The organism is Flexivirga alba (assembly GCF_042661025.1).
In the GTDB taxonomy this organism is placed as follows: domain Bacteria; phylum Actinomycetota; class Actinomycetes; order Actinomycetales; family Dermatophilaceae; genus Flexivirga; species Flexivirga alba.
Genome location: NZ_JBHSWH010000001.1, coordinates 959,352 through 1,186,581, shown reverse-complemented (window position 1 = coordinate 1,186,581; position 227,230 = coordinate 959,352). Strand labels below are relative to the sequence as shown.

The following is a 227,230-nucleotide window of genomic DNA, read 5'->3' as shown; positions in this document are numbered from 1 at the left end:
GAGTCACTACGATGCGGGGCGCGGCTGCGGATCCGGCTTGGCTGTGACTCACCGGATCCCCAGCCGCTCCGTGGGTCATCGAAAGGGAGAGTCGTGACCCTACGGGTGACCGGGAGTTACCTCCCGGTCACCCGGTCATGGAATGTCGCCGCGTCAGAACGTCACTTGACCCACACCTGCGACAGAGTCGGCATGCTGATCAGCGGGTCCATCTGAACGTTCTGGACGTTCGTGCCGAAGGTCGCGGTGTTCATCGAGTAGTAGTCCGGAAGCGACGGCAGGTAGGTCGTCATGAGCTCCTTGTCGAGGGCCGCCCACTTCGGCGCCGCAGCGGCCGGAGACAGCTGCCCGATAGCATCCATCTGCTTGTTGACCGCGGCGTTCTTGAACTGCCCCACGGACAGGCCGCTGGAGATTCCGGCGCCGTTGAACAGCACTGGGTAGACCGAGTCACCGGTCGGCCAGTCGTAGCACCAGCCCGGTGTGCCCTGACCCATGTTGACCGGGGCCGTCGGGTCGGAGATCTTCTTCTCGATCTCGGCAGTGGACACCGGGATGTCCTTGACCTTGAAGCCGGCCGCCGTCAGGGCCGCCTTCAGGGCATTGTTCGAGGCGACCTTGGTCGGCTTGTCGCTCTGGAAGTAGTACGACAGCTGGAAGCCGACCTTCTTCGCCGCAGTCAGGATCGCCTTGGCCTTAGCCGGGTCACCGTTGCCCTGCCCCGTCGCATAAGGCAACGCCGGGTACTTCTTGAAGCCCTGCAGGCTGGGTGCTGCGAAGGTTGTCGCCGGCTGGTAGTTCAGCTGGGACAGGCCGGCCGCCTTGCGCATCTCGTTGTAGGGCCACGCGTAGCCGATCGCCTTGCGAATGTTCAGCGGGATCTTGCGTGAGTCCAACTCGTCGAAGTATTCGCACGAGGAGGAGCCGATCGCGAACTGGCTCTTCTGTGCTCCAGTGACCTTGCTGGCCAGCGAGGCGTCGATCGCGTCGATGTTGATGGTGTTGGTGCCAATGCCGCTGTTGGCCAGGATCCGCTGCTGTGACGGCAGGTCGACGATCGAGAAGTTGATCTGGATCTTGTTCGGGTACGCGTTGCGCACCGGGTCGGTCTTCGGGTCCCAGTTGGGGTTGCGCGTCAGCACCATCTTCTGGCCGATGGTGTAGCTGGACACCATGTAGGGGCCGGTGGTCACCGGATTCTTCTGGTAACCGGCCTTGGTGTCCTTGGCCTTGGGCACGGGACTGAACTCGGGGAAGGAGGCGAAGTAGTTGAACGACGGCATCTTCTTGGTCAGGTGGAACACCAGCGTGTCGGTGCCCTGGGTGGTCACCCCCGGGAACTTGACGTTGGGCTGCGCATAGGGGCCCTTGTAGGTGCTGCCACCCTTCAGGAACTGCATCTGGTAGTTGGTGCCATTGGCGCCGACACCCTTGGTATCGAAGGTGCGCTCCATGCCGTAGACGAAGTCCTGGATCTTCACCGGGGAGCCGTCGGAGTACTTCAGGCCAGGCTTGATCTTGAAGGTCCAGGTCAGGCCGTCCGCGGACGGCTGGCCGACACCCTCGGCAAGGTCGGGCACCAGCACCGGCTTGCCGTTGACGATCTTGTACTGCGTCAGCGTCCGGTAGAGGTACTGCGTCGCGTACGCGTTCGAGTCGATGTAGTAGATGCCGGCCGGGTCCATCGTCGGCGGGTTCGACCCGTCGTCGATGTAGAGCGTGCCGCCCTTTTTCGCACCGGGAGCAGCGGGTGCTGGGCCTTTGAGGTTCGGGTTCGTCGCGGCGACCGCCGCCTTGGTCTGAGCTGCCGCGGCCGTGTTACTGCCGCTCCCGCTTCCGCTGCTGTTGGCCGATGGTGAGCCGCTGCCGCAGGCTGCCAGGGACAGGGAAGTGGCGCCCGCGGCCGTCAGCACGACCAATTTCGTCCAGCGCATGGTGATTCTCCTTCATTGGTCACTTCCTGGGGTTGCCAGGAAGAGTCGGTTCATCACTCCTTTTCATGCTGATGCGCCCCCAGAACTGCTGTTCAGCATCACGTCGCGATCAGTGCTTGGACTGTTGTCAGGTTGCGTGATCAGGATGTGTGAACCCACTTCAGCGAAAAATATCTCCGTGTGATGTGGGCTTCCCGAGTGTTTCCTGGGTGCCCCGGGTTCGATGCCAAGTCGTGACGTCGCTGCCCTTGCGTCGACCGACGCAAAGGGTTTATTTAACGACCGTCCAGTTCTATTCGAACGCAACCGCGGCCCCGCAAGGACGGCTCAGCCGGTGACTGCGTCGGCTTCCTGATCGGTCTCCGCGAGCACCGATTCCCATGCGCGGACCCGGTTTTCGTATGCCGGGACCCGCGCGAGCCCGTCGTGCTCGATGGCTGCGGAGAGCCACCCGAGCAGAGACGGCGTGGCCCGCTGCACAAAGTCACGCAGTTCGTCCTGCGGCAACGAAAGAACTCTGCGACACAGTCGGGCATTGGGTACGAATCGGCGCTCGGCGGCGATGTCGAGCAGTTCCGCCGCACCGCCGGTGGCCGACTCATTGAGCACCGACTCGATCTGCGGGCAGTCGGCGAAAGCGGCCGCGTCCACGACATACAGGTGACGGATTTCGGCGACCCCGGCATCGGCGAGGCAGCGGTCCATCGCACGCTCGTGGTTGCCGGTCACCCGGATGTCGTCCAGCGCCAGCACCACAGCGCCGGTGACGTCGCGTTCCGGAGTCAGGTCGCTGGCACCGATCGAGGTGCGCCGGTCTTCGGACGTCATACGGGAGTAGTCGCCGTTGCTGACGCCGCGACGAGTGATCCGGAAGGTGTCGACCTGCAGGTCGGGACGCAACAGCCGCAGGTGTTGCACGAACGGGATCAGCAGGCTGTATGCCGCGGGCGGCACCTGCGCGAAAGCAGACGTGGTGACCAGCACCGGCCGCTCGTCGAGACGGCGGGCAGCGAGCGCGGCCAGCGCGACGGCGAAGCGACGCCCAGCAGCGGCGTCACCGTGCTTGAACCGCGAATAGCTCTTGGCGTCGACCAGCGCGGCCTCCGGCAGGCCGTGCTCGGAGCTCAGCTTGGTCAGGCAGATCCGCTTCCCCTTGCTCATTGCCCCACCCCTTCCCTTGTCGCTGAGGACCGGAGGTCGGACTCGGCGAACAACGCGGCGGTTCCCGCGGGATAGCCGGCCAGGAACCGCTCACCGGTGGCTTCGGCGTCAGCGCGGAAGCGTTGCACCAGCTCGGCCGGGCAGGCTGCGAGGAAGCCGGCCGCATCCGGGTCGGCGAGCAGCCGCTTGAGGAACCGGATCGTCGGCACGAAGTCGCCGCGCTGCACGCTGGGCAGCATGTCGTGGATCGATCGGACGACGGCGTGGTTCAGCGCCGACTCGACGCTCGGGTCGGCGGCCAGCTGCTCGTCGCAGGTGGCAACGTATGCCGTGACGATCTGCCCAATGCCGTTGTCCTGCAACAGATCCACCATCACCTGCTCCGCGAGACCGGTCACCCGCACGTCATCGATCACAATCGCGATCGCGTCGCGCACTGGATCGGTGAGCCGGAAACCGATGCTTGCCAGGTCATTTCGGCGGTCCTGCGCGGACGACGCGGCATAGTCGATGTGCGTCACCGAGTCCTTGTGCACGTGTATGACGCGTGCCGGTGCCCGCTCACCGCGCGCCTCGTTGAGCACGTCGCACACCGCAGACGCGAGATAGAAGCAGGCCGGTTTGGCGACGAGGTAGGCGACCGGCAGCACGATCGGGCTACCGGTTGTCGACAGCCACGGGCAGTCCTTGAGCAGCGCGTTCGCGAGCTCGTTGCCGAGATCCCGGATCGACGGCAGGTCGCCGTGTTTCATCAGCGAGTAGGTCGCGGTGTCGAAGGGCGTGCCGAGGTTGCCGTCGATCGGGTGCATCGCGGCGCCGGTCAGCGGGTGGGCCACCACCCGGGTGACGGGCGCTTTCACAGCAGGGCCTCCAGCACGGCCAGCGTCGAGACGCCGTCCGGCTGCACCAGCGCTGTCGTCATACCTGCGGCTCGTGCGCCGGCTACGTCGGCGTCCGGGTTGTCGCCGACGTGTAACACGTCCGCAGCGGGTATGCCGAGCAAGTCGCACGCCGCCCCGAACAGCCGCGGGTGCGGCTTGGCAACGCCGAGCTCGTTGGAGAAGACACCGGGGACTGCGCCGAAACCGGCCAGTGCCAACAGTTTTCGCATCAGCTCGCCGGGCAGCATGCCGGTGTTGCTGGTCAGCACCACCGGCATCGGAAGCACGGACACCGCCGCGGGGAGTTTCACGTGCAACGGCCGCGGCGGGTGCCCGAGTGCCAGGGCTTCCTGCGCGGCATACAGCTCGGGCAGTTGGGCGGAGACTCCGGCGACCGGCAGGTCAAGCGCGATCAGCGTGGCCTCGATCCGGCCACCGAAACCGATGTCGACGCCATCGCGGACGCAGACATCGTCGACGTCGCGGTCGGCCTGGCGCATCGCCGCGTCGAACGTGTCGCTCGGCACGTGCGGCGCCACGGCATCGCGCAGCATGGCGTTGCGCGCCGGCTTGAAGGCCGGGTCACTGCCGAGCAGGGTGCCCCAGATGTCGAGGCTGACCCCGCCCGGCCGTGTCTGCCGTTGCATACCGGATCGGGCGAGCGTGCGTCAGAGGACGCTGAGCGCCAGCGGCTCGAGGTCGCGCGCGGTGCGACCATTCCCGGGTGCGCCGATCGCGGTGAAGGTCCAGCCGGCGGGCGTGCGGGAGACACGGGCCATCACCAGGGCGGTGTGGGTGCCTGACCCGGTGAGCTGGAAACGGGCCAGCTCGGTGTCGCCGGCCATCGAGTCGACGACGCGCACGAAGGCGTTGTCGATCTCGGTGAAGTTCTCGCCGCTGTAGGAGTTGACCACGAAGACGATGTGCTCGACCGAGCCGTGCACCGCGCCCAGGTCGACCTTGATCGACTCGTCGTCGCCCTCGCCCTCACCGGTCAGGTTGTCACCGGTGTGCTGGATCGCGCCGTCGCTCGAGGTGAGCTTGCCGAAGTAGACGGTGTCGAGCACGCGGCCGCCGCTGATCACGATGGCTGAGGCGTCCAGGTCGATGTCGCGCTGGACCTGTTTGGTGCCTCCGAAGAGACCCTTCTTGGTGACGATCTTGGCGTCCCAGCCCAGGCCCATGCGGACCTGGCTGAGGTTGCCGCCGTCCTGCTTGCGCAGGTCGACGGTCTGGCCCTTGGAAAGACTGATGCTCATACGTTGGCTCCTTGTTCGGTTGAGTCAGCGGCCCCCTCGGCCGCTGCTTCTCGTTTGTTGGCCAGCACGGAGCTGGCCCAGGCGGCGAGGATGAAGGCGATGCCGACCCCGCCGATGACGAACTCGCCGAGGTCGACACGGATGCTGATGACCAGCATGACGGCGAGCGCGCCGATGGCCCAGTGGGCGCCGTTCTCCAGGAAGCGGTATTCGGCAAGGGTCCCGTTGCGGACCAGGAAGATGGTCATCGACCGGACATACATGGCGCCGACGCCGAGGCCCATCATGATGATGATCGGGTCGGGGGTGATCGCGAAGGCGCCGATGACGCCATCGAAGGAGAACGTCGCGTCGAGCACCTCGAGGAAGAGGAACATCGAGAACGCGGCCTTGCCCGCCAGCAGCACCTTCTGACCGGTCGAGGAGTGCGCATCGGCCTCCTCGAACTCGTGGTCCTTGGACTCCTCCCGCTCCTCCATCATCGTGGACAACCCACTCACCGCGAGGTAGCCGATGATGCCGAGCAGGCCGGAGAAGAGCACGATCGAGCGCATCTGCACCTCGGTGTGCACATGCGTCTGGTGCACCAGCGTCTCGCTGGCGACGAGCAGGAAGAGACCGGCGATGACGACCGACAGCACGTCGAGCTTGCCCAACTTCTGCAGCGGCTTCTCGATCCAGGTCAGCCAGCTGATCTCGCGGTCCTCGTCGAACATGAAGTCCAGGAAGAGCAAGAGTAGGAACATGCCACCGAAGGCCGCGATCGCCGGGTGTGCCTCGGTGAGGATGTAGCCGTAGGTGCCCGGCGTGTGCGGGTCACCCTTCTCCAGCGCCAACTGCAGGGCGCTCCAGGGTGTGATCGACCCGGACAGGCAGACGATGACGAACGGGAAGACCAGCCGCATGCCGAAGACCGCGACGATCACGCCGACGGTCAGGAACATGTTCTGCCAGAAGTGGTTGAGCCGGTCGAGGTACTTTGCGTTGACCGCCGCGTTGTCGAACGAGAAGACGATCTCCACCACGATCAGGATCGCGGTGAGGCCGACGCCGGCCCAGTTGTTGTAGAGGAACGCGACCACCAGCACGGCCGCCGTGATGACGAAGTCGATCCGGAAATGCTTCAGGGCTTGCAACAGGGGCTCTTCTCGGCGTGACGGGGGCGGGAACAGTTGCCAGTATGACGGCCGGCAGCGGTTATCGGTTTCGTGATGACTCCTCCGTGATGGCAACGGCGGGCCGTGACCGAGGGTTCCCGGTCACGGCCCGCCGGGCCTGGTGAAGTATGCGAACTTCGTCGGGTGACTCAGCCGACCTGCAGGCCGAACTGGGTGATGACGCTGGCCAGACCGCCGGCGAAACCCTGTGCGATGGCGCGGAACTTCCACTCGCCGCCGTTGCGGTAGAGCTCACCGAAGATCAGCGCTGTCTCGGTCGAGGCGTCCTCACCTAGGTCGAAACGCACGCCCTTGTCGGTGTTGTGCGGGTCGTCGGCGTCGTAGACCCGGATGTAGGCGTCGGCGACCTGGCCGAAGTTCTGGCCGCGCGCGTCTGCCTGGTCGATCGAGGCGACCACGACGATGCGCTGCACGTCGGCGGACACCTGGTTGAGCGCGACGACGATCTGCTCGTCGTCACCCTCGCCCTCGCCGGTGCGGTTGTCGCCCTGGTGCTGGACCGAGCCGTTGTCCCCGTTGAGGTTGTTGTAGAAGACGAAGTCGGCGTCGCTGCGGACCTTGCCCGTGTCTGCCAGCAGCAGCACCGAGGCGTCCAGGTCGAACGGCGCGCCGTCGGTGGTCCGCGGGTCCCAGCCGAGGCCGACCACGGCCTTCGTCATACCCGGTGCGGCCTTCGCCAACGAAATGTTGCCGCCCTTGCTGAGGCTCACTGCCATGGTGAGGTTCCTTTCTCGTCATAACTCTGGTCGTGCTTTTCGTGGTGGCTCGTCATACGAGCGGGGTGTAGGGGTCGCGCCAGGAGATCTCTCGATAACCGTATGCCGAACAGACCTGCTGCAACGTGCCGGAGTAGGGATCGTGCTCGGCCCGCAACACAAGGCGGCCCTCGACGACGTGACCGGTCATCAGCGCCTGGGCGCCGAGCGTCGGCCCGGCCACCAGCGGCAGCTCGAGCCGGGAGTCGCCATACGTCGTGACCGTGACGGTGCCGCCCGGCAGTTGCTTGGAGGGACGAGTCGGCACTGCGAAGAGCAGCAACCGGTGCACGCCGGTGATGCTTCGCAGGTTGACCGCCACACCACTCGAGGTGGCACGGAAGATCGGCCTGCGCGGGTCGGGGCCTTGCTGGGAAAGGCCTGGCAATACGAGGGATTCGCGAGAATCACTGGTCTCGAAGACCAACCCGAGCACGACCTCGGAAGGGTTCGGAACAGCGACCTTGGCCTCCAACGCGCCTGCGGCGGACTGCATCCGGGTCAGCTCGACGACGGGCTCGTGCTCGGTCATCAGCCGCCGCTCGCCGGCCCGGATGGTCGGCAGCCCGAGGTCGTGGGCGGCAGGGCGGGTATGACGACTCGTGCTGACCGGCGCCGGCGCCGCGCCCACTGGTGCGTCCAGCGACAACGACGTCCCGCCCCCAAGCCGGTCGAGTAGGACGAGCCGCTGGGCGAGGACGTATCGAGACCTGCCGGCGGCTCGCTGGCGCCCAGGTCGAGAGACGAGTCACCACCCAAGCTGGTCGAGTAGGACGAGCGCTGTCCTGAGTAGTCCGGAGCTTGCGACGGACGTATCGAAGGGCCGCTAGGCGAGGACGTATCGAGACCCGCAGTTTGGCGCAGACTCCGGGCGCGCAGGAACGGCAGGTCGGTCCGAGTCTCTTCGCTCATACGGGGTCCCCGCGAAGTATCCGGGGGAGCGGGTCGGGGTCCCCGCGAAGTATCGGGGGAGCGAAGCGGGGGAGAACTTCGTGGGGTGACGGAGCGGAGGAGGAACTTCGTGGGGTGTTCACAGCGGGACTCCGAACTCCTTGGCCACACCGGCCAGCCCGGACGAATAGCCCATCCCGAGGACGCGCAGCTTCCACTCGCCACCGTGCCGATAGAGCTCGGCAAGTTTCAGCGCACTCTCACTGGTGAGGTCCCCGGCAAGGTCGACCGAGGAGATGATCGACGCGCCACCGTCGAGGTTCAGCAACCGGACGACCAGCGTCTTCAGTTGACCCATGCTGCGACTGCTGCCGCTGCCTTCGGAGAGATAGAGAACGAAGACGACCTTGGCGACGTCGTCCGGCACCCCGGTGAGTTCGACCTCGACCTGGGCGTCGTCATTGCCGAGCGCTTGCTCGAGCTGCGCGGTCGACAGGTCCGCCGAGACGAGCTGATTGAAGTAGACGACGTGTTGCGGTGAGAGGGCCTGACCGTTCGCGCCGACCAGCAAGGTCAGCAGGGTGAGGTTGTCGTCGAGCACCCGCTCGCCGCCGGAGTCCCAGTCGACCCCGAAGACCACACCTGTCAGGTTGGGCAACTCACGCTGCAGCGCGATGTTGGCACCCTTGGCCATCGGGCTCACGATCTACACCTCTGCACTCTCGAATCCACCCTGGTGCGCGATTTTCTCGCCACCGTCGCCAGTCTCACAGAAGTTTATTCTGAACAAGCACAGTGAGCTTGGGCTGCGTTGGCATGGCGGCAGCTTGCTGACGCTCTTGCCAGCGCAGGACAAGCCTCACAGGTCCAGGTCGGACTCGCCGAACTTGTCCTCCAGGAAGCGGCCGTGGACCTGCAGCGCCTGCATGTCCCTGGACCGGCTGGCGTCGGCCAGCTGCTCGACGCTGCGACGCAGCGTGGTCAGCTGCTCCACCAGAGCATCCGTCGCGGTCTCGGCACCATGATCTCGATACGCTCCTCCGCTCCGCTCCCCCACTACTCGATCCGCGGTGACTGCGCGCACTGCTCCGACATACGCCCGAATCGAGCCGGGCAGGTAGTCGGTCAGCGTGCCATTGATCGCCACCCGCACCCCGATGTCGAGGCGGTCCGCTTCGCCGGAGGTGAGCACTTCGCGCACGGTGTCGGTGACCGCCCGCGCGAGCACCACACCGATCGTCGGCAACTCGCCGGCGCTGCTGTTGATCTCGAGGATCAGCGCTTGGTTCTTGCGCAACAGGGCCTGAACCGAGTCACCGGAGGAATCGGTCACCGCCTGCGACACAGACTGCAACCGATTCTCGGCCTGCGCGCGCAGGCGTCCGGACGATCCCTCCGGGTCAAACAGACGTGACAGCAATCCCACGGCTCGCGGTCCTACCGGTTGGTGTTACCGCCGGGCAGCTGCTGGTTGCCGCCGGTCGGCTGGAAGCTGGCCGCCGTCTTGGCATCAAGACCCTGCGAGCGCATCGACCGCTCGAGGTAGGGCTTGGCGCGCTGCACCTGACCCTCGAGAGCACCGATCGTCTGCGCCATCGACACCGTGGCCTCGGAGCGGAACTTGTCGATCTCGTCCATGGTGGCGAAGACGTTGTCGAATGCCGCCTGCAGCTTGTCGATCTCGATCGTGCTGCTTGCCGCCTGCTTGTTGATCTCGGTGCCCTGTGTGCGCAGCTGCTTCGAGGTCTCCTCGATCATGGTGGAGGTCGTGCTGTTGAGTGCGGTGATCTGGTCGAGCACGACCTTCTGCTGGGCGAGTGCCTGGCTGACGATGATCGCCGTGCGCAGCGCCGCCACCGTGGTGGTCTGTGCCCGGTCGACGCCGCGAATCAGCTCCTGGTTGTTCTTGCGGACCAGGTCGAGGGCGAGGTAGCCCTGCACCGACACCGCCATCTGCGTCATGATGTCCTGCCGCCGCTGACGAACCGCGAAGAGGACGTCGGACTTCATGATGTCGGAGTCCTCGGTCCGGCCGGCAGCCGACAGCTCAGCGATCTTCCCCTCGACCGCGCCGTCCAAAGCCGTTGCCAGCTGGTTGTATTCGCCCAGCTTCTGCATCGCCTGCCACATGTTGTTGCGCTCCACCTCGATGGAGGCGTTGTCCTTGCGCAGCTCGTCCTGACCGCCGGCCAGCGAACGGATGATCGAGTCCAGGTGGCTCTGCGCCGACTGGTACTTCATGAAGTAGTTCTCGATCTTGTTGCCGCCGGGCAGCCACTTCAGGATCTTCTTGGCGCCCTTGAGGTCGGCCCGGTTGGGGTCGAGGTCGGTGATCGTGCGCCGCAGGTCGACCAGCGTGCCGCCGACCTTGGACTGCGCGGAGTCCTTGCCGGCCTGAGCGGCCGGGCGCTGCAGCATCCGGTTGGACACGTCGGAGGTGCGACGGATCTCGCTGTCGCCCATGTTGACGATCGAGTTGACCTTGTCGGTGAACGCCGGAGCCTTCATGTCCATCGAGGTCAGCTCGGCGACGAACGCCTGGGCCTTCTTGTCCAGCTCCGTCTGTGCCTCCGGGGCGACCGGCACGGCCTGCACGGCCTGCTGGTCCTGGATCACCGGCACGGCGTCCGGCGCCTGCAGCACGAGACCGGTCGAGGTCGGGGCGGGCGCCGGCGGCAGGTTGGGAGCCGGAGCCGGCGCGGTCTGCTGCTGGGGAGCCGCTTGCTGCTGTTGTTGCGGCGCCGGCTGTTGTTGCGGTGCCGGTGCGGGCGGCTGTTGCTGCCCTGCGTTGTTCTGCTCGAACTGGTCACCGAGCCCACCGCTCAGATCGAGGTTGGACATATTGCGAGCCTCCTAGCTGCCGCGGGCGTTCCGCGGACCCCCGAGATGTTCCTCATACCTTATGTATTCGCTGCGCACCTACAACAGCCCGTGCACGTCATACGACCGCTTCGGATCGCCGGGCGTTCCACATCACGCCCAACGAACGAGAGCGCAACTCGATTCCAGGCCCGGTCGAGGCGCTCCTCAGGCGACTGGCGGGTGGTCCAACGTGCCGGTCCCGGTCAGGCAGACATGCCCGTGCAGGACCACGCGGGAGATGTCGTCGCGCGGTCCGTGCACCTCGACCCGCAGCGCGCTCGGCCGCCCGACGAAGCGTCCTTGGGACAGTGCCACCGTGGATTCCGGCGCGACGCGCCCATGGCGGACGAGGTATGCCGCCGCCGGCCCGGCTGCGCTGCCGGTCGCGATGTCCTCGACCGAGCCGTCGTTGACCCAGTTGCGCCCCTCGAGGGCACTCGGATCCAGGACGTATGCCAGTTCGGCGCCTGCTTCGCCGAGCAACTCCTCGAAGTCTGGGATGGTGATCCGTGCGCGGGCCAGCCCGGAGCCGCTGACCGGCACGATGAGGTACTTCAGGCCGGTGCTGGCCCATTCGACGGGCAGCGTCGGGTCGAGGTCGCCGGGCTGAAGGCGCAGCGCGTGGGCGATGCGCTCGCGATAGGCGGGCGGCATCGGTTCCCCGAAGCTGGGCCGACCTTGATCGGTGTCGATATCGAAGCCGCCCGCGTTGTCCGCCACGCTGCGCGCGATCACCTCACGGCTACCCAGCCGGAACGTCCACGTCGCGTGCTCGCCCGGCGGAACGGCCGCTGGTTCGGCGGCCAGGAGCTGCTCGTGCGCCACGGCAGCCGCGCCGAGGATGGGGTGTCCGGCGAACCGAAGTTCCTGATCCACGACGAAGATCCTCGTCACGAACGAACGGTCGTCGGCCGTGGGCCACAGGTAGATCGACTCGAACTGGCGGACCTCGACGGTCACCGCCTGGAGCTGCCCGGTGGTCAGGCGAGGCGGGTTCAGGAAGACGGCGACCCCGTTTCCTTGGTAGCTCGACTCGGCGAATACGTCGGCGAGTCGATAGGTGAACCCGGTCTGGTCGGACGCGTGGCGTGCGTCATCGGAAGTGTTCATTGGTCCCACTGTCCACCTTGTCCGGGCGTCGACTCGCCGAAACTCTAGAGTTCGCAAGTGACTTCTCTGCGGATCGCGATCATCATCGGCAGCACCCGGCCGGACCGGGTCGGTCCGACCATCGCCGACTGGGCGTTTGATCGCGCGAGCGGGCGCGGGGATGCGTCATACGACCTGATCGACCTGGCGCACGTGGGCCTGCCGCTGCTCGACGAGCCGGAGCCGGCGGCCGCACATCACTACCGGCACGATCACACGAAACGGTGGTCGCGGCTGATCGACTCGTATGACGGCTTCGTGTTCGTCGCGCCGGAGTACAACCGCGGTATGGCGGGCTCGCTGAAGAACGCCATCGACTTCCTGTATGCCGAGTGGAACGACAAGGCAGCCGGGATCATCTGCTACGGGTCCAGCGGCGGGCTGCGCGCCGGAGAGCACCTGAAGTCGACGCTCGGCGAGGTGCAGATCGCGACCGTCCGCGCGCAGGTGTCGCTGTCGATCTATGACGACATGACCGACTTCGTGCAACTCACGCCGCGCGACTACCAGGTCGCCAACCTGGACGCGATGCTCGATTCGCTGCTGCGCTGGGCCGGTGCCATGCGCGCGCTGCGCGCCGGGCTGATCAATCCGTGAGGATCTCGTTCGGGAAGCCGGGGCTGCGGTGACCGTCGCGGCCGATCATCGTGTCGGCCGCGACCAGCGCGTTGACGACCGCTTCCTCGGTGGCCTGCACGACAGCGGCATACAGGGGGTCGATGGCCGGCCACGGGAGGAACTCGAGCTGCCGCAATTCCGTTGTCGCAGCCTCGATTCCGCTGTCGAGCGCACCAGCGTTGGCAGTGGAGAAGGCCAGGAAGACGTCGCCGGAGAAGTGACTGCCGATGGTGCCGGTGCGTGCGATGCCGAGTGAGACCCGGCGGGCGAGCGCCTTGCACTGCTGGGGCAACAACGGCGCGTCGGTCGCCACGACCGTGATGCACGAACCCGACCCGGGCGGCGCGCTCCGGCCGGTGTCTTCCATCGGGTTGTCGTCCAGCAGCTGTATGCCGAGCCGGCTGCCGCGGATGACGAGCTCTTTGCGCGAGCCGAAGTTGGCCTGGGTGAGGACACCCACGACATACGACTGCTCGCCCACGGCGACCCGGCGTGAGGAGGTGCCGGTACCGCCCTTGAAGCCGTAGCAATTCATGCCCGTGCCGCCGCCGACGCTGCCCTCGGCGAGCGGGCCGCTCGCCGCGGCATCGAGTGCCGCGATGGCGGTCTCCTCCCGCACGTGACGCCCGTTGATGTCGTTGAGGTAGCCGTCGAAGGTCTCGCCGACCACGGGTAGGTGCCAGCCCTGCTGCAGTGCCGGATTCTGCGCCAGCGACCACTCGAGCACCCCGCGGTGCACCGGACCGACGGCGTGCGTGTTGGTGATCGCGATCGGCAGTGCGAGCGAGCCGCTCTCCTCGATCCAATGGCTGCCGGTGAGCTCGCCGTTGCCGTTGAAGGAGAACATCCCTGCCGCGAGCGCGGTCCCGACCCGCGCGCGGCCCAGCGGCAGGATCGCAGTGACTCCGGTGCGTACCGGGCCTGTGCCGGGGACGAGCGGCCCGTCGCCCTCGATGATCGTCAGGTAGCCGACCTCCACGCCGGGGACATCGGAGATGGCGTTCCAGGTGCCGGGCACACCGTCGAAGGCGACGTAGTCACGGGCGCGACGGTGGTCCGGACTCATGGTTCCTCCTCAGCGCAACGGGTGTGGGCCCACTCAACCAGAGGGCTGGGCCCGGTGTGCTCGTGCCAGCAGACCCACGACGACCAGGGTCGCGACTCCGGCGATCACGGCCCCGATCAGCAGGATGGTGTGGATGCCGTATGCCGTGCTGTCGACCGCCGCGTGTGTCAGCTGGGCGCGCACCTGTGTCGGAGCGTGACCGGAGACGAGGCGTCCCGCACCGGAGGCGACGGCGTCCTTCAGTTGCCCGAGTTGGTCGACCGGCAGGTGTGCTGGTGCGACGTCGCTCGCCATACGAGAGCCGGTGCGTGCTGCGAAAACCGCTCCGAACGCTGCAACACCGGCCGCGGTGCCGACCTGTCGGAGAGTGTTGACGACGCCGGTCGCCATACCGGCACGGTCAGGTTCGACGCTGGCCAGTGCGGCGCTGGACAGAACAGCGCTGGAGGCACCGAGGCCGATGCCGGCGAGCACGAACCCGGGCGCGAGTGCCGTCCAGTCCGAGGACGCGTCGATCCGCGACGCCCACACGAGACCGCCGGTCACGAGCAGCAGGCTGCCGCCGATCGTGAACACGGTCGGCACGCGATGCCCGAGCTGCGCCACGACCGGTGCGGCGATGAAGGCCGTGACGGTCAGTGGCAGGAACCGCAGTCCGGCTTCGAACGGCGTGTAGCCCAGTGTGTTGACGAAGTAGAGACCGACGTAATTGGTTGCGGCCACAAGGGTTCCGGCGATCACGAAGCCAGCGACGCCGATGCCGACGAAGCTCGGGCGGCGGAAGAGCTCGAGGTCGACCATCGGCTCGTCGGTGTGTGCGGCGCGGATCAGGAACACGACGAGTGCCAATGTTGCGAGGGCGAAGGAGCCGACGATGAGCCCCGAACCCCAGCCCTCGGACTGACCACGGATCAACCCGAACACCAATGCTGCCAACGAAATCGTGAGCAGTGCGGTGCCGGTGGCATCGATGCGACGGGCCTTCTCGGCCTTGGACTCCGGCAATCCCACGCGGGCTGCGACGAACGCCACGACTCCGATCGGCACGTTGATCGCGAAGATCCATTGCCAGCCGGCGTTGTCGACGATGAGACCGCCGAGCAACGGGCCGACTGCGGTCGCGCCGGCGAGTGTCCCGCCGAATGCACCGATCGCCTTGGCACGAGCCTTCAGGTCCGGGTAGGCGTGACCGAGGATCGGCATCGCGGTGCCGAAGAGCATCGCTGCCCCGATGCCCTGCACCGCGCGCATCGTGTTGAGCATCAACGGATTTGCGGCGAGCGCACACGCGAGTGACCCGATGGTGAAGATCGCCATACCGGCGCAGAAGAGACGTCGTCGGCCGAAGCGGTCGCCCAGGGTGGCGGCCGTCAGCAGCAACGCGGCGAGCGGCAGCGTGTAGGCGTCGACGACCCATTGCAGGTCGCTCAGGTTGGCGTGCAGGTCGGCCTGTATGTCGGGCAGCGCGACCGCGACGATCGTCATGTCCAGCATCAGCATGAACATCGCGACGCAGACCAGGGTCAGGGCGAGCCCCGGTCTCGACGGCGCGACGGAGGCGCCGCCGGAGGGCTTCGTGATGGTGCTCGTGGTCATCGATGTGCCTTGTCTCAGTGTCTGACGGATCGGGCTACAGGTGTTCTGTGACGTAAGTGAACACCCGTAGCGCTACACTCGTCAACTGTTATGTCTGAGAGGATCCGCGTATGACGCAGAAGCAGGCCGGGCGCCGCGCCGTCGCACCGCGCGGCGAGGGCACTCGGCTGCGCGAGGAGATCCTCGACGCGACCATCGCCCTGGTGGAGGAACTCGACGACCCGTGGCAGCTGTCGCTGCGAGCGGTTGCCCGGAAGGTGGGCATCACCGCAACGTCGATCTACCTGCACTTCGAGTCGCTGGAGGCTCTGCTGTTGGCCGCGAAACACCGGATGTGGCAACAGTTCGGCGAGGACATGGTGGCAGCGGCCGAGGCGTCGGACGGCACGCCATACGAAAAGGTGCTCGCATTCGGTCGCGCCTACGTCACCTACGCGAACGAGCACCCCGGCGCATTCCGGACGCTGTTCACCAAGGCGTGGAAGCTGCCCGTCGACGACGGTATGACGTTCGCCGGCGAGGCCCAGTTCGCGCTGCTCGCCCAAGTGCTCCACAGTGTGTCCGGCTCCGCGGAGGAGGCGCACCTGCGGGCCGTGCAGCTGTGGTGCGGCATACACGGCCTGGTGGTGCTGCGGCAACCGATGAGCCAGTTCCCGTGGCCGGACGTCGACGAGCAGCTCGTGTCACTCGCGCGGGCTTGGACAACGCCGTCGCCTCATCGGTAGCCGGCGGCTTGGAGGCCGTAGAGCTCCGCGTAGTGACCGCCGACGGCCATCAGCTCCTCGTGCGTGCCCTGCTCGGCGACCCTGCCGTCCGCCAGGACGATCACGCGATCGGCCGACGCGACAGTGGAGAAGCGGTGCGTGACGATCAACGTGACGCCACCGGCGCGCGAGGTCTCCTTCGCAGCTGCGGCGTAGCGGTCGAAGAGCTTGTGCTCGGTCGCCGGGTCCAGCGCGGACGTCGGCTCGTCGAGGACCAACAGCAGCGGTGACCGCCGGACCATCGCTCGCCCGATCGCCAGCCGTTGCCACTGGCCGCCGGACAGGTCCACCCCGCCGGGCCAGGACGGTCCGAGTTGGGTGTCGAGACCGTCCGGGAGTGCCGTGAGTACGTCGGAAGCCGCAGCGTCGTCCAGTGCCTCGAGCAGGCGTGTGTCGTCGGGGATCTCGAGGTCTCCGACACCGATCGCCTCACGGGCGGTGAGCTCCAGCTTGAGGTGGTCCTGGAACGCACCGGCGCAGTGCTGTCGCCAGTCGTCGAGCGAAAGGTCTTGCAGGTCAACGGAATCCACCAGGACCTTGCCACCGCTGACGTCATACATTCCGGTGAGCAGTCCGATCAGGGTGGACTTGCCGGCGCCGTTCTCCCCGACGACGGCGATCACCTCACCGGCCGGCAGGTGCAGGTCGATGTGGCTCAACGCGTCGCGGTCGGCGCCGGGGTAGCGGAAGGTCACGTCCTGCAGGGTCAGCCCGTCGTGCAGCGCGCTCGGTGCGGGCGTCGTCCCCGAGTGTGCGGCAGCCGCAGTCGCGCCATACTCCTGGAGCCAGCGGTAGCGCTTGACGGTCCGCAGGGTCTGGCCGAGGAAGTGGACCGTGCCCTGGAGGCTGCCGACGACGTCCCGCAGCTGCCCGACCACGAGGATCCCGGTGGCGAATGCGCCGGGTGAAACGCGTCCGTGCAGCGCGTCATGGGCCATCCAGGCGAGCACGCCCATTGCGGCGATGACGTAGAGCACGGTGACTCCACTCGAGAACGCTGCACCGCGAGCTTCCGCGCGGGCGAACGGCATTCGCCATGCAAAGGCCTCACGGCCGAGCAGTCGCAGAAGTGTGTCGCGCGCGCCGAAGACACGCAGCTCCGAGGCAGCGACCGGATCGGTCGTCAGGTCTGCGAAGTGCTTGCTGCGACGACCGGCCTTCGCCGACTCGTCCTCGGCTTCCTGCTCCCAACGCATCGTGGACTTGGCCCACCAGGACGCGGGAGCCCCGATCAGCAGCAGCAGGAGCAGGCGTATGTCGGCACCGAGCGCCACGATGATGGTCGTGACCGGTGCGACCAGGTTGTTGACGGAGTTGACGAACGAGTTGTACGCCATACCAAGGGCGCCCATGCGTTCACGCAAGGCGTGCATCTGATCGCGGTAGCGCGGATCCTGCAGGTGGTCTAGCGTCGGCGCGGTGCCGCTGATCCGGGCGACGTCCGCGTCGAAGTGCTGCCCGATCCGCTCGTTGAGGCCGATGCGCGCCTGCACGCCGCAGATGCCGAGGATGAAACCGAAGGCTTCGGTGGCGATCATTCCACCGATTCCGAGGACGAGGGAGTCAGCCGGTGCGCTGCCAGCCCAGTGACGACGAGTCCGATGAAGAGCGGACGGAGGTACTGCAGGACGCGGCCGCATGCCTCCAGGAAGGCGATGACGGTGGCGCTGGGACTGATCCGCCACGACGTCCGCACGATCAGCACGACGGATTGCCAGTGATAGCGAATCATGAGTTCTCCCCGGCCAGTTCGGCGATCGGCCCGGCTCCGGCCGCGGCGAAACGCGCAGCCTGCAGCCGGAACATCTCGGCATACGGGCCGCCGCTCGCGAGCAATTCGTCGTGACTGCCGTCCTGCACCACTCCGTCAGGCCCGAGAACGACAATGCGCTCGGCGTGCCGAACGCTGGACAACCGGTGACTGACCAGGATCGTCGTCACGCCGCGCGTCACCTCAAGGAAGCGGCTGAAGATCTCCGCTTCGGCACGCACGTCAAGGGCTGCGGTGGGCTCGTCGAGCACCAGCACGCCGGCGCCAGCGGCGACAGCGCTCAGCGCCCGAGCCAGCGCTACACGCTGCCACTGACCACCGGAAAGGTCTGTGCCGCCTGCGTATCCGGGTTCCAGGATCGTGTCCCAGTTGTTCTCCAGCCGGGTCAGGACGTCAGTGCCGGCGGCGTCCCGCAGCGCGCGGTCAGCTGTATGGCGCACCGACTCGGCGTCGTCCCCGAGCGCCAGGAGTGGGAGAGCGACATTCGTCTCGAGGCTGAGTTGGTAGCGCACGAAATCCTGGAAGATCGTGGCCACCCGCCGGCGGGCATCGTCGTCCACGGCCGGATCGCGGCCGTCGATGCGGACCGTTCCCGAGTCCGGTGGGTATAGGCCGCAGAGCAGTTTGATCAGCGTCGACTTGCCGACCCCGTTGACCCCGACGACAGCGACCGACTGCCCGGCCGGAATGTGCAGGTCGAGGTGCCGGAACACCGGCTCGGCGCGGGAGGGGTAGGTGAAGGTCGCGTCCGTGACGTCGACCGCCGCTGCCGCTGCTGCGGGTCGAGTAGCGACCGAGGCACGAGGTCGCGTATCGGGACCAGTTCCCTCGCTGCGGTTTCGATACGCCTCCTCCGCTTCGCTCCCCCGGCTACTCAACCCGCTTGGGAGGCCGAAACATGCTCGCAGTTGGCGGATTTCGTTCTCGTAGAAGCGTGCTCGGATCGCCTGCACGTTGATGTCGCCGAGCGCTCCCAGTGCGGCCATCTGCATCAGCCCCTGCAGCACCGTCACCGCAGCACCGATGGCCAGGCTGCCGGTCCAGGCAGCGTGCCCCGCCCAGGCATACGAGCCCGCGAGCATCGCTGCGGTGACGAACGCACCGACGAACGCGCCTCGCACGGCGCGATTCCGGCGCCGCCATACGCCGGTGAACGCAAGGGTCCAGACCTCGGCATACCGGCGCAGCAGCCAGGGCGTCATCCCGAAGAGGCGCAACTCCTTGCCGGCGCCCCGATCGAGTGGGAGGGACCGCAGGTAGTCCGCCTGCCGGCGCTCGACACTGCCCTCCTCGATGAGGTCACGCAGCGTCACGTCGAGGTAGCCCGTCCAACTCGTGTGCAGCAGGCGGAAGGCGAGCAGCGTCCACAGCGCCAGCGGCCAGGACCACTGGGCGACGGCGACGAAGCCGCCGAGACCGATTGCGGCATACCCGAGCACCATCCAGACCGCGAACATCGCGTTGACTCCGAACATGCCTCGTAGGTAGTCCTCGATCTCGGTGAATCGCGCTCTGGTCTCGGGATTTTCGAGGTGTGCTATCCCATGGGGTGCGTTGGCAGCCTCCGCCAGCAGCATCACCTGCTGGCGACTCATGCGGCGCTGCAGGGCCACCGAGGCCGCGGCCTGCCAGGCCTCAGCGAGCGGCTCGATGCCGACGCCGATCCCGGTCAGCACCAGCCAGAACCACACGCGGTCGGAGTGTTCGGTCAGCGCTTCGAGGGCCTGGCCACTGGCGTGAACCATCAGCCAGATGCCGAGGCCGCGCAGCGCGATGATGACGAAGAGAGTGAGCACCAGCGGCGGGCTGGAGCGCCACATCATCCGCCAGAAATGTCGCTCGACACCCACCCAGCGCCGCACCCATCCCCTGAAACGCGATATATCGAGAGTTTGCACAAAGAGGAATGTAAACACAGACCTACTTCGATTGCTACTAGCTATCCTGAATAGGTGCAGATCACCGATCCCGTCATGGTCCGATCGCTCGTGCGCGACGAAGCTGCGACCTACCTGGCGCCGTTCCTGCACGAGGACCACTCGGTCAGCGACGCCGCAGAGCTACTGCACCTGCCGCTGGCGAAGGTTCACTACTGGGTCCGCAGCCTGTATGACGTGGGGCTTCTCGAGATTGCCGCGGAGACCCGGCGAAAGGGACGTGCAATCAAGCGATACCAAGCAATCGCAAGCGAATTCGTCGTTCCGGCCGAGGTGTTGCCGAGTGGGCATTTCGAACGCGTGATGCGACGGTCCAACGCCGAAATGACCGACGCACTCATCGCGGCCGCACCGGAATGGGTACTCGCCGGCGACTTCCGGATCCGAGCTTCCTCGCCACAGCGCGGCAGCCAGGACCGGGTCGGGCGCGAGAACGCCGGTCAGGAGACCACGACTCACCAGAGTGGCTGCCGGTTGCGCATCACCGAGGACGAGGCCCGACAACTTGGTGCGGAGCTTCGCGACCTGCGCGACCGATGGATCGCGCGCAGCCAGGACGAGTCGGACCTCACGCCATACCAACTGAACATCGCCCTGGCGCCGATGCCGGGCTGAGCGGCGATTGGTCGATGCCCCCGGCGATCGAGAGGAGTACCGATGCATCGACAGGAGTACGGATTACGCCGATTTCCGTACTCCCCTCGCTCCGTTGCTACTCCTCTCGGTCAGGGGTATGGCGTATTCGGGTCAGTGCTGCCGTTGCTGGAGCGCTTCGTGCAGGACGATCGAGCCGGCGATCGCGGCGTTCAGCGAACTCGCCGAGCCGACCATCGGGATGCTGAGCAATCGGTCGCAGGCCTCGCGCCAGGCGTGGCTCATCCCGCGCGTCTCGTTGCCGATCACCAGCACCGTCGGACCGGTCAGGTCGACCGATCGCAGGTCGGTCTCGCCACTCTCGTCGGTGCCGAATACCGTGAAGTCCACGCCGGATTCGCGCTGGGCCGTGATCCAGTCGATGGCATCCGCCGCGGCAGGCACCCGCACGGTAGGCACCGCGAAGAGCGACCCGGTCGAGGCCCGGACCGACCGTGGGTCATACGGGTCCGCGGCGTGACCGGCGACGACCAGGCCGGTGCCACCGAATGCGTCGAGGGACCGGATCAGCGTGCCGATGTTGCCCGGGCCGGACGGCCGGTCGAAGACCGCGATCAGCGCATGCTTGCCGGGAGTCATCAGCCGGTCGAGGTCGTCGGGCGGCATACGCACCAGGGCCACCAGCTCCGGTCGCTCCTCGGTGTCCCGTTCGGCCAGCTCGGCGAGCAACTCGTCGGCGAGCTCGAAGCGTTGCCCGGGCGCGGTGCGCCATACGTCTTCGGCCCAGCGGCTCGGGCGAGCATCGACCGGCCGCAGCAGGGCCGCGAAGTCCCAATCGTGTTGCAGGGCAAGGGAGATGGGCCGCACACCCTGCACGATGAACTCGCCGGCCCGATGTCGCTTGGTGCGATTGCCCAGGAGGGCCTGCCACTGCTGGAAGGTCGCGTTGCGACTCGTCACGCGCTGGATCGAAAGGCTCACGAGGGCATTCTGGCAGGGTGGACGGATGAGCCAGACATCTTCAGCCGACGACCACGCACAGGACCTGGCGACCGAGTCGCTTGCTGCCGGGAGCCCGACGGCGTGGTTCGAGCCGTTGTATGTCGCCGCCGGTCGCGGCGACGCCGAGATCCCCTGGGACCGGGGCGCGCCGCACCCGATGCTGACCGAATGGTTCGCGCAGCATCCCGAGGAGGCAACCGGTGACGGGCGGACCGCGATCGTGCCGGGGATGGGTCCCGGGCACGACGCGGAGCTGCTGGCGTCATTGGGTTTTCGCACTTCGGCGTTCGACGTCGCACCGAGTGCGGTCGACCAGGTCCGGAGCGCCCAACCGAGCACGACGGTCGACTATCGGGTCGCCGACCTCTTCGAGTTGCCGGGCGAATGGCGGGGCGCCTTCGACCTCGTGGTGGAGTCGATGACCGTCCAGTCGATGCCGCGTGCCGTGCGCTCGAAGGCAACCGCCGCCATCCGGTCACTCGTTGCACCGGGTGGCGTGCTGCTCGTCATCGGCAGCGTCCTTCCTCGAATGTCGATCTGGCTGACGGGCCGCCGTGGCGACTCACCCGCCAAGAGATCGAGGCGTTCGGCGCGGACGGGCTGGCTCTGCAGCAGGTCGATCAGGATGCCGAGGGCAGCCGCTACCGAGCGGAGTTCCGGAAGCAGGTTGCGGGCTGAGGAACCGCAGTTTCGATACGGCCTCCTCCGCTTCGCTCCCCCGACCTACTCAACCCGCTTGGTCGGGCCAGACGCTGATCGCGTCGGGGTCGATGTGCACGCGGGCGGTCTCTCCGGCGCGCGGTCGCAGCCCATCCGAAATCAGCTGGTGCGCCTGCAGATCCAGGCCCTGACGCCATCTCAACTCGAGGAGCAGCTGACTGCCGAGGTCGACCACATCGGTGATCGTCACCTCGTGCTCGCCGGCATCGCCGACTGCCACCCGCTCAGGGCGCACGCACCAGGTGACCGGTGTGCCGGCCGGCAGCTTCGCGCCCGTCGCCACCCGCACCCCCTCGGCCTCCAGCACACCGTCGCTCGCCATGACGCCAGTGCGAACGTTGGTCAGCCCGACCAACCGGGCGACGGTCGGGCTCGCCGGCGCGTCGAAGACTTCCCGGACGGTGCCCGACTGGGCCACCTGCCCGTCCACGATGACCACGAGTTCATCGGCGAGCATCGCGGCCTCGGTCGGGTCGTGTGTGACCAAAACCGTTGCGAGAGAGTCCCGTTGCTGTAGCCGCCGCACCAGCGCTGTCAGCTCCTGGCGGACCGGATAGTCCAGCGCCGAGAACGGCTCGTCCAACAAGAGCAGGCGCGGACTGCCCGCGAGCGCCGCCGCCAGCACAACCCGCTGCCGCTGGCCACCGGACAGCTCCTGCGGGAGCCGGTCCTGCAGGCCGTCGAGCTGCAACCGCTGCAGCCACCAGGCAGCTACCCCTGGGTCCGCGTGCGTGCCGAAAGTCGTTTGCTGCCAAGCTGTTCGGTCAGGGAAGAGGCCGTGCTGCTGGGGCACGTATCCCAACCGGCGTTCCTCGACCGGAACACCGTCCAGGCGGTCGTCGCCGAGCCGGACCTCGCCGACACCGGAGCCGAGCAACCCCGCCAGCGACCGGAGCAGCAACGACTTACCGGCACCGGATGCGCCGAGCACCGCGATGCGTGGACTGCGTGCCGCGTGGGACACCTGCAGGTGGAAGTCACCGACGCGTGTGTCGATGTCAAAGCTGACCGGCCGTGCGTCGATCGTTGAGGGCGCAACCGGTTTCGTGCCGGGTGCCGGGCGCCGGAGCCGGGCGCGCATCGCTCGGGGCAGCCGGAATCCCGCCAGCAGCAGGACCACCGCCGCCACCGCGAGTGCGACCGCCGTCGGCGCCTGCGTCGTCGGTATGCCGGTCGAGGAGAACCGCACATAGGTGAAGACCGGCAGCGTGTAGGGGTGGTAAGCGAGCAGCACCGTGGCGCCATACTCACCGAGCGCGCGCAGCCAGGTCAGCAGCAGCCCGGCCCGTATGGCGGGAGCGGCGATCCGAAGGTCGACCCGGACGAAACGGGCCAGTCGTCGGTGGCCGAGGGTCGCAGCGACGTCGTCGAGTTGGGGATCGATCGCCTCGAACGCCGACCGCGCCGCGATGATCAAAAACGGTGCGGCTACGAAGGTTTGGGCGATCACGACGCCGGCCAGCGACTCGGTCAGCCGGCCGTCGAAGCGCTCGCCGAGCCACGTGTAAGGACCGACGACGTAGACCAGCACGATGCCGCTCATCACCGGCGGTAGGGCGAGCGGCAGCTGGACGAGGACACCAGCGATCCGGTGCAGTACCCCCGGGAGTGCGCCAGCCAGTGGGCGAGCGGAATGCCGAGCACCGCGACGATCAACGCGCTGATTGTCGCGCTGATGCCCGAGGTGCGTGCCGCGTCGAGCAGCCCGGACTCGCCGAAGCCACGGTCGTTCGAGCCGGCCAGCCGGATGAGGAAGGCGACGAGCGGGACGGCGAGATAGAGGGCGAGCAGCGCCCCCAGCATCGCGATAGGGCCGCTGCGCCGCCTTCCGAGCACTAGCTGGACAGGGCTTTGCTGACCGTGTCGGGCACTCCGCTGCCGGTCGTCTTGGGGGAGTGATCAGCTGGAAGTCGTCCTGCTGCAACGTCATTCGTGCATCAGGGCCGAGCAGGTAGGCAACGAACGCCTCCGCGCCGGCCTTGTTCGGAGCATCTTTGAGCACGGATGCAGTGTAGGTGGCTTTGAGCTTCTGCCCGGCGAGCTCGACGGTCGGTATGCCGGCGGCCTTCGCCTCGCTGGTGTAGAAGAAGCCGGCGTCCAGCTGCCCCGACTGCAGATCGGCGACCAGCGTCTCCTCGGGGAAGACGATCTTGTCGCTCTTGGCGAGGCCCAGCAGCTTCGGGTGTTGCTTACCCGCCGACAGCAGCGCCTCGTGGGCCAGCTTGCCCTTCGGGTCCGCCTGCGGGTCAGTGGTGCCGACCCGGAAACCCGACTCGGTGATGGCGTCATACCAAGGGCCGGCCTTGATCTTCTCCGCGAACTTGCTCCTCGTGTTGTAGCCGAGCACGAGCGGCGAGGCGGCGTAGCTGATGTACCACTGGAGCCAGTCGCCGTTGTCCTTGCCCATCAGCTCCGCGTCCGCCTTCGGGCTGGCGCTGATGAAGACGTCAGCCTTGCGCACCTTGCCCTTGATCTGTGCTGCGAGCGCCGTCGAGCCGGCACCGAAGCCGGCGAACTTGTAGCCGGTCGCCTTCTCGTATGCCGGGCCGATCTGCTTCTCCATCAACGCGACCAGCGAGCCGGCGTAGAGCACATTGACGGTCCCGGAGCCGGTGGGACTGCTGCCGGCGCCGGAGCTGGTGCCACCCCCGGCGTGGCACCTGCCCCGGACGTTGTGTTCGAGCCACCACCGGAGGAGCCGCACGCGGCGAGCGCCGAGGCACCACCGACGAGTCCGAGGGCCAGCAGGCCGCGACGCGAAAGATCACTCATGGTGCCCGAATTTAGCAGTCAACTAGTTGCAGTGTGACTAGTTCATGAGCATGGCGAGGAAGTCCAGTACCGCCTGCGTCGAACTGACTCGCCACAGAGCGAGCGTCTGATCGAAGCTGCCTGCCTCCGCGGCGGCTGCGTCGGCGCGCAACCGCTCGAGGCGCGCGGTGAAGACCTCCCGCTGCGCGGCGATCAAGGTGCTCGGATCGCGGGCGCTGCGGTCCAGTAGAGCGAGCTTCAGCAGTAGTGCGGAGCGAGCGTCCCGCGGGCGCGGGACGGGTTCGTCGAGCCAGGCGTGCAGTCCGCGCCGACCCGACGCGGTGACCTGGACGACGGTCCGGTCCGGGCCAGGGCCGTCGGTCTCGATACCGACCGGTCGCACCAGCCCTGCCGCCTCCAACCGGCCGAGCTCGCGGTAGACGACGGCGCGGGGGATTCGCCATACGCGACCCAGATCGCCATCGGTGGCGAAGAGCGCTGCCACCGCAAAGCCGTGCGTCCGCCCCTCGGCAACCGCTCCGAGGACACCGAGACCCGCGGTGCTGATGGCGTCGGATGCCTCACCACTTCGGACTCTGCTCGGCATACGCCCAGGGTACGTGCAACCCCTACACATGAACGCTCGTTCGCGTTACGGACTTGACCAATTTCATACCAAGTTTTGTGGATATCGATACCCGCACCAAGAGCGATCGCGGTCCGGCACGATGGGACAATTCATCGGTGACCCAACTCGCCCGCGCCGGATCCGCCTCCCGCCGAACCGATGCCGATGTACACGAAGGACGTCGGCACGACCTGGCTGTTGCCGCCCTGCACACGTGGAGCGAATACGGTTACTCCCAGGTGTCCGTGCGCAATGTCGCGCGCCGCACCCGGTTCTCGCACGGCATGGTGCACTACTACTTCCAGAGCAAGGACGCCTTGGTCGCCGAGTGCGTGCGGATCATTCGCGACTCGCAGATCTTCGGCGCCGGCACGGCGAACGCCGGCGACATCACGTCCTACTCGCAACTGGTCGCCGACACGATCTGCGAGAGCCTCCGCAAGAACCGCCGCCTGCACCGGATCCGCTTCGACCTGCGCAACCAGAGTCAGTTCGAGCCCTCACTGCGCATCTACGCCGACGAGATCGAAGGGGAGTATGCCGCCACGAAGGACGCGGTCCGCGCCCGCTATGAGTCGCTGGGCTGCACCTTCGACCCGCCCTTCGAGCTGCTGGCCACGCAGGTCGACGCACTGCGCGAGCGTGCCGTCCGCGACGAGTTGCTGGGTGAGGATCTCGAGGACGCCGTGAGCACGATGCGCGCCGATCTGCTGCGGGTGCTACCGAAGAACCGCTGACCCCGCTTAGCTCGTCGGGATCGCGCCGACCAACTTGTCGCGGTCGAGCTTGCCGTCACGTGACTGCGCGATGAGGTCCCGGGCCTTGCCCGAGGAGTCCCAGACGTTCCACAGCAGCACACCACGCAGCACGTCGTCGCGCAGGTAGTAGACGACCGCGGCCGAGTGGTCGTCCTTCCAGTCCTCGACGGTGTCCAGCCGCGAGTCCAGGTCGCCGACCGCCTCATAGCCGTTGTCGAACAGGTCGGACCAGAAGATCGGCGTGTAGTCGTAGACCTCGTCCGCACCGGCCAAGTTGCGCCCGGCCTTCTTGCCCATGGCCTCCGCGTTGTCGACGTGCTCCACGCGGCGCCGGCCGAGCAAGGCGTCGTCGTAGTTGGCGACGTCTCCTGCGGCATACACATCGGGCGCGGAGGTGCGCAGGTGATCGTCGACGACGATGCCGTTGTCGGTGCTCAGTCCGGCTGCCTCGGCCAGCTCGACCCGCGGCGCCACGCCGATGCCGACAACGACGACGCCGGCCGCGACGGAGGTGCCGTCACCGATCTGTATGGCGACCTCGTCGCCCGCAAGGGTGCCGCCGGCCACCTGCTCCTTGGTCAGCAGCCGGACCCCGCGGTCGGTGAAGTCCTTGGTGATCAGCTCAGCGATCGACTTCGGGAAGATGCGCTGCTGCACCAGCTCCTCGTCGAAGATCATCGTCACCTTCGCGTCGTTCTGGGTGAGCGCCGACGCGATCTCGGCGCCGATGTAACCAGCGCCGACGGCGGTGACCGGGGTGTCCTTGCCGGCGAGGTCGCGCAATCGCCGGTAGTCGGCGGCCGTGCGGTAGTAGATGACACGGTCGGAGTCGGGCAGGTCGAGCGTGCGCGGCGTCGAGCCGGTCGCGAGCAGCAGCTTGCCGTAGGTGACGGTGTCGCCACCTTGCAGCTGGACGGTGTGGGCTTCGGGGTCGATCGCCGTGACGGGGCTGCTGGTCTGCAGCTCGGCCTGCTTGCCGTCGAGCAGCTGGGTCTTGTCGAGCGTGGCGTCCTTGTCGAGCCACAGCTTCTTGGACAGGTCGGGCCGATAGACCGGGCCGTCGGGCTCCGCGCCGAGCACCAGGACGGAGCCACTGTCGTCGATCTCGCGGATGCCGCCCACTGCTGCGGCGGCTGCGACACCGCCGCCGACGATCACGTAGTCGTACTTCTTACCGTCGAGATCTGTCATGGTTCTCCTCGGATCGCTTCCCTGCGCTGGCCACTTCGATCGTATGCCGGGGGTGGCGCCATCCGACAGCGGAGTCTCAGGACGGCCAATATTCCCTGTTACGCGTGTGAATTTTCTTATCCGTCAAGGCTTTCCATCCGTTTGGTGGCACCCGACAGCAGGTCTATCGTCGTTTCCATGCCTACAACAACACCTGCACTTTCCGTCGCCGCGGCTGGTGAGCGCTTCGCGCCGATCAACCTCGAGCGCCGCGACCTGGGCGACAACGACATCCGCATCGACATCGCGTGGGCAGGCATCTGCCACAGCGACATACACACCATCCGTGAGGAGTGGGGCAGCGCGAACTTCCCGCTCGTGACGGGTCACGAGATCGCCGGTGTCGTGAGCGCAGTCGGCTCCGGCGTCACCCGGCACAAGGTCGGCGACCGCGTCGGCGTCGGCTGCTTGGTCGACTCCTGTGGCGAGTGCGAGCAGTGCAAGAACGGCTTCGAGCAGTTCTGCGAGCGCGGCTCGGTCGGCACCTACAACAGCAAGGGGTATGACGGCGAGATCACCCAGGGCGGCTACGCCCAGCAGGTCGTCGTGTCCGAGCGTTTCGTCGTCGGCATCCCGGACGGCATCGACCTGGACGTCGCCGCGCCGCTGCTGTGCGCGGGCATCACGACCTACTCGCCGCTGAAGCGTTGGGGCGCTCGTCCCGGCGCGCACGTCGCCGTCGTCGGCATGGGCGGCCTCGGCCACCTGGGCGTGAAGATCGCGGTCGCACTCGGCGCCGAGGTGACCGTGCTGTCGCGGACGACGGCGAAGTCCGCCGACGCTGCGGAGTTCGGCGCGGTCGAGCACCTGGCCACCTCCGACCCGAAGGTCTTCAAGGACAACGCCGGACGCTTCGACCTGATCCTCAACACGGTCAGTGCCGACCTGCCGATGGGCGACTACGTGCGGCTGCTGAAGCCGAATGGCGCCCTCGTGTCCGTCGGCCTGCCGCCCAAGCCCTACGAGATCGCGCCGGGCAGCCTGATCGGCGGCAACAAGGTCGTCGCCGGCTCGATGATCGGCGGCATCCCCGAGACCCAGGAGATGCTCGACTTCTGCGCCGAGCACGGCATCGGCGCCACGATCGAGCGCATCGACGCGTCGCAGGTCGACGAGGCCTACGACAAGGTCGTCGCCGGTGACGTGCGCTACCGCTACGTGATCGACACCTCGACCATCAAGCCGTAACCCTTTCGCCGAGAGGCTCACATCGCACACGACAGGCTCAGTTAAATCGGCGCTTCCGTCCGATTTTACTGAGCCTGTCGACGTGTTTCTGAGCCTGTCGACGAGGAGGGTGCAGTCGGGTCGATGATCGTCATGCCGGCGGGCGTCGCGGTGTCCATCACGGGCAGCAACTCGGCGGCTTCGGCCAGGCCGACGACGCGTTCGACGAGGCTCTGTGGACGTAGTGAGCCGGACTCGATGAGGGCGAGCATCCCGGGGTAGTCGGCGGCCGCCATACCGTGACTGCCGAGCAGGTCCAGCTCCCAGCCGATCACGCGGGCCATCGGCACGCGAGGATGACCATCGACCGGCGGCAGTAGGCCGACCTGTACATGCCGGCCTCGGCGGCGCAGGCTGAGAATCGAGTCGGCACAGGTCTTTTCGGTGCCAACTGCGTCGACCGCAACGTGCGTCCCTCCGGTCAGCTCGTGCACCCGCGCGGGTATGTCGCCTCCGTCCGCCACCAGCACGTTGTCGGCACCGAACTCGGTTGCCTTGGCAAGCGCACCCACGTGTCGGTCGACCGCAATCACCTGCGCGCCAAGGGCTTTCGCGATCATCGCCGCCGATAGTCCGACCCCACCGGCGCCGACAACGGTGACCCACTCGCCGGGCTGCAGGTGCGCCCGGCCGACGAGTGCGCGATATGCCGTGGCGAAGCGACAACCGAGACTCGCGGCCGCTTCGAACGACACGTCGTCGGGCACCGCGACGAGGTTAGTGTCGGCGGCGTGCAGGGCGACATACTCCGCGAACGAGCCCCAGTGGGTGAAGCCGGGTTGCTGCTGGTCGGGACAGACCTGGGCGTTGCCCGCCATACACCACTCGCAGCGGCCGCAGCCTTCGACGAACGGCACCGTGACGCGGTCGCCGACCCGCCAATCACGCACTCCCGCACCGACTTCGGAGATGACGCCGGCCAGCTCGTGGCCCGGCACGTGCGGCAGCGCGATGTCGTCGTGTCCCGCCCAGGCGTGCCAGTCACTGCGGCACAGCCCGGTCGCGCGCACCTGCACCACGACACCGCCGTCCAGCGCGGTCGGCTCGGGGACCTCGCGCACGGCGAGCGGCCCAGCGATTGCGTCCATCACCACGGCTCGCATCAGCCGGCTCCCATCAGTCCTCGTCGTCGTCCTCGAGCGCCTCGTCGGGGCGGCGGCGCCCGCGGGTCAGCACGATCAGCGCCGCACCTGCGACTCCGACGATCACAATGATGACAACCGCGACGACGGCGCCGGTCGGCACACCGCCGCTCGACGACGTCGGTTTGGTTGCAGAGTTCGAGGCACCGGCGTCGACGGCGCACGACTTCGGCGCGGCGATTCCCTTCGCGCCGGTGACACCGGCCGTCGGGCGATAGGTGAAGGAGATGCTGTCGGAGACCGGGTGACCGTCAGCCGAGACGATCCGCCAGGTCACGGTGTATTTGCCGGCGCCGCCGAGGGCGACCGGCACGACCACGGTGGTGTCACTGACCGTGGCGCAGCCGGTCTCGTAGTAGCGGCCGTCAGGCCCCTGCACGCTCAGCTCCGGGGGCGCGGGACGGGTCAGCACGATGTCGTTGAACTTCAGGGAGACCTGCTTCGGCGCTGCGGTGATGGTGCTGTTCAGCTTCGGGGTGCTCCCGACCAGGTAGTCGTGCGCCTGCGCCGCCGGTATGACGCCGAGAACCGCCACCAGAAGCGCGACCGCCCCGATTACGAAGCGGCGCAACGCCGTTCGAGTCTGTATGGCGCTCACCGGGATCGCCGGGTCACGGCATACAGGGCGACGAGCAGTGCGACGACCGCGACGGCGAGACCGCCGACTCCGAACCAGACCCCGGTGTTCGAGTCACTGCTCGAGTTGTTGCTGGACGACTGCGGTGCGGCAGCCACGGACGGGGCATCGCTCGGCGCTGCCGAGGTGCTAGCAGCGGTGCTCGCCGCGGCACCGATGGTCAGCACGGGCGCCGGGTGCTCCGGCTCCGCCGCACCGGCCTTGGTCGCCTCGTCCCACTTCACAACCGAGCCGTCGGAGTAGGTCTGGATGGCGTCGAAGCTGATCGAAGGGACGTCGGGCACCACACCGAGGGACACCGGAAACTGTTGGAATTGACCGGGTTTGATCTCAGCGCCCTTCGACGCGGTCCAGACGATCTTGGTCGGCGCCTGGGTGATGGTGCCGTCCGCGGTCTTCACCGGCTTGGCCAGTTTGGAGGTGGTGATCTTCGCGCTCCAGCCCGGGACAGGCTGGTAGGAGGCAGAGGTGAACGGGTGGTCGATCGGCAGGTCGACCTCGACCTTGGTGGTCGAGGCGTTGGCCTTCTCGGTGGGCACCCGGAAGTCGATCGTGGCGTAGGAGCCGGCCTGCGCGGTGTCCGGGCTGATCTTGACGTGCGCTTGCGCGGCCACCGGAATCGCCAGGAGCAGACCGGTGCTCGCGAAGATGGCGGCAGCACGGCGGGGCAGGGCAGGCAGCTTGGTGGTCACGCCGCCGACTCTACATGTTGTAGAGCTAGCGGCTCGCGGCGCTCCTCCCCCTGCCGGGATCTCACTTCCCGAACTGATCGACCCGGACGGTGATCCGGCCTGTTGTCGGATCCTGGGTGCAGTACGCGATCCGGTTCGCGGCAACGGACGTCCGACAAGGGATGGCCAGCCCGGTGGCGATCTGCCGGGACGCCGTCGAACCGTTCGGCACGATCCGCAAACCCGCGTTCTGAGTGATGTATGACGCGAAGGCGCTGCCGACGTGCAGGTCGTACTCGACACCGGACCGGACCGTGCGCCCCGGGCGGTCGTTGGTTGCCACGGTGAAGCTGCTCGGGTCCGAGGTGGTTGACCCGTCGGACCACGCGGTGATGGTGGAGGTCGGATCAGCCGTCACCCCTCGGGCCTGGCCGGTGTCGGTGATCCGCCGAGGTGTTGCGCCGGGGGAGGCCACGCGCCATACATCTGACTTCTTGCCGTCTGAGGTGAAAGCGTCGAAGTAGGCGGCGTTCCGACCGATGGCCAGCTGATCCGGCACCCAGCCGGCCGGGACGGTGGCGAGTTGTTGCGTCCTTCCGGCCCGAATCACGAACTCCCGCAACACATTCGACGTTGACCCTTTGCGCGCCTGCTGTGCCCAGACGACCTTGCCGCCACCTGCTACCGGGAGCGGCACCGGGGAGTCAAAGGTGTTCCTGGCAAGCGTGACCGTCTTCTTGGTCCGCAGGTTCAGACCGCGAATGGTCCACCGCAGGCCGCGTGGGCTGTCCGCCCCAGCGATGCTCTGGTCGGTCCAGAAGACCCAGTCGCCGTCGGTGACGACCCAGTCCGACTGGCCCTTCGGCCAGGCCGATCGGCCAACCACGCGCGACGTGCGGTCGGACAGATCGACAGCCACGACTTCGTTGGGAAAGTCCTGCGGCACACCGGAGCTCGCCTGCGTGTACGCGAGCCACTTGCCGCTGAGGGCCACGTGGGTGACCGTCGGATTGGACACGGGCAGTGACAATTGATGCGTCGAAGTGGTGACGTGCTTCCGAGGAGGCGGATCACTGCTGCACGACGCCAGCCCGGCGACAGCCGTTGTCATACCGAGCAGCACGGCGAACAGCCGGGCAGCGGACCCCTCACCACGTCAGCCGATGAACTTTCCGGACGGCGCGTAATGAATGGCGTTGTAGTCGGCGGTCGGCGAAACGTTGTGAAAGCCGTATGGCTGACCGTAATTGGAGGTCACGCCGATCTTCGCCGGATACCACTCCTCACCCACCGTGACCGCGGAGCTCGTGTAGCCGACGGCCGCGTTGAAATGGTTGGTGGCGTGGCCGTTCCAGAAGGGCAGGTAGCTGGTCCGGACGTTCTGGATGGTGCCGTGGTGGTAGGCGCCGACGGTGACCTTCACGTTGGCGTAGAGGTTGGCCGGCGACGTTGGTGTGTGCGTCGACCACGTGTCGATGTGCCCGAAGTGCAGCTCCAGCGCGCTGGCTATGTCGACCGACATCGTGCCGGTCGTCGGCGAGGTCTTCTCCCACTTCTCGAACGGCGCCTCGCCATAATCCTTGCCCATCAACGATTGCATGACGTTGCGCGACGCGGCCGGACCGCACGTGTAGCGCTTGTTGCCGTTGCCCTCGCCCTCCCAGTGCAGCACGTGCCGGGTCTGCAGCGACGTGGGCAGTGTGTAGGTCGCCGTGACGGACGTCGACAGTGTCTTCGAGGTCTTCAGCCCGGCATACCTGCGCTGCACACCCTGCAACAACGGCTGGCCCGCGGTGAGATTGGCGACCATCCGCTGTTTGGCATCAACCCGAGGTTGTTCGGCCGCAGGGACACGGTAGGTAGTCCGGTCGATCGCCGGAGCCCCCGTCGTACCCGCGCCCAGGTGTGGTCCGTTCGTGTCCTGCGCGTATGCCGTGGCGCTTGCCCCGGCGAGCGTGCCGACCGTGACGACCATTCCGATGACTGCACGTGTGCTGCGCCTCATCCGTCCCCATCCCGTCCCGATCGATGTGATCGCAGGTCCCGAAAAGCGTGCTGCTCCAACTCAACGGTCGCAGCAGGAGGACCGGACAGGGAAGAGTCTTGACCAACCCGAGAGAGACTCTTTACCTCAGCGGAACGCGGACTGCCCGGTGAGCGCCTGGCCGATGATCAGCTGGTGGACCTCGCTGGTGCCCTCATAGGTCAGCACCGACTCCAGGTTGTTGGCGTGCCGCATGATCGGGAACTCCAGGGTGATCCCGGCGGCGCCGAGGATGGTGCGGCATTCGCGGGCGATCGCTATCGACTCGCGCACGTTGTTGAGCTTGCCGAGCGAAATCTGTTCGGGGCGAAGGGTTCCCGCGTCCTTCAGCTTGCCGAGCTGCAGCGCCAGGAGCATGCCCTTGCCCAGCTCCAGTGACATGTCGGCGAGCTTCGCCTGGGTGAGTTGGTATGACGCAAGGGACTTGTCGTAGATCAGCCGGTCCCCGGCATACGCGATCGTCGCCTCGAGGCAGTCGCGCGCGGCGCCGAGTGCGCCGAAGACGATGCCGTAGCGGGCTTCGTTGAGGCAGGTGAGCGGTCCCTTCAGGCCGTGGACGTCCGGGAAGACCGCGGTGCTCGGCAGCCGCACGTCGTCCAGCACCAATTCGCTGGTGACCGATGCGCGCAGTGAGACCTTGTGCCGGATCTTCGGTGCGGAGAATCCCGGGGTGTCGGTCGGAACGACGAATCCCCTGATGCCACGGCCCTTTTCGCCCTCATCGGTCTGCGCCCACACGACCGCGACGTCGGCTATCGAACCGTTGGTGATCCACAGTTTGTTACCGGTCAGCACCCAGTCGTCACCATCCCGGCGGGCGCGGGTACGCATGCCGGCCGGGTTGGAGCCGAAGTCCGGCTAGGTCAGCCCGAAACAGCCGATCGCCTCGCCGATCGCCATACGGGGCAGCCACTGCTGCTTCTGCTCCTCGCTGCCCCAGTGATGGATCGCGAACATCGCCAGCGATCCCTGCACCGACACCAGCGACCGCACGCCGGAGTCGGCCGCCTCCAGCTCCATGCAGGCCAGTCCGTATGCCGTCGCCGACGTCCCGGCGCAGCCGTAACCCTCCAGGTGCATGCCCAGCACGCCGAGCTCGCCCAATTGACGGGCCAATTCGCGTGCGGGGAGGTCGCCTGCGTCATACCAGTCGGCGATGTGCGGCTTGATCTCGGCGTCGACGAAAGTGCGTACCGCGTCGCGCAATTCGCGGTCGTCGTCACCGATCAGCTGATCAGTGGAGAAGAGTTCTAGCGGAGTCTGCGTCATGTGACCTGATTATGCGCCCCTGTTGATCCGAGGTCCTGGGTGCCCAGCACCGCCAGCAGGTCGAGCTTCTCCCGGCAATCGCTGCCCGGGCGCGGGTGCAGCAGCACCAGCGTCGAGCCGTCGACACCGCTGGTGAGGTGCTCGCAGAGTAGGTCGAGCAGGCCGACCTCGGGGTGCGTCATCCGCTTCTCGTCCGACCGGCGGACGGCGACTTAGTGGGCAGCCCACAGCTGCGCGAATTCCGGGCTCGCCTCCAGCAGATCGGCCAGCAGCGAGGCGACCTCCGGGTCGTCGCCACGCCTGCCGACGGTCGCGCGGAGGTCAGCGACGTGGACCCGCGAGTGAGACTCCCAGTCCTCCTGCGGCACACGGCCTCGCGACGATTCGTCGGTGAACCAGCGCCATACATGGCTGCGCTCCCGGCCGGTCAACTGCTCCTGGTCGCCGGAGACCAGCTTCGACATCCGGTTCTGGACCACGATCCGGGCAAGGTCGTCGACCACGAACGCCGGTGTGTCGTCGAGGCGGTCGAGCAGGTAGAGCACGCCCGGGCTGACATGAGCGCCGGTACTGTGCCGCACGGGCGGCGTCTGATCGGCGAGATGGAAGAGATGGTCACGCTCGTCCTCCGTCATACGCAACGCACGGGCCAGGGCGCTGAGCACCCCGGGTGACGGGTGCGGGCCGCGTCGCTGCTCGAGCCGGGCGTAGTAGTCGGTAGAGATCGACGCGAGCGCGGCGACCTCGTCGCGGCGTAGGCCCGGCGTACGGCGCCGCCGACCGGCCGGCAGTCCGACCTCCGCGGGTGTCAGCCGCTCGCGACGGCTGCGCAACAGGTCAGCAAGGGCAACGCGATCCATGGTCTCCACGGTGCCTCAACCGCCTCCGTTTAGCCAGGGACCGGCAGTCCCACGGAGCGTCCGTGCCTAGTTGTGCCCGCCGCAGCGGCGCACAGTGGACGCATGACAGGAACAACCAAGACACTTGGCAAGACCGGACCCACCGTCAGCGCCGTCGGACTCGGCGCCATGGGCATGTCGGGCGCGTATGGCGAATCCGACGACGCCGAGAGCATCCGCACCGTTCACGCCGCCCTCGACGCCGGCGTCACCCTCATCGACACCGGCGACTTCTACGGCTTCGGGCACAACGAAATGCTGCTCGGGCAGGCCCTGCGTGACCGCGACCGCGACTCCTACGTGCTGAGCGTGAAGTTCGGCGGAATGCGGGTCCCCGGAGGCGGATTCAGCGGATTCGACGGACGACTGGCTGCGGTCGCCAACTCGCTCGGCTACTCGTTGACCCGGCTCGGCGTGGAGCATCTGGACATCTACCGCCCCGGCCGGCTGGACCCCGAGGTCCCGATCGAGGAAACCGTCGGCGCGATCGCCGAGCAGATCGAACGCGGTTACGTCCGGCACATCGGTCTGTCCGAGGTCGGGTCGGAGACGATCCGGCGAGCAGCAGCGGTGCACCCGATCAGCGACCTGCAGATCGAGTATTCCGTGCTCAGCCGTGGCATCGAGCAGGACATCCTCGACACCTGCCGCGAGCTGGGAATCGGGATCACCGCGTATGGCGTGCTCTCCCGCGGGCTGATCGGCACGCCGCGCGGCGAGCACACGGCCGATGACGTGCGTGCGGCGTGGCCGCGCTTCCAGGGTGAGAACCTCGAGCACAACCTCGATCTGATCGGCCGACTGCAGCCGATCGCCGACCGGCACGGCCTCACGGTCGCGCAGCTCGCGATCGCGTGGGTCGCCGCGCAGGGCGAGGCCGTCGTGCCGCTGGTCGGCATGAAGAAGGTGTCGCGCGTGCAGCCGGCCGTCGACGCCGTCGCCGTCTCGTTGAGTGCCCAGGACCTGGCGGACATCGATCGCGCCATACCCGCGGATGCCGTTGCGGGGACTCGGTATCCGGAGGCGCTGATGGGCAATCTGGACAGCGAGCGCTGACGCGCGTGCCTGGTCCCGGCACCGACAAACCCGTTGCCGACATCCGGCCCGGGACGGTTGACTGGCCGTATGACGAACTCCACCGGGTATGACGGATCGTGGCTCCCACTCGCGGAAGACCCTCGGACACAAGGCAATCCGCAGGGCGAGCTGGCGACATACAGGGAGTATCTGGACAACTACCGGACCACATTGCGGCTGAAGTGCGACGGGTTGACACCGGAGCAGCTGGCCACGCAGAGCGTGCCGCCGAGCAACATGAGCCTGCTCGGCCTGATCCGGCACATGGCGCGCGTGGAGAATTCGTGGTTCACCTGGTTCCTGCAGAGCAAGTGGGACGTGCCGCGGCTCTACAAGACACCTGAGGAGCCGGACCTCGACTTCACCGGGGTGGTCGGCACGCAGGATGGCGTCGACGAAGCATTCGCGAGCTGGGAGCGGGAGATTGCCGAGGCGGAGCGCTGGCTGGGCACGTTGACCGAGGACCGGCTCGGTGAGGAGTTGCCCTTTCCTGAGGACGACGACAAGGCCAGCATCCGCGACGTCCTCGTGCACATGGTCGAGGAGTACGCCCGGCATGCCGGACATGCCGACCTGTTGCGCGAGTGCATCGACGGCCGCACCGGGCAGTAGCCGGGCAGGACAGGTCGCGGGGATCGATCGATCAGCGGCGAACTCTGAACCGTAGGTGCAGGACTCGGTCGCCCTGGATGACTACATGCGGATCCTCGAGCAGCTGTTGCTCATGGATGCCATCGAAGAAGCGCTTGCCAGATCCGAAGATCACGGGTGCCACGTCCATCGCCACCTCGTCCACGAGCCCCGCCGCGAGGATCTGGCTGCCAACGTTGCCTGCGTTCACGGCGATCGTCCGGTCGCCTGCGAGGTCTTGAGCGATGGCGATGGCTGCTGGCGCGTTGTCGACGAAGTGGTAGGACGCCCCAGGGTGCCAACCTTCCGGTTTGGGCCGGTGCGACACCACCACGACGTGCTCGCCGGCGGGTGGCTGACCCTCCCAGCCGTTGACCAGATCGAACAGGCGCCGGCCCATCACGATCGTTCCGATCGATGCCCACATCGGACGGACGTAGTCCGCCGACGTGCGTGACACCTTGAAAGGTGTTCCTGTTGCGGAGTGGTCGTAGCCCTGCTCGTCGTCGTGCGGGGAGATCGGTGTGTCGCCGCTGAAGTACCACTCGTGCAGCGAGCCGACGTCGTCGTTCTGGTCGGCGATGTAGCCGTCCACCGACACCACGTTGTGCATGATCACCGTGCCCACGATTGCTCCTTGTCCATCCCCTTACTCTCTCCCTGTCCGTGACTCCGGTCTTGTAGAAAATCACTCGTCGGGCATCGGACCGTTGTCGGGCGGGAATGTCTCGTCGGCGGGGAACCGGCGCCGAAGTGTCAGGTAGTCCGTGGGGTTGTGCCCGGTGAACTCTTTGAATTCCTTGCTGAAGTGCGCTTGGTCGAAATAGCCCGCCGCCGTGGCCAATTGAGTCCAGTCGACTGGGTGCGTTGCGTCGACGGACAGGATCAGCCGTGCGAAGCGGTAGATCCGCGCCACTCGTTTCGGAGTGACGCCCACATGCGACTTGAACTGTGCGGCAAGGTAATTGCGGCTTATCCCGGCGCGGTCGGTCAGCGTCCCGACAGGCATCGCACCCCAGGAGGTCGCCAGCCGCCGCGCGGCGTGGCTGACCAGGTCGAAGCCGCGCGACGGTCCCTCCGCCAGTCGTGATCGCAACTCTGCTTCGACGATGGTGTGCATCGCGCTGGTCGAGCTGGCGCCGGCAATGCGATCGCACAAGGTGTTCGAGGATGGACCCCACAGAGCTTCGATGGGCACGCACCGGTCCCGTAACTCGGCCGAGGGGGCGTCGACGAATGCCGAGAGACCCCACGGCTTGAAATGCACCCCGACAACTCGAACCGGCCGCTGATGCTCGATCACGAAGCGTCTGGTCCAGACACCCATGAACCAGCCGCCGGTCAATACCGCTGGTGGAACCAAGGGATCGGAGTCGTACAGCCGAACGGGCGCAGCCAGATTGAGCATCAGGTGGGCGGACGGCATCGGTGGAACGTTCAGTCGCCGGTGCCTTGGGACGCCACTCAGAACGTAGATGTCATCGATGAACCGGTCGAGCGGCGCAGCCGGCGCGCGGCCAACATATTCCACGTACTCATCCTGGCCCACTCACGGCTCGCTGTATGGCGCGCTGGCCAGGCTGACTGGTCAGATCGCGGTCGACCGAAGCGGCGGGGACCCCGGCCGAGCTGCTCTCGCGGCGGCCGAGAGCATCCTCGACGACGGTGGCTGGCGCGAGGCGACCGATCACATCATGGGTTGCGTTGCATCCGCGAACTCAGCGCCCAGGAGTATGTCGACACCTACACCGGGCGGCCGGCCGAGCACGACGCGTCATGACCTGCTCGAGGGCTCAGGGGCCAACCTGCGGCACTCGACCCGAGAGCTGTTGCTGACCTGGCAAGCTGCGTGGATGACAGGGCCCGAACACACCGAACGCTCGGCGTCTCGCCGGAGTCGCTTCTCGACGCAGTGCTCGACCGATGAACCAGCGACCGCCAACCCAGCGAGGAGCAACCCGATGACGAGTACGTTTTCCGATGTCCCGAGGGATGAACGCCGCTACGAGGACTACCAGCCGGGCGTGGCAGGCACCTATGGTCCGATCGGAGTCAGCGGAGACGAAATCTTCGGCTTCGCAACGAAATTCGACCCGCAGCCGATCCATGTCGATGACGCGGCCGCCGCGGCGGGGCCGTTCGGCGGAATCATCGCCAGCGGCTGGCACACCGCGTCGTTGATGATGCGGCTGTATGTCGACAACTTCATCTCACACACCGCCAGTCTCGGCGGTCCGGGTGTCGACGAGCTGAGGTGGACGGCGCCCGTTCGCGCGGACGACCGGCTGACGCTGCACGTGACGGTGCTCGAGGCCCGGCCGAGCCGGAGCAAGCCGGACCGCGGACTGATCCGCACTCGGTGCGAGGTCACCAACCAGGACGACCTCGTGGTGTTGACCTGCACGGTGATGAACATCGTGAGACGCCGGGACGACACGGCCTGACACCTGGGGGCTTCGTCGTCGGCGCCGATTGAGCCCCTTTCGTCTGCAGAGGGATGCGGGTCTTCGGCAACGCGCGGAAAGCAACGTCCTCTTGCGCGTCCCGCCTGCTGGGTAGCCAGAGCGCAACGCCGATTCCGGAGGGACATCCTCGAGTACGCCGAACCGGGTATTCGCAAAAGAGATACCGACCAGATGGCGATCGGCTAGTTTTCACTCTCCGTCACCGATCCACGCCGCTACGCGCACGGATCACCATCTCTTCATCCCGGGGTCCGTCACTCATGTCCACTCTGTCCCGCATGCAGCAGGTCGCCCTGGCCGGATCGGTCGGCGCCGCCATCGCTGCCGCCGCCGTACTCGGCGCCGCCGGCTCGACCGCGACGCCTGTCGCCGCGTCTCATTCGCCCGGCTCCCATTGGTATGGCGCCGCTGGCGGCGCGTCGAACTGGCTGCCCCGTGCTGGTGCCGACACCTCGAGCAGCGGTTCGTCCACAGCCTCCACCCCGTCGAGCACGAGCGCGCCGACGTCCACGGCAGCGAGCACCTCGACTCCCCCGGCGAGCAGCTCGACCACGACGAGCACGAACCCGAATGACCCGGTGTCGAGTGGCCCCGGCGATGAGCCGGAGAACGTGGAGGTGACCGCCGCACCCGGGCCGTGCACGCAGGACGACATCGCCGCCAGCCGTTGGTCCACCAGATTGACGTTCACCAATCCGAAGGATGCCGGAACGCTGGACTACATAGCGCTGGCGATCAACTACAACGACAACAGCGAGAACATCGACGACTACCCGCACGCGGGACCGGTGAGCGTGGCGGCCGGCGAAACCGGCAGCATCGTGCTGACCGGCCCGAGCGACTATTTCCCCGACTCACTCCTCGTCGGCGGCGGCGTCAGCGCGGACGGGCAGACCGCGCAGACCGTCGGTGGGATCGACATCTACGACCAGGCCGACTTCCTGAAGGCCGCCAAGGTGTGCGGGAACACGACACCCACCCCGGATCCGATGCCTTCCGACCCGACCGACGCCAGCTCGGGTTACTCGGGTGCCGCCACCGAGACGAAGTCGGAGACCTCGACGGTCACGGTCACCGTCACCGTCACGCAGACGCCGCCGGCCGCAGGGCCGGGCCTGGGCGAGCCGCCGACCCCCTCTCCGGTCACGACACGGTTGGGTGTGACCGGCTGATCTGCATCTGCGCGAACGAGGCCGGACGAAGGGCCGAGTGCTGGGCAACTCCCGTGGACACGTCGACGTCGCAGTCGGCGACCAGTGGGATCTCGTCATCGACACCGATGAGCTCTCACCGGCCGAATCGGCCGCCCGCATCCTGACCGAACTCACCTGAACCCGACAGCACGCTCCGTCCCGCTCACCTTCCAGACTGACGGTCAACGCGGGCGGCGTGCACCAGGGCAGCGATCGGGGCGTGATCAGGACCCATCTCCGGGTGCCACTGGACGCCGACGCAGAAGCGGCGGGCGTTCGAATCACCCTCAGCCGCAACGCGTTCCATCGCCTCGATGCTGCCGTCCGCCGCTCGACCGGTGACGGCGAAGCCGGGATGCGTCGCTACCGACTGATGGTGATGGCACGGGCCACGGACCACGTCGCCCTGCACGGCCGCGAGCTGCGAGGTGCGGTCGAGACTGACCTCGGTGGTGCCGAAGACGTCGCCACCCGGCGAGTGGCCTGTGTGCCCGACGGTGTCCGGCGTGTGCTGCTCCAACGTCCCGCCCGCGTGCACGGCCATCAGTTGCATCCCGCGGCAGATGCCCAGGGTCGGCAGACCCTGAGTGTCGGCCGCGTCGAGCAACGCCAGCTCCCACGCATCCCGATCCGGACGGATGCCGCCCGTCTCCGGGTGCGGCGTCGCGCCATACCGCTCGGGATCGATGTCGGCTCCGCCCGCGATGATCAGCCCGTCCAGCCGGGCGACGACAGCCGCTGCGGCTGCTTCGAGGTCATCACCGTGCGCCGGCGCCGGCGTGAGCAGCACTGGAACTGCGGCGAATTCGACAACTGCGTCGGCATACTGCGCGAACTGTATGTCGGCGACCTGGCGCCATACACCCCACGACGCCTCGTCGCGATAGGTGCTGATGCCGATCAGAGGGGGCGTGCTCATACCTTCTGTCGCGCCTCTTCCCTCGGCTGCGGGCCTCACTCGTACCTCGCTCGTATCCTCGCCTCGGTCGGCGCTCATAGTGGTGTCACGTAGGCGCCCGACAGCCCCCATCGACCAGGAACGTATTGGCGGTGATGAAGCTTGAGTCGTCGGAGGCAAGGAACAGCACCGCACTGGCCATCTCCTCCGGCTCACCGAAGCGGCCCATCGGCACATGCACCAGACGCCGAGCGGCCCGCTCGGGATCCGATGCGAAGAGCTCCTTCAGCAGGGGAGTGTTGACCGGCCCGGGGCAGAGCGCGTTGACCCGCACACCGTCCCGAGCGAACTGCACACCCAACTCGCGGGACATCGTCAGCACTCCGCCCTTGGACGCGGAGTAGGAGATCTGCGAGGTCGCCGAACCCATCACAGCGACGAAAGATGCTGTGTTGATGATGGATCCGGACTTCTGCTCGAGCATGTAGGGCAATGCCGCCTTGCAGCACAGGTAGACCGAGGTGAGGTTGACCTCCTGCACCTTGCGCCATGCATCCAGGTCGGTGTCCAGGATCGAGTCGTCCTCGGGAGGACTGATCCCCGCGTTGTTGAAGGCGATGTCGACAGAGCCATAGGTGTCCTTGGCGGTCTTGAAGAGCGCGTCGACCTGCTCCTTGTCGGTCACGTCGACGTGCACATAGGTCGCGACGTCCGCACCGCCCAGCTCCGCGACGGTCCTCGCACCCGCGTCGTCGGCGATGTCACCGATGACGACCTTGGCGCCCTCGGCGACGAACCGCTGCACGGTCGCCAGGCCGATGCCCGAGCAGCCGCCGGTGACGACCGCGACCTTGCCGTCAATGCGTCCTGTCATGTCTGTAACTCCTTAATTCCGTTGTTGTCCAAAGGTGGTTGAGTAGCCCGTGAGGTACGAGCCCCGTCATTCAAAAGGTGGTTGAGTAGCCCGTGAGGTACGAGCGGGCGTATCGAAACCGACGAGGTCTCGATACGGCTCGGCTAGCGCCTCGCCTACTCGACCACCTTTAGTGGCTGAAGAAGACGTTCTTGACCTCGGTGAACCCGTCGGGGGCGTCGGGGCCAAGCTCGCGGCCGAAGCCGGACTGCTTGAAGCCACCGAACGGCGTCCAATAGCGCACTGCTGAATGCGAGTTGACCGACAGGTTCCCCGACTCGACGCCTCGGGCAACGCGCAGCGCGCGACCCAGATCGTTCGTGTAGATCGATCCGGACAGGCCGTAGTCGGTGCTGTTCGCCAGCGTGATTGCCTCCTCCTCGTCGTCGAAAGTCATGACCGACACCAGAGGGCCGAAAACCTCTTCGCACCAGGCGGGTTCGTCGATGGACGTCGATTCGGCAACCATTGCCGGCAACCAGAAACCACCCAGGTCCGGCACGTCACCCTGTATGACGACGTTCGCGCCGTCGACATACGACTGCACCTTGTCGCGGTGTGCCGCTGACACCAGCGGGCCCATTTCGGACTGCTCGTCGCTCGGGTCGAGGACCTTCACGCCACGGACAGCCGGCTCGAGGTGAGACATGAATTCGTCATACGCAGAACGCTGTACGAGGATCCGGGAGCGCGCGCAACAGTCCTGCCCGGCGTTGTCGAAGACGCCGTATGGCGCCGCAGCCGCAGCCGCGGGAACGTCCGCGTCGGCGAACACGATGTTGGAATTCTTGCCGCCCAGCTCGAGCGTCACCCGCTTGACCTGATCGGCGCAGCCGGCCATCACCTTCTTGCCGACCGCGGTCGACCCGGTGAAGCAGACCTTCCGAACCAGCGGGTGGGTCACGAACCGCTCGCCGACCACACTGCCCGCACCGGGCAGAACGGTGAGCACTCCCTCGGGTATGCCGGCCTCCAGCGCCAGCTCGCCAATTCGTATGGCGGTCAACGGTGTCAGCTCCGCCGGCTTGAGCACGACGGTATTGCCGGATGCGAGCGCCGGAGCGAGACCCCAGCCCGCGATGGGCATGGGGAAGTTCCACGGCACGATGATGCCGACGACGCCGAGCGGCTCGCGGAACGTGACGTCGATGCCACCCGCGGCCGGGATCTGCCGACCGAAGAGCCGCTCCGGCGTGGCGCTGTAGTAGTTGAGGACATCGCGCACGTTGCCGGCTTCCCATCGGGCGTTCCCGATGGTGTGGCCGGCGTTGGTGACCTCGAGCTGCGCGAGCTCTTCGAGGTGCTCATCCACGACGGCAGCGAAGGCGCGCAGCAACCTGGCTCGTTCGCCCGGCGCCACTGCCCGCCACGTGCGGAACGCCTCATGGGCCCGCTCGATGGCGGCATCGGTCGCAGCGACGTCAGCAAGTTCGACCTCCGCGAAGGCTTCACCGGTGACCGGACTGATCAAAGTATGCGTGGTCAAAACCCCTCACAACCTTTCGAATCCACGCCGGCGCTCCCAGTCGGTGACCGCGGCGCCGAACGCCCGAATCTCGACATCGGCCATGTTCGTGTAGTGATCTACGATCTCCTCGCCGAGAGCGGCTCGGGCCGCGGCCGAGGAGTGGAACGCCTCCCGCGCCGCAGCGAGGTTGTTCGGGACCCGCGGCTTGTCCGAGTCGTAGGCGTTCCCCTCGATCGGTGCCTCCAAGGTCAGTTGCTGCTCAACCCCGTGCAGGCCACCGGCGATCATCGCCGCGAGCGCGAGGTAAGGGTTCACGTCGGCGCCGGGGACGCGGTTCTCCATCCGGGCGCCGGCGCCATGGCCGACCAGCCGGACCGCGCAGGTGCGGTTGTCCTGGCCCCACCCGATCGTGGTCGGGGCGAACGTCCCATCGGCAAACCGCTTGTAGGAGTTGATGTTCGGGGCATAGAGCAGCGTGAAGTCGGCGGCCGTCGCGAGTACTCCCGCGATAAACTGCTCGTAGAGCTCGCTGCGCCCGCCGGGCCGGTCCGGATCGGTGAAGACCAGCGATCCGTCCTCTCCGCGGAGCGACAGGTGGATGTGGCAGGAGGAGCCTTCGCGCTCGTCATACTTCGCCATGAACGTCAGGGACTCACCCCGAGTCGCGGCGATCTCCTTGGCTGCGTTCTTGTAGAACGCATGATTGTCGGCGGTGACCAAGGCTTCGTCATACAGGAAACCGATCTCATGCTGGCCGAAGTTGCACTCGCCCTTGGCGGACTCGACGTTGAGGCCGGACTCGTAGAGGCTGTTGCGCAATTCGCGCAGCAACGGCTCGATGCGCGCGGTGCCCAGCAGTGAGTAGTCGACGTTGTAGCGGTTGGCCGGCGTCAGCCCGTGGTAGTCGCGCTCGATCGCGTCCTCGTAGGTGTTCTCGAAGACGATGAACTCCAATTCCGTTCCCGCATAAGCCTTCCAACCGCGCTCAGCGAGGCGATCGAGTTGATGACGGAGTATGCCGCGCGGTGACGCGTAGACCGGCCGGTGGTCGGGCCAGACCAGGTCGCACTGGATCATCGCGGTGCCGGGCTGGTGCGCGACGCGGCGGGTGGTGTCCCAGTCCAGGACGAACTCCATGTCGCCGTAGCCCTTGTCCCAGCCACTCGTGGCGTAGCCCTCGACAGTGTTCATGTCGACGTCGACGGCCAGGAGGTAGTCACAACCCTCCGTCCCGTCCTGAGCGACGTGGTCCAGGAAGTGGTGAGCGTGGAATCGCTTGCCCTGCAAGCGGCCCTGCATATCGGTGAAGGCGGTGACAACGGTGTCGATGTCACCGGATTCGATCAGATGACGCAGTTGCTCCTGCGTCAGATGGCGGTCGTTGCGTTGCGGCATCTCTTCCTCTCTTCGCAAGGGCGGTCTCGATACACGGCTCGTACCTCGCCGCACTCGACCCGCTTGGTGTTCATCCGAGCAGGCCGCGCAGGAGTGCCGCGGTGTCCGAACAGTGCTGGTGCATCACGCGATTGGCTTGTTTCTCGTTGCCGGAGAGGATCGCGGCGACGATCGACCGGTGCTGGCTCGTCGAGTGCCGGATGTTGCGCGGCAGAACCGGGATCGCCTGCAGCAGGGTGTGCAGGTCGTCCTGCGCATCGGTGACCGCTGTGATCAGCCGCGCGGAGCCGGACAGCCGGGCGATGGTCAGGTGCAGGATGCTGTCCGCCCGGCGATGTATCGCCTCGTCGGGTGCATTCTCGACCGCCTCCAGCGCGGCTTCGAGTGCCCGCCGATCGTCGGCTCGGACGTCATCGCGCCCGCACCGCAGCGCTGCGAGCGCCGCGGCGCCCGGTTCGACGATGGCCCGGAAGTCCAGCGAGTCCCGCAGGTCGTCCTGTCGGCCGGCGAGTGCCGTTGCGCCCGAATGCTTTTCATCGACCGGCACGGAATCGAGCACCAGGGTGCCACCACCACGCCCGCGCCGGGTCTGCACGACACCGGCCGACCGCAGCGCTGTCATCGCCTCGCGCAACGTCGTGCGGGACACCGCAAGCAGTTCGGCGAGATCACGTTCTGGCGGCAGCGTGCTTCCGGGTGGGTAGATGCCCAATCTGATGGCGAGGGCCAGCTGTTCGACACAGGCCTCGAACGCGTGGTGCGCCCGGACGGGTCGCAGGATCACCCGATCGAGGCCGGGCTTCGACATACGCCCGTCCCGCACCCCGCGGTCTCCGGCGGTCAACCTGCGACCGTCCCGTCGTCGACCGGGGTGACCTCGTCGACGGTCCGGATCGGCCCGCTGAACCAGTTCCTCGCTGAGGCCTGCCACCAGATGGTGATCACTGCCAAGGCACCGAGGGTGACAATCGGGGCGTAATTGACGTATTTCCAGGCAAATCCAGAGTTTCCGGGGATTGCGGCGGGTGACGTCGGCAGCATGAGGTAGAGCGAGACAACAATGATCTCGACGACCGCCAGCGGGTTCATCCACTTGTATTTCCTGCCGTTGTTCCACGAACCGAGGTCAAAGTTCTCACCGTGCCGCCACCGCAGCCAGATGGGTATGGCGAACGAGAGGTAGAGCCCGATCACGGCGATCGAGGTGACGGCGAAGAACGCCACCGGGATCGGGGCACCATTGATGTCCACCTTGATCAGTGCGGGCAAGGTGACGATCACGCTGACCGCGGTGACCAGACCGACGCCCTTGGCGGGGACCCTGGTCCGGGACAGCTGGCTCCAGTGCTTCGAACCCGGGACCGCGCGGTCCCGGCTGAAGGCGTAGAGCATGCGGGAGGCTGACGTCATACACGACGTCGCGCAGAAGACCTGCGCCGCCGCCGAGATGAACAGGACCAGTCCGCCCTTGGTGTTGCCGAGTGCACTGGTGAAGATGTAGGCGACACCGCCCGCGCCGACTCCGGCATTGTCGGGAGCCCCCTTCACGTTCGGAATCGCGAAGGTCACCGCGAGCAGCAGGATGTAGCCGCCGAGAGCCGAGTAGGCGATCGACTTCCAGATGCCCTTGGCCGCGCCGTGGGAGGCCGACTGCGTCTCCTCCGACAGGTGCACGGACGCGTCGAATCCGGTGATCGTGTACTGCGTGAGCAGGAAGCCGAGCGGAACGACCAGGAAGAAGAAGCCGAGACTCGATGAACTGCCGCCACTGAACCCGGAGTTGTTGTAGCGCTCGGTGAAGACATAGCTGAAGCTCTGGTGGTGGGAGGGGACCGCGACGAGCAGCACCACAATCACCACTGCCCCGACGACGTGCCACCACACGGAGATGTTGTTGAGGATCGCCAACAGATGTCCGCTGAAGATGTTCACCGCCGCGATGACTGCGAGCACGAGCAGGAAGGTGATGAAGACGCGAGTCAGCGAATAGCCGCCCGCATAGCTCTTGGACCAGGTGCTGATCGTCAGGTCGATGAACGTCGCACAGCCGTAGGCGACGGCCGCGGTCACCGCGATGAGGCCGATCAAGTTGAGCCAACCGGCGTAGAAGCCGGCTCGCGCACCGCCGAGTTTCGATGCCCACCAATAGATTCCGCCCGAGGTGGGGTATGACGAAACCAGCTCCGACATGGTGAAGCCGATGACCAGGATGCAGATCGACAGGATCGGCCACGACCAGGAGATCGAGATCGGCCCGCCGTTGTTGAAGCCTGCCTGGTAGTTGGTGAAACAGCCCGCCAGGATCGAGATGATCGAGAACGAGATGGCGAAGTTGGAGAAGCTCGACCAACTCCGCTTCAAATCCTGCTTGTATCCGAGCTCCGCGAGGCGCTTGGCATCTTCATCGAGTTCAGACTCGTCGGTCAGAGCCATCATCGGCCTCTTTCGCGAGTAGGGAAGGGTCGCAACAGAGTGTTGCGCAGGTCACACTCAATGGTCAATGGTTCGACTTCATACCTTTGATTCTGGTCGCTCCAACCCAACCGAATCGACGTCCGGTGCAGTAGACCTCATGACAGCAGGCGGCGGAGGGAGGTAAGCGTGACTTCGAAACAGGCGGGCGGGGAGCTCGCACACGCTCTGTCGGTATGTCGCCCGGCCATGCGCCGCTTTGCGTACGCGCTCGTCGGTCCGGATCACGCGGACGACCTCGTGCAGGACGCCGCCGAGCGCGCTTGGCGCAAGCAGAAGCTCTTCGACCCTGCTCGTGGCAGCGCACAGGCGTGGTTGCTCGCAATCGTCGCCGACCAGGCCCGGCAACGCTGGCGTAGGCCGCACCGGGCATGGCAGGAACTGCATCCCGACGCACTCGTCATACCCGAATCATCAGCTGCAGCAGTCGATCTCGCGCACGCGGTTCGGGCGCTGCCGGCCAGGCAGCGAGCGGCCGTGGTGCTTCATTACTTCGTCGATCTGCCCGTGGCGGACGTCGCCCAGGTGCTGGGTTGTGCTCCCGGCACGGTCAAGTCCCAATTGCACGACGCACGCGCCGCGCTCGAGCATGCCTTAGGAGACTCGTATGCCAACGATTGAGGAACGCCTTCGCGACACCGGACGTGTATGGCGCGAGCACGTGGATGCCGCTGCGCCACAAGAGACTTCGACTCCAGCGCGGTCACGCCGAAACGGGTCGAGGCGACGCGTCGTTCTCGTCGCCGCTGCAGCCGTGGTCGTCGCGGGTGTCGGCGTACCGGTGGCCGGGGTGCTGGCGCACCGAGCGGCTGATCACAACCAGGGACAGCAGGGTTTCGCCGCCTCCTGTGCCGGCCCACAGCTTCGACTGGTGGGGGAGCAGAAGCGCTCCCAGATCTCCGTCGCTCGAGCCGGGCAGGAGTTGACCGTCACGGGCCGCTTCTACCTTGATGGGTGCCAGGACAATGGGGGCGTTGGGACACCGCGTCCACTCACGGTGATCCTCTCGTTGCGGGGGCACAACCAGACTGTCCGCCTACGAGCTGTCCTCGCCCGCGGGGAGCTGGGAACATTCCGCGCCACCGTGCGCATTCCGGCCGACTACCCGCTGGGCACGGCGAAGCTCACCACGCACACGGTTGGTCCACAGGCGGAGCTTGCGGCGGGATCGCCGATCGAGCCGATCTTGCTGACCATCGTGAAGTAGCCAGTCAGCCCTCCGGCAGCTCCGCGAACGTCTGCTTCATCTCGCGATACCAGCCCATCGACTTCTTCGGATGCAACCAGCGCCCCTTCATCTCCTTGCGGGCCGCGAAATGCGTTGCGTCACCGGCGTTCTCGGCATCCTTGAGATGCTGGTCGTGTGCCTTGATAACGTCGTCGGCGGTCTCGCCGCGGTGCTCGAGGTCGCAGGGTCCACCGAATTGGCGGCAGGTCATCGTCTTCATCGCTCATCTTCCTTCGGTCGTCGTACTGACACCCGTATGACGACCCGGGCGCGACAAGTGTGACCGTCCGCGGATCGGGGAGAATGGGTTGTATGACGGACGCCTCGACCCGGCCGGTGACACTGCGAGCCGGAACACGCGCCGACATACCCGCGCTCACCGCCATCTACAACCACTACGTCGAGCACACGGTCGTCACCTTCGACACGACACCGTTCACGCCCGCCGAACGCGAAGCCGGCTGGTTCGTCCACTACGCACCGGCCGGGCGTCACCGCCTCCTGGTCGCGGAGACCTCCGGCGACGTCGTCGGTTACGCCACGAGCAGCCCGCACCGACCGAAGGCGGCATACGAAACCTCTGTCGAGACAACGATTTACCTGCACCCCGACGCGACAGGGCGCGGAATCGGTCGGATCCTGTATGCCGAACTGCTCGACTCACTACAGACCGAAGACGTCCACCGGGCGCTGGCCGGGGTGGCACTGCCCAACGACGCCTCGACGGCACTTCACGAACGGCTGGGATTTACCGCGCTCGGCACCTTCCGAGAGGTCGGCCGCAAATTCGGCCGGTATGTCGACGTGCGGTGGTTCGAGCGCCCGATCGGGTGACAGTCCACTCGCAGTCCGCGAGTGACGCATCTGACGGTGAGTGACGCATTTGCAAATGCGTCACTCACCGTCAAGTGCGTCAGTCGGTACGGGAGGGCGGTCAGTAGATTTCGCCGGCCTCCGCCTTGGCCACCAGGGACGCGGGCGGGTTGAACTGCGGGCCATAGCGATCCGCGAGTTCGCGGGCACGGGCGACGAAGCCGGCCAGGCCCCCGTCATACCCGTTCATGTACTGCACGACGCCGCCCGTCCAGCCCGGGAAGCCGATGCCGAGGATGGACCCGATGTTGGCGTCCTCGACCGAGCGCAGCACGCCCTCGTCGAAGCACTTGACCGTCTCCAACGCTTCGGCGAAGAGCATCCGCTCCTTCATGTCCTCGAACGGCAACTCCTTGTCGCCGCCGAAGTTCTCGACGAGACCCGGCCACAGGCCGGTGCGCTTTCCGTCGGCGTAGTCGTAGAAGCCCGCGCCGCCCAGCTTGCCCTTGCGACCGTCGGCGATGATCTTGTCGACGATGTCGTATGCCGGGTGGTGGAAGTAGGAGTCCGCCTTGCCGTCGGCCTCCAGCCCGGCGCGAGTCTCCTTCTGAATCTTGCTCATCAGCGTCAGGTTGAGCTCGTCGGCGAGCTGCAGCGGCGCGGCCGGGTAGCCCGCCTGCTGACCCGCTTGCTCGACCGATGCCGGGTGCACTCCCTCGCCGACCATCGCGATCGCCTCGTTCATGAAGCTCCCGATCACCCGGCTGGTGAAGAAACCGCGGCTGTCGTTGACGACGATCGGGGTCTTCTTGATCTGCTGGGCAATGTCGAAGGCCTTCGCCAGCGTCGCGTCGGAGGTGTTCTCACCGGCGATGATCTCCAGCAGCGGCATCTTGTCGACCGGTGAGAAGAAGTGCAGGCCGATGAAGTTCTCCCGCTTCTTGACGCCCTCGGCGAGCCCGGTGATCGGCAGCGTCGAGGTGTTGGAGCCGAGCACGGCGTTGGGGTCGACGACGTCCTCGATCTCTTGGAAGACCTTGTGCTTCAGGTCGACGCTCTCGAAGACGGCCTCGATGACCAGGTCGCAGCCCGCCAGATCGGCCGGGTCCGCCGTCGGCGTGATGCGAGCCAGCGTCTTGTCGGCCTGCTCCTGGGTGGACTTGCCCCGCGACACGGCCTTCTCGAAAAGCGCTGCGGAATAACCCTTTCCGCGCTCAGCCGCCTCGAGCGAGACGTCCTTGAGGACGACCTCCATGCCACCACGTGCGCAGACGTAGGCAATGCCCGCGCCCATCATGCCCGCGCCGAGTACGCCGACCTTCGTGGCAGTGAACTTCGGCTGATCGGCCGGTCGGCTGCCGCCGCCGTTGATGTGCTGCAGGTCGAAGAAGAACGCCTTGATCATGTTCTTGGAGACCTGCCCGGTGACGAGCTGCGTCATATAACGCGACTCGATGACCAGCGCGGTGTCGAAGTCGACCTGCGCACCCTCAACAGCGGCCGACAGGATCGCACGCGGCGCGGGGTAGTTGGCGCCCTTGAGCTGCTTGCGCAGGTTCGCCGGAAAGGCCGGGAGGTTCGCCGCGAAGGCCGGCGTCGACGGTGTGCCACCGGGGATCTTGTATCCCTTGACGTCCCAGGGCTGTTGGGCCTCAGGGTTCGCGGCGATCCAGGCCTTGGCAGCGGGAAGGAGAGCCTCGGCGCTGTCCACGACCTCGTCCACCAGGCCGACCTCAAGGGCCTTCGCCGCCGGATAGCGGTTGCCCTGGAGCAGCACCTTCATCAGCGCGTCAGCGATGCCGAGCTTGCGGACGGTGCGGACGACGCCGCCTCCGCCGGGCAGCAGGCCGAGGGTCACCTCGGGCAGGCCGACCTGAGCGCCCTTGACATCAGCGATGATTCGGTGGTGCGTCGCCAGCGCGATCTCCAGGCCGCCGCCCATCGCGGCGCCGTTGATCGCGGCGACAACCGGCTTGCCGAGCGTCTCGAGGGTGCGCAGCTGCGCTTTCACCTCGGTGACACCGTCGAAGAACTCCTGTGCCTGGTCCTTCGTTGTGGCCATCAGGTCGTGCAGGTCACCGCCGGCGAAGAAGGTCTTCTTCGCCGAGGTGATGATCACGCCGGCGATGTCGTCCTTCTCCGCAACGAGGCGGTCGACCGCCGTGCGCATCGAGGCGATATATGCCGCGTTCATCGTGTTGGCCGACTGCGACGGATCGTCGAGGGTCAGCACCACGACGCCGTCGGCGTCCTTCTCGTAGTTGATCGTGTTCTGGTCGCTCATATTGAAGTCAGTTCCTTGCTGGTCCGCGGCGCTTCAGACGCGCTCGATGAGGGTGGCGACGCCCATGCCGCCGCCGATGCAGAGGGTGATGACGGCGGTGCTCAGGTCGCGGCGCTCGAGCTCGTCGACCATGCTGCCGAGGATCATCGCGCCGGTCGCGCCGAGCGGGTGGCCCATGGCGATCGCGCCACCGTTGACGTTGAGCTTCTCGTCCGGGATGTCGAAGTCGCGCTGGTACTTCATGGCCACCGAGGCGAAGGCCTCGTTGATCTCCCAGAGGTCGACGTCGTCGGCGGTGATGCCGGCGGTCGCGAAGAGCTTCTTGGTGGCCGGCGTCGGGCCGGTCAGCATGATGGTCGAGTCGGCGCCGCTCGTGGCGGTCGCGACGATCCGAGCGCGCGGGGTCAGGCCGAGGTCCTTGCCGACCTGCTCCGAGCCGACGAGCACCAGCGCGGCGCCGTCGACGATGCCGGACGAGTTCGCAGCGGTGTGAACGTGATTGATGCGCTCCACGTTGTGGAACTTCTGCAGCGCCACGGCGTCGAAGCCGCCCACCTCGCCCATCCCGGCGAAGGATGGCTTGAGCGCGCCGAGCGACTCGACGGTCGACTCGGGCCGCATGTGCTCGTCGTGATCGAGGACGATGATGCCGTTCTGATCCACCACCGGGACGATCGACTTCGCGAAGTATCCGTTGGCCCATGCCTTGGCGGCCGCCTGCTGCGAGCGCACGGCGAAGCCGTCCACGTCCTCGCGGCTGAAGCCCTCGATGGTGGCGATCAGGTCGGCGCCGATGCCCTGCGGCACGAAGTAGGTGTCGTAGTTGGTCGCCGGGTCCATCGCCCAGGCGCCACCGTCGGAGCCGATCGGCACGCGCGACATCGACTCCACCCCACCGGCGATGATGAGGCTGTCCCAGCCCGAACGCACTTTCTGCGCAGCGGTGTTCACTGCTTCCAGGCCCGAGGCACAGAAGCGGTTGAGTTGCACGCCACCGACGGTGTCGGGCAGGCCTGCGGCGAGCGCCGCGGTGCGCGCGATGACCGCACCCTGGTCGCCGACCGGCGAGACGACTCCGAGGATGAGGTCGTCGATGCGGTCGACCTCCAGGGTCGGATTGCGTTTACGCAGCTCGTCGACCAGGCCGACGACCAGGTCGATGGGCTTGGTGGCGTGCAACGAGCCGCCACGGTTGCGTCCGCGCGGGGTGCGGATCGCGTCATACACGAATGCTTCGGTGCTCATCGTGAGCAGTCCTTTCGAATCATGAAGAGAGACACTGAGGCTTATTCTGCGTTTGCGTTGCGAGTCGCGAGCTCCCTGCAACGCCAACGCATCTCAAGCTTCCTGTGCCTGTTCAGAATTAACTTCAACGGAAATCAGAGGCTTCGGGCGATGAGTTCTTTCATCACTTCGTTCGCGCCGGCGAGGATGCGCAGCACCCGGACGTCGGCGTAGATGTGCGAGATCGGGTATTCCTCCATGTAGCCGTAGCCGCCGAAGAGCTGCAGGCAGCGGTCGGCCACTTCGGTGGCGCGGTCGGTGATCCAGTATTTCGCCATCGATGCCTCGGTGGCGTCGAGCTCGCCGGCGACGTGCTTCTCGATGCACTGGTCGAGGAAGGCCCGCCCGACGCGCGCGATCGTCTCGCATTCGGCGAGCTCGAACCGGGTGTTCTGCAGGGCGAAGAGCGGCTTGCCGAAGGCGTGCCGGTCCTTGGTGTAGGCCACCGTCATCGCGACCGCGGCCTCGATCGAGGCTTGTGCGATCACCGCGGTGATCAGTCGCTCCTGCGGCAGCTGCTCCATCAACTGGTAGAAGCCCTGACCTTCCTTGGGGCCGAGTAGGTTGGCCACCGGCACGTGCAGGTCGTCGAAGAACAGCTCCGCCGTGTCCTGGCCCTTCTGGCCGAGCTTGTGCAGGATCCGGCCGCGCTTGAATCCCGGTGTGTCATCGGTGACTTCGGCGACGATCAGCGAAATGCCGGCAGCGCCCTTCTCGTCACCAGTGCGGGCGACGATCACCAGCAACGAGCACACGTGCCCGTTGGAGATGAAGATCTTCGAGCCGTTGACGACGTAGTCATCGCCCTCGCGGACCGCGCGAGTCTTGATCGCCTGCAGGTCCGAGCCGGTGCCCGGCTCCGTCATACCGATCGCCGCGACCCACTCGCCGGAGGCGAGCTTGGGCAGCCAGCGAGCCTTCTGCTCGTCACTGCCGTATGCCGCGAGGTAGTGCGACACGATGCCAGCGTGCACGGCGAAGCCCATGCTGGTGTCACCGGCACGAACCTGCTCCTCGATCAGAACGGCCTCGTGCGCGAAAGTGCCTCCGCCACCACCGAATTCGCTCGGCAGCGACATCCCCAGCAGGCCGAGCTCGCCGGCCCGGGCATAGAGCGAAAGATTCGGATGCCCTTGCTCGACGTGCTCCGGCTGGTGTGGCAGCACGTCCTTGGTGAAGTAGGTCGCGGCAAGTTCGCGAACCGCCTCGGTTTCGTCGTCGCTCCAGCGCGGTCGTGCGGGCACGGAGACCTCCGGGCGGTCGGTGAGTGAAGTGTGCTCGAGTGATGTCTTCGAGCCGTACTCACGAGTATCGACACGCTGTTGACAGACTGTCAACAGCTTTGGAAGATGTGTCGACCGGCGAGACGAGGAAGACCATGACCGAGGACCAGATCACGGCGACCGATGATCCGACCGGCGCGCGGGCGCGTCGACTCGAGCCGGACGCACGCCGCGAGGAGATCCTGGCTTGCGCGATCCGGCTCTTCGGCGAGCGGCCGTATGTCGCCGTCTCGACGACCGAACTCGCCGAGGCGTCGGGTGTCACCCGCGGACTCATTCACCACTACTTCGGGACCAAGCGCGGGCTCTACCTCGACGTCGTGCGCGCGATGGTGCTCGTGCCCAACATCGACGACTCGATCGGGTCGACCGGCTCGATGACCGAGCGCGTCGAGCGCAGCGTCGACTGGTTCCTGGACACCGTCGCCAGCCACGGAGGCACGTATGTCGCTGTCACCGGGCCGGAGGGGATCGCCGCCGACCCGGAGGTCGAGCGCATCCTCGCCTCAGCCGACGACATCGCCGCCCGAAAGATCCTGCAGGCAGTGGGATTCGGCTCCGACAGCACCGCGCAGTCGCCCGAGCGTGCGGCCCTACGCGCCTACTGCCAGCTCGCGAAGGGCGCCGTCCGCGAGTGGCTGCGTTCCGAAGCACTCAGCCGTGAGCAGGCGCGTCGCCTGCTCACGGACTCGCTGCTCGCCATCGTCGACTCCGTGCTGCCGAGCCTCGCTGATTCCACGACGACGGCCGACAAACACCGAATCGTGGTTGCCACCCGCTCGCCATGGAATTAAAGTAGCTATGTACCTACTTTATGGGGGCTGCCGTGACAACGATGAGCGCACGCGACTTCAATCGCGATGTCAGCGCGGCCAAGAGAGCGGCCGATCACGGCCCGGTTGTCATCACAGACCGGGGGCGGGCAGCCTACGTCCTGCTGTCGGCGTCGAAATACGAGCAACTCACCGACAAGCGCAGCATCGTTGACTGGCTGCAGACCAACGACGACATCGAGTTCGAGCCGGCCCGGCTGACGTCTCTGCCGCGAGCCGCAGACCTGTGAGCTTCCTGCTCGACACCAACGTTGTCAGCGAATTGCGCAAGCGGCCCGGCGTGGTCGACCCGCGAGTAGTGGAGTGGGCGCAACGGCATCCCGCGCGGGACGTGTACATCAGCGTGGTCACCGTGCTGGAGATCGAGTTGGGCATAGCGCGACTCGAACGCCGCGATCACCAGCAGAGCGCGCCGCTGCGGGAGTGGATGGACTCAGGAGTGCTTGCCGGATTCGCCGGTCGCATCCTGCCGATCGATGTTGAAGTGGCACGGCGGGCAGCGCACTTACACGTGCCCGACCCTCGCCCCGAGCGCGATGCTTTCATTGCCGCCACTGCCCAGATCCACGGCCTGACGGTCGTCACCCGAAACCTCAAGGACTTTGAGCCGACCGGGGTGGCAACGTTGGATCCGTGGGCATCCGGGCAATGATCGGAACCGCAGGTCGTCTCCAATAGGCCGCTGCTCAGCCTCGTGCTCGCAGCCCGTCCCGGATCGCGGCCTGCGCGGCGACGTCGGACTCGTTGTAGTCCAGGCACCAGGTGCGTGCTGCTGCGGCGTCGGGACCGGTGCCGCGGGCATGCTCGATCTTGTCCATCGACGAGAAGCCGCCGGCGTCGTCGACGCCCCACTCGAATCCGAAGATCGGCGCAACGTCCTTGATGGAGAACGACTTTCGGGCGACGAACTCGGTGCTGGCCCAGGCGAGCAGGTCGACGGTCCTGCCCTCCAACAGGGCAGCCAGCCGGGGAAACTTCCGCGTGCGCGACACCTCTACCCCTGACCAGTGGAAGATCATCAGCCTGCGCCCGCGCAGCTCGGCGTCGGCGATGAGCGCCGCGAACCGGTCGGCCGCCTGCTCCGCGAGCGCGACCTCGCTGGCCACGTCCAACGGCTCGAAGGACACGACGGGTTCGTAGCGCGCGGTGGTCTCGTCGGTGCCGTGCCGGACCCGCAGTCCGTATTGGTAGATCCGGCCCGCGCGATCCCACTCGATGTCGAAGTCGATCTCGACGTCGGCGGTCGGGACCTCCGGCCAGGCTCCGGCGTCGCCGCTCGGCTCGATGTCGACACCTCGCAGCGTCAGGTCGGCCTTGGTGACGGCAGCGCGCAGCGCCTTCTCCGCCGCAGCGGCGCCCTGCCGACTGGCGGCATTGCGTGCGAAGCCGTCCAGCAGGTCGGCGTCGATCTCCAGGGCCGCCAGATCAGCCAGCGTGGTCACGCCACGCGATGCGAGGTATTGCCACTCACGGGTCCGCAGTCGCCCGTGGCGCAGCGCGAACCCGGCGTCGTCGGGGCCGACGACCTGCTCGCACTGCTGCGCCCACACGCAGTCGAAGCACTCGTCGGTGCCGATCGGACGCACCAGCTCCCGACCGTCACGGGCGGCCTGCGCGACCTCGACCCGGAAGCCGAACTCGTGGTCGTAGCGCTCCAGCGGCGAACGCATTCGGCGTCCCGACTCGGTCGTGGCCGAGAAGGTCCGCTCGCCGGCTTCGGTCAGGTCGTACCAGGTGATCCCGCAACCATGGAGCGTCAGACCGTCATACGAATCGGTGCCGAGGATGCCGCCGTGGAGCCACTCCTCGCCGGGGTGGAAGCCAAGGTCCTGCAGCATTCGCGTGTAGTGCGCCAGCTGCATGACGTCATCGCGCCAGTGGCCACCGCGATTGCACACGGCATCGGCCGACTCCCACCGCATCGGTGTGTCGATCGGGGAGTAGGTGAGCTGCTTGGTCTTCGAAGCGCTCAAGGTGTGATGGTGCTTGATGTCGACCGGCAGGTATGACGGCCGGTCCTCCGCCCCAGCGCGCACGAGCAGATCCGGCGCCCCACGGCGTGCCGCGATGTCCGGCAGCCGACCCCCGACGATCGCCGGATCGCCGCGGCCCATCGCCGTCAGAGTGGCGTCGATCGTCGCCGCCCAGGACGCGTCGGCATCGAGGAACGTGCCGCCGCCGCCCAGGACATCCCGCAGGACCTCGACGACCTCGTCCTGGAAGGCCCGGCCCTCGTCGAAGAGGATCTGCAGGTGAGCGGGCACGGGCAACTCCACCGCGACCGTGCCCGGGGCGTTCTCGTTGTGCACCACTCGCGGGCACTTCTTGGCGGGGTAGCCGCCCAGGAACACCTCGCTCATCCCGCCGCTCTCCCTGCTTCTGCCGTGGTCCTTCGATTGAACCCCCGATCACCGACAGGCGGTGGTTTCGGCCCGGCATACAAAAAGTCCCGACATCCATTACGCCGATACAGATGAAGTAAGGCCCCGACGATGAACCTGTCGGGGCCTTACTTCATCTGTGCGCGAGGGGGATTTGAACCCCCACGCCCTTTCGGACACTGGCACCTGAAGCCAGCGCGTCTGCCGTTCCGCCACTCGCGCGAGTGCCGGACCAGTTTGCCCTGTATGGCGCCAGAACGCCAAATCGGCGAGATCGCGGCGGGCCGGGCTCCCTTCCGTAGGTCGTCGCCGTCCGGGCCTCGGTCGATTCAGAAGGATCCCAGCGCGTATGCCGAAGCGTCATACGCCACACAGTTACCATGGCGTGCGCGGCACGGGCGCCGTGGAAAACCGATCCCGCACAACCCGGACCAAGGAGGCGAGACGTGGGCATCTTCGACAAACTGGAACGCAGCATCGAGCGCGGCGTCAACGGCGTCTTCGCCAAAGCCTTCCGGGCCGAGGTCCAGCCCGTCGAGATCGCCAGCGCCATGCGCCGCGCGATGGATGACAGGGCGGTCAGCGCCGGCAAGGGCAAGCGGTCCGTCGTGCCCAATCTCTTCGTGGTCGAGCTGTCGACCACCGACTACGAAGGCCTGGTCACCGAGCACGAGGACGACCTGGCCGACGACCTGATCGCGACCGCGTCCGAGCACGCCGAGAGCCAGCGTTATCAGCCCGGCGGCCCGGTCAGCGTGCAGTTCAGCGAGGACGAGAGCCTGGAGACCGGTGTCTTCCGGCTGCGTCCGTCGACCGCGCGCCAGGTGCAGCCGAACATGCGCCGTATGCCGGAACGTATGCCGCCAGCCCGTGATGTCGACGACCCGCGAGCGCCGCGGGGGTATGAGCCACCGCCGGCTGCGAGTCGACAGCGGCCTCGGGACCTCGAGACGCCTGGTCTCGATACACCTCCTCCGCTTCGCTCCCCCGGCACTCGACCCGGCGCCCCGCTTCGCTCCTCCGGCTCCTCGGCCACCTCAGCGGGCCGCGACGACTACCGGCCTTCTCCTGCTGCGCCGCGCAAGTTGCGGCAGCGACCGTGGCTGGACGTCGACGGCGACCGCTACCCGATGCTCGGCGCGATCACCGTCATCGGCCGTGACGACGACGCCGACATACTGCTCGACGACCCGGGAATCTCACGGCGGCACAGCGAGATTCGCGTCACCTACGACGGCCCGCACCAGGTGATCACCATCCGTGACCTCGGCTCGACCAACGGCACGTTCGTCAACGGCGACCCGATCGGGACGATGCACCTGAGCGAGGGCGACCGCATCACCATCGGACGCACGCACCTGATCGTGCACGAAGGCGGGACCCGGTGAGCGAACTCACTCTCACGGCAATCCGTCTCGGGTTGCTGGCGCTGCTCTGGGCGTTCATCTTCAGCATCGTCAGCGTGCTGCGCGGCGACCTCTACGGCACGCACGTCGCGACCCGGTCCACCGACCGCCGCAGCACCCCGGCTGCGCCGCAACGCCCCGCGAAGGCGGTCCGGCGTGGGCCGACCCGGCTGGCGATCATCGAGGGGCCGATGCGCGGCGGCAGCATCCCGCTGACCGAGAACGGCGTGCTCATCGGCCGCAATCCGGAGTGCACACTGGTGCTCTCCGACGACTTCGCCAGCGGCCGGCACGCCCGCATCTATGCCAGCGGCGACAGCTGGATGATCGACGACCTCGGCTCGACCAACGGCACCTACGTCGGCGAAGAACGCATCGGGCAAGGTATGGCGTTGTCCGAAGGCTCCCGCGTGCGGATCGGCCAGACCGTCCTCGAGGTCAGGAAGTAACGGCCCCCATGTCGATCTCCCTGCGGTATGCCGCTCGCACCGACATCGGTCTCGGCAGCAAGAGCCGCAACGAGGATTCCGGGTATGCCGGGCCCGATCTGCTCGTGCTGGCCGACGGCATGGGCGGGCACGCTGCCGGGGACATGGCCAGCTCGACCGTCGTCGCCGAGTTGATCGACCTTGACGGTGCCTCCTTCGCCAGCGACGAGGCCCTGCGTCGGCTGGCGACGGCGGTGCACAACGCAAACGCACGACTACGCGCGGAGATGGACGACGACGCCGAGCTCGAAGGCATGGGCACCACGCTCATCGCGTTCCTGCGCAGCGGAAACATGTTGGCACTGGCCAACATTGGCGACTCGCGTGCCTACCTGGTCCGGGACGGTGTCTTCAGCCAGATCACCAAGGACCACAGCTTCGTGCAGACCCTCCTGGACGAGGGCCGCATCACCGCCGAGGAGGCGGAGCATCACCCGCAACGCTCCCTGGTGACCCGGGTGCTGACCGGCCGCGAGGACGACGAGCCGGACCTGTCGCTGCGCGAGGCCAAGCCCGGCGACCGGTTGCTGCTGTGCTCCGACGGCCTGCCCGACTACGTCGCGGGGCCGACCATCGAGCAGATCGTCACCGGCGACGGAACCCCCGCGCAGATCGCCGAGGCGCTCATCGCGATCGCCCTCAAGGCCGCTACCCGCGACAACGTCACCGTCGTCGTCGCGGATGTTGTCGATGGCGATGACGACGTGCCGACCTCGACCACCCCGCAGATCGTCGGCGCCGCCGCGGCCCACGACGTCTCCTCCGACGTGGCGGACGCGCCGACCAGCCCCGCGGCGAAGGCAGCGGCGCTGCGTCGCGCCGCCAACACCCCCGCGCCTGCGGACGACGATGACGAAGAGCTGCCGGTGCTCGCCGAGGAGGGGCCGCGCCGCTTCGCCTGGTTGCGCCGGATCCTGTTCGCCATACTCGTCGTGGCAGTGCTCGCCGTCATCGGCATCTTCGGGTATGCCGCAACGCAGCGGCAGTACTACCTCACCGAGCACGACGGCAAAGTGACCATCTACCAGGGGATTTCGCAGAATCTCGGCCCAATCAAGCTGCACTCCGTCAACACCGTTAGCGATATCTGGGTTGCCGACCTGCCCAGCTACGACCGTGACAAGGTCGCCGCGGGCAGCATGACCGCGGGCAGCAAGGAAGCTGCGATCAGCATCGTCGAGAACCTCCGCTCGGACATGGTCACCTGCCAGGCGCAGGTCGCCGACGGAAGCACCTGCTAAGTGAAGACCAAGATCGCGGCACCCAAGACCCGCCGCAACACCGAGCTGGTGTTGCTGGTGGTTGCTGTTGCGATCGTGCTGGTCGCCTACGCCAATGTCGGTCTAGCAGTTAACAATTCGCTCCCGGTCGACTTCTACACCCTCGGCGGCGGCTTCGCCGTCGTCTCGTTCGTCTTCCATCTGGCGCTGCGCTGGAAGGCGGCATACGCCGACCCCGTGTTGCTGCCGATCGTCACCCTGCTCAACGGCCTCGGGCTGGTGATGATCCACCGCATCGACCTGGCGCCGGGCTCCCCACATGCCGCACCGAAACAACTGATGTGGACCGCCGTTGGTGCCGCGGCCGCGGTCGCGCTGATCTTCTTCGTGCCCGACCACCGTCGGCTGCGGCGCTACACCTTCATCTTCGGACTGGCCGGATTCATCCTGCTGCTCACGCCCCTGATGCCGGGAATCGGCCGCAACATCAACGGTTCTCGCGTATGGATCGTCGTGGGCGGCTTCTCCTTCCAGCCCAGTGAGATCGCCAAGATCCTGATCACGATCTTCTTCGCCAGCTACCTCGTGCAGACCCGTGACGCACTGTCCCTGGTCGGCCGCCGGGTGCTCGGCCTGCCGTTGCCCCGGGCCCGCGACATGGGTCCGATCCTGATCGCCTGGATCGCCTCGCTCGGTGTGCTGGTCTTCGAGTCCGACCTCGGCACCTCACTGCTGTTCTTCGGGCTCTTCGTCGGCATGCTCTACGTCGCGACCGAACGCCGTTCCTGGATCGTCATCGGGCTCGGCCTCTTCTTGGCCGGCACCTACGTCGCCTACCTGTTGTTCGCACACTTCCAGGAGCGGGTGTCGTTGTGGCTGGACCCTTTCCAGCCGGGACTGTCCGACCAGATCGCCAAGGGTTTGATGGGTATGGCGGCCGGCGGCATGTTCGGCACCGGCCTCGGGCAGGGCCATCCGGAGCTGACCTACTTCGCCAACAGCGACTTCATCATCCCGTCGTTCGGTGAGGAGCTCGGCCTGGTCGGGCTGTGCGCGATCCTGGTGCTCTACGGCCTGATCGTCGAGCGCGGCCTGCGCACCGGCGTCGCCTCCCGTGACGGCTTCGGCAAGCTGCTGGCCACCGGCCTGGCGTTCTCGATGGCGTTGCAGGTCTTCGTCGTCGTCGGCGGTGTCACCCGGGTGATCCCGCTGACCGGCCTGACCACCCCGTTCCTGTCCGCGGGCGGTTCCTCACTGCTGGCCAACTGGGTGATCATCGCGATCCTGCTGCGCATCAGTGATCACGCCCGTCGGCCCACCTCCGAGGACCGACCCGAGAACCTCGGCTCCGACGACACCCAAGTGGTGAAAACGAGATGACACAACTCTTGATCTCGATACGCTCCTTCGTCGCTACTCGATCCGCTTGGGTCGTGAAAACCCGATGAATGCGCCCATCCGCCGCCTCGGCCTGGTGGTCGCCGCAATGTTCTGTGCGTTGCTGGTCGCGACCACGCTGATCCAGTTCGTGCAGGCCCGCAGCCTGGACGACCGGGCCGGCAACCGGCGCACCCTGCTCGCGTCATACAGCAAGGAGCGCGGGTCGATCCTCGTCGGTGGCTCGGCGGTCGCTGTGTCCAAGAAGACCGACGACCAGTTCAAGTGGTTGCGCTCCTACCCGCAGGGTTCGCTGTATGCCGACGTGACCGGCTACTTCTCCTTCACCTACGGCAGCACCGGCATCGAGCGGTCCGAGGGCGACTTCCTCAACGGCAGCTCCGACAAGCTCTTCTACCGCCGGCTCATCGACATCGTCACCGGCCAGTCCGCGCAGGGCGCCAGCGTGCAGCTGACGATCAACGCCAAGGCGCAGCAAGCCGCCGCCAAGGCGCTGGGCAACCAGAGGGGTGCAGTCGTCGCGCTCGACCCGAAGACCGGCGCGATCCTGGCCATGGTCACCAGCCCGTCATACGACCCGAACAAGCTGGCCAGCCACGACCTGAACAAGGTGCAGTCGTCGTTCGCGCAGCTGTCCAAGGATCCCGACCAGCCGCTGCTCAACCGAGCCATCAACGGCAACCTCTACCCGCCGGGCTCGACCTTCAAGCTGGTGGACGCCGCAGCGGCGCTCGAATCCGGTAAGTACCAGTCCGATTCGACGCTGCCCGGTCCGGCGAAGCTGCGGCTGCCCGGCACCAACAGCTACCTGCCCAACGACTTCCCGGGCAACTGTGGCGCGAACGACAAGGTCACCCTGAAGCGCGCCCTGACGATCAGCTGCAACACGGCCTTCGCGTCGCTGGGCATGAGCCTCGGCCAGGACAGCGTGCGGAGTATGGCGACGAAGTTCGGCTTCGGTAAGTCGTTGTCGATCCCGATGTCGGTCACGCCGAGCGTCTTCCCCAGTCAGCTGAACCAGCCGCAACTGGCCCAGTCGGCCATCGGTCAGTACGACGTGCGCGCCACCCCGCTGCAGATGGCGATGGTCAGTGCGGCGATCGCCAACGGCGGCAAGGAGATGACGCCATACCTCGTGCAATCGGTGCGCGACAAGAACCTCGACGTCATCCAGACCACGGACTCCAAGGTGTTCTCCAACCCCGTCTCCGCAGGCACCGCCACGACGCTCACGGACATGATGGAGTCGGTCGTGAGCCAGGGCACGGGAACCAATGCGGCCATTCCAGGCATCAAGGTGGCAGGAAAGACGGGCACGGCCGAGCACGGCCAGGGCCGCAACGCCGATGTGTGGTTCACCGGGTTCGCGCCCGCGGACAACCCGAAGGTGGCCGTTGCGGTGCTCGTCGAGAACGGCGGAACGGTCGGACAGGAAGCGAGTGGCGGTCTGGTGGCAGCACCGATCGCCAAGCAGGTGATGGAAGCGGTGATCGGGAAATGAGCGAGCGCAGCGAGCGAACAATCAGGCTCAGGGCAAACACCGACACCCGAGGAACGAGGGGATCGGTATGAGCGACACAGGGGACCTGATGGGAGGTCGCTATCGGCTGACCAGTCGCATCGCGGCCGGCGGCATGGGCGAGGTGTGGCAGGCCCGTGACGAGATCCTGGGGCGCATCGTTGCGATCAAGCTGCTCAAGGAGGGGCTCACCGACGAGGAGGGCTTCACTGAGCGGTTCCGGAACGAGGCCCGGCTGTCCGCGGCGCTGGCGCACGGAAACATCGCGCAGGTCTACGACTACGGCGAGGACGGCAATCTCGCCTATCTGGTGATGGAGTTCGTGCCGGGCAAGCCGTTGTCCTCGATCCTGCACGAGCGGGGTCCGATCTCGGCGGCCGACACCGCGAACCTGATCGGCCAGGCGGCCGCGGCATTGCACGCCGCGCACCGGGCCGGGCTGATCCACCGCGACGTGAAGCCGGCCAACATGCTGGTCACCCCCGACGGCGTGGTGAAGCTGACCGACTTCGGCATCGCCCGCGCGGTCGGCTCGGTGGCCATGACAAAGACCGGTGAGGTGATGGGCACCGCCCAGTACCTCGCCCCCGAAGCGGCCATGGGTCGGGAGACGACGGCGCTGACCGACGTTTACTCCCTTGCAGTCGTCACCTACGAAATGCTCGGCGGCAGAAGGCCGTTCACCGCTGACAGTGCGGTCGCCCTCGCTTTGGCGCACGTCAACGAGCAGCCGCCACCGTTGCCGGCGGAGGTGCCGGCGCCGATGCGCGCCGTCGTGCACGTCGCACTCGAGAAGGACCCGGAGGCTCGGCCCAGCTCCGCGCAGGAGTATGGCCGGGCGCTGCGCCAGGCCGTCGCCGACAGTGAGCAGATGGGCCTGAACATCTGGACTCCCGCACCCCGTCTGGGCGGCCCGGTCCGGCCGAGCGGATCCTCCGGCCCACAGTCCGGGACTTCGTCCGGTCCGCAAACCGGCCTGAAATCGGGTGGGCAACCGAAGACGAGCAGCGCGAAACGCAAGCTCGGCAAGTCCGGGCCGCAAACCACGTCTTCGCGGTCGCAGCCGGTCGCGGGATCAAGTGGTTCATCCGGCAGCCAGGCGATCGCCCAACCCGACGGCTCCCGCAACAAACTGCTGCTGATCGGCGGTGGGATCCTCGCCGTGGTGATCATCGCGATCGTGGTGGGCGTCATACTGGCGACGCAGGGTGGCGGCCCGAAGGTGCCCGCCGCGCCCGACAGCGGCCCGTTCAACCAACCGATCGTGACCTACAGCCCGGAGGCTTCATCGTGACCGACGGACTGCCACGCATCTTGGGCGGTCGCTACGAGATCGGTGAACTCATCGGCCGCGGTGGTATGGCGGAGGTGCATCTCGGACACGACACCCGCCTCGGCCGGACCGTGGCGATCAAGATCCTGCGCGCCGACCTCGCGAGGGACAGCACGTTCCTGACCCGCTTCCGGCGCGAGGCGCACTCGGCCGCCGGGCTGTCACACCACTCGATCGTGGCGGTCTACGACTCGGGCGAGGACACCTTCACCGAGACCGGTGGCGCGACCATCGACGTCCCCTACATCGTCATGGAGTATGTCGACGGGCAGACGCTGCGCGAGATCCTCAACGAGGAGGACAAGCTGTCCTCCGACGAGGCGGCCCGGATCACGATGGGCATCCTGTCGGCACTGGAGTATTCGCACGACAAGGGCATCGTGCACCGCGACATCAAGCCGGCCAACGTGATGCTGACCAAGGGCGGCAGCGTCAAGGTGATGGACTTCGGCATCGCGCGTGCGCTGGCCGACACGGGTGCGACGATGACCTCCGCGCAGGCGGTCGTCGGCACCGCGCGCTATCTCTCACCGGAGCAGGCGCAGGGCGAGACCGTCGACGCGCGCTCCGACCTCTACTCCGCCGGCTGCGTGCTCTTCGAGCTGCTCACCGGTCGCACACCCTTCGTCGGGGAGCCGGTCGCGCTGGTCTACCAGCACATCACCGACCCGCCGAAACCGCCTTCGGCATACGAGCCGTCAGTGCCCAAGGCGATGAACGCCGTCACGCTGCACTCGCTGGCCAAGGCACGCGATGATCGCTATCAGACCGCTGCGGACTTCCGTGCCGACCTGCAGGCCGCCCGGACCGGTGCCCCGCTGAGTGACGGTGCGACGGCGGTCATCAGTGCTGCGGCGGCCGCCGCCCCGTCCGTCATGGACCGTGAACCGCAGGCGCCGACGCCTCCGCCGGCGCGCCGCGACCACACCCGCGAGATCCACGACAAGGAGCCGCAACGCCGGCTGACCGGTCTGTGGGTCGTCGCCGGTGTCATCGCGCTGCTGGCGATCCTCGGCATCGGCTATCTGGTGATGAACGGCAACAACAAGACCGCGACGGCCGCGGTGCCCAACGTGGTGCAACACACGGAGGCCGAGGCCAAGCGGATCATGACCGACCGTGGCTTCAAGAACGTCAAAGTCGCCCTGGTCAAGAGCGACGTCACCAAGGGATATGTCGCCAGCACCGACCCGACCGGCGGGACCAAGATCGACCCGGCCGACCAGATCCTGCTCAACGTCAGTGACGGGCCTGGACTCGCGTCCATCCCGGATGTGTCGGGCAAAAGCGTCGCCGAGGCGGAACAGGCGCTCAAGAACCAAGGCTTCGCCAACATCACCGTCGCCAGCAAGAAGGTCGACGACTCGGAATTCGCTGCAGGGCAGGTCGTTTCGACAATTCCGGGAGTCGGCTCGATGGCCGACCCGAGCCAGCAGGTGACGCTCAGCGTCAGCAGCGGCAAAGTGCACGTGCCGCAGGGGATGCTCGGCCAGGCGGCCGGTGATGCGCAGTTCGAGCTGCGGCAGGCCCACCTGAAGTGGGTCACCAAGCAGATTCCGGTCAGCAGCCCGGACCAGGGCGGCAAGGTGCAGAAGGTCTCGCCGAAGGAGGGCGACCTCGTGGACAGGAACTCCACCGTCACCCTGACCGTGGGTGCCTACTCCAGTCAGACGACCGTGACGATCACGCCGCCTGCGCCGCCGGCCAGCACGTCCACCACGCCCAGCTCCAGCTCGAGTCCCACGTCGAAGCCGACTTCGCCGAGCTCGACGCCGACCAGCACCCCGCCGGAGTCACCCACCCACACCGGCATCCCGCTGCCGCACTGACGCGGGCGACAACCCTGCCGGGGCCGACGAGTGCCGCGATCAGGCGCTGTGCGCGGTATGCACCAGTGGCGCGAGCCCGGCGGAGCGCTCGATGGCGTCCGGCATGCCACACAGCGTCAGCCAGTTGGCGAGCATGCGGTGTCCGCCCTCGGTCAGCACCGACTCGGGGTGGAACTGCACGCCGTGCAGCGGCAACGTGCGGTGCCGGATGGCCATGATGACGCCGGAGTCGGTGCGGCCGGTGACCTCGAGTTCGTCGGGCACGGTGCCGGATTCGATCGCGAGTGAGTGATAGCGGGTCGCGGTGAACGGCGTCGGCAACCCCTCGAGCACGCCGACCCCTTCGTGCACGATGCGGGAGGTCTTGCCGTGCAGCAACTCCGGGGCGCGGTCGACCGTGGCGCCATACACGACGCCGAGGGCCTGGTGCCCGAGGCAGACCCCGAACATCGGCTGCTCCCGCTGCGCGCACGCCTCGATCATCGCGGTGGAGACGCCGGCCTCCTCGGGAGTGCCGGGTCCGGGTGAGATGAGCACGCCGTCATACCCCTCGCCGCCAGCGGCGGTGATCGCGTCGTTGCGCACGACGGTCGTCTCGGCGCCGAGCTGCTGGAGGTAGCCGACGATGGTGAAGACGAAACTGTCGTAGTTGTCGATCACCAATATCTTTGTCATTGCGTCACTTTCCGACTTTTGCGTATTTCAGATCGAGTGCACCCTGGTATGCCGGGAAGGTCTCCTTGTCGGAGGTCTGCACGTCATACCCGAGACCGGCCAGCGGCACGTAGGCCTGGTAGTTCTGGACCGCCGGGCTGTCGTTCAGCGCCTTGCGCAGCGTGGCGGGGTCGCCCATCGCCTTGATGACGAACGGCGGCGAATAGACCCGCCCTTGCAGCAGCAGGGTGTTGCCGACGCAGCGCACCGCCGAGGTGGAGATGACCCGTTGGTCCATCAGCATCATCGCGCTCGCCCCGCCGGCCCAGAGTGCGTTGACCACCGCTTGGACGTCCTGCTGGTGCACCACCAGCCAGTCGAGGTTCGCGCCCTGCGGCAGCGTCGACGGGTCGCGGGTCGAGTCGTTCAGGCTGACGGTCACGACCTTGCCGGTGGCTTTGGTCAACCCTGCGTCGCCGGCGTAGGCGTCGGCGGTGCTCTGCGTCGACCGCAACTTTGACGAGCCAGGAGCATCACGTATGCCGAGCCGCTTCACGTCCGACTGCAGCCCCGCCACGTCGGCTGCCTGCCCGGCGACCCGCCGGTTGCCGTCCTGCACGACCTGCACCAGGTCGCGGGTCCCCGGCCGCAGGTCGCTGCCCTGGGACGTGGTCGCGCTGACCCCGAAGAGCAGCCCGGCGGCGACGCCGATCGCCGGCACGGCATACGTCCACCGACTGCGTGGTGCCTTCAGCACGGCTGATGGTCGCCACATGTCGCGCCTCCTCGGGGGTCTCCGCGCCCCGTTGCACGGGGTAGGTGAAATAGTGTTGACCAAATTCTGACATTTCGCTTTGGGAGTATGCCGTGAGCACGTCCGAGAACAACGCCGACGACAGGTCTGCAGTCCCCGCCGGCGACGAGGACGCCGCCGCCAAGAAGGCTGCCAACAGGGCCGCCGCCAAGGAGGAGAAGGCCGCGCGCCGCAAGGAGGAGGACCGCGAGCGCGAGGAGAAGCGCGTCGCGAAGATGGTCGACGCGCCGAGCCCCGGCTGGTGGGTGCCGACTCTGTGCACCCTCATGGTGGTCGGCTTGTTCTGGCTGGTCGTCTACTACCTGACCGGCGAGAAGTACCCGATCCCCGGCATCGGGCTGGGCAACATGGCCATCGGTTTCGTGTTGATCCTGGTCGGTTTCGGTATGACGACTCGTTGGCGGTAGCCGCCGACCTGGGTTTACCCACAGGGTTATCCACAGGTCGGTGGAAAACTACACCTTTGTAACTCAGCGCCCCGAGGGGCGCTGTTTTGCATTCCGGGGGTGCCTCGCTGCCGAACGGCGAGTGGTTTTGACCCCGCAGCTTTGCGTGCCACCCGGACGCCGCCGCCCGCGGCGTTCAAGCCACCCCCGCCGGGTAGGTCGAGGATCACGAGCTGGCTGCTCGCGGTGCCTACACAGGGCTCTGCGCGGCATACGGGCGCTGATTTCGGCGGGCTCGGGACCCGTGGGGCGCCTAAGGCCATCAGAGATTCGAATTTAGTTCAGTAGCAACCAGATTCGCCCGATCTGGGCGATCGGACGCGCCGTCTTGCTCAGATGAGCGCGATTCGCCGCGGATCGGCTGATCGGCGCAAAGCCGGGCGGAGGTTTTGCTGCGAAGGCAGAGCGTCGACGTGGATCAGTCACCCGGCTCGTCGGCACCGGACGTCATCCGAGTCGGGCACCGCGCATCGCTGCGGTTCGGTAGGCGTGAGGACCCGTGCAACACGATCGCCGACGCGTCGACACGCGGCGGTGCGCCGGACGCGGATTCGGGCGGTAGACGGCTGATCGCGCGATGGAAGTCGCGTTGTCCACAGAGTTATCCACAAGCGGTGGATAACTACATGTGTGTAACTTCGATCAGGTGATCGGCGGCGCCGATGCCGTAGACGATCGGCTACCGGACCTCTATCTGGGCGCGGTGTCCGGATGATCGGGCCAGTCGGCCGTCTCGTGTCACCAGGGGGCAATCCAGTGCTTCGGCCAGGGCGACGTACGCGGCGTCGTCTGCCGAGACGTTGTTTCTCAGGTGGAAAGCGCGCCTTCGCAAGGCATGCGCGAATGGCCAGCGCTGCACCGGCAGATCGTCGAAGTCGGTGAGGAGGTCCTCTGCGCGGGTGACGCTGAGGTGTCCTCCCAGGGTGAGTCCCCGGAGTGCGGAGACAACCTCGAAGTCGATCAGGCTGGGGGCATGCAGCTCGTCAGTTGCCAGTCGCGCGCGTAATGCGTCGCTGCCGGCGACCGCGGTCAACGCGTCAACGACGGCGGCGCTGTCCACGACAATCACTTCGTTGACGCCTGCTGCAGCTGTTCGTCACGCTCTGCACGAGCCTCGTCGAGCACGTCGACGGCGGAAACCGCGGCTCGTTCGCTGCGTCGAGCAGCGCGATCGAGCACCTCAGCGACCGTTGGCCGAGCGATCTCCCGGTCGAGCAAGTTCAACAGGTAGGCATTCAGAGACTCACCTCGAGCAGCCGCCCGCGCCTTGAGTGCGCGCCGCGCGTCGTCGGGCACGTTCCTGATCTGCAACAGAGAACCCATGCATCCATAGTACGTCCATCTCAATGCACTCTGTATATGTCCCGCATCGCCACAAGACGATCGCTCTGCGGTCGGGAACCTACAGCTGGCTCGGGTCAGCTGGGATCGGGAGCGGTCGAGAAGAAGCGCAGTGCCTCCAGCACGCTGTGCACGAGGGGGACTTCATGCGTGCGGTAGACGCCGGTGCCGCCCAAGTGCGCGAGGACGGCGAAGAAGCCCTCGCCGCTGCGGTACTGGTCCTCGAAGATGTCGAACGCGTGCGGCAGGGCGTGACAGACCGGCACACCGAGCCGGCGCAGCCGAAAGGTGTGCAGCAGGGCGGTGGCCTGGTGGCGGGCGCGGGCCCGCTGGTCGTCGAGGTGGAAGCCGAAGCCCAGGCCGGGGTCGATGGCCAGGCTCGGGACACCGAGCTGTCGGGCCCGGTCGATCCGCTGCCCGAAGACGTCCAGCATGCGGGGAATCGGGTCGGGGTCGATGACGTCATCGGTGAGCGCCCGGGCGTTGGGACCGAGCACGTGACACAGCACGACGGTCGCCTGATGCTCGGCCGCCAGCGCGAACATGCGGTCGTCGTCATCGGACCCGGTGAGGTTGAGCAGGCAGGCACCGGCCTTGAGCCCGACCCTGGCCACCGGCTCCTGGTAGGCCTCGACGGACACCGGGACGCCGACCTCGGTGAGTTGCTCGACCACCGGCGTCAGCAGCGCCTGCTGCTCGGCGAGATCGGCCCGCGCGGCCGTGGCGCGGGTGGACTCCGCACCCACGTCGACGATGTCCGCTCCGGCCGCCCGCTGCACCCGGGCCTTGCGCACGGCGGACGCGGTGCTCACGGCAATGCTGTCCCTGTATGACGAATCCCGCGAGAGATTGACCACGCCCATCAGGACCGGCCGCTCATCGGTGTCGATCGTCCGCGAGCCGAGTTGCAGGGGGCGACGGGAGTGGACAGTTCGGTTTCGTACCGGCGGGCGAGCTCGGCCAGCGCAGCGAGGCTGATCATCGGCCCTGCGCCAAGTAGCGCATCATCATCGTGTCGTCGCCATACAGCGCATGAGCCAGCCGGAACTCAGTCACCTGGGGCAGGGCAGAGGTGTCCGGTGACAGCGCGGTCCCGGCGAACACCGGACTGACAGTGATGTCGGCCTCGTCGACCAGGTCGGCAGCCACCAAGTCGCGCAACAAGTGCGGCCCACCCTCGCAGACGATGCGGGGAAGCTTCCGCTTGATCAGTGCGTCGATGATCGCCTTCGGAGTGGTCTGCTCCAGGACGATCAAATCCGCGTGCTCGCGTGCCATCGCCAGGCGTCCCGCGTCGGCGTCGGTGCGGGTGAATACCACTGGCTGGCAAGTGGATTCGTGCCACAACGGCAGCTCCCAGGGCAAGTCGAGCGACCCGCTCACCACGGCCACCACCGGAGCCGGCAACTGTCCGGCCGTCTCCCGTCGTGACGCGTCGGCAGGCTTGGCCCGCATCGGCGTGTAGTGCTCGGCACGCAACGTCCCGGCGCCGATCAGCACGGCATCGGCATCGCGGCGCACCGCATTGAAGATCAACTGGTCGGCCGGCGACGACACGGAGCCGCTCAGCCGGTCGGGGCCGACAGCCGCCCCGTCAAGAGTGGTCACCATCATCGCCCGGACCCATCGCCCGGGTCCCGGCCACGGGTAGGCCCGCAACAGATCGTCCTCGGTCAGTCGATCTGCACCGGTGAGTGGGAGTGGGCCATGAACACGGCCAGCCTCAGACATATCTCCGCAACCTACCTCCCGGTCGTGCGCGGGTCAGCGGTTGACACCCGCCAGCGCCATGAATTCGGCGCGCGAGCGCGGGTCGTTCCGCAGCTCGCCCAGCAGGCTGGAGGTGACCGTGCTCGAACCCGTTGCCTGCACACCGCGCAGCGTCATACAGGAGTGCTCGGCGGACATGACGACACCGACCGCCCGCGGCTCCAGCTCCTCCTGCAGCAGGTCGGCGACCTGCTTGGTGAGCCGCTCCTGGGTCTGCGGGCGGCAGGAGAAGTGCTCGACCACGCGGGCCAGCTTGGACAGACCGAGGATGCGATCGCCCGGCAGGTAGGCGACACATGCCCGCCCGGTGAACGGCAGCAGGTGGTGCTCGCACACCGACCGGAACGGTATGTCGCGCGCCAGCACCAGCTCGTCATACCCCTCTTCGTTGGGGAAGGTCGTCATCTCGAACGGTCGCGCCGTGAGCATCTCGGCCCAGGCGCGCGCCATCCGGCGAGGGGTGGCGCGCAAGTGCTCCGACTCGAGTCCGACGCCGAGCGCCTGCAAGAAGGCGGCCGCCGCGGTCTCCGCCGCGACCAGGTCCATGCCGTCCACCGGTGCCTCGGGCGGCACGCTGCGCACCTGGCCCCAGACTCGCGGGTGCTCCTGCAACGACTCCTGCGTCAACGGGACAGCCATGCCCGGTCTCCTCTATCAACAATGATGAAGATTTTAGAATGTCGGCCTGACCGATGTTTGTCAAGATCGATTGATGATAGATTATCGGTGATGACCGACAGCGAGGAGACACCGGATGCCATGGCGGGACTGTCCGCCTTGGCCGATCCCGTTCGTCGGCGGTTGTACGAATATGTCGCGGGCCAGGACTCACCCGTCCGCCGCGACAACGCCGCAGACGCCGCTGGTGTGAGCCGCACCCTGGCGGCATACCACCTCGATCGGCTGGCCGACGCCGGCCTGCTGGCCACCAGCTACGCCCGCCCGGAAGGGCAGACCGGGCCGGGTGCGGGGCGGCCCGCCAAGCTCTATCAGCGCACCGACGACGAACTCTCCGTCAGCGTCCCGCCGCGCAGCTATGCCGTCCTGGCCGGACTGCTCGCCGACGCGGTATCTGGGGACGAGTCCGGTGCCGTGCGGGACGCGCTGCTCGCGGCAGCCACCGAAGAGGGCAGCAAGGCGACCCGTGACGGCGAAGACCTACTCACCACGCTCCGCCGGCGCGGCTACGAGCCGGAGGTCGTCGACGGGGAGATCGATCTGCGCAACTGCCCCTTCCACCAACTCGCGCAGCGTCACGTCGAGTTGGTGTGCGGACTCAACCACGCGCTGCTGCGCGGCGTGCTGTCGGCACGCGGCGAGAACCCGGACTGCGCGCGACTGGCACCCCGGCCCGGCCACTGCTGCGTCGTCATACGCAACAAGGACGGCGCGCAGTCCGCCTGACGGGAGTCAGCCGCCGAAGCGCCGGGTGCCCCCGCTCAGCCCACCGCCGGCGAAGGCGGACCCGCCGGTCAGCGCACTCCCGCTGCTCGTGCTGCCGCTGCTGGGCAGCGACTCCTTCAGGTTCGCCAGTGCCACTGTCGAGCCCGCCTTCAGCCCGCTCACCTGGGCGACGCCGCCGCCGACGGCGCCGACCGTGACGACCTGACTGGTGGCCTTGCCGCCCGAGATCACTGTCACCGCAGCGCGATCGGTCGCGACGACCTGCAGCGCCGACACGGGCACAGTAACCACGTCCTTGACCGACTTGGTGGTCACGTAGGTCTGTGCCTGAGCCCCGCTCGCGAAGGCGCCCGGCGCCGAGTCCACCAGGATGGTGACCGGGTAGGTGCCTGTCGAGCCGGCCAGGATGCCGACGTTGGTGACATAGCCGTCGACGCTGCCGTTCGCGCCGGGCACCGAGACCTTCGCCGACTGGCCCTCGGCGAGTTGCGGAAGCTGGGCCAGCGTCGCATCGACCGTCACCGCAGCCGCCCCAGCACCGACGATCGTGACGGTGTCGGCGGAGGTGGCGGACCCGCCCTTGGTGAGCCCGACCGCGGCGACCGTGCCGCTGATGGGTGCGACCAGGGTGCCCTGCGCCTTGATCGCCGTCGCCTGGGTCAGGGCCAGCTGGTCCTGTGCCACCGTCGCTTCGAGCTGCGGGACGCTGGTGCCGCCCTTGCCACCCGCCGTGGAGCCGGACCCGCCCGAGGTGCCGGCGGACTTGGTCGTCGTCGCGACGCTGGTCGCAGTTGGGGTGGGCGACGTCTTCGTCAACGCGGCCGGAGTCGACGCGGACCGGCTGGGCGAACCGGTCGACGACGACCCTCCGGTCGTTGATCCACCGGCGCTGCCACCGGCAGGCTTGCCGCCCGTCGAACCCTTGGAGCCGCCGGACGACACCTTGCCGAGCTGTTGGTCGAGCGTGGTCACCGTCTTACCGACATCCGACATCACCGTGCTCAGCGTCCGTACGTCGGCAAGGCACGCGGCGAGGCCCTTGGGGTCCTGCGGGGCCTGCGGTGACGCGGTCACGGTCGCGGTGACCGTCTCGGTCACCGTCGGCGCGGAGCTCGAGCTGGCGCTCGAGCTGCTGGAGCTGCTGCTCGGCGAGGACGAATCGGTGCTGCTGCTGGTCGGACCTGGAGTCTGCGTCGAGGAGGGACTCGGCGTCGAAGTCGGCGACTCGGTCGAACTCGGCGCGGCCGTGGACCGCGGCCGACCGGTTCGGGTCGAGCTGGGGCCCGGTGATGCCGAGCCGGTTGGCGTCGAACCACCGGCGGTCACGAACGGCGCGCAACTGGTCCGCTCGGCTGCGGTTGCGGTGCGCAACGTCTTCAGCTGGTTGTCCAGCTTGCCTGCCGTGGAGCGCAGCGCGGTCAGCTCGCTGCTGGACGCGTCCGACGACGTGTCGGTCCCGGCGCCCGACGTTGTCGATCGCCCGGACGAAGTCGATGGCGAGACCGTCGAATTGTTGTGTGTGCCAGTGCTTCTGGTGAGCCCGCCGCTCGATGCGGCCGAGGTCGAGCCCGTGCCCGTGCTCGCGGAAGAGGTGCCGGTCGTGCCCTGCTGTGCGCTGACCAGCTGTGCCTGGTCCGAGGCGAGGGTCGCCTGCGCTGACACGACCGCTACGTCCAGCGCCGTCGGATCGAGGGTGGCCAGCTTCTGACCCGCGGTGACCCGCTGGCCGACCGCGACGCTCACCGAGGCGACCGTGCCGCTCACCGGGAACCCGACCGCGGCCTGCTTGACGCGTTGCACGGTGCCGGCGAGTGCGACTTGCTGGCTGACCGATCCGGTCGTGGCCGCGGCAGTCCGGTAGTTGCGGTCGATGGCGTTGCCGGCCGCTGCCGACTGTGCAAGATAGAAGCCACCAGCCGCGACGACGGCCACCACCAGGCCACCGCTGGTCCAGCCGATCACCTTGCGAGATCGCGTGGTGTCAGCCATTGGTCGCTCCCGTGCCGCCGGCACCGCGGCCGCCGAAGCCGGAGTCACACGTGCCGTTGACCGACTGTGAGACGACGATCTGCCGCGCCGCGAGCGCGCTGCCCGATTGCGTGCCGAGCGCCGTCATACATTCCCCGGCCGTCAGGCTGGCCGCGGAGCCCTTGACCTCCTTGATGTATGTCGTGGACGAATCCGTGGTCACCGCAACCGCTTTCGGCGACGATGCAGCTGGTTTCGACGGACTTGCGGAGGAGCCGCCAGCCCGATCTCGCACGGTGACCGTCAGGGTGAACCCGCCGGAGGAGCGCTTGGACACCTTCCCGCTGAAGCCCCCGAAACCACCTCCGGCAGCAGCGGATCCGGACGATCCGCATGCGGAGGCTGCCTGGACGGTGACGGCTGTCGCGGTGACCTTGCTCGGCAGCGTGAAGTTGCCAGACCGCCGCGCGCCCGACGGGCGGGCGCCGGTCGGCACCCCAGAGGCTCCGGCCGACAGCCGCCCGGCACCGCCTCGACCCCCGCCGAATCCGGTGCCCGCAGAGCGGATCGAGACGCACGACCCGTTGACGATCGCCGCAGCCGTCGCCGGCTGTTGCTCGACGATCGGTGTGCTCGAGGTCCAGGTGACGGTCGAGGACTGACCGCTGGTGGAGTTGACCGTGGCCGTGGAGCCGGTGTGCGACGCGATGACCCCGCTCACCCCCGGCTGGCGGAAGCCGCTGCGCCCGTTGCCGGGACCCGACGCGGACGCCGACCCGGTCCCGGTAGCTGCCGGTGATGAGACCGCGGTGGCCGCGCCGCCTCCGCACCCGGCCAGCAGCAGGACACCGGCAGCGCCCAGGACAGCACCAAAACTCTTGTTGATCAACATGTTTCACTCGCTTCGCAATGCTTCGATGGGCGCGAGCCGGGCGGCTCGGGATGCTGGGTAGACGCCGGCGACGACACCGACGACCACCGAGACCAACAGGGCCAGTAGGGCGGCCTGCACCGAGATGCTCACCGGCTGCCCGACGACATTGGGCAGCACCCGTGTCCCGATCAGCCCGATGATGATGCCGAGCCCGCCGCCGACAAGGCCGAGAATGCTTGCCTCCGCGAGGAATTGGGCCCGTATGACGCCAGGCGTCGCACCCAGGGCCTTGCGCAGGCCGATCTCGCGGATCCGCTCGGTGACCGACACCAGCATGATGTTCATGACGCCGATCCCGCCGACCAGCAACGAGATTGCCGCGATGCCGCCGAGCAGGACGGTCAGGGTGTGGGCGGTGCTGGTCGCGGTCTGGACCAGCGAAGCCTGACTGGTCACCGAGAAGTCGGCGGTCGACGCCGTCACGCCGTGCGCGGCCACCAGCGCATTGGTCGCCTCCTGATAGGCGGCCGACAACGCCGACGAGTTGCGTGCCTGTACATAGATGTCGGACAGGTTCGCCGAGCCGGAGCCGGCGAGGCGGGCGGCATACGTCGTCTCGGGGACGATCGCCGTGTCGTCCTGGTCGGTGGTCGAGGTCGACCCGGCGGACTTCAGCTCGCCGACCACGGTGAAACTCTGCGAACCGATCGTCACCGTCTGCCCGACGGGGTTACGGGCGCCGAAGAGCTGCTCGGCGCTCGTCGATCCGAGCACCGTGACCGTGGCGGCATCGGCCTGGTCGTCGGCGCTGAGGAACCGCCCGAGCGCAACCGACCGGTCGCGCACTTGCAGCCAGCTGGGTGTCGTGCCGACCACCGACGTCGACCAGTTGGTGTCACCGACCGCCAGCGATTGCGTGCCACTCATCGTCGGCGCGACCGCCTCGATGTCTGGAGCGACCGTCGAGTCGGCCAGGGTCTGCGCGTCGACGGTCGTCAGTGTCGTCGCCGAGCCGCGCCCCGCGCGCACCCCGGAGGTGGAGGTCGAGCTGCCCGGTGAGACGACCAGCAGGTTGGTGCCGAGGGCGTTGATCTGGCTGGCGACCTGTTGCTGGGCGCCCTGCCCGAGGCCGACGGTCAGCATCACCGCGGCGATCCCGATGGTGATGCCGAGGACGGTCAGGATCGAGCGCAGCCGCCGGTGGCCGATCGCGTCGTATGCCGTCCGCAGGGTCTCCCGTGGCCCCATCAGGCGACCTCGCCGGTGGAGATCCGGCCGTCGCGGATGAGGACGGTGCGGGACGCCTGCGCGGCGACGTCGGCCTCGTGGGTGATCAGCAACACCGTGTGCCCGGCCGAGTGCAGCTCCTGGAAGAGGCCGAGCACATCTCGGGTGGCCACCGAGTCCAGGTTGCCGGTCGGCTCGTCGGCCAGGATCAGGTCCGGCTCGGTGACCAGTGCCCGTGCAACGCTCACCCGCTGTTGCTGACCACCGCTCAGCTGGTTCGGGCGGTGGTCGAGCCGGTCGCCCAGGCCGACCCGGCCCAACGCCTCGGCCGCCCGGTCGCGCCGCTCCTGGCGAGGCACACCGCCATACACAAGGGGCAGCTCGACGTTGCGCAACGCGGTCATCGACGCCAGCAGGTTGAACTGCTGGAAGACGAAACCGATCCGCGCGTTGCGGACCTGGGCGAGGCTGCGCTCGGTCATCTGCGACACGTCCAAGCCGCCCAGCTCGTAGGTGCCGGCGCTGGGTATGTCGAGACAACCGAGGATGTGCATCAGGGTCGACTTGCCGGACCCGGACGGCCCCATGATCGCCACGAAGTCACCCTCGGCGACCTCCAGGTCCACCCCGCGCAGCGCATGCACCTCCAGGTCACCGGTCCGGTAGACCTTGGTCACGTCCCGCAGGACGAGGTTCTGGACGGTGTCGTCGACGGTCACTGGCCGCCTCCGGCCCCGGCACCGCGACCCGGGAAGTTGCCGCTGCCGCCGCCGCCGAAACCGCCACCGAAGCCACCGCCGCCCGTCGTACCCGACCCGCCACTGGACTTGGTGCCGAACGCATTGCGCGAGGCAACCACGACCAGTTGACCCGCGGACACGCCGCTGCGGATCTGGGTGCGGCTGCCGTAGACCCCGCCGACCGTGACCGTCACTTGCTTGGACGACTTGCCCTGCATCACCGTCACCGTCGGCTTTCCTGCGCTCGACGTGCTGATCGCGGCCGTGGGCACCGACAAGACGTTGCCCTGCTGACTGGTCGCGATGTCCGCGGTGGCGCTCGTGCCGTCATACAAACCGGTGTGGGTGCCGTCGAGGACGATGGTCACCGGGAACGTCGCCACCGAGCTGCTGCTCGTGCTCGCGATCAGCCCGATCGAGGTCACCTTGCCGGTGTATTGCGCCGCGGAGGTCGTGCCGGTCCCGCTGCCCGTCGTGCCGCTGGTGCCGGAGCCCGTCTGGGCGCTTGATCCGGTCTTGCCTCCTGCACCGGCGAACGCCTGCCGACCGGTGGTCCCCGACGTCGACGTGGCCACCGAAACCGACGCCTGCTGGCCCTTCTTGATCGCGGCGAGATCTGCGGCGCTGACTGACGCATTGACCGTCCAGGACGACGTGTCGACCACGACCACCTGGGCCGACGACGTGCTCGACGATCCCGTGGCGGTTTGGCTGTTGCCGGCCGACCCGGCGGAGGCATTGGCCGAGCCGCCTCCGGTGCCGCCGCTGGAGCCGCCCGATCCCGATCCCGATCCGGCGGACCCGTTGACCTGATCGCCGACCGCAATGTCGACCGACGCGACCGTGCCCGTGATGGTACTGCGCAACGTCGCGTCGGTGACCGCCTGCTGGGCCGAGGTCAGCTTGGCCTGCGCTGCGGTGACCTGCGCGCTCGCGCCGCTGATCTGGGTGCTGTCGGAGGCGGCCTGGGCCGTGGTCAGCTGGGACTGCGCGGCGGTCAGGCTCGCCTGGTCAGCGGTCACCTCCGCCTTCAGTGAGGTGGCGTCGACCGTGGCGAGCGCGTCGCCCGCGGTGACCTGCTGCCCGACTACCGCATCGACGGCACTGACCGTGCCGCTGCTGCCGAAGTTGAGGTTCGCGACGTGCGTGGGGTTGAAGGTTCCGGACACCGTCACGGTCCGGCTCACTGTGCCCAGGGTCACCGGCTGGGTGACGCTCGTCGTGCTTGCGGCCTGCTGGCCGGTGCCGCTCGATCGGCCGGCGAGCAGCCACCAGCTGCCGCCGGCGATCGCGACGGCGGCCACCACCACGACCGCGATCCACCAATGTTTTGTTGTGCGCACCCGGCGACTCCTCGCATGCAGTGCCGGCCGGGACGTTCCAGACGGCTAAGAGGCATATCCCATGCGAGCGCCCTACGAAACGCCTTGCGTTCTGCTGTGGCGAGAATGTGGTGCGGACTGCGTATGACGTCAGCCGGTCGGCAGATGCACCGACTCGAACCGAACGATGGCCAGGACCACGAGCAGGATGCTGATGCCCGCGAGCGCCACCCACTGCCACTGCGCACGCTGCCGGCCCAGGACTGCGATGGCGGCCGCGCACAGGCCGCCGGTGATAGCGCCGCCCAGGTGCGCCTGCCACGCGACGTCCGGCACGAGGAAGCCGATGACGCCGTTGATGACGATCAGTCCGATCATCGGACCGACGCCACGCCCGAGGTGCCGGTTGAGCACCACCACGACGACGAAGAGACCGAAGACCGCCCCCGATGCACCGACCGTCGGGGTCACCCAGCCGGTGTTGAAGTCGGTGGGGAGCTCGGGGTCGAGGCCAGCAGCTCATAACCGACCGACCCGCCGACCGCGGAGATCAGATAGATCGCCAGCAGCCGCACCCGACCGAGCAACGGCTCGAGGTACTGACCGACGATCCACAGGGCGTACATGTTGAACAGCAGGTGGAAGATCGACGACGGCGAGTGCACGAACGCCGCGGTCAGGAACCGCCACGGATCCTGCTTGGACAGCACCGGTGCGTAGAGCAGGTCGATGGTGACCTTGTCGTTGAGCTGCTGGCCGATCCAGACCACCACACAGATCGCGATCAAGGTGATGGTGACGACCGGGCGGCCCTCGGCCACCCGACCGCCGAACATCGACACCACCGAACGACTCTGCTTGCGCTGCGCGGCCACGCAATCGACGCACTGCACGCCGACCGGCGCCGGGCGCTGGCACTCGGCACACGTCGGTCGGCCGCATCGCTGGCAAGACACCATCGCCACCCGGTCAGGGTGGCGATGGCAGGTGGGGAGATTCCCCATGCTGTTGCTCACTGCTCAGTCACTTCTCGACGGTGACCTTCTCGATCACGACGGGCTCGGCCGGGCGGTCCTGCGCACCGGTCGGCACGGCGGCGATCTTGTCGACAACGTCGCGGCTCGCCTGGTCGGCAACCTCACCGAAGATGGTGTGCTTGCCCTGCAGCCAGCTCGTCGCGCCGACGGTCACGAAGAATTGCGAGCCGTTGGTGCCCTTGCCACCGCGCTTGCCTGCGTTGGCCATCGCCAGCATGTATGGCGCGTTGAAGTTCTTGTCCGGCGAGATCTCGTCGTCGAACTCGAAGCCCGGGCCGCCGATGCCGATGCCCTGGGGGCAGCCGCCCTGGATCATGAAACCCGGGATGATCCGGTGGAAGGTCAGGCCGTCGTAGTACGGAGTGGGGTTGGTGCGACCGGCGTCGTCGCGGTAGTCCTTGGTGCCCTCGGCGAGGCCGACGAAGTTCTCGACCGTCTTGGGAGCTTCGTTCGGGAACAAGTTGATCTTGATGTCGCCGTGGTTGGTCTGCAGTGTTGCGATCATGCACATAGTCTGGCATCCGCAGGCGCCGTACTCTCAGGTACACCCGGACCGGCGTTGCTGCTTGCCGGTGGGACTTGGCAGGATGAAGCGAGTAAGCCTTGAAGTTGATTTTCAATAAGTAGCAGTGACGCTTGCGCTGAGCTGACCCAGGCAGGGGCTCGTTGCCTGACTGGTCGGCGCAGCGGAAACCTCAAGCCTAGGAGGGCTCCAGTGCTCAGCAAGACCTCGCGCAAGGACGTGGCCAAGGACAAGGTAGCCGACCTGGCATCAGCAGTGGCTGACGCGGCGGAAGCCGGCCGCGAGAAGATTGCACCGGTCGTGGAGAACGTCACCGGTCAGCTCTCCGACGCCGCCGACAAGGCGTCCGACGCTGCAGCACCACACGTCGCTAAGGCGAAGGACGTCGTTGCCGAGGCCGCGGCGCCGCACGTCGCAAAGGCCAAGGAAGCCACCGCCGATGCGGTCGACACCGCAGCACCGCATGTCGAGAAGGCGAAGAAGGCTGCCAAGAAGGCCTCCGAGGACGTCACCGAGGCCGCCGCGCCGCACGTCAAGAAGGCGAAGAAGGCCACCCAGCAGGCGTCCGAGAACGCCGCGAAGATCAAGGCGTCGGCCGCGGACCGCGCCGAGGCAGCCGGCCTGACCAAGGAGCAGGCACACCGCCTGTTCGCCGACGAGTGGATGCCGCGCATCCAGGAGACGATCGCAGCCACCACTGCAGCCGGCACCCAGGCGTATGCCGCCCTGCCGCAACAAGCCCGTGATGTCGTGGAGACCGTCGCACCGCAGGTCGCGAAGAAGCGCCGCAAGAAGGGCAAGTTGCTCATCGCCCTCGGCCTGCTCGCCGGAGCCGGAGCGGTCGCCCTCTACCTCAGCGGCCAGAAGGGCGGCGCCAAGCGCGTCCCGGAGGTCACCGCGCCGGAGATCGAGAAGCTCGACGTCAACCCGGTCGAGGACACCACGGCGGTGCCGGCATCCGACGACGCTGTCGGCGACCTGGAGAAGAAGGTCGACGCTTCGGTCACCGGCTCACGACGTGGCCGGCACGCTGCCAAGGAGTGACGTCATACAGCCGAAAGCCCCCGAATCACTGTGTGGTTCGGGGGTTTCGTCGGTATGACGGCCGGTGCATCGTCATCGCTGATCGGGCAGCTGCGGGGTGCTGAAGCCCTCGGACCGGCCGAGCAGCACGGCCCGGGTGACGGCGGCGCTGCCGAACCGGTCACGCACCGCGTCGAGCGCGCCGTCCAGCCGGGACGGGGCCACGGCTTCGAAAGGCAACTCGAGTTGCTCGTCGGCTGCTTCGTCGAGTCCGCTGATGCTGATGCCGACCAGGGTCACGCCCCGGTCGGCGATCAGCGGCATGGCCTCTTCCAGCAGCGCTCGACCTGCGACCAGCCAGGCGTCGGTGCCCGCGGTGGCGCTGCGCAGCGTTCGCGATCTCGTCACCCGGGTCATGTCCTCGAACCGCAGTCGCAGCACGAAGGTTCGCCCGACCCGCTCGCCGGAGCGCAGCCGCCGGGTCACCTTGTCGACCAGGCTGACCAGCGTCGCGTCCAGTTCGGCCCCGGTATGACGCCCCCGCCCGATCGCCCGCTGCGCACCGACCGACCGGCGCCGACGACCGGTCTCGACCCGGCGCGGGTCGCGCCCGTGGGCGAGCGCGTGCAGATGGTGACCGCTGCCCGGGCCGACGATGGCGATCAGCGCATCCTCTTGAAGGGCGGCGAGCCCACCGACCGTGCCGATGCCGCGCGCGTGCAATTTGCCGGAGGTCACCTTGCCGACGCCCCACAACGCCTCGATCGGCAGCGGGTGCAGGAAGTCCAGCTCCCCGCCGACCGGCACGCTGAGCAGGCCGTCCGGCTTGCTCGCGGCGCTGGCGACCTTGGCCAGGAATTTGCTGCCTGCGATGCCGACCGAGATCGGCAGCCCGACCTCCTGTTTCACCCGGCGCCGCAACACCGCACCCACGGTCGACGGCGATCCGCTCACCCGGCGGAGCCGCCGACGTCGAGGAACGCCTCGTCGATCGACACGCCTTCGACCAGCGGTGTGATGTCGCGGAAGATCTCGAAGACGGCGCGAGATGCCTCGACATACGCGGTGAAGGTCGGCGGCACCTCGATCAACCCCGGGCACAATCGCCGCGCCACCCGTGAGGACATGGCGGTACGCACGCCCATCGCCTTCGCTTCGTAGCTGGCGGCGAGCACGATGCCGCCGCCCACGGCGACCGGACGACCACGCAAGGCGGGGTCGTCACGCTGCGCGACGCTGGCATAGAAGGAGTCGAGGTCGGCGTGCAGGAAGTTGCCCTCTGACACACCCCCATATTCACACCCGCCACTGACAACCCGAGCCGGCCGAGGAGCGCGTGAGGTACGAGCGCGCGTCTCGAGGCCCTACGCCGACGCCGGAAATGCCGCTAGCCTCACATTTCATGAACATCGTCTTCGTCGAGCCGAACTTCCCGCGTAACCAGCGCGAGTTCGCGCGTGCGCTGCACGGGGTGGGCGCCAGCGTCTTCGCGGTCGGCGAGACACCATGGGAGTGGCTGGACGAGCAGCTCCAATCGTGGGTCGATCACTACTACCAGGTGGGCTCGGTCACCGACGTCGATCAGCTGCGTATGGCGGTCGAGCACTTCCAGTCGTTCGCCTGGATCGACGGCATGGAGGCGACGATCGAGGCACACACGCTGCCGGCCGCGATCGTGCGAGAGGCTCTCGGCATACCGGGCACGTCCGTGCGCACGACCTGGTTGTGCCGCGACAAGCCGGCGATGAAGGAGGCCTTGCGCGCGGCCGGCGTGCCGACCGCCGCGTCGGCGGCAGCACACGACATCGACGACCTGCGTGACTTCGTCGACGAGCATGGCTACCCGGTGATCCTCAAGCCCCGCGACGGTGCCGGCGCCGCCGGCACGACTCGAGTCGATAATTTCCGCGAATTGGTCGACACCGCAGCGACATTCGGCGCCACCGAGTCGATCGCGATCGAGGAGTTCGTCGAGGGGCATGAGGGTTTCTACGACACCCTGAGTGTCGATGGCCACATTGCACTGGACTTCGCCTCGCACTACTACCCGGGGGTGCTCGAGGCGATGCGGACGCGCTGGGTCAGTCCGCAGTACATCTCGACCAACCGGGTCGACCAGGCTCCGTTCTACCGGGAGCTCCGCGACCTCGGCGAGCGGGTCAACGAGGTCCTCGGCATACACACCGCGCCAACCCACATGGAGTACTTCGTCAGCCCGAAAGGCTTGCGGTTCAGCGAGATCGGCGCCCGGCCCCCGGGTGTCGGCTGCTGGGACCTCTACTCCGCGGGCAACGACATCGACATCTACCGCGCCTGGGCGGACGCGATCGTGCACCACCAGGTGTGGCACGTCCCATCGCGTGCGTATGCCGCCGGCATCATCGCGCTGCGACCCGACCGCGACGGCACCATCACCTCCATCGACGGACTCGACGACATCAATTCGCGGTATGGCGAATGGATCCTGGACTCTCACCTGCCGGTCGGCGCCGCGACGCAGCCGATCGAGGCCGGCTACATGGCCAACGCGTGGATCCGGATGAAGCACCCTGACTACGACGCGTTGCGCGGGATGCTCGACGACGTCGGGCGCACCGTGCAAGTCCACGCAGGTTGAGCGCCGACCCGAGCGAGGACACGAGTGAGGCACGAACGAGGCCCGCAGCGAGGGGAAGAGGCGCGACCATGGCAGTGAGCGGCTCGCCGCGAAACCCGTTGGTACTGCTGGGTCCCCAGCGTCGACCGGGTCTGGACAAGATCATTGCGGGCCTTCAGCTGAGCGGCCCGTTCGCCACCATCACGGCCGGCTGGCAGGAGCGTGAGCTCGCCGACGACGAGTTGGACGAGCACCTCGGAGGTCGGGCAACCAACTTGGCCCTCTGGTCGCGACGTCAGGACGTGCTCGACCGGGACCCGGATTTCGCCGCCGCCCATCGGCGTCGCTCGGTCGAGCTCACCGACCTGCAGGAGCTCTACCTGATCGGGGTTCGGCATACCTCCCGGGCGTTGACCGAGCTGCGCTCGCAGACCGAACGCTCTGAGCGCGCAAAGCGATTCGCAGTCAGCGATGGCGAGGAAGTGCTGCGCTCCCTCGACCAGCGGCACCTGGAGCGCGTGCGGGAGATCAACGCGACCTTCTATGCCGCGACGCGCCCACACGAGCACCCGCTCATCGCGGCACACCGCGCGGAGGTGGCGCAGCTGCTCACCGCCGCCGAAGCCGTCGTGCTGGCCGGCGGGCACGTGGGTGAGTTGTTGGACGCACTGCACCTCTTCAACGTCGTGCCGGCGGGCCTGGACCGACTGCCGGTGATCGCCTGGTCGGCAGGGGCGATGGTGCTCACCGAGCGCGTTGTTCTCTTCAACGACAACGCATCTCGCGGGCCACGCGCGCCCGAGGTGTATGACGACGGGCTCGGCCTGTTGCCGGGGGTCGTGGTGTTGCCGTCCGCGCGGCAGCGACTGCGGATGCAGGAGACCGCGCGGATGGGGCTGCTCGCCCGTCGGTTCGCGCCGGCGGTGTGCGTGCCGTTGGACCCGGGTGCCCGGGTGCAGCTCGAGGCGGACGGCTCGCTGCCCGGGGATGCACCGGTGATTGACGAGTCGGGCGTCGCGAGCACGTTCGAAGCCGTCTCGTCCGCAGGAGCGGTCAATGGCTGAGCAGCTCGCGATCCATCGGCTACGAGCGCGAAAGCCGTTGGATGACAATGCCATCGACCGATTCCTGCAACAACACACGGTGCCGATCGTCGAGGGTGCGAAGTGCACCTTCCTGTTCCGCGGTGACGCGGACGAGGTGTGGGTGCGGCACCGGATCGTGGGTCGACCGCAGCGCGTGCCGATGCGCCGACTGCCCGGGACGTCGCTGTGGTTCGTCATACTCGAGCTGCCCGCCGGGTCGCGGGTCGAGTACCAGCTCGAGGTGCGCCACGGCGAGCACCACGAGGAGGGCAACGACCCGCTCAACCCGCACGTCGCCAACAGTCCGGTCGGCTCGTCGTCGGTCCTGCAGGCGACCGGGTATGTCGTGCCCGACTGGGTGCACCCCGACCCCGAGGCGCGCCCGGGGAGATCGTCGACCTGACGGTGCAGTCGCGGGCGTTGCGCCGCAACAGCGAGTGCCGGGTCTACCTGCCGGCCCGTTTCCGCACCACGCATTCCTATCCGTTGCTGATCGTCCACGACGGCGACGACTACCTGCACTACGCGGCGATGAAGACGGTGCTGGACAACCTCATTCACCGGCTGGACGTGGCCGAGACGGTGGTCGTCTTCAGTAACCCGGGGGACCGCAACAAGGAGTACGCCAACTCCGTGCAACACGCGCGCTTCATCGCCAAGGAGTTGTTGCCCGCACTTGAGGACGAATTCCCTTTGGTGGCAAAGCCTTCCGGTCGTTGTCTGATGGGGGCGTCATTCGGTGGCGTCGCGAGCCTGTCCACGGCATACCGCTATCCGGACCTCTTCGGCTCGCTGCTGGTGCAGTCCGGATCCTTCGTCTTCACCGACATCGGTGACGCCCACGACGGCGGCGAGGTCTTCGACCCGGTCGTCCGTTTCATGAACCGCTACCGCGCGAAACCGCGCAAGGTCGCCGACCGGATGTTCGTTTCATGTGGAACGTACGAGCCGCTGATCGTCCCCAACCGGTCGATGGTGCCCGTCTTCGAGCGAGCCGGCATGCGAGTCCGGTATGTCGAAGCACGTGACGGCCACTCCTGGGAGGACTGGCGCGACCGCCTGCGCGACGGCCTGTCCTGGATCTACCCAGGCCCGCAGAAGTACGTCTACGAGTAGTAGTAACAAGGTCCAGCGGATCACCTGATCAACGCAGTCGGGGTCCCCGCGAAGTATCGGAGGAGCGGAGCGGGGGAGAACTTCGTGGGGTGACGCTGCGAGGTGCTCGCAGCGCGGTCGCAGTGGCATCGCAGCGCTGGTCGGCACGCTGACTCCTGTTCGCATTCGGACCCAGGAGGAGACCATCATGCGCAGGACAAGTTTCAAGCTCACCGCCGCGTTGGTCGCGGCACCCACCCTGCTCGTCGGCATCGGTGCCCTGGCCGCACCGACGGCTCACGCGGCGACCGCACGAAATGGCGTGTGTGAGTCCGGCGAGTTCTGCCTCTACTACAACTCGGGTGAGGCCGGGTCGCTCTCCGATTTCACCACCTCGATCAGCGACTACGGCGCGACCCAACCCAGTTGCTACGACTTCAAGGGCGCCGGTGCCGGCAAGGGTCTGTGCGTCAAGAACCACGCCGCGTCAGTGTGGAATCGCACGAGCAAGACGGTCACCGTCTACTACAACTCCGGCTACGCCGGTCACGCCCAGAATTTCGCCGCCGGCGCCAAGGGCAACCTGGACGCAACGTTGAAGAACAACAACGCGGGGCACCGCATCGGCGCAGCACCGGCGACCGTGCGCGGCATCGACGTCAGCAACAACAACACGACGATCAACTGGGCGAGCCAGCACTCCGCCGGAGTGAAGTTCGCCTACGCCAAGGCCTCGGAGGAAGCACCTGGACCGACCCGACCTTCTCCCGGAACTACAACGGCGCCCGGTCCGCCGGCATCATCCGCGGCGCCTACCACTTCGCCAACCCGGCGGGCGCGTCCGGCAAGACCCAGGCCGACTTCTTCATCAGCCACGGTGGCGCCTGGCGAGCAGACGGCTACACGCTGCCGGGCGCGCTCGATGTGGAGGGTAGTTGCTACAGCAAGACCCCCGCTGCGATGGTTACCTGGATCAAGGCCTTCGTCGCCGAATACAAGCTGAAGGAGGGCCGCACGCCGGTCATCTACACCAACCGCGCATGGTGGCAGGACTGCACGGGCAACAGCACGGCCTTCCACAGCAGCGCGCTGTGGTTCGCCCACCCGACCACCGTCGGCACCCTGCCGGGCGGCTGGACGAAGCAAACGATCTGGCAGTACGGCGCCTCGGGCGGCATCGACCAGAACAAGTTCAACGGATCCGCGACCGCATTGAAGGCGTTCGCCAACAACAGCTGACCGCACCCGTCGACGCCCCCACCAGAGCACAGCCGGTGGGGGCGTCGGTATGACGGGACAGTGCGTCAGCTTCCGACATACACCTCGGGCGCCAGCGAGTTGCCCTGGGCGATCGACCCGCAGCTGCTCGGTGCGGCCTTGCCGGCGAAGCGGTCGTTGACCCAGCCGATCGTCGCGGCCGCCCACGGCAGGGCGGTGCCGACGTGCGAGAGGAAGTTCTGCTGCTGGTATTTCACCGTGGTCCCATCGGCGCAGTACTGCCGCGCCAGGGTCCGCACGTCGCCGGCGATCATCACGCCGTCACCGGCGCCGATCCCGGGCTTGCTGCCGGACGTGCCCTCGAAGAACCCACCGGCGCCCTGCTCGATGAACATGGGCGTCGTCGGCGACGGACGCTGGCCGAGGTTGAGCTTGTTGACCGCGTCGACGAACGGCTTGACCGAGTTGGGGTTCGCATACGCCGGCTTGACCATCTGTCCCCAGGTGATGAACGGGTTCGCCAGCAGCCCCTCGGCGATCGAGTCGTTCTGCACGCCGTCCATCACGGCCTGCCCCTTGGTGGCCAGGTATGACGAGAAGTCGATCCCGAAGGATCGCGCGACGCCCGCGACGGCCATCGGCGCGACACCGGCCCACACCGGTGCGCCGGACACGTATTTCAGGTTGTGCGCCGGGTCGACCAGCAGCCCGCCCTCGGAGGCACCGACCAATCGCTTGTTGACGTCCGGTGCGTATGACGGGGCCAACGCCGCCGCCCAGTTCGTGCCGATCGCGCCACCGGAGTAGCCCATCATCGCCAGCTTGGTGCTGGTGTTGATGCCGGTCCCTGTTGCGGCACTCGCGGCGCGGATCGAGTCCAGGGTGGTCATGCCGTACTCCGGACCGGCGGCGAAATCGGCGGTCGGCCCTTCCGTATCGGGCACGACGACGGGGTAGCCCTGCAGCAACATCGGTGCGATCAAGGCGGTCTCGACATTGGGAATGACGCCGCCGGGGAACCGCTGGTTGCCGGCGATCACACGCGACGGGCTGTCGGCGACGCTCAGCGAGTCGTAGAACGACTGGTAGGACACCGCCTGGCCGGTCTTCGCCATTCCCGGTGGCTTGATCACCGAGGTCACATTGGCGATCGGCGCACCGGCGGCATTGGTCGAGCGGTAGAGGATCTGCTCGACCTTCAGCGGAAGCGCGATCCCGAGCAGGTGGTAGTCGATCGTGCGCGTATCGAGCACCGCCCCCGGTGCGTATGACGCCAGCGGCTCGCTGCCGTGGTAGCTGAAGAAGTCGTCGGTCGTCGCGTGGGCCGGGGCGGCCGCGAGACCGCCGATCAGACCTACCGCCAGCGTGACGGCGGTGAGTGCTTCGAGAGTTCGCGTGCGTTGCATCGTCAGGGATTTCCTTGTCGCGAGGGAGTGAGCGGGATCACAGTGCCCGGGAGACAAGTTACTGGTGCGTAAGTTAGTTGTGCAAGGGATCATGTTCGCTGGCGAGCCGTGTCTGGACGTTATGGTGAGAACTCCCGCAGTAGTGGCGCCGGGGCGCGCGACGGTGCGGATGACAGGTGCGAGGACTGCAAGTAGGGGGCTGGGCATGACCGGCACGACGTGGGAAAACGACGCACTCCGGCGGCTCAGCGCGCTAATGTCTCGCGCCGCAGCGCAGCCGAGCCTCACCGAACTGCTCGACCTCGTGACGTCCGGTGTCGCGGACATTGTCGGCTTCCAGGTGGCCGCCGTGAGCCTCCTGCAGCCGGGGAACGAATTCGAGGTCGTCGCGGTTGCCGGCGATGATGAGGCCAAGGCCCAGCTGATGGGCGCTCGCACCCCCTCGCCCAGATCGAGCACGAGTTCGCCGACGCAGAGCGATGGGGCAACCTCCGGTTCCTTCCGCACGACCGGCTGCCGGCCGACCATGTCACCGGCTGGGTGTCGTCGGCGCGGTCCACCGCGCACACCGGCTCACTCGACTCTGATGCCTGGCATCCCGAGGACACCTTGATCGCACCGTTCCTCTCGGCGTCCGGGTCGATGCTCGGTTTCGTGTCGGTCGACCTGCCCTACGACGGACGACAACCGGGCGACCTCCGGCGGGGAGTGCTGGAGGTCTTCGCCGCGCAGGCAGGTATCGCGATCAGCCACATGCGCGAGCGGGCCGCCCTGGCCGAGCGCGACCGGCTGGTAGCCGCGGTGAGCTCGGTGGTCCGGGCGTCGCAGCAGTCGCTGGAGATCGATCGCATTCTCACCGACACGATCGGCGCGGTGGCCGAGGGATTGCGCAGCCAGCGCATGTGGGTGCGGGTCTTCAGCGATGCCGACGATGCAGGCGGCCACGGTCACCGGCGACAGTATCCCGACGACCTGTCGGCCGACGTCTCACCATCACTGGCCGCGCTCGCCGGTCGTATGGCGCAACACTGCTGGCTGACCCAGCGAGCAGCGATCGTCGCGCACCGACACATGGAGCCGCGCGAGGCCCTCACGGAGGACGAGGCGAGCATGGTGCTCGACTTCATCGCCAGTATCGGATCGCACTCCTTGCTGCTGGTGCCGCTGGGTGCCGCGACCGAGTGCGTCGGCTACCTGGTGATGACCCGGGAGGCCGCGTCCCCGACCTGGAGTCCTCAGGAGGTGGACGGCGCCATGGAAGTGGGTCGCGACCTGGGCCGCTCGGTGCTCAACGCCCGCCTGCTCGAACGGGAGCGACACCTGGTCGACGTTCTCCGGGAGACCGACCGGGCCAAAAGCATCCTGCTGTCGACGGTGTCCCACGAGCTGAAGAACCCGTTGACGTCGATCTTGGGGCACGTCGAGGTTCTCGCCGACGACGTCGCCGGTCAGCCCGACCGGATGGTCAACAGATCCCTCGACGTGATCGAGCGCAACTCACGCCGGTTGCTGTCGCTGGTCGAGGAGTTGCTGTCCTTCTCCCGCCTCAGTGACCCAGACCGGCCGCTCGAGCGTGCGACCGTTGACCTCAGACAGGTGATGGCCGACACCGTCGACGTGCTGTCGCCGCTGGCATCCGCCGGCGGCGTCCGGATTGAGGTCCAGCTGCCGGCCGGCGGACTGGCCGTCGAGGCGGACGAGGACCAGTTGACCGCGTTGGTATTGAACCTCGCCAGCAACGCCGTGAAGTTCAGCCCACAGGGTTCCACGGTCCGGCTCAGCGCCCACCCGGTGCCCGATGCGGTGGAGATCCGATGTACGGACGAGGGCATCGGCATCTCCGAACAGGACCAGCGTCTGCTGTTCGGGGAGTTCTACCGCTCCAGCAACCCCGCGGCTCATGAGATCGCCGGCACCGGCCTCGGGCTGAGCATCGTCAAACGCATCGTCGAGCGACACAGGGGGCACATCGAGGTCTCTTCCCGGCTCGGCGAGGGCAGCACCTTCACCGTCACGATCCCGTCCGCCTACCTCGTGCACGACGACGTGTCGGCGACCGACTCCACGTCGCGGCCCTCGTGAGCAATGCCGCCCGCTGACACCGCGGCGGCGCGCGCCATGTGGGTCTGGTCCGGGCCGGATCCGGAGGTGCTCGTCGACTTCGCCCGATGCAAGGGCGTTGCCACGTTGTTCGTGGCGGTCTGTCCGGACGTCGCCACTTCGCCGGACCTGCCGCGCCTGCGGCGGCTGACTGCGCTCGCCGACGCCGTCGGCATACGCCTGGACGCCCTGGGTGGTGAGCCGCACTGGGCCACGGACCACGCGGCTGCCTCGGCGTGGGCACGTGCCGCGGCCGGCACAGGCCTTTTCACCGGCATTCACGTCGACGTCGAGCCTTATGCCCTGGCGGCCTGGTCCGGCTCGGCATCTCGCGCCCGATTGGTGAGGTCATACCTCGGCCTGCTCGATGCGCTGCAGCAGGAAACACATGAGACCGGGCACACTCTCGAGGTGGACGTTCCATTCTGGTGGCAGACGGTCCCCGTAGGCGACCACACCTTGGCGGACGCCGTGCTCACCCGGGTCGACGCTGTCACGGTCATGAGTTATCGCGACCGGGCCACCGGCCCCGATTCGATCACCGCGGTCGGCGCCGACCTGCTCGAGCGCGCAGCAGCGGCGCAGCGACCGGTTCGGCTGGCTGCGGAGACCAACCCGGTCCCCGACTGTCCGTCGTGCACCTTTGCCGGCCGCACCGCCAGTGAGTTGCGGGACGCCTTGGCCGAGGTCGACCGGGCAGAAGCCTCCACACCGGCCTTCGCCGGCATCGCCGTGGAGGACTACGACGGATGGCGTGCGTTGCGCGAGTGACGCAGTGCCGAGCGAACCGATCATGTGTCGTCTAGCCAAAGTGCCCCTGTCGGGGCGCCCGTTCCGGGCTGAGAATGGTGTGGTGGCCGCCCGGTCGACGCCGTTTTCCCTATGGTCCTGTGAGGCCGTCGTCTAGCCGGGTGGGGAACCGTGTTGTGGGCCCTTCAATGCTGCCGATCCAGGACTCCACCGGAGTCGTGGTGTGAGCGCGAGGACTAGATTCGCTTGATGCCCTGGCAGTTCCCCCGGGCGGTCACACGTGCCAGTGACCGAACCGACAGAAGGGAGCAGGTGATGGTCTTCGCAGAATCAGAGGACGACGAACAAATCATCGAACGGGTCGCCGCGTTAGACATCGGCAAGGCAGAGGTCGTGTGCTGTGTCCGGTTGCCCGCACCGACGGGCAAGAAACGTCGGATCCAGGAAGTCACCACGCATTCGACGATGGTCGGTGCGTTGAGCGATCTGGCGCAGCGGCTGGTCGACCTGAGGATCCAGCGGGTGGTGATGGAGGCCACCAGCGATTACTGGCGGCCACCGTTCTACCTGTTCGAGGCCCACGGACTGGATCCGTGGCTGGTCAACGCCAAGGACGTCAAGCATCTGCCCGGGCGCCCGAAGACCGACGTGTTGGACTCGGTGTGGTTGTGCAAGGTCGCCGAGCGTCAGATGCTGCGCCCCAGTTTCGTGCCGCCGCCACCGATCCGCCGGTTGCGGGACCTGACCCGCTACCGGGTCGATCTGGTCGGGGTGCGCGGCGCGGAGAAGAACCGGGTGGAGAAACTGCTGGAAGACGCCTGCATCAAGCTGTCCGTGGTCGCCTCGGACATCTTCGGGGTCTCCGGGCGGGCGATGATGGCCGCGATGATCGCCGGGGAACGCGACCCCAGGAAGCTGGCTGACATGGCACGCTCCCGGATGCGACCCAAAATCGGCTTGCTCGAGGAAGCCTTTGCCGGCCTGCGAGTGGGCACCTTCGATGCGCACCACCGGTTCTTGCTGACTCGGATGCTGGCTCGGATCGATGCCGTTGATGCCGACATCGCGGCAGTGGAGGCCCAGATCGAGCAGCACTTGGCCCCTTTCGGTGATGCGGTGGCACGACTGGCTGAAATCCCCGGGATCAAAGCCACCGCAGCCGCGATTATCCTCGCCGAGATCGGGACCGACATGACCCGGTTCCCCACCGCCGGGCATCTTGCGTCGTGGGCCAAGTTCGCCCCAGGAATCAAGTCCAGCGCGGGCAAGAACAAGGGCAACGGTTCCACCGGTCACGGCAACCGTTACCTCGCCCGGGTCCTGGGCGAGGCCGCTGTCGGCGTCGGCCGGACCGACACCTTCCTCGGTGCCCGCTACCGCCGCATCGCCCGCCGTCGAGGCAAGAAGAAAGCCATCGTCGCCGTCGGCAGATCGCTCCTGGTGATCATCTGGCATCTGCTCGCTGACCCCGACAGCCACTTCAAAGACCTCGGCGCCGACCACTACGACAGCCACGTCTCGACCGCAGCCAAACGCCGAAACCACGTTCGCGGCCTGGAAGCCCTCGGCTACCACGTCACCATCGAACCAGCAGCCTGACAGTCCAACTTGGCAAACCCCGGACTCTCTGCCGAGTAACTGCCGCCTGCCTGGTCACCTTCATTCTCGGACTAGGGTCGGGCACCATGCGGATCCTGCTTACCGGTGGCGCCGGCTACATCGGATCGCACACCACCCTCACGCTGCTCGAGCACGGCCACGAGATCGTGATCGTCGACGATTTGGTCAACAGCAAGCCGTCGGTGCTGGATCGCCTGGAGGCATTGGCAGCCACACGGATCCCGTTGCACGTCTTCGACCTGCGCGACGAGGACCGGCTCGATGCGCTGTTCGCGCAGGAGCGGCTCGACGCGGTCATGCACTGCGCCGGGCTGAAAGCGGTCGGCGACAGCGTCACCCGACCCTTGGACTACTACCGCAACCACCTGGACAGCACCTTCTCGTTGCTCACTGCGATGGCCCGGCACGGGGTGTCGCGGCTGGTCTTCTCCTCCTCGGCGACGGTGTATGGCGAGAACGCGCCGCTGCCGTGCCAGGAGGACCACCGGCCGTTGTCGGCGACCTCGCCCTACGGGCAGACCAAGGTCATGATCGAGCAGCTGCTGACCGACGTGGCCGCTGCGACCGACGGCCTCAAGGTGGCGCTGCTGCGCTACTTCAACCCCGTCGGTGCGCACCCGACAGGACAACTCGGCGAGGACCCGCAGGGCACGCCGAACAACCTGATGCCGTTCATCGCTCAGGTCGCGGTCGGACGACTGGACCGGCTGCGAATCTTCGGTGCCGACTACCCGACGAAAGACGGCACCGGTGAGCGCGACTACATCCACGTGATGGACGTGGCCACCGGACACCTGCGTGCCCTGGAGCATCTGGACGCTATGCCGGAGCCGGCCCGGGCGTTCAACCTCGGCACCGGCACCGCGACTTCGGTGCTGCAGCTGCTGGGTGCCTTCGAGCGTGCCTGCGGGCGTCGGCTGTCGCATGAGGTCGTGCCGCGGCGCCCGGGTGACGTCCCGGCCAACTTGGCCGATCCGCGCCGCGCGCACGACGAGCTGGGCTGGCGTGCGGTCCACGGAATCGACCGCATGTGCGCGGACACCTGGCGATGGCAGTCGCAGAACCCCACCGGCTATCCAGACCGATGAGCGGAGATTGGGTGCTCTGCTGTGGCGGTGCGCGCGGTCCGTGACGGATAGGGTGAACCCGTGGTGGAGGGAGCGAGTGAAGAGGCGGGCCGGATTGATGTCGTCGTCGCCGACGATGATGACGACATCCGCGACCTGGTCGAATTCAAGCTGACGCAGGCCGGGTATGCCGTGCGAGCATGCGGCGACGGTGTCGAGGCGCTGGAGCAGATCCGGGAGAACCCACCACGACTGGCGGTGCTCGACGTGATGATGCCGGGGTTGTCCGGCCTCGACGTGCTGCGGACCATCCGCGCCGACGAGCAGCTGGACGGCGTGCGAGTGGTGCTCCTGACGGCCCGGTCACGCGACAGCGACGTCGATGCCGGTTTCTCCGTCGGCGCCGATGATTACGTCAGCAAGCCGTTCAGTCCGCGCGAGCTCGTGCACCGGGTCGCCGGGTTGCTGGGGCGGGGTGCGTGACAGCACCGTCCCACGTCAGCAGCGAGCAGCTGTACTTCGTGGCGGTCGTCGTACTCGGCCTGTGCCTGCTGCTGGCGGTCGTCGTGGTGCTGAGCAAGCTGATCACCACGCATCGACGGACCGCGACTCAGGCACGGCTGGCGCCGTTGCGGCCCCATCTCCTGGCGGTGGCATCGGGGGAGGACACCGACGGAGCCGCCCGTGCCCGGCTCATCGCGCACCGTGACAGCCGTGGTGAGTTGGACCGAGCACTGGTCGGCGTGCTGACCAAGGTGCGAGGGGCGCCTGCCGATGCACTGGTGGACGTGCTCCGCGAGCGTGACGCGGTGACCAGCACATTGCACGCGAGCCGCGCGTCGTCGAGTGTGCGTCGCGCACGCGCCTTCCGCACCCTGGGCCTGCTGCGCGACGCGGACCTGACCACCGACCTGCTGCGCGGTTTGCACGACCGCTCACCGGAGGTTCGGCTGGTGTCCGCCCGGGCGATCGGAGCGGTCGGACCGCCGGCCGGCCCCCGTGCCGCGAGTGCGGTGCTGCGAGCCGTGCGCACCCAGCGGACGCACCCAGGTGTGGCGGCCGGCACCGCCACCGATGCGCTGGTCCGCCTGGGTATCACCTCCGAACCAGCAGTCCGTGACGGCCTGACGGACGACGACCCGGGCGTCCGTCTCGTCGCGGCCACCGTGGCCGGTCGTGGCCTGTTCATCTCATGTGCGCCGCAGCTGACCGGGCTCGCCCGCACGGACCCGGACCAACTGGTCCGGGTGGCCGCCACCGACGCCCTCGGCGAGGCGGGTCGGGCGGATGATTGTCCTGTGCTGGTCACGCTGACCTCTTCCGACGAGCCCGCCCCGGTGCGTCGTGCGGCCGCGCGGGCACTGGGCCGCCTCGGCACACCCGACGCGGTCGCCGCACTGGAGGTGCTGCTCGGTGACGCCGACCGCGGCCTGGCGGCAGCGGCTGCCACCGCTCTGGGCGACTCCGGCCCCGGACGTGACACGTTGACTCGCGCCGCCGCAGATCCCGACCGCACCGCTCCGGCGGTCCGAGCGGCCAGGGTCACCCTCGAATTGCTACGGCTGCGCCGCGGAACGGATCGGGCGTGAACTGGGGGCGCTGGTGGACGGGCTGCGCGACGGAGTGGTCACGACCCTGTCCGTCGTGCAATGGCCGGTCCTGATCTACTTCCTGGTGATCAACACCTCGTACCTGATCCTGATCGGCCTGGCCGCGTGGGATTTTGTGCACCACCTGAGGCGTGTCGAACAATCCGGCCGACCCGAACGCATCGCGGGTGACTACGCACCGTCCGTGACGGTCGTCGTGCCGATGTACAACGAGGCCGCCGGCATCGTCTCCTCGTTGCAGTCCCTCCTGGCACTGCACTACCCGCACCACGAAGTCGTGGCGGTCGACGACGGCAGCACCGACGACACCTTCGCCGTGCTCGAGCGGGCCTTCGACCTGGTCCCGGTGGGGCGCGAGATACCCACCGAGGTGCCCGTCATCGCGCAGCTGCTCTCGGTGAACATTCCCCGCGACGGGCGGACACCGCTGACCGTCGTGCGCAAGACCAACTCCGGCCGCTCGGACGCGGTCAATCTCGGAATCAACGCAGCCAATACCGATCTGGTCGTCTTCGTCGACGCCGACTCCATCCTCGATCCCGACGCGCTGATCACGGTCACCGTCCCGTTCGCCGACGATCCGACCCGGACCATCGCCACCGGCGGCGTGGTACGTGCCGCGAACGGCAGCCGGGTCGTCGCCGGCCGACTGGTCGAACCCCGGGTCCCACGCCAGTTGCTCGCCCGGATCCAGATCGTCGAATACCTGCGGGCGTTCCTTCTCGGGCGCACCGGCTGGTCGCGACTACGTGCTCTGCTGCTGATTTCCGGCGCCTTCGGGGTCTTCCGCCGGGATGTGCTGGTCGAGGTCGGCGGCCTGGACACGACCAGCATCGGTGAGGACTTCGAGCTGGTGATGCGGGTGCACCGAAAGATGCGTCGTGAGGGCCGCGACTACCGCATCGAGTTCGTCGGTGAACCCGTGTGCTGGACCGAGGTCCCCTCGACCACCAAGGTGCTGCGGAAGCAACGCGCCCGGTGGCATCGCGGCCTGTGGGAGACGCTGTGGAAATACCGCGGCATGTTGGGCAACCCGCGCTACGGGCGCCTCGGCATGATCGCGCTGCCCTTCTACTGGGCCTTCGAGCTGATCGCGCCCTTGCTGGAATTCGGCGGCCTGATTCTGATGATATTGGGCCTTGCCCTCGGTGTCGTGAACGTTCCCTTCGCGATCCTGTTCATCCTGATCGCCTACGGCTACGCGATCCTGGTGACCCTGGCCGCGATGACGGTCGAGGAGTTGACCTTCCACAAGTACACCCGCTGGCGCGACCTCGGCTCGTTGGTGACGGCCGCGGTGGCCGAGAACCTCGGCTACCGCCAGCTCACCGCCTGGTGGCGGCTCCAAGGCTGGTGGGCCAGCTTGCGCGGCAAGAAGCAGGTCTGGGGCACGATGACCCGCGTCGGACTCGGCGACAGCACCGACAAGTAGTGGCGGCGCGAGATGGCCGGTCGACCTGCGATGAATCGGTCACCCAGCGACCGACAGCAATGCGTCCTACCGAGGACTAGGTCCGGACGCCGGGTGGTGTGCCGTCCGGGCGCTGAGGCGACGACGTGGTTGCTCGAGCGGCAGCTCGATCCGGAAGGTCGTTCCGACACCTTCGGCGCTGCTCATCGACAAGGTGCCGTGATGGGCCTCGACGATGGTCTTGACGATCGTGAGGCCGAGGCCGACGCCGGGTATGGCACGCCCCACGGCCGTTGATGCACGGAAGAACCGTTCGAACATCAGGCCCTGCTCATCGACGGGGATGCCGATGCCGGTGTCGGAGACCTCGATAGCGACCCCCGCGCCCTCCGCGGTCAGTTTCAGGTCCACCCGCCCGCCGCCGGGCGTGAACTTGATGGCGTTCGACAGCAGGTTGTCCAGCACCTGCCCCAGTCGTTCCGGGTCGGCCGTCACCGGCGGCAGCTGTCCGGGCTGCAGCCGAAGGCTGATGTTGCTCGCTGTGGCGCGAGGCTGCGCCGCCTCGACCGCGGCAGCGGCCAGCACGGCGACGTCGACCGACCTGAGGTCGAGGGTCACGCTGCCGGCATCGATCTGCGCAGTCAGCAGGAGATCTCCGACGAGACGTAGCAGTCGATGTGCGTTGCGGTCGATCGTGGTGAGGAACTGCACCTGTGCGTCGCTCAAATTGTTCGTGTCGTCGAGCAGCATCTCCAAGAACCCGATGATCGACGTCAACGGGGTGCGCAGTTCGTGGGACACGACCGCCAAGAACTGGTCTTTGAGGTTTTCGGCGGCGCGCACCTCGGTCAGATCACGGGTGATCAGGCTGAAACCACGCAACCGCCCAGCCGGGTCATGGATGGCGGTGAGCACGACCCCGGCCCAGAAGACGCTGCCGTCCTTGCGAGCGATCCAGCACTCCTCGGCGAACCTGCCGTTCTCCGCCGCCTTCGCCAGCTTGTCATCGAGGTCGTCGCGCACGGTCTGCCCGGGTGGGTAGAGCACCGAGACGTGCTGTCCGACGATCTCATCGGACTCGTACCCCTTGAGTCGCTGCGCACCGGTGTTCCAGGTTTGTACCCGACCATCCGGACCGAGCATCAGGATGGCGTAGTCGACGGTGGCGTCGACCAGCAGACGAAGTCGTTCCTCACTGTCTCTGACCGCCTGCTCCGCAGCACGGCGATCGGTGACGTCGTGCATCGCCATGACCGCTCCGAGCACCCTGCCGTCAGTGCGAGTGATGCGCTGGCAGCGAATGACGGCGCGGCGCAGCGGACCTGCCGACGGCGCGACCGCGACCTCCTCGTCGTGCACCCGCTCGCCACGCAGGGCACGCGCCAAGGGGGCGTCGTCGCCGAGGATCGGAGTCACGCCGTCAGCGGCGAACAGTCGGTAACCGTCTCCGGCGTCGTCCACCGCAGCGTCGCCGGTGGGCTCGGAGCCGTGGATGGCGCGGGCCGCATTGTTGGCCAGGCGGGGCCGGCCGCCCGCATCGCACGCCGTGATGCCGACATCGACACTGTCCAGCACCGCCTGCAGGAAGATCGAGCTCACCTCCAGATTGTCGGCACGGGACCGCTGCTCCTGCACGAGCCGATGCACGGCGTGACCGACGATGCCGGCGAGCACCGGCCACAGGATCACGCGGGTCCATTCTCTGGCGGGATAGTCAGGCGCGCCGATGACCAGGATCGGCGCGAGGAAAACGACACCCGCGCCTGCGATGGTGAGCGTGAGTTGCCGCCAGGTGCCGTACAGAGCGACCCAGAGCACCGGAAGGATGATGAGTGCGGAGAGACCCGAACGGCTTGCCCCGTCGGCATCGCGCAGCAGAGCGGCCACCGCGAGAAACGCCAGAGGCACGCTGCCCTGCGCCCACGTCGGCAACCGCGTCCAGGGCACTGTCACGACCGCGACGCCGAGCACACCGGTCAGCGCCAGGGCTGCGACCAGCGTCGACATACGCACGTCGTGCCCGGGCAGTCCCAGGGTGATGAACGCAACGACGGTGGCGGCGGCGAACGGGAGGATCCGCCGAGCACGGCCGGGCCCGACCAGTGGACCGTGTGAGCCCGTAGGCACCGCGTGGGGTGGGCTCGGACCCTGCCGCACACCGCTCGCGGGCCTCGTCGGCCTCATTCGGAGTTCTTCACGTTCAGCGTCGTAACAAGCTCCTCGAGCTGGCGCCGGGTGAACGGCTTGGGCAAGACGGCGTCCGCGCTCGGCGGGTAACTGTCACTGTCGAGCACCGAGGTGATGACGATGCGGCAGTTGGCGGTGGACGGGTCAGCGCGCAGTGCCGTCATGACGTGCTCGCCGGTCATGCCGGGCAATCGCAGGTCGATGATGGCGATGTCCGGACGCTCGAGTCGCGCCGTGCGCAATGCCTCTTCGCCGGTGCCCACGCCGATCACGCTGCAACCCAGTCGCCGCAGGTGGGAGCTGAAAAGAGCCCGGGTGTCGGCGTCGTCCTCGACAAGGAGCACGCGCGGCCCCTCCGGTAGCGAGCCACCCGGTGAAAGCCCGGACGACTCGGCGCAGTCGTCGTGGTGATGGGTCATGGTTTCCTTCAAGGTCTGCTTCGGATGCGGGACGGTGTCCTGGAAGGTGTCGATTGCAGGTCTCGAAAGGCCGAATCATGTTGAGTTGATTCAGGATACGGGAGCGGCGCGGCTGCAGCGCCTTTCTGCGCGGACGAATGACAGAGACTGGCGGGTCGGTGGAGTGCGACCTGCGCATCACAGTGTGGGGGCAGTCGGCCCTACCGTCGGCGGCATAGAAAGAAATCCCGAGCCGCACGATGCGAACTCGGGACCTGCTCGGGTGGGATGAAAGTGGAGACTAGGGGCTCGAACCCCTGACCCCCGCCTTGCAAAGGCGGTGCTCTACCAGCTGAGCTAAGTCCCCGGAGCTGATGGCCGCCGGCGGCGGCCGATCAGATCACTTGTTGGTGTCGCCCGGCTTGTCGGCGGCTTGCGCCCACAGGTCCTTGGTGTCGTTCTTCTGGGCGAGCTTCTGCTTGGCGGCGACGGCCAGGCCGGCGAGGCCCAGCAGGACGACGAGCTTCTTCAACATGTTTGGCTCCGATCGGCTGCGGGACGGTGGGTGGTGGGCCTAACAGGACTTGAACCTGTGACCTCTTCCTTATCAGGGAAGCGCTCTAACCGACTGAGCTATAGGCCCGTGCACCGTCCGGCGCACTGCAGCAGAATGCCGCAGGCGCCGGACGAGAGTATCTCACCGCAGGGGGCAGAACCAAAACGAGATCGTATGGCGCTGGTCTCGATACGCCGCTCGTTCCTCACGGCTACTCGGGACGTAGCCCGACCGGCATGGTGTTGCTATTCGTCGGACAGGGTCATCTGCACGCCGCCGACCAGCGAGGAGCAGATGTTGTAGAGGAACGCGCCGAGGGTCGCCAAAGCGGTCATCAACAGCACGTCGACGACGGCGATCACGACCGACAACGAGACCACCCGGCCGAAGCCGACGTAATCCATGATGTCGAACGTCTTGCCGCTCGTCTCCAGGGTGCGCAGCAAAGAGTTGACGTTGTCCCAGACGCCCATGCCCTGCAGCACGATCCACAGCATCGCAATCATCACGACCATCGCGATGCCGATCGCCACGGACAGCAGGAAGGCGATCTTCATGACCGACCAGGGGTCGACCCGGGACAGTGTCAGGCGGACGCGTCGCGGGGTGCTGCGGCCACCAGGACGCCGACCGGGGCCGGCTCCGGCCCGCGGAGCGGGCGTCGTTGACCGGCCTTGACCGGTCGGCCATTCGCTCCGCCTGCCGAACCGTCCTTCGAAGCTGGCTTCGGCACCTGCCGTGGCGGCGTGGTGCGCTTCTTGCCACCGGCTGCGGCGCCCGGAAGACGCACGGCACCGCCGGCGTCTGTCGCGGTCGTCCCGGCACCCTTGTCGGCGTCGGATCCGTCAGTGCTCACTCATCGTCTCCCGGCTCGTCCGGAGTCTGCTCGTTCTCAGTCTGCTCGTCCGCCCCGACCGGCTGGTCGATGATCGTGGTCTCGGCGTCCGTGTCGTCGGTCGACGACTCGCCCGACGGTACGCCATCATCCTGGTCATCTTCGACTTCGCGCTCGGCGTTCCGCGCGACGGCCACGATCGAATCCTTCTTGTCCGGGGTCGCGAACTGCACGCCCTGGGTGGAGCGGCCGGTGCGGCGCACCTCGACGACGGGGGAGCGGACGATCTTGCCCTTCTCCATCACGACGAGGACCTCGTCGGTCTCGTCGACCGTCAGCGCGCCCACCAGGTCACCGCCGCGATCCGAGATCGACGCGACCTTCACACCCAGCGTCGCCCGGCCCTTGACCGGGTAGTCCGACGCCGCGGTGCGCTTGGCCAGGCCGTTCTCGAAGACCACGAAGACGTCCGGGTCGGTGCCGTCGGCAACGATGTTCATCGACAGCAACTCGTCGCCCTCGCGGAACTTCATGCCGGTCACACCGGAGGTCGAGCGACCCATCGGACGCAGCGTGTCGTCGGTGGCGTGGAAGCGCACCGACTGGCCCTTGCGTGAGACCAACAACACATCGTCCTCACGGCTGGCCAGCCCGGCGCCGACCAATTCGTCACCGTCGCGCAGGTTGACCGCGATCAGCCCGCCGGTGCGCGGCGAGTCGTAGTCGGTCAGCTTGGTCTTCTTGACCAGGCCGCGCTTGGTCGCCAGCAGCAGGTATGGCGCAGCGTCGTAGTCCTGCAAGGCCATCACCTGGGCGATCTGCTCGTCCGGTTGGAAGGCGAGCAGGTTTGCCACGTGCTGGCCCTTGGCTTCCCGGCTGCCCTCGGGCAGCTCGTAGGCCTTGGCCCGATAGACCCGTCCGGCGTTGGTGAAGAAGAGCAACCAGCGGTGCGTGGTGGTGGTGAAGAAGTGCGACACCACGTCGTCGCCGCGCAGGTTGGCACCCCGCACGCCCTTGCCACCGCGCCGTTGCGAGCGGTATTCGCTGGTCTTGGTCCGCTTGGCGTAGCCGCCGCGGGTGATGGTGACGACGACGTCTTCCTCGGGGATCAGGTCCTCCATCGACATGTCGCCGTCGAAGGGCACGATCTGGGTGCGTCGGTCGTCGCCATACCGCTCGACGATGTCGGCCAGCTCGTCGCCGACGATCTGCCGCTGACGCTCCGGCTTGGCCAGGATGTCCTGGTATTCCTCGATGTCGCGCTGCAACGAGTCATGCTCGTCGGTGATCTTCTGCCGCTCCAGGGCCGCGAGTCGACGCAGCTGGAGGTTCAGGATGGCCGTCGCCTGGATCTCGTCGACATCCAGCAGCTCCATCAGGCCACCGCGCGCCTCCTCCGCGGACGGGCTGCGGCGGATCAGCGCGATGACCTCGTCCAGCGCGTCCAGCGCCTTGAGGTAGCCACGCAGGATGTGGATCTGCTCCTCGGCGCGACGCAGCAGGTAGGTCGTACGGCGCTGGATGACCTCGACCTGGTGCTCCACCCAGTAGCGGATGAACGCCGAGATCGGCAGCGTGCGCGGCACGCCGTCGACCAGGGCCAGCATGTTGGCGCCGAAGCTCTGCTGCAGCTGGGTGTGCTTGTAGAGGTTGTTCAGGACGACCTTGGCGACCGCATCGCGCTTCAGGACGACGACCAACCGCTGGCCGGTACGACCGGAAGTCTCGTCACGCAGGTCGGCGATGCCGCCGACCCGGCCGTCACGAACCAGGTTCGCGATCTTCTCCGCCAACGCGTCCGGGTTGACCTGGTAGGGCAGCTCGGTGACCACCAGGCACTGGCGGCCCTGGATCTCCTCGACGTTGACGACCGCGCGCATCACGATCGACCCGCGACCGGTGCGGTAGGCGTCCTCGATGCCCTTCTTGCCCATGATCAGTGCGCCGGTCGGGAAGTCCGGGCCCGGGATGATCTCCAGCAGCTTCTCCAGCAGCTCCTCGCGGGAGGCCTCGGGGTGCTCCAGCAACCACTGGGCACCCTTGGCGACCTCGCGCAGGTTGTGCGGCGGGATCTGCGTCGCCATACCGACTGCGATGCCGGAGGCGCCGTTGACCAGCAGGTTGGGGAAGCGGGCCGGCAGCACCGTCGGCTGCATGGTCTTGCCGTCGTAGTTGGGCTCGAAGTCGACGGTCTCCTTCTCGATGTCGCGCACCAGCTCCATCGCCAGCGGCGCCATCCGGCACTCGGTGTATCGCGGAGCGGCCGCACCGTCGTTGCCCGGGGAACCGAAGTTGCCCTGCCCGTCGACCAGTGGGTAGCGCATCGACCACGGCTGCACCAGGCGGACCATCGCGTCGTAGATCGCGCTGTCACCGTGCGGGTGGTACTGACCCATGACGTCACCGACGACCCGGCTGCACTTGTTGTAGCCGCGGTCCGGGCGGTAGCCGCCGTCGAACATCGCGTAGACGATGCGCCGGTGCACCGGCTTCATGCCGTCGCGCACGTCCGGCAGCGCGCGGCTGACGATGACCGCCATCGCGTAGTCGATGTAGCTGCGCTGCATCTCGGTGTTGAGGTCGATCGGGTCGACGTTCGACCGGGTGCCGTCGCCACCAGGAGGTGTCGTATCGTCAGTCATGAGTTTCCTTCATTCTCAATGCAATTCAAGCATGTATGGCGGAGCATGCGGGTCGAGTGCCGGAGGAGCGCAGCGGGGGAGGTGTATCGAGACCAGGTGAGCGGTCTCGGGTCTCGATACGCTCCTTCGTCGCTACTCGACCCGCTTAAATGTCAAGGAAGCGAACGTCCTTGGCGTTGCGCTGGATGAACCCGCGCCGGCTCTCGACGTCCTCGCCCATCAGCACTGCGAAGATCTCGTCGGCAGCGGCCGCGTCGTCCAGAGTCACCTGCAGCAACGTGCGGTGGTCAGGATCCATGGTGGTCTCCCACAGCTCCTGGTAGTTCATCTCGCCCAGGCCCTTGTAGCGCTGGTAGGGGTTCTCCTTCGGCAACCGACCCCCGGCCGCCTGACCGATCTTGAGCAGGCCGTCACGCTCCTTGTCGGAGAACGCGAACTCGTGCTCCCTGTTGCTCCATTTGATCCGGTAGAGCGGCGGCTGCGCGAGGTAGACGTAGCCGGCCTCGATCAGCGGCCGCATGAAGCGGAAGAGCAGCGTCAGCAGCAGGGTTCGGATGTGCATGCCGTCGACGTCGGCATCGGCCATCAGCACGATCTTGTGATAGCGAGCCTTCTCGATGGTGAAGTCTTCACCGAAGCCGGTGCCGAACGCCGAGATGAGCGACTGCACCTCGTTGTTGGCCAGCACCTTGTCGATGCGGGCCTTCTCGACATTCAGAATCTTGCCGCGGATCGGCAGGATCGCCTGGTTGAACGGGTCGCGTCCCTGCACCGCGGAGCCGCCCGCCGAGTCGCCCTCGACGATGAACACCTCGGAGACCGTCGGGTCGTTGGTCTGGCAGTCCTTGAGCTTGCCGGGCATCGCCGCGGAGTCCAGCAGGCCCTTGCGGCGGGTGGCCTCGCGGGCCTTGCGCGCCGCCATCCGGGCAGCAGCGGACTGGATCGACTTGCGGACGATCGCCTGGCCCTCGCGCGGGTGCTGCGCCAGCCAGTGCTCAAACTCATCACGCACCGCGCTCTGCACGAAACCCTTGACCTCGGAGTTGCCGAGCTTGGTCTTGGTCTGGCCCTCGAACTGCGGTTCGCCGAGCTTGACCGAAACCACCGCGGTCAAACCCTCGCGGATGTCGTCACCGGTGAGGTTTTCGTCCTTCTCCTTGAGCAACTTCTGGTTGCGGGCGAAGGTGTTGACCAAGGAGGTCATTGCCGCACGGAAGCCCTCTTCGTGAGTGCCGCCCTCGTGGGTGTTGATCGTGTTGGCGTAGGTGTGCACCGACTCGCTGTATGCCGTGGTCCACTGCATGGCGATCTCGACCGACAGCAGACGGTCGGGGTCCTCATGCTCGAAGGCGATGATTTCGTCGTGTACCGGCTCGCTGTGCTTGGACGCGTTGATGTGTTTGACGTAATCGATGAGTCCGTCGTCGTAGCGGTACGTGACGGTGCGCGGCTTGCCCGACGCGTCCTCGACCTCGTCCTTCGCAGTCGCACCGGCGAGTGCTTCTTCCTCGGCGCCCTCGTCGACCTGCTGCGCCCGCTCGTCGGTCAGGGTGATCGCCAGGCCCTTGTTGAGGAAGGCGTACTGCTGGAAGCGGGACCGGATGGTCTCGAAGTCGTAGTCGACGCTCTCGAAGATCTCCGGGTCGGCCCAGAAGGTGATCGTGGTGCCGTGGTCGGCCGGGTCGGTTTCGCCGATGACCTCCAGCGGCCCGAGCGGGTCGCCGTGGTCGAACTCCATGTAGTAGATCTTGCCGTTGCGGCGAACGTCCGCGGTCAGCTTGGTCGACAGCGCGTTGACCACCGAGGAGCCGACACCGTGCAGGCCGCCGGACACCTTGTAGCCGCCACCGCCGAACTTGCCCCCGCGTGCAGTTGGGTCAGCACCAGCTCGACGGTCGAGACGCCATACGCCTCATTGATCGCAACGGGTATGCCGCGAGCGTGGTCGCGCACCCGCACAGCGCCGTCCGGCAGGATGGTGACCTCGATGTGGTCGCCATACCCGGCCATCGCCTCGTCCACGGCGTTGTCGACGATCTCGGTGACCAGGTGATGCAGGCCCCGGGCACCTGTCGAGCCGATGTACATGCCGGGGCGCTTGCGGACCGCTTCGAGGCCTTCGAGCACCTGGATGTCGTCGGCACCGTATGTCGATGCACCGCCATCGTCCGCTGCCGGCGAAGCCGCCGGGTTTTCCTCGTCAGGTGATTGCTGCGCAGCGGTGTCGGACACAGTGCTCCTTCGATGGGACGCCAATGGAAGCTGAGCCGGGCACACCTGCGGCTCGCCGAGAGGCGAGCCGCGGAAGCCGATCAGGTGCTCAGAATCTGTGTCCTAGCATACCCTGTCCGGGTCGCGAAACCACTGTTGCCGTGCCGTAAACGGCAATATGCGGCTCGAACGGTGCACTTCACGACTCCCTACACCTGCCTGGGGCCGTCAGCGCGTCCACGACGCGTCTATGAAGTTGATTCTGGACAGGCACAGGAAGCTTGAGATGCGTTGGTGTTGCAGGGAGCTTGCGACTCGCAACACCAACGCAGAACAAGCCTCTATGCAGCATTCGTCACTTGCGCAGGATGTAGACGACCGCTCCGGTCTCGGTGGTGCAGGTGACATATGAGGCCGCCTGGCAGTTGACCTTGTAGTTGTCGTGGGTCGTCGGCGACTTGGCCTGGAAGGAGGCGTTGCCGTCCTGGCCCTTCTTCGCGTTGTAGAGCGTCGCGACGACGCCGGCGAAGGCGCAGGACGTCTTAGGCCCGGTGCCGTAGGAGTCCGAGCCTGAGCACGAGCCGGCAGAGCCCGGCAGCGTCGAGGCGGCGGTGCTGCTCGAAGAGCCCGAGCTGCTGGACGACGAGGTGGGGCTCTGTGAAGAGGACGAACTCGGCGACTGTGAGGAGTCCTGCGTGCTCGTCCGGGTCACGGTCTGGGTGGGTGTGAAGGCACCATTGGCCATCTTGCCGCTGGAGTTGTTCAGGATGATCGCGATCACGACAGCGACGATCGCGAGCGACGCGACGATCACCGCGACCGGCGCCCACATGGCCCCGCGACGCTGCGGCGGCTCCTCGTAGTAGGCCTCAGGCTGGTAGTAGCCGCTCTGGTCGGCGGGAGCGTACTCGTCATACTGCTGCGGCTGCGGCGGGCGCACGTATGGCGCATGGCCGGTCGCCTGGGTCCGGTCCCCATCAGCCTCGGCCGGATCGGCCCACGCCGTGGTGTCCGGATCCTGCGACGATGGCTTGGGCCCGTTGCGGTCGCTGAAGAAGTGGTCGAACTCGTCCCGCCCCCGCGCGGGTCGTCCTGACCTGGTTGGTCATGACTCACGTGTCGTAGTTCCTGCCAGTAGAGGTCGTTGGATCTTCACAAAACTCGCCCCACTGTACGTGGGGGAGCCGTGCTGCGGCCAAATGCGGATCGAGCGGAATCGGTCACCCGTAGGTATCCCGCGGTCCGCGGCCGTCGCGGACGGTGCGTGGTCCCTTCTTCCAGCTCGGTGCGTTGGGGCCGACAATCCGCAACGACTGCACCACGTCCGCGCCGACCGCTTTTTCGAAATTGCCGAGCAGGGTCGAGGACAACAGGCGTAGCTGAGTGGTCCAGGCTGTGGAGTCGGCACGAACCGTCAACTCCCCGTCGCTGAACGACACGGGCCGGGCGTGAGCCGCGACCGCTTCGCCGACGATCTCGTCCCACCGGCCCATCACCGAACCCGCCGCCACGTCCACCTGCCAGCCCCGGTCGGACAACAGCCGGTCGAGCTGATCGCCGATCATCGCCGGGTCGCGGCCGTTGTCGCGGCCGCGGCCCTTGCCCAGGTCGCCGGCCTTGGGCGGACGACGTCGCGCAGGTGCACCAGGACGAAAACCCTTCTCCCGAGCGGAAACTCGCGCTCGACGCAGCGCGTCACGCACTGCGTCCAGGGTTGTGTCGTCGGCAGGCTCCTCGTCGTCACTCATGGGAACTCGTGAGAGGCGTGAGACGGCATACCGATGACCGAGAGGAGTACCAAATCCGGGCAATTTGCTACTCCTGTCGGTCGTTTGGTGCTCCTCTCGGTCAACATGTCGACGCCTGCACGCTGCCGAGGGTGACGGTGAACTGGTTGCCGGTCAGCAGGTCCGGAACATCGTCATCGACCGCTGCGGTGATCAGGACCTGCTCACAGTCGGCGACCATCAGCGCCAGCCGCCGCCGGCGACCGGCATCCAACTCGGCGAAGACATCGTCGAGGACCAGCACCGGGTCGGTGCCCAGGTCGTGGCGCAGCAGCTGGAACGCGGCGATCCGCAGGCCGAGCGCGAACGACCAGGACTCGCCGTGACTCGCGTAGCCCTTGGCCGGCAGGGTGCCCAGTCGCAGCACCATTTCATCCCGGTGCGGCCCGACCAAGGTTTGCGCCCGCTCGACCTCTGCACGGTGCTGCTGCTCGAAGGTCTTGGCGAACCCGGCCTCCAGCTCGGCAACCTCCGGGACCTCTCCGGCGGCGAGCTGGTCGGCGAGTTCGTCATACAGCGAACTCTTGTAGGTGATCCTGGCGTCCGACTGGCCGGCGCTGACCTCGTCATACGCCAGTTGCAGGTAGGGCTGCAGGTCGCGCAGGAGGCGCAGTCGCGCGTAGACCAGGTTTGCACCGACCGACGCCAGGTGACTGTCCCAGACCGGGAGGGTGGCGAGCGCGGCGGCGCGGTCGGGCGCGGTGCGCGCGGTCTTCAGCAGGGCGTTGCGTTGCTTGAGGATCTTGTCGTAATCGCTGCGAGCGCCCGCCCACCTCGGTTGGCGGGCCACCAGCAGGTCGTCGAGGAAGCGGCGGCGCTCACTGGGGTCGCCCTTGACCAGCGCCAGGTCCTCGGGCGCGAAGAGCACGGTCCGCAGTGTGCCGAGGACGTCCCGCGGGCGAGTGACCGGCGATTTGCCGAGCCGGGCGCGGTTGGCCTTGCCGGGGTTGATCTCCAGCTCGATCTGCTTCTCGCGCCCGTCGTGGACGACTGCCCCGCGCACGATGGCCTGCTCCGCTCCGGCCCGGACGAGCGGCGCGTCCTGGGCCACGCGGTGCGAGGACAGCGACGCCAGATAACCGATCGCCTCAACGACGTTGGTCTTGCCCTGACCGTTGAGACCGATGAAAGTGGTTACGCCGTCGGTGAATTCGAGGTCCGCGGACTCATAGGACCGGAAGTCCTTCAGAGTCAGGTGCCGCACGAACATCCCTTGAGTTTAGGTCCGTGCCGGTACCCTGCAAACGTTCACGAACCGTACAGAATTGCCGCGTTAGCTTCCCGTCGTGAGTCTGACGGGGCAGGCGTTCTATTACACGATGATCGTTGCGACCCTCCTGGGGATTGCGGCGACGATGTTGCTGTGGGGCCGGGTGCGCGGTGTGATCGCGCTGCGCGGTCTGCAACGCATCGCGATGCTGCTGATCTGTCAGCTCTGCGCCATCGCGGTCACCATGACCTGGGTCAACGACCACTTCGGTCTCTACGCCTCGTGGTCCGACCTGTTGGGGACCGGTGGTTCGGGGCATCTGGTGATGTCGGGTCCGCCACCGCAGACGGCGGACTTCAGTCGAGCGGTCGGCGGCACTCAGAGCACCTACTTCCGCGGGCCGGCATCGCGGCTCGCGGGGAGGTGTACGTCTGGACGCCGCCGCAGTACGGCCAGGCGGCATACAAGCACGTTCACTTCCCGGTGATCGAGTTGCTGCACGGCGTCCCCGGAGAGGCCCGGGACTGGATCATCAAGGGCGGTATGCCGGGCACGCTGGCCACCATGATGGCCCACGGCACGCTCGAGCCGGCCATCGTGGTGATGCCGACGATCGACCCCGGCGGGGTCGACACGGATTGCTCCGACACCCCAGAGGCCAAGGGTGCCAAGTGGCTGGCCGACGACGTGCCTCGGTTGCTCGCTCGGCACTTCCGCGTGCTGCCGACACCGAAGGCCTGGGCGCTGGTCGGGCTGTCGACCGGCGGCTTCTGCGCGATCAAGCTCGCCATGCAATACCCGAAGGTCTTCGGGATCGGCGCAGGCATGGACTCAGACCCGTTCGTGGGGGATCCTGCGGTGCTCGCGGACCCGGCACTCCGCTGGGCCAACGCGCCGATCACGTTGGCCCAGCAGCGTCCGGCCGTGCAGCTTTTCGCCGCCACCAGTGCCCAGGACACCTGGAGCCCGCCGTCGCACATCACGGCGCTGCAGCGTGTCGTGCGTTACCCGACGGTGCTTGCGCCGCCATACATCCTGAGCCAGGGCGGCCACAACTGGGGGACGTGGGGACGGATGGAGCCGCGCTTGTTCTCCTGGCTGAACACCGTGCTCGCACCGCCGCAGAAGATGAGGACGTCCGGGACGCTGGGAAAGGTATTCCACGGCATCCTGGATCCCTGACCGCGCGGCTCCATACAGCGCGCAAGAACTCAGTGGTCGGTGACGACGCCCTTCTCACCCTTCTTGGTGACTGCGTGTCCGCCGAACTCGTTGCGCATGGCCGCGACCGCCTTCATCGCGGGAGATTCGGTGCCCTGGCGCGAGAAGAATCGCTGGAAGAGCGACGCTGAGATGACCGGCATCGGGACGCCGTACTCGACGCCCTCCTGCACGGTCCAGCGGCCTTCGCCGGAGTCGTTGACGAAGCCTTCGATGTCCTTGAGACCGGGGTCCTTGTCCAGTGCTGCCGAGATCAGCTCCTGCAACCAGGAGCGGACGACCGTGCCACGGGTCCAGGCCTTGAACGCGGCGGGGACGTCGTTGACGATCTCCTTGGCCTCCAGCAGCTCATAGCCCTCGGCATACGCCTGCATCATGCCGTACTCGATGCCGTTGTGAACCATCTTCACGTAGTGGCCGGCTCCGACCTCACCGGTGTGGCAGAAACTCTCGTCGCGCGGTCCCTCGGGACGCAGCGCGTCGAAGATCGGCATCATCCGCTCGATGTTGGCGTCCGAGCCACCGGCCATCAGTGCGTAGCCGTTCTCCTTACCCCACACACCACCGGAGACACCGCATTCAGCGAATTCGATGCCATTCTCGGCGAGCTCCTTCTCGTGCTTGGCGTCATCGGTGAACTTGCTGTTGCCGCCGTCGACGATCAGGTCGCCCTTGTCGAGCAGGCCCTTCAGCTCATCGATGACCGACTGCGTCACCTTGCCGGCGGGCACCATTACCCAGACGTTGCGGGGGGCATCGAGCTTGCTGACCAGTTCCTTCAGGTCCTTGACGTCCGAGACCTCGGGGTTGGTGTCGTAACCGACCACCTCGTGGCCGGCGGCCTTGATGCGGTCGCGCATGTTGCCGCCCATTTTGCCCAAGCCGATCAAACCGAGTTGCATGCCGCGCCTTTCATTCGTGTATGTCGTACTTCGCTACGAAACTACTCCGGAAGCTTGAGATCAAACTTCCCGGTCAACTTGCGAAACGGACCGGCATCAGGACGTAGCGATAGGACTCGTCCGCGTCGCCGTCGGCCTCGGCCTGGCCGGACAGCACGGCCGGGCTCTTGGGCTGGGTGAACGACATACGGGCGAACTGCGTGCCGAGGGCGCCGAGCCCGTCGAGTAGGAACTGCGGGTTGAACGCGATCTCGATCTCGGGGCCGGTGAGGGTCGCCTCGACCGCTTCGGAAGCCTGGGCGTCGTCACCCTGGCCCGCCTCGATCGCGACCTGACCCTCTGAGAACCGCAGTCGCACAGGGGTATTGCGCTCCGCGACGAGGGAGACACGCTTGACGGCTTCGGTGAGCGCGGCGGTCTCGATGACCGAGACCGAGTCGACGCTGGTGGGGAAGATCGAGGAGACCTTCGGGTATTCGCCGTCGAGCAGCCGGGTGGTCGCCCGACGCTGGCCGGCCTCAAAACCGACCAGGCCGTCGCCGCCGGCGGCGGAGCCCAGCGCCAACTGGACGGACCCGGAAGCGCCGAGGGCCTTGGCGGTGTCCAGCAGGGTGCGCGCCGGGATGAGTGCGGTCTGCTCGACATTCGCGTCGGTGGGGTTCCAGGACAGCTCACGCAGCGCCAGCCGGTAGCGGTCGGTGGCCAGCAGGCTCACCTTGTCGCCCTCGATCTGCAGCCGGACGCCGGTCAGGATCGGCAGAGTGTCACTGCGGTCCGCGGCGATGGCGACCTGCGAGACGGCCTGCGTGAACAGATCGCCCGCGATCGCGCCGGTCGGCTCGGGGAGGTGGGCAGCGTCGGGTAGTCGGCGGTCGGCATCTGCTGCAGCGAGAAGCGGCTGGACCCGCAGGTCAGCTCCACCTTGTGCTCGTCGGCGCTGATCGAGACCGGCTTGTTCGGCAGGGACCGGGAGATCTCGGCCAGCAGTCGGCCCAGCACCAGCACCTGGCCGGGCTCGTCGACCTGCGCGTCGACGGTGACCTTGGCGGACACCTCGTAGTCGAACGCGCTGAGAGTCAGCCCGTCGGTGCTGGCATCGAGCAGCACACCGGCGAGTACCGGCACCGGCGGCCGATTGGACAGGCCTCGCACGGCCCATGTCACAGCTTCGGCCAGGACATCGCGATCGACGATGAGCTTCACGTACAAACCATCCTTGTTCTGGGAGTCCTGCGCTGCGGCGGGACGCTCGGCAGGATGACCCTAGTCTCCCGGTCCATTACGACGCCACCGTGAGGCTCCTTCTGCGCTTGTTCAGAACCAACTTCCGTGGTTACGAGGTTGGTTCAGCACGGAATCCCCAGTCGGCAATGGCGAAAACGCCATCTCTCTCCGGTTAGTAGTCGTAGTAGCACCTGTGGATTCTGTGGAGAAGTGTCTCTCGGGGCGTCATACAGCGATCTTGGGGTGTGGACGACCTGGGTGTTGGGCTGTGGACAACTTCAGTGATCCGTGGACGACGGAATTCATCCACAGGTTGTCCGCAGTCCGAGCTTCCGATTCGCCGCAGTTGTGCACAGGTTGCAGGGGTCTACCCACCGGCGGGTGTGGATGGCCGGGCTCACCTCACACGTCACACGCGACCATCTACCCACATGTTTATCCACAGGGTGTGGACGGATGCGTCCGGTCTCGGGTCGATGCCTCGCGGCGCCGGGCCGGACAACGGCGGGGTGAGCGGCACAGGTGGGCCGTCGCCGCGTGGCGGCATACGAAGACCGATTTCCACAGAAGCTGTGGAAATCGGTGTGGACGCGCGCCGGAGATCGGCCGTCAGGCGGTCGCCCGGCGGATCTGGGTGGTGAGTTCGCTGATCTGCTCGTAGAGATGGGCACGCTCACCCATCAGCTGGCGGATCTTGCGATCGGCGTGCATGACCGTCGTGTGGTCGCGGCCGCCGAACTGCTGGCCGATCTTCGGCAGGGACAGGTCGGTCAGCTCACGGCACAGGTACATCGCGATCTGGCGCGCGTTGACCAGGGTGCGTGATCGCGAGGAGCCACACAGCTCCTCGACGGACAGACCGAAGTACTTGGCGGTCTGTCGCATGATCGCGGTCGCGCTGATCTGCCCGGAACCGGTGCTGGGCATGAGGTCCTTGAGGACTCGTCCGGCGAGCTCCTCGGTGACGTGCTGGTTGGAGACCGAGGCGTATGCCGTCACCCGGATCAGTGCGCCTTCGAGCTCACGGATGTTGCTGGGCACCTTGCTGGCGATCAGGCTGAGCACCTGATCGGGCATCTGCATCGAGTCGGCGACGGCCTTCTTGCGCAGAATGGCGATGCGCGTCTCCAGGTCCGGCGGCTTGACGTCGGTGGTCAGGCCCCATTCGAAGCGTGACCGCATCCGGTCCTCTAGCCCCGACAGCATTTTCGGCGGCTGGTCGGAGGTCAGCACGATCTGCTTCTCGCTGTTGTGCAAGGCGTTGAAGGTGTGGAAGAACTCCTCCTGCGTGCCGTCCTTGCCCTGCAGGAACTGCACGTCGTCGATCAGCAGCACGTCGACGTTGTCCCGGTAGCGCTTCTGGAAACTGGACGCCTTGTCGTCGCGGATCGAGTTGATGAAGTCGTTGGTGAACTCCTCGGAGTTCACGTAGCGGACCCGCATGTGCGGGTAGTAGTTGCGCACGTAGTTGCCGATGGCGTGCAACAGGTGGGTCTTGCCCAAGCCACTTTCGCCATACACGAACAGGGGGTTGTAGGACCTGGCCGGCGTCTCGGCAACTGCCTGTGCCGCCGCGCAGGCGAACCGGTTGCTGGCACCGATGACGAAGGTGTCGAAGGTGTATTTCGGGTTGAGGCGCGCGTCCTGCATCGGCTCGGTCGTGACGGGTTGCCGGTTGCGTGCGGCTGCGCTGGTGAAGAGGTCCTCTTCGACGTCCGACTTCGCTTCGGGCTCGACCGGACGCGATGTGGGCTCGACGGCTTCGTCCTCGGTGGGCTGCAGGCTCTCGTCAACAGTGACGGCCAGCCGGATGTCGGCGTGCAACTGCTCGCCGAGTGCCTTGCAGATCGGCTCACTGAGGGTCGTCTCGACGAAGACCTTGGTCTGCGGGAACGGAACCGCGAGCAGTGCGGTGTCGCCGACCAGCCCGGCGAGCCGGGCAAGACGCAGATAAGCGCGGTCACGCGCGGGTATGCCCGAGTCCTCGATGCCCAGCATCGCACCGTGCCAAACGTGAGCGAGGTCGATATCCGGATCGCTCACAACGCTGTGTCCTCCCTGACAGTTGGCGCATCGATAATCGGCGAGAAATGGTCGCCGACGGACATGCTACGCCGTTAATCCACATAGTTATCCACAGGCTGTGGGCGAGTGATGACGACATGACCGCGTGACACGGCACCGACCTGGAAGACGCCGACGCTAACAACTTGGACTGGCGCCCGGCAAGCCACGTGGCGAAGAATTTTCTGCGTCCCACGGCGTGGCGGCTGGCACACCCCGAATCAACGCCCTTTGATGAGGGGTTCGGTCTCGTGATCCGCGAGGTTCCGCTCGGTTTGACCCTGTCCACCAGCGGCCCGTATCGTAGCTGTGAGCTTCTCTTCACGCACGCCTGCCTGGACCAGCACGGTTCCTTCCGGCAGCGGCTCGGCTCGCCTCGGTGGCCGAAGCGAAGATCCCCATGACCAACGCACGATCGGGCCCACCGTGGGCCCGCACATTTCGACGGAGACGACAGTGAGCAAGCGCACCTTCCAGCCCAACACCCGCCGCCGCGCCAAGGTGCACGGCTTCCGCCTGCGGATGCGCACTCGTGCGGGCCGCTCCATCCTGTCGGCGCGCCGCGCCAAGGGCCGTAGCAAGATCTCGGCCTGAGGGACTGCCGGCCGACCGCCAGCTAGGCGATAGTGCTGCCGACGAAACACCGACTGCGCGACAGTGCGGATTTTTCCGCAGTGTTGCGCAGTCGTCGTTCCGGACGAGCGGCGGGCCCCCGGCTCGTCGTGACAGCGTCGAGCTCACCAGCAGACGCCAGTCGCGTCGGGCTCGTGGTGTCCAAGGCCGTCGGCAATGCTGTCGTTCGCAACCGCACCAAGCGTGTGTTGCGGCACCGTATGGCGGCCCTGCTGCCGACGATGCCCGAGCACACCGACGTCGTCATCCGGGCCACCCCCGCCGCCGGCGCCGCTGGGGCGGGCGACCTGCGGGATGACCTGGATCGGCTGCTGACGGCCGCGATCGATCGGCGGCGGTGACGACATGTCACTGACCCGGATCCTCGCCCGGCCGCTGGTCTGGCTGGTGCGCTGCTATCAGATCCTGATCTCCCCCTGCTCCCGCCGAGTTGCCGGTTCACGCCCTGCTGCTCGGCATACGCGATCACGGCGCTGACCCGCTTCGGGTTGTTCAAGGAAGCTGGCTGACGATTCGTCGGCTGGCCCGCTGCCACCCGTGGAACCCTGGCGGCGTTGACCACGTTCCGCCTCTTGTTACCGCAGACGACTCCGGCACTCCGGTGCCGGCGCCGCTCAACTGAAGGACTGCGCCATCTACAACTTCTTCGACACGATCCTGTACCCACTCGAATGGTTCGTTGCCTTCGTCATGGTGGGGTTCCACAAGATCCTGACCGCCATCGGTATGCCGGCTGCCAACGGCTGGACCTGGGCGTTGTCCGTCGTGGGCCTGGTGCTCGTGCTGCGCATCATGTTGATCCCGCTGTTCGTCAAGCAGATCAAGTCGTCGCGGCGAATGCAGCTGATCCAGCCTGAGATCCAGAAGATCCAGAAGAAGTACAAGGGCAAGAAGGACGCCGAGTCTCGTCAGAAGATGACTGAGGAGACGATGGAGCTGTACAAGAAGGCGGGCACCAACCCCTTCTCGTCCTGTATGCCGATGCTGCTGCAGTCACCGTTCTTCTTCGCACTCTTCCGGGTGCTCGACCGCCTGAAAGACATCGGCTCCGGTCATCACGACCCGATCGGCTGGATGACGCAGCCGCTGGCGAAGCAGGCGGAGCAGTCGAAGCTCTTCGGTGCCCAGCTCTCCTCGGCGTTCCTGCACCCGGGCGACTCGCCCGTGGCGGCGGTGCGCACGCTCTGCGTGGCGCTGATCATCATCATGTCGGTGACGGTGTTCACCACTCAGCACCAGTTGATGCGCAAGAACATGCCGGCCTCGGCGCTCGACAACCCGATGGCCAAGCAGCAGAAGTACATCATGTACATCATGCCGGTGTTCTTCGCGATTTCCGGTGTGAACTTCCCCATCGGTGTGCTGCTCTACTGGGTGACCACCAACCTGTGGACGATGGGCCAGCAGTTCTACACGATCCGCCGGATGCCCGCTCCTGGCTCGGAGGCCGAGAAGGCGCTGGAGCAGCGCCGTGCGGCCAAGGGCAAGCCGATCACCAAACTGAGCATTCCAGGTCTGCACAAGAGTGACGACGAGGAGTCCGAAGACGCTTCGGTCGAGCTTGCCAAGTCCAAGACACCGCCCGGTTCGCCCGGCCTGGTCACCGCTGACGGCGGTACCGCCGGTAAGTCCGGCGGTCAACGGGTGCAGCCGAAGCGGAGCAACAACAAGAAGCGCAAACGCTAGCCCGACCAACCTCGTTGCAGCGGCTCCAGGCCGCTTAAGCGGACCGTCCTCGGCCGCCGACCGATCTTTGTGTTTACCAGCACTGGGAGTGAAGAATGACTGACGTGACCACCCACGACGAACCGTCCGCTCACGAAGCGGAGACCGATCCGCACACAGCCGTAGACCTGGACCGTGAAGGTGAGGTCGCAGCCGATTTCCTCGAGACACTGTTGGACATTGCCGACCTGGACGGCGACATCGACGTCGACGTCGACGGTGACCGTGCGTCGGTGTCGATCGTGGACTCAGAAGAAGGCCGCGTGCCCCGTCGCCTGGTCGGCCAGAACGGCAGAGTGCTGGACGCCCTGCAGGAGTTGACCCGCCTGGCAGTGCAGGCCGAGACCGGTAACCGCAGCCGGCTGATGCTGGACGTCGCCGGATTCCGGGCGGACCGTCGTGCCGAGCTGGTCAAGGTCGCCGAGAGTGCCGTTGCGTCCGTGAAGGCGGATGGCGAACGAGTCGCGCTGGATCCGATGTCTGCCTTCGAACGGAAGGTCGTGCACGACGCGGTCCTCGCCGGCGGTCTGCGTTCGGAGTCCGAGGGCGCCGAGCCGCGGCGCTTCGTGGTGGTTCTGCCCGCCGACGACTGAGGCGTTCCACGTGAAACATGATCCTCCGCAGCCCAGCTCGGACGGCTTGGAGACTGCCGAAGTCCCCGCTGCCCCCGTCCAGGCGGAGACGATCTTCGGCGATCAGTTCCCGATCGCCCAGCGGTACGCCGAGCTGCTTGCCGGGTCGGGAGTCATCCGCGGGCTGATCGGCCCTCGCGAAGCGCCCCGCCTCTGGGAGCGACACATCCTGAACTGCGCAGTCATGACCGATTTGATAGCTGCTGACAGCACGGTCGTTGATGTTGGCAGCGGCGCGGGACTGCCTGGACTGGTGATCGCCATACGCCGGCCGGATCTGTCGGTGACGCTGGTGGAGCCGCTGTTACGCCGGGTCCGCTGGCTCGACGAGGTCATTGACGAGCTGGGGCTGACCAATGTGACCGTCGTGCGCGGGCGCGCTGAGACCGTCTGGGACGAAGTTGCACCTGCCGACGTAGTCACGTCCCGTGCAGTATCGGCACTGGAGAACCTTGCGGTGTGGTCTGTCCCCCTGGTACGACCGGGAGGCTGGTGGCTGCCCATGAAGGGTGCATCAGTCGCTGAAGAGATCGACCAGGGCCGAGAACTGCTCGCAGCTGTGGGCATCACCGAGATCGAGATCGTCGAGTGCGGCGCGGAGATCCTGGATGAGCCCACGACTGTGGCTCGCCTGAGGGTGGGCGTCCCGCGTCGACTCGGCAAGAGCGGCGCGAAGAAGGGTGCCAAGAAGCCCAGCCGGCGCCAATCCGCCAATGGGCACGGCCGTACGGGACAGTGATCATCAGGCCCGGTTACGACCCGACCGCCCGACCACAACGATGAATGGAAGAGGCGAACGTGAGCACAACGTCGCTACCCACGGGGTGGCAAGGATCTGCAGTCACGACCGCCACACCCGAGCCGGTAGGCTGGCGCAACGCCGCGCGACGCGAGCCAACAGTTCGGGTAGGTGCGCTGCATCCGGTGCCCGCGGGAGATCCGGTCCGTTTGCTGGGCGGCTCCGATGCCGGGATGCCCACTCCGGACTCAGTGGACGATGCCGCAGACGTGGGCGAGTCTCACACCGACGAGGCCGTCGTTTCCCGTGAAACATTGGCAACGCCGTCTGATGACGTCATGCCGCCGGTCGATGAGACTCCAGTTTCCTCACCGCTGGCTGAGCAACTCGTCGAACAGGCACGACGACGTGACCGACTGGCCGAGGGCAAGGTCCTTCCGCCTGCCCAGCCCCGGATCCTGACGGTTTCGAACCAGAAGGGCGGCGTGGGCAAGACCACCACGACCGTCAATGTCGCTGCGGCCCTGGCGACGTTCGGCCTCAAGGTCCTGGTCATCGACATCGACCCGCAGGGCAACGCGAGCACCGCGCTCGGCATACCGCACCACGAAGAAGTGCCAAGTGTGTATGACGTCGTGGTCGAGGACGGCGAGTTGGCCGGCGTGCTACAGGAATGTCCCGACATACCCGGCCTGTGGTGCGCGCCTGCAACGATCGACCTCGCGGGCGCCGAGCTCGAGCTGGTGTCCTTGGTTGCACGTGAATCACGCCTCAAGCGTGCGATCGATCACTACCAGGAGAATCCTGGCGACGCCGGGCGATTCGACTTCATCCTCATCGACTGCCCACCGAGCCTCGGTCTGCTGACGGTCAACGCGTTCGTGGCCGCGGAAGAGGTCTTCATCCCGATCCAGTGCGAGTACTACGCGTTGGAGGGGCTCAGCCAGCTGCTGAAGAACATCGAGCTGATCCGGGCACACCTGAACCCGCGGCTGCACGTCTCGACGATCTTGCTGACGATGTATGACGCGCGGACCCGGCTGTCCGCCCAGGTGGCCGACGAGGTGCGCACCCACTTCACCGATCAGGTACTGAAGGCCTCGATCCCGCGCTCCGTCCGGATCTCGGAGGCGCCCAGTCACGGCCAAACAGTGCTCACGTATGACCCGTCGAGCAGTGGCGCCCTCTCCTATTCCGAGGCTGCCAAGGAGCTGGCGGCCCAAGGCACTAAGATCGACCAGTGAGCGAAAAACGACGCGGCCTCGGGCGCGGCCTGGGTGCCCTGATCCCCACGGCGCCGGCGCAGACGACCGGAAATCCGCGACCTTCGGACGTCTTCTTCCCCGGAAGCTCGGTGGCCGCAGCCACTCGGGACGCGGTCGAGAACGAACGTTTCACGGGAAACGATGACGCCGACGCGAGTGCCGACGGTGCCGCCTCGGACGGCACAGGGCCGCAGAACGGCGCGGACAACAACGCACCGGCAACTGACAACAGCACAGCTGCGGCGGATGACACCACCGAAGAGCTGCAAGAAGTTCCGGGTGCGACGTTCGCCGAGTTACCGGTCGACCAGATTCGCCCGAACCCCCGCCAGCCGCGCACGGTGTTCGACGAGGATGAGCTGGCCGAGCTGGTGCATAGCATTCGGGAGATCGGTGTCCTGCAGCCGATCGTGGTGCGCCGCCTGCCCGCGGCTGACATCGCCGAGGCGGGCGTCACCTATGAACTCATCATGGGTGAGCGGCGGCTGCGCGCCAGTCGTGGCGCCGGGAAGGCGACCATCCCGGCAATCATCCGCACCACCGACGACGACGACATGCTGCGTGATGCGCTGCTGGAGAACCTGCACCGCGCACAACTGAACCCGTTGGAGGAAGCAGCGGCCTACGGTCAGCTGCTCGACGACTTCTCCTGCACCCACGAGGAACTCGCCGGACGGATCGGTCGGTCCCGTCCGCAGATCAGCAACACCTTGCGTCTGCTGAAGCTCCCCGCGCTGGTACAACGCCGCGTCGCCGCCGGCGTCCTCTCCGCCGGCCACGCCCGCGCACTGCTCGGCCTGCCGGACGCCGCTGCGATGGAACGCCTGGCACAGCGGATCGTCGCCGAGGGCCTGTCGGTCCGCAGCACCGAGGAGATCGTCTCGCTGGGTGGCGACAAGGAGAAGGCCGTGCGCCGCTCCCCTCGCGCCGGCCAACACCACCCGCAGCTCGACTCGCTCGCCTCCAGCCTCTCCGACCAGCTCGACACCCGCGTCAAGATCTCACTCGGCAAGAGCCGCGGCAAGCTGACCGTCGAGTTCGCGAGCGTCGATGACTTGAACCGCATCATGGATCAGCTGGGCGTCCAACGCTCCTGACGCAATGCGGGTCGAGTAGGGCGAGGAACGAGCCCGTATCGAGACCGAGTGTGGCGAAAACCGTTCCGGTTCAACACGTTTCACGTGAATCGCCGTGGTTGCCTTGGTTGGGCGACGGCTACGCCGCCGCCCCGGTCTCGCTTCGTTCGCTCCGACTGTCTTGTCTGCTCGGCTCCTCACATGTCACCTGGTGCGTCCGGCTCGCAAGCTCGCACGGCCGACCCCAGCCGACATGATCGTCGCCCTCGCGTGCTCCGCTCTCTGCATAGGCCCGGGCCGACGACGCACCCGTCGCCTCCCGATCGCCGTCTGACCATGACTTTCGTTGGCTGCGTCCGTTGCCGGCTGGCCGTGTGGGCGCTAGGTCTCCACGTGGCCCCCTGCAGCCGATGCTGGCAGGAGAGTTGGCCGGGTGGGTAGGCGACGTTCTCTGTGCTCGCCAGGCGTGCTGGGTCACCACCTTTGGGTGGCCACGTTGGCACTCAGATGCGGACACGACGACTCTGATCCAGCGGTCGTCGGGAGTGGTCAGAGCGCAACCGACGTAAGCCGACCGCACGACAAGGTAAGGGCGTGAAATCTGTTGCTGGCCAACATGATTGGGTGACCGACGAGGGTGCTGGGTTCGTCGTGGGGCGGGGCCTATGCAGAGAGCGGAGCGCTAGCGGAGCGAACGGAGTGAGACCCGTCCCACGGCGGAGCCAGCACCCCAAAACCTGGCCAGGCAGAAAAGAAGAGGCGGCCTTCCTAATACAGGGAAGGCCGCCTCTTTCGACGAACTCGAGGTGAGGACTCAGCCGATGAAGGGCTCGAGCTCCTTGACGAGCTTCGGCTTCGGCATGACGCCGACGATGCTCTTGACGACTTCGCCGTTCTGGTAGACGTTCAGGGTTGGGATGCCGGTGATGCCGTACTTGGCGGACGTCTTCGGGTTGTCGTCGGTGTTGAGCTTGACGACGGTCAGCTTGTCGGCGTTGGCTTCGGCGATCTCCTCGATGATCGGGGCGATCATCTTGCACGGTCCGCACCAGGGCGCCCAGAAGTCGACGAGCACCGGCTTGTCGCTCTTGAGAACGTCGGCCTCGAAGGTGGCGTCAGAGGTTTCCTTGGTGTTCGCACCCATGTCGGATGTTCCTTTCATTGTGTGGATGTATGCCGAAAGGCGTTGGTAGGGAAGAGGATTCAGGCATTGACGGTCTGCGCTGCGGTGGCGGCCGGAGCGCCCGCCTCGTCTTGTGCGGCCAGGAAGCGCTCCGCGTCGAGGGCTGCCGCGCAACCGGTGCCGGCAGCGGTGATGGCCTGCCGGTACGTGTGATCGACCAGGTCACCGCAGGCGAACACACCGGGCAGGTTGGTCGCCGTGGTGCCCTCACCGACGAGCACGTAACCCTCGTCGTCAGTGTTCACCTGACCTACGACAAGCTCGTTGCGCGGCAGGTGACCGATGGCGACGAACACGGCAGCCGTGTCGACCTGGCGGGTCTCACCCGACTGGGTGTCGGCCAGGGTCACCGAGCTGACCTTGGGGTCGCCTTGGATGCCGGTGATCTGGCTGTTCCAGGCGAAGTCGATCTTGTCGTTGGCGAGCGCCCGATCGGCCATGATCTTGGAGGCGCGCAACTGGTCGCGGCGGTGCACGAGGGTGACCTTCTTGGCGAATCGGGTGAGGAAGGTCGCCTCCTCGAGGGCGGAGTCGCCGCCGCCGACGACCATGATGTCCTGGTCGCGGAAGAAGGCGCCGTCACAGGTGGCGCACCACGAGACGCCGTGCCCGGACAGGCGCTTCTCGTCCTCCAGGCCCAGCTCGCGGTATGCCGAACCCATCGCGAGTATGACGGCGTGCGCTTCGTGGACGTTGCCCTCGCCGTCGGTGACGCGCTTCACCGGACCGGTGAGGTCCACCGCCGTGACGTCGTCACGGACCAGGTCAGCGCCGAACCGATCGGCCTGCTCGCGCATCTGCATCATCAGCTCGGGTCCCATGATGCCGTCGGCGAAGCCGGGGTAGTTCTCGACCTCGGTGGTGTTCATCAGCGCGCCGCCGGCGGTCACCGATCCCTCGAAGACCAGGGGGTGCAGGTTGGCGCGGGCGGCATACACGGCGGCCGTGTAACCGGCTGGGCCGGAGCCGATGATGATCAGGTTGCGAGGCTCGCTCACGGGTGGTCCTTCGAAGTCGACTGAGGGCCCGGCTCACGGCGGGCTCGTAGAGCACAACAGATGGTATGCGGCGAATGTTCCGCATCCGCCCCGAGGTGTGGGCGGTCAGACAACAGGGCGCAGACCAGGCGTCGACTCAGACCGACCGAGGAGCGGCGTAGGGCTTGGTGCCCTTGCTGCAGGTCGACGAGACGGCGAAAGCGGTCTGCTCGCTGCCCTTGGTCACGACGATGATCAGCGCCGGCTTGCCGTCGTAGCTGGCCAGGTCGACCTTGATGCGTGAGGGGTTGTCCAGCAGAGAGCCACCGATCGAACGCACGCACTCGACGATGGCACGCGGGTTCGTGAGCGACCCGAATTTGGCCACGACGCCCGCGGCCGGGATCTGGGTGTTGTTGCTGGACGCCATACTCGCTGCTTGCGTGTTGAACGCGGCTCCCGAGTAGTTGGTGCCGGTGCTGTCGAGCTGGACCCGGGTGGCGAGTTCGTCCGAGCTGGCCGAGTGCCGCGCCGTGCTCGAAGGTATGGCGGAAACCGGTGCGTCGTTGTTCTGTAGGGCATTGACGCCGACGACGGCGACCGTCGCCACCACTGCGGCGGCTGCCACACCGCCGAGCGCCTGCATCCAACGGCGCGTGCCGGGCTTGCGCGCGGTGGTCCCGGTGCGGGCCAGGGGTGTCACGTTGCTGCGGTCATCGCCCGCACGGCCTGCGTGTTCGGCGGCCAGTGCGGCGGTGATCCGGTCGGTCACGTCCTGCGGCATCGGCCCGGGTTCGGGCAGCGAACGCAGCAGATCACGCATCCCGGTCGGGTCGTTCTCGAAGTCATCGGGAGGTGTCGTCACGGCTTCCTCCAATCGGTTCAGTAGCTGAGACGACGAATGCCAGGTTGTGGTTCCGTCCTGCGGGCAGGGAGTTCGGTGGAGGGGAGACCAACATCAGTCGAGGTTCCGACGAGTGCCGGGACCCATTGGTTCCATCCACCATCAGGGCCCGCCCGGGTAGCCGTCCCCGTGCTTGTCACGCAGCAACTCGGCCAGTGCCGAACGTCCACGTGCGCACCGGGACTTGATCGTGCCTTCCGCCACCCCGAGTACGTCGGCAGCCTCGGCCACCGGCAGACCCTGCATGTCGACCAGGGTCAGCGCCAGGCGCTGTCCCTCCGGGATCTTGCCCAGGGCTTCCTGCACGTCCAGTCGTATGACGGTGCTGCCGTGCACGTCGTGCCGGTCGGCCAGGTCGTATTCGGGTAGTTCCGACGTCGGCTTGATCCGCCGCAGCCGGTCGAGGCAGGCGTTGACGATGATCCGGTGCAGCCAGGTGGTGACCTGCGCGTCGCCGCGGAACGAGTCAGCGCGCCGGAATGCCGAGATGAAGCCGTCCTGGACCGCATCGGCGGCGATCTCAGGGTCGCGGGTGGTGCGCAGCGCGACTGCCCACATGCGGTCCTTGTGCCGTCGAAAGAGTTCCCCGAACGCATCGGGGTCACCGGCGCAGTGCGCGGCGAGCAGCTCGCGATCGTTGGTTTCGGTCAGGTCCGTCACGGATACACCTTGACGTCGTTGATCCGTTCCTGGAACTGGCTGTCCGACTGCAGGCTGAGCTTGGTGACCCAGATGGTGATGTATTGCGCCTTGGCCCCGCCCAGCTGCGCGGTCTGCGTGCCTGAGCCGGTCAGTGTCGCGGTCGGCTGACGGGTGCTGACCGGTTGGATGGTGTCGCTGACGAAGAACTTGATCGTCGACGGCCCACCGGTGGTGGTGATCTTGACGTTCTTCACAGACTTCACGCTACCGAGGTTGAGCAGGATGCCGGTGCCGCTGCCCGCGCTACGGCCATCGGCGGTGCGGTAGTTGTAGCTGTTCCAGTAGGAACTCGGGTCGTTGTCGGTCGCCTTGGCGGCGAGTCCTGAGTTGTCCCCACCGTTGACGCCGTATGACGTGGTCCGCTGGATCGCCAACGGCGTCGCGGCCGGCTTCTGGCTCGTCGACTTCCTGGCAGAGCTCGAGCTCGACGCCTTCGCTGATTGGCTGGCCACGGAGGAGGCTGCCGTGCCAGGGCTGGACGACCCGCCGATGCCGTGCAGTCCGATGGCCGCGAAGATCACCGCGACGACCACCAGCAGCACGACCAGCAACAGCGCCAGCCGGCTGCTCTGGTGATCGGGTTCGTAGCCGTGCCCGACGAGTCCGGGGACCGGCGGCTCGAGCTCGGTGTACGACGGGTCGTAATCGTCGTCCTCGGGTGGCACGGCGGTCCGTTCGCGCGCCTGCATCAGAACGTCAGGGGATATCTGCGCCGTCTCGTCGGAGTTGTCGACCTCTGCCGCGGTGCCGGCGGCCGAGGCCACCCCTACCTTGGGCAGCGCGGCCTTGACCCGAGCGGTGCCCGCCGTTGTCCGGCCTGCCCCGTCGGTCTCGTCGGTGGCGGCCGAGTTATCCCGTCTCGCAGCCGGCCTCGTCGGTGCTGTGCTGCTCCGGTCCCCGCCCGGGACGGCCTGCAGGGTCGCCGCTGACTTGCCGCCCGAGCCGGTCATGCGACGTGTCGATGTCGTGACCCGCTCGGACGACCAGGGCGCGAGCTGCCGGGCGAGTTCACCGGGCGTGCGTGGACCCTCGTCGGCGCCGAGCGTGGTCCGGCACAACGTGTCGAGGTCACCGGGCACACCGGAAACCAGGTCGCTCGGCGCGGGCAGCTCACCGTCCGCGCGACGCGAGACGTTCTGTAGGCCGGGGACCGACTCCTCACCGGGCCAGCGGCGGGTCAGCCCGGCATACACGATCTGCACGAGGGCGACGGTGTCCGCGCGGGAGGCTTCCTCCGAGGACAGGTCGTCGGCGCCGGCGAGTGCTGCGTCGGTGGGCAGGCCGAGCACCGAGACGGCGCCGTCCGGGGAGGACACGATGTCGTGCGGGGTGAGCTGCAGGTGGTGCAGCCCGCGTGCGCTCGCGGCGCCCAGGCCGCTGGCGGCCTCGCCGACCATCCGCCGCACCTCTTCGGCGGGCAACGGGTCGAACTGCAGTGCGGCGGCTATGGATTCGGCCCCGTGAAGTGCCTCGGTGATGACGTATGCCGTGCCGTTCTCGCGGCCGACGTCGAGCACGCGCGGCAGGTGGCGGTCCTCGACACCCGCGGCCCGGCGAGCGCTGTCGAGCGCCGCTTCGGCATGGTCGAAGTCGGCCGGAAAGACGGTCGCGGTCACCTCGCGCCCGAGCGTCGAGTCAGTGGCGATCCACAACTCCTGGTCCGCCCGTCCCGCCAGCTTGCGGGTCAGCGTGTAGCGCTGTGCCAGCACGGTGTTCTCGCCGATGGCTCGCACGTGGACCTTGGCTCCCTGTTCGCGGTACGGACACCGCCCGAGCGCGGCGCCGATGACGACCCGTGCCCACCGTGGGCAAGCACACATCGGGCACATCCTAAGAGGCATCCGGCACAGTGCTGCGGGGGACACGCTCCGGGAAGGTCGATCCGCTGCCCTACCGACGTGCCGCGCGACGCCTGCTCAGTGTCTGATCAACGGCCCATCAGCCGTCCGACGCCGCCGAGTTTGCTTTGTATGGCGTCAATCAGCTCCTCGACCTCCTTGACGTGCAGCCGGCGGGAAATGACGACATACAGGGCGCAGAAGACGACGGCGGTCACGAGCAGGATGGCGAAGTTCGTGACCCGCGAGTCCGTGCCGATCAGCTGGCTCAGCAGGTAACGCACCAGGAAGGACGCGCCCACCGCGAGGGCGGAGGCGACGGCCAGCCGGGCCCAGGTCTGGGCGACATTGATCATCCGCAGTTGCGGCAGCCGCTTGGCCCGGAGCCAGCGGTAGCCGAGCGTCCCCTCGACGAAGTAGGCGATCGACCCCGCCAGACAGACCCCGAAACCGATCCACGGCTTGGGGAGCAACAGACACGGCACCGACAGGGCACTCGCGATGACGGTGCACCACACCTGCATCCGGAACGGGGTCTTGGCGTCCTCATAGGCGAAGAACGCGCGTTGTACGACGACACACACCGTGAACGGCACCAGCCCGATCAGCAGCGCGATGCTCTGCCGCTCGACGGCGGTGGCGAAGGGCGGGTAGAAGAACGCGGACAGGGGGCCGGCGAGCACGAGCATCCCCAGTGTCGCCGGGATGGTGGCAACCGAGGACAACCGCAGCGAAAGCTCGGAGTCCTCGGTGACGGCCTTGACCCGGCCGGCATGCGCTGCCTTGGACATCCTGGTGAACAGGACGGTGATCAGGCTGAGCGTGACCAGCGAGTGCGGCAGCATGAAGAAGAGGAAGGCGTTGGTCTGTGCCTGACTGGCGGATGGCACCTTGTTGAGGATGTTGCTGCTGACCAGCAGACCTCCTTGCTGCACGATCACGGCGGCGAACGCCCAGATCGCGACGGTGGAGGTGGTCCGCAGGCCCACGCCACGGAAGGAGAAATTCGGTCGCCAGGTGTAGCCGGAGCGGCGCAACGGGATGACCAGCACCAGCGCCTGGGCCATGATGCCGAGCGTTGTGGAGCCACCCAGAATCAAGATCATCGGGGTCGTCCAGCGCGACGGCTCGACGATCTGGTGTGGGTAGGACACCAGCAGCCAGGCGAGTCCGGCGATCGCGAAGACGTTTGCCAACACCGGCGACCACATCGGGGCGCCGAATCGGCTGCGGGCGTTGAGGATCTCTCCGAGCAGCGTGTAGAGGCCGTAGAAGAACAGCTGCGGCATACAGAGCAGGGTGAAGATGATCCCGAGCCGCCAGGTCTCTCCGGAGGCGTCCAGGTAGAAGAGTTTGAAGACCAGCGGCGAGGCGATCAACAGGACCACGGTGGCGCTCGCCAGGATCAACATCGCCAGGGTGAGGATCCGGTCTGTGTAGGCCTTACCGCCGTCGCGATCCTTCAGCGAGCGAGTGATCTGCGGGACCAGCACTGCGTTGATCACGCCACCTGCCAGCAGCAGATAGATCATGTTCGGCAGCTTGTTTGCGGTGTCCCAGACGTTTCCCGCCACGCCGTAGATGACCACGCCGAGCAGGATGGTGCGTAGGAACCCCAGCGCGCGCGACACCAACGTGCCGGCGGCCATGACGGCGCTGGCCCGGCCGATGCCACCTTCCGCGGCGGGGGCCTCAGCCGGTACGGCGGCCTGCGGCAGCGCGTCCGGATCCTCCCCACGGGCGATCGCTTCCTTGCGAGCCGCGATCACGTCCGGGTCGGGCATCGGCAGGTAGCCGGAGTCCTCGCCCATCCAGGCGGCATACATCGAACCCAGGCTGCCCTGGATGTCCGGCGAGTTCTGGTGGGCGCGGGAGCGCAGGTCGGACTCGGCGTACAGCTGGCCCAGGCTGGGTCGGCTCTCGTCAGTCATCGGTGTCGGTGCCCTCGTCGTCGGTGTCTTCGGCGTGCCGTGCTGGCTTGCGTCCGGCGTCGATGATCGCGTCGTTCGGCGTCGGGCTGTCGGTCGCGGCCGGCTCGGAGGCGGTCCGGGGGCCACGTCGTACGGCGCGCCACAGACCGATCGCGAGGATCAGTCCGGCGAGCACGCCCAGCACCCACATGATCCACCCCGACGTCGGGTGAACGTTGATCTTCACCTGCGACGGCGCGTCGGTGAGCGAGATGCCGTTGGGCGCGCGCAGCGCGGCGTCGAGCGGGACGGTGCCGCTGCCGACGGCCTCGATGTGGAAGTGCGCGGTGGCGCGGGAGCCGGCGTCGATGTCGACCTTCTGGACCGGGTCGGTGACCCGGATGAGCAGGTACTTGCGCGGCTGCACCTCCAGCTGCAGACCATGCACGGGACGGTTGAGCTCGTTGGAGACGGTGATGCTGATGTCACCGGAGTCGGCGAAGAAGTTGATCGTCGAGGAACGGATCGTCAGCTTGTGCAGCATCGCGGTCACCGCGGCGGTGTTCCGGTCAGCGACCGCGGCCAGCTTTGCGGCCGTGCCGCGCCAGCGGGTCGATCCGATGACGTCCAATGCGCGCGTCCGCGCCGGTATGACGTCGGCCCCGTCCACCAGCACGCTCTGCAGGGCGGACAGGCGCTGGCGTGACGCAGTCAGCTCGCTCAACTCGTCCTTGGTGATCGCGGCGGCCGCGACTTGCGATGGGACGGTGCTCTTGGGCGGCGTCTTCAGCAGAGCTGTCGTCGGCGCGGACTTCAGCGCCGTCTCGGTCTGGGTGCCGGTCCGCAGCTTCACCCAGTTGGCCGCACTCAGTGCGTCCAGCTGTGCTGCCAGTTGGATCGGATTGGCGCCGCCGGCGCGCGGAGCGACCAGAGTGACCGAGCGCGCCGTGCCGGGGGACTGCTGGTAGAGCGCGAGTGACTGGGTGAGCAGGCGGCTGGTCTGCATGCCCGGGGAGGTCGACGACGTGCTGAAGGCCTTGGACAGCCCTTCGTCATACGTCAGGACACCGGAGGTGCCGGTCGCTCGATGCGTCGCGGTCATGATCGGCGACTGGGTGATGGCACGGCTCGGGAGCAGCGCGACGGCGGGTGCCTTGCTGCGGGCCGCCAGGTCCTTGGTGAAGGACGTGACCGCGGTGCCGGTCAGGTCACCGGTCGGCCAGACGATGCGGGTGTTGCCGACTGCTTCGACACTCTTGGGCAGGGCACGCGCGAAGTCGCGGCCGGCGAGCTCCTTGCCTGCCCGGCCCTGCTTGTCCAGCGCCGTCAGGTCGGGATCGTCCGACGGCAGCCACCACACGGACTGCTTGGGGTCCAATGAGGTCAGCCTCGACGTGAGTTCCTCCACGGCCGCGTCGATCTTGCCCTGCGGCGTGCTGATCGGGGGCGTGCTGGACGAGGACGACGGTGTGCTCGACCCGCCATCGGTGCCGCTCGTCGCGCCGTCCGTGGTCCCGGTGGAGGCACTGGATGGGTTGCCCGAGGTGGTGCTGGTCGGGTCGGGGGCGCTGCTGGTGCCTGACCCGCTCGAGCTCGCCGAGCCGGACGGCGACTCACTCGCGGTCACGGCCGGCACGTTGTCGTCGGCAGCGGCCGGCGGGTCGACCAGGGCCGGGTCGATGGCGAAGATCACCGGTTGCCCCGCGAAGGCGTCCAGCGTCTTCTGCACCTGGGAGTCGGGTCCGACGGCACGCTCCCAGGCCGCGGCTCGGGTGGCGCCGCTCGGCCCGAAGAGGTCGGGGTCCGCCGGCAATGTCAGGGGTATGACGACCGTGACCTGCAACGGTGATTGCACCGAAGTGTTCTGCAGTTGCAAGGTGCTGCGCGCCATACCTCGTATGGCGGAGGCGCCCGCCGAGGCACCATCGGTGACCGTGACGGTCAGCGGCAGGGAGGCCAGGCCGTAGCCGAACTTCAGCTTCTTGCCCGGGACGGTGACCGAGAAGGGGTGCTGCTGCCGGCGCTGAGGGCGCCCGCGTCTCCGGTGGCGAGCTGCGTCGTCGAAACGTCGAGCTTGCCGGTCATCCAACTCTCGGCGGAGGTGCGGGTGTCCAGCAGTTGGGTGCCGACCGAGACGTGCACGACCGCATGGGCGACGGCCGTGGTGCCGGTGTTCGTGATGGTGCCGGCGACCGTGACAGTCTGGCCGGAGGCCGACACGGCCGGGAGGTTGGCGTCCAGGCTGATCTGGACCGAGGATGAGGTGTCCGCAGCTGCCCGGGGGACGCCGAACGGCAGGAGGCACAGCACCAGCGCGATCAGAGCGGCGCACAGCGCTGCGGTGTGGTTACGCCGACGGAGCCAGGTGTTGCCAGGCGGTTTGGACGATGCGTCGCTCATTGGGGAAGGTCAGCTTCCGCTGCACACGGTCCAGGCGGAACCAGCGCGCGTCGACGGCCTCGTGATCGGGGTCGCCTTCGATGCTGATCTCGCCACCGAGTGCCTCCAACATGTAGTGATGGACCCGCTTGTGGATGCGTAGTTGCGGGGTGCTGAACCAATAGTCGATCGTGCCAAGGGTCACCAGGGCACGTCCGATGATGCCTGTTTCCTCCTGGACTTCGCGAACCGCCGTCTCGACCAGTGTTTCGCCCGGCTCGACGTGCCCCTTCGGCAGGCACCACTCCAGCCGGCCCGCCCGGTTGTGCCGGGCGATGAGTGCGATCCACGCGAAACCGCCTGCCACGTCGATGATGACGCCACCGGCCGAGGTCTCCTCCACCGCGGGCAGCCACCGCACGGGGCGGTCGGTGCGCGGCGGGTAGAGGCTCATCTCGACACTCTAAACCGCGGTCGCCGCGACTCCCAGCCGTTCGAGGCATTCGGCTCACCTACCCTGTGGTGGTGCCGACGCCCCCACGACCCGATGATTCCTCGTCCCGCGCCGAGTTGCAGCGCCGTGCGGTTGCGCAACTGGCGCCCGTTCTGCCGATGCTCCAGGAACTCGGATCACTCTTCGCCGGAGCCGGAGCCGGCCACGAACTCGCGCTGGTCGGCGGTCCGGTGCGCGACGCGTTCCTCGGCCGGGCGTCGTCCGACCTGGACCTGACGACGTCCGCGCGTCCGGAACAGATCGAGGCGCTGCTGAAACCGTGGGCCGATACGACCTGGGACATCGGCCGCGACTTCGGCACGATCGGCGCTCGCAAGGGTGACGCCATCGTCGAAGTCACGACCTACCGGGCGGACGCCTACGACCGGCAGACCCGCAAACCGATCGTCAGCTTCGGTGACTCGCTGACCGACGACCTGGTGCGGCGCGACTTCACCGTCAACGCGATGGCGCTGCGGCTGCCCGACCTGGAATTCGTCGACCCGTATGACGGGATGGGCGCGCTCGCGGCGCGCACCCTGATGACACCGTCGGCACCGGAGGTCTCGTTCGGCGACGACCCGCTGCGGATGATGCGAGCCGCGCGGTTCGCCGCGCAGCTGGGCTTCACCGTCGACCAGCGGGCACGGGCGGCAATGACCGAGTTGGCGCCCTCGATCGAGATGATCTCCGCGGAGCGCGTCCACGACGAGCTGGTCAAGCTGATGCTGGCCCCGGACCCGCGCGCCGGACTGACCCTGCTGGTCGACACCGGCATCGCCGACCATGTGCTGCCCGAGCTGCCGGCCCTACGGCTCGAGGTCGACGAGCACCACCGGCACAAGGACGTCTACGAGCACTCGCTGATCGTGCTCGAGCAGGCGATGGCGCTGGAGGGCGAGCGGGTGGTGCCGGGTCTGGCTGAGCCGGAGCTGGTGCCCGGTCCGGACCTGGTGCTGCGGCTGGCCGCGCTGCTGCACGACATCGGCAAGCCGGCGACCCGCCGCTTCGAGAGGCAAGGCGGTGTTTCCTTCCATCACCACGAGATGGTCGGCGCCAAGCTGGTGCGCAAGCGGCTGCGGGAGCTGCGTTTCGACAAGGACACCATCAAGGCGGTCTCACGGCTGACCGAGCTGCACCTCCGGTTCCACGGGTATGGCGGACCGGGCGTGCCCACTTCCCGCACGGCCGACGACATCGACTCGCCATGGACCGACTCCGCGGTGCGTCGCTACATCACCGACGCGGGACCGTTGCTGTCCCGGCTGCACCTGCTGACCAGGTCCGACTGCACCACCCGGAATCGCCGTAAGGCGGCCGCGCTCGCGGCGGCATACGACAGCCTTGAGGTGCGGATCGCGGCCCTGCGCGAGCAGGAGGAGCTGGACGCGGTGCGACCCGAGCTGAACGGCAACCAGATTGCCGAAACCCTTGGTATCAAACCGGGTCCGGTGCTGGGGCGCGCGTATAAACACCTGCTGGCGTTCCGGCTCGACGCCGGCCCGGTCGGCGAGGACGCCGCGCGGGCGGAGCTGCTGCGCTGGTGGGCCGACCAGCCGGAACGCTTGGACCAGTCCTGAGAAGGCCCTCTTTCGCCGAGAGGCTCAGCACAACGCCGAGAGGCTCAGAAAGAACGCGACTTTGAGCGCGTCATACTGAGCCTGTCGGTGTGTTTCTGAGCCTCTCGAGATGGGTAGAACTACTCGAGCGTGGCGGGTGGTTTCCCCGATTCACCGGCTCGTCGACGGGCCTAGGTTCGCGCGTATGAGAACTCTGGTGGGGGGCGCCCTACGCGCGGTTGTGGTGATTGGTTCGGCGGTGCTGTCGTTGCGCACCGTCATGTGGTTGGTCCACGGGAACGATCCATCGTCCGACGCCGACGCCGACATCGGCATCGGACTTGTTCCCATCGCGGTGGCTGCGTTGATGGCCGCGGGGTGGGCGTATGCCGATGCTCGTCGGCATACGTCGTCCGAGCTGCGCGGCTGGTGGGCCGTTGCCGCAGAGCTTTGTGGGGTGGCTGCCGCACTGCGGTCGATGGACTCGGTGACTGACGTGATCCTGCTCGGGGCGTTTGCGGTGGCCCTGGTCGGCCTCCCGGCATACGTCGGAAGCCTCTTGGGCCGGTCGCACAGATCGCCCGTCCCGGCGTCCGCGCACGGGCAGGGGCAACTGCACTGATATCCGAGAGGACACCCAATTACCGACAGGACAGGCGATTTGTCCGTTTCAGGGGGCGCTTTGGGCCCATTTGGGTGTCCTCTCGGCAATCCGGTGTCCTCTCGGTAGGAACGAACGACGGGTGGCGGTCAGGAGCCGACGAGGGTTGGAGCCGCGTGCTTCGACCCTCGTCTCCAACGTGCGGCGAGCACCTCGTCCACCACGTGCTCGGCGTCCAGGCCGTAGTCGGCGAGCAGCGTGGCCCGGTCGCCGACCGGCACGAACTCCACCGGCAGTCCCAGGGGTATGACGCGGGTCGCCAGCCCAGCCCGGTGCACCGCCATCGACAGTGCGGCCCCGAGCCCGCCGCCAATTGCGTTGTCCTCCAAGGTGATCACCACCCGGTGATCAGCGACCAACGTCATCAGCTCGGGAGCGACCGGGTGGATCCAGCGCGGGTCGGCCACGGTTGCCGAAACCCCGATATCGGCCAGCCGGCGAGCGGCCTCGACCGCGACGGTCGCCAGCGGGCCGCTCGGGACCAGCAACACCTGAGCGTCGGTCCGGTGCGGGGTGAGCAGGTCGACCGAGCCGATCCGGGAATGCACGCAAACCGGTTGCGGTGCACTGCCTTTGGGATAGCGCAGCACGGTCGGGCCGTCTTCGTGTGCCAGTGCCTCCCGCAACAACTCCCGCAGTCGTATGGCGTCACGCGGCGCGGCGATCCGGATGCCGGGCACGCCGCGCAGCAAGGACACATCCCAGATGCCGTGGTGGGACGGGCCGTCGGGGCCGGTGATGCCCGACCGGTCGAGCACGAAAGTGACTGGTAACCGGTGTAATCCGACATCCATCAGCACCTGGTCAAAGGCCCTGCCGAGGAAGGTCGAGTAGATCGCGACGACCGGGTGCAGGCCGGCGGTCGCGAGACCGGCCGCGCAGGTGACCGCGTGTTGCTCGGCGATGCCGACGTCGACGAGCCGGTGCGGGAAGCGCTCGCCGAAGGGGCCGAGACCGGTCGGCAGTCGCATCGCCGCGGTGAGCGCGACGACGTCGGACCGTTCCTCTCCGATGGCGGCCAGCTCGTCGCCGAAAACCGTTGTCCAGGCTTCGGTTCGGGCCGGTGCGCGACTCGTCGACGTGACCGCCGTCGGCGCCTTGGACGGGCTGACGCTGTGCATCCGGTCGGCCTCGTCCTGCTCGGCCGGTGGGTAGCCATTGCCCTTGCGGGTGACGACGTGCACGACGACCGGACCGGTCAGGTCGCGTGCGGCACCCAGCGCGTTCTGCAGCGCCTTGAAGTCGTGTCCGTTGACGGGGCCGATGTAGCCGAAACCCAACAGCTCCAACAGGTTCGACGATGCAGTTCCAGCACGTAGCCGCTGCAGATGCCGGGAGAGTGCTCCCACTGTGGGGTCGTAGGACCGGCCGTTGTCGTTCAGCACGATGACCACCGGACGGTTGCTCGCGCCGAGGTTGTTGAGCGCCTCCCACGCCATACCTCCCGTGAGTGCGCCGTCGCCGATGACGGCGACCACCCGGCGGCCGCGGCCGGTGAGCTCGAAGCCGCGCGACAAGCCATCGGCATACGAGAGGGCCGTTGAGGCGTGGGAGTTCTCGACGATGTCGTAGTCGCTCTCGCTACGGCACGGATAGCCGGAAAGACCTCCACCAGTGCGCAATTGGCCGAGTCGGTCGTCGCGCCCGGTGAGCATCTTGTGCACATAGCTCTGGTGGCCGGTGTCCCAGATGATCGCGTCGTGCGGCGCGTCGAAGGTTCGATGCAGCGCGATCGTGAGCTCGACGACGCCGAGGTTGGGTCCGAGGTGTCCGCCGGTGCGGGTCACCACGTCGATCAGTCGTCGCCGGATCTGCGCAGCCAGCTCAGGGAGCGCCGAGTCCGGCAACACCTTGAGGTCACCGGGGAGGTGACGTGCCGCAGCAGCTCCGGCGTGGACATCACGCCACCGCCGCCCGGATCGTCTCGCGCAGCGAGCTGGTCGTGGCGATGACGGCCGTGGGTTCGTAGCCGCAGTGCGCCATACAGTTCGCGCAGCGTTCGTCCTTGCCGCGGCCGAACGCGTCCCAGTCGGTGTCCTCGATCAGCTCCTGGTAGGTCGACACGTAGCCGTCATCGAGCAGGTAGCACGGCCGCTGCCAGCCCTTGAGGCTGTATGACGGGATCGCCCACGGCGTGCACTCGTAGTCGACCTTGCCCTCGAGGAAGTCGAGAAACAGTGGCGAGTGGTTGAGCCGCCACTTCTTGCGACGGCCTTCGCCGAACGCCTTCGCGAAGAGCTCACGTGTCTCCTCGACGCCCAGGAAACCCTCCTGGTCGGGGGCTTTCCAATAGGCGTAACCCGGCGCGATCTGCATGTTATCGACCTTGATCTCGTCGTTGAGATAGTCGAGCACGTCGATGACATCCTGTGGCGAATCACTGTTGAACACAGTGGTGTTCGTCATCACCCGGAAACCGCGCGACTGGGCGAGCTTGATCGCGTCGATGGCCATCTCGAAACCACCCTCGTGACTGACCGAGGCATCGTGACGCTCCTTCATGCCGTCGACGTGCACCATCCAGGCGAAGTCGCGGTGGGGGGTGAACTTGTCGATGTGCTTGGCCATCAGCAGTGCGTTGGTGCACAGGAAGACGATCTTCTTGCGTGCCAGTAGCTCCTGGACGATCTCGTGGACCTGCGGGTGCATGAGCGGCTCGCCGCCTGCGATGGAGACCATCGGCGCCCCGCATTCCTCGATGGCGGCGACGGCCTGCTCGACCGGCATACGTTGCTTGAGCATTCCGGCCGGCTCCTGGATCTTGCCGCAGCCGACGCACTTGAGGTTGCAGGCGAAGAGGGGTTCGAGTTCGACCAGCAAGGGGTACTTGTCGCGGTGCGCCAGCTTCTGCTTCATGAGGTACTGGCCGAGCCGGACGGATTGGCGAAATGGCATGTGGGGCATGGTCAGACGACCTCTCGGGGAAGGGTGAAATGGACGTTTTCGGTGACGCCTCCGCGGTGGGTGACCTCCAGGTCCCCGAGCGACGCGAGAGCGTCGATCAATTGGTCGACGAGGGCAGCGGGTGCGGACGCTCCGGCACTGACCCCGATCGTGCGCACGCCGCGCAACCACGCGAGGTGTACGTCGGATGCGTCCTCCACCAGGTGGGCGGGGGTGCCCATGGCGGTCGCGACCTCGACGAGGCGCACGGAGTTCGAGGAGTTCGCCGACCCGACGACCAGCACCAGGTCACTGTCCGCCGCAACCTCCCGGACGGCCTGCTGGCGGTTGCTCGTGGCATAGCAGATGTCGTCGCGGCGGGGCGCCTGCAATGCGGGGAACCGGGCGCGCAGCTCGGCGGCGATCACGTCGGCCTCCTCGACCGAGAGCGTGGTCTGCATGACGTACGAAACCTGTGTCGGGTCAGGGACTTTCACGGTGCGAGCGTCATCGACGGTCTCCACGACGACCACGTTGTCCGGTGCCTCGCCGCGGGTGCCGACCACCTCCTCGTGGGCGGTGTGGCCGATGAGGAAGACGGTCCGTCCGGCAGTCGTGAAGCGGCGGACCTCCTGATGGACCTTGGCGACCAGCGGGCAGGTGGCGTCGATGACATTCAGCCGACGCTCCTCGGCCTGAAGGCGGACCGACGGTGCGACGCCGTGCGCGGCCAGGACGGCGGTGGCACCTTCGGGCACCTCGTCCAACTCCTGCACGAAGACGGCGCCGCGCTGCTCGAGCTCGGCGACGACATGACTGTTGTGCACGATCTGCCGCCGCACGTAGACCGACGGGCCGTGCTGCTCGAGCGCCCGCTCGACGATCTCGATGGCCCGCTCCACGCCGGCGCAGAACGACTGCGGCTCGGCACGCAAGATCGTGCGGGGAGCGCAGGCGTCGAGCCAGCCCTGCAGCACCGGGGCGGCCCGACGCAGCGAACGCAGGGCGGTGATCCCCGCCGGAGCGTGCCGGGATGGACCAGGGGATCGTCGGACGTGTCGACAACAGCGCGTACCACCGCCAGCTGATGGGGGTCGAGTTGCCTTGCCAGATAGGCGGATTCGGTGTCAACCGCTATGCCGCCGCGGGCAGCCAGGGTCTGCCGCTCGGCTCCGGTCACTACGTGATCGGCGCTCTCGACGGTGCCTACGTGCACGGTCAGTCCAGCGCGGCGCAGCTCACCGGCCAGCACGGGAGCCGACGGCAGGGCGACCTCGACATCGTCGGTCCGCAGCCGGTCGGCGACCACGAGGTCTCCGGGGCGGATGTCCGGGCCGAGTGCTCCGGCAACTCCGGCAATCACAGTCGGCACGTCGGTCCGGCGCGGGCGGCCTTCCGGCCCGCGGCCGGAAACGTATGGCGCGTCACGCATTCCGTGCTCGAGCGTGAGGCGTTCGATGCGCAGTGGTGTCAGGAGTTGAGCGCTCATGACGTCGCTTTCGCTGTGAGCGACAGACTTGGTCTGTTGCCCTGCTCGCCGCCGCGCAGTGCTTGCGTTGCGCGGCCGAGTGCCCAAACCGGGAAGATCAGCCGGTAGAGGTGGTAGGCGATGTAGAAGTCTCCGGGGAACCCCGTGCCGGTGAAGCGGTCCTCGGCCCAACTACCTTCTGGCAGCTGGGTTTCGGCGAGATGGTCCATCCCACGCTGCAGGCTCGTCCCCAGTTCTCCGGCGGCGACGAGCGCCATCAGCGCCCACGCGGTCTGTGACGGAGTCGAGTCGCCGCGGCCGATCCAGGCCGGGTCGTCATACGAGCGCAGGTCCTCGCCCCAGCCGCCGTCGGTGTTCTGGTGATCCTCCAGCCAGTGGACCGCGGCTCGGATCGAGCCGGCGCCCGGGTCGACCCCGGCAGCGATGAGGGCGGGCACGACGACGCCGGTGCCGTAAACGTGGTTGGCCCCCCAACGGCCGAACCAGGAGCCGTCCGACTCTTGGTGGTCCAGTAGCCACTGGACTCCGCGCTTACAACGTGCGCCACGCGAACGCCCAACGGCAGCAAGCATTTCCACCACGTGTGCGGTGACGTCGGCCGACGGTGGATCCGTCACGGCGCCGAAGTCGCAGAAGGGGAGCTTGGCCGGCCAGTTGCTGGTGTTGTCGGCGTCGAAGGCGCCCCATCCGCCGTCCTTGGACTGCATGCCGGCGGTCCACGCGGTTCCACGGGAAACGGCCTGCTCCTGGACGGGGCCCCGAGTGGTGATGACCCGGGCGAGCCCCATCACGATGATCGCGCTGTCGTCGGTGTCGGGGTAGTTGCCATTGGCGTATTCGAACGCCCACCCGCCGGGCGGCACCTTCGGGCGCTGCTCGACCCAGTCGCCGGGCGCGGTGATCTGTTCGTCGATGAGCCAGTCCGCGGCGCGCCGAAGCGCCGGATCCCGTGGATCCACACCGGCATCCAGCAGTGCGTTGAGCGCCAGTCCGGTGTCCCACACCGGCGACTGGCAGGCCTCAAGTCGGCGAACCGGACCGTCCGGTGTGTCCTCGGTGATGACGAAACCCTCCAGGCCGTCGATAGCGGCCTTGAGGACGGGGTGGTCGAGTGGATAGCCCAGCGCGTGCAGCGCGAGGATCGAGTAGACCCATGGCGGTTGTATGCCGCCCCACCCACCGTCCGCCTCCTGGCGGGCGATGATCCACTCGGCCGCTCGACGCAGCGCGTTGCGGCGTACCGGCCCGATCGCGTGACGGTGGTAGATGTGCAGTCCCTTGTCGAGCCTGTTGAAGAATGCTTCTGCGGGTTGAGTAGCGGTGAGGAACGAGCCGCGTATCGAAACCCCGGCACCACTTCGCTGGTCTCGATACACCTGGTCTCGATACACCTGGTCTCGATACACCTCCTCCGCTGCGCTCCCCCGGCACTCGACCCGCAGCTCCGCTTCGCTCCCCCGGCACTCGACCCGCAATTGCGCCAAGTCCCACTTCATCCGGCGCTTGGGACGCAGCGTGCACACGACGGTGAGAGGGACGATCGTCTGCCGGGCCCAGCAGCCCCAGGAGTAGATGTTCAGCGGCAGCCTCTTGCCGAGGTACATCAGCTCCGGCGGCATGGCGGGCAGATCTGTCCAGTCCCACCAGCCGAAGAGCGCACACCAGATCCGGGTGAAGACGCGGGTCTCCGCCAAACCGCCTGCGCTCACGATGAATTCGCGGGCAGACACCATATGCTCGGCGGCGGGCTTGTCGCCCGCCATACGCAGCGCGATCCAGGCTTCGACGGTGGTCGACAGGTCTCCTGGTCCACCTGCGAACGTCGCCCAGGTGCCGTCCGCGCGTTGCTGGCTGCGGATCCACCTGGCCGTCTGCTCCCGGGTCTCGGCGGTGTCGATGCCGAGGAAGACACGCAGCATCATGTCCTCGGCGTCCATCGTGACGTTGGTCTCCAACTCGCCCTTCCACGCCCCGCTGGGCAGCTGAAGGTCGAGCAGCCGGCCGACGGCGCGGTCGAGTGTCTCGCGGGCTCGCTTCGCGGTGGAGTCCGTGGATGGGGGTGTCGCGACGTAGGTCATGTGTCACGTGTTCCTTCCGGCGACGAAATGCGCCACCTCGGTCAGTCCGGTGACGGCCGCCTCGTCGAGATCGGCCCCGTGTAGTGCTGAAACGGCGCGACCGATCGCCGCGTCCGCGCTGGAGCGGCACCAGTCCTTGGCGCCGAGCCGGTCGAGTTCGGTTGCGATGCGGACGAGTTCGGCATCCGTCGTCTCCCCGGTGGCGAACCACTGGCGGAGCTCGGCGGCGCCCGGCTGCTCCAGCGCCCAGCAGATCGGCAGTGAACGCTTCTTGGCCCGCAGGTCGGAGTGATTGGACTTGCCGGTGACGTCCGGGTCGCCCCAGATGCCGAGCAGATCGTCGACCACCTGGAATGCGAGACCAATGCCCCGCCCGTATGTCGCCAGGGCACTCCGCTGCTCGCGGCGGGCGCCGGTGAGGACCGCGGGTAGTTCCGTGCTGCAGGTGATGAGCGCACCGGTCTTGGCGGCCGCCATCGCGTGGCACTCGGTCAGCGAAACCTGCTCGCGTTGCTCGAAGTCCATGTCGAGCACCTGACCGCGGATCAGCTCCCGCGTCGTCGCGGCCAGCAGATGTCCGGCTTCGGCGGCGTGCGCGCTGGGGTCCGCCAGCACGGTCTCCACGGCGAGTGCGTGCATGGCGTCGCCGGCGAGGATCGCCGTCGCGTCGTCCCAGACCGACCAGACCGTCTCGCGGTGCCGACGGGTGCGGTCACGATCCATGATGTCGTCGTGGACCAGGGAGAAGTTGTGCACCAGCTCAACGGCTACCGCGCCGCTGACAGCATGGGCAGGGTCTGCGCCGACGGCCTGCGCACCGAGCAGCGCGAGCATCGGCCGCAGCTTCTTGCCGCCGTCTTCCCGGACCGGATTCCCTTGGGTGTCAACGAATCCGAGGTGGTAGGCAACCACTAAGTGCTCCAACCCAGCGAGCGTGTCGACCGCCTTGCGCAGCGCCGGCGTCACCAAAGCCCGCGTCAGATCCTGCGCCCGACCCAACTGGTCGGGAGACACGTAAGCGGGTCGAGTGCCGGAGGGGCTGCGGGTCGAGCGCCGGGCGAGTGCAGTATGCGGGTCGAGTAGAGACTGGGGGAGCGCGGCGGGGTCCCCTCGAAGTATCGGGGGAGCGAAGCGGAGGAGAACTTCGTGGGGTGCCGGAGCGGAGGAAGTCTCGTATCGAGACCATGTGTATCGAGACCCAGTGGACTCGAGGGCAAGCACCACCTCCGCGGCCGAATGCCCACTGAGCACAGCACCTTCCATGGTGGCCGGCCACCCGGTAGCGGTCCACGCACCGGCCAGCGCAATGTTGGGCACCGCCGTCCGAGCCGGTGGCCGCAACCGGGCACTGCCCGGCGCGGCGCGGAAGGTCGCTTCTGGCTCACGGGTGACGAAGAAGTCGAGGACCTCGGCATCCGCCATACGGGGCAGCAGTGCACGCAGGTGCGGCAGCGCCCACTCGCGCAGTTGTGCGTTGGTCAGCCCGATCAGGTCGTCCGCAGCGGAGACCGACACAGCGAGGTACTGCTGCGGACCGGGCACCCCGGCAGCAGCGGTCCGATCGAAGACCCACTGCAACGGACTGTCCACTGCCGCAACGAATTCGGTGTCCACGACGGGCCGGTCCAGGACGACGTGCACGTTGATGATCGGTGAGACACCGAGCCGTTCGGCCAGGTCGGTCGGCAGCCCGAGCGACGCAGGGTCAATCACCCGGGACAGGGCGGCCGGCGGCACCGCGAGCACCGCGGCGTCATACACCTGCTCGTCGAGGTCCGTCACGACGCGCACGCCGGTCCGCTCGCGCAGCACTGCACTGACCTTGCTGCGCAGCCGCACCGCGCTGCCGGCAGCGGCCAGGGCACGCTCCGCGGCGTCACCGTGCAACTGCTGCAACGGAACTCGCGCCCAGCCGAGGTCGGATGCACCCTTGTCGGCGAGCATCCCGAGCTGGAAGACGGTCGCGGCCAAGGCGAGCGAGCAGTGGTCCGCGTCGGCGTTCAGCGTGGCCTTGCCGATCAGCTCCCAGAGCACCTCGATCGATCGGTCGCTGGCACCTTTGGACCGCAGCCAACCGCCGAAGGTCTGCGCGTCGACGGCTGGGTCAGCGGGGTCGACCCGCCCGAGCGCGAGAGCGATCGGTCCAACGCGCAGGCGTTGTTGCAGCGGCATCCAGCTGTGCCGCAACAGCGAACCGCTGAGGTGCAGCGGGGCAGGTAGGTTGTTGCGGCGCAACACCGTTCGGCGGTCGGACGCCTCACTGGCGATCGGCACCTCGAGGCGATCCTGCAGGTAGGTCAGGTGCCGGACACCCAGGCGATCCAGCAGGCCGATGTATGACGTGCAGCACCGCAGGAAGGCGTGCTGCCCGCCGTCCACCCACATCTCGCCCCGGCGGAACGAGTGTGTCAGGCCACCGAGGCGGGCCCGTGACTCCAGCAGCGTGACTTCGAGTCCCGCATCGGCCAGCTCCAGTGCGGCAGTGATCCCGGCGAGGCCGCCACCGACCACACAGACCGAAGCGCGCTGAGGTTGCGTCATACGGGTAACACCGCCTTGGCCAGCGCGGTGAGCGCGACGCGTCCTTTTTCGCTCGGGGGCAACGACATTCGCCGTTCGTAGACCGCCGTCGGGTTGTCCCGGATCCGCAGCAACAGGTGGTGATAGATACCGGCCATGGCCGCGCAACAGGCCGCGCTGCGGTGGTCCAGTTGGGGCAGCAGCCGCAGGCCGAGGTCGTACCAGCGCTCGGCGCGCTCGGCCGCAAAGCTGATGTATGCCGCGAGCTTGGCGTCCGGGTCGTGCAGCGCGCCCGCGTCGTCCAGCTGCAGGTGCACTCCGAACTGCCTCAGCTCCTCGCTGGGCAGGTAGACGCGCCCGAGCAGCAGGTCCTCGCGGATGTCGCGCAGGATGTTGGTCTGCTGCAACGCGATCCCGAGCTGATCGGCGAAGAGCGAGGCACGTGGGTCGGTGCCGTTGCCGAAGATCGACAGGCACAGGCGGCCGATGGATCCGGCGACGCAGCGGCAGTAGACGCGCAGGTCATCGAAGGTCTCGTAGGTGGCGCCGCGCAGGTCCATCTCGACGCCGTCCAGCAGCTCCTCGAAGGCTTCCAGCGGCACCGGAAAGCGGCGGGAGGTCTCGGCGACCGCGACCAGCACTGGGTCGGTGGATGCGTCGAGATCGGAGAGTTGCTTGCGGACCAGGCCCAACGCGGTCCGCTTGGTCTCCAGCGGCGCGTCCTCGTCGCCGATGTCGTCGATCCGCCGGGCGAGGGCGTAGAGCGCGCACAAGCCCTGCCGCTTGGGTGTGGGCAGCAGCCGGATGCCGTAGTAGAAGTTCCGGGCTTCGGTGCGGGTGATCTGCTCGGCCGCTGCGAGCGCTGGATTCATCGCCATGTCATCGCCTCCCCGAAGTGATCAACAGCCGAATACCGTGACGCAGCACCGTGACTCGCCGAGGCCGGACATTCTCAGGGTCGGTCACGTCACCACCGGCTCCGTCCAACGCATCAGCCGTCGCCAGCCCTCCGGCGACATATCCGGCAACGGCGACGCGCCCCCAACCGTGCAGCTCGCCGACGAGTTTCGTTCCGGCAGAAAGCATTTCGCGACAGGTCGCCACCTGGGCGAGCACCACTGAGCGCAACCCTGCCGTTCCGCCCGGCTGCAGCATCGTGGTGTCGGTCAGGCCGGCGGCATATAGCTGGTCCTGCGGGAGATAGACGCGTCCGGCGCGATGGTCCTCCACGACGTCCTGGCAGTGCTCGAGGATCTGCAGCGCCGCGCACACGGTGTCGCTCCACGCGATGCGCTGCGCAGTGGACTGCCCGAAGACCGCCAGGACCAGCCGGCCGATCGGATGCGCTGACAGTGCGCAGTAGTCGAGCAGGGCCGCGAAATTCGGGTAGCGAGTGACGTGTTGGTCGAGGAGGTTCGCCTCGATGAGGTCGTCGAACGCGTCCAGCGGCAACCCGAATTCGCTTGCGTATGGCGCAAGGTCGACCAGCACCCGGTCCGACGGCCGCAGCCCGGCCTGGAACGTGCTCAGGTCCGCGCGAAATGCCTGCAGCGCGGCAACCCGATCCCCTTGTGCGGCATCACCGAGTTGGTCGATGTGGCGGGCGACGTCATACACGGCGAGCAGGGCGTGGCGATAGCGCGCGGGCAGGATGCGCAGCGCAACCGGGAAGTTCTCGGTTGCGGCGCTGGGTGTGACATCAGGAGCACTGACGCCCGAGGGAGTGGTTGCGCCAATCATTTGTACCCAGCTTGCGCCCAACCAATCCTCAAGCGCTGCACCGAAAAGTGTGGAGCTGGAGGCGCAGCTTTGTCACCAAGTGATAGACCTGATGCTGTGGGGTCAACGTTGAGCGTTGCTGACGTGCCCGGGAACCAGCGACCCGAGCTGCGCCTCCTGCAGGCACGCCTGGTGGAGCACTTTCCGCGGATCATGCTGGCCGTCGCGCAGGAGCTGGAGCTGCTCTGGCCCGCGTGCCTCGAGTTCGCCGCCGAACGCGGCACCGAGCTGGCCGACACCGCGGACCAGGTGGTGCCGAAGTTGCTTGCGACCATTGACGCGGCTGCGCTCGACCGGCCGGCGACCGCGCCGGATCTCGATCCGTTGCTCGTCGCGCTGTTCGACCAGCTCGGCCGCGGGCAGTTCCAGCAGGGCCGGGACCTGAATGGCATCCTCACGGCATACCAAGCGGGCGCCCGGGTGGCCTGGGCGCATATCTCGCAGGAGGCGATGCAGGTCGGCCTGGACGCGCGCCGACTGTCCCGGCTCGCCGAGACGCTCTTCATGCTCACCCACGACATCTCGGCGCGCACGACCGACGGCTACGTCCGCGAGCAGTCCGAGCGCGGCCTGGTGTCGCACCGTGCCCGCGGCGAGCTGTCGGGCCTGTTGATGTCGACGATGCCGGATCGCAACGGCATCCTGCTCGCGGCCGACCAGGCCGGATGGGTGGTGCCCGACCAACTGGTCTTCATCTTGTTGCGCGACCAGGACGATCCGCCGCTGGAGTCACGGCCGCGTCTGGACCCCGAGTGGCTGGTGGTGCACGTCGGGGACGTCGTCGGCTGGCTAGTCCCGTGGGTCGCCGGGATCGAGCCGCGCTTGCAACGAGCGCTCGGTGAGGTGCCGGCCGTCGTCGGGCCACCAGTGCCGGTGACGGAAGCGCGTCGCAGCATGCGCGTCACCCGCAGCGCGCGTCGGTTGCAGGACGCCGGGGCACTGCCGGCCCGGCTGATCTTCGTCCCGGAGCACATCGACACGCTGCTGGTGCATCGGAACCCGGAACTGTTGACAGCGTTGCGTTCTCGGGTGCTCGCGCCACTCGACCGGCTGCCGGACACGACCCGCGACAGGCTGGTCGACACACTGACCAGCTGGCTGCGGCACTTCGGGTCGCGTCGGGAGGTCGCCGAAGAGCTGCACATCCACCCGCAGACGGTGCGCTATCGCCTCGACCAGTTGCGTGAGGTGTTCGGCGACGCACTCGACGACCCGGATCAGCGCGCTCAGCTTTTCCTCGCGCTCGTCTGGGGCGCGCCGCCTGAGGTCTGATCGGTCAGCTGACGGTCTGGTCGGACTCCGTGTAGAGCTGCCGGCCAGATTCGAGCACGTGCGCGTTGAGCGCGTCGGCATACGCCCGCGCATCGAGCACATCGGCGTCGGTGACGACGGTGATGCCGAGCATGCCGTTCCAGCTGAGCGCACCGATCGTCAGCGGTATGCCGGGCGCGGGCGGCAGGATCGGATGCACCCGCTCGACCGGAGCGCCGGCCAATGTGAACTGCTGGTCCGGGCCGGGCATGTTGGACACGATCGCCTGGAAATACTTGGGGCCGTAGACAGTTCGGGCGAACCACCGTCGCCCGACGCGTGGCACGACCCGTAGTGCGGTGGCCATCACCCACCGCGATGCGAGCGCCCGGGTCGGCGTCCGGATGGCGCCCGTCTGCTCGAGCACCTCGTCCCGCAGCGCGTCGATTGAAGTGTCTCGTGCCGGGGTGTCCACGATGACCGCGCCGGTGAGGTTGCCGCCGTGGCCGGCACCGGGTGCCCGCAATGTCACCGGCACCGAGACCCGCAGCCGGTCGGCGCAGTCGTGCGCGAGCGCGGGGTCGACGGCCGCGAGCGCCGAACCCGTTGCTGCCAGCAGCAGTTCGGTCACCCGCATCCGGTGCACCCTGGCCGCCTCTCGTACGTCGTCCAGCGGCACTTCGAACGTCGCGAAGCCGCGCCGCGAACCTCCGGCCGGAAGTCGGGCTGCCGGCTTGCCGTCGGTCGCCAACTGCGCGAGCCCTTGTATGACGCCGGCACCCCGCCGCAGCGCAGACGGCCCGTCACGCGAAGGGATCGGCAGCTCGAAGGGCGGCTCCAGCAAGTTCAGCAGTTTGGCCACCGCACCGATGCCGTCGGCCATGCAGTGGTGCATGACGATGCAGAACGCCGCCTCGTCACCGACGCCCCGGATCAGCCAGGCGCGCCACAGGGGCCGGTCTCGTGGAAGCTCCTGCGCGGTGAGCTGCCCGACCAGGTCGTCCAGCTCGGCAAGTCCGGACCCGTCCGGCAGCGACAACTCGGTCAGGTGGTGCGACCAGTCGATCGGTCCGGCGGCGACCCAGCGCGGCTGCCCGGGAGCGACCAGTCGGTCGGTGAAATGCGGCAACACGTCGAGTTGCTCGGCGATGGTGTCGCGCAGCTTCCCAAAGCGAGGCGTCGGCGCCGCCAACAGGACCAGCCCACCGACATTCTGCGCGTGACTGGGCGTCTCGACATCGAGGAAGAACGCATCGGATGTCGGCAGCGCCACCCCGGATGCCGCCGGTCCCACCACTCGGTCGCCGCCACTGCTGCCACCACGACGACTGCAGCACCGGCGGCGTCGAGGACATAGTGGTTCGCGGTCGCGAGCACGACATACAAAGTCACCGCGACATGTATGGCGCTCGCCACCTGCAGCCACCGCCGGCGCGACATCCGGGCGAGCATGACGCTGACCCACAGTGCCCACGCCATGTGCAGGGACGGCATCGCCGCGAGTTGGTTGGCGCTGGCCACGAGCGGCGAACCCCACGACCCGACCGTGCCGCCGGCGGACACGGTGTCGATGAAGCCGGGCATCATCCGCGGCGGCATCAGCGGCCACACCGCGAAGCACGCGAACGCCAGCAGGTTGAGCACCACGAACGAATTGCGCGCCTGCCGGTAGAGCGCCGGCGTCCACACGTAGGTGATGGTCAGCAGCAGCACGGCCGAGACGATGTAGGTCGTGGCGTATTCGTAGTTGGCCGCGGTCATCAGCCCCGGATGCCCGGCGAGCCAGCCGTTCAGCGAGCTTTCGACGTCAAGATGCAGCCACTGCTCCAGCTGTATGACGCGCACCCCGTGCGACCGAGCCGCGGTGGTGCGCGACGGACCGTTCAGCGCGGCGACCAGCAGGTAGACCGCGAAGAGCGCGAGGCCACCGACCAGCTCACTCCACAGGCGCGGCCGCCCCTCCCGTGCCACCGCCGGCCAGCGCACGCGTGGCAGGCGCAACTCGAGGTGCGGGTGGGGATGGGTGGCGCTCATCGCACACCCCCGTGGGGAGGCGGGCCTATGCGAAAGAGATGGTGAAGTCCGGCATACGACGCAGCCGGCTCCAGCCCCAACCGATGCAGATGCCGACGGTCAGCAGGGTCAGCGCAGTGCTGAAGACGCCGCGCGACAGCAGCGCGTCGCGGGCGCCGAACTGCAGGAAGCCCATGCTCATGCCGACGTCGATCAACCGCGACAAGCCCCACAGGATGCAGACCTGGGTGAACATCCGGTGCGCACGCTTGTCGTGCATCAGCATCTGCGGCAGCGCGATGAAGTCGCGGGCGAGGTGCTTGGTGATCGGCCGGCCGATGGCGGCGCTGCCCAGGAAGATCAGCGCCATCAGCAACGACCCGGCGATCGGTTGCAGCACGTAGATGTAGACGCTGGACAGTGCCAGCGACAGCGAAGTGCGTCCGACCAGCATCAGCACCGCGATGAGCAGCGTGCGCGGCACGGAGGACTGGGTCCGCAGCCGCACGGCGACGATCAGCCCGGACCACGCCAGCACCGAGATCAGACCCCAGAGTTGGCCGACGGTGGCCAGTGCGGCATACAAGAGCAGCGCGGGTATGACGACGGCTTCGAGCAACATGCGCCCCGCCCGTAACGCTGAGGTGCGCACGAACTCCCGGTCGATGATGAGAGCACAAGCGCCTTGCTGTGCCACCGGTCGCGAAGGCATGGATCACACTATGACACCGCCACCTGAGAAGAGGCCGTGCTTTCGGTACGGGTCAGCGGAGAGTGCGCGAGGCCACTGATCCCGATGCCGATGAGTACGGCGGTGACCGACACCGCGGCGAGCGCACCGGGGGTGTGCGGTGCGGTCACGTGGAAGCCGAAGATGCCCGCCAGGTAACTGATCACCGGGTTGGTGATGCTCATCGCGGCAACCGCCCACGGCAGCGAACCGTTGGCGAACGCGGCCTGCTCGATCAGCAGCCCGGACGCGGTGGCCACCGCGAGGCTGTAGCCCGGCCAGTCCAGCGCGGTGTGCAGGATGCCCGGCCCGAAAAGGTCCTCCGTGGTCAGCTTGGTCAGCACCGCGTTGCCGGCGAAACACACCCCGGCCGCGATGGCGAGCAGCAGACTGGTCGCGCGCGGGTCGCGCTGTCCGCGGGCGACGGCGACCAACGTCACAACGGACGCCGCCATCGCCAGGAGCACCCAGACGACCTGCGTGCGGTCGGGCGTGCCGTGCAACGGCGCCGCGCCGCTGACCGACAGCAGCACGATCAGGCCGGCGCAGATGCACAGCACGAACACCCAGTCCTTGGCGGATGGCCGCAGTCGCGCATGGTGCCCGAGGAGTGACGAAGGAGCGTCTCGAGGTCCCGTCTTATGGTGGCCGAGGAGCGACGAAGGAGCGTCTCGAGGTCCCGTCCCTCGAGGTCCCGCTAGTCCGACCCCCGTCAGCAAGAGCGCGAACAGCACCTGGCTGACCATCACCGGCTGGACGAGGGCAACGCTGCCGAGGTGCAACGCCGCGGCCTGGATCAGGAACCCGACGTTGTTGATGACGAAGCCGGTCAGCCACAGCTTGCGGCGAACCAGCGCCCGCAGGAACGCGGAGAACCCGTGCACGGTGCCGAGCGAGTGGGTGCGCGTGGCCTGTGCCGCGGCGCGTTGCTCGAGCATCGCCGACAGCGCGAACGTGAACGCGGCCACGCAGGCGAGCAGCAGCACCAGCCAGAGCATCTAGCGTTCGCCTCCCAACCGCGTCTTTTCACCCCAACGCTGCGCGAGCCTGGTGTATGCCGCCGGCCACACCGCCCGCACAAGCGGTGCGACTCGGAGGGCCGGGTCGCTCCAGCGCTCCGGGGAGCCCGCCGCGATCAACGAAACAACCTGCCGGGCAACGGTTTCCACACCCTTGGGGCGCGGGGAGTTGCGCGCGTAGGGGACGCCGCGGTGGGCGAAGAAATCGGTGTCGACGACCGCCGGAACGAAGGTGCTGACCTCGACGCCGCTGCCGGCCGCCTCCAGTCGCAGGGAGCCGGCGAACGCGTCGAGGCCGGCCTTCGTTGCGGCATACACGGCCTCACCGGCGACCCCGGTGCGCCCGGCGATGCTGGTGACGAAACAAAGGTGACCGCGGCCGCGATCGAGCAGTTGCGGCAGAACCGCACGCGAGAGCGCGATCGGCGCGGTCAGGTTGGTGGCGACGAGTTCGGGGATGCGCTCGGGCGGCATGGTGTCGAAGCCGCCCTGCCAGCCGATGCCCGCGTTGTGCACGACCAGGTCGAGGCGGCCGTGAACCGCGGTCGCTTCGTCGATCAGCCGTTGGTGCTGGGTCGGGTCGGCCAGGTCGGCGAGCACGTGCGCCGAGTGAAGTGCGTCCGCGGTCGACCGGGTGCGCTCCGGGTCGCGGCCATGGACGACGACCCGCACGCCGTGATCGGTGAGCTCGCGGGCGATTGCGGCACCGAGGCCGCTGCTGCTGCCGGTGACGAGGGCGATGCTGCCGTGCAGTCTCATTGGACCCAACTCCTCGTGTCCACAACCTCAACCATATTGCTTCCCTATGACGGGTTGGGCGCGGCTCCGGCGTGCATAACCGGCGACGGTCGCCGGTTGGGCACCGATTCTCGCCATTCCGCGTAAATAACCGGCGACGGTCGCCGGGTGGTCACCGGATATCGCCATACTGCGTATTTAACCGGCAACGGTCGCTGGTGCGGAGGCCGTAAGCGCGGAAACCCGTCCCCAACCGGCGACGGTCGCCAGTTGGGGACGGGTCTGCGCCATCCGCGCCGAGTCAGCCCACTTCGAGCGCGATCTCCTCGGTGTCGCGCAGCTGCTCGACCGGCGCGCTTGCATCACGCTGCACGGTGTCCTTCGACGGACGCCGCATCACCAGCATCACCAGCGCGAACGCGACGAAGAGCATCAGCGCACCCACCTGGAAACCGCGATCCGCGCCAGTCACGAAGGTGTGTATGGCGTGGGCGCTCGCACCCGGCGAGACGGCCGGGTCCTTGCCGGCGGTCGAGAAGACCGTCACCAGCACGGCGAGCCCGAGAGCACCACCCAGCTGTTGGGTCACGTTGACCAGCCCGGAGGCCACCGAGATGTCCGAGGGCTGCACCCGAGAGATGCCGGCCGTCGTGAGCGGCACGAACGCGATGCCGTTGCCGAGTGCGAAGACCACGAACGCCGGCAGCATCTGCAGGTAGCTCGTGTGTGCGGTCAGCGTCGTCAGCATCAGCATGCCGACGGTCGACAGCAAGGTGCCGACGGCCGCGATCGTCCGGGTGGAGTAGTAGTTCGAGATCACCCGAGCGACCATCTGCGAGCTGATGAAGATCGTCACCGGGAAGGGCAGGAACGCGATCCCCGACTGCCACGGCGTCCAGCCGAGCACGATCTGCATGTACTGGCTCATGAAGAAGAACGAGCCGAGCGATCCGGCCACCAGCATCAACCGGGCGATGTATGCCGTGGCCCTGTCGCGGTCAGCGAAGAGCCGCAATGGCATCACCGGTGATTTCGCACGCAGCTGGACGCCCACGAAGGCCGCCATCAGCACGATGCCAGCACCGAATGCCGTCAGAGTCCCGGACTCAGTCCAACCGTCCGATGCTGCACGGATGAATCCGTAGACGACAGAAGACATTCCGACGGTGACCAGCAGTGCGCCGGCCACGTCGACCGAGCCGCGCACACCCTTGTCACGGGACAGGGAGCGGTAGCCGGCAGCGAGCACAGCGATGCCGATCGGGACGTTGACGAAGAAGACCCAGCGCCACGAGGCGACCGAGGTCAGGATGCCGCCGGCCAGCAGGCCGGTGGCTGCACCCGACGCTGACACGACGGTGTACCAGCCGATGGCGCGGGTCTGTTCCTTGCCCGGCTTGTAGAGGGACATCAGGATCGCGAGGGCGGACGGGGCGGCGAACGCGGCACCGACACCCTGCAAGGCGCGGGAGGCGAGCAGCAGGCCCTCACCCTGGGAGACGCCGCCGGCGAACGAGGCGGCGACGAAGACCGCCATACCGGCCAGGAAGGTGGTGCGGCGGCCGAGGATGTCCCCGGCGCGGGCGCCCAGCAGCAGCAGGCCACCGAAGGCCAGCGTGTAGGCGTTCACGATCCACGAGAGGGACGTGGAGCTCATGTGCAGTTCGGTGCCGATGTCCGGCAGGGCGATGTTCACGATCGCGGCGTCCAGCACGAGCATCAGTTGGGTCACCAGGACGGCTGCGAGCACCAGGCGCGAGCCGCTGCCGGACGACCCAGCGGGGCGCTGGGCCGATTGGTTGTTGGTAGTCGGCCCCGTAGCGGGGCGAGACTTGGTAGTAATGGTCACGAGTTGTGTCCTTCGCGAGAGCGAGGCGTACCATGAAATAAGAAGCGGAGATGATCTCCGCTTAGAACTATACGGAGGCATCCTCCGGTTTTGCAACCGGGTTTTGCCATGAGGTGTGAGAACGATGGCCACAAGCGGCTCGGCGACAGTGTCGAAGCGTTCGGTGAAGGCAGTGCCCAGCGACGCGGAAACCGTTGCGAAGACGCCAGATTCGGCGTCCCTCGGCGGTTGCAGCAAGCCCCTGCGCGCTGACGCGGCACGCAACCGGCAAAAACTTGTCGAGGTCGCGACCAAGGCGTTCACCGACGACGTCGACACCCCGCTGGACGAGATCGCCAAGCGCGCCGGCGTCGGCATCGGCACCCTCTACCGGCACTTCCCGACCCGCTGCGACCTCGTGCTCGCTGTGTATGGCGACCAGGTCGCCGGCCTGGAGCAGCGCTCCTACGACCTGCCCAAGGAGCTCCCGCCGGGCGAGGCGCTGCACGAGTGGATGCGCGGTTTCGTCGAGTATTACGCGGTCAAGATGGGCCTGATCAACCTGCTCCGTTCGATGATGCAGGGAAACTCCGACACGTTCGAGTCCGCGCGGCGCGTCATGCGCGAGTCCGCCGGGCGCGTGCTGCAGCCGGCGATCGACGCCGGCGTCGTGCGCTCCGATGCCACCGTCCCGGACGTGATGCGCGCTCTCGGCGGTGTCTGCCTGGCCTCGGGAACTCCGGAGGGCCAGGAGACATCACTCGCCGTCGTCGACCTGATCTACGACGGCCTGCGTTTCGGCGCCCCGAACAACTCCTAGTTCACCCAGATTGACCGGCATACCTCCGCGTTGAGCGGCGCACCGAAAGCGGCCCAATCCGTATGCCGGTGAATGCAGGGGTATGCCGCTCAATCACGGGTGGGCTCGACCCGCGTGGCCCGCATGGCGTGCAGCATCGATTGGGCCTTGTCGACCGTCTCCTGCCACTCGGCGGCGGGGTCGGACAACTGGGTGATCGCGCCGCCGACGCCCAGCACGAAACGGTCGCCGGTCAGCTGAGCGGTCCGGATCGCGACGCTCAGCGTCGCCGTGCCGTCGATCCCGAGCAGCCCGATCGAGCCCGAATACACGCCACGCCGCTCGGGCTCGAGCCGACCGAGGAGCTCCACGGACCGCTCCTTGGGCGCGCCGGTCATCGAGCCGGGTGGGAATGCGACGCGGACCAGGTCCACGGCATCGGCGCCCGCGGGCAGGGCGCACTCGATCGTGCTCACCAGTTGTATGACGGTGGGGAAGCGCCGAACGCCATACAGCTCAGTGACTTTGGTGCTGCCAGGTATGGCGACCCGGTTGAAGTCGTTGCGCACGAGATCGACGATCATCAGGTTCTCGGCACGGTCCTTGCGCGATGCGGCCAGCTCCGCGGCGCTCGCGGCATCACGTTCCGCGTCGCCGGTCGCCGGGCGGGTGCCCTTGATCGGCGCGCAGACGGCGTGCCCGTCGACATCGACCCGCAGGAAGAGCTCGGGCGACCCCGAGACCACGGTCCGCGCCTCGTCGATGCGCAGGTATGCCGCGTGCGGCACCCGGCCTCCGGACCGCAGCGCGCGGAAGAGACGCAACGGATCGCCGCCGAAGGTGCCGCGAATCCGGTTGGTCAGGCACAGCTCGTAGGACTCGCCGCGCGCGATCGCGTCCTGACAATCGGCGATGAGTCGCAGGTAGTCGTCCCGGCCGACGCGGTGCTCGATCGCCGGCGCGGGCGCACCGGCACCGTCTTGTATGGCGCTGACGGACAACCCCTCGTGCTCCAGCGTCTCGACAACATCAGCCGCCCATTCGTCCAGCGCGCGCACCGACGCACGATCCGCCGGATCATCGAGTCCGACCACATAACAACGGTTTTCGCTGTCCACGACAACCGCGCGCGACACCAGGAGCCACCACGCGTCCGGCCAGTCGTCCGTGGTGCGGGGGTGCGGTTCCGCCAGCCCGAGCAGTTCTATCCCCAGCTCGTAGCCGAAATAGCCGGTATACCCGAGCGTCATACCGGGGTCGTCGCCGTGTCGCTGCAACTCCGGCCGGGCAGCGGCGAGGCGGCGTTGGACGGTGTCCAGGATGCCGGTCGGCAGCGCGGTGGCGGTGCCGGCCACCAGGACCTGGGCGCCTTCCGCGCAGTTGCCGACGAGGAGGTGTGACCAGCGCGGATCGGCCCAGCCGATGACGGTGCACGGCGAACCCCTTCTGTGGCAACGCCGTCCAGCACGACCGTCGGCTTCGTGCCACACAAGTCCAGCACCTGCTCGACCGACAGTGACCGCTCGATCCGCACCGACCGCTGCCGGGGCGGCACTGGCGGCCCGGCCAGGTCGTCGGCGGCGGCCGCGAGCCGCAGGAAGTTGCCGATCAGCGTGGCGCCGAAGCTGCTCTCGATCGACTCCGGGTGGAACTGCACGCCCCAGCGCGGCCGGCCGGCGACCCGTAGCGCCATCAGCGTGCCGTCGGCGGCATACGCAAGCGGCACGATCGGGTCGACGACCGATCGGACCGCGAGGCTGTGATATCGCACGGCGGTGAATTCCGTTGGTATGTCTTCAAATAGCGGATCGCCCCGATGCGTGATCTCCGAGGTTTCGCCGTGCATCGGGTGATCCGAGGGGCCGACCTCGCAGCCGTGCAGCAGCGCGAGCAGTTGGTGCCCGAGACAGACACCGAGCACCGGCAGCTCACTGTGCTCGAGCACCTCGCGCGACGATCCGACATCGGCCGGGACGCCGGGGTGCCCCGGGCCGGGAGAAATCACGACCGCGTCGAAGCGCGAGGTCCAGCCGAGCGGCAGTGGCGCGTCGTTGCGCACCACCTCGGTGGTCGCCCCGGGCACGTCACGCAGCAGTTGCAGCAGGTTGTGGGTGAAGCTGTCGTGATTGTCGATCAGCAGGATGCGCACGGAGGCTCTCCTCCGGGCAGCAGGTCGGCGATCGGCCGGCGGGCACCTTCCAGCGCGGTCTGCAGTGCCTCGCGAAGCTGCGGATTTGGTTGGTATGAGGTGTCATTCACCCGTTCCACAACCCGCACACCATGCAGCGCCGAGAGGATGAAGATCGCCGGCGCGGTCAGCAGATGGGAAGCAGTCACCGGGGCAACGCGGACCGGCCGTCCCGCTCGCTCCCGCAGGACGGCGAGGGTCACACTGTCCAGTCGCGGTGCGTGCGGGACGACGAGCTCGCCCTGCCGCGCGAGGATCAGCGTCGCGAAGACCGTCTCGCTCAGCGATCCGCCGGCAGTGGCCAGGACCTGGTCGTCATACCCCGCCTCCGTTGCCTGCCGATGTGCGTATATCTGCGAGAGGAAGTCGAATCCCTTGATATCAGGGCGTTTTCGCGCATCACGGGTCGGTAGCAGCAGGAGTGTGGTCGACTGCCGGAGTTGTTCCACGGGAAACGGCCGCACGAGTAGCCGCAGTCCGTCAGTGGTCCAGACGAACGCCGGGAACCATGACCCCTCGACCGGCAGGTGAGCCAGTGCGTGGTCGTATGCCGAGCCAGACTCCTCCTCGCCGATCTCGAAGACCTCGCGGACGTGGGCTGTGAAGCGCTCGCGATGCCGATCGACCGCGACACCGGCGCCGTCATACAAGTGCCAGGAGTCGAGCACGATCGTCCCGGCGCGGGCGAGATCCACCACCGCCGTGTCGGTCAGGAGCCGGCACCTCGGCTGCGGCGCTGCGGAAGTCATGCCTGATGAGTAGCACACCCAAGGTGGTCTAGTAGCGACACCCAAGGTGGTCGAGTGCCGGAGGAGCGCAGCGGGGGAGGTGTATCGAGACCGGGTGCGGGACCTCGAGACGGTCGCTCGTGCCTCACGACCTCCTCGGCCATCTTCCTTTGGTGGTCCACGCGGGTCGAGTGCCAGAGGAGCGCAGCGGGGGAGGTGTATCGAGACCCGACAGCGTGTGATGACCGTTGTGTGCGTCGTTCTTCGGCATACTCACGCGAGACGGGTGATGCCAGCTAGTATCAATCCGATATATCAAATCGATACATGCAGGTTAGTCATCCGGATGCACGAAAGGCGAGGACTCGTGAGGACGAACGGCACGCGCGCGCGGCTAGCTGCGGTGGTGGTCATCGGTGCGATGGCACTGGCCGGCTGCAGCAGCACCGGCGGCAAGAAGGCGACCGAGCAGCAGAACGGCCCGGGCGGGCACGCCAACACGCCACGTTTCACCGCCGCGCTGATCACCCATTCCGCACCGGGCGACACCTTCTGGGACATGGTCCGCAAGGGTGCCCAGGCAGCTGCGGACAAGGACAACATCAACCTGCAGTACTACTCCGATCCGGACGCCACCAAGCAGGCCAGCCTGGTGCAGGCGGCAGTCGACAAGAAGGTCGGCGGCATCGCCGTCACGCTCGCCAAGCCGGACGCGCTCAAGGGCGCGGTCAAAAATGCCGAAGCTGCCGGCATACCCGTCGACGGCCTCAACTCCGGCACCGACCAGATGGGTCCGATGGGCCTGATCGGCTTCTTCGGCCAGGACGAGAAGGTCGCCGGCGAGGCGGCCGGCACGCGGCTGAAGCAGGACGGGGCCAAGCACCCGATCTGCATCATCCACGAGCAGGGCAACGTCGGGCTGAACGACCGGTGCAACGGCGTCAAGGAGATGGTGCCGAGCACCCAGATCGTCTACGTCAACGGCGCCGACCTGCCGTCGGTCCAATCGACGATCACCGCAAAACTGCAGCAGGACAAGCAGATTGACTGGGTCATGGCGCTGCAAGGTGATGTCGCGCTGAACGCCGTGAAGGCGGTGTCCAGCACCGGCTCGAAGGCGAAGGTCGGCACCTTCGACACCAACGCCGGCATCGTCAAGGCGATCCAGTCCGGCACCGTGCAGTTCGCGGTGGACCAGCAGCCGTGGCTGCAGGGCTATCTCGCGATCGACGCGCTCTGGCTCTACCGGAACAACGGTGACACCGTCGGCGGCGGCAAGCCGACCCTGACCGGTCCGGCGTTCGTCGACAAGAGCAACGTCGACAAGATCGCCACCTACGCCAGCAAGGGCACCCGCTGATGTCCAGCCTCGCCACCACCGACACACGCACCGCGCCGAAGTCGCCGATCGCGGCGCTGCTCGGCAAGCCTGAGGTCGGTGCGCTGATCGGCGCGGTCGCGATCTGCGTGCTCTTCCTGTCGGTCGCCCCGGCGTTCCGCGGCCTGGCCAACGTGGGCACCATCCTCTACCAGTCGTCTGCGATCGGCATCATGGCAGTTCCGGTGGCGTTGTTGATGATTGGCGGCGAGTTCGACTTGTCAGCAGGGGTCGCGGTGACCAGCTCGGCGCTCGCGGCGTCGATGCTGGCGTGGGAGTTCAACTTCAACGTCTGGGTGGGCGTCCTGCTCGCGCTGGTGGTCTCGCTCGCCGTCGGCTTCGCCAACGGGTGGTTGCTCTATCGCACGAGACTGCCGAGCTTCCTGGTCACGCTGGGCACCTACTTCGTGCTGCAGGGCGCGAACCTGGCCGTCCCGCGGTTGATCGACAACAACGTCACCTCGCCGAAGATCGACGACATGGCCGGATTCAACTCTGCCCATGCGGTTTTCGCCTCCAGTCACACTTTCTTCAAGAGCGGCTCGTTCGAGGGCATCACGATCAGCATCTCGGTGCTCTACTGGGTCCTGCTGACGGTGATCGCGGCGATCGTGCTGACCCGCGCCCGCGCCGGCAACTGGATCTTCGCGGCCGGCGGCGACGCCGAGGCGGCCCGGGCCAGCGGAGTCCCGGTGGTGCGCACCAAGATCGGCTTGTTCCTCTTCGTCGGCTTCTGCGCGTGGCTGCTGGGCATGCACACGCTGCTCAACTTCTCGACCGTGCAGTCCAACCAGGGCGTCGGCAACGAATTCATCTACATCATCGCCGCGGTCGTCGGCGGCTGCCTCCTCACGGGCGGCTTCGGCTCGGTCATCGGCGCCTCGATCGGAGCACTGATCTACGGCATGACCAACCTCGGCATCACGTATGCCGGCTGGAACGTCGACTGGCTGAAGACCTTCCTCGGGATCATGCTGGTCCTCGCGACGCTGATCAATATGTGGGTACGACGACAGGCGGAACGCCGATGAGCGCCGAGGAACCGGCGGGTCGAGTGCCGGAGGACGACACCAAAGCTGGTCGAGTAGCGGCGAGGAACGAGCCGCGTATCGAGACCACGGACCCTATCGAGACCACCGATACCGACGAGACGACTCCCGTCATACAACTGGAGGGTGTGGGCAAGACCTACGGCACGGTCCGCGCCCTGACCGGCATCGACCTGGAAGTACGTGCCGGTGAGGTCACCTGCGTGCTCGGCGACAACGGCGCGGGTAAGTCGACGCTGATCAAGATCATGGCCGGGCTGCACGAGCACACGACCGGCACCATGACGGTCAGCGGCAAGCCGCGGAAGTTCGGCAGCCCGCGCGAGGCTGTCGAGGCGGGCATCGCGACGGTCTACCAGGACCTCGCGCTCGCGCCGCTCATGTCCGTATGGCGAAACTTCTTCCTAGCCAACGAGATTCGCAAGGGGCCGCTGAAGCTGCTCGACGCCGACCGGATGAAGCAGATCACCCGGGAGGAGCTGGCGAAGATGGGCATCGACCTGCCGGACGTCGACCGACCGGTGGGTTCGCTCAGCGGCGGACAACGGCAGTGTGTGGCGATCGCCCGGGCCATCTACTTCGGCGCGAAGGTGCTGATCCTGGACGAGCCGACCGCTGCGCTCGGAGTGAAACAGTCCGGTGTGGTGCTCAAATACGTTGTGCGAGCGGCGAATTCGGGGCTCGGCGTCGTCTTCATCACGCACAACCCGCATCACGCGTTCCTGGTGGGCGACCACTTCGTCATCCTCAAGCTCGGCGAGATGGCGCTCGACGCCGCGCGCGGAGAGATCACCGTCGACCAGCTCACCGAGCAGATGGCCGGTGGCGACGAGCTGGCCGAGCTGGCGCACGAAATGCGTGACGGCAGCTGATCGCGCCGACGCGCACACCAAGCGCCGAGTGACGCACTTAACGCCGACTGACGCAGTTGCAAGTGCGTCACTCGCCGTCAGTTGCGTCAATGGGTGATCAGTCCATGCCCGAAGGACGAGGTGAGTCGTGACATTCGGCACGGGCGCACGCGTGGGCGCCGACTTACTGTGAGTGTCATCGCGGAGGACACCTCGGAAAGGTTTGGCGCAATGGCACCGATTCGGCTGCACCGGTCTCAATGGTGGCTGCTGATCCCGTTCGGGTGGGCGATGGTCGGGGTGATCAGTCACTGGCTGGTCTTCCCGATGGTGCTCGTGACGATGTTCATCGGCGGCGGCGGGTTGTCGCGCCGCAGCGGTCACGCGGCAAAGCTGGACCGGCGCCGGGAGCATCTCGAGCGTCGCCAGGAGCACCTCGAGGCCCGTCAGGAGCACTGGCAGCAGCGGTATGGCGCACCGGCTCCGCAAGCCGCGCCGCGCGTCGACCTGTCCAAGCCGGCCCCGATCGAGACCCTTGCGAGCCTGGCCGCTTCGTCCGCCATACCCGACGATGTGCGGGAGCGCGCCCAGCGCCTCGACCGTGAATGCGTCAGCACTCTCACCTACCTGCGGGAGCACGGCGCGCCGACGGCGCAGGTGTTCGAAGTCGAGCAGATCCAGACCGACTTCGGTCCGCAGGCGCTTCGGTCCTACCTCGCGCTCGCGCCGGGCACCGCCGACACGGCCGAGGTGCTCGACGGCAAGACCGGCCACCAGCTCATCGTCGAGCAGCTCGACCTGCTGCTGGACCAGGTTGCCGCGCACCTGCACCGCGCAGCGCGGATCGGCAGCGACGAACTGCTGGCCAACCACCGCTTCCTCACCGAGAAGTTCAAGACCGGAGGGGACTCGGAGCTCACCATCTGAGCAACGGGTGTATGGCGCGGCCCTTCGGGGGAGCCGCGCCATACCTGCGTGCGGGAGTCTCCCCAGTGTCGAGGCGCGTGCGGGTTCTGGCTCAGAGGCGTGCACAGGTCTCCCCAGTGTCGAGATGCGTACGGATTCTGGCCCGGCGACGTGCACAAGGCTCCCCAGGGTCGCCATACGTGCGCCTTCTGGCGGGCGTCACGGGCCAGGGGTGCCACACTCGCCTACCGAGAGGTCAACGGATGTCCTGAGCGCCGACGCTCGCAGCATCCGTTGACCTCTCGGTGAGCTCAGCGCAGCCGGACCGCCAGCTGCCCGTTGTCCAGCAGCTTGGTCTCGACGAGGTCGTCGTGGCTCTCGACGAACGCGCGGAATGACGAGAACCCGAGCGACTTCTCCTTGAACGTCGAATCCAGCCGCTGCATCTGGCTTTTCAGACTCGAGGAGTGCTGCCAGCCGTCATCGCTCTTCTCGGCGCCGACCTGGATCGCCCGGCGCAGCAACGTGGTCGACGGCGCTTCCTTGGGCTTCGCCGCCTTCTTCGCAGTCCGGCCCTTGGCAGCCTTCTTGGCGACCGGCGCGACAGCGGTCTCGGTCTCCGGCTCGTCCTCGTTCGGCGCAGGCACGTCGGCGACGCCGGGCAGGTCGCCATACGAGCTGAAGTCGTCGCACGCGGCGACCAGGGCGCGACTGGTCGAGCCGGTCACGCCGATGCCGATGACGTAACGGCCCATCCGCTTGCACCGCTGCGCGAGCGCGATGTAGTCCGAATCCCCGCCAACGACAACGACATGCGTGATGTCGGCGTGCTGGAAGAGATCGTCGACCGCGTCGATCGAGAGCCGTATGTCGGCACCGTTCTTGGTCCCGGACGTCGCGAAGAGCTGCACCAGGTCGACCGCCCGGTCGATCAACTGCCGCTTGTATGCCGCGTTCGCCGGCACCGACCAGTCGGCATACGCCCGGGTCAGCGCGACGGTCCCGAAGGAGGACGCGTAGTCGATGATCGCGCCCAGGTCGACCTCGGCCTCGATGAGCCGGCGGGATATCTCGTTGTCCGGCTCGGCGGGTGTGTGGTCGCGCGCGTCGTCCTTGCGCCATCGACCGGGACCGTGCACGGCGTCATACCGGGAGATCACCATGTTGTCGAAGTCGACGTACACCGCGACCCGCGCGTCATCACTCATGACTGCGCCGTCCTTCGTCCGTCGCAGTCATTCGGCTGAGTCGTTGGTCGCTCGCTGCGCTCACTCATGATCCGACCCTAGTCGGGCCGCCAGCGGAGTCAGCCCGGGACGGCCGCGACGGCTTCGATCTCAACCAGTTGGTCGGGATAACCCAGCACCGCGACACCGACGAGCGTGCTCGGGACGAGGTGCGCGCCGAAGTGTGCTGCGACCACATCCCACGCAGCGACCAACTCGGCGCGGTCCTGCGTTGCGACCAAGACCCTCGTGCTGATGACATCGGTCAGCCGCGCGCCAGCAGCCTCCAACGCAATCTCCATATTTGCCAGGCAGATTCGGGCCTGTCCGGCGACATCGTCGATGGCTCCGGTCGTGCCGTCCGAGTTCAGCGGGCACGCGCCCGCCAGGTGGATCACCCGGCTCTCGGCAGGTGAGGTCGCGGCATAGGCGTATGGCGCGGGCGCCAACCGGTCGGATCGCACGAGCTGCACCACGGACGTCATACCGGCGACAGTAGGTGGGAGGTCTGGTTGGCGCCAGCGAGATTCAGCAGCGTGAAAGTAATCGGATTCCCTCGCGTCGGTATGAGTTCGGCAAGCGCGCGGCAAAGCTTTGGCTGGGACGGGAAACAAACCCCCGCGGCGGGCTGGGCAGGACTTCAATCCGTTGGTGGCACCCACCCGATGCCCCATCTGCGAAGGAGCCCCCAATGTCACGCTCTTCACTCACCCTCAAGCTCGGCGTCGGAGCCACCGCTCTGGCCTTCACGTTCGTGCCGGCCCTGTCGGCGCAGGCCGCCGGCGGCGTCAACTACATCGCGCTGGGCGACTCCTACTCCTCGGGAGTCGGGGCGGGCAACTACATCAGCAGCAGCGGCAGTTGTGACCGCAGCCCCAACGCGTATTCGGCGCTGTGGGCGCAGCAGCACAGCCCTTCGTCATACAGCTCGGTTGCCTGCTCGGGCGCGAAAACAACTGACGTCATTGCGAATCAGCTCTCTGCGCTGTCCAGCAGCATCACCCTGGTCAGCATCACGATCGGCGGCAACGACGAGAATTTCGCCGGCATCATGCAGGACTGCAACCTCGACGGCACCAGCACCTGCGTCAGCGAGATCAATGCCGCCGAGGCGGACGCGAAAGCGAACCTGCCCGGCAAGCTGGCGAACGTCTACAACGGGATCAAGTCGAAGGCGCCCAACGCCCACGTCGTCGTCCTGGGCTACCCCGACTTCTACGACCTGAGCAAGGATTGCGTCGGCCTCAGTCAAACGTCACGCACCGCCATCGATGGTGGGATCAACCTGATCGACTCGATCATCGGCACCGCCGCCGCCAAGGCCGGGTTCACGTATGGCGACGTGCGCGGCTCGTTCGCCGGGCACGAGATCTGCGACTCGAACCGCTGGCTGCACTCGGTGAACTTCTGGGACATCACCGAGTCCTACCACCCGACCGCGGACGGTCAGGCGAGCGGCTACCTACCGGTCTTCGCGGCGAAGGCCTGAGCGCGGGGCACCCGCTGAGTCAGCGACTCCGACGGCGCAACCGCCATCCGGCGCCCGCGCTGCCGGCACCCGCGAAGAGCAACGCAGCCGCCAGGCCCGCGCCGATGGTGGCATTGTCCGCCGAGCCGGAGTTGCCGTCGGTGATGATGACGGGCCCGGTCGACGACGCGGTGCTGCTCACTGACGGCGCGCTGCTCGGCGACGTCGGCGGTGGCGTCGGAGGCACGTAGGTCTCGGGCGCGAGCGAGTTGCCGGCCGCGATGTTGCCGCAGCTGGAAGGTGCTGCGGCGCCGGCGAACCGGGCGCCGAGCCAGCCGACCGCGCTGGTCGCCCAGGTGGTAACGGCGCCGGTGTGGCCGGTGCCATCCACCTGCTGGTACTGGATCGCGTTGTTGGCCTTGCAGTACTGCCGGGCCAGTGACCGCACGTCGCCGGAGATCATCACGCCGTCCCCGGGTCCGATCCCCGGCTTGTTGCCGATCGTGCCTTCCTCGTCAGCGCCCGAGGCCTGCACGATCGACATCGGGATGTTCGGGGTCGCGAGGCTCCCGAGGTTGAGCTTGTTGGCCGCGGTGACGAACTCCTTGATCGAGTCGGGGTTCGCATACTCCGGCTTGACCAGCTGCTTCCAGGTCAGGCCCGGGTAGTGGCCGACCACGTCGCCGATGATCGCGGACTGCAACTCATTCATGACCTTCTTGCCGTATGGCGACAGGTATTTGTCGAAAGTGATGCCATAGGCCCGCGCGACACCGATGAGTGCCATCGGGGTGATCCCCGACCATTGCTGACTGCCGTCGACATACCGCAGGTTCCTCGCCGGCGCGACCAACAGACCGCCCTCGGAAGCGCCCACCAGGTTCTTGTTGACGTCCGGCGCGTAGCTCGGCGCCAGCACGGCCGACCAGTTGGCCCCGATGGCCCCGCCGGAGTAGCCGGCCAGCCCCACCTTGGTGCTCGTGTTGAGACCGGTGTCCTTGGAGTGTGTGGCGGCGCGGATCGAGTCCAGCGACACGGTCCCGTATTCCGGCCCGGCCGCGAAATCCGCTGTGGGGCCTTGCGAGTCGGGTTCGATGACGGTGTAGCCCTGGCTCAGGAAGATGCCGATCAGCTGCATCTCATACGAGCTCTTACCGGCAGCGACAAGGCGCGACGGGCCGTCCTCGGGGTTGAGCGAGTCGTATGCCGACTCGTACGAAATCGCCGCTCCCGCCTTCGGATTGGCCGGTTTGAAGATCGACGTCACAGCCGCGTTCGCGCCGCCCCGCGCGTCGGTCGAGCGGTAGAGCAGCTGGACGACGGAGCCGCTGCCCCCACCGATCGCATAGGAGACGGTCCGACTCTTCAGGATCGCGCCCGGTGCGTATGACGACAGCGGCGCGCTGCCGGAGTACGTGTAGAACGGATCGGTCGTCGCCGCCCGTGCAGGCGAACCGGCGCTGGCGAAGACCGTGCTCGCGGTGACCACCGCGAGTGATGTGCCGACAAGGATCCGTTTCACTGCCCTGGCTCCCAAACCTCGACGAAACGTATGACGACGCCCCCGGCGTCGAACCCTTGGAAACTAGCAGTGCTCGGGGTATGTCGCCGGCGTTCCGCAACAAGTCACCGCGAACGGTCGGGTCAGCGGCAGCCCGAGGCGGCGAAGATGCCGATTTCGATCAAGCGGAGCGGCTGGCCCTGCGGCACGCTGGGCGACATGGACACGACACGCACGGCGACCCACCCCCGCACGACTGCGGTCCTGGACAGGGACTGCTGGTTCTGCAACGACGAACAGCGCACCGACCCACCTCCGGGCGGTTGGCTCCTCGACGACGGCATCTGGCGCGCCGGTGCGGCGCCGGCTCGGATGGCCGCCGCCGGCACGGTGCTGCTGGAAGCCAAGCGTCATGTGCTCGATCACGCCGATTTCGACATCCGTGAGTCGATCACGTTCATTCCGGCCATGACCGAGATCCTCACCGCGATGCGCACTGCCCTCGGCTGCGATCGGGTCTACCAATGGTCGACCATGGCGTCATACGAGCACTTCCACGTCTGGTTGATCCCGTGGTGGCGGACGTCGGCGCACACGGGGCCGGCGCATCTCGTCGACGTGGTCTCGTCGCCGGCCACGGAGGCGGACGTGCGGGCCACCGCAGCACGAGTGGCCGCGGCGTTGCGGGTGCGGTCATGACCGCCGCGAACGCACCGCTCGCCGGGCGAATCGTGTTGGTGGCCGGTGCATCTCGCGGACTCGGGCGCGCGTGCGCTATCGAATTCGCAGCGGCAGGAGCGTATGTCGTGTGCACCGGGCGCAGCACCCGCGACGCTCCGACCCACCGGGAGCCGGCCGACCTCACGCTCGAGCGGACCGTCGAGGAGGTCGAGGCGAACGGTGGCCGCGGCGAATGGCACCGCTGTGACCACACCGACCCGGTCCAGGTCGAGGACCTCGTGCGCGACCTCGTCGAGCGGCACGGCCGGATCGACATACTCGTCAACAACGCCTGGGGCGGGCACGACCACCACGACCAGCCCGGTGGCGAAGAGGTATGGGACGAGCCGCTGGACCAGTTCCGCGCGATGCTGCTCGGCGGGGCCTACTCCGATTTCCTGACGTCGATGCTGACGCTGCGGCTCGCGATGGCCCCGGCCGGCCGCGGGCTGATCCTCACCTCGACCTGGCACACGCCCGAGCCGCCGGCCTGGCTGCCCTACGAGTCGAGCAAGGCCGCCAAGAACCGGCTGGTCTACGCGCTCGCGTATCACCTTCAGCCCAAAGGGATTCCGGCGATCGCGGTCGCTCCGGGCTGGATGCGCACCGAGCTGATGGAGGCCAAGGTGCCGGCCGAAGAACTCGCCGGCAACACCGAGTCGCCGCGGTATGCCGCCCGGGTCATGGTCGCGCTCGCAACCGACCCGGACGCGCAGCGGTTCAGCGGCCAGGTGGTCGACGTGGGCGAGCTGGCCGTGGCGTATGGCGTCACCGACCTGGACGGCACCCAGCCCCAACCCAACGCGGGACGCTTCGAGCCGAGTCGCCCGCTCCCGCCATACGAAGGCTGACCGCACCCCCTCACCGAGAGGACACCGAACGACCGACAGGACACCCGATTTGCGGGTTTTTGCCCGGTTTTTGACCGGAATCCGGTGTCCTGTCGGCATTCGGGTGTCCTGTCGGCAAATGGAGCGGGCCAGACTCGCCGACTGAACGACAAGTGGACGCCCGCGAAGAGGACGACCAAGACTGAGGGCCAGGTCCCCGAGCTTGCTCGGTGAACCTGGCCCTCAGTCTTGCGAGGAGTCAGAGCAGAGGGCTCAGCGGGCTTCGTCGCCGGCGATGAAGGCCTCGAGCTTGGCGCGGCCGAGGTTGTCCTCGCGCTGCTCGGGCGGGGACTTCATCAGGTAGGACGAGGCCGACAGGAGCGGGCCGCCGATGCCGCGGTCCTTGGCGATCTTAGCGGCGCGGATCGCGTCGATGATGATGCCGGCGGAGTTGGGGGAGTCCCAAACCTCGAGCTTGTACTCCAGGTTCAGCGGAACGTCACCGAAGGCGCGACCCTCGAGGCGGACGTAGGCCCACTTGCGGTCGTCGAGCCACTGCACGTAGTCCGACGGTCCGATGTGCACGTTGCGACCGTCCTTGATGCCGGCCAGCGGGCCGGACAGGTTCGAGGTCACGGCCTGGGTCTTGGAGACCTTCTTGGACTCCAGACGCTCACGCTCGAGCATGTTCTTGAAGTCCATGTTGCCGCCGACATTGAGCTGGTAGGTGCGGTCCAGCGTGACGCCGCGGTCCTCGAAGAGGCGGGCCATGACGCGGTGGGTGATGGTCGCGCCGACCTGGCTCTTGATGTCGTCACCGACGATCGGGACACCGGCGTCCTCGAACTTCTTGGCCCACTCCGGGTCGGAAGCGATGAAGACCGGCAGGGCGTTGACGAACGCGACGTTCGCGTCGATCGCGCACTGTGCGTAGAACTTGTCGGCCTGCTCCGACCCCACCGGCAGGTAGGAGACGAGCACGTCGGCCTTGGCGTCCTTGAGCGTCTGCACGACGTCGACCGGCTCGCTGTCGGACTCGGTGATGGTCATCGCGTAGTACTTGCCGATGCCATCGAGCGTGGTGCCACGCTGCACGGTCACACCGGTCGGCGGGACGTCGGCGATCTTGATGGTGTTGTTCTCGCTGGCGGTGATCGCCTCGGACAGGTCGAAGCCGACCTTCTTGGCGTCAACGTCGAACGCGGCAACGAACTGGACGTCATTGACGTGGTAGTCGCCGAACTTCACGTGCATCAGGCCCGGGACGGTCGTGCCAGCGGCCGCGTCCTTGTAGTACTCAACACCCTGCACGAGCGAGCTCGCGCAGTTGCCGACGCCGACGATGGCGACGCGAATGGATCCCATTTCTTACTCCTTGTTGGATTCTTCGCTGGGGTCGGAGGGTCGCTCCGAAAGATCCCCATCGACCGGCTGGTCGGCTGACGCCGCCGTGCCGGGGTTGGTGGTGCGGTATGCCGAGCGCTCTGTCTCGATGAGTTCGGACAGCCAGCGAACTTCACGTTCGGTGGACTCCAGCCCGTGACGGTGCAGCTCGGCGGTGTATTTGTCGGTGCGTTCGCGACGCTGGCGGGACTGCTCCCGCGAGTCGTCCAAGCGCTCCTCCAGCCGACTGCGGCGACCCTCCAGGATGCGCAACCGCACATCGCTGCTGGCTCGACCGAAGAAGGCAAAGTGGACGTCGAAGTTCTCGTCCTCCCATGACGCCGGCCCGGTCTGGCCCATGAGCGTCTGGAACTGCTCTTTGCCCTCCGCGGTCAGCTCGTAGGTGATCTTGCCGCGCTTGCCCGCGAGGCCGGGACCCTGTCGGTCGTGGCCGTCGTCGGACGTGCGCTCACTGATCCAGCCGCGCTCGACCAGGCCGCGAAGGCACGGGTAGAGCGAGCCGAACGACACGGCACGAAAGGCACCGAGCACGCCGGACAGCTGCTTGCGCAGCTCGTAACCGTGCAGGGGCTGATCGTGCAGCAGACCCAGGATCGCGAGTTCGAGAATGGCGCCACGCCGTGACATGAGCGACCTCCTTCGATCTCGTGCTGCCGTGGATGTGAGAGCGAGCATACCGCATCCGATGTATCGAACCGATACATCACCGAAATAGAGCGAGCCGCAGTCAAGTAATTCCCGGTTCACGGCCCCGACGGTTACCCTTCATCGGTGACAGATGAGCAGGATGGGGTCGGTCCCGCCGCCGACGGTGCACCGAGGTCCTCCGGAGCGGGACGCCGTGCCCGGCCTGCCGGCAACGGCACCGGCCGGCGACGCCGCCGTAAGAAGGAACACGGCCTGGCCTTCAAGGTCTTCTGGCGCACCGTGCTTGGCTTCGTCGCGCTCGGCGTGATCGGCATCGTCGCGCTGGTGATCATCTATCTGAAGACCCCGATCCCGCAGCCGCAGGCCGACGCCAGCAAGCAGGTGTCGATCGTCTACTACAGCGACGGAAAGACCGAGCTGGGTCGCTTCAGCACGGTCAACCGCGAAGACGTGACGCTGGACAAGGTCCCCAAGCAGGTCCGCTACGAATTCCTGGCGGCCGAGGATCGCAACTTCTACAAGAACTCCGGTGTCTCGATCACCGGCACCGTCCGCGCGGCGTGGAGCACGCTGTCCGGTGGGCAGGAGCAGGGTGGCTCGACGATCACCCAGCAATACGTCAAGAACTACTTCCTGACCCAGGACCGCTCGGTCAAGCGCAAGGTCAAAGAGATCATGATCGCGCTGAAGGTCGACCGGAAGATGTCCAAGGACGACATCCTGCAGGCCTACCTCAACAACATCTACTTCGGTCGCGGCGCTTACGGCATACAGGCTGCTTCGCAGGCCTACTTCGGTGTCGACGTCAACAAGATCGACGCCAGCCAGGGCGCGTTCCTCGCGTCGGTGATCAACGCCCCCGGACTCTACGACCCGCAGTATGGCGCCGCCGCCAAGGCCCGCGCCAACGCCCGGATGATCTACGTGCTGGACGGCATGGTCAAGGAAGGCTGGATGACTCCGGCCGAGCGTGCCAAGGCGCACATGCCGACCTTCAAGACGTACAACCCCAACGCCCAGCAGGTCTCCGGTCCGAACGGCTACATCGTCTCCGCGGTCCGCGCCGAACTGGAGAACAAGCTCAAGCTGAAGCCGGAGGACATCGACCGCGGCGGGCTGCGCATCACCACCACGATCGACAAGAACTCCCAGAAGGCGGCGGTCGCTGCCGTCAACAAGAACGTCCCCTCCCAGACCGCGCGCCTGGACGCGCTGCACACGGGCCTGGTCGCCGAGAAGCCGGACGGCGCGGTCGTCGCGATGTATGGCGGCACCGACGCCTCCAAGGAGATCAGCGCCGCGAATGACGCACAGCTGCAAGGCGGTTCGAGCTTCAAGGCGTTCGGCCTGGCCGCTGCGCTGCAGGACGGTATGACGCTGCAGACCCAGTTCAGCGGTGCGTCGCCACTGGTGCTGAACAAGAACAGTGCCAAGCCCACCAAGATCACCAATGACAATGGCGAGCAGTTCGGGATGCTCACCCTGCAGCGCGCGTTCGCGGTGTCGTCCAACACCGCCTTCGTCCGGCTCAATCAGGCACTCGGCACCGGCAAGACGCTGGGAGCCGCGCAGCAGCTCGGTATACCGCCGACCTCGCCCGGCATGAAGGACCCGGTCCCGACCGACATCCTCGGCAGCGCGGCCGTGCGGGTGATCGACATGGCCAACGCCTACAACACGATCAGCGCAGAGGGTAAGAAGGCCGACACCTACTTCATCAAGAAGGTCAGCAGCGTCGCCGGCGACTACAGCTACAACTCACACCCCAACAGCACACAGGCGATCTCCAAGGGCATCGCCGCCAACCTGATCAACGGCATGACCGGCCCGCTGAAGGACACCGACGGCACCGCACACAGCACCGCCGGCCTGTTCAACCGGCCGGCGGCCGGCAAGACCGGCACGTCCAGCCACTACGTCTCGGCCTGGTTCACCGGTTTCACCCCGAACCAGCTGACGGTCTCGGTCGGCATGTATGCCGGGACTGGCAAGAAGGCCGGCACGGTCGGTCTGGACAAGGCCACCCACAACTCGTCCTTCTACGGCGGCGACGTCCCGGCCACCATCTGGCGCGACTTCATGGAAGCCGCGCTCAAGGGCCAGCCGGTTGCCAAGCTGCCGAAGTCCAAGGACGTGAAGTCGACGACGTCATACTCACCGCCGCCGGTGACCTCGACGACCCAGCCGCCGACCACCAGCAGCACCACGACTCCGTCGTCCACGCCGAGTTCGACCAGCAGCAGCTCGTCCAGCAGCTCGTCGACCTCTTCTTCGACGCTGCCGCCGAGCCCGACGACAACGACGACGACCACCACCCAGCCGCCGAGCCCGACGACGCCGACCCGCCCGAGCACTCCGATCCCGCCGCCGCCCGCCACTCCGGGCGTTCAGCCGAAGGCGTCCGAGCCGCAACCGACGCCGTAGGGCTGACGACATACAGGTACGACCCGCGACGCAGGCTCGCGAGTTAGGCTCGCGCTCGTGCCTGTGCCCACTCGCCTGACCTCACCCAGCCGCGGCGAGGAGCCTGCGGCGCTCGCGACTCAGATCATCGGCGGCCCGACAGGTCGCTTCGCGGCGATCGGCCGCCGTGGCTGGACGTATGTCGCCGCGATGCTGTCGGCGCTCGCGTCGGTGTTCATCGCGCTCGGTGTGCTGCAGAAGAACCACTGCGTGCGCGACGGCTGGGGTTCGCCGGGCGCGCTGTGGCGGGCCTGCTACTCCGACCTGCCGGTCGGATCCGGCGGCGCGAAGGGCGGCACGCCCTGGAGCGTCGGCGGCGCCGGCCACGACCAGCCCGTCCTCACCGCGATCCTGGACTGGATCGTCAAGCAACTCACGCCGGGCGGCAACGCGCTGGCCACCCAGCAGATCTACTTCGCGATCGGCACGGTGATCATCGTGCTGCTGATCGCGCTCACCACTCTCGCTACCGCGTCGATGCTGCGCGACACCCCGTGGCTGGCGGCGCACGTCGCGCTCAGCCCGGTGCTGATCACCGCGGCGCTGGTGTCGTTCGACGTCTTCGGCGTCGCACTCGCCGCCGTCGGTATGGCGTTGTGGGCGCGTCGCCATCCGGTCGCTGCCGGCATCTGCCTGGGCGCGGCCGTGATGGCGCGGACCTACCCGCTGGTGCTGATCGGCGCGATCGTCCTGATCGCGCTGCGCGACGACGCTCGAGCGCCGCTGACACGTTTCCTCGGCGGTGCGGCTGGTGCGATCGTCGTCTGCTTCGGGCTGGCCTACGCGATGGGCGGCGACCCGCTGGAGACCTACCGCGCGTGGTGGAACCAGGACGCCGGGTACGGCTCTCCGGCATACCTGCTGACGATCGCGCACCACTCGCTCCCGGCGACGTCGGCGTCGATCATCGCGGTGCTCGGCTGGGTGGTGGCGTTCATGCTGGGCGTCTACCTGACCGGTCGTCCCGCCATACGCACGCAATTGGCGCCGCTCGCACTGACGATGCTGGTGATCGTGTTGCTCACCGGCAAGTCGATGTCGGTGCAGAGTTGCATGTGGGTGCTGCCGCTGATGGCACTGGTGGCGTTGCGCTGGCGCGAACACCTGCTGTGGGCCGGCGCCGAGATCGTCTACTTCGTGATGACCTGGTTGTACATCGCCGGCCCGAGCAACACCCCCAAGGCGATGCCGGGCGCGGCATACGCCTTCTTCCTACTGATCCGGTTGATCGCGTATGTCGGGATCGCCTGGGCCTCCTGGGAGTCGTCGCAGGACCTGCCGCGTGACCCGGCCGATCCCTACGTCCCGCCGACCACCGACGGCTGGGCGCACGTCCCAAGCGGATCGAGTAGGGCGAGGGACGAGCCCGTATCGAGATCGCCTGGCCGAGCGACCGATTAACGCCCGACGCCGGTTGACCGATAAACTCGCGCTCGGCCCATTGCCGCTTCCCCTGTCGGGGGTTGACGGCATACTCGCGGAGACACCGGAAGTGGTGCGACCGAGGGTGCGGGCCACGCTGCAACCCTCCTGTCACGGAGACACCGTGACCGCTTGAGACCGAAGGAGGTGGGTTAACGCATGCGTCAGTACGAATTGATGATCATCATCGACCCCGAGCTCGACGAGCGCACAGTCCAGCCCACGCTGGACAAGTTGCTCAAGGTCGTGACCACCGATGGCGGCAAGGTCGACAACACCGAAATCTGGGGTCGTCGCCGCCTTGCATACGACATCAAGAAGAAGTCCGAAGGCATCTACGCCGTTGTGACGATGACTGTCGAGTCGGCTACCGCCAAGGAGCTCGACCGCCAGCTGTCGCTCAACGAGCAGATCATGCGCACCAAGCTGCTGCGCGTGGACGCCTGAGGCTCGACACCTAGCAAGGGAGTTCCGACATGGCCGCAGGCGACACCGTCATCACAGTCATCGGCAACCTGACCCAGGACCCGGAGTTGCGGTTCACGCCGTCCGGGGCAGCCGTCGCCAACTTCACCGTTGCGTCGACGCCGCGATTCATGGATCGGCAGACCAATGAGTGGAAGGACGGCGAAACGCTGTTCATGCGCTGCTCGGTATGGCGGGAGGCGGCCGAGAACGTCGCCGAGTCGCTGACCCGCGGTGCACGCGTGATCGTGTCCGGTCGCTTGAAGTCCCGTTCGTGGGACGACAAGGAGACCGGTCAGAAGCGCACCACCATGGAGCTCGACGTCGACGAGGTCGGCCCGTCCCTGCGTTACGCAACCGCGAAGGTCAACAAGACCCAGCGCGGCGGCGGAGGCGGTGGCCAGGGTGGTTTCGGCGGCGGTGGCCAGCAAGGTGGCGGCTTCGGCGGCAACTCCGGCGGCCCGCAGGGCGCTCCCGGTGGCGGACAGCAGTCCGACCCCTGGGCGACCGGCGGCCAGCAGGGCGGGGCTCAACCGGCTCCGCAGCAGCCTGCCGGCGGCCAACAGGGTGGCGGCTGGAGCACCGGCCCGTCATACGACGAACCACCTTTCTAAAGCGGGTCGAGTAGGTGCGAGCCGCTAGGCGAGTGCCGTATCGAGACCGCCATACAACAAAGATCCACCCCATCCCGAGTTTCGACTCGGGCTCTCGATGAAGAAGGAGAGCACCACGATGGCTAAGCCCGTCATTCGTAAGGTCAAGAAGAAGGCCAACCCACTGAAGTTGGCGAAGGTCGAGACGATCGACTACAAGGACGTTGCGTTGCTGCGCAAGTTCATCAGCGACCGTGGCAAGATCCGCGCACGTCGGGTCACCGGCGTCACCGTGCAGGAGCAGCGGCTGATCGCCACTGCGGTCAAGAACGCCCGCGAGATGGCCCTGCTGCCCTACTCGTCGTCGGCGCGCTAAGACTCACCCCACGAAGTTCTCCGCTCGTTCCTCGCTCCGATACTTCGCGGGGACCCCGAGCCTGTGGGGAACGCTTGTCATAGAAGGAACAACGTTATGAAGATCATCCTGACCCATGAGGTCGCCACTCTCGGCGCTCCTGGTGACGTGGTCGAGGTCAAGGACGGCTACGCCCGTAACTACCTCCTGCCGCGCCACCTGGCCACGCCGTGGACCAAGGGCGGCCAGAAGCAGGTCGACGCGATCACCAAGGCGCGGGCCACCCGTGCGGTGCAGTCGCTGGAGCAGGCCAAGTCGCTGAAGGGCAACCTGGAGTCCTCGGTCGTGCAGGTTCCTGCGCGCGCCGGTGCGTCCGGTCGTCTCTTCGGTGCGGTCACCACCGCCGAGATCGCTGACGCGGTCAAGGCTTCTGGCGTCGGCTCGATCGACCGCCGTACCGTTCAGGTCGCGACGCCGATCCGCAACCTCGGCAACCACCAGGTCAGCGTCAAGCTGCACCCGGAGGTCGAGGCCACCGTGAAGCTGGACGTCGTCGCTGCCAAGTGACGTCTCGCTGACTCAGCACGACAGAGCCGGTCATCCCTTCGGGGTGGCCGGCTTTTCGTATGCGGTTGTGGGTGGCGCCGGTGGTCCGTCATACGGGAGTCCGGTGTGCATAGGTCTCCCCAGTGTCGAGTCGTGCTCGGTTATCCGGGCCGGGGCGTGCATAGGTCTCCCCAGTGTCGAGTCGTGAGCGGGTATGCCGGGCCGGGGCGTGCACAGCTCTCCCCAGTTCGAGTCGTGCGCGGTGCGGCGTACATAACCGGCGACGGTCGCCGGTTCGAAACCGGATCCTCGGGTCTGCGCGTACATAACCGGCAACGGTCGCCAGTTGTGGCGGCCGGATCTCCGGGACGGGCCCGCAGCCGCAGCCCGCAGCCGCAGCTGCACCCCGCAGCCCTAGCCGGAGAGCCAGCGCCCAGCTGAGGCGCCGGTCACCATCCACCGGCCGGACCGGGCACGCAGCCCGAGGCCGATCAGCCGGAAGATCATGAACCCGGTGAACGCCCACCACAGCATCAGCAGCGCATGACTCGGGCCGCCGGCGCGGAGGGCCGCGGCGTGCGCGTGCACCAGCCACAACAACGGCAGGTATGCCGCGAGCGCCGCCACCTGCAGCCAGGCGAGCGCAGGGCCGTCGCCGGCGCCGATCAGCACGCCGTCGAGCACGAAGACCAGACCGGCGAGCGGCTGCCCGAGGGCGACCACCAGCAGCGCGACCGAGAGCGCGTCCCGGACCGACCCGTCGCCGGTGAACAACAGCGGCAGCACGGTGTGGACGGCGGCGATGATGGCGCCGAGCGCGACGCCCATCCAGAAGCCCCACCAGAGCATCAGCCGGGTCGCGGCGCGCGTGCCGGCCAGATCGCGTGCCCCGAGGGTGCGGCCGGTGATCGCCTGGGCGGCGATGGCCAGCGCGTCGAGAGCGAAAGCCAGGAAGCCGAAGATCGTCATCGCGACCTGGTGGGCGGCCAGCGGCACGTCGCCGAGGTCGGCGGCCACCCAGGTGCTGGCCAGCATCGCGGCGCGCAGGGCGAGGGTCCGCACCAGCAGCGGAACGCCGAACCGGGCGACGGCCAGCACTCGCCCCGGGTGCGGTCGCAGGCTGGTGCCGAGACGTCTGGCCCGACGCAGCACGACCGCGAGAAGCCCTGCGGCCAAACCGGATTGGGCGATCACGGTGCCGAGTGCGGAGCCGGCGATGCCGAGGCCCGCGCCATACACGAACACGATGTTGAGCACCAGGTTCGCCGCGAAGCCGGTGGTGGCACCGATCAGCGGTGTGCGGGTGTCCTGGAAGCCGCGCAGCACGCCGGTCGCGGCGAGTACGGCGAGCATTCCGGGTATGCCGAACGCGCTGATCCGCAGGTAGGTGGTGGCTTCGTCGGCGACCGCGGGTGAGGCGCCGAAGACGTCACAGATCGGCGCCGCGAAGATCGCGACCACCACCGTCGTGACGGCGCCCAGCAGCAGCGACAACCAGATGCCGTCGACGCCGGCGCCGACGGCCGCCGCGTCCTGTCCCGCGCCGAGTCGGCGTGCGACCAGAGCGGTGGTGCCGTAGGCCAGGAAGACGTAGATGTTGGCAGCCGTCAGCAGCGCGGCACTGGCGACTCCGAGGCCGGCGAGCTGGTCGGTGCCGAGGTGGCCGATGATCGCCGAGTCGGCCAGCAGGAAGAGCGGTTCGGCGACGAGCGCGAGGAACGCGGGGACCGCCAGCGCGAGGATCTGCCGATGTGTCGAGACCGGCGCGGCACTCTGCTGCGACGGGGAACTGGCAGGCACGTCGTTCAGGGTACGGGGCGCCGCGCGCGATACAGGTCACGAGGCCGGAGTTGACGCGAAGGTGAATCACATCTCGGAATGTGAGACAGCCGCGTCTCACCCAGGAATGCAGCTCGTGTGACGGATGTGGCGTTGAGCCGGTTCCGCGCGAAACGGAGCGAACCGCGCAACGACGGGGAATATCACGGAATGATCACGGCCCGCGACCGGATGTGACCGGCACAGGTCCCGCTTCGCCGACTGAACGGTTGTCCACAGATATCTCGGAACGACTTTGGGGAGGCCTTCCGATGCGTCATAGTCAATGACCGTGCCACCGGCTTCGGGGAGTCGAGACGCACAACGTGGGTGGGGCGATTGGTCCCGGGGCAACGACGCCCGCACCCGCTTTGTCATTGCAGTCCATTTTGAAGGGTCCCTTGATTCATGGGTTCGTACTCCCCGCGTCACCTGAAGCGTGAGCCGAAAGTTCTGAACAAGGTCGGTCGCCGAGGCGTGGCAGTTGCTGCAGCCGGCGCCGTCGTCGTACCGCTGGTTGGTATGGAGACCGCCTCCGCGGCTCCCAGCACCGGCATGGTGCAGGCAAGCGCCGTGCAGGCCGCCGGTAATGCTCCGGCCATCGGTCACGTCGCCGCACGTGTCTACGTTGGTCCGACCGTCCGCTACGGCTCCCGTGGCACTGCGGTCAAGACCGTTCAGCGCAAGGTCGGCGGCCTCGCCGCCGACGGCATCTTCGGCCCGCGCACCAACACGAAGGTCAAGTCGTTCCAGCGCGCTCACCGCCTCGTCGCCGACGGCATCGTCGGCCCGATCACCTGGCGTGCCCTGGGCGGCTACACGGCGCCGAAGCCGGCTCGGAAGCCGGCTCCGACCTCGAGCAATTCCTCCTCCATCGTGTCGATCGCGATGAGCCTGCGTGGCACGCCATACCGCTATGGCGGCGCGTCGCGGTCCGGCTTCGACTGCTCGGGTTTCACCCAGTACGTATACCGCCAGGCCGGCAAGAGCATCCCGCGCACGGCATCGGCACAGGCGGCCCGTGCAACCCGCGTCTCCAGCCCGCGTCCGGGCGACCTGATGTTCTGGGGCTACCCGGCATACCACGCGGGCATCTACCTCGGTAACGGCAAGATGATCGCTGCGAGCCGTCCCGGCACCGTGGTCCACGTGCAGAGCGTTTGGGGCAGCCCCTACTACGGCCGCGCCTGAGCAAAGCGCCTCAGCGCACTCCGATAAGCCCCGTTGGCCCTCGTGGTCGGCGGGGCTCTTCGCTGCGCTACCTGGCAGCTGTATGACGCCCGAACGGGCCGCGCGGCAAGCCGGATGCGGTCGCCCACCCGCGGCTGTCGAACGTCTGGCAGGATGCGGGTCAGCCGTGGAGGCGGGGCGCACGACCAGGCGCAGCGGCGACCGCCCTGAGGTGGCCGAGCGGGGCGTATCGAGGTCACGATCCGGTAGTTGTCTCAAAGTGTGAGACTGCGGAGAAAAACTTTCGATTCGGCGTGTCGTTCGAAGCGATTTCGGCGTTTGCGTGTTACACGCATGTCATTCAACGGCCGTTTCGTTGAAATTGCAACACTAGACCACTTCAGCTCCGCCAGCCCCGCCAATTCACTTGAATCACACCAGTCACATTGATCACCTGGGCCCATCCGTGCCCAGGAATCGCGTCTTTCACAGACGTAGTGGCACCGGCATAGTCAGTGCTCGTGCAGCGCCTTCTTCGGGGAAGGAGTAAGGCGAAATCGGGGTATGCCACGGCACACGTGGCATCCCCTTGCGCGTTTCTGGACTGAACGAGCACCGAGAGGGTCACATGGCCACGATCACTACTCCGAGACATCGCAAACCACGGCCTGGGCTGTCTGCCAAGGTCGCCCCGGCGATCACCTCCCGCAAGGGGTTGGTGGTGACTGGAACGCTGCTGAGCGTCCCGGCCACCGCTGCCAGCCTCGTGCAGGCCGCTCCGTCGTATGCCGATCCCGGCAGCGGCACGAGCGGTGCGTCAGGGCAGCGCAGCAGCGCAGCGACGAGCGGCGTACGTGCCGCCTCGCCGACCACCGTGGTTACCGTGCGCTACGGATCAACAGGCAGCTACGTCAGAACTGTGCAGCAGCGGCTGGGCGGACTGACGGCCGACGGCATCTTCGGGACACGCACGCTGGCGAAGGTCAAAACCTTCCAAAGCGCGCATCGCCTCGTTGCTGACGGCATCGTCGGTCCGTTGACCTGGACGGCCCTCGGTGGCTTCCCGGGTTCAACGCCGACGCCGACGCCACCCACACCGAAACCCACACCGCCACCCACACCGCCACCGTCGTGCAAGGTCTCCGTGCTTCGGTATGGCGCCACCGGCTCGTACGTATCGAGCGCCCAGGGCAAGTTGGGGGGATCGCGGTCGACGGCGTCTTCGGCGCCGGCACGTTGTCCCGGGTGAAGTCGTTCCAGAGCAGCAAGGGCCTGGTCGCGGACGGCATCATCGGTCCGATGACTTGGAACGCGCTGGGCGGCTTCCCGTGCGGCACCGACCCGACGCCGACTCCGCCACCCCCGCCGTCGACCGGTGAGGGCCTGTCCGCAGTCGTTTCGATCGCCCAGAAGTATCTGGGTGTTCCGTATGTCTGGGGCGGCTCCACACCGTCACAGGGCTTCGACTGCTCGGGTCTCACGTCATACGTCTACAAGCAGGCCGGTCTCTACATCCCCCGGACGGCCAGCCAGCAGCAGGCGTACATGAAGACGACCACCGCCCCGCAACCGGGCGACCTGGTCTTCTTCGGCTCGCCGGCCTATCACGTGGGTATCTATGTCAGCCCGGGAATGATGATCGCGGCGCCCGTCCCCGGTGACGTGGTCAAGTTGCAGACCATCTGGATGACGCCGACGAACTACGGCACGTTGCGCTGATTCCAGATCCGCTCCACGCGGCCACGGTCACTCAACGAGTGACCGTGGCCGCTTCTGTATGTCGACCAAGGTGGCCGAGCGTCGCCCTGAGGAGCCCGTGAGGTACGAGCGGGCGTCACGAAGGGGAGCCGGGGGAGCGAAGCGGAGGCTCATGCGGGTTGAGTAGCGGCGGAGCGCAGCGGGGAGCGTATCGAAACCAGCAACCTGTGGATAACTTCTGCGTCCGGACGGTGGGATTTGGCATGATCCCTGGGTTGGGTATGCCGGGCTCCCGGCTCTTCTTGACCAAAACTTTAAGAAGATGCCTCGCCATCGGCGTTCCGGCTCGCGCATAATCGCGGCACTCAGGTTTTTCACAGGGGAGGGTTCTACTGATGCGCAGGACACGTGTCATGGGCGCCACTGCGACGATGCTCGCCGTTCTGGCGGCAGCAGGATGCGGCGGATCAGGCGGTGGTGGCGCGTCGTCGACGGCATCGTCTTCGACGAAGGGCATCGCGTCCGGCGAGCCGACACCGCCGCAGACATCGACCGCGAGCTCGCCCCCGCCTCCACTTCACCGACTCCCACGTCCAGCGGCACAGCAGCAGGTGCTCCTGGCGTTCCCGGGCCCGCCAGGCAGCACACGAATGCCGGGGCGAAGGCATTTGCTGAATATTTCTATTCGCGTGTCAACATCCTGTATCGCAAGCCCGCCAACGATGCCATTCATGGACTTTACAAGTCTTCATGCACTGCCTGCCTCGACTTCGAAGGCGATGCGTCCGGCATGCGCAAGAATGGTCAACACTTCATTGACGACCAGATGAAATACAAAACCTTACGAGAAACAGCCGTCCCAGGAGGCGGTTACCACGTCTTTGTCCGGTTGACTCAGAACCCAGCGCGGATGGTTGACTCGACGGGCAAAGTCTTAGGAAAGACACCAACTCCCACGTCAACAAGCGTTGTGCTCTTAAATTGGACAGCCGGGCGCGGTTGGGCCGTCGAGGATCTTCAACATGAGTAGGCGAGCGGTCGCAATTGCTGGTGTGGCATCCGCATTGGCGTTGTCTGTTCAGGGGGCGATGCGAAGGCAGAAGGTAGTGGGCCGCCGCTGCCGTGCGTTACGTGCAGTGTGAACGAGAAGATCTATGTTGGACTTACCAAGGCGGAGACGGCACGACTGCCAGACAAGGGGAAAGCCACCTATGAGGAAAAGGGTAAGACGGTAACCAAGGTAGTCAAACTCGAATACGGAACAACCTTGGCGTGTCCGGCAAATGACAGTCCCGACAAGTTCACATCTTGCCCTGGAGTATATACTATTTGCGCTGAGGTGACTGATGGTGAAGGCCCGCTGAGCCGCATATTCTACCGACCGGTAACGCCAAATAAAGATCGGGAACCATGGCACCTTGTGGAAAACCCGACGTGCTGGCCCAAATCGGTTCCCAACGCTAAGTCCAAGCCCGAGCTCACAGTTGCCATGGTCCAGGCACAGTTCGCGATCACTCCCTTTGTCAAGCCCAAGGCAATGATGGAGCCGGTGGGCAACCGGACCCTGGTCAACCTCCCCAACTACTTCACGGCCGACTTCTCCGGCGCGGGCTACGGCCCCGATGAGATACGCACCGTGACACTGCTGGGCCACAAGGTCCAGATCAAGCCGATCCTCAAGTCGAATACGTTCCACTTCGGCGACGGCTCATCAGTCGGACCGACGGAGTCCCGCGGTGGCGGATACCCCAATGGCGACGTCAAACACACCTACCTGAAGCGGGGCACGGTCAGCGCATCGGTCACCACGGTCTACGGCGGCCAGTTCGCGGTCGACGGTGGCACCTTCACCGACCTACCCGGCACCGCGACAATCACCGGTCCGGTCCAACCCATCCAGGTACTCGAGGCAACTGGCCGTCTCGTTCGGTAGCTACGGCTTGCCGCATTGCGCCCGAGTAAGGGCTGTCGGTGCCATAGCAGGTGATCCCTTCGGCTGGCATCAGGAACCAGTGCCGGTCGATGCATCGCAGTTTCGCGTGCAGCAGCCCACCGTTGCGTGCTTCCCATTCGATGGAGGCGACGTTGCCGCACTCGGGGCAGGTCACCAGCTCGACAGGTGCTCTATCGAACTGTTCTTGGTCCATGGTTGCTTCGCCTCCGGAGTGGAAGTTCTTGATGACTGGCGATCGGTAGACCTGTCGAAACGGCGGCACGTGAGGTCGGCAGAACCCGGCGGGCGGACCGGGACGGCGGACCATACGATGTCTCCGCCATACGTATGACGAGAACGGGCGCGTAGCCGAACTGGTCCGTCGCCCCGGGTGAGCTACGCCGAAGGGATGATGCCCAGCTGCTGAAGCACGGACACGCCGTCGTCGAGGCCGAGTTCCTCTGTGATCAGGCCGTTTTCGACCCTCAGCACGGTGGTGCCGGTGAAGCGCATCGCCTTGCCGGACCCGGCGGGCAGTTGCCCGATCGGCAGTTCATCGAACGCGGGACCGGTGTGGGTCCCCCGCCGATCCATTGCCCGACGACATAGTCGCCCTCGGCGATCAGGTCGGCGGTGCCCTCGAATCCGAGGTCGGGGAACGCGGCGCGGAACATCGTCGCGAAGTCTCGAACCTGGTCGCGGCCGCGCAGCGGCTGGTGCAGCGAGTACTCGAACCGGATGTCCGGTGCGGCCAGCTCGTCGATGGCGCCGGCCTTGAAGTCGGTCCCCCAGAACTCGGTGAACCAGCGGCCGACGACGGCCTTGTTGTCGTCCTGCAAAGTCATCTGTGATGCCCTCTCGTGCGAGTCATTCGTCTCGGTGGCCCGGATAGGACACCGACACCACGAAGACGTCCCCGGCACTCGGAACGTGAGATCCGGCTGCTGATTCCGGCCTCGACTCGTCTCGAAGTTCGAGGTAGAACCGGCGCCCGTCACAGCGGGTGTCCGTCAAGATCGGTGACGTCGGGGAGCTGTTGTTGGGCAGCCCGAGACCATCCCTTGGCGATACCTTTACCGAACCCGGTACAACCACACCCTTGACAGCGCACCGCACTCGTGAGCCTGTGGGTAACTCACGTCACATGAACGCTCAAACTATTTCTTGTGCACAGCGCGAAGGGCACATCCCTGCAGGTCAGAGCCCTGCAGGGTGTAGGCGTCAGAAGATATCCACAGCGTTGTCCCCAGGGCGTGCACACGTCATACGGCACATGTCCACACGTTCTCCACAAGTTGTCCGCAGGGCAAACGCCAGGGGTTTGCGGGGCGCCCGGAAGGCGCCTAGCGTGGCCTCTTCGCGTGTCACGCACCCCAGTTTGATCTCACTGTCACACCCTCGTGGTGCAGTTGACACATGTTCGAAAACGGTGGCAAGGAGAGCGTGCGTGGCGATTGCTGAGCTTCCCCGGATTACACCGACGAGGGTGGCCGCGGGGGCGGTCTGGTTCCGCCGCAGGATGTGCCCGCCGAGCAGTCGGTGCTCGGCAGCATGTTGCTGTCCAAGGATGCGATCGCGGATGCCGCCGAGGCCGTCGACGGGCGTGACTTCTACCGCCCGGCGCACGAGTCGATCTACGAAGCCATCATCGACCTCTACGGCCGCGGCGAGCCGGCCGACGCGATCACCGTCGCCGACGAGCTGACCAAGCGCGGCGAGCTGAGCCGCATCGGCGGGCAGGCCTACCTGCACGAGCTGATCCAGGGCGTTCCGACCGCCGCCAACGCCGGCTACTACGCCGAGATCGTCGCCGAGCGCGCCGTGCTGCGTCGCCTGGTCACCGCCGGCACCCGCATCGTGCAGATGGGGTATGCCGATGGCGGTGGCGACGTCGTCGACGTCATCAACGCCGCCCAGGCCGAGGTCTTCGGAGTCACCGCCGGCAAGGAGGCCGAGGACTACGTCCGGCTCGGCGACATCATCGCCGAGACCGCCGACGAGATCGACGCCGCCAGCAGCACCAACGGCCAAATGACCGGTGTGCCAACGGGATTCACCGATCTCGACAATCTCACCAACGGTTTGCACCCCGGTCAGATGATTGTCATCGCGGCGAGGCCTGCAGTGGGTAAGGCGCTCGCGCTGGACACGCCGCTGCCGACGCCGACCGGCTGGACCACGATGGGCGAAGTCGCGGTCGGCGACCAGTTGATCGCCGCCGACGGCACCACCACGAAGGTCGTCGCGGCGACCGAGGTGATGACCGAGCGCCCGTGCTACGAGGTCGAGTTCTCCGACGGCACGGTCATCGTCGCCGATGAGCAGCACCAGTGGCTGACCGACACTCGCGCCAGCCGCCGCTCCGAGCAGGCCGCCCGCGACCACCGCAACCGGATCGTCAATCAGCGCACCTTGCCGGCTGTGCGCACCACGCTCGAGATCGCTGAGTCCGTGCGCGCCAGGACCGCAGACGCTCGGCTCAACCACAGCGTGCGCCTGGCCGAGCCGATCGAGTTGCCGGAAGCTGACCTCATGATCGCGCCATACGTGCTCGGCGCGTGGCTCGGTGACGGAACGACCGCGGCGGCAGCCATCACCACCGCTGACGACCAGATGGTCACGCTGTTGGAGGGCCAGGGGCTGCAACTCGTCAAGACATCCGCAGTCATGCGTTACTCCATGCGGCTGCCTGAGGCCGAGGTCGACGCACGACAGTGCGTTGTGTGCGGCGCCGAGTTCGTGCCGCACACCAGCGAGGTTCGCACCTGCGGCAAGAGTTGCGGCGGCAAGGCGAAGGGCATCGGAGAACGCATCGCGCCGACCTGTCCCGACTGCGGGAAACCGTCCAGCGGCCTGCGGCGTTGCCAGGCCTGCCGCGAGCATCACGGCACGCTGCATGGACAGCTGCGGACCATCGGCGTGCTCGGTGCCAAACACATTCCGGCGAGCTACCTGCGCGCGAGCGCCGCGCAGCGATGGGATCTGCTGGCTGGCCTGCTCGACACGGATGGCACGGTGACAGCCTCGGGTTGCGTGCAATTCACCACGACCGACGGTCGCCTACGTGATGGCGTCGCCGAGCTGCTGCATTCGCTCGGCTTGCGCTTCGGAGTGTCGGAGAAGAGTGTCCGCGGCCGGTCGGAGAAGTCGTCCACGGCGTTCACGTTCACCTTCTCCACTGACCAGGACGTCTTCTGGCTCGACCGCAAGAAGCTGCTGCACAAGGAACGCCGGGCTCGCGCGTTCCAGCGGCGCAACTCGGTCTTCATCGTCGACGTTCGACCGGTGCCGTCCGTGCCGGTGCGGTGCGTCGAGGTCGATCACGCCGATCACCTCTACCTCGCCAGCGAAGCGATGATCCCGACGCACAACTCGACCATCGGCCTCGACATAGCTCGCGCGTGCTCGATCAAGGCGGGTATGGCGTCGGCAGTCTTCTCCTCGAAATGAGCAAGACAGAGATCTCGATGCGACTGTTGTCCGCGGAGGGTGGCATCCAGCTGCAGCACATGCGCAAGGGCACGATGCGCGACGAGGACTGGACGCGGCTGGCGACAACGATGGGCAAGGTGGCGGATGCGCCTCTGTTCATTGACGATTCGCCGAACATGTCGCTGATGGAGATCCGGTCCAAGTGCCGTCGGCTCAAGGAGCGCAACGACCTGAAGCTGGTGGTTATCGACTACCTGCAGCTGATGACGTCCGGCAAGCGCGTCGAGTCGCGCCAGCAGGAGGTGTCGGAGTTCTCCCGTGCGCTGAAGCTGCTGGCCAAGGAGATCAACGTGCCGGTCATCGCGATCTCGCAGCTCAACCGTGGCCCCGAGCAGCGCACCGACAAGCGTCCGCAGATGTCCGACCTACGTGAGTCCGGCTCGATCGAGCAGGACGCCGACATGGTGATCCTGCTGCACCGCGAGGACTCCTACGACCGCGAGTCCGAGCGCGCCGGTGAAGCCGACCTGATTGTGGCCAAGCACCGTAACGGCCCCACTGACACGATCACCGTCGCGTTCCAGGGGCACTACTCAAGATTCACGAACATGGCGCAGAATTTCTGAGCAAGTGAGTCGAAATGAAATACTGCGGATTGATTCCCGAGACGTTAGATTTTACCTATCAGAAACGAACGCCGCAAAAATAGTATGTTGCAACGCAAATGCAACCACTCGCTGACCTGATATTGGCGGGCGGGTGGCGCATTCTTCGTCGAGCGCCCTCATGATCCAGAAAGCAGGTATGAGTAGTGGCAAAGGTGCGTGTTCACGAACTTGCCAAAGAGCTTGGCGTGACATCAAAGCAACTTCTAGATCAGCTCGAAGATATGGGGGAATTCGTAAAGACAGCGGCATCGTTCCTGCAAGCGCCGGTCGTCGCGCGCGTTCGAGCATCATTCGGGGAATCTCCCAAAAAGACACGCCCGCCGACGCATCGAAGCCGGAATGCTGCAGTAGATCCGGCGAATCCGAAGGCATCTTCTACTCATTCAGTTGCAGCGCCAGCGCCCAGACAGACAGGCTGGCGCTCCGGAGCAGTTCCGCTGCCCCATAGCCAGGCTCTGGTTTCACGAATTGAGCGGCTCGGAGAACAGTTTCCAGTATTCCGAGACCATCTTGACGCATTGCGAAGTTTGGGCTCACAAGTGGTCTACGCGGGTATGTGTAAGCAAAAGGGGTTCACAAACTGCGGAGTCGCGTTGGTGCGATTTAGCGGCGCGATCGAGACTGGATTTGGATTTACGCGAGAGGTAATGCTGTTCTATAGTCCGCACAGAGATCTCCAAGTGCGAACGTTCGAGGTGGCGGCTAAGGAGATCGCACGCTCTGATAGTTCCGTGACTCCTGACACGTTTTTCATGTGGTCTCCTGATCAACGTCTTCGTATTAAGCTGAATGATTGGTCGAGGTCATCGCGTCTCGCAATTCCGCTGTTGATCGACCCACACGACGAACTATCCTTGATTACCCTGCTTCGCGACTACGTCTACGCGAGGGATCTGTTCTATGCGACAACGCCGGTCTATGGGGCAAGTTTTTTCGGCCGGCGAACCTTACTTCAGTCGCTCCGGGACGACGTATTTAGTCAAAAGGTCACTGGTCTTTTCGGATTGAGGAAATCCGGTAAGACCAGCATTTTGATGCAACTCAAGGAGGAGTTGCGTGACGATCAGGTCGTGACGGTGCTGATGGACCTTGAAACATTCCCTTCCCCTCCCGAGGATCCAACTGACGACATACTTGCTGAATTGAGACGGCGTCTAATATCCGAGCTTAAGGCTCATGGACTACGTACCCAAGAACTCTCCGAGTTGAGCGAGAATCCCTCAATCGTTGAATTGAAACAAGCCTTGCTCGTGTTGCTCAAACGACTAGCGCGCAAGGGTGACCGAATACTGCTCCTACTCGATGAGATCGAGTACTTGACGCCTTCGGACAGGGTCGATATCGCAGAAGGCGAAATGCCGCGCATCTCGCAGTTTCTCGCGGCTCTCCGCAGTCTCGTGCAAGAGGCCGAAAACTTCACATTCGTGTTATCTGGTCTTACGAGCGCAATTGTCGAAGGTGGCCGCTTGTATGGTCGGCCGAATCCGCTCTTTTCCTGGGCGAAGTCGGTCTACGTTGCGCCATTGACGCGAGAAGAAGCCGATGATCTCGCGACGACGGTGGGGGCAAAGATGGGCATCAAGTTCGAGTCGGGTGCATTGGAGGCGCTCCATGAAGCCTCTGGCGGACATGCGTTTCTGTATCGCAACCTCAGTTCAGCTGTGGTCGGCCATCTGCCGAAGAACGACTTTTCACGGGTCATGAGTCGATCAGCGGTATTGACCGAGCTAACGGACTGGAAGAGCCGTGTTCAAGGAAATATTGAAGAGATGGTGCAGCACATAAAGCGCTACTACAGCACCGAAGCCGTCATGCTGGAGTTGCTCATGGCAAACCCTTCTGACTTTACCGAGCTAATTACGAGTGAGCATGTCGCAGTTCGTCGGCTTGCAGATCTGGGGCTCATCCACAAGGTCGATGGTTCATATGAGACAAGCGTTGTGCTGGAGCTCTTGTGAATGATCCCGATTATAACGACTGGTTAGATTTGCTTCGAAAGAAGGTCGGGAGGCATAACCTCCTATTTCTTCAACTCGGCGCCGCACACGAGCCAGCACGGAGGACGCTCTCATCTCACGGGTTTAGCGTCATCGGCTTACGGGAGTATCTCGCAATGGTTGAAGAAGTAGTCGATCGCATAGTTGTAGTTGACGGTATCGAAGAACTCACTCGCCCTGCAGCCGATGTGTCCATGGGGGCTCTTCGGGAACGGATATTCCGCGGAATTGATTCCGGCGGTCGATATATTCTGCTTGCACGCGCCCCACGCGCAGCATTTCCGGCAGTGCCAGGAAGCTCGCTGCTCGATGACGCGACGTTTGCACGCGGACCCGTTTATGGCATGGACGACACAAGCGAGTGGCCGACGTGTCAATACGATGGACTTTCCGTCGCGAACGTGTTGAGGGACGCTCTGGGTGAGCTGGGTGCAGAAATGTGTGCCGCTCTTGACCGCGTGATATTTGACAGTATGTTGTTCGGCGAGAGCGCGTTGACCGCGTTTGGTGCAAGGGAGCTTGAAGCCTTAGCGGGAGCAGGGTTGATATCGCTCCAGGCGGCGGAGAGGAAGTGGAACCTTCCAGATGGCCTGCACCCATTGAAGGATGCTCTCGCCGATGTGCTTGCAGGTGAGGTTAAGCCGCAGTCGCAACTGGGGGAGGTCACCTGTGGTTTGTGGGAGCTGGAACGAATGATTCGCCGGTCGATTCGCGCCCGGGCCATTGCTGCCTGGGGCAAGTCTTGGAGAACTCAGTGTTTGCAGGGAGACCTGAGCGATAGAGTTCTGGGCCGCGCAACGACATCCACGTATCAGGCGGCCAACTCGGTGAAATTGATCCGAGATCCCCTTGAGTGGCTAACTCTGAGTGAGTTGCTCGATTTAAAGGCACGCCCGGAGATTGGGAATTTAGGTCTTGAAACGGTTCTCTGGCGAAATTTTGCTGATCAAGTTATGCCCATTAGGAACCGTCTCGCACACATGCGAAATCTGTACCCAGGCGATGCTGCGAATGTCGTGAAGTGGCTGAGGGTTCTGGAGGTTAAGTTGACACCGCGATCGTAGTTCGTATAAATGCGGAGACGGAGAGTTCCCTGTTCTTGGTTACGGTGTCATTTTGGACGCATCGTATTGCCGACCAGAAACGGTCAGGCAGCCCCGCCAGGTACCGCATGGGCCTTGACGTCCCTCAGAATATTGACGATGACCTCGAAGTCAGTCGGGAAGATCATGTCGACGTGCCCGTGGTCGACATACGGGGACTCGTAGAGCCTGGCCGGCTCCATGATGCCGTTGGCGGTGAGTTCGTCGACGATCAGTGAGACGAACCTGACCTGGGCCACGGAGAACTTCGACTCATCGAGGTAGGCGCCGAACGCTTCGTTGGCGGCGGCGCGGTCTAGGCCGACGAGGGAGCGGATGAAGGGGCCGAGCTCGCCGGCGCGTTCGGTCACCCAGGCCAGGTCAACCTGCTGGTCGCCGCCGGACTGCACGAGCATCGCGGCCAGCGCGTCCAGATCCTCGGACGTCAACTGCCGGTTGCGACGTAGCCGCTGCAGCGCAACGTGGTCCTCGTGTTCCTTGAGGTAGGCCTGCGCCTTGGCGCGGAAGCGATCCCAGTTCATCCCGGACGTGACCTGCGGCAGATCCACAATCGTGCCGACTTCGAGAGTGTCCTCGAAGTCGGTGTAGACCGGGTTTCCCTTCGTCTTCTCCACAAACCGCACCAGTCCGCGAATTCGCAGCCGCATCACTTCGAGCATCGGCAGGGTCACGTCGACCCACCACTCGTCACCGGCTACGTCATCGAGGAGCTCCAGCTGCGCGGCGACAGATGGGATTGCCTTCTTCGGCAACAACGCGGCCGCGATCGCCTGCACCGTCTCCCGAATCCGTTCTGCCGCAACGGCATCGCCATCGAGCTGGGCGAGCTGACGGCGCAGCACCAACAGGTCGAAGCGCTTTGCGGCCTCGTCGGAATCTCGCACCATCGACGGAAGGCCGGCCAGGTGCCCGAGGACCTCGGCCGCGTCCTCCTGCGACACCGCGCTCCACCGTGCCCGGTCCGTCCACGTCTCCACCTGCCGGCGGTGAGCTCGCACCAGGAAGTTGTCGAGGTTCATCCCCGCGACGATCTCGTGCAGCCAGTCGACATTCGAAGTCCGCAGCTCCGCCTCAGATTCGGCATGGTCGAGCGCCATCACCAGACCGAGCCGTGACTCGAAAAGCCTTTGAGTCAAAGACTTTTGGAGCGAGCCGTCCGAACCGGGCAGATTCTGACTGAAGAACTCCAGGTTCCCGCAGAAGTCGAAGACGAAGAAATCCTTCTTGTCCTCGCCCGGACCGAAGAGGTCCGGACGCAGCCGTGTCCCGCGCCCGATCATCTGCCAGAACTTCGACTTGGACCGAATCGCCTTGAAGAACACCAGATTGACGACGTCGGGCACATCGATGCCGGTGTCGAGCATGTCGACACTGATCGCAATGTGCGGCGCCTTCTCCGCGACCGAGAAGTTGTCGATCAGGTTCTGTGCGTACGTCGTCTGGTGGGTGATCACCCGGGCGAACTCGCCGCCATACTCCGGATAGGCGAGATCGAAACGCTGCTCGATGAACTCGGCGTGGCGCTGGTTCTTGGCGAAGATGATCGTCTTGCCCAACCGGTCACCGCCCGCGACCTTGTGGCCGTCGGACATGAGGGTCGCGAGCACCTTGTCGACGGTGTCCTCGTTGAAGAGGAACCGGTTCAGCTCCTCGGAGTCGACCGCGGCGGGTGGGCCGCCCTCACCCCAGTCGAGCGCGTCCCACTCGTCCTTCTCAGCGTCGGTCAGGTCGTCATACGCGATGCCTTGCCGCAGGAACTTGGTGCCGACCGAGACGCCGACCGGTGGCACCAGGAACCCGTCGCCGACGGCTTCGTCGAGACCGTAGGCGTCGGTCGGTATGCCGTCCTCGAGATGGAAGAGCCGGTAGGTGTTGTGATCGACCTCGTCCTTCGGCGTCGCAGTCAGCCCGACGAGGTGTGAGTCGAACCAGTCGAAGATCGCGCCATACTTCTGATAGACCGAGCGGTGCGCCTCATCGATGACGACCAGGTCGAAGTGGCCGGGCCCAAAACGACTGGGGTCATTGATGATCAGATTCATGATCGTCGGGTATGTCGAGGCATAAACCCGCCCGTCGGTCGCCTTCTCGGTCACCAGGTTGACCGTCGTGACACTCGGCAGGTGCGCTTTGAACGCCCCCACCGCCTGGTTGACGAGCGCGGTCCGATCAGCAAGGAACAGAACGCGTTTCACCCAATTGGCCTTCATCAACTGGTCGACGAGCGCGATCACCGTGCGGGTCTTGCCCGAGCCGGTCGCCATGACAAGCAGTGCCTCGCGTTCCCGCTTGTCGAAGGAAGCACCGATCGCCTTGATCGCACGGGTTTGGTAGTAGCGCTCGACAATCGCAGGGTCGACAGCTGCGCCGGCCAATGGCAGTCGGGTATGCCGTCGCTGGATCATCAACTCCAGCTCGGCGCGGGTGTAGAAGCCCTGGATTCCCCTTGGTGCATAACCGGATTCGCCGAATGCGCCGTCGTCCCAGATCCAGTGCTCGTAGCCGTTGCTGTAGAAGATCACCGGTCGCCGGCCGAACTGCTTCTCGAGGCAGCCGGCATACAACTTGGCTTGCTGTTGCCCGATCTGCGGGCTCTTGGTGGTGCGCTTCGCCTCGACGACGGCGAGCGGCAGGCCGTCCGCACCCCAGAGCACGTAGTCGACGAATCCCTCGCCACCGACGTTCGGCATACCAGTGACCGGGTATTCACGGTCGCGAGGCTCGTTCAGCGGCCAGCCTGCCTCGTGCAGCAACTCGTCGATGTAGTCACGCCGCGTCTCGGCCTCGGTGTAGTCGTGATCGTCGGGCTTGGTGTTGGCCGCCTGCCCTGCCGCGATCTGCGCCCGAAGCTCGGCAATCTCGGCGTCCTTGGCCGCGGCCAGGTCGTCGCGCTCGGCGAGAGCCTTGGCGTGCGCTTCGTCCTGTGCCTTGAACTGCGCCGCGAGCTTGACCAACTCCTCCCGCGACAGGGGCGTGAGCTTCGCCGCGAGCTTCGGGTCGAACTGCGCGCCGGTCGGCACACCCTGCGGGTCAGCGCTGTAGTGGAACGCCGCGAACACGACGACGTGGAAGAGCTCACGCAGCACGTGCAGCGCGGTCTGCTGCGGGATCGGCGTGCCCTCGTGGGCGGCCTTGTTGCCGATCTTGCGGATGAGGTTCAGCTTCTGGGTGATGCCGACGCCGACCTTGGCCTTGAAGGCAGCGTCATTGCTGCGCGCCGCGAGGTCACTTTGGTATGGCGAGGCCAGACCGAGCACGTCATACAGATGGCTCACCAGTTGCTCGATCGCCCGCCGGCTGTAGAAGCACGCCGCGGCCGGGTCGCTCGACACATACGACTCCGCGCGCACGCAGTCGGCATGCACAGTCGGAAGACTGGACTTCGCGAAGTCGAAGTTGCTCATGCCCGCGTCCCTTGTCGCCGGTGTGCCATCCGCAGCCTCCCCTGAAGTTGATCACCGATGTGAGCGGCGAAATGAACTTATCAACATGTGCATCCGCCGGTGGTTCTCTCAGGAGAGTCCACGGGTGGGGATTCGTGCGGCTGTCTCGAGCGGACCCGGGTGTGCATGGTTATGGTGTCGTCGATCAAAATGTCTTGCGATAGCCATAAGTATGCATATCTATGGTCAGATGACGCCTGAAGAGTTGGCTGAGGTGATCGCTGGAGGGGAGCCCCTGACAGTCGAGTTCAAGTCCATCGCGAGCGCGCCTAGCGCTCAAACGACTGACAGCCGCTGGGGAACTTCGCCTGGTTGGTGAGCGACGCGGTGCTTACTACGTTCGGCCGACCGCTGACTGACGCCGTCCTCGCCATGCGAAATGAGCGGGCACCGGGTGCCCCTTGCCTCGTCCACCGAACACCCAGCCCAACGTGTGAATGTTTTTCGGTTTTCTTTACATGTTCGGCGCACATGCATACTTTCGTGACGTATGACGGCTCGGACGCCGACTGCGCTCGCCGGCGAGGAACTACGAGGGTCCCTGAGTCCGACCAGACACGTTCTGACATCCTCCGGCTATGACACTCTCGGCGCGAAACGCGCTTGGCGTAGCCGTTCTCGCCCCGGCCCTTGTTGTCCTCGCCGCCTGTGGCGGGAGTTCTCCCGCTTCTGCACCCAGCAAGGTATCGACGACGACTCAGTCAATGGCGACGTCGAGCACGCAGTCCCGCGCATCGGTTGTCGCCACGTCGCGGGCGGCGGCATCGCCGACATACCGGCAGCTGACGTCGGACAAGCTCGTGAACGCTCTGCTGACTTTGGATGACGTGCCAGCTGGGTACACGGCGGACAAGCCCGAGCGGACGGACCCCAACAAGAACTTCTGTGGCTACACGCAGCCGAACAAAGAGAACGGCTACGCAGCCATCACCTTCCAGCGGTCGTCTACGAGCTTGATCGGGCACACAGTCCGGCAATACGACTCGGTCGCTGATGCCTCGGCCCAGCAGGATGCGCTCGCCAAAGCAGTGCGAGCCGGCTGCTCGATGACCGATAACGGCACGAAGCTGAAGGTCGCACAGATGTCTGCGCCCAAGCTCGGGGACCGCACCATCGGCGTCGAGTTGACCAGCCAGGGCGCCACGGTCGACGAGGTCTTTGTGCAGGTCGGGCCCGTCGTGCTCGCCGTTGCGGACGCCGGGGTTGTTGGCAGCGCCGACGTGACTCAGATGACGGCCATGGCAAAGAAAGCCATTGCAAAGTACAAAAGCGCCGCGGCTCAGAGCTGACGATCGAGCCTCTCGTATTTCGCGTCGAAGTTGATCACTGATCTGAGGGTCGACAGCCGGTGCTTCTCCGATCAACGCGGACACCCGCTCGACCAGATCGAGTGACGCGTCGGATTCGGTGGTCACCGGCAAGCGCGCAGAGCCCTCCCCGCTGTCCTCGCCGGCAGACGCCCGTTCGTTCATGCGGACAAACCTGCCACCGTGGACCGACGCAGCCCTTGTCCGAACCTTGAGGTCGACCTACTCGAAGAAGTCCTCGTCGATCTCGACGATCTGGATCGTCTGCTTGACCTGGACACCGACGCCGTACCGAATCATCAATCGGGCGAGTCGATTTCCGTCGATCAGCACAATCCGGGTCGGCACCTGCTCGGCAAAGATGGTTGCTTCGCGACTGAAGCGACTGGTGGTGATGAAGACGCCCTGGTTCGCCTGGTTGCCGGCGAGTGCACCCGCGAATCCTTGGATTGCCGGGCGGCCGACGAGGTTTTCCGGCGCATACCGTTTCGCCTGCACGTAGATACGGCTCAGGCCGAGCGCGTCCTGATCGACGATGCCGTCGATGCCGCCGTCGTTAGACAGCTGGGTGCGCGTCGCCGATCCTTCTGCGCCGCCGTAACCCATCGCCATCAGTAGATCGAGGACTGCCTGCTCAAAGAAGACAGGCTCTTGCTCAAGGATTCGAGTGAGGAGTTGGTCCGCGACATCGGCATGGATGCGAGCAACACCCGAGGCGATCTGCTCCTCCGGGTCGAGCGTCGTCTCCGTCTCGGCGTTGGCGGTCACGTCCGAGGCTGACCGTATTGTGGGAAATGCCTTGAATGTGTTCGGTGCGTCCGGGATCCCAGAGAGAGCGCGAAGGTCCTTCTCCCGAATGCCATCCGGGTGCGCTGCCAGCAGTTTCCGACCGACCTCGGTGATCTGGTGACGGCCGCGGGAAGGACGCTCGGTGGCGCCGGCGCGCGCGAGGTACGACAGTGCCCAGTTGCCTCGATTGACCCATTGCTGTTGGCCAGAGGGGATGAGTATGTGCCGCTGTGCATCGGTGAGATCAAGGAGATCGCCAGCGGCTTCGACGATCTCTCGAGTGCGGTGCACTTCCCCATCGGAGAGGTATTGCAAGGAGGGAGCCATGTATTGCTCCCAGATCGGCACCGACATCACAAGCCTCCTCTGAAGGCACGGGACTGGAGCGATGCGAAGAGTTCGTCATCTGCCGCGACAGCACGTTGTATGGCGGCGCGCTGCGCGTTCACGCTCTCGACTCGCTTCGCGAACACTTCCTGGGCCGCGAGGGGAAGAATCGGTATCGGCATCGCCTTGATGATGCCCATGTTGAGCCCGTCCATGATCGATCCCTTGGTCTGGCGTCGCAGGTGAGCGAGCGAGTCGGGGTGCCAGAGGAATGCTCCGCGAAGGAACGTCGGGTGGAGACGCGCGGATTCCGGCGTGATTGCACAGATGTGCTTGGTGTTGATCGCAGTCGGAATGTCGTCTGGAACCACCACGCACCGCCCCGTCGTTCCCATGATGCTGATGAGGACGTCGCCCGGGCTCACTGTGTAGCGCTTCAACGTTTCGTACTTGACCGGGGTAATGAAGCGACGTTCGGCCCAGCGGAACTCGTTACCCACCACATTGTCGAGGCCTAGTACGGCGATTCCCTCTTCCACGAACTCGCTGTGCAGCAATTGGCTGCCGAACGGTCCGGTGCGGATCTTCGACGCCTCCGCTGCGACAGTGGACGTCGCGCGAAGGTCGCCGAATATGTCGTGGAAGATCGACTGGCTCAGAGAGTCGAGGTGTGCGAGGACCTGGCGGCGCTTGGCGCGAAGGGCGTCGGCGTGGTCGAGGATCGCGGCGATGCGGCGCTGCTCGGGGAGGGGTGGGACTGGGATCGCGAGTTCTTCGAAGAACGCCGTTGGTACTCGTCGTTGGCCACCGCTGCCAGTCATGCGGAGCTCGCCTGCGGCCCGCACTCGAGGTTGGCGGAGAAAGTGCAGCAGGTATCGGTCGTGCAACTGTTCTGTCGGGCGCACGACATGGAACTCGGTCGAGCCGACCCCAACCGCGTGGTCAAGTTCGGCCTGCCCGACCTTGCCGTTTTCCCAACAAGGTGTGATCTTCGCGGCGAGTACGTCACGGTCACGGAAGACTGTGTAACCCTTCGAGACTTCGCCAAAAGGACGGGTAGTTAGGGGGATCGCACGAGCTTGCTCCGCGTTGAGCTCAGCCATGCCAACGAAGGACACCGGCTCGTCGTCAGCGCGCCTCCCGCCTCGCGGGTTGATCATCGCAACGTCGGCCAGCCGCGCAGTCTTCACGACAGCATCGCCTTCAACTCGGCGAGGCCCTTGGTGATGTCCTTGTCGAGAGCCTCGATGTCGGCGATGACGTCGAGTGGGGCGCGGTGCTCGACCTCGTCATACTCGATCTCCTTGTAACGGTTCAGGGAGAGGTCGTAGCCCTGGGCGACGATGTCGGCCTTGGGGACGAGGAAGGATTGGTCGGTGCGGGTGCGGGAGTGCTCGGACCAGGGTGCCTCGGTCTCGATACGCCGATCTTCGTCCCTCAGATCTGCTACTCGACCAGCTTGAGGGACGGTTTCGATACGGGCTCCTCCGCTTCGTTCCTCCGCCCTACTCAACCACCTTTGGAGGACGTCGGGGAGGTCGTTGGCTTCGATTGGATTGCGTTTGTCATCAAGGGAATAGCCGTCGGCGCGGACGTCGTAGAACCAGACGTCGTCGGTGCCGCCGGAGTCGGTCTTGGTGAAGAAGAGGATGGCGGTGGAGACACCGGCATACGGGCGGAACACACCGGACGGCAGCTTTACGACGGCGTCGAGTTTTTGGTCCTCGACCAGGGTCCGGCGCAACTCCTTGTGAGCCTTCGATGAGCCGAAGAGCACTCCGTCGGGGACGATGACCGCCGCGCGGCCGCCGGGCTTGAGCAGCTTCAGGAAGAGCGCGAGGAAGAGCAGCTCGGTCTTCTTGGTCTTGACCACCCGCTGCAGGTCCTTGGAGGTCGACTCGTAGTCGAGCGACCCGGCGAAGGGTGGGTTCGCCAGGATCAGCGAATAGCGCGCCTCGTCGGCGGCCGCGCCTTCCGAGAGCGAGTCGCGGTAGCGGATGTCTGGCGCTTCGATGCCGTGCAGCAGCATGTTCATCGAGCCGATCCGCAGCATCACGTTGTCGAAGTCGTAGCCGTGAAACATGCTGCGGTGGAAGTGGTTTCGCTGCGTGGCATCGGTCAGCGCGGAGGGGTGCTCGGAGCGGACGTACTCGGATGCGGCCACCAGGAAGCCCGCCGTGCCGCAGGCCGGGTCACAGATCTCGTCGGTCGGAGTCGGTGCCGTCATACGCACCATCAGGTCGATGATGTGCCGAGGCGTGCGGAACTGCCCGTTCTGGCCGGCGCTCGCGATCTTGGACAGCATGTATTCGTAGAGGTCGCCGTTGGTGTCCCGGTGCTCCATCGGGACGTCGTCCAACAGGTCGACGACCTTGGACAGCAACGCCGGCGTGGGAATGGTGAAGCGGGCGTCCTTCATGTGATCGGAGTAGGTCGAGTCGTCGCCGCCGACCTGCTCGCCATACTTCTGCAGGAACGGAAAGACTTCGGTGGCAACGGTTTTGAACATCACATCGGCGTCGAGGTTCTTGAAGTGACTCCACCGCAAGTGGGTCTGACCAGGGAGGAACTTCGCGTCCTCGATCGGCCCGCCGGTGATGCGGGCCTTCTTCTCGGCGACGGTCTGCAGGTCGTCCAGGCGGCGCAGGAAGAGCAGGTAGGTGATCTGCTCGATCACCTCGAGCGGGTTGCTGATGCCGCCGGACCAGAAGGCGTCCCAGATACGGTCGATCTTGCTCTTGAGTTCCCCAGTGATCACACGGGGAACCTTAGTAGTGGCGCTTGCCGCTGGTGACGGCATCGTCGATCCTCCTGCGCGCCGGCCTCTCCAACGCAGCCGAGCAGGCTCTCAGACGGCACCGACAGGAACGACGACGTGCTTCACTGCGGGTGAATCGCGAGGCAGCTGCACGCCTCGTAGAACAAGGCGTCTTTGGGTACGTACTTGCTGACCACGTTTTCGAGGCGCACGCCATCGAAGATGGCCCAGCACTCGAGATTCTCAATCTTCGACAAGTACCGGATCCCGGAGTACAGGTAGTCCCCATCGCCGTCTTGCGCAAGATACGCCCACGTCGCAATCGCCCGAGTGACCCGGCGATCCTTGTCATCGCGGACGACCGAGATGTTCAGCTTCGGCACACCGAACCCGGCGAGATCACCAGCGAGTTCACGGTCGAGCGCACGGTGCGTACGAGGGTCCTCGATATCGACGAAGGGGAGCGCATCGGCGATCTGGAACGTCTTCATCCGGTGTGTGTCACGCCAGTTCGCGGGAAGATTTCCCAAAACCATCTGATCTGGTTGAAGGCGCTGCACGGCAGCGATGGTCTCAGTGTGTGGGGTGAATTTCTGCAGTGTCTCCAGGAGAGCCGCTTTCGGTTTGGTGGCGGCGTACGTGACGCCGCCACCAAGCACGTCGAAGCGGTTGCCGGCCTCCGGGTCGGCATCGACGTCAGGCGAGATCTCCGAGAAGTAAATGGTGTCTGAAGGTCGTCCCACGCGGTGCAGAAGTTCCGGTGCCGTGCGGGTGATGAGACCGTAAGAGTCGGGCGCGTCTCTCCTCGCCACCGGTCATCCGCCTTGTTGAAACTCTGTCGCTGCGGCGAGGACAGCGCGATCACGGTCGTTGATCAGTGCTTGCGCAGGACTGTCTTCGCCCAGGTATGGATTTGCACCGATGAACCACGCACGGATGGTGTGCCGCTCTTCGACAGAGGACAACTCGGTGAAGATTCGGAACGCAAGGCGGACCTTGCGTTCGGACTCGATGTTTGGGTTACGCGCTTTGCCGGAGGCCCATCGGCTGACGGTCTCCGGGCTTACGCCGGCAATGTGAGCGACCAGCTGGCTGCCCAAGGCTTCGCTCAGCACGCTAACTGCCTGGGCCCAGGGGGCGACCGTTGCCGGGCGGTGGGCTGTGGAGCGCTCCTTGATCAGGTCCGATGTATCGGAAGTGGTAGCGGGCATGTGGCATCGTCTCCTTGGTGAGTCAGGTACAGATCATACTCATATCAACATGAGATCATGCTCAATCGTTCCGTGAATGCTCGTCGGAGACGTGGCAGCCCGTGCAAAGCGGGGATGTTGCCTCGCCGCCGATCTCGCTACGTGCACCCAGGCCGCACCGAAGTTACGGCCGCGCGGTCACCTGCACCTGCTGCCCGGCGAAGGAGACGACATCCCCGGGGCGGACCTGCCGTCCGCGGCGGGTGTCGAATTCGCCGTTGACGGTGACCTCACCGGACATGATCACCTCACGCGCGGTCGCGCCGTCATCGACGAGGTTCGACAGTTTCAGCAGCTGCCCGAGTCGGATGCTGTCGTCGCGGATCTCGATGTCGATCGGCTCGGCGTTCATGGTCGGCAAGGCTAGCTGTCTGTCATCACCCGTCCGGTTCTCGCTGCAGATCAGAGAGTCCTTCACGGGACAGCGGCACACCTTGTTGCAGGGCATCGAAGATCGGCCGCGTCGCTCCACTTATGAGTGAGCAACTGCCGGGTCATGAGCCGATCGCGCGTCGGTGATGAAGCTCGCGCATTGGGCCTTCGAACTGCGGCGCTGGACCGTCGACGGGTACGCCGGGTGCGATCTCCGCGATGGCCAAGGGTCGGACCGGGGAGGCTGGCAAACCCCAGTCGGTGCGCCAGGCGGTCAGCTGGGCAGAGGACACCGCATAGACGATCCGCCCGAGGCCGACCCAGCCATGGGCGGCGGAGCACATCGGGCAGTGCTCGCCGGAGGTGTAAACCGTTGCGGCAGCTCGTTGCTCGGGGGTGAGGTGCTCGACAGACCACTGGGCGATCGCCAGCTCCGGATGACGAGTCTCGTCTCCATCTTTGACCCGGTTGCGGTCCTCGAACCGGACGGCTCCCGCTGCGTCGACCAGCAGTGATCCGAACGGTTCGTCACCGTCGTCAAGCGCCTCGCGGGCCAATTCCACACAGCGCCCGAGGTGGGCAACGTCGACGTCGTTGAGAGCCATGAATGCATCACACCACGGGAAGGCCGCTGATCGGCAAGGGTGTCATAGCACATCCGTACGATGCCGCCATACGATCTAGGGAGATTGACATGACTGACATTCAGATCCAGGCCTGGCTCGATCAGGAGGACGCGATGGTGCGCGACTGCGTCCGAGAGCACGGCTGCTTCTTGCAATACGTGTTTGCCTCGCCAGGGCCGGAGTCGACGAGCTTCTGCTACTCGACGGGGCTGTTCGGTCTCGGACATCCGGAGCTGATCGTCTTCGGTCTCGACCAGCGATCGGCGGCAGGGATGCTCAACTGGTGTTTTGCCAGGGTCAAGGAGGGCAATGACTTGATGGAGGGGGAGATCCTTGAGTTCGGCGACGGGCGCGGCCGGGCACACGTCGAGGTGTTCCCCAACCCCGGCGACGCGCTCTTCGGTGCCAACCGGTTCTACCAGCGCCCGTCGACGGCCTCGGTGCCGGCATACCAGCTGACCTGGGACGTTGACGGCGCCTTCCCGGGCGAGCCTGGCTACCCCTACGACGAGCACCGGCAGCCGCGGCCGGGCACCTTCGTCAACAACGTGAGCGGCGACTGCGGGTGCGGATCCTGCTGATGTCTCAGGGATTTCGTCAGGTGGTGACTACCCGCTCGTCGATGAGTCGCCCTGCACCGCGCGGCCTCGTGGCATCAGTGCTCCAGAAGTTCATACACCTACGGGAGATCCAAATGATCGAATCAACTTCGTCCTGATCGATGGCAGATCCGCCTCGACTGGCGGGTGCTGGTCGGCTCACGCATGCGCGGTGGGAGGCGGGGATGACCGACGTGTCAATTTTTTGCGGATTCGTTGACACGATTCTCGGATATGCCAACTTTCATGACACGAGTCGGGCGCGCTCGACCTGCCGAGGAAGAAGGCTCAGGCCGGAGTCATCAACTGCGATACGCGCCCGGTCGAGGGCCGATCTGAGCGCCGACCTGCCAGTAGGTCACCGTGGTCATTGCGCTGTCATGTCGGCGATGGTACGCACAACGTAGTACGTGTCAAGTAGTCTGTTCCTCGTACTCCGCTTGTGACGGAAGGAGGCGATCGGACAGTGCACAGCAATGACGCACAGCTGCTGGTGCTCACCGTGCTCGCGGAGTCGGCCGCCCATGGCTATGCGATCAACGCCGCGATCGAGCAGCTCACCGGCGAGCGGCTCGGGCCGGGAAGTTTGTATGGCGCACTCACGCGCCTCGAGGCGCGCGGACTGATCGAGCCCGACGATCCCGAGGAGGGCGGGCGTGCTCGCACCATGCGGATCACCGACGCCGGGCGGGAGGCGCTGCGCGCGCAGCTGACGCAACTGGCGCGGATCTCGTCGGTCGGCCTGCGGGCCCTCGGCGAGGCGACGACATGAACGTCCCGGACGCGCTCACTGCCCTCTATCCGCCTGCGGTCCGGCAGCGCTGGGGCGACGAATTGACCTGTGAGGTAAGAGAATCCGGTCCGAAGGCGTGGGGTGACACCGTCGTGGGAGCCGCCCGGCTGTGGCTGCACCCACGCGACTGGCCGGAGCTGGTGGCCGGCCATACCTGTGCAGTTCTGACCTGCGCGCTCGCCGCCGTCACAGCCGCAGCCGCCCTCCTGGTGCGCGCCGCCGAGCCGTCGCACTACCTGACCGGTGACCCCGCGCGACCGGCGACGAGCGCCTGGCTGGTGCTGGTCGTCGCCGGCGTGGTGCTGGCCGCGCCGCGGCCGCGACTCGACCTTCAGGGTGTGCGGCGGCTCGCCGCGATGGCGGTACGGGAGCTGACGGCTCCGGCGTGTCTCGCGGTCGTCCTCTGGCTGATCGCCAACAGCACAGTTGCATCCCACCCGACCGGTCCGGCCCGCGTCGGCTTCATCGCGTTCTACTGGATCAGCCTGGCGTTCGGCGCTTTTCGGCTGTGTCGACTCATCGCGCGCATCGTCGCGATCAGTCGCCCGCCGAGCCGGCGCCGGATGTATGCCGCCCTGCCGCTCCTCGGCTCCGGCTCCGGCCTGGCGGCGGTCCAGAGCCAGCTGGGCACGACCCACGCGCCGACTGGCGTCGCAATCAGTGTGGCGCTCGCCGCGCGTGCCGCGGCAGTCTTCACTGCGGCTCGCAACTTCCGCCCCGCGTCCTGATTGCGGCTGCGGATCCTGCTGACGTCTCAGGGGTCGTCAGGAGGTGACCACCCGCTCGTCGATGAGTCGCTCGTGCACCGCGCGGCCGTCGGGGTCGTAGCGGCCGTGCTCGAAGTCCTTGGCCCGCGCAGGTCGTGCGCGCATCCGCCGCCCGGCGCCGAGGATCTCGCGGTCCGCCGCGGCGATCGCGACGACCGGCGCGCCGAGGTCGAGTGCCATGTCCTTGAGCCGCTCCGTCACGGCGGCGATGCGCTGGGTGTCGTCATAGCCGGCGTCGAGCGGAACCTTCTGCAGGTAGTCGATCACCACCATCGGCGGTTGCCCGTGCTCCTCGGCCAGTGCGTAGCTGATGCGCTGGATCTCATCCAAAGTCGTTGTGGCAACTGACGATTCGTGACTCGAAAGTCGATTCCCGTATGACGTCAGCGCGCCCAGCGCTGCGGAGCCGGCCGGCACGCCACGCCGCAACGTCGCGTCGGTGTCTGCGATCAGATCGCTCAGCGAGGTGAGTCGATCAGCGTTCCCCGCAGCGAAGTGCGACATGCCTGTCGTGCAGCACATCGTCCGGCCGGCGTCGCCGGAATCGCGGTAATCCTTCTGCACTCGTGTCGTTGCCCAACGGAGCCGAGGAACCTAGGGTGGTTGAGTATTCAATGAATGTTTGCAGCCGTTCAACCAGGAGGAACCACCATGCAACTCGCTCGTTTCGCCGCCCGCGCCGTGATCGGCGGATTGTTCTTCGGCCACGGCACCCAGAAGCTGATGGGCTGGTTCGGCGGCCCCGGACTGGAGGGCACCGACAAGATGATGGACGCGCTGCAGATGCATCCTCCGCGTCGCAACGCGCTCGCCGCAGGCGTTACCGAAGCGGGTGGCGGCGTGCTGCTGGCGACCGGGCTCGCGACCCCGCTGGCGGCCGCCAGCCTCACCGGCGTCATGGTGACGGCGATCCGGAAGGTGCACGCGCCCAAGGGCGTTTGGAACTCCAACGGCGGCTACGAATACAACGCAGTGCTCATTGCCGCCGTCGCCACTGTGGCCGAAGCCGGCCCGGGCAAGCTGTCGCTCGACCACGCTCTGGGGATCGAGCGCAAAGGCACCCGTTGGGCGTTGGGTGCGCTCGCGGTCGGAGTGGCCAGCTCGTTCGTGACGACTGAGCTGGGTCGCCGAGCGGCCGAGCGTCATACCGTGGAGCAGGCGAAGCCCGAGACGCCATCCGACGGACCCCAAACGGCCAGCTGAGCGGCCACGCTCAGTGACGCCGGCTACCAGTCACTGGCGTCGTCGAGCGTTGCCAGGCTAATGAACGAGACAACGAGACACCCTGACGTCATACGAGCTCGCCCATAGGTCTCAGTCCTGCCTGTAGTACTTCCGGTAGAGCGTGTGCCGGAAGACTTTGCCGCCCAAGGGCCCGAGCCACTTCAGGATCGGGCGCATGTGCCCGTTGTCGATCAGCTCGATCAGGTTGCCGTCCGGGTCCTTGACGAAGAAGAACGTGTGGCCCTTGGGTGACTGCTCGGGCGCGGTGAGGATCTCGACGCCCTTGCCGAGGAGATAGTCGTGCCACCGATCCGTGTCGCGGACGTTGAAGGACAGATGGGTGAGACCGGGCCGGTTCCACTCCACCTCCTGCCCGGGGCCGCTCGGCCGGAACTCGAAGACCTCGATAGTGGCCCCTCCGGGGACCCGGATCCAGCCGATCTTCAGCTCGGGGGCCGCGCTCTCGACACCGAAGAACGTGCGCAGCCGCTCGGGGTCGTGGTCGCAGTTGACTCCCACGACCGGGGCGCCGAAGACGTCGTTGTAGAACCGCACCGTGCGGTTGAAGTCTGCGACGGTGATGGCGACGTGGCTGAACGAGTGCACCTTCATGCGGAGCCTCCCAGGTCGGTGGCGAGTAGATGGTCGGCGACGCGCAACGTCTGGGCGATCACGGTGAGGCCGGGGTTGACGGCTGCCGAGGACGGGAAGAACGACGAGTCGGTGACGAAGAGATTCTCGACGTCGTGGGTTCGGCAGTAGAGGTCGAGCACTGACGTCCGGGGGTCCTCACCGAAGCGCAGCGTGCCGCATTGATGAGTGGTGTTCGCGTTCTTGAATCTGTGGCGTATGACGACCCAGGCGCCGAGACGCCGCATCATCTGTGCCGCCTCGCGGACCAGCTCGCGGTGCACCTGCAGGTTGTTGTGCCGGTAGTCCAGCCTGATCCGGCCATCCGGGGTGAGCGAAACGCGGTTCTCCGGATCAGGAAGATCCTCGGTCATGGCGAGCCAGTCGACGCCACGTTGTACCCAGGCCTCGGCCGCCCACATGGGCAGACCCGGCATGACCGCCTTGACGATTGCTGCATGCGCTCGCCCCTGCGACTGGATGTGCCCGAGCGGGTACGACCGGCCGTGGTCCGGGAGGTAGAAGTCGTTGATACCGACCGTCTTCTGGAACAACGTGGGATTGACCTGGAACGGGTGGAACGCCTCCATCATGGTGGAGACGTGGGCCATGTAATGGCGCCCCACAAGTCCCGAGCTGTTCGCCAGGCCGTCGGTATGCCGGTCAGTGCGACTGGCCAGCAGTAGAGCAGCGGAATTCACCGCGCCGGCCGCCAGGACGACCGTTCCCGCAGTGAGGTGCACTCGTTCGCCGCGACGGTTCACCTCCACGCCCGTGACGCGCCGGCCGGACGCGTCAGTCACCAGCCGGACAGCTCGCGCCCCGGTCCAGAGTTCGACGTTCTCGGACTCCAACGCCGGCGTCACCCCACAGGTATCGGCGTCGCTCTTGGCGCGCAACAAGCATGGAAAGGAGTTGCAGGTGTCGCACAGCAGACAGCCTCCCGGCTCCGCCGGGTTGATCAGCCCCAGGGGGAGCGGAAAGGCACCGACTCCGCGGGCAGCCAGCTGCTCCACGATCCGGGCCATGACCGGCTCGTGCGGCACCGCGGGATGGGGATAGGGCTTGCGGTCGGCCTCCGTCGGGTCGGCCCCCTTCTGGCCGTGCACCTCGTACAACTCCTCGGCGCGGTCGTACCACGGCGCGAGCGTCTGGTAGTCGATCGGCCAGGCGGGCGAAGTCCCGCCCGGGTACTCCACGGGATCGAAGTCCGACTCCCGCAGCCGGAACAGGGCCGCGCCCCAGAACTTGGTGTTACCGCCGACGTTGTAGTGCATGAACGGCACGAAGTCCTCGCCCTTGCGGTTCACCCACCGCTCATCGGTGCGGTAACGCCGCCGCCGCCATACCGCCGCGGGCTCCCAGTTCTCCTTCTCCTGCGGAACCCAGTCTCCGCGCTCCAACACCAGCACGCTGGCGTCGCGGCCGGCGAGGGCGCGGGCCATCGTCCCTCCGCCGGCGCCGCTTCCGATGATCACGACGTCGAAGTGCGGGTCAGCCACCGCAGACCTGCTCGACGAGTCGGTGATCGTCCAAAGCGCGCTCGAGACTCATCTGTGGCTGGCGGCCCGACGAGATCGCGGCTGCGAAGTCGAGGTACATCGCTCGGTAGCCCCGGATGTCACGCCAGCCCGGGTGGATCATCCGGGGAGACCGCGGGTGTGGACCATCACGGTGGCTCCGTTGGATTCGAAGGTGATCACGCCGCGTCGACCGTAGAGCTTCGAGACGCGCAGGCCACGCAGCAGCGAAGGCACCTCACGTGAGTAGAACAGTGCTCCCACTGCCCCGGTGTCGTAGTCGAAGGCGACGAGCTGGCTGCGGCCTCGCCGGTCTGACGCCGTCGTCCCCGAGGCACGCGAGGGACGGTGGCCACTGATCCGCACGATCCGCGGGCCCAGACTTCCGGCCAGGTGCAGCCAGTGCACCCCTTCCTCGAAGAATGCGTCGCCGCCCGCGAGCGTCTCGTCGTTGCGCCAGTCGGCTGCCCCCTTGGGTTTGTCGGCCACCGTGGTGAAGCTCGCCATCACCAGCTCGCCGATCGCGTCCTCCTTCAGCAGCCGCCGCAGGGTCACGGCCAGCGGCTTGTAGTGGTCGTTCTCTCCGACCAGCACGCCGACGCCTCGATCGTCGCGAGCCCGGCATACCTCGGCGTAATCGTCGGCGGTCAGGAAGGCCGGTTTCTCCACGAGCACGTGCTTTCCAGCGGCGATCCCCGCCAGGGCCAGCTCCCGGTGCCACCTCGGGGGCACCGCAACCACCACGACATCGATCCGCGGATCCCGGAGGGCAGCCTCGTAACCCTGGTATGCCGACTCGCCGCCATACCGGGCTCGAAACATCTCGGCGCGACTGATGTCGCGGCTCGCATAGCTCGGCACCCAGGTATCCCGCAGGGATCGGAGATGCCGGCTGTGCACCCCGGTGATGTAGCCGCACCCGAGGAACGCCACCCTCAAGGGGAAAGAACTCACCGGTCAATTTCCGGCCGACTCGTCACCGCTCGAACGTACCAAAACCATCCAGCTCGGTAGGTGTCTCCTACGATTGGCCGAATGACGGGACTGGCCGTGACCTGCGCGCTTCTCAGCGCGTTGACCGTGGCTTTCTCCACGTCGGTGCAGCACCACGCCGCGGAGCTCGCGCCGTCCAGCGTGACCGGCATCCGGGGCCTGCTCGGCCATCTCGCCCGGCGACCGTCCTGGCTGATCGGCCAGGCCCTCGGGACGGTCGCTCTGGTGATGCACGGCCTCGCGCTGCACTTCGGGCCCCTCGCGCTGGTCCAGCCGCTGGTCATCAGCGGGGTCATCCTCGCCGTCCCGGTGCGTGCTGCCATCTCCCGCATGCTGCCGGGAGGCCGGGAGATCGCCGCGGTGCTGCTCGCAGCCGGCGGACTGGCAACGCTGCTGGTCGTCTCCGCCCCGTCCGAGGGCAAGTATTCCGTGCTGGGACCCGTGGCGCTCCTGGTGGTTCTGGGCTGCCTGGCGGTTGCCGGCGCCGCCATCGCCTACGCACGCCGCATCCTCGATCCGACCGGTCGGGCTTTTCTGCTCGGCGGTGGTGCCGGGATCCTGTTCGCGCTCGTAGCGGTGCAGCTGAAGATGTGTCTCGCCGAGTTCGCGGACGGCGGCGCGACCGGGGTCCTGGCGAACTGGCCGGTCTACGTCCTGGTGGTGGCAGGGATCGGCGGTGTCGTGTGCAATCAGTTCGCCTACCGTTCGGCCCGGCTGTCTTCGTCGATGCCGGTTCTCAACGTCGTGGACTGCCTGCTGGCGTTGATCTTCGGCTACTTCGTCTTCCACGAGGTCCCTCGCCACTCCCCGGGCGTGATCGCGCTCGAGGGGTTGGCGCTGGTTGCGATGCTGGCAGGACTCTGGATCCTGGCCCGGGACGCTGCGATCGACCTGCGTGGCGGTCCAGGCCCGAAGCGGCCGGTGGCCCCGCAGCGCCAGGCTCACCAATAGGTGATGAGTCATGCAGCAGCTCCACTGATTCCTTGACAGCGGGGTCGAGCCCGATCGTGAGTCTGCGCTATCGGACCAGCTGATCCGCCGGGTGTTGGAGGGCGAAGCCGTTCTGCAGCCTGGTTGCGGAGGCGCGTTAGAGGCCAACACCGCGGTGTTCCGTGCCCTGGCGGCGCACCTCACGGTCGGGCGCTCGCCAGTTCCTTCGCGCGCGACTCCGGAACTCCCAGCATGAGAAGGCTGGTGACGGTTGCCGCGCGGACGCCGAGGGCGTCCGTCGCGAAGTCGCTGTCCGCGATCGAGAAGACGGCGGCATACGCGAGCTGGCTGAGGGTCTCCGCGGGCAGGTGCCGTCCGAAAGCCCGGCTGTCCTGGCCCCGCTGCACGAGATCGGCGAGGACGAGATCGACCGGTCCGAGCAGGGCATGGATCTCGTCGCCATACTCCCCGCGCCGGAGCGCCAACAGCACTTGGTAGCGGTGAGCCACCGGCCACAGGCGAGCGATGAAATCTGCCCACACTGCATCGGCCGCCCGGTCCGGGGAGTCGACCTCCGCGAGCACCGCGGCGATCTCATCGACGGCTCGTTGCGTGAGACTCCGCACGAGGTCGGCGCGGGTGGGGAAGTGCCCGTAGACGGTACGGCGGACCACGCCGGCTGCCGATGCGATTTCGGCCATGCTCGCGTCCGGGCTCCGCCCCAACACCTCGAGCGCGACATCCAGGATGCGGTCCCTGGTGGCGCGCACGGCGCGTGCGCGGGCGGATTCGGTCTGCACCTCCCGATGATTGCACAACCGTGCGCAACCAGCAGCCGACCCGAGCCCGTGGCTGCGGATGTTCCGCAACGCCCGCGTCCACGTGAGCTGACCGAGAGGAGCACCGAACGACCGAGCGGAGTACGGAATCACCCCAAATCCGTACTCCTGTCGGTCGGGTGCTACTCCTGTCGGTCGGGTGCTACTCCTCTCGGTCAGGAGAAGGTGCGGCCGGTCAGGGTCTCGTAGGCCTCGACATACTTCGCGCGCGTCTGCTCGACGGAATAGATTGCACACGCGTGTGCATTGCACATGGCAGTGCAACGAACCGCTGCACGGTGAGCCAGAAGTTCAGGAGAACACGGCCATGACCGCTTCATCGTCCGCAGCAGCGCCACTCGTCCGTCCGTTCACCGTCGCGATCCCGGACTCGGAGATCGACGACCTGAAGCAACGGTTGGCCAGGACCCGTTGGCCGGATCGGGAGACCGTTCCCGACTGGTCCCAAGGCGTCCGGCTCGAGAACGCCAGGTCGCTGACCAACTACTGGGAGCACGAATATGACTGGCGTCGCTTCGAATCCGAGCTCAATCGGCTCCCACAATTCCTGACCGAGATCGATGGACTCGACATCCACTTCATCCACGTCAGGTCCAAGAATCCGCACGCGATGCCGCTCATCCTCACCCACGGATGGCCAGGATCGATCGTTGAATTCCTGGAGCTGATCGGGCCACTCACCGACCCGGTGGCGTATGGCGGGAGCGTCGCGGACTCGTTCGACGTCGTCGTCCCGTCGCTGCCCGGCTTCGGTTTCTCCGCGAAGCCGACCCAGAGCGGGTGGACCGTTTCCCGTATCGCGGCGGCGTGGGCGGAGCTCATGAAGCGTCTCGGCTATGAGAAGTGGGTCGCTCACGGCGGTGATTGGGGCTCCGTCGTGACGACCGCCCTCGGCGCCATACAGCCCGAGGGCCTGCTCGGCATACACCTGAACTCGCAGTACGCGTTCCCCGCACGGCTACCCGACACCCTGTCGCCGGAGGAGCGCCACGCCGTGGACACCCTCGAGCTCTATACCGGTGATCTGGGCGGATCGAACCACCTGCAGGCAACCAAGCCCGAGACCGTCGGAGTTGCCTTGGCGGACTCACCGGCCGGCCAGGCGGCGTGGATCTACGAGAAGTTCCAATCCAAGACCGACAACGACGGGCTCGCCGAGGACGCACTCAGCATCGACGACATGCTCGACGCGATCTCGCTCTACTGGTTCACCAACAGCGCGGCGTCGTCCGCGCGCATCTATTGGGAGAACTACACCGGCTCTCTCGCCGGCCCCAAACTCACCTTGCCGGTCGCGGTCACTGTGTTTCCACGGGACATCCCACGCCTGCCACGCAGTTGGATCGAAGACACCTACAGCAACCTGATCCACTACGGCGAGGCCGGCAAGGGCGGACACTTCGCGGCTCTCGAGCAGCCCGAGACCCTGGTCGACGAACTGCGCACCGGCCTCAGGAGCCTGCGCTCGTAGAAGAGGCACCCGAGCCCACGTGTCGATGATCTGGTTAGATCATCACTAGTTATGTTATAACTAGAACATGAGCCAAGACATAGCGGTCCAGGCGGATCGATCGGAGACAAATGTCCAGGTGAGCCGGGAAGCGTTGCGGCGCTTGGGTTCCTGGTCCACCACCCGGCGCTACACAGTCCAGGGCGACAACGCGCGAATCGTGCTCGACCTTCGCGATTCGTGTCGCCGGTTCACCGAGGTCACCGTGATGGTCGACCTGGCGAAGACCGCCCTCATCCTGCTGGTGGATGAGGGCACCGAGGTGGACGATGCGATCCACTGGACCGGCCGCGGGAAGCTGAAGGACCGCTGGGGTCACGACACAGCGCAGTCGGGGACCGTGACGGTCTCCGGAGACGCTCGCGGTAGCGAGGTCCGCATCCATCGGGGCGGTATGGCGACCATGGAGGACCTGACCTCGCGCAAGCGTCTGATGGAGTTGCGGGAGCTCGAAGGTGCGACGGACGTCGAGCGGGTTCCGGTGCTGATCGTGGGTGGCGGCTACGCGGGGACTGCGATGGCAATGCTCTTGGCGCAGAACGGTATTCGGGCGTTGATGGTGGATCGTCACGACCAGCCGAGTGTGCAAGGGCGGGCCCGCGGCGTGAATCAGCGCACCATGGAGCTCTACCGAGCAGCGGGTGTGGACCGTCTGGTCGCCGAGCTGTCCGCGCCGTTCGTCGAGGATGCCGGCGTCGCCCGATGCGCGTCGTTGTCCGAGCCGTGGGAGTGGCTCTTCGATCCCGAGCCGGACCCGCGGCTGGAGACGATCAGCCCGAGCCGCTTCATCATGGCCGACCAAAGCACGGTCGAGCCGGTGCTGACCGCGCGAGCGCGGGAGCTCGGCGCGAGGATCGAACGCGGCGTCGTCGCGGAGCAGGTCACGGTCAGCGATTCCGGCGCCGAGGCGACCCTGCGGAAGGTCACTGACGGGACAGCCCGTCGGGTGCGATGCGACTACTTGGTCGCTGCCGATGGGTATGTCGGCGACCTGCGAGAAGCCCTCGGCATACAGCAGGAGGGGCAGTCGGACCCGCAGCATTGGGTCAGCATCGTCTTCGACGCGGACCTCGACGACCTCGTCGAGAAACGGGCGCTGTTCTGGATCGTGCTCAACGAGGAGCTCGGCTTCGCCGCGCTCACCACGACCGCCGACCGGACCCGGTGGAGCTTGGGGCTCGCCTTTGATCCGAAGACGACTCCGCTGGGTTCCTTCGACGCGGAGAGATGCACCGACCTGATCCGCACCGCGCTCGGCGACCCCGACCGGCCGCTGACGGTGGTGGATGTGACGCCGTGGCAGCAGGCGGTCGGAGTGGCTGCCGCCTACCGGCAGCAGTGCGCGTTCCTGATCGGCGACGCCGCCCATGTGTGGCCGCCCGCTGGTGCGATGGGCGCCAACTCCGGCATCCAGGACGCCCACAACCTCGCCTGGAAACTCGCGGCCGTGCTCGATGGGCGCGCGGACCCGGCGCTGTTGCACAGCTACGAGGACGAGCGGCGACCTGTTGCACAGGCTTTGGCCGACCTCACTGTGCGCCGCCAAGCCGCACGATTCGGCGGCGGTCTTGACGATGACGTCGACGACATCGTGTGCACCTTCGGTCAGCGGTACAACTCCGGCGCCGTCCTGGGCGCGGGGGACACTGTGCCGTTCACCGACGCGGTGGCAGGCGTCGCGGAGCCCGGTGCCCGGATGCCACACACCTGGATCGAAGCCGCGCATCGCACGAGCATCCTGGACCTGGCCGGCGACAGGTTCGTCCTTGCGGTCGCCGATCACGTCGACCAATGGCGCAGCCAACTTCAGCCCCACGGAGTCACGGTGCAGCAGGTCGATCCGCTCGTGCTTCCCGACGGCGCGCGTCCTGCACTGATCCGACCCGACGGGTATGTCGCCTGGATAGCCGACTCGTCCGCGCCGGACGCCGAGTCCGTCATACATTCGATGAATCAGGTGCTAGCACGCGGCGCTCAAACAGGAAGGTGACAAGGCCAGAGATGACGACCCCGGGCAAGAGCAGCATGAGACCGACGGCACTCGGCCTGGTCGTCCTCGGCATGCTCATCGAACAGCCCATGCACGTCTACCGGATGCAGAAGCTGATCAAGGAGCGCGGGAAGGACAAGGTCGTCAACGTCCGGCAACGCACCAGCCTCCACCAAGTCATCGACCGGCTCACCACTCACGGCCTGGTCGAGCAGGTCGGTGAGGGTGACGCATCGGAGAATTACCCGAGCCGTCGCAGCTACCGAATCACGCCGGCCGGAAGACAGACCGCGATCGACTGGCTGACGGCAATGGTCACTGAGGTGCCGGACGAGTTCCCGCAGCTCCCGGCGGCGCTGTCGGTGCTCACGATGGTTGCGCCGGACACCGCAGCCGAGTTGATCACCGCCCGCATCACCACGATCGAGCACACGCTCAACGAACTGCGATCCGAGCGCGGAGGGTATGAAGTTCCGCGCATCTACCTCCTAGAAGACGAATACCGCACGCGCGGCTTGGAATCCGAAGCCGCGTGGCTCGGCGAAGTGCGCCACGACATTGAGCGCGGCGAACTCACCTGGACGGCGCCAGACGCACCGCCATACGAACCAGAGGAACCGAAATGACGACGACCGACTCGTCCGGCGCGCCGCGCCCGACTCTCTACGAACACGCGGGTGGACGCCCGATGCTCCGGCAACTCGCCGAAGCGCAATACCGGCGCTGCCTGACCGACCCGATCCTGATCGAGATCTTCGGGACGGAGTCTCATCCGAGCCACGTTGATCAGCTGGCGGATTGGCTCACCGAGGTTCTCGGCGGCCCGCCGCTCTACACCGAACAACACGGTGGGCATGGCGGGCTGCTCAAGCGCCACGCGAACCTGGCAATCCAGGACCGGCACCGCGCACGGTTCGTCGAGGTGTTCATCGAAGCCGCTGACGAGGTCGGCCTACCCGCGGATCGCCAGTTCCGGCAACGCTTCCTGGACTATCTGGAGTGGGGCTCGAACATCGCCCAAGAGGTCTCACAGCCGGGCGCGGACACTTCCAGCAACGACCCGGTGCCGGTTTGGACCTGGGAACCTTCATAACCTCGTTACTGGGGACGCCCAGAAGAGCTGAGCCGCTCGATCAGGGTCTGCCAGCTGTCTTCCAGGGAGCCGACGCGCTTCGCGGTGGCCGGCGGCGGGCTGTATGACGCGAGCAGCAGCGGCCCGTCGAGAGCCAGCGCGAGTTGGATGGCGAGGTTGTCCACGTCGTCGATCCCCAGGTCGGCCTGCACGAGCAGCATCCGGACGTGGACCTGGGTGAACTCGACACCGGAGGCAGAGATCTGGCCGCCCGGTTCCACGGTGGCCTGCATGACCTTGAGGTGATCCATCAAGAAGGTGCTGCGCGCCCGGCCGTATGCGATCAGTCGCTGCACGGGGTCCGCGCCCGGTCCGAGCGGTGGCTCGCCCTGAATGACCGCGGTCTGGAAGGCGATCTCATCGGCTTCCAGGAGCGCGCGGAAGATCCCGGCCCGCGTGCCGAACGCGCGAAAGACCGTCCCCTTGCCGAGTCCGGCGCACTCCGCCAGGCCGTCCATCGTGATCCCTGCCGTGCCTCGTTCGGCGAGAACCTCGCGAGCGACGGCGATCAGGTGCTCCCGGTTGCGTACCGCGTCCGCGCGCCGGGGGCGCGGATTACCGAGCGGTATGACGGGAAGGCTCACGCAGTCAAAACTACGCGGAATATTAACCGGGGTATTCCCCGTTTAGCAGAGACAAGCAACATTCCGATCTCACAAGGAGACTGCGCATGAGCACCATCAGCATCATCGGCACCGGAAACATGGCCCGCGCCATCGGCACGCGGGCGCTGGCCGGCGGCAATGCCGTCGAGGTCATGGGCCGCGATCAGTCCAAGGTCGAGACGCTGGCCGAGACCCTCGGCGCCGGCGCGACGGCGGGGAAGTGGGGCGCCATACCGGCCGGCGGCGTTGTCATCACAGCTCTGCCGAATGCCGGCGTCGTCCCGGTCGTCACCGAGTATGGCGATGCTCTCGCGGGCAAGGTCATCGTCGACATCAGCAACCCCTTCAATGCGACATTGGACGGGCTGGCCAACACTGCGGAGACCTCGGTCGCACAGGAAGCAGCCAAGGTCGCCCCGGCCGGCGCCAGCGTGGTGAAGGCGTTCAACACCATCTTCCGGAACGTTCTGGAGACGGGGCAGCCCGACGTCTTCCTTGCCGGCGACGACGCGGACGCGAAGGCGAGCGTGGCGGCATTCGTCGTGAGCATCGGGCTGCGTCCGCGCGACGTCGGCGGCCTGAAGATGGCGCACTGGCTGGAAGGGCTGGGCCTGCTCACGGTGACGCTCGCCAACAATGGGATGGACCACTGGGACTTCGCTCTCGGCGTCGACGAGTTCACCGGCTGAGCGGGGCCACAGGCGACCGCCGTGGCGGTCGCCTGCTTTCTGCCTGCTGAAGACCGGTCGAAGCACCATGATGGAGACATGGAGTTCCGTGGCGTGTTGCCGGAGGACGCGCCCGATCCGCGCATCAAACAGCGCCGACGCCTGCGCGAGATGCCCGTCCCCGTCGTGGGCCTGGCGGGACAGCCGTCGTTGGAGGACACCGACCTGCTCAGCTTTATCGGCGTCTCGGACGACGCAGGGTATGCCGAGCTCTGCGTGAGCGTCACCTACACCTTGTTGCGCAACCCCGCCGACCGTTCCGACCCGGTCAACCTTGCCGAGCTCGATGAGAAGCAGCGGGCTGCGATCGTGGCGGTGCCGCCGCGGCCGCGGCCGGCCTGGCTGATCGAGGAGGTTCAGCGGAGGCGGTATCCGCAACTGCGGGAGGCGGTCCGCACCAGCTGGAGCCGCGCCCGGGCAGGGCAGGTCGACCTCGCGCAGCGGCTGGCGGACCACGCGAACGACGTTCTGAACAACCACTATCGGCAACCGACTGGGCCGGAGATGCGGTGGGCGTCATACGTCAACGGCGCGGAGGTGAGACGGTCCGGGACCGTTCTCGTGGATGGAGTCTCCATCGCGACTGTCGAGATCGACACCGATTCGTTGGTGTATGCCGTCGGAGCCCGGACCGGACCGCACACCGTGGTGACGGCCGTGCTCCCACGCAGCGAGTTGAAGTACCTCGACATCGCCTTCACCACCAGGTCAACAAAGGGACCACCATCATGAGCGAGAGTGACCTGACCGAGCAGGCCGCGGTGGGCGGCCCGGCGACGCATCCGTTGGACCCGCTGACTGCGGCCGAGTTCGAGCACACGGTGTCGATCCTGCGCCGCGACCGCGGTGCGACCGACCGATGGCGTTTCGCGTCCATCGAGCTGGTCGAGCCGGACAAGCCGGTGGTCGCCGCGTTCCGACCCGGCGGGCCGATCACTCGCCGCTCCCGCGTCGTGTGTTTCGACCGCGACAGCGGCGATGTCCATGTCGCGGTCGTCGACCTGACCGGTGACCGGGTGGACAGCTTCGAGCACCGGCCCGGTGTGCAGCCGAACATGACGATCGACGAGTGGCATGAAGCCGACGAGATGCTGCGCCATGACGAGCGCGTGATCGAGGCGTTGGCCCGCCGTGGCCTGACCGACATGGACCGGGTGTTGATGGACACCTGGACGTATGGCGGATTCCTGATACCGGAGAAGTACAAGTCGCTTCGGGTCGGGTGGACCGACACCTGGTATCGCGACCAGGAGGGGTCGAATCCTTACGCGAATCCGGTCAACGGGTTCCACTGCGTCATCGACGTGAACTCGATGCAGCTGCTGGAGATCCAGGACACCTTCAGTGTTGAAAAGCCTTCTGTCATGGGCGAATACGTGCCCGGCCTCATCCCCGGCTATCAGGCCCGCACCGATCTGAAGCCGCTGGTGATCACCCAGCCCGACGGCGTCTCCTTCACCCTGGACGGCAACCAGATCTCCTGGCAGAACTGGACCTTCCGGGTCGGGTTCAACTACCGCGAGGGACTGGTCCTGCACCGGATCAGCTACACAGACGGCGATCGGGCACGCCCGGTCGCGGACCGGATCTCGTTGGCCGAGATGGTGGTCCCTTACCGCGACCCGGCCATCGACCACACCAACCGGACCGCGTTCGACATCGGCGAGTGGGGTCTGGGTTTCATGACCACCTCGCTGGAGCTGGGCTGCGACTGCCTGGGTGAGATCCGCTACCTGGACGCTGTGCTGCACGACAGCACCGGCACGCCATACACGATCAACCACGCGATCTGCATCCACGAGGAGGACGACCGGGTCCTGTGGAAGCACGTCGATGCTCAGGCCGGCGCCGAGGTGCGTCGCTCACGCCGGCTGACCGTGTCGTGTCACGTCACCGTCGCCAATTACGAATACCTCATCTACTGGTCCTTCTACCAGGACGGCACCATCGAGTGCCAGGTGCGCGCCACCGGGATCATGGTCGCCACCCACATCGCGGATGGCGAGCAGCCGCGCCACGGAACGATGATCGGGGAGCGCACCTATGCCCCGCACCACCAGCACTTCCTGGTGGCGCGGCTGGACATGAATGTCGACGGCGGCCCGAATACCGTTTATCGGACGGACTGCTCGCCCGATCCGGTCAGCGACGAGAACCCGTTCGGGCTGGCGCTGGCCGCTACTTCGACGCCGCTACGGACCGAGTCGGACGGCAAGCAGGATTACGACTGGTCCAGCCAACGGACCTGGAAAGTGGTCAACGAGCACTCCCGCAACGCCGCCGGCACGCCAGTCGCCTACAAGCTGATCCCGACCGGCTGCTTCCCGGCGCTGATCGACCAGAACTCACCGGTGTTCCAGCGAGCCCAGGTGCTCGGGCACACTTTGTGGGTGACGCCATACAACTCCGAAGAACGTTGGCCTTGCGGTGAATTCGTCAACCAGAGCAGTCGGGACGAGGGCCTGCCGGCCTGGACCGCGGCAAACCGCAGCATCGAGGACACCGATGTCGTGCTCTGGTACGTCTTCGGGATCAACCACATCACGCGGCCCGAGGACTGGCCGGTGATGCCGGCCGATACCGTCACCTTCCAGCTGAAGCCCTTCGGCTTCTTCGACCGCAACCCCGCACTGGACGTCCCGCCCACCGGCGACCACTGCAATCCCCAGCACGCATGACAGCTCATCGCCCGCTGCCTATCGGCCGGGCCCTCCGATGAGCCGCGTGACAATCTTCTGAACCGCGCTCACGTCGTACCGGCGTCGCTCGACGCGGGTGATGCGTTCGGTGGAGAAGGTGCGGACTTGCTCGCAGATTGCCCACGATCCTGACGTAACCTGCACGCGGGTTGGCCAGGACCGCTCGGCGCTGGTCATAGGGACGCCGATGACCAATGAAAAGGCGTGGTGATAGCGCGTGTCCGAGAGGACCAGGTACGGCCGGTGTTTGGCTTGCTCCCTACCCTTCGCCGGGTCGAGATCGGCCCACACGACGTCACCGCGAGTGAAGCTCTGACCCGACGACTTCGGTCGCTGGGGTCGGCTTGTCCCTCCTGCCATGTGGACGACTCACTCGCCCTGCTCGTCGCGGTCCAGTCCAGCGTCCTCGGCTCGGTAGTCATCGCTCGGCTCATCGCCGTCATCGGCCAGTGCCTGCCTGACTTCCGCAGGATCGAGTGCTTCGACGGCTTGCCAAAAGTCCGCTTCCTCGCGCTGGTCGAGGAGCGATTCGATGAAGGCGCCCTGAGTCATTCCTGACGCCTTCGCCAGTCGACGGAGTCGACTGTGCGTGGCATCCGCCACCTTGATAGTCGTCGAAGTCATACTGTGAGTATACCTTGCGGTACGACTTCGGGCTTCGTCTCGGGTGGTGTCCACGTACTTCGTTGCGATTGGCTCAGTCGACGCACGAACCGGTGGAGACTGGAGTGGTGGCGTGGGCGGCCGCCTCGACGACCGGTCGGCTCTCGTCCAGCGTCAGCGCGTAGGCGGTCGGCGCGCCGCGGGCCGACTTCGCGAAGACGGTGCCCACCACCTGACCGGTCGACGACAGCAACGGCCCGCCGGAGTTGCCCGGCTGCACGCGACCAGTGAGCGCATACACGTCACGAGGCGCGGCGGGCTGGCCGTAGATGTCGGTGCCGAGGGCATGCAGGCGCGAGTTGATCCGTGCTCCGTCGAGTCGGTAGGGGCCGTTCTCCGGGAAACCTGCCACGACGGCGTCGTCGCCGCGGGAGAGTTCGGCGCCGGTCGGGAGCGCAGGGGCGTTCAGGTCCGGCACCGCCAGCACGGCAATGTCACGGTCCTGGGAGAACGCCACTGTCGTCGCCGGATAGCTGCGTCCTGTGCCGCCGATCTGCACCCGCGGGTGCTCGACACCGGCGACGACGTGCGCGTTGGTCACCACGCGGTGCGGCGCCGCAACCCAGCCGCTGCCCTCCTGTGCAAGCCCGCAACTGTCAGCGATACCAGTCACTTTCACGATCGAAGCGGCGGCACGCGCGACGCCGGGTCCGCGCACCGCCTCCGATCCCGGCGGGGCGACGGGTGCGATCGGCCCGGCATACAGATCGGGCATCCCTCGGTCGTCGACCAGTTGCCGCAGGCCGGCAAAGAAGCGGTCGGCCCCCGACGGCATGACTCGGTCGACACCCTGCAACACCCGCGAGTGCGCCACCGCTTCCGACGCCCCCGCGGGCAGGGCACCTTGCACGGATCCCGCGACGAACCAGGCGAGTATGGCGGAAACCACCACGCCCGCCACCGCGCCGAGCACGGAGTCGACCTTGAGCGCCGGTTGGACACGCAGCAGGGACCGGAACCGGCTACCAGCCCGCGCCCCCAGGGTCTGCCCGACGACGGCCAGCGCGAGCACTCCGACGATGAGCAGCAGTCCTTGTCGGAGGGCGCTGTCGGCCGTGGCCGACCAACGCTCCAATACCCCTGGTATCAGCCACAATCCGAGGAATCCGCCGGCCAGGAAGCCCGCCAGAGACAGCGCGCCCGCGACGAATCCGGTCCGGTAATGCGCGACGGCATACCCGATCAGCATCAGCACGAGCAGGACGTCGAGAACCGTGGCGCCACTGATCACAGTCGTGACCCTATGCGAGAGCTCCTCGCCAGTGGGTCGTCGCGCTCGAGCCGGCCGGCGCCACGCGTGACGAATGCCGAAATCGGGACCTGGCGCGGCGCGGCGTGCTTATCTTGCTCATCGTCTCTGAGGAGGAGCGCGCATGAAGACCAAAGAGATCGTCAGGATGTATGGCGTCGACGGTGCCGCGTTCGAGCGCTGGCTGAGGAAGTCCTGGTATGCCTACAAGTCGGGGATGATGGGCGGTCTCGAGCTGACCGACGGTCAGAACGTCGACGAGATCGTGCTCGCGTTCAAGCAATACCTGGTGCAGCAGAAGGAGCGGACGGCCCGCGAGGCGTCCGAGCGGGATCGAGCTGCGGGCCTGAAGCAGGAGGCGATGGACGCGATGCTGGTGACGACCGGTTTCAACTTCGAGGGTTACCAGATCACCAGATATGCGGGGTATGTCTCCGGAGACGATGCCGTGCAGTTCCAGCGGACATCGGGCGTGTTCGGCCGGTCGACCGGGGTGGGAGACGGCCTCATGTCGTCGATGAGCCAACTCCGGCAGAATGCGCTCACTCAGGTCAAGGAAGCCGCTTACGCCCTGGAGTGCAACGCCGTCATCGGGGTCGACTTCGACTACCTGACGGTCGACCCGAAGTCCTCGGGCGTTGGAAACAACACCAACTATCACCCGTACGTCTTCGGTGTGACCGCCAGCGGGACGGCGATCGTGGTCGAGCAGCTGCCACAGGCGTGAGGATCAGCGCGTCGTGCACGTCCAGGTCGGTCTTGATGATCTCGCTCGCGAGCGAGCCGAGCGTGCAGTCCTCCCGGTCTGACCGCCAACGCAACCGGCGCTATGCCACCCGTGCGCCATAGCGCACGTCTGGCATCACCCCAGACGCACGCCACATGAGGTATCACCCGCGAGCGCCGAAGCCTCCTTCAGGTCATCCAGTGAAGGCTTGTCGAAGGGGAGCAGTGGTGCGTGATGCGTTTCGGGATGGATGAAGGGGTCGAGATCATGGTGGCGATGCTCCTGCTGATCGGCGCGTTGCCGTTCCTGATGTACCTGCTGGAGCGACACCTGGATGAGCCGAAGGAGAAGCCGTTGCGCGGTCAGGGTCAGAACTGAACTCGGCGGTGGGTGCCGAGGCACCACCCAGTGCTGGTGGTGCTGTGCTGGCCGGGAGGCGGCGCAATTGCTCCGTGCAAACGCGCGTCTTCACCCCAGTGCAGCAACTCCTCTTCCCACGGCCGGTTGATCAGCAGTAGGCGCTCTTGCAGCTCGACGCCCGCTGTGAACAAGACACTCAACGCACGCCATACACGGTCCAGGGCGCTCTGTGCCCCCGGCCAACCCGATGCGCCTTCGAACCGTGGCATGACCCACCCCGCTCCGTTCGATATGTCGACCAGCAAACCAGCGTTGACACACAACGGAAAGCCGCACACGGAACACAACCGATCAGATCGGCTGATCACCAGCGAGCCAGCCAAGTTTGGCGGCCAGACCATGCGCGGACTCGTGCACCGAACGCACTGCCCAGCGGGAGTCGCCGGACCGTGACAGCAGGAACCACGGGTAGAGGATCGGAGGCGAGAACTGGACCCACCGAAGGCCGGGCATGAGCAGGTCGCAGGACCGTGGGACCACCGCCGCGCAGTCGTCCTCGGCGACCAGGTATGCCGCGGCGCGGATGCTCTGCACGGTGCCGTGGTACCGCCTGGGCTCGAAGCCGGCAGCCTCACAAGCTGCGACCAGGAACGCATTGAACTCGGGGGCCTGAGAGTCGTCGGCGAGCACCAACGGCACGCCGGCCAGGGCCGCCAGGACGGTGCTGTCTGCGCCTGCGATCGGGTTCCCCTCCCGGACCAGCACACCCAGCGGGTCGAGTCGGATCAGCTCGGAGACCACTCCGGGCGGGGCGTTCGCGGCGTTGCCGAAGCCGACATCGAGAGAGCCTTCGGCCAGCATCCGGTACTGGGCGGTGACAGTCGCCTCCAGACGGTGCACCACCAGGCCGGGATGGTTGTACTGCACGTTGCGCAGCACCTGCGGCATGGAGTCCAGGCTCGAGTCACCGACGGCCACGGCCAGGACCTCGGTGTCTGCGCCGGCGGTTTGCGCAGCTGCGACGGCCCGATCCACCGCCCGCAGGACAGTGGGCGCCTCGGCGACCAGGGCTTCGCCGGCGCGGGTGAGGCGGACGTAGTGGGTAGTGCGCTCCACCAAGGTCACACCGAGCGCTCGTTCCAGCCGCTGGATCTGCTGGCTCAAGGCGGATTGCACGATGTGCTCGCGCGCTGCTGCGCGGCCGAAATGCAACTCCTCGGCCAGGGTCAGGAAGTAGCGCAACTGCCGCAACTCCACGTGATTGCCGCTCGCCAACTTGCCTGTATGGCGCTCGGCTACAGCGTCGCTCACGGTCGCCAGCCTCGCTGCGGTCTCGGCGCGCGGAGCGGCTCGGCGTACTGGCCCGGTCACTGACGAATCACCTCATTCACCGGACATGGCCGTCCGGGCGGCTCGTCGTCGGGCCGTTCAGAAAGTCTACGGCGGGTGGGACATGGTCGTCCCAATACTGCGACTCCGCCACGGGCCGTCCTCACATTCCGATCTGGTGGTGGTCAACCTCGATCAGCCCGATGACCCGTTCGACATCGCGCCCATACGGGCCGCCGGTGTATTTGGTCGAGATCTCGTCGACCACCTGCCACCCTGCTCGCCGTCCAGCCACTCGACGACGCGACCGCGGAGTATGACGGGCGAGAACGGCTCGTCGGGTGGCGTGAGCGAGATCGCGACCCTGGGATCGCGGCGCAGATTGCGCGCCTTGCGGGAGTCGGGCCCGGTCATGATCGCAACCCGGTCGCCGACGGTGCCGATCCACACGGGGACCGAGTGGGGTGCGCCGTCGGGCAGGGTCGTCGCGAGATGGGCGATCGGGGTGCCGTCCAGGGCGGAGCGGAGGTCGTTGCTGAGCATCGTCGTGATCCTCACTTCGAGATTCGGTAGTGGAGGTGGGTGACACCGGCGCCAGCGACGGTGTCAATGAGCGTGAGCGGAACCTGCTCGGAGAGTTGTCCGAAGAACGGCCGGCCGTCACCGAGCAGGACCGGCACCTGATGCAGGATGACCTCGTCGACCAGGCCCGCTTCGATCGCGGCGGTCGCGGTGACGCCGCCCTGGATGCCGACGTCCTTTCCGCCTGCGAGTTCCTTTCCTCGCGCGATGCCGTCCCCGATCGAAGTAGCGAAGATCTGGCGCTGCGAGTCGACATACTCCGCCGGCTGCGGGCGGTGGCTGACCACAACCATCGGGGCCGTCGGGTGCGGGCTGCCGCCGCCGAAACCCTCGCAGTCGTCGTATGTCGTGCGTCCGGTCACCACCGCGCCCACGCGGTCGACGAGTTGCTGGTAGGTGGCGGCGTTGCCGGTGTCGCCATACCAATCGAAAAGCACGCCGCCCGCGCCGAGACCGTGGCCCGGTCGAGGGTTACTGCCGGTGATGTAGCCGTCGACCGAGACCGCCAGGGCCGCTATGACCTTGCTCATGACGTTTCCTTTCGGGGGTTCCGTGAAGAGACGTAGACGCTAGCGCACTTAGTTCCTTAAGGGAACCCCAAGTGATAACTTGGTCCCATGCAACGCACCCAGTTCGGTGAGATGGCCTGCTCGATCGCCCGCACCTGGGACGTGATCGGAGAGCCCTGGTCGGCCTTGATCGTCCGCGACATCTGGGTCGGCATCCGGCGCTTCGATCAGCTGCAAGCAGACCTTGGCATCTCCCGCAAGGTTCTCACCGAACGGCTGAACCACCTGGTCGAGCAGGAGGTGCTCGAACGCCGGCCGTATGGCGCACGCCCCCGCTTCGAATATCACCTCACGAAGAAGGGGACTGAGCTGCTGGACGTGCTGATGGTCATGGTCCGGTGGGGCGACCACTGGCTGGCGGGCGAGGCTGGGCCGCCCGTGTTGTATCGCCACCACGCATGCGGCCAGATCGCGCAGGTCGACTCCCGCTGCAGTAGCTGCGGTGGCCCGATGCATGCCGACGACGTCGACGTCCTCCCCGGGCCGGGGGCGGCGACGACCGTCGGCTGAGCCGTCGCCCGCGCGTTGCAGGTCGGTGACGGTCCCGGTGGATGACGGAACCACGGTCGATACTGACCGTATGTCGACGACGGCACGGATTGGCGGCGGAGTGCTGGTGGCTTCGCTGTTGCTGCTCGCGGGCTGTGGCTCCGAATCGAGTGGCTCCCTCCAGGGCGAATGTAACGCCCGAATCGTCTTTCAGAACAAGACTTTTCGCGGACACAACTTGGTCAGACAATCGGCCCCGGCGGAGGCGGCGGTGCTCGGCACTGGAGACGTCGTCGGTTGTGATCGGGAGGTTGTCGACCACGCCGCCATACACAAGCTCCGCGGGGTCGACGCCGACGTCGCGATCGCCGTCGTCGACTCGCACTGGCCAGGCGTCTACGTCCGGGAAGGCAGCGAGCCCACGGACTGGCCCGCGCAGCTCAAACTGCCTTCCCCATAACTACGACCCCAAGCACGGCCTCGGCCGACGAAACCGGGCCGATCAGTCAGTTCGACAACCACACCTGCGACATGCTGTTCAGCACGACGTTGTTCACGTTCCGTCCGAAGGTCAGGGTGCTCATCGTGTAGTAGTCCGGCAGGCTCGGGAAATACTTGGTCATCAGCTCCTGGTCCAGCGCGGCCCACTTCGGGGCAGCCTTCGCCGGGTCCATCGCGCTGGTCTTGGCCATCTGCGCATTGACGGCGGCGTTCTTGAACATGCCGACACCGCCGCCCTGGTCGATGTAGGCGCCGTTGAACAGGACGGGGTAGACCGAGTCACCGGTCGGCCAGTCGTAGCACCAACCAGGTGTGCCCTGCCCCATGTTGACCGGTGCGTTCCCTTCGCCGATCTTCTTGGTGTACTCGGCCTTCGCCAGTGGGATGTCCTTCACCGTGAAGCCGGCCTTCTCCAGGCCCGCCTTCCGCGCGTTGTTGGCCGCGACCTTTGCCGGGTCGTCGCTGATGTAGTAGTAGGACAGCTGGAAGCCGAGCTTGTTCGCCTTCTTCAGCATCGCCTTGGCCTTGGCCGGGTCCCCGTTGCCCTGCCCCTTCGCGTAGGGCAGCGCCGGGTATTTCTTGTAACCCTGCAGACTGGGCGCGTCGAACGTGGTCGCCGGCTGGTAAGCCAGGTTCGACAAGCCGCCGGCCTTGCGGATCTCGTTGAACGGCCACGCGTAGGCGATCGCCTTGCGGATGTCCAGCGGGATCTTTCGGTCGTCCATCTCGACATACATGACGCACGAGCCGGGTCCGATCACGAACTGGTTCTTCTTGGCTCCGGTGACCTGGGAGGCCAGCGACGCGTCGAGCGCGCCGATGTTGATGGTGTCGGCGCCGATCCCGCTGTTGGCCAGGATCCGCTGCTGCGACGGGAGATTGCTGATCGAGAAGTTGACCTGGATCTTGTCCGGGTAGTTGTGCCGCACCGGGTCCGAGGCCGGGGCCCAGTTGGGATTGCGGGTCAGGACCAGCTTCTGGCCGATGTTGTATGTCGACACCTCGTACGGCCCCGTCGTCAGCGGGTGCTTCTGATAGTCGTTCTTGGTGTCCTTGGACTGCGGGATCGGGCTGAACTGCGGGAAGGAAGCGAAGTAGTTGAACGACGGCATCTTCTGGGTCAGGTGGAAGACCAGCGTGTCGTTGCCCTGGGTCGTGACGCCCGGGAAGTTCGCCTTCGGCTGCTTGAACGGACCCTTGTAGGTATTGCCGCCCTTGAGATATTGCATCTGGTATGTCGTGCCGTCGGCAGCGACGCTCTCCGTGGCGAACGACCGTTTGATCGCGTAGGCGAAGTCTTCGATCTTGACCGGTGAACCGTCGGAGTATTTCAACCCCGGCTTGATCTTGAACGTCCAGGTGAGCCCGTCCGCAGATTGAGTGCCGACATTGGTCGCGAGGTCGGGGACCAGCACTTGCTGACCATGCACGACCTTGTACTGCGTCAAGGCTCGGAAGAGGTACTGCGCCGCGATCAGCCCTGAGTCGGTGTAGTAGATGCCCGACGGGTCCATGGTCGGCGGATTCGAGGAGTCGTCGAGGTAGAGCGTGCCGCCCTTCTTCGCGCCCGGTACCGCCGGCGCCGGCCCTTGGAGGCCTGCGTCGGAAGCGGCAACCGCTGCCTTCGTCTGAGCTGCCGAAGCGGATCTGACGTTGCTGTTGTCGCCCTTCCCCTTGCTCGATGGGCCGCCGCTGCCGCACGCAGCCAGTGAAACTGCAGTCAGCCCAGCAGTGGTCAGTGCAACCGTCTTCGTCCAGCGCATCCGTCACTTCTCTCTCGTCATGAAACTGCGATCACGCACCACGAATTCGTAAGCACGCGCAATTCCCGCGATCTCAGAAGGCCGAGATCGTAACTTGCTTACCAGGCCCGCTCCGGGCTGCGTAAGAAAGTCACGTGTCCAATTTTGGACGCGCCTCTCGCCGGCTTGGCCCGGGTGGCCGGGGTGGCCGCCGATGGCGACCACCCCGACCGAGGGTGTTCCCGAACCGCTACCGCCGCGGACTCGGCTTGGGCACGACGTGCCCGGGTTGGGCCTTGCCCGGCTTCGCCGGAGCGACGTGCGGCACCGCGGTCTTGGACTGCGAGCTCGCCGTCGTCGTCCCGTCGAAGCCGATGGCGAAGACGTGCGCGTCACCACCGCTGGCCAATGGCAACGTGATGCTCGCGACCGTCTTGCCCGCGGTCAGCGGGGCGGACACGCTGAAGACGAACGTCTTCACGTTGTCCTGGTTGTTGCCGCCGGCGTTCCGATAGGTCGTGCTGATCGCGGTCACGTTGCCGGTCACCGGAGTGCCGCCACCGCCGCCGAGCGTCCAGTCACTGAACATCGCGTCGAACGTCGACGACGTGCCGTCGGTGTAGTGGACGGTCACCGTGCCACCCGCTCCCGACGACCCGGCGTTGGTCGCCGAGCCGAGCAGACCGATGCGAGTCGCGCTGGCGGGCACCGACAACGGGATCGTCTGGCCGGCCTCCTCGATGTTGTCGAGGGTCGCGACCGGGACGTTCGGCCAGGTGTAGTCGATGCCGTCAGCGCTCACACTCGAGCCGGGGGTGACCCCGCCCGCCGCCAACGCCTGAGCCGAATAGCTCCAGCCCCCGCCGTCATACGTCGCGGCGTTGGTGTTGCCGTCGTCGGTGATGCCGGCGTTCGTGTAGAACGGCCACACCTCACCCGGCTTGGCGACCGAGACGTCGATCGATGACGACGGAAGTGCACCGCCGCCGGCGAGCGAGAAGTCGAGGCCGACCGAGTAGCGACCCTCGGCACTCGCCGAGGCGGTGATCTTCACCGGAGCCGTCGCGGTGGCGCCCGCCTTGACCTTGACCGAGCCCTGGGTCGGGCTCACGGAGAGGCCGTTCATCGGGTGAGCGGACCAATCGACCGTCTGCGTCGAGCCGCTGACATTCGTCACGGTCACGTTGGCGGTCGTTGTACTGCCGGGCTGCAGGATGGCGCTCGCCGGGGTGGCCGACGCGAAGACCGGTGTCTGGCCCGTGCCATCCGACGGCGGAGCGTTCTTCGCCGCCGAGCCCCAGGACGTGTTCGGCGTGGTGCCGAGATCGAATGCGAGTGTCGTGCCCTGTCCGAAGGTGCTGTATGTCGTCCACGGCTTGTTCCACGTGCCGCCGTTCAGCTTCAGGCCGTGCACGTATGGCGCGTTCGGCGCCGCATTGGGTGCCGTGATCGTCGTGGTCCTGCCGTTCGCGAGGTGCACCACCGTGAGTGGGAAGACCGGACTGCCCAGCGCCAGGGTGTCGGTGCCCGGGGTCTCCGGGTACATACCGAGGTTCGACCAGACATACCAGGAGCTCATGGCGCCGAGGTCGTCGTTGCCGAACTGACCGACGGGCGCATCGAAGTACAGCTGCTGCTGTGCGTCCCGCACGACCTTCTGGGTCTTCGACGGTTGGCCGATGTAGTCGTACTCCCAGGGGATCTCGATGCTCGGCTCGTTCGACAGGTCGGCGTTGGTGCCGCTCGGGTGGTCGATCGAGGTGAACAGGCTGTCGAGGTACTTCCCGTATGCCGCGTTGCCGCCCTTCGCCGTCGCCAGCGTCTTGATGTTGAACGGCACCATCGGGGTGTACTGCGCGGAGGTGCCCTCGACCATGCCGGTGCCCGTGGAGGGTGAATCCGGGGACCCACTGGCCGTTGGCGAGCTTGGCCTGGACGTATCCGGTGCCCGAGTTGAAGGTGTTCTGCCAGTCCTGCGCCTTGGTGGCGAACTTCGTGTAGGTGCTGGTGTTGCCGATGGACCGGGCCAACGACGCGATCGAGTAGTCGGCCGAGTCGTATTCCAGCTGCGTCGACACCGGACCGTAGAAGTTGCAGCAGGCGTAGCTCGCGTCATACGGCAGGTAGCCGTAGACGTCACGGGTGTGCTGACCCGGCCGGTTGTTGTTCGGCTGAGTGGCCTCATCGACCATGGCGGTCAACGCGTGCTGGACGTCGAAGTCACGTGCACCGAAGGCGTAGGCGTCGGCGATGATCGGGTCGGCGGGATCGCCGACCATCACATAGCTCTCACCGTTGTTGAGCGCCCACTTCGGCATCATTCCGGTCTGGTCATAGTCGTTCAGCATCGAGGTGATCGAGTCGCTCGTCTGCTCCGGCGCGACCATCGCGGAGAGCTGCACCTGGCTGCGGTAGATGTCCCAGCCGGAGTAGTTCGCGTACTGGTCGTGACCGGCCGCAACCTGGTGGACCTTGTCGTCATACCCCATGTATTGGCCGTTGTCGTCGCTGAACACGTTCGGGTGCAACAGCGAGTGGTAGAGCGCGGTGTAGAACTGCGCCTGCTGGGTGTGCGTGCCGCCGCCGATCTCGATCTTGCCGAGCAGCTTGTTCCACGCGGCGCTCGCGCCGTTGTGGACACCGTCGAAGTCCCAGGCGGGGATCTCGGTGGTCAGGTTGCCCGTCGCGTTCGCGGCGTTCGTGTAGGAGATGCCCACCTTGGCGAGCACCGGTGCACCCGCCGTCGTGTCGAAGGTGAGGACCTCGCCCGCGGGCCCGCCGCCGGCAGCGGTGCCGTAGCTGTTTGCGGTGAACGGCTGGTTGAATTTCAGGTCGAAGTGCAGCGTGTAGTCGTGCTCCAGGCTGCTGCTCTGACCACAGAAATGGCCGGACGTGACCGAGCCGACGAGTTCGCTGGCGCCGACGACCGTGGCACTGGTGCCGTCGACCTGACTTGCGCCGCCGTTCAGCTTGACGACGAGGTTGGAGGCGGTCGACTGCGGGAAGGTGAACTTCCCGATCGCGGCGCGCTGGGTCGACGTGAGTGCCGTGGTCACGGCGTTCGATCCGCTGCCGGTGGTGACCTGGTAGAAGCCGGCCGTCGCTTTCTCGCCATCGTGGGTGTATGGCGTGGTGAGGCCGCCCGGGTCGGTGCCGACGTCGCCGACGACCGGCAGGATCGGGATGTCGCCGCTGGCGCCGCAGCCCGGGCCCGAGATGTGGGTCAGGCTGAAGCCGCGCAGGCTGGTGTCGTTGTATTCGTAGCCGCCGCCCGCGGGGCGAT

The 227,230-nt window shown here is 66.7% G+C and carries 208 protein-coding genes, 3 tRNA genes and 14 pseudogenes (1 of these 225 running past the window's edge); 93 read left to right on the top strand and 132 right to left on the bottom strand.

Annotated elements, in window-relative coordinates; all coding sequences use genetic code 11:
• Positions 1-161: 161 nt before the first annotated feature.
• From ACFQDH_RS05830 to ACFQDH_RS05775, 12 genes are all read right to left on the bottom strand, one after another.
• Positions 162-1,934 carry an ABC transporter substrate-binding protein gene (locus ACFQDH_RS05830; RefSeq protein ID WP_382399349.1) on the bottom strand — a complete coding sequence of 591 codons (1,773 nt, stop codon included), beginning with the start codon at positions 1,932-1,934 and terminating at the stop codon, positions 162-164.
• Positions 1,935-2,261: 327 nt separating this feature from the next.
• Positions 2,262-3,095, bottom strand: coding sequence for a phosphoribosyltransferase family protein (locus ACFQDH_RS05825; RefSeq protein WP_382399347.1), 834 nt, complete (start codon positions 3,093-3,095; stop codon positions 2,262-2,264).
• The gene (locus ACFQDH_RS05820; RefSeq protein ID WP_382399345.1) at positions 3,092-3,955 is read right to left on the bottom strand and encodes a phosphoribosyltransferase family protein; all 864 of its coding nucleotides are present in this window, start codon (positions 3,953-3,955) and stop codon (positions 3,092-3,094) included. The genes ACFQDH_RS05825 and ACFQDH_RS05820 overlap by 4 nt, the downstream gene beginning before the upstream one ends.
• Positions 3,952-4,623, bottom strand: coding sequence for an HAD family hydrolase (locus ACFQDH_RS05815; protein WP_382399343.1), 672 nt, complete (start codon positions 4,621-4,623; stop codon positions 3,952-3,954). The genes ACFQDH_RS05820 and ACFQDH_RS05815 overlap by 4 nt, the downstream gene beginning before the upstream one ends.
• Before the next feature lie 21 nt (positions 4,624-4,644).
• Positions 4,645-5,235 carry a TerD family protein gene (locus tag ACFQDH_RS05810; protein ID WP_382399341.1) on the bottom strand — a complete coding sequence of 197 codons (591 nt, stop codon included), beginning with the start codon at positions 5,233-5,235 and terminating at the stop codon, positions 4,645-4,647.
• Positions 5,232-6,371, bottom strand: coding sequence for a DUF475 domain-containing protein (locus ACFQDH_RS05805; RefSeq protein ID WP_382399339.1), 1,140 nt, complete (start codon positions 6,369-6,371; stop codon positions 5,232-5,234). The genes ACFQDH_RS05810 and ACFQDH_RS05805 overlap by 4 nt, the downstream gene beginning before the upstream one ends.
• 170 nt (positions 6,372-6,541) lie before the next feature.
• Positions 6,542-7,129 carry a TerD family protein gene (locus ACFQDH_RS05800; protein ID WP_382399337.1) on the bottom strand — a complete coding sequence of 196 codons (588 nt, stop codon included), beginning with the start codon at positions 7,127-7,129 and terminating at the stop codon, positions 6,542-6,544.
• A gap of 52 nt (positions 7,130-7,181) precedes the next feature.
• On the bottom strand, positions 7,182-7,799 hold the full coding sequence (locus tag ACFQDH_RS05795) for a hypothetical protein (protein WP_382399335.1): 618 nt from the start codon (positions 7,797-7,799) through the stop codon (positions 7,182-7,184).
• A 399-nt stretch (positions 7,800-8,198) separates the two neighbouring features.
• Positions 8,199-8,753 (bottom strand): TerD family protein, encoded by a 555-nt coding sequence (locus tag ACFQDH_RS05790; protein ID WP_382404816.1) that lies wholly within the window; start codon positions 8,751-8,753, stop codon positions 8,199-8,201.
• Between the two features lie 165 nt (positions 8,754-8,918).
• Positions 8,919-9,485 (bottom strand): hypothetical protein, encoded by a 567-nt coding sequence (locus ACFQDH_RS05785; RefSeq protein WP_382399333.1) that lies wholly within the window; start codon positions 9,483-9,485, stop codon positions 8,919-8,921.
• A gap of 11 nt (positions 9,486-9,496) precedes the next feature.
• Positions 9,497-10,900 (bottom strand): toxic anion resistance protein, encoded by a 1,404-nt coding sequence (locus ACFQDH_RS05780; RefSeq protein WP_382399331.1) that lies wholly within the window; start codon positions 10,898-10,900, stop codon positions 9,497-9,499.
• Between the two features lie 186 nt (positions 10,901-11,086).
• Positions 11,087-12,031, bottom strand: coding sequence for a PhzF family phenazine biosynthesis protein (locus ACFQDH_RS05775; RefSeq protein ID WP_382399329.1), 945 nt, complete (start codon positions 12,029-12,031; stop codon positions 11,087-11,089).
• Between the two features lie 57 nt (positions 12,032-12,088).
• Between ACFQDH_RS05775 and ACFQDH_RS05770 the strand changes: the two genes are divergently transcribed.
• Positions 12,089-12,667, top strand: a complete 579-nt coding sequence (locus ACFQDH_RS05770) for an NADPH-dependent FMN reductase (protein WP_382399327.1) — start codon at positions 12,089-12,091, stop codon at positions 12,665-12,667.
• Here ACFQDH_RS05770 and ACFQDH_RS05765 read toward each other — a convergent pair.
• Together ACFQDH_RS05765 and ACFQDH_RS05760 are read right to left on the bottom strand one after the other, a co-directional pair.
• Positions 12,657-13,754: a DmpA family aminopeptidase gene (locus tag ACFQDH_RS05765; RefSeq protein ID WP_382399325.1), complete on the bottom strand. Its 1,098-nt coding sequence runs from the start codon at positions 13,752-13,754 to the stop codon at positions 12,657-12,659. The genes ACFQDH_RS05770 and ACFQDH_RS05765 overlap by 11 nt on opposite strands.
• 33 nt (positions 13,755-13,787) lie before the next feature.
• On the bottom strand, positions 13,788-15,350 hold the full coding sequence (locus ACFQDH_RS05760) for a DHA2 family efflux MFS transporter permease subunit (RefSeq protein WP_382399323.1): 1,563 nt from the start codon (positions 15,348-15,350) through the stop codon (positions 13,788-13,790).
• Between the two features lie 110 nt (positions 15,351-15,460).
• Between ACFQDH_RS05760 and ACFQDH_RS05755 the strand changes: the two genes are divergently transcribed.
• On the top strand, positions 15,461-16,075 hold the full coding sequence (locus ACFQDH_RS05755) for a TetR/AcrR family transcriptional regulator (RefSeq protein WP_382399321.1): 615 nt from the start codon (positions 15,461-15,463) through the stop codon (positions 16,073-16,075).
• Here ACFQDH_RS05755 and ACFQDH_RS05750 read toward each other — a convergent pair.
• From ACFQDH_RS05750 to ACFQDH_RS05740, 3 genes are read right to left on the bottom strand one after another with little or no spacing between them, the layout of a single operon-like run.
• On the bottom strand, positions 16,066-17,652 hold the full coding sequence (locus ACFQDH_RS05750) for an ABC transporter ATP-binding protein (protein ID WP_382399319.1): 1,587 nt from the start codon (positions 17,650-17,652) through the stop codon (positions 16,066-16,068). The two genes, ACFQDH_RS05755 and ACFQDH_RS05750, sit on opposite strands and share 10 nt — an antisense overlap.
• The gene (locus ACFQDH_RS05745; RefSeq protein ID WP_382399317.1) at positions 17,649-17,846 is read right to left on the bottom strand and encodes a hypothetical protein; all 198 of its coding nucleotides are present in this window, start codon (positions 17,844-17,846) and stop codon (positions 17,649-17,651) included. The genes ACFQDH_RS05750 and ACFQDH_RS05745 overlap by 4 nt, the downstream gene beginning before the upstream one ends.
• Positions 17,843-19,747, bottom strand: coding sequence for an ATP-binding cassette domain-containing protein (locus ACFQDH_RS05740; protein ID WP_382399315.1), 1,905 nt, complete (start codon positions 19,745-19,747; stop codon positions 17,843-17,845). The genes ACFQDH_RS05745 and ACFQDH_RS05740 overlap by 4 nt, the downstream gene beginning before the upstream one ends.
• Before the next feature lie 90 nt (positions 19,748-19,837).
• On the opposite strand from ACFQDH_RS05740, the gene ACFQDH_RS05735 reads away from it, so the two are divergent.
• A complete protein-coding gene (locus tag ACFQDH_RS05735; protein WP_382399313.1) occupies positions 19,838-20,437 on the top strand; it encodes a hypothetical protein in 600 nt (199 codons plus the stop codon).
• 132 nt (positions 20,438-20,569) lie between these two features.
• On the opposite strand, the gene ACFQDH_RS05730 is transcribed toward ACFQDH_RS05735, so the two are convergent.
• Together ACFQDH_RS05730 and ACFQDH_RS05725 are read right to left on the bottom strand one after the other, a co-directional pair.
• Entirely contained in the window at positions 20,570-21,397 is an 828-nt protein-coding gene (locus ACFQDH_RS05730) for a TrmH family RNA methyltransferase (protein ID WP_382399311.1), read from the bottom strand.
• A 40-nt stretch (positions 21,398-21,437) separates the two neighbouring features.
• Entirely contained in the window at positions 21,438-21,602 is a 165-nt protein-coding gene (locus tag ACFQDH_RS05725; protein WP_382404941.1) for a hypothetical protein, read from the bottom strand.
• Here ACFQDH_RS05725 and ACFQDH_RS05720 point away from each other — a divergent pair.
• Positions 21,576-21,866 (top strand): annotated as a pseudogene (locus tag ACFQDH_RS05720) (class I SAM-dependent methyltransferase); the annotation flags it as partial. The gene ACFQDH_RS05725 and the pseudogene ACFQDH_RS05720 overlap by 27 nt on opposite strands.
• 279 nt (positions 21,867-22,145) lie before the next feature.
• Here ACFQDH_RS05720 and ACFQDH_RS05715 read toward each other — a convergent pair.
• Complete coding sequence (locus ACFQDH_RS05715; protein ID WP_382399309.1) at positions 22,146-24,842, bottom strand: extracellular solute-binding protein; 2,697 nt, start codon at positions 24,840-24,842, stop codon at positions 22,146-22,148.
• 105 nt (positions 24,843-24,947) lie between these two features.
• Positions 24,948-25,496, bottom strand: a complete 549-nt coding sequence (locus tag ACFQDH_RS05710) for a PadR family transcriptional regulator (RefSeq protein WP_382399307.1) — start codon at positions 25,494-25,496, stop codon at positions 24,948-24,950.
• Positions 25,497-25,633: 137 nt separating this feature from the next.
• Here ACFQDH_RS05710 and ACFQDH_RS05705 point away from each other — a divergent pair, with 137 nt between their 5' ends.
• The gene (locus ACFQDH_RS05705; RefSeq protein WP_382399305.1) at positions 25,634-26,254 is read left to right on the top strand and encodes a TetR/AcrR family transcriptional regulator; all 621 of its coding nucleotides are present in this window, start codon (positions 25,634-25,636) and stop codon (positions 26,252-26,254) included.
• A gap of 6 nt (positions 26,255-26,260) precedes the next feature.
• On the opposite strand, the gene ACFQDH_RS05700 is transcribed toward ACFQDH_RS05705, so the two are convergent.
• Positions 26,261-27,466, bottom strand: coding sequence for an NAD(P)/FAD-dependent oxidoreductase (locus ACFQDH_RS05700; RefSeq protein ID WP_382399303.1), 1,206 nt, complete (start codon positions 27,464-27,466; stop codon positions 26,261-26,263).
• Positions 27,467-27,643: 177 nt separating this feature from the next.
• Between ACFQDH_RS05700 and ACFQDH_RS05695 the strand changes: the two genes are divergently transcribed.
• Positions 27,644-28,693: an NAD(P)-dependent alcohol dehydrogenase gene (locus ACFQDH_RS05695; protein WP_382399301.1), complete on the top strand. Its 1,050-nt coding sequence runs from the start codon at positions 27,644-27,646 to the stop codon at positions 28,691-28,693.
• A gap of 65 nt (positions 28,694-28,758) precedes the next feature.
• Here the strand turns inward: ACFQDH_RS05695 and ACFQDH_RS05690 are convergent, their stop codons facing one another.
• The 7 genes and pseudogenes from ACFQDH_RS05690 to ACFQDH_RS05660 all read right to left on the bottom strand — a co-directional run bounded on the left by ACFQDH_RS05690 (position 28,759) and on the right by ACFQDH_RS05660 (position 35,355).
• Complete coding sequence (locus ACFQDH_RS05690) at positions 28,759-29,835, bottom strand: alcohol dehydrogenase catalytic domain-containing protein (RefSeq protein WP_382399299.1); 1,077 nt, start codon at positions 29,833-29,835, stop codon at positions 28,759-28,761.
• Positions 29,836-29,848: 13 nt separating this feature from the next.
• Positions 29,849-30,445, bottom strand: a complete 597-nt coding sequence (locus ACFQDH_RS05685; RefSeq protein WP_382399297.1) for a copper resistance CopC family protein — start codon at positions 30,443-30,445, stop codon at positions 29,849-29,851.
• A gap of 23 nt (positions 30,446-30,468) precedes the next feature.
• Positions 30,469-31,203 carry a YcnI family copper-binding membrane protein gene (locus ACFQDH_RS05680; RefSeq protein ID WP_382399295.1) on the bottom strand — a complete coding sequence of 245 codons (735 nt, stop codon included), beginning with the start codon at positions 31,201-31,203 and terminating at the stop codon, positions 30,469-30,471.
• 61 nt (positions 31,204-31,264) lie between these two features.
• Positions 31,265-32,293 carry a hypothetical protein gene (locus ACFQDH_RS05675; RefSeq protein WP_382399293.1) on the bottom strand — a complete coding sequence of 343 codons (1,029 nt, stop codon included), beginning with the start codon at positions 32,291-32,293 and terminating at the stop codon, positions 31,265-31,267.
• A gap of 45 nt (positions 32,294-32,338) precedes the next feature.
• Positions 32,339-33,187: a hypothetical protein gene (locus ACFQDH_RS05670; RefSeq protein WP_382399291.1), complete on the bottom strand. Its 849-nt coding sequence runs from the start codon at positions 33,185-33,187 to the stop codon at positions 32,339-32,341.
• A 126-nt stretch (positions 33,188-33,313) separates the two neighbouring features.
• Positions 33,314-34,495, bottom strand: a pseudogene (locus ACFQDH_RS05665) (acyl-CoA dehydrogenase family protein).
• Positions 34,492-35,355, bottom strand: a pseudogene (locus ACFQDH_RS05660) (helix-turn-helix transcriptional regulator). Before ACFQDH_RS05660 ends, ACFQDH_RS05665 begins: the two co-directional pseudogenes overlap by 4 nt.
• A 102-nt stretch (positions 35,356-35,457) precedes the next feature.
• On the opposite strand from ACFQDH_RS05660, the gene ACFQDH_RS05655 reads away from it, so the two are divergent.
• Positions 35,458-36,450, top strand: coding sequence for an aldo/keto reductase (locus ACFQDH_RS05655; protein ID WP_382399289.1), 993 nt, complete (start codon positions 35,458-35,460; stop codon positions 36,448-36,450).
• Positions 36,451-36,519: 69 nt separating this feature from the next.
• Entirely contained in the window at positions 36,520-37,083 is a 564-nt protein-coding gene (locus ACFQDH_RS05650) for a DinB family protein (protein ID WP_382399287.1), read from the top strand.
• Positions 37,084-37,114: 31 nt separating this feature from the next.
• Here ACFQDH_RS05650 and ACFQDH_RS05645 read toward each other — a convergent pair whose 3' ends face one another.
• Complete coding sequence (locus tag ACFQDH_RS05645; protein WP_382399285.1) at positions 37,115-37,729, bottom strand: dihydrofolate reductase family protein; 615 nt, start codon at positions 37,727-37,729, stop codon at positions 37,115-37,117.
• Between the two features lie 60 nt (positions 37,730-37,789).
• Positions 37,790-38,632: a helix-turn-helix domain-containing protein gene (locus ACFQDH_RS05640; RefSeq protein ID WP_382399283.1), complete on the bottom strand. Its 843-nt coding sequence runs from the start codon at positions 38,630-38,632 to the stop codon at positions 37,790-37,792.
• A gap of 430 nt (positions 38,633-39,062) precedes the next feature.
• On the opposite strand from ACFQDH_RS05640, the gene ACFQDH_RS05635 reads away from it, so the two are divergent.
• The 3 genes from ACFQDH_RS05635 to ACFQDH_RS05625 all read left to right on the top strand — a co-directional run bounded on the left by ACFQDH_RS05635 (position 39,063) and on the right by ACFQDH_RS05625 (position 40,898).
• Complete coding sequence (locus tag ACFQDH_RS05635; RefSeq protein ID WP_382399281.1) at positions 39,063-39,545, top strand: MaoC family dehydratase; 483 nt, start codon at positions 39,063-39,065, stop codon at positions 39,543-39,545.
• 281 nt (positions 39,546-39,826) lie between these two features.
• On the top strand, positions 39,827-40,738 hold the full coding sequence (locus ACFQDH_RS05630; protein WP_382399279.1) for a hypothetical protein: 912 nt from the start codon (positions 39,827-39,829) through the stop codon (positions 40,736-40,738).
• 37 nt (positions 40,739-40,775) lie between these two features.
• Positions 40,776-40,898: a hypothetical protein gene (locus tag ACFQDH_RS05625; protein WP_382399277.1), complete on the top strand. Its 123-nt coding sequence runs from the start codon at positions 40,776-40,778 to the stop codon at positions 40,896-40,898.
• A gap of 24 nt (positions 40,899-40,922) precedes the next feature.
• Here the strand turns inward: ACFQDH_RS05625 and ACFQDH_RS05620 are convergent, their stop codons facing one another.
• The 6 genes and pseudogenes from ACFQDH_RS05620 to ACFQDH_RS05595 all read right to left on the bottom strand — a co-directional run bounded on the left by ACFQDH_RS05620 (position 40,923) and on the right by ACFQDH_RS05595 (position 47,869).
• Entirely contained in the window at positions 40,923-41,678 is a 756-nt protein-coding gene (locus ACFQDH_RS05620) for a gamma-glutamyl-gamma-aminobutyrate hydrolase family protein (RefSeq protein ID WP_382399275.1), read from the bottom strand.
• A 74-nt stretch (positions 41,679-41,752) separates the two neighbouring features.
• Positions 41,753-42,531: pseudogene (locus ACFQDH_RS05615) on the bottom strand (3-oxoacyl-ACP reductase).
• Between the two features lie 169 nt (positions 42,532-42,700).
• Complete coding sequence (locus tag ACFQDH_RS05610; RefSeq protein WP_465253874.1) at positions 42,701-44,056, bottom strand: aldehyde dehydrogenase family protein; 1,356 nt, start codon at positions 44,054-44,056, stop codon at positions 42,701-42,703.
• Between the two features lie 6 nt (positions 44,057-44,062).
• Complete coding sequence (locus tag ACFQDH_RS05605; RefSeq protein ID WP_382399273.1) at positions 44,063-45,433, bottom strand: glutamine synthetase family protein; 1,371 nt, start codon at positions 45,431-45,433, stop codon at positions 44,063-44,065.
• A gap of 70 nt (positions 45,434-45,503) precedes the next feature.
• Positions 45,504-46,277 carry a FadR/GntR family transcriptional regulator gene (locus tag ACFQDH_RS05600; RefSeq protein WP_382399271.1) on the bottom strand — a complete coding sequence of 258 codons (774 nt, stop codon included), beginning with the start codon at positions 46,275-46,277 and terminating at the stop codon, positions 45,504-45,506.
• Positions 46,274-47,869 carry an amino acid permease gene (locus tag ACFQDH_RS05595; protein WP_382399269.1) on the bottom strand — a complete coding sequence of 532 codons (1,596 nt, stop codon included), beginning with the start codon at positions 47,867-47,869 and terminating at the stop codon, positions 46,274-46,276. Before ACFQDH_RS05595 ends, ACFQDH_RS05600 begins: the two co-directional genes overlap by 4 nt.
• 165 nt (positions 47,870-48,034) lie before the next feature.
• Between ACFQDH_RS05595 and ACFQDH_RS05590 the strand changes: the two genes are divergently transcribed.
• Positions 48,035-48,526 carry an RNA polymerase sigma factor gene (locus tag ACFQDH_RS05590; protein ID WP_382399267.1) on the top strand — a complete coding sequence of 164 codons (492 nt, stop codon included), beginning with the start codon at positions 48,035-48,037 and terminating at the stop codon, positions 48,524-48,526.
• Positions 48,513-49,112, top strand: coding sequence for a hypothetical protein (locus ACFQDH_RS05585; protein ID WP_382399265.1), 600 nt, complete (start codon positions 48,513-48,515; stop codon positions 49,110-49,112). Before ACFQDH_RS05590 ends, ACFQDH_RS05585 begins: the two co-directional genes overlap by 14 nt.
• Positions 49,113-49,116: 4 nt before the next feature.
• On the opposite strand, the gene ACFQDH_RS05580 is transcribed toward ACFQDH_RS05585, so the two are convergent.
• Positions 49,117-49,353 carry a DUF1059 domain-containing protein gene (locus ACFQDH_RS05580; protein WP_382399263.1) on the bottom strand — a complete coding sequence of 79 codons (237 nt, stop codon included), beginning with the start codon at positions 49,351-49,353 and terminating at the stop codon, positions 49,117-49,119.
• A gap of 92 nt (positions 49,354-49,445) precedes the next feature.
• Here ACFQDH_RS05580 and ACFQDH_RS05575 point away from each other — a divergent pair, with 92 nt between their 5' ends.
• Positions 49,446-49,967 (top strand): GNAT family N-acetyltransferase, encoded by a 522-nt coding sequence (locus tag ACFQDH_RS05575; protein ID WP_382399261.1) that lies wholly within the window; start codon positions 49,446-49,448, stop codon positions 49,965-49,967.
• Between the two features lie 100 nt (positions 49,968-50,067).
• Here the strand turns inward: ACFQDH_RS05575 and ACFQDH_RS05570 are convergent, their stop codons facing one another.
• The 3 genes from ACFQDH_RS05570 to ACFQDH_RS05560 all read right to left on the bottom strand — a co-directional run bounded on the left by ACFQDH_RS05570 (position 50,068) and on the right by ACFQDH_RS05560 (position 54,758).
• Positions 50,068-52,230, bottom strand: coding sequence for a 3-hydroxyacyl-CoA dehydrogenase NAD-binding domain-containing protein (locus ACFQDH_RS05570; protein ID WP_382399259.1), 2,163 nt, complete (start codon positions 52,228-52,230; stop codon positions 50,068-50,070).
• A 33-nt stretch (positions 52,231-52,263) separates the two neighbouring features.
• Entirely contained in the window at positions 52,264-53,475 is a 1,212-nt protein-coding gene (locus tag ACFQDH_RS05565) for an acetyl-CoA C-acetyltransferase (protein ID WP_382399257.1), read from the bottom strand.
• 134 nt (positions 53,476-53,609) lie between these two features.
• On the bottom strand, positions 53,610-54,758 hold the full coding sequence (locus ACFQDH_RS05560) for an acyl-CoA dehydrogenase family protein (RefSeq protein WP_382399255.1): 1,149 nt from the start codon (positions 54,756-54,758) through the stop codon (positions 53,610-53,612).
• A gap of 134 nt (positions 54,759-54,892) precedes the next feature.
• Here ACFQDH_RS05560 and ACFQDH_RS05555 point away from each other — a divergent pair, with 134 nt between their 5' ends.
• From ACFQDH_RS05555 to ACFQDH_RS05545, 3 genes are read left to right on the top strand one after another with little or no spacing between them, the layout of a single operon-like run.
• Entirely contained in the window at positions 54,893-55,591 is a 699-nt protein-coding gene (locus ACFQDH_RS05555) for a TetR/AcrR family transcriptional regulator (protein WP_382399253.1), read from the top strand.
• A gap of 41 nt (positions 55,592-55,632) precedes the next feature.
• Positions 55,633-55,860: a type II toxin-antitoxin system prevent-host-death family antitoxin gene (locus ACFQDH_RS05550; RefSeq protein ID WP_382399251.1), complete on the top strand. Its 228-nt coding sequence runs from the start codon at positions 55,633-55,635 to the stop codon at positions 55,858-55,860.
• The gene (locus ACFQDH_RS05545) at positions 55,857-56,282 is read left to right on the top strand and encodes a type II toxin-antitoxin system VapC family toxin (RefSeq protein WP_382399249.1); all 426 of its coding nucleotides are present in this window, start codon (positions 55,857-55,859) and stop codon (positions 56,280-56,282) included. The genes ACFQDH_RS05550 and ACFQDH_RS05545 overlap by 4 nt, the downstream gene beginning before the upstream one ends.
• Before the next feature lie 34 nt (positions 56,283-56,316).
• Here ACFQDH_RS05545 and ACFQDH_RS05540 read toward each other — a convergent pair whose 3' ends face one another.
• Positions 56,317-57,990, bottom strand: a complete 1,674-nt coding sequence (locus ACFQDH_RS05540; protein ID WP_382399247.1) for a ribonuclease H-like domain-containing protein — start codon at positions 57,988-57,990, stop codon at positions 56,317-56,319.
• Positions 57,991-58,151: 161 nt separating this feature from the next.
• Positions 58,152-58,233: transfer RNA gene (locus tag ACFQDH_RS05535), tRNA-Leu, on the bottom strand.
• Between the two features lie 224 nt (positions 58,234-58,457).
• Between ACFQDH_RS05535 and ACFQDH_RS05530 the strand changes: the two genes are divergently transcribed.
• From ACFQDH_RS05530 to pknB, 7 genes are all read left to right on the top strand, one after another.
• Entirely contained in the window at positions 58,458-59,399 is a 942-nt protein-coding gene (locus tag ACFQDH_RS05530; protein ID WP_382399245.1) for an FhaA domain-containing protein, read from the top strand.
• Positions 59,396-59,866, top strand: a complete 471-nt coding sequence (locus ACFQDH_RS05525) for an FHA domain-containing protein FhaB/FipA (RefSeq protein ID WP_382399243.1) — start codon at positions 59,396-59,398, stop codon at positions 59,864-59,866. The genes ACFQDH_RS05530 and ACFQDH_RS05525 overlap by 4 nt, the downstream gene beginning before the upstream one ends.
• An 8-nt stretch (positions 59,867-59,874) precedes the next feature.
• A complete protein-coding gene (locus ACFQDH_RS05520) occupies positions 59,875-61,146 on the top strand; it encodes a PP2C family protein-serine/threonine phosphatase (protein ID WP_382399241.1) in 1,272 nt (423 codons plus the stop codon).
• On the top strand, positions 61,147-62,505 hold the full coding sequence (locus ACFQDH_RS05515) for an FtsW/RodA/SpoVE family cell cycle protein (protein WP_382399239.1): 1,359 nt from the start codon (positions 61,147-61,149) through the stop codon (positions 62,503-62,505).
• Between the two features lie 64 nt (positions 62,506-62,569).
• Entirely contained in the window at positions 62,570-64,024 is a 1,455-nt protein-coding gene (locus tag ACFQDH_RS05510) for a peptidoglycan D,D-transpeptidase FtsI family protein (RefSeq protein ID WP_382399237.1), read from the top strand.
• A gap of 67 nt (positions 64,025-64,091) precedes the next feature.
• Positions 64,092-65,336 carry a protein kinase domain-containing protein gene (locus ACFQDH_RS05505; RefSeq protein WP_382399235.1) on the top strand — a complete coding sequence of 415 codons (1,245 nt, stop codon included), beginning with the start codon at positions 64,092-64,094 and terminating at the stop codon, positions 65,334-65,336.
• A complete protein-coding gene (gene pknB, locus ACFQDH_RS05500; protein WP_382399233.1) occupies positions 65,333-67,204 on the top strand; it encodes a Stk1 family PASTA domain-containing Ser/Thr kinase in 1,872 nt (623 codons plus the stop codon). The genes ACFQDH_RS05505 and pknB overlap by 4 nt, the downstream gene beginning before the upstream one ends.
• Positions 67,205-67,243: 39 nt before the next feature.
• Here the strand turns inward: pknB and ACFQDH_RS05495 are convergent, their stop codons facing one another.
• Together ACFQDH_RS05495 and ACFQDH_RS05490 are read right to left on the bottom strand one after the other, a co-directional pair.
• Positions 67,244-67,879, bottom strand: a complete 636-nt coding sequence (locus ACFQDH_RS05495; RefSeq protein WP_382399231.1) for an aminodeoxychorismate/anthranilate synthase component II — start codon at positions 67,877-67,879, stop codon at positions 67,244-67,246.
• Positions 67,880-67,883: 4 nt separating this feature from the next.
• Entirely contained in the window at positions 67,884-68,633 is a 750-nt protein-coding gene (locus ACFQDH_RS05490; RefSeq protein WP_382399229.1) for a DUF881 domain-containing protein, read from the bottom strand.
• Between the two features lie 92 nt (positions 68,634-68,725).
• Here ACFQDH_RS05490 and ACFQDH_RS05485 point away from each other — a divergent pair, with 92 nt between their 5' ends.
• On the top strand, positions 68,726-69,079 hold the full coding sequence (locus ACFQDH_RS05485; protein ID WP_382399227.1) for a cell division protein CrgA: 354 nt from the start codon (positions 68,726-68,728) through the stop codon (positions 69,077-69,079).
• 718 nt (positions 69,080-69,797) lie between these two features.
• Here ACFQDH_RS05485 and ACFQDH_RS05480 read toward each other — a convergent pair.
• The 5 genes from ACFQDH_RS05480 to folE form a co-directional block, all read right to left on the bottom strand.
• Positions 69,798-70,178, bottom strand: a complete 381-nt coding sequence (locus ACFQDH_RS05480; RefSeq protein ID WP_382399225.1) for a type II toxin-antitoxin system VapC family toxin — start codon at positions 70,176-70,178, stop codon at positions 69,798-69,800.
• A gap of 5 nt (positions 70,179-70,183) precedes the next feature.
• Positions 70,184-70,441 carry a FitA-like ribbon-helix-helix domain-containing protein gene (locus ACFQDH_RS05475; RefSeq protein ID WP_382399223.1) on the bottom strand — a complete coding sequence of 86 codons (258 nt, stop codon included), beginning with the start codon at positions 70,439-70,441 and terminating at the stop codon, positions 70,184-70,186.
• Positions 70,442-70,536: 95 nt separating this feature from the next.
• Complete coding sequence (locus ACFQDH_RS05470; protein ID WP_382399221.1) at positions 70,537-71,322, bottom strand: dihydropteroate synthase; 786 nt, start codon at positions 71,320-71,322, stop codon at positions 70,537-70,539.
• Between the two features lie 115 nt (positions 71,323-71,437).
• Complete coding sequence (locus ACFQDH_RS05465; protein WP_382399219.1) at positions 71,438-72,190, bottom strand: dihydrofolate reductase family protein; 753 nt, start codon at positions 72,188-72,190, stop codon at positions 71,438-71,440.
• A 33-nt stretch (positions 72,191-72,223) separates the two neighbouring features.
• Positions 72,224-72,868 carry a GTP cyclohydrolase I FolE gene (folE, locus tag ACFQDH_RS05460; RefSeq protein ID WP_465253873.1) on the bottom strand — a complete coding sequence of 215 codons (645 nt, stop codon included), beginning with the start codon at positions 72,866-72,868 and terminating at the stop codon, positions 72,224-72,226.
• A gap of 90 nt (positions 72,869-72,958) precedes the next feature.
• Here folE and ACFQDH_RS05455 point away from each other — a divergent pair, with 90 nt between their 5' ends.
• On the top strand, positions 72,959-73,633 hold the full coding sequence (locus ACFQDH_RS05455; protein ID WP_382399217.1) for a helix-turn-helix transcriptional regulator: 675 nt from the start codon (positions 72,959-72,961) through the stop codon (positions 73,631-73,633).
• Between the two features lie 6 nt (positions 73,634-73,639).
• On the opposite strand, the gene ACFQDH_RS05450 is transcribed toward ACFQDH_RS05455, so the two are convergent.
• The 8 genes from ACFQDH_RS05450 to ACFQDH_RS05415 all read right to left on the bottom strand — a co-directional run bounded on the left by ACFQDH_RS05450 (position 73,640) and on the right by ACFQDH_RS05415 (position 81,306).
• On the bottom strand, positions 73,640-75,622 hold the full coding sequence (locus tag ACFQDH_RS05450; protein WP_382399215.1) for an HlyD family efflux transporter periplasmic adaptor subunit: 1,983 nt from the start codon (positions 75,620-75,622) through the stop codon (positions 73,640-73,642).
• Entirely contained in the window at positions 75,615-76,493 is an 879-nt protein-coding gene (locus ACFQDH_RS05445; RefSeq protein WP_382399213.1) for a hypothetical protein, read from the bottom strand. Before ACFQDH_RS05445 ends, ACFQDH_RS05450 begins: the two co-directional genes overlap by 8 nt.
• Before the next feature lie 3 nt (positions 76,494-76,496).
• Entirely contained in the window at positions 76,497-77,723 is a 1,227-nt protein-coding gene (locus ACFQDH_RS05440) for an ABC transporter permease (RefSeq protein WP_382399211.1), read from the bottom strand.
• On the bottom strand, positions 77,723-78,421 hold the full coding sequence (locus tag ACFQDH_RS05435) for an ABC transporter ATP-binding protein (RefSeq protein ID WP_382399209.1): 699 nt from the start codon (positions 78,419-78,421) through the stop codon (positions 77,723-77,725). Before ACFQDH_RS05435 ends, ACFQDH_RS05440 begins: the two co-directional genes overlap by 1 nt.
• Positions 78,418-79,785 (bottom strand): efflux RND transporter periplasmic adaptor subunit, encoded by a 1,368-nt coding sequence (locus ACFQDH_RS05430; RefSeq protein ID WP_382399207.1) that lies wholly within the window; start codon positions 79,783-79,785, stop codon positions 78,418-78,420. The genes ACFQDH_RS05435 and ACFQDH_RS05430 overlap by 4 nt, the downstream gene beginning before the upstream one ends.
• Before the next feature lie 129 nt (positions 79,786-79,914).
• Positions 79,915-80,235 carry a rhomboid family intramembrane serine protease gene (locus tag ACFQDH_RS05425; RefSeq protein WP_382399205.1) on the bottom strand — a complete coding sequence of 107 codons (321 nt, stop codon included), beginning with the start codon at positions 80,233-80,235 and terminating at the stop codon, positions 79,915-79,917.
• Positions 80,232-80,723 (bottom strand): rhomboid family intramembrane serine protease, encoded by a 492-nt coding sequence (locus ACFQDH_RS05420; protein WP_382404813.1) that lies wholly within the window; start codon positions 80,721-80,723, stop codon positions 80,232-80,234. Before ACFQDH_RS05420 ends, ACFQDH_RS05425 begins: the two co-directional genes overlap by 4 nt.
• Positions 80,724-80,787: 64 nt before the next feature.
• Positions 80,788-81,306, bottom strand: coding sequence for a peptidylprolyl isomerase (locus ACFQDH_RS05415; protein ID WP_382399203.1), 519 nt, complete (start codon positions 81,304-81,306; stop codon positions 80,788-80,790).
• Positions 81,307-81,516: 210 nt separating this feature from the next.
• Between ACFQDH_RS05415 and ACFQDH_RS05410 the strand changes: the two genes are divergently transcribed.
• Complete coding sequence (locus ACFQDH_RS05410; protein ID WP_382399201.1) at positions 81,517-82,368, top strand: hypothetical protein; 852 nt, start codon at positions 81,517-81,519, stop codon at positions 82,366-82,368.
• Between the two features lie 72 nt (positions 82,369-82,440).
• On the opposite strand, the pseudogene dinB reads toward ACFQDH_RS05410, so the two are convergent.
• Positions 82,441-83,633 (bottom strand): annotated as a pseudogene (gene dinB, locus ACFQDH_RS05405) (DNA polymerase IV).
• Positions 83,634-83,749: 116 nt separating this feature from the next.
• On the opposite strand from dinB, the gene ACFQDH_RS05400 reads away from it, so the two are divergent.
• The 6 genes and pseudogenes from ACFQDH_RS05400 (at position 83,750) to ACFQDH_RS05375 (ending at position 88,362) form a co-directional block, all read left to right on the top strand.
• On the top strand, positions 83,750-84,964 hold the full coding sequence (locus ACFQDH_RS05400) for an ATP-grasp domain-containing protein (protein WP_382399199.1): 1,215 nt from the start codon (positions 83,750-83,752) through the stop codon (positions 84,962-84,964).
• 68 nt (positions 84,965-85,032) lie between these two features.
• Positions 85,033-86,007, top strand: a complete 975-nt coding sequence (locus tag ACFQDH_RS05395) for a Type 1 glutamine amidotransferase-like domain-containing protein (protein WP_382399197.1) — start codon at positions 85,033-85,035, stop codon at positions 86,005-86,007.
• Complete coding sequence (locus ACFQDH_RS05390; RefSeq protein WP_382399195.1) at positions 86,000-86,431, top strand: hypothetical protein; 432 nt, start codon at positions 86,000-86,002, stop codon at positions 86,429-86,431. Before ACFQDH_RS05395 ends, ACFQDH_RS05390 begins: the two co-directional genes overlap by 8 nt.
• A gap of 17 nt (positions 86,432-86,448) precedes the next feature.
• Positions 86,449-87,144 carry an alpha/beta hydrolase gene (locus tag ACFQDH_RS05385; protein WP_382399193.1) on the top strand — a complete coding sequence of 232 codons (696 nt, stop codon included), beginning with the start codon at positions 86,449-86,451 and terminating at the stop codon, positions 87,142-87,144.
• A 187-nt stretch (positions 87,145-87,331) separates the two neighbouring features.
• Positions 87,332-87,667: pseudogene (locus ACFQDH_RS05380) on the top strand (peptidase inhibitor family I36 protein); the annotation flags it as partial.
• Entirely contained in the window at positions 87,589-88,362 is a 774-nt protein-coding gene (locus tag ACFQDH_RS05375; protein WP_382404812.1) for a GH25 family lysozyme, read from the top strand. The pseudogene ACFQDH_RS05380 and the gene ACFQDH_RS05375, both read left to right, overlap by 79 nt.
• 65 nt (positions 88,363-88,427) lie before the next feature.
• On the opposite strand, the gene ACFQDH_RS05370 is transcribed toward ACFQDH_RS05375, so the two are convergent.
• Complete coding sequence (locus tag ACFQDH_RS05370) at positions 88,428-89,747, bottom strand: lipase family protein (RefSeq protein ID WP_382399191.1); 1,320 nt, start codon at positions 89,745-89,747, stop codon at positions 88,428-88,430.
• Positions 89,748-89,952: 205 nt separating this feature from the next.
• Here ACFQDH_RS05370 and ACFQDH_RS05365 point away from each other — a divergent pair, with 205 nt between their 5' ends.
• From ACFQDH_RS05365 to ACFQDH_RS05330, 8 genes are all read left to right on the top strand, one after another.
• Positions 89,953-90,360: a hypothetical protein gene (locus ACFQDH_RS05365; protein ID WP_382399189.1), complete on the top strand. Its 408-nt coding sequence runs from the start codon at positions 89,953-89,955 to the stop codon at positions 90,358-90,360.
• Positions 90,357-91,829 (top strand): sensor histidine kinase, encoded by a 1,473-nt coding sequence (locus ACFQDH_RS05360; protein WP_382399187.1) that lies wholly within the window; start codon positions 90,357-90,359, stop codon positions 91,827-91,829. The genes ACFQDH_RS05365 and ACFQDH_RS05360 overlap by 4 nt, the downstream gene beginning before the upstream one ends.
• Before the next feature lie 3 nt (positions 91,830-91,832).
• Positions 91,833-92,618 (top strand): hypothetical protein, encoded by a 786-nt coding sequence (locus tag ACFQDH_RS05355; RefSeq protein WP_382399185.1) that lies wholly within the window; start codon positions 91,833-91,835, stop codon positions 92,616-92,618.
• Positions 92,619-92,912: 294 nt separating this feature from the next.
• Positions 92,913-94,196: an IS110 family RNA-guided transposase gene (locus tag ACFQDH_RS05350; protein ID WP_382399183.1), complete on the top strand. Its 1,284-nt coding sequence runs from the start codon at positions 92,913-92,915 to the stop codon at positions 94,194-94,196.
• An 86-nt stretch (positions 94,197-94,282) separates the two neighbouring features.
• Entirely contained in the window at positions 94,283-95,305 is a 1,023-nt protein-coding gene (galE, locus tag ACFQDH_RS05345) for a UDP-glucose 4-epimerase GalE (protein WP_382399181.1), read from the top strand.
• A gap of 60 nt (positions 95,306-95,365) precedes the next feature.
• Positions 95,366-95,767 carry a response regulator transcription factor gene (locus ACFQDH_RS05340; RefSeq protein ID WP_382399179.1) on the top strand — a complete coding sequence of 134 codons (402 nt, stop codon included), beginning with the start codon at positions 95,366-95,368 and terminating at the stop codon, positions 95,765-95,767.
• A complete protein-coding gene (locus tag ACFQDH_RS05335; protein ID WP_382399177.1) occupies positions 95,764-96,873 on the top strand; it encodes a HEAT repeat domain-containing protein in 1,110 nt (369 codons plus the stop codon). Before ACFQDH_RS05340 ends, ACFQDH_RS05335 begins: the two co-directional genes overlap by 4 nt.
• A gap of 13 nt (positions 96,874-96,886) precedes the next feature.
• On the top strand, positions 96,887-98,326 hold the full coding sequence (locus ACFQDH_RS05330) for a glycosyltransferase family 2 protein (RefSeq protein WP_382399175.1): 1,440 nt from the start codon (positions 96,887-96,889) through the stop codon (positions 98,324-98,326).
• Between the two features lie 66 nt (positions 98,327-98,392).
• On the opposite strand, the gene ACFQDH_RS05325 is transcribed toward ACFQDH_RS05330, so the two are convergent.
• The 12 genes and pseudogenes from ACFQDH_RS05325 to recF all read right to left on the bottom strand — a co-directional run bounded on the left by ACFQDH_RS05325 (position 98,393) and on the right by recF (position 110,131).
• Entirely contained in the window at positions 98,393-100,432 is a 2,040-nt protein-coding gene (locus ACFQDH_RS05325; protein ID WP_382399173.1) for an ATP-binding protein, read from the bottom strand.
• Between the two features lie 53 nt (positions 100,433-100,485).
• Positions 100,486-100,911, bottom strand: a complete 426-nt coding sequence (locus ACFQDH_RS05320) for a response regulator (protein ID WP_382399171.1) — start codon at positions 100,909-100,911, stop codon at positions 100,486-100,488.
• A gap of 274 nt (positions 100,912-101,185) precedes the next feature.
• Positions 101,186-101,257: transfer RNA gene (locus ACFQDH_RS05315), tRNA-Ala, on the bottom strand.
• Positions 101,258-101,290: 33 nt separating this feature from the next.
• Positions 101,291-101,425 (bottom strand): DLW-39 family protein, encoded by a 135-nt coding sequence (locus ACFQDH_RS05310; protein ID WP_382399169.1) that lies wholly within the window; start codon positions 101,423-101,425, stop codon positions 101,291-101,293.
• A gap of 31 nt (positions 101,426-101,456) precedes the next feature.
• Positions 101,457-101,533, bottom strand: a tRNA-Ile gene (locus ACFQDH_RS05305).
• A gap of 158 nt (positions 101,534-101,691) precedes the next feature.
• A complete protein-coding gene (locus tag ACFQDH_RS05300; protein ID WP_382399167.1) occupies positions 101,692-102,003 on the bottom strand; it encodes a DUF3566 domain-containing protein in 312 nt (103 codons plus the stop codon).
• Between the two features lie 29 nt (positions 102,004-102,032).
• A complete protein-coding gene (locus tag ACFQDH_RS05295) occupies positions 102,033-102,302 on the bottom strand; it encodes a hypothetical protein (protein WP_382399165.1) in 270 nt (89 codons plus the stop codon).
• Positions 102,299-104,923, bottom strand: coding sequence for a DNA gyrase subunit A (gene gyrA / locus ACFQDH_RS05290; RefSeq protein ID WP_382399163.1), 2,625 nt, complete (start codon positions 104,921-104,923; stop codon positions 102,299-102,301). The genes ACFQDH_RS05295 and gyrA overlap by 4 nt, the downstream gene beginning before the upstream one ends.
• A gap of 145 nt (positions 104,924-105,068) precedes the next feature.
• Positions 105,069-107,179: pseudogene (gene gyrB / locus ACFQDH_RS05285) on the bottom strand (DNA topoisomerase (ATP-hydrolyzing) subunit B).
• A gap of 310 nt (positions 107,180-107,489) precedes the next feature.
• Positions 107,490-108,074 carry a hypothetical protein gene (locus ACFQDH_RS05280; RefSeq protein ID WP_382399161.1) on the bottom strand — a complete coding sequence of 195 codons (585 nt, stop codon included), beginning with the start codon at positions 108,072-108,074 and terminating at the stop codon, positions 107,490-107,492.
• Positions 108,075-108,354: 280 nt separating this feature from the next.
• Positions 108,355-108,882, bottom strand: coding sequence for a DciA family protein (locus tag ACFQDH_RS05275; protein WP_382399159.1), 528 nt, complete (start codon positions 108,880-108,882; stop codon positions 108,355-108,357).
• A 100-nt stretch (positions 108,883-108,982) separates the two neighbouring features.
• Positions 108,983-110,131 carry a DNA replication/repair protein RecF gene (recF, locus tag ACFQDH_RS05270; RefSeq protein WP_382399157.1) on the bottom strand — a complete coding sequence of 383 codons (1,149 nt, stop codon included), beginning with the start codon at positions 110,129-110,131 and terminating at the stop codon, positions 108,983-108,985.
• A gap of 76 nt (positions 110,132-110,207) precedes the next feature.
• Between recF and ACFQDH_RS05265 the strand changes: the two genes are divergently transcribed.
• A complete protein-coding gene (locus ACFQDH_RS05265; RefSeq protein WP_382399155.1) occupies positions 110,208-110,618 on the top strand; it encodes a hypothetical protein in 411 nt (136 codons plus the stop codon).
• Positions 110,555-111,313, top strand: coding sequence for an alpha/beta hydrolase (locus ACFQDH_RS05260; RefSeq protein ID WP_382399153.1), 759 nt, complete (start codon positions 110,555-110,557; stop codon positions 111,311-111,313). Before ACFQDH_RS05265 ends, ACFQDH_RS05260 begins: the two co-directional genes overlap by 64 nt.
• Positions 111,314-111,342: 29 nt before the next feature.
• On the opposite strand, the pseudogene gnd reads toward ACFQDH_RS05260, so the two are convergent.
• The 3 genes and pseudogenes from gnd to dnaA all read right to left on the bottom strand — a co-directional run.
• Positions 111,343-112,266 (bottom strand): annotated as a pseudogene (gene gnd / locus ACFQDH_RS05255) (phosphogluconate dehydrogenase (NAD(+)-dependent, decarboxylating)); the annotation flags it as partial.
• Between the two features lie 61 nt (positions 112,267-112,327).
• Positions 112,328-113,457: pseudogene (dnaN, locus tag ACFQDH_RS05250) on the bottom strand (DNA polymerase III subunit beta).
• Positions 113,458-114,087: 630 nt separating this feature from the next.
• Positions 114,088-115,521 (bottom strand): chromosomal replication initiator protein DnaA, encoded by a 1,434-nt coding sequence (gene dnaA, locus ACFQDH_RS05245; protein ID WP_382399151.1) that lies wholly within the window; start codon positions 115,519-115,521, stop codon positions 114,088-114,090.
• Positions 115,522-115,998: 477 nt separating this feature from the next.
• On the opposite strand from dnaA, the gene rpmH reads away from it, so the two are divergent.
• The 8 genes and pseudogenes from rpmH (at position 115,999) to ACFQDH_RS05205 (ending at position 121,633) form a co-directional block, all read left to right on the top strand.
• Complete coding sequence (gene rpmH / locus ACFQDH_RS05240; RefSeq protein ID WP_325549961.1) at positions 115,999-116,136, top strand: 50S ribosomal protein L34; 138 nt, start codon at positions 115,999-116,001, stop codon at positions 116,134-116,136.
• A 32-nt stretch (positions 116,137-116,168) separates the two neighbouring features.
• On the top strand, positions 116,169-116,516 hold the full coding sequence (rnpA, locus tag ACFQDH_RS05235; RefSeq protein ID WP_382399149.1) for a ribonuclease P protein component: 348 nt from the start codon (positions 116,169-116,171) through the stop codon (positions 116,514-116,516).
• 39 nt (positions 116,517-116,555) lie between these two features.
• A pseudogene (gene yidD, locus ACFQDH_RS05230) lies at positions 116,556-116,797 on the top strand (membrane protein insertion efficiency factor YidD).
• Positions 116,794-117,861, top strand: a complete 1,068-nt coding sequence (gene yidC / locus ACFQDH_RS05225; protein ID WP_382404811.1) for a membrane protein insertase YidC — start codon at positions 116,794-116,796, stop codon at positions 117,859-117,861. Before yidD ends, yidC begins: the two are co-directional and overlap by 4 nt.
• A gap of 95 nt (positions 117,862-117,956) precedes the next feature.
• Positions 117,957-118,493 carry a Jag family protein gene (locus ACFQDH_RS05220; protein WP_382399147.1) on the top strand — a complete coding sequence of 179 codons (537 nt, stop codon included), beginning with the start codon at positions 117,957-117,959 and terminating at the stop codon, positions 118,491-118,493.
• A 10-nt stretch (positions 118,494-118,503) separates the two neighbouring features.
• On the top strand, positions 118,504-119,271 hold the full coding sequence (rsmG, locus tag ACFQDH_RS05215) for a 16S rRNA (guanine(527)-N(7))-methyltransferase RsmG (protein ID WP_382399145.1): 768 nt from the start codon (positions 118,504-118,506) through the stop codon (positions 119,269-119,271).
• Between the two features lie 233 nt (positions 119,272-119,504).
• On the top strand, positions 119,505-120,515 hold the full coding sequence (locus ACFQDH_RS05210) for a ParA family protein (RefSeq protein ID WP_382404809.1): 1,011 nt from the start codon (positions 119,505-119,507) through the stop codon (positions 120,513-120,515).
• A complete protein-coding gene (locus ACFQDH_RS05205) occupies positions 120,512-121,633 on the top strand; it encodes a ParB/RepB/Spo0J family partition protein (protein WP_382399143.1) in 1,122 nt (373 codons plus the stop codon). The genes ACFQDH_RS05210 and ACFQDH_RS05205 overlap by 4 nt, the downstream gene beginning before the upstream one ends.
• Before the next feature lie 793 nt (positions 121,634-122,426).
• On the opposite strand, the gene trxA is transcribed toward ACFQDH_RS05205, so the two are convergent.
• The 9 genes from trxA to ACFQDH_RS05160 form a co-directional block, all read right to left on the bottom strand.
• On the bottom strand, positions 122,427-122,774 hold the full coding sequence (trxA, locus tag ACFQDH_RS05200) for a thioredoxin (RefSeq protein WP_382399141.1): 348 nt from the start codon (positions 122,772-122,774) through the stop codon (positions 122,427-122,429).
• A gap of 41 nt (positions 122,775-122,815) precedes the next feature.
• The gene (trxB, locus tag ACFQDH_RS05195; protein ID WP_382399139.1) at positions 122,816-123,793 is read right to left on the bottom strand and encodes a thioredoxin-disulfide reductase; all 978 of its coding nucleotides are present in this window, start codon (positions 123,791-123,793) and stop codon (positions 122,816-122,818) included.
• A 136-nt stretch (positions 123,794-123,929) separates the two neighbouring features.
• A complete protein-coding gene (locus ACFQDH_RS05190) occupies positions 123,930-124,637 on the bottom strand; it encodes a hypothetical protein (protein WP_382399137.1) in 708 nt (235 codons plus the stop codon).
• Positions 124,638-124,778: 141 nt separating this feature from the next.
• Entirely contained in the window at positions 124,779-125,336 is a 558-nt protein-coding gene (gene sigM, locus ACFQDH_RS05185) for an RNA polymerase sigma factor SigM (RefSeq protein ID WP_382399135.1), read from the bottom strand.
• Entirely contained in the window at positions 125,333-127,198 is a 1,866-nt protein-coding gene (locus ACFQDH_RS05180; RefSeq protein ID WP_382399133.1) for a hypothetical protein, read from the bottom strand. Before ACFQDH_RS05180 ends, sigM begins: the two co-directional genes overlap by 4 nt.
• 107 nt (positions 127,199-127,305) lie before the next feature.
• A complete protein-coding gene (gene murJ / locus ACFQDH_RS05175) occupies positions 127,306-129,147 on the bottom strand; it encodes a murein biosynthesis integral membrane protein MurJ (protein WP_382399131.1) in 1,842 nt (613 codons plus the stop codon).
• Complete coding sequence (locus ACFQDH_RS05170; RefSeq protein ID WP_382399129.1) at positions 129,140-131,215, bottom strand: DUF6049 family protein; 2,076 nt, start codon at positions 131,213-131,215, stop codon at positions 129,140-129,142. Before ACFQDH_RS05170 ends, murJ begins: the two co-directional genes overlap by 8 nt.
• Entirely contained in the window at positions 131,101-131,526 is a 426-nt protein-coding gene (locus tag ACFQDH_RS05165) for a DUF6049 family protein (protein ID WP_382399127.1), read from the bottom strand. Before ACFQDH_RS05165 ends, ACFQDH_RS05170 begins: the two co-directional genes overlap by 115 nt.
• The gene (locus ACFQDH_RS05160) at positions 131,474-131,959 is read right to left on the bottom strand and encodes an NUDIX hydrolase (RefSeq protein WP_382399122.1); all 486 of its coding nucleotides are present in this window, start codon (positions 131,957-131,959) and stop codon (positions 131,474-131,476) included. The genes ACFQDH_RS05165 and ACFQDH_RS05160 overlap by 53 nt, the downstream gene beginning before the upstream one ends.
• A gap of 68 nt (positions 131,960-132,027) precedes the next feature.
• Between ACFQDH_RS05160 and ACFQDH_RS05155 the strand changes: the two genes are divergently transcribed.
• Both ACFQDH_RS05155 and ACFQDH_RS05150 read left to right on the top strand, forming a co-directional pair.
• Entirely contained in the window at positions 132,028-133,578 is a 1,551-nt protein-coding gene (locus ACFQDH_RS05155) for a CCA tRNA nucleotidyltransferase (protein ID WP_382399120.1), read from the top strand.
• A 184-nt stretch (positions 133,579-133,762) separates the two neighbouring features.
• Positions 133,763-134,179: a hypothetical protein gene (locus tag ACFQDH_RS05150; RefSeq protein WP_382399118.1), complete on the top strand. Its 417-nt coding sequence runs from the start codon at positions 133,763-133,765 to the stop codon at positions 134,177-134,179.
• Between the two features lie 128 nt (positions 134,180-134,307).
• Here ACFQDH_RS05150 and ACFQDH_RS05145 read toward each other — a convergent pair.
• The 8 genes and pseudogenes from ACFQDH_RS05145 to ACFQDH_RS05110 all read right to left on the bottom strand — a co-directional run.
• A pseudogene (locus ACFQDH_RS05145) lies at positions 134,308-136,074 on the bottom strand (1-deoxy-D-xylulose-5-phosphate synthase); the annotation flags it as partial.
• A 43-nt stretch (positions 136,075-136,117) separates the two neighbouring features.
• Positions 136,118-137,113, bottom strand: a complete 996-nt coding sequence (gene hpnH, locus ACFQDH_RS05140) for an adenosyl-hopene transferase HpnH (protein WP_382399116.1) — start codon at positions 137,111-137,113, stop codon at positions 136,118-136,120.
• A gap of 11 nt (positions 137,114-137,124) precedes the next feature.
• Positions 137,125-138,078: a 4-hydroxy-3-methylbut-2-enyl diphosphate reductase gene (ispH, locus tag ACFQDH_RS05135; RefSeq protein ID WP_382399115.1), complete on the bottom strand. Its 954-nt coding sequence runs from the start codon at positions 138,076-138,078 to the stop codon at positions 137,125-137,127.
• A 122-nt stretch (positions 138,079-138,200) separates the two neighbouring features.
• A pseudogene (locus tag ACFQDH_RS05130) lies at positions 138,201-138,533 on the bottom strand (phosphorylase family protein); the annotation flags it as partial.
• A gap of 53 nt (positions 138,534-138,586) precedes the next feature.
• Positions 138,587-140,668 carry a squalene--hopene cyclase gene (gene shc / locus ACFQDH_RS05125; protein WP_382399113.1) on the bottom strand — a complete coding sequence of 694 codons (2,082 nt, stop codon included), beginning with the start codon at positions 140,666-140,668 and terminating at the stop codon, positions 138,587-138,589.
• 3 nt (positions 140,669-140,671) lie between these two features.
• Positions 140,672-143,209 (bottom strand): hydroxysqualene dehydroxylase HpnE, encoded by a 2,538-nt coding sequence (gene hpnE / locus ACFQDH_RS05120; protein ID WP_382399111.1) that lies wholly within the window; start codon positions 143,207-143,209, stop codon positions 140,672-140,674.
• Entirely contained in the window at positions 143,206-144,066 is an 861-nt protein-coding gene (hpnD, locus tag ACFQDH_RS05115) for a presqualene diphosphate synthase HpnD (RefSeq protein WP_382399109.1), read from the bottom strand. Before hpnD ends, hpnE begins: the two co-directional genes overlap by 4 nt.
• Position 144,067: 1 nt before the next feature.
• Entirely contained in the window at positions 144,068-144,928 is an 861-nt protein-coding gene (locus ACFQDH_RS05110; protein WP_382399107.1) for a squalene/phytoene synthase family protein, read from the bottom strand.
• 123 nt (positions 144,929-145,051) lie between these two features.
• On the opposite strand from ACFQDH_RS05110, the gene ACFQDH_RS05105 reads away from it, so the two are divergent.
• Complete coding sequence (locus ACFQDH_RS05105; protein WP_382399105.1) at positions 145,052-146,239, top strand: PucR family transcriptional regulator; 1,188 nt, start codon at positions 145,052-145,054, stop codon at positions 146,237-146,239.
• A 4-nt stretch (positions 146,240-146,243) separates the two neighbouring features.
• On the opposite strand, the gene ACFQDH_RS05100 is transcribed toward ACFQDH_RS05105, so the two are convergent.
• The 6 genes and pseudogenes from ACFQDH_RS05100 to ACFQDH_RS05075 all read right to left on the bottom strand — a co-directional run bounded on the left by ACFQDH_RS05100 (position 146,244) and on the right by ACFQDH_RS05075 (position 152,567).
• Positions 146,244-147,491 carry a wax ester/triacylglycerol synthase domain-containing protein gene (locus ACFQDH_RS05100; RefSeq protein ID WP_382399103.1) on the bottom strand — a complete coding sequence of 416 codons (1,248 nt, stop codon included), beginning with the start codon at positions 147,489-147,491 and terminating at the stop codon, positions 146,244-146,246.
• A gap of 44 nt (positions 147,492-147,535) precedes the next feature.
• A pseudogene (locus ACFQDH_RS05095) lies at positions 147,536-148,252 on the bottom strand (phosphatase PAP2 family protein); the annotation flags it as partial.
• Positions 148,253-148,277: 25 nt separating this feature from the next.
• On the bottom strand, positions 148,278-148,943 hold the full coding sequence (locus tag ACFQDH_RS05090; RefSeq protein ID WP_382399101.1) for a DUF3159 domain-containing protein: 666 nt from the start codon (positions 148,941-148,943) through the stop codon (positions 148,278-148,280).
• A gap of 8 nt (positions 148,944-148,951) precedes the next feature.
• Positions 148,952-149,959, bottom strand: coding sequence for a DMT family protein (locus ACFQDH_RS05085; protein ID WP_382399099.1), 1,008 nt, complete (start codon positions 149,957-149,959; stop codon positions 148,952-148,954).
• A complete protein-coding gene (locus ACFQDH_RS05080) occupies positions 149,960-150,739 on the bottom strand; it encodes an SDR family NAD(P)-dependent oxidoreductase (protein WP_382399097.1) in 780 nt (259 codons plus the stop codon).
• A gap of 280 nt (positions 150,740-151,019) precedes the next feature.
• Positions 151,020-152,567 carry an MFS transporter gene (locus tag ACFQDH_RS05075; RefSeq protein WP_382399095.1) on the bottom strand — a complete coding sequence of 516 codons (1,548 nt, stop codon included), beginning with the start codon at positions 152,565-152,567 and terminating at the stop codon, positions 151,020-151,022.
• Positions 152,568-152,691: 124 nt separating this feature from the next.
• Here ACFQDH_RS05075 and ACFQDH_RS05070 point away from each other — a divergent pair, with 124 nt between their 5' ends.
• Positions 152,692-153,366, top strand: a complete 675-nt coding sequence (locus tag ACFQDH_RS05070; RefSeq protein WP_382399093.1) for a TetR/AcrR family transcriptional regulator — start codon at positions 152,692-152,694, stop codon at positions 153,364-153,366.
• Positions 153,367-153,455: 89 nt separating this feature from the next.
• Here ACFQDH_RS05070 and ACFQDH_RS05065 read toward each other — a convergent pair whose 3' ends face one another.
• Genes ACFQDH_RS05065 through ACFQDH_RS05055 form a run of 3 tightly spaced genes read right to left on the bottom strand, consistent with a single transcriptional unit; the run spans position 153,456 to position 156,282 of the window.
• The gene (locus tag ACFQDH_RS05065; protein WP_382399091.1) at positions 153,456-154,700 is read right to left on the bottom strand and encodes an anthranilate synthase component I family protein; all 1,245 of its coding nucleotides are present in this window, start codon (positions 154,698-154,700) and stop codon (positions 153,456-153,458) included.
• Complete coding sequence (locus tag ACFQDH_RS05060) at positions 154,592-155,494, bottom strand: anthranilate synthase component II (protein ID WP_382399089.1); 903 nt, start codon at positions 155,492-155,494, stop codon at positions 154,592-154,594. Before ACFQDH_RS05060 ends, ACFQDH_RS05065 begins: the two co-directional genes overlap by 109 nt.
• A complete protein-coding gene (locus ACFQDH_RS05055) occupies positions 155,479-156,282 on the bottom strand; it encodes an aminotransferase class IV (protein ID WP_382399087.1) in 804 nt (267 codons plus the stop codon). Before ACFQDH_RS05055 ends, ACFQDH_RS05060 begins: the two co-directional genes overlap by 16 nt.
• Before the next feature lie 346 nt (positions 156,283-156,628).
• Here ACFQDH_RS05055 and ACFQDH_RS05050 point away from each other — a divergent pair, with 346 nt between their 5' ends.
• The 4 genes from ACFQDH_RS05050 (at position 156,629) to ACFQDH_RS05035 (ending at position 160,466) form a co-directional block, all read left to right on the top strand.
• Positions 156,629-157,621, top strand: coding sequence for a substrate-binding domain-containing protein (locus ACFQDH_RS05050; RefSeq protein WP_382399085.1), 993 nt, complete (start codon positions 156,629-156,631; stop codon positions 157,619-157,621).
• The gene (locus ACFQDH_RS05045) at positions 157,621-158,670 is read left to right on the top strand and encodes an ABC transporter permease (RefSeq protein ID WP_382399083.1); all 1,050 of its coding nucleotides are present in this window, start codon (positions 157,621-157,623) and stop codon (positions 158,668-158,670) included. The genes ACFQDH_RS05050 and ACFQDH_RS05045 overlap by 1 nt, the downstream gene beginning before the upstream one ends.
• Positions 158,667-159,560 carry an ATP-binding cassette domain-containing protein gene (locus ACFQDH_RS05040; protein ID WP_382399081.1) on the top strand — a complete coding sequence of 298 codons (894 nt, stop codon included), beginning with the start codon at positions 158,667-158,669 and terminating at the stop codon, positions 159,558-159,560. Before ACFQDH_RS05045 ends, ACFQDH_RS05040 begins: the two co-directional genes overlap by 4 nt.
• A 210-nt stretch (positions 159,561-159,770) precedes the next feature.
• A complete protein-coding gene (locus ACFQDH_RS05035; RefSeq protein WP_382399079.1) occupies positions 159,771-160,466 on the top strand; it encodes a hypothetical protein in 696 nt (231 codons plus the stop codon).
• A gap of 290 nt (positions 160,467-160,756) precedes the next feature.
• Here ACFQDH_RS05035 and ACFQDH_RS05030 read toward each other — a convergent pair whose 3' ends face one another.
• Together ACFQDH_RS05030 and ACFQDH_RS05025 are read right to left on the bottom strand one after the other, a co-directional pair.
• Positions 160,757-161,653 carry an NYN domain-containing protein gene (locus ACFQDH_RS05030; RefSeq protein WP_382399077.1) on the bottom strand — a complete coding sequence of 299 codons (897 nt, stop codon included), beginning with the start codon at positions 161,651-161,653 and terminating at the stop codon, positions 160,757-160,759.
• Positions 161,654-161,751: 98 nt separating this feature from the next.
• The gene (locus tag ACFQDH_RS05025) at positions 161,752-162,156 is read right to left on the bottom strand and encodes a RidA family protein (protein WP_382399075.1); all 405 of its coding nucleotides are present in this window, start codon (positions 162,154-162,156) and stop codon (positions 161,752-161,754) included.
• A gap of 206 nt (positions 162,157-162,362) precedes the next feature.
• Between ACFQDH_RS05025 and ACFQDH_RS05020 the strand changes: the two genes are divergently transcribed.
• Complete coding sequence (locus ACFQDH_RS05020) at positions 162,363-163,160, top strand: SGNH/GDSL hydrolase family protein (protein ID WP_382399073.1); 798 nt, start codon at positions 162,363-162,365, stop codon at positions 163,158-163,160.
• A 19-nt stretch (positions 163,161-163,179) separates the two neighbouring features.
• On the opposite strand, the gene ACFQDH_RS05015 is transcribed toward ACFQDH_RS05020, so the two are convergent.
• A complete protein-coding gene (locus ACFQDH_RS05015) occupies positions 163,180-164,661 on the bottom strand; it encodes a lipase family protein (protein ID WP_382399071.1) in 1,482 nt (493 codons plus the stop codon).
• A 147-nt stretch (positions 164,662-164,808) separates the two neighbouring features.
• Between ACFQDH_RS05015 and ACFQDH_RS05010 the strand changes: the two genes are divergently transcribed.
• Positions 164,809-165,339 (top strand): hypothetical protein, encoded by a 531-nt coding sequence (locus tag ACFQDH_RS05010; RefSeq protein ID WP_382399069.1) that lies wholly within the window; start codon positions 164,809-164,811, stop codon positions 165,337-165,339.
• Complete coding sequence (locus ACFQDH_RS05005) at positions 165,336-166,211, top strand: SDR family NAD(P)-dependent oxidoreductase (protein ID WP_382399068.1); 876 nt, start codon at positions 165,336-165,338, stop codon at positions 166,209-166,211. Before ACFQDH_RS05010 ends, ACFQDH_RS05005 begins: the two co-directional genes overlap by 4 nt.
• Positions 166,212-166,463: 252 nt before the next feature.
• Here the strand turns inward: ACFQDH_RS05005 and ACFQDH_RS05000 are convergent, their stop codons facing one another.
• A complete protein-coding gene (locus ACFQDH_RS05000) occupies positions 166,464-167,555 on the bottom strand; it encodes an inositol-3-phosphate synthase (protein WP_382399066.1) in 1,092 nt (363 codons plus the stop codon).
• A gap of 3 nt (positions 167,556-167,558) precedes the next feature.
• Positions 167,559-168,221, bottom strand: a complete 663-nt coding sequence (locus ACFQDH_RS04995; RefSeq protein WP_382399064.1) for a PadR family transcriptional regulator — start codon at positions 168,219-168,221, stop codon at positions 167,559-167,561.
• A 144-nt stretch (positions 168,222-168,365) separates the two neighbouring features.
• Between ACFQDH_RS04995 and ACFQDH_RS04990 the strand changes: the two genes are divergently transcribed.
• The 6 genes from ACFQDH_RS04990 to rplI all read left to right on the top strand — a co-directional run bounded on the left by ACFQDH_RS04990 (position 168,366) and on the right by rplI (position 174,107).
• Entirely contained in the window at positions 168,366-170,666 is a 2,301-nt protein-coding gene (locus ACFQDH_RS04990; protein ID WP_382399062.1) for a transglycosylase domain-containing protein, read from the top strand.
• A gap of 57 nt (positions 170,667-170,723) precedes the next feature.
• Positions 170,724-172,106, top strand: coding sequence for a hypothetical protein (locus ACFQDH_RS04985; protein WP_382399060.1), 1,383 nt, complete (start codon positions 170,724-170,726; stop codon positions 172,104-172,106).
• 180 nt (positions 172,107-172,286) lie between these two features.
• A complete protein-coding gene (gene rpsF / locus ACFQDH_RS04980) occupies positions 172,287-172,574 on the top strand; it encodes a 30S ribosomal protein S6 (protein ID WP_382399058.1) in 288 nt (95 codons plus the stop codon).
• Positions 172,575-172,603: 29 nt separating this feature from the next.
• Positions 172,604-173,206, top strand: coding sequence for a single-stranded DNA-binding protein (locus tag ACFQDH_RS04975; RefSeq protein WP_382399056.1), 603 nt, complete (start codon positions 172,604-172,606; stop codon positions 173,204-173,206).
• A gap of 118 nt (positions 173,207-173,324) precedes the next feature.
• A complete protein-coding gene (gene rpsR / locus ACFQDH_RS04970) occupies positions 173,325-173,561 on the top strand; it encodes a 30S ribosomal protein S18 (protein ID WP_382399054.1) in 237 nt (78 codons plus the stop codon).
• 96 nt (positions 173,562-173,657) lie between these two features.
• Complete coding sequence (gene rplI / locus ACFQDH_RS04965; protein WP_382399052.1) at positions 173,658-174,107, top strand: 50S ribosomal protein L9; 450 nt, start codon at positions 173,658-173,660, stop codon at positions 174,105-174,107.
• 393 nt (positions 174,108-174,500) lie between these two features.
• On the opposite strand, the gene ACFQDH_RS04960 is transcribed toward rplI, so the two are convergent.
• The gene (locus ACFQDH_RS04960; RefSeq protein WP_382399050.1) at positions 174,501-175,886 is read right to left on the bottom strand and encodes an MATE family efflux transporter; all 1,386 of its coding nucleotides are present in this window, start codon (positions 175,884-175,886) and stop codon (positions 174,501-174,503) included.
• A gap of 426 nt (positions 175,887-176,312) precedes the next feature.
• On the opposite strand from ACFQDH_RS04960, the gene ACFQDH_RS04955 reads away from it, so the two are divergent.
• The 5 genes from ACFQDH_RS04955 to ACFQDH_RS04935 all read left to right on the top strand — a co-directional run bounded on the left by ACFQDH_RS04955 (position 176,313) and on the right by ACFQDH_RS04935 (position 180,705).
• Positions 176,313-177,095 carry a C40 family peptidase gene (locus ACFQDH_RS04955; protein WP_382399048.1) on the top strand — a complete coding sequence of 261 codons (783 nt, stop codon included), beginning with the start codon at positions 176,313-176,315 and terminating at the stop codon, positions 177,093-177,095.
• Positions 177,096-177,702: 607 nt separating this feature from the next.
• Positions 177,703-178,323 carry a peptidoglycan-binding domain-containing protein gene (locus tag ACFQDH_RS04950; protein WP_382399046.1) on the top strand — a complete coding sequence of 207 codons (621 nt, stop codon included), beginning with the start codon at positions 177,703-177,705 and terminating at the stop codon, positions 178,321-178,323.
• Complete coding sequence (locus ACFQDH_RS04945) at positions 178,320-178,793, top strand: C40 family peptidase (RefSeq protein ID WP_382399044.1); 474 nt, start codon at positions 178,320-178,322, stop codon at positions 178,791-178,793. Before ACFQDH_RS04950 ends, ACFQDH_RS04945 begins: the two co-directional genes overlap by 4 nt.
• Positions 178,794-179,229: 436 nt before the next feature.
• A complete protein-coding gene (locus ACFQDH_RS04940; protein ID WP_382399042.1) occupies positions 179,230-179,802 on the top strand; it encodes a DUF6318 family protein in 573 nt (190 codons plus the stop codon).
• Positions 179,803-180,261: 459 nt separating this feature from the next.
• Complete coding sequence (locus ACFQDH_RS04935; protein WP_382399040.1) at positions 180,262-180,705, top strand: hypothetical protein; 444 nt, start codon at positions 180,262-180,264, stop codon at positions 180,703-180,705.
• Between the two features lie 485 nt (positions 180,706-181,190).
• Here ACFQDH_RS04935 and ACFQDH_RS04930 read toward each other — a convergent pair whose 3' ends face one another.
• The gene (locus ACFQDH_RS04930; protein ID WP_382399038.1) at positions 181,191-181,550 is read right to left on the bottom strand and encodes an ester cyclase; all 360 of its coding nucleotides are present in this window, start codon (positions 181,548-181,550) and stop codon (positions 181,191-181,193) included.
• A 658-nt stretch (positions 181,551-182,208) separates the two neighbouring features.
• On the opposite strand from ACFQDH_RS04930, the pseudogene dnaB reads away from it, so the two are divergent.
• The 3 genes and pseudogenes from dnaB (at position 182,209) to ACFQDH_RS04915 (ending at position 187,866) form a co-directional block, all read left to right on the top strand.
• Positions 182,209-184,763: pseudogene (dnaB, locus tag ACFQDH_RS04925) on the top strand (replicative DNA helicase).
• 185 nt (positions 184,764-184,948) lie between these two features.
• A complete protein-coding gene (locus ACFQDH_RS04920; RefSeq protein WP_382399036.1) occupies positions 184,949-186,763 on the top strand; it encodes a translation initiation factor IF-2 N-terminal domain-containing protein in 1,815 nt (604 codons plus the stop codon).
• Positions 186,760-187,866, top strand: coding sequence for a hypothetical protein (locus ACFQDH_RS04915; RefSeq protein WP_382399034.1), 1,107 nt, complete (start codon positions 186,760-186,762; stop codon positions 187,864-187,866). Before ACFQDH_RS04920 ends, ACFQDH_RS04915 begins: the two co-directional genes overlap by 4 nt.
• Before the next feature lie 83 nt (positions 187,867-187,949).
• Here ACFQDH_RS04915 and ACFQDH_RS04910 read toward each other — a convergent pair whose 3' ends face one another.
• Positions 187,950-191,309 (bottom strand): DEAD/DEAH box helicase family protein, encoded by a 3,360-nt coding sequence (locus tag ACFQDH_RS04910; RefSeq protein ID WP_382399032.1) that lies wholly within the window; start codon positions 191,307-191,309, stop codon positions 187,950-187,952.
• Positions 191,310-192,052: 743 nt separating this feature from the next.
• Between ACFQDH_RS04910 and ACFQDH_RS04905 the strand changes: the two genes are divergently transcribed.
• Positions 192,053-192,637 (top strand): hypothetical protein, encoded by a 585-nt coding sequence (locus ACFQDH_RS04905; RefSeq protein WP_382399030.1) that lies wholly within the window; start codon positions 192,053-192,055, stop codon positions 192,635-192,637.
• A gap of 240 nt (positions 192,638-192,877) precedes the next feature.
• Here ACFQDH_RS04905 and ACFQDH_RS04900 read toward each other — a convergent pair whose 3' ends face one another.
• The 7 genes from ACFQDH_RS04900 to ACFQDH_RS04870 all read right to left on the bottom strand — a co-directional run bounded on the left by ACFQDH_RS04900 (position 192,878) and on the right by ACFQDH_RS04870 (position 198,756).
• Positions 192,878-193,798, bottom strand: coding sequence for a restriction endonuclease (locus ACFQDH_RS04900; protein ID WP_382399028.1), 921 nt, complete (start codon positions 193,796-193,798; stop codon positions 192,878-192,880).
• The gene (locus ACFQDH_RS04895; RefSeq protein WP_382404808.1) at positions 193,798-194,874 is read right to left on the bottom strand and encodes a restriction endonuclease subunit S; all 1,077 of its coding nucleotides are present in this window, start codon (positions 194,872-194,874) and stop codon (positions 193,798-193,800) included. Before ACFQDH_RS04895 ends, ACFQDH_RS04900 begins: the two co-directional genes overlap by 1 nt.
• Before the next feature lie 83 nt (positions 194,875-194,957).
• The gene (locus ACFQDH_RS04890; protein ID WP_382399026.1) at positions 194,958-196,529 is read right to left on the bottom strand and encodes a class I SAM-dependent DNA methyltransferase; all 1,572 of its coding nucleotides are present in this window, start codon (positions 196,527-196,529) and stop codon (positions 194,958-194,960) included.
• Between the two features lie 122 nt (positions 196,530-196,651).
• Positions 196,652-197,341, bottom strand: a complete 690-nt coding sequence (locus tag ACFQDH_RS04885; protein ID WP_382399024.1) for an RES family NAD+ phosphorylase — start codon at positions 197,339-197,341, stop codon at positions 196,652-196,654.
• A 3-nt stretch (positions 197,342-197,344) separates the two neighbouring features.
• Positions 197,345-197,740 carry a hypothetical protein gene (locus ACFQDH_RS04880; protein WP_382399022.1) on the bottom strand — a complete coding sequence of 132 codons (396 nt, stop codon included), beginning with the start codon at positions 197,738-197,740 and terminating at the stop codon, positions 197,345-197,347.
• Positions 197,741-197,903: 163 nt separating this feature from the next.
• On the bottom strand, positions 197,904-198,131 hold the full coding sequence (locus tag ACFQDH_RS04875; protein ID WP_382399020.1) for an RNA-binding S4 domain-containing protein: 228 nt from the start codon (positions 198,129-198,131) through the stop codon (positions 197,904-197,906).
• Between the two features lie 142 nt (positions 198,132-198,273).
• The gene (locus ACFQDH_RS04870) at positions 198,274-198,756 is read right to left on the bottom strand and encodes a nucleoside deaminase (RefSeq protein WP_382399018.1); all 483 of its coding nucleotides are present in this window, start codon (positions 198,754-198,756) and stop codon (positions 198,274-198,276) included.
• Between the two features lie 89 nt (positions 198,757-198,845).
• Here ACFQDH_RS04870 and ACFQDH_RS04865 point away from each other — a divergent pair, with 89 nt between their 5' ends.
• The 3 genes from ACFQDH_RS04865 (at position 198,846) to ACFQDH_RS04855 (ending at position 200,897) form a co-directional block, all read left to right on the top strand.
• Entirely contained in the window at positions 198,846-199,358 is a 513-nt protein-coding gene (locus tag ACFQDH_RS04865) for a DUF4262 domain-containing protein (RefSeq protein ID WP_382399016.1), read from the top strand.
• A gap of 484 nt (positions 199,359-199,842) precedes the next feature.
• On the top strand, positions 199,843-200,148 hold the full coding sequence (locus ACFQDH_RS04860) for a PadR family transcriptional regulator (RefSeq protein ID WP_382399014.1): 306 nt from the start codon (positions 199,843-199,845) through the stop codon (positions 200,146-200,148).
• Complete coding sequence (locus ACFQDH_RS04855; RefSeq protein WP_382399012.1) at positions 200,145-200,897, top strand: hypothetical protein; 753 nt, start codon at positions 200,145-200,147, stop codon at positions 200,895-200,897. Before ACFQDH_RS04860 ends, ACFQDH_RS04855 begins: the two co-directional genes overlap by 4 nt.
• Before the next feature lie 36 nt (positions 200,898-200,933).
• Here ACFQDH_RS04855 and ACFQDH_RS04850 read toward each other — a convergent pair whose 3' ends face one another.
• Positions 200,934-201,500, bottom strand: coding sequence for a DnaB-like helicase C-terminal domain-containing protein (locus ACFQDH_RS04850; protein WP_382399010.1), 567 nt, complete (start codon positions 201,498-201,500; stop codon positions 200,934-200,936).
• 87 nt (positions 201,501-201,587) lie between these two features.
• On the opposite strand from ACFQDH_RS04850, the gene ACFQDH_RS04845 reads away from it, so the two are divergent.
• Positions 201,588-202,139 (top strand): DoxX family protein, encoded by a 552-nt coding sequence (locus ACFQDH_RS04845; RefSeq protein WP_382399008.1) that lies wholly within the window; start codon positions 201,588-201,590, stop codon positions 202,137-202,139.
• Positions 202,140-202,250: 111 nt separating this feature from the next.
• Here ACFQDH_RS04845 and ACFQDH_RS04840 read toward each other — a convergent pair whose 3' ends face one another.
• The 4 genes from ACFQDH_RS04840 to ACFQDH_RS04825 are packed head-to-tail and all read right to left on the bottom strand — an operon-like array spanning position 202,251 to position 205,264.
• Positions 202,251-202,772 carry a VOC family protein gene (locus ACFQDH_RS04840; protein WP_382399006.1) on the bottom strand — a complete coding sequence of 174 codons (522 nt, stop codon included), beginning with the start codon at positions 202,770-202,772 and terminating at the stop codon, positions 202,251-202,253.
• Positions 202,769-204,292 carry an FAD-dependent oxidoreductase gene (locus ACFQDH_RS04835; protein WP_382399004.1) on the bottom strand — a complete coding sequence of 508 codons (1,524 nt, stop codon included), beginning with the start codon at positions 204,290-204,292 and terminating at the stop codon, positions 202,769-202,771. The genes ACFQDH_RS04840 and ACFQDH_RS04835 overlap by 4 nt, the downstream gene beginning before the upstream one ends.
• Positions 204,285-204,434 carry a hypothetical protein gene (locus ACFQDH_RS04830; protein ID WP_382399002.1) on the bottom strand — a complete coding sequence of 50 codons (150 nt, stop codon included), beginning with the start codon at positions 204,432-204,434 and terminating at the stop codon, positions 204,285-204,287. Before ACFQDH_RS04830 ends, ACFQDH_RS04835 begins: the two co-directional genes overlap by 8 nt.
• Positions 204,431-205,264: a Gfo/Idh/MocA family protein gene (locus ACFQDH_RS04825; protein ID WP_382399000.1), complete on the bottom strand. Its 834-nt coding sequence runs from the start codon at positions 205,262-205,264 to the stop codon at positions 204,431-204,433. Before ACFQDH_RS04825 ends, ACFQDH_RS04830 begins: the two co-directional genes overlap by 4 nt.
• Positions 205,265-205,345: 81 nt before the next feature.
• On the opposite strand from ACFQDH_RS04825, the gene ACFQDH_RS04820 reads away from it, so the two are divergent.
• Positions 205,346-206,254: a DMT family transporter gene (locus tag ACFQDH_RS04820; RefSeq protein WP_382398998.1), complete on the top strand. Its 909-nt coding sequence runs from the start codon at positions 205,346-205,348 to the stop codon at positions 206,252-206,254.
• A gap of 179 nt (positions 206,255-206,433) precedes the next feature.
• Here ACFQDH_RS04820 and ACFQDH_RS04815 read toward each other — a convergent pair whose 3' ends face one another.
• A complete protein-coding gene (locus ACFQDH_RS04815) occupies positions 206,434-207,033 on the bottom strand; it encodes a TetR/AcrR family transcriptional regulator (RefSeq protein WP_382398996.1) in 600 nt (199 codons plus the stop codon).
• Positions 207,034-207,379: 346 nt separating this feature from the next.
• On the opposite strand from ACFQDH_RS04815, the gene ACFQDH_RS04810 reads away from it, so the two are divergent.
• The 4 genes from ACFQDH_RS04810 (at position 207,380) to ACFQDH_RS04795 (ending at position 211,665) form a co-directional block, all read left to right on the top strand.
• A complete protein-coding gene (locus ACFQDH_RS04810) occupies positions 207,380-208,543 on the top strand; it encodes an epoxide hydrolase family protein (RefSeq protein WP_382398994.1) in 1,164 nt (387 codons plus the stop codon).
• Between the two features lie 67 nt (positions 208,544-208,610).
• The gene (locus tag ACFQDH_RS04805) at positions 208,611-210,572 is read left to right on the top strand and encodes an FAD-dependent monooxygenase (protein ID WP_382398992.1); all 1,962 of its coding nucleotides are present in this window, start codon (positions 208,611-208,613) and stop codon (positions 210,570-210,572) included.
• An 11-nt stretch (positions 210,573-210,583) separates the two neighbouring features.
• Positions 210,584-211,198, top strand: a complete 615-nt coding sequence (locus ACFQDH_RS04800) for a PadR family transcriptional regulator (RefSeq protein ID WP_382398990.1) — start codon at positions 210,584-210,586, stop codon at positions 211,196-211,198.
• A complete protein-coding gene (locus tag ACFQDH_RS04795) occupies positions 211,195-211,665 on the top strand; it encodes a group II truncated hemoglobin (RefSeq protein ID WP_382398988.1) in 471 nt (156 codons plus the stop codon). The genes ACFQDH_RS04800 and ACFQDH_RS04795 overlap by 4 nt, the downstream gene beginning before the upstream one ends.
• 5 nt (positions 211,666-211,670) lie before the next feature.
• Here the strand turns inward: ACFQDH_RS04795 and ACFQDH_RS04790 are convergent, their stop codons facing one another.
• Complete coding sequence (locus tag ACFQDH_RS04790) at positions 211,671-212,288, bottom strand: TetR/AcrR family transcriptional regulator (protein ID WP_382398986.1); 618 nt, start codon at positions 212,286-212,288, stop codon at positions 211,671-211,673.
• Positions 212,289-212,374: 86 nt separating this feature from the next.
• Between ACFQDH_RS04790 and ACFQDH_RS04785 the strand changes: the two genes are divergently transcribed.
• The 3 genes from ACFQDH_RS04785 to ACFQDH_RS04775 all read left to right on the top strand — a co-directional run bounded on the left by ACFQDH_RS04785 (position 212,375) and on the right by ACFQDH_RS04775 (position 215,715).
• Entirely contained in the window at positions 212,375-212,998 is a 624-nt protein-coding gene (locus tag ACFQDH_RS04785) for an NADPH-dependent F420 reductase (RefSeq protein WP_382398984.1), read from the top strand.
• A gap of 78 nt (positions 212,999-213,076) precedes the next feature.
• Positions 213,077-213,769, top strand: a complete 693-nt coding sequence (locus ACFQDH_RS04780; RefSeq protein ID WP_382398982.1) for a hypothetical protein — start codon at positions 213,077-213,079, stop codon at positions 213,767-213,769.
• On the top strand, positions 213,766-215,715 hold the full coding sequence (locus ACFQDH_RS04775; protein WP_382398980.1) for a primary-amine oxidase: 1,950 nt from the start codon (positions 213,766-213,768) through the stop codon (positions 215,713-215,715). Before ACFQDH_RS04780 ends, ACFQDH_RS04775 begins: the two co-directional genes overlap by 4 nt.
• Before the next feature lie 18 nt (positions 215,716-215,733).
• On the opposite strand, the gene ACFQDH_RS04770 is transcribed toward ACFQDH_RS04775, so the two are convergent.
• The 3 genes from ACFQDH_RS04770 to ACFQDH_RS04760 all read right to left on the bottom strand — a co-directional run bounded on the left by ACFQDH_RS04770 (position 215,734) and on the right by ACFQDH_RS04760 (position 217,630).
• Positions 215,734-216,096, bottom strand: coding sequence for a type II toxin-antitoxin system PemK/MazF family toxin (locus tag ACFQDH_RS04770; protein ID WP_382398978.1), 363 nt, complete (start codon positions 216,094-216,096; stop codon positions 215,734-215,736).
• A gap of 9 nt (positions 216,097-216,105) precedes the next feature.
• A complete protein-coding gene (locus tag ACFQDH_RS04765) occupies positions 216,106-216,288 on the bottom strand; it encodes a hypothetical protein (protein ID WP_382398976.1) in 183 nt (60 codons plus the stop codon).
• Positions 216,289-216,433: 145 nt separating this feature from the next.
• Complete coding sequence (locus tag ACFQDH_RS04760; RefSeq protein ID WP_382398974.1) at positions 216,434-217,630, bottom strand: MarP family serine protease; 1,197 nt, start codon at positions 217,628-217,630, stop codon at positions 216,434-216,436.
• Between the two features lie 142 nt (positions 217,631-217,772).
• On the opposite strand from ACFQDH_RS04760, the gene ACFQDH_RS04755 reads away from it, so the two are divergent.
• Positions 217,773-218,375: a heavy metal-binding domain-containing protein gene (locus ACFQDH_RS04755; protein WP_382398972.1), complete on the top strand. Its 603-nt coding sequence runs from the start codon at positions 217,773-217,775 to the stop codon at positions 218,373-218,375.
• A gap of 231 nt (positions 218,376-218,606) precedes the next feature.
• A complete protein-coding gene (locus tag ACFQDH_RS04750; RefSeq protein WP_382398970.1) occupies positions 218,607-218,753 on the top strand; it encodes a hypothetical protein in 147 nt (48 codons plus the stop codon).
• Here the strand turns inward: ACFQDH_RS04750 and ACFQDH_RS04745 are convergent.
• The 4 genes from ACFQDH_RS04745 to ACFQDH_RS04730 all read right to left on the bottom strand — a co-directional run bounded on the left by ACFQDH_RS04745 (position 218,744) and on the right by ACFQDH_RS04730 (position 221,176).
• Complete coding sequence (locus ACFQDH_RS04745; RefSeq protein WP_382398968.1) at positions 218,744-219,004, bottom strand: hypothetical protein; 261 nt, start codon at positions 219,002-219,004, stop codon at positions 218,744-218,746. The two genes, ACFQDH_RS04750 and ACFQDH_RS04745, sit on opposite strands and share 10 nt — an antisense overlap.
• A gap of 82 nt (positions 219,005-219,086) precedes the next feature.
• A complete protein-coding gene (locus ACFQDH_RS04740) occupies positions 219,087-220,046 on the bottom strand; it encodes a LysR family transcriptional regulator (protein WP_382398966.1) in 960 nt (319 codons plus the stop codon).
• Positions 220,047-220,259: 213 nt separating this feature from the next.
• A complete protein-coding gene (locus ACFQDH_RS04735; protein WP_382398964.1) occupies positions 220,260-220,607 on the bottom strand; it encodes a pyridoxamine 5'-phosphate oxidase family protein in 348 nt (115 codons plus the stop codon).
• Positions 220,608-220,618: 11 nt separating this feature from the next.
• The gene (locus ACFQDH_RS04730; protein ID WP_382398962.1) at positions 220,619-221,176 is read right to left on the bottom strand and encodes a dihydrofolate reductase family protein; all 558 of its coding nucleotides are present in this window, start codon (positions 221,174-221,176) and stop codon (positions 220,619-220,621) included.
• An 87-nt stretch (positions 221,177-221,263) separates the two neighbouring features.
• Between ACFQDH_RS04730 and ACFQDH_RS04725 the strand changes: the two genes are divergently transcribed.
• The gene (locus tag ACFQDH_RS04725; protein WP_382398960.1) at positions 221,264-221,725 is read left to right on the top strand and encodes a winged helix-turn-helix transcriptional regulator; all 462 of its coding nucleotides are present in this window, start codon (positions 221,264-221,266) and stop codon (positions 221,723-221,725) included.
• Between the two features lie 70 nt (positions 221,726-221,795).
• Entirely contained in the window at positions 221,796-222,164 is a 369-nt protein-coding gene (locus ACFQDH_RS04720; protein WP_382398958.1) for a hypothetical protein, read from the top strand.
• A 46-nt stretch (positions 222,165-222,210) separates the two neighbouring features.
• Here ACFQDH_RS04720 and ACFQDH_RS04715 read toward each other — a convergent pair whose 3' ends face one another.
• Positions 222,211-223,968, bottom strand: coding sequence for an ABC transporter substrate-binding protein (locus ACFQDH_RS04715; RefSeq protein ID WP_382398956.1), 1,758 nt, complete (start codon positions 223,966-223,968; stop codon positions 222,211-222,213).
• A 911-nt stretch (positions 223,969-224,879) separates the two neighbouring features.
• Positions 224,880-227,230, bottom strand: partial view of a GH92 family glycosyl hydrolase gene (locus ACFQDH_RS04710; RefSeq protein ID WP_382398955.1) — the 3' portion only. It continues 244 nt past the right edge of the window; the window shows 2,351 of its 2,595 coding nt (coding positions 245-2,595); the start codon falls outside the window, past its right edge — the gene reads right to left on this strand; the stop codon is at positions 224,880-224,882.

Excerpts from the sequence above, each read along its gene's own strand:
- ACFQDH_RS04905 (WP_382399030.1), top strand. The coding sequence starts at position 192,053 with ATGGCGACGTCGAGCACGCAGTCCCGCGCATCGGTTGTCGCCACGTCG.
- ACFQDH_RS04875 (WP_382399020.1), bottom strand. The coding sequence starts at position 198,131 with ATGAACGCCGAGCCGATCGACATCGAGATCCGCGACGACAGCATCCGA.
- ACFQDH_RS05765 (WP_382399325.1), bottom strand. The coding sequence starts at position 13,754 with ATGAGTCCGGACCACCGTCGCGCCCGTGACTACGTCGCCTTCGACGGT.
- ACFQDH_RS04895 (WP_382404808.1), bottom strand. The coding sequence starts at position 194,874 with ATGGCTGAGCTCAACGCGGAGCAAGCTCGTGCGATCCCCCTAACTACC.
- galE (WP_382399181.1), top strand. The coding sequence starts at position 94,283 with ATGCGGATCCTGCTTACCGGTGGCGCCGGCTACATCGGATCGCACACC.
- ACFQDH_RS05275 (WP_382399159.1), bottom strand. The coding sequence starts at position 108,882 with ATGAGTGACGACGAGGAGCCTGCCGACGACACAACCCTGGACGCAGTG.
- ACFQDH_RS05800 (WP_382399337.1), bottom strand. The coding sequence starts at position 7,129 with ATGGCAGTGAGCCTCAGCAAGGGCGGCAACATTTCGTTGGCGAAGGCC.
- ACFQDH_RS05520 (WP_382399241.1), top strand. The coding sequence starts at position 59,875 with ATGTCGATCTCCCTGCGGTATGCCGCTCGCACCGACATCGGTCTCGGC.
- ACFQDH_RS05815 (WP_382399343.1), bottom strand. The coding sequence starts at position 4,623 with ATGCAACGGCAGACACGGCCGGGCGGGGTCAGCCTCGACATCTGGGGC.
- ACFQDH_RS05650 (WP_382399287.1), top strand. The coding sequence starts at position 36,520 with ATGACGAACTCCACCGGGTATGACGGATCGTGGCTCCCACTCGCGGAA.
- ACFQDH_RS04725 (WP_382398960.1), top strand. The coding sequence starts at position 221,264 with ATGCAACGCACCCAGTTCGGTGAGATGGCCTGCTCGATCGCCCGCACC.
- ACFQDH_RS05010 (WP_382399069.1), top strand. The coding sequence starts at position 164,809 with ATGCCGATTTCGATCAAGCGGAGCGGCTGGCCCTGCGGCACGCTGGGC.
- rpsF (WP_382399058.1), top strand. The coding sequence starts at position 172,287 with ATGCGTCAGTACGAATTGATGATCATCATCGACCCCGAGCTCGACGAG.
- ACFQDH_RS05565 (WP_382399257.1), bottom strand. The coding sequence starts at position 53,475 with ATGAGCACCGAAGCATTCGTGTATGACGCGATCCGCACCCCGCGCGGA.
- folE (WP_465253873.1), bottom strand. The coding sequence starts at position 72,868 with ATGGCTGTCCCGTTGACGCAGGAGTCGTTGCAGGAGCACCCGCGAGTC.
- ACFQDH_RS05030 (WP_382399077.1), bottom strand. The coding sequence starts at position 161,653 with ATGAGTGATGACGCGCGGGTCGCGGTGTACGTCGACTTCGACAACATG.
- ACFQDH_RS04930 (WP_382399038.1), bottom strand. The coding sequence starts at position 181,550 with ATGACTTTGCAGGACGACAACAAGGCCGTCGTCGGCCGCTGGTTCACC.
- ACFQDH_RS05320 (WP_382399171.1), bottom strand. The coding sequence starts at position 100,911 with ATGACCCATCACCACGACGACTGCGCCGAGTCGTCCGGGCTTTCACCG.
- ACFQDH_RS05000 (WP_382399066.1), bottom strand. The coding sequence starts at position 167,555 with ATGGGATCCATTCGCGTCGCCATCGTCGGCGTCGGCAACTGCGCGAGC.
- ACFQDH_RS04735 (WP_382398964.1), bottom strand. The coding sequence starts at position 220,607 with ATGCTCAGCAACGACCTCCGCTCCGCCCTGGACGGCACCCCGATCGCC.
- ACFQDH_RS05585 (WP_382399265.1), top strand. The coding sequence starts at position 48,513 with ATGCCAACGATTGAGGAACGCCTTCGCGACACCGGACGTGTATGGCGC.
- rpsR (WP_382399054.1), top strand. The coding sequence starts at position 173,325 with ATGGCTAAGCCCGTCATTCGTAAGGTCAAGAAGAAGGCCAACCCACTG.
- ACFQDH_RS05350 (WP_382399183.1), top strand. The coding sequence starts at position 92,913 with ATGGTCTTCGCAGAATCAGAGGACGACGAACAAATCATCGAACGGGTC.
- ACFQDH_RS05490 (WP_382399229.1), bottom strand. The coding sequence starts at position 68,633 with ATGTGGCGACCATCAGCCGTGCTGAAGGCACCACGCAGTCGGTGGACG.
- ACFQDH_RS05085 (WP_382399099.1), bottom strand. The coding sequence starts at position 149,959 with ATGCTCTGGCTGGTGCTGCTGCTCGCCTGCGTGGCCGCGTTCACGTTC.
- murJ (WP_382399131.1), bottom strand. The coding sequence starts at position 129,147 with ATGACTGACGAGAGCCGACCCAGCCTGGGCCAGCTGTACGCCGAGTCC.
- ACFQDH_RS05465 (WP_382399219.1), bottom strand. The coding sequence starts at position 72,190 with ATGTCTGAGGCTGGCCGTGTTCATGGCCCACTCCCACTCACCGGTGCA.
- ACFQDH_RS04910 (WP_382399032.1), bottom strand. The coding sequence starts at position 191,309 with ATGAGCAACTTCGACTTCGCGAAGTCCAGTCTTCCGACTGTGCATGCC.
- ACFQDH_RS05675 (WP_382399293.1), bottom strand. The coding sequence starts at position 32,293 with ATGACAACGGCTGTCGCCGGGCTGGCGTCGTGCAGCAGTGATCCGCCT.
- ACFQDH_RS05755 (WP_382399321.1), top strand. The coding sequence starts at position 15,461 with ATGACGCAGAAGCAGGCCGGGCGCCGCGCCGTCGCACCGCGCGGCGAG.
- ACFQDH_RS05025 (WP_382399075.1), bottom strand. The coding sequence starts at position 162,156 with ATGACGTCCGTGGTGCAGCTCGTGCGATCCGACCGGTTGGCGCCCGCG.
- ACFQDH_RS05505 (WP_382399235.1), top strand. The coding sequence starts at position 64,092 with ATGAGCGACACAGGGGACCTGATGGGAGGTCGCTATCGGCTGACCAGT.
- ACFQDH_RS05595 (WP_382399269.1), bottom strand. The coding sequence starts at position 47,869 with ATGATGGCTCTGACCGACGAGTCTGAACTCGATGAAGATGCCAAGCGC.
- ACFQDH_RS04840 (WP_382399006.1), bottom strand. The coding sequence starts at position 202,772 with ATGAAGGTGCACTCGTTCAGCCACGTCGCCATCACCGTCGCAGACTTC.
- ACFQDH_RS04780 (WP_382398982.1), top strand. The coding sequence starts at position 213,077 with ATGGAGTTCCGTGGCGTGTTGCCGGAGGACGCGCCCGATCCGCGCATC.
- ACFQDH_RS05445 (WP_382399213.1), bottom strand. The coding sequence starts at position 76,493 with ATGTTGATCAACAAGAGTTTTGGTGCTGTCCTGGGCGCTGCCGGTGTC.
- ACFQDH_RS04785 (WP_382398984.1), top strand. The coding sequence starts at position 212,375 with ATGAGCACCATCAGCATCATCGGCACCGGAAACATGGCCCGCGCCATC.
- ACFQDH_RS05355 (WP_382399185.1), top strand. The coding sequence starts at position 91,833 with ATGCCGCCCGCTGACACCGCGGCGGCGCGCGCCATGTGGGTCTGGTCC.
- ACFQDH_RS05745 (WP_382399317.1), bottom strand. The coding sequence starts at position 17,846 with ATGATTCGCTATCACTGGCAATCCGTCGTGCTGATCGTGCGGACGTCG.
- ACFQDH_RS05475 (WP_382399223.1), bottom strand. The coding sequence starts at position 70,441 with ATGGGTTCTCTGTTGCAGATCAGGAACGTGCCCGACGACGCGCGGCGC.
- ACFQDH_RS05825 (WP_382399347.1), bottom strand. The coding sequence starts at position 3,095 with ATGAGCAAGGGGAAGCGGATCTGCCTGACCAAGCTGAGCTCCGAGCAC.
- hpnD (WP_382399109.1), bottom strand. The coding sequence starts at position 144,066 with ATGGCGATGAATCCAGCGCTCGCAGCGGCCGAGCAGATCACCCGCACC.
- ACFQDH_RS05045 (WP_382399083.1), top strand. The coding sequence starts at position 157,621 with ATGTCCAGCCTCGCCACCACCGACACACGCACCGCGCCGAAGTCGCCG.
- recF (WP_382399157.1), bottom strand. The coding sequence starts at position 110,131 with ATGTTCGTGCGGCACCTGACTCTGAAGGACTTCCGGTCCTATGAGTCC.
- ACFQDH_RS05655 (WP_382399289.1), top strand. The coding sequence starts at position 35,458 with ATGACAGGAACAACCAAGACACTTGGCAAGACCGGACCCACCGTCAGC.
- ACFQDH_RS04715 (WP_382398956.1), bottom strand. The coding sequence starts at position 223,968 with ATGCGCTGGACGAAGACGGTTGCACTGACCACTGCTGGGCTGACTGCA.
- ACFQDH_RS05390 (WP_382399195.1), top strand. The coding sequence starts at position 86,000 with ATGGCTGAGCAGCTCGCGATCCATCGGCTACGAGCGCGAAAGCCGTTG.
- ACFQDH_RS04795 (WP_382398988.1), top strand. The coding sequence starts at position 211,195 with ATGACGACGACCGACTCGTCCGGCGCGCCGCGCCCGACTCTCTACGAA.
- ACFQDH_RS05180 (WP_382399133.1), bottom strand. The coding sequence starts at position 127,198 with ATGTGTGCTTGCCCACGGTGGGCACGGGTCGTCATCGGCGCCGCGCTC.
- ACFQDH_RS04900 (WP_382399028.1), bottom strand. The coding sequence starts at position 193,798 with ATGTCGGTGCCGATCTGGGAGCAATACATGGCTCCCTCCTTGCAATAC.
- ACFQDH_RS05570 (WP_382399259.1), bottom strand. The coding sequence starts at position 52,230 with ATGAGCGACCAGAACACGATCAACTACGAGAAGGACGCCGACGGCGTC.
- ACFQDH_RS05090 (WP_382399101.1), bottom strand. The coding sequence starts at position 148,943 with ATGCCTTCGCGACCGGTGGCACAGCAAGGCGCTTGTGCTCTCATCATC.
- ACFQDH_RS05635 (WP_382399281.1), top strand. The coding sequence starts at position 39,063 with ATGACGAGTACGTTTTCCGATGTCCCGAGGGATGAACGCCGCTACGAG.
- ACFQDH_RS05780 (WP_382399331.1), bottom strand. The coding sequence starts at position 10,900 with ATGTCCAACCTCGATCTGAGCGGTGGGCTCGGTGACCAGTTCGAGCAG.
- ACFQDH_RS04855 (WP_382399012.1), top strand. The coding sequence starts at position 200,145 with ATGAACGTCCCGGACGCGCTCACTGCCCTCTATCCGCCTGCGGTCCGG.
- ACFQDH_RS04770 (WP_382398978.1), bottom strand. The coding sequence starts at position 216,096 with ATGGCAGGAGGGACAAGCCGACCCCAGCGACCGAAGTCGTCGGGTCAG.
- ACFQDH_RS05540 (WP_382399247.1), bottom strand. The coding sequence starts at position 57,990 with ATGAGCGAGGTGTTCCTGGGCGGCTACCCCGCCAAGAAGTGCCCGCGA.
- ACFQDH_RS04830 (WP_382399002.1), bottom strand. The coding sequence starts at position 204,434 with ATGATCCACCCGGGCTGGCGTGACATCCGGGGCTACCGAGCGATGTAC.
- ACFQDH_RS05725 (WP_382404941.1), bottom strand. The coding sequence starts at position 21,602 with ATGCTGCGCGAACCATTCGGTCAGCATCGGGTGCGGCGCGCCCCGGTC.
- rplI (WP_382399052.1), top strand. The coding sequence starts at position 173,658 with ATGAAGATCATCCTGACCCATGAGGTCGCCACTCTCGGCGCTCCTGGT.
- ACFQDH_RS05690 (WP_382399299.1), bottom strand. The coding sequence starts at position 29,835 with ATGCGAGCCGTGGTGATGGACGCAATCGCTGGGCCGCTCGCCGTGCGC.
- ACFQDH_RS04975 (WP_382399056.1), top strand. The coding sequence starts at position 172,604 with ATGGCCGCAGGCGACACCGTCATCACAGTCATCGGCAACCTGACCCAG.
- ACFQDH_RS05055 (WP_382399087.1), bottom strand. The coding sequence starts at position 156,282 with ATGACTTCCGCAGCGCCGCAGCCGAGGTGCCGGCTCCTGACCGACACG.
- ACFQDH_RS05750 (WP_382399319.1), bottom strand. The coding sequence starts at position 17,652 with ATGATCGCCACCGAAGCCTTCGGTTTCATCCTCGGCATCTGCGGCGTG.
- ACFQDH_RS04745 (WP_382398968.1), bottom strand. The coding sequence starts at position 219,004 with ATGCCACGGTTCGAAGGCGCATCGGGTTGGCCGGGGGCACAGAGCGCC.
- ACFQDH_RS04995 (WP_382399064.1), bottom strand. The coding sequence starts at position 168,221 with ATGTCACGGCGTGGCGCCATTCTCGAACTCGCGATCCTGGGTCTGCTG.
- ACFQDH_RS05670 (WP_382399291.1), bottom strand. The coding sequence starts at position 33,187 with ATGAGGCGCAGCACACGTGCAGTCATCGGAATGGTCGTCACGGTCGGC.
- ACFQDH_RS04845 (WP_382399008.1), top strand. The coding sequence starts at position 201,588 with ATGCAACTCGCTCGTTTCGCCGCCCGCGCCGTGATCGGCGGATTGTTC.
- ACFQDH_RS05495 (WP_382399231.1), bottom strand. The coding sequence starts at position 67,879 with ATGACAAAGATATTGGTGATCGACAACTACGACAGTTTCGTCTTCACC.
- ACFQDH_RS05440 (WP_382399211.1), bottom strand. The coding sequence starts at position 77,723 with ATGGGGCCACGGGAGACCCTGCGGACGGCATACGACGCGATCGGCCAC.
- ACFQDH_RS05775 (WP_382399329.1), bottom strand. The coding sequence starts at position 12,031 with ATGAACACTTCCGATGACGCACGCCACGCGTCCGACCAGACCGGGTTC.
- ACFQDH_RS05395 (WP_382399197.1), top strand. The coding sequence starts at position 85,033 with ATGGCAGTGAGCGGCTCGCCGCGAAACCCGTTGGTACTGCTGGGTCCC.
- trxA (WP_382399141.1), bottom strand. The coding sequence starts at position 122,774 with ATGAAAGGAACATCCGACATGGGTGCGAACACCAAGGAAACCTCTGAC.
- gyrA (WP_382399163.1), bottom strand. The coding sequence starts at position 104,923 with ATGACTGACGATACGACACCTCCTGGTGGCGACGGCACCCGGTCGAAC.
- ACFQDH_RS05790 (WP_382404816.1), bottom strand. The coding sequence starts at position 8,753 with ATGGCCAAGGGTGCCAACATCGCGCTGCAGCGTGAGTTGCCCAACCTG.
- ACFQDH_RS05300 (WP_382399167.1), bottom strand. The coding sequence starts at position 102,003 with ATGAAGATCGCCTTCCTGCTGTCCGTGGCGATCGGCATCGCGATGGTC.
- ACFQDH_RS05400 (WP_382399199.1), top strand. The coding sequence starts at position 83,750 with ATGAACATCGTCTTCGTCGAGCCGAACTTCCCGCGTAACCAGCGCGAG.
- ACFQDH_RS05455 (WP_382399217.1), top strand. The coding sequence starts at position 72,959 with ATGACCGACAGCGAGGAGACACCGGATGCCATGGCGGGACTGTCCGCC.
- ACFQDH_RS05760 (WP_382399323.1), bottom strand. The coding sequence starts at position 15,350 with ATGACCACGAGCACCATCACGAAGCCCTCCGGCGGCGCCTCCGTCGCG.
- ACFQDH_RS05470 (WP_382399221.1), bottom strand. The coding sequence starts at position 71,322 with ATGGGCGTGGTCAATCTCTCGCGGGATTCGTCATACAGGGACAGCATT.
- ACFQDH_RS05210 (WP_382404809.1), top strand. The coding sequence starts at position 119,505 with ATGCCCACTCCGGACTCAGTGGACGATGCCGCAGACGTGGGCGAGTCT.
- ACFQDH_RS04805 (WP_382398992.1), top strand. The coding sequence starts at position 208,611 with ATGAGCCAAGACATAGCGGTCCAGGCGGATCGATCGGAGACAAATGTC.
- ACFQDH_RS04755 (WP_382398972.1), top strand. The coding sequence starts at position 217,773 with ATGAAGACCAAAGAGATCGTCAGGATGTATGGCGTCGACGGTGCCGCG.
- ACFQDH_RS04955 (WP_382399048.1), top strand. The coding sequence starts at position 176,313 with ATGGGTTCGTACTCCCCGCGTCACCTGAAGCGTGAGCCGAAAGTTCTG.
- ACFQDH_RS05080 (WP_382399097.1), bottom strand. The coding sequence starts at position 150,739 with ATGAGACTGCACGGCAGCATCGCCCTCGTCACCGGCAGCAGCAGCGGC.
- ACFQDH_RS05165 (WP_382399127.1), bottom strand. The coding sequence starts at position 131,526 with ATGAGCGACGCATCGTCCAAACCGCCTGGCAACACCTGGCTCCGTCGG.
- shc (WP_382399113.1), bottom strand. The coding sequence starts at position 140,668 with ATGACCTACGTCGCGACACCCCCATCCACGGACTCCACCGCGAAGCGA.
- ACFQDH_RS05040 (WP_382399081.1), top strand. The coding sequence starts at position 158,667 with ATGAGCGCCGAGGAACCGGCGGGTCGAGTGCCGGAGGACGACACCAAA.
- ACFQDH_RS04870 (WP_382399018.1), bottom strand. The coding sequence starts at position 198,756 with ATGGCTCTCAACGACGTCGACGTTGCCCACCTCGGGCGCTGTGTGGAA.
- ACFQDH_RS05450 (WP_382399215.1), bottom strand. The coding sequence starts at position 75,622 with ATGGCTGACACCACGCGATCTCGCAAGGTGATCGGCTGGACCAGCGGT.
- ACFQDH_RS04940 (WP_382399042.1), top strand. The coding sequence starts at position 179,230 with ATGCGGCGGATCAGGCGGTGGTGGCGCGTCGTCGACGGCATCGTCTTC.
- ACFQDH_RS04880 (WP_382399022.1), bottom strand. The coding sequence starts at position 197,740 with ATGCCCGCTACCACTTCCGATACATCGGACCTGATCAAGGAGCGCTCC.
- ACFQDH_RS05310 (WP_382399169.1), bottom strand. The coding sequence starts at position 101,425 with ATGTTGAAGAAGCTCGTCGTCCTGCTGGGCCTCGCCGGCCTGGCCGTC.
- ACFQDH_RS05550 (WP_382399251.1), top strand. The coding sequence starts at position 55,633 with ATGAGCGCACGCGACTTCAATCGCGATGTCAGCGCGGCCAAGAGAGCG.
- ACFQDH_RS04865 (WP_382399016.1), top strand. The coding sequence starts at position 198,846 with ATGACTGACATTCAGATCCAGGCCTGGCTCGATCAGGAGGACGCGATG.
- ACFQDH_RS04730 (WP_382398962.1), bottom strand. The coding sequence starts at position 221,176 with ATGAGCAAGGTCATAGCGGCCCTGGCGGTCTCGGTCGACGGCTACATC.
- ACFQDH_RS05695 (WP_382399301.1), top strand. The coding sequence starts at position 27,644 with ATGCCTACAACAACACCTGCACTTTCCGTCGCCGCGGCTGGTGAGCGC.
- ACFQDH_RS05035 (WP_382399079.1), top strand. The coding sequence starts at position 159,771 with ATGGCACCGATTCGGCTGCACCGGTCTCAATGGTGGCTGCTGATCCCG.
- ACFQDH_RS05220 (WP_382399147.1), top strand. The coding sequence starts at position 117,957 with ATGACTGACGTGACCACCCACGACGAACCGTCCGCTCACGAAGCGGAG.
- ACFQDH_RS05070 (WP_382399093.1), top strand. The coding sequence starts at position 152,692 with ATGGCCACAAGCGGCTCGGCGACAGTGTCGAAGCGTTCGGTGAAGGCA.
- ACFQDH_RS04820 (WP_382398998.1), top strand. The coding sequence starts at position 205,346 with ATGACGGGACTGGCCGTGACCTGCGCGCTTCTCAGCGCGTTGACCGTG.
- ACFQDH_RS05620 (WP_382399275.1), bottom strand. The coding sequence starts at position 41,678 with ATGAGCACGCCCCCTCTGATCGGCATCAGCACCTATCGCGACGAGGCG.
- ACFQDH_RS05110 (WP_382399107.1), bottom strand. The coding sequence starts at position 144,928 with ATGATTGGCGCAACCACTCCCTCGGGCGTCAGTGCTCCTGATGTCACA.
- ACFQDH_RS05020 (WP_382399073.1), top strand. The coding sequence starts at position 162,363 with ATGTCACGCTCTTCACTCACCCTCAAGCTCGGCGTCGGAGCCACCGCT.
- ACFQDH_RS05830 (WP_382399349.1), bottom strand. The coding sequence starts at position 1,934 with ATGCGCTGGACGAAATTGGTCGTGCTGACGGCCGCGGGCGCCACTTCC.
- ACFQDH_RS04720 (WP_382398958.1), top strand. The coding sequence starts at position 221,796 with ATGTCGACGACGGCACGGATTGGCGGCGGAGTGCTGGTGGCTTCGCTG.
- ACFQDH_RS05150 (WP_382399118.1), top strand. The coding sequence starts at position 133,763 with ATGAGAACTCTGGTGGGGGGCGCCCTACGCGCGGTTGTGGTGATTGGT.
- hpnH (WP_382399116.1), bottom strand. The coding sequence starts at position 137,113 with ATGCCATTTCGCCAATCCGTCCGGCTCGGCCAGTACCTCATGAAGCAG.
- ACFQDH_RS05605 (WP_382399273.1), bottom strand. The coding sequence starts at position 45,433 with ATGCCGCAACGCAACGACCGCCATCTGACGCAGGAGCAACTGCGTCAT.
- ACFQDH_RS04800 (WP_382398990.1), top strand. The coding sequence starts at position 210,584 with ATGACGACCCCGGGCAAGAGCAGCATGAGACCGACGGCACTCGGCCTG.
- ACFQDH_RS05005 (WP_382399068.1), top strand. The coding sequence starts at position 165,336 with ATGACCGCCGCGAACGCACCGCTCGCCGGGCGAATCGTGTTGGTGGCC.
- ACFQDH_RS04935 (WP_382399040.1), top strand. The coding sequence starts at position 180,262 with ATGGTCCAGGCACAGTTCGCGATCACTCCCTTTGTCAAGCCCAAGGCA.
- ACFQDH_RS05810 (WP_382399341.1), bottom strand. The coding sequence starts at position 5,235 with ATGAGCATCAGTCTTTCCAAGGGCCAGACCGTCGACCTGCGCAAGCAG.
- ACFQDH_RS04765 (WP_382398976.1), bottom strand. The coding sequence starts at position 216,288 with ATGACTCAGGGCGCCTTCATCGAATCGCTCCTCGACCAGCGCGAGGAA.
- ACFQDH_RS05575 (WP_382399261.1), top strand. The coding sequence starts at position 49,446 with ATGACGGACGCCTCGACCCGGCCGGTGACACTGCGAGCCGGAACACGC.
- ACFQDH_RS05555 (WP_382399253.1), top strand. The coding sequence starts at position 54,893 with ATGACCGAGGACCAGATCACGGCGACCGATGATCCGACCGGCGCGCGG.
- hpnE (WP_382399111.1), bottom strand. The coding sequence starts at position 143,209 with ATGACGCAACCTCAGCGCGCTTCGGTCTGTGTGGTCGGTGGCGGCCTC.
- ACFQDH_RS05630 (WP_382399279.1), top strand. The coding sequence starts at position 39,827 with ATGTCCACTCTGTCCCGCATGCAGCAGGTCGCCCTGGCCGGATCGGTC.
- ACFQDH_RS05510 (WP_382399237.1), top strand. The coding sequence starts at position 62,570 with ATGAATGCGCCCATCCGCCGCCTCGGCCTGGTGGTCGCCGCAATGTTC.
- ACFQDH_RS05700 (WP_382399303.1), bottom strand. The coding sequence starts at position 27,466 with ATGACAGATCTCGACGGTAAGAAGTACGACTACGTGATCGTCGGCGGC.
- ACFQDH_RS05580 (WP_382399263.1), bottom strand. The coding sequence starts at position 49,353 with ATGAAGACGATGACCTGCCGCCAATTCGGTGGACCCTGCGACCTCGAG.
- ACFQDH_RS05420 (WP_382404813.1), bottom strand. The coding sequence starts at position 80,723 with ATGGTGTCTTGCCAGCGATGCGGCCGACCGACGTGTGCCGAGTGCCAG.
- ACFQDH_RS05415 (WP_382399203.1), bottom strand. The coding sequence starts at position 81,306 with ATGATCGCAACACTGCAGACCAACCACGGCGACATCAAGATCAACTTG.
- ACFQDH_RS05370 (WP_382399191.1), bottom strand. The coding sequence starts at position 89,747 with ATGCAACGCACGCGAACTCTCGAAGCACTCACCGCCGTCACGCTGGCG.
- ACFQDH_RS04775 (WP_382398980.1), top strand. The coding sequence starts at position 213,766 with ATGAGCGAGAGTGACCTGACCGAGCAGGCCGCGGTGGGCGGCCCGGCG.
- ACFQDH_RS04810 (WP_382398994.1), top strand. The coding sequence starts at position 207,380 with ATGACCGCTTCATCGTCCGCAGCAGCGCCACTCGTCCGTCCGTTCACC.
- ACFQDH_RS05365 (WP_382399189.1), top strand. The coding sequence starts at position 89,953 with ATGACCGGCACGACGTGGGAAAACGACGCACTCCGGCGGCTCAGCGCG.
- ACFQDH_RS05710 (WP_382399307.1), bottom strand. The coding sequence starts at position 25,496 with ATGCCGAGCAGAGTCCGAAGTGGTGAGGCATCCGACGCCATCAGCACC.
- ACFQDH_RS05160 (WP_382399122.1), bottom strand. The coding sequence starts at position 131,959 with ATGAGCCTCTACCCGCCGCGCACCGACCGCCCCGTGCGGTGGCTGCCC.
- ACFQDH_RS04950 (WP_382399046.1), top strand. The coding sequence starts at position 177,703 with ATGGCCACGATCACTACTCCGAGACATCGCAAACCACGGCCTGGGCTG.